Below are 230,686 nucleotides of genomic sequence, written 5' to 3'. Positions count from 1 at the left end.
CTAAAATCAGGCTGAAATTGTGACTGATTATTGTCGGATTTGTAGAGATTTTATGTCAGCACCTAGGATATTTGTCCCTTTGATATCGTACCTCTTTTTTATTCGTGTGGCGAACAAAATGCTTTTCTCGGTGAAAAAGCCCGCCAAATCGCCATTTTGAGAAAGAAAATGTGAAGAAAGCATGTCCTCTAGTAAATTCATAATATATGAACAATTTAAATTTTTTAGTATACTTTAAATGGGGATATTTTTTCACTACATAACGACTGGGGGAACAAGCATGGGAGAACTTCAACCAAAATTGCAAACGGATTCAATCCAAAAACAGGAACGGACTGATAACTGGTTTGCCAGAGCAATGAATATAAGAATCGGCATTATTCCTCTTCCTATCTATATCCTGCTTTTCTTGCTTATTACGGTGTTTGTCATGAGCCGTGATGTAAAAAGCGACATTCTGACATCAATTGCCGTCATGAGTTTTTTCGGATTTACCTTCGGCCAGATCGGAAAATCCATTCCGATCGTGCGGTCCATCGGCGGCCCTGCGATTCTCGCAACCTTTATTCCATCCGCTGTCGTCTACTACCACCTGCTTCCGAAAGACATTATTACTTCAACAACAGAATTCACGGAAAGCTCCAACTTTCTCTATCTATTTATTGCCGGTATCGTCGTCGGCAGTATTCTCGGGATGAAAAGAGAGACGCTCGTCAAAGCTTTCGTTAAGATTTTTATTCCGCTGATCGCCGGCTCGATCGCGGCCGCCGTCGTCGGCTTATGCGTCGGGACGCTGCTCGGGCTCGGCTTTCAGCACACGCTGCTTTATATCGTCGTTCCGATTATGGCGGGGGGTGTCGGTGAAGGCGCGATTCCTTTATCCATCGGCTACTCCGATATTATGCCGATGTCCCAGGGAGACGCCTTTGCGCTTGTGCTGCCGTCCATCATGCTAGGCAGCCTGTGCGCCATTATGTTATCAGGTTTGCTGAATGTCATCGGGAAACGCAAACCGGAATGGACGGGCAACGGGAAGGTTGATAAGTCTGATCATTCCGCTCCCGCATTGGAACAGCCGGCCGATGATAAAACGTTTGATTTGTCCTTTTTCGCTTCAGGCGGTATTTTAGCGGTTTCCCTCTATTTGGTTGGCATGTTGGCGCATGATTTCTTTCAGCTTCCGGCTCCTGTCGTGATGCTCGTCCTTGCCGTTCTCATTAAGCTGTTCAGGCTGGCGCCGGCTTCGATTGAAAACGGAGCCTTCGGCGTCTCGCGCTTTTTCTCGACAGCCGTGACCTATCCGCTCTTATTTGCGATCGGCGTTTCAATGACACCGTGGGACAAGCTGATTGCGGCGTTTACGATCAGCAACATCATTACCATTTTATCAATCGTCGTCACGATGATGGCCGTCGGTTTTCTGACCGGAAAATGGCTGAACCTGTACCCGATTGAGACGGCGGTTATTAATGCCTGCCATTCCGGCCAGGGCGGCACCGGCGACGTCGCGATCTTGAGCGCCGCTGAACGGCTTGAGCTTATGCCGTTCGCCCAAGTGTCGACCAGAATCGGCGGAGCGATTACCGTGAGCGTCACCCTTCTGCTGCTTCATCAATTCTATTAAACTGAAAAAAAGCCTCCGCATACGCGGAGGCTTTGTTATTTCATCACATTTTGAATATAAGAGCCGAATGCCGCGCCGGACATGCCCGGCGACACACGGACGCGGTGAAGCCCGTAAAGCCCCTGATCTCTAGACGCCGCTCCCGGCTCTGTCGTGACCGCCATACGGTAGCCTGACGAGGCGGCGGCTTTTAATGTTTCCTTATTATATCGTCCGACAGGGTAGCTGATCATAGACGTCCGCTGCCCGAACATTTGATCAAATAAACGCTTAGAGTCCTTCATTTCACGTCGCTGCTGCTGCGGTGTGAGCCCGTTCAATTCGAGATGGTTCATCGTATGGCTCTGAATGGAAATGCCGTGGGCGGCCATCTCCTTCATCTGCTTCTCAGTCAGATGATTCTTATGCCCGATAAAGTTTCCGATCATAAAGATTGTCGCTTTCATCTTGTATTTCTTTAAAATGGGATAGGCTGCTTTCACATTGTCTGTATAGCCGTCATCAAATGTGATCAGAACACATTTTTCACGCGGCTCCTTATCCTCCGTCAGCATCAGATAGGCTTCTTCAGGAGTCATCGTATAATAGCCGTGATCATGAAGCCACTTCATATGCTGCCGGAATTCTTCCTTCGGCACACGCAGGCTGTTTCCCTCTGAAATGCTGTGATACATCAGAATCGGCAGTCTCGCCGTTCCTTTCGTTTGAACCCAGGCGGACGTGTCCGGCTCTTTTTTGATTTGCCGCTTTACGGACTTTTTTTCGCTGTGCGCTTCTGCCTTCGGAATGCTTTGTTCGGCGCTTGCCTCGTGACCCGAGCAGGCGGCAAGTGTAAACACGGCAGCCAAAAGGCACATGCACATGATCATGCGTTTCATCGTTTTCCTGCTTTCTGTCTTCTATTTACTTTTTATATCGGTTATGCGTCATAAATTGTTACATCAAAAAAACCGGACATCCAGCTGTCCGGCTTTGCGTTATGAGCGGATTCTGATTTCTGTTTCACTGTCAAAAAAGTGAGCCTTATTCATGTCGAAAGCGACGGTCAATTCCTCACCGGCACGAATGTCATGGCGGGCATCAATCCGGGCGATAAAATCCTGATCCCCGATCCGGGAATAAACCATAATTTCTGACCCGAGCAATTCCGCGACATTGATTTTAGCTGTGATGGATGAATTCTTATAAGATTCTACCACAATCAGCTCGTCATGTATGTCTTCCGGGCGGATGCCGAAGATGATATCTTTGCCGGCATACCCTTTTTCCCGGAGCATTTTCATTTTCCCTTCCGGCACGCTGAGAGCGGCTGAACCGATCTGAATGGCGCCGTCCGTCAGCTTTCCTTTGAAAAAGTTCATCGCCGGGGAGCCGATGAACCCGCCGACAAATACGTTTTCAGGATGTTCATACACTTCTTTCGGGGTGCCGATCTGCTGAATTTTTCCGTCCTTCATGACTACGATGCGTGTCGCCATCGTCAGTGCTTCTGTTTGGTCGTGCGTCACATAGATTGTGGTTGTTTGCAGCCTTTGATGGAGCTTAATAATTTCTGCCCGCATCTGCACCCGAAGCTTTGCGTCCAGATTTGACAGCGGCTCATCCATTAAAAACACTTTGGCGTCCCTGACAATCGCCCGCCCTAATGCAACCCGCTGACGCTGTCCGCCGGAGAGCGCCTTCGGTTTGCGGTGCAGATACTCTGTGAGCCCCAGCATTTTCGCCGCTTCTTCGACCCGTTTTTTAATCTCCGGTTTCGGCATCTTCCTCAGCTTCAAACCGAATGCGATATTATCATAGACCGTCATGTGCGGATATAACGCATAGTTTTGAAACACCATGGCGATATCCCTGTCTTTAGGAGCGATGTCATTCACTCTCGTGTCACCGATATAGAAATCGCCCTTCGTAATGTCTTCCAGCCCGGCTACCATCCGCAAAGTTGTCGACTTGCCGCACCCCGACGGACCGACAAACACGATAAACTCTTTATCTTTAATATGAAGGTTAAAATCATCGACAGCCGCTTCTTTTTGATCGTAATACTTATAAATATGCTCGAGCCGAAGTTCCGCCATGTATATCCCCCTTTATTTGTAAACGCTTTCTTAAATAGGATTGTAACAGCGTCAGACGGCGGCGGATATAGGCAATGTTCATAAAAAAAGTCCGCTGCCTTCGTGCACATTTCCCATTTAATGTGATTTTTCATATTGCAGACAAATGAAATAAGCCAGCAGGGCGCCCCGATATGTCTTAATATCAATACCTGAGCGTTCCGCAAATTTATCAATCCGATATTGAAGACTGTTGCGGTGCAAATGCAGTTTTTTCGATGTGAGCGACATGTTCGAGTTATGTTCAATAAAAGTCTGAATCGTATGCTTCAGCTCCGGTTCTTTCTGAAACAGCAGCGCCGCTTCTTCGTGAAGCAAGGCTGAGAGCTTTTCTCTGCTTTCCTCCGTGAGCATGGCCGGAAATATCGTTTCCGCGGTCAGCGTGCTCAGCTGCGGGAGATGACGCCGGCCGATCTGACAATATTGCTGTTCTCTCTGATAATGAAGGCGCAGACGTTCCCCCTTGCAGTAATACCTTCCGACGAAAAAACGGACACTGAAATAAAAATCGCCTTCGAGAATCTTCACAAAAGATGCGATGTCATCCGAATCTGGCGCTTCCAGCTTTTCTTCCTCCACAATCACGCCATGATCCCTCCCCGTCCGGACAACTGTATATGAAACCGGCCAGAAATGGCGCAGCGCTTCTGTGAATGCCCCCCAGTCCCGTTCTCCCAATAAGTCATAATGGATAAAACGGACACGCGGCTCCTTGACATCAGGCACCGGACCTTCTTCCAGCAGAAAACGCCGCCACCTCTTTGCTGCCGCCGTCTCCGGAAAAAAAACGCCTTTTTCTTCAGCGGGCGTCAAAAATGATTCCAGAAGCAGTTTCTCCTTCGGGGTGATATCCTCCTTCGGAATGGCGACATAGACCCGCCTTTTCTCATCATAAAAGCAAAAGACATCCTCCGCCGTACAGCACGTATCAGACAACACAGCCCTCGGGTAAATTGCCAATAACGGGTTCATATGCGCTCCTTTCTATCGCTCTATCATATTTTCAGTATAAAACGTCCGGCCGATTGTATCCACTTCGTTTTAAGAAACAGCTTTCAGGCTATTTCCCGGGAAACGAATCATAACCGCTTCTGCCGGCATAAGAAATAAACCCTCCGCGCCGGCAGAGGGATCCTTTTTATTTAGAGATATCGACGAAGCCTTCACCAAAGACATCACGCACATCATGAACAATGACAAACGCTTTTGTATCACAGCTTTTAATAATTTTTTTGAGCATGGAAAGCTCTTGTTTCTGGATGACGATATATAAAATTTCCTTCGACTGCCCCGTGTAATTTCCTTTACCCGACAGCAGCGTAACCCCTCTGTCCATCAGCGTGTTGACCTGTTCAGCGATTTCGTGCTTATGCTCAGATATAATCGTCACCGCTTTTTTCGTATTCAGGCCTTCAATGATAAAGTCCATCACCTTCGTTCCGATGTACAGCATAACAATGGTAAACATCATTTTTTCCGCACCGATGATGAAATAAGAACTGAAGACGACAATCAGATCAAAGAACAAAAGCGCATAGCTGATATTCCAATCGAGATATTTGTTCGCAATCCTCGCCAAAATGGCAGAACCCGCAGTCGTGCCACCGACTCGAATAATGATCCCGATTCCGACACCGGCAAACACACCCGCAAAAATAGTATTAATAATGAGTTCATGTGAAGGCGAGTGCCAATCATGCGTCAGATGCAGAAACAGTGAGTTGGCGACAACGGTAATGATCGTATAAAGCGTTGTTTTTCCGTCTAAAAATTTATATCCGATCATCAATAAGATCCCGTTCAAAATGATATTCGTCACCCCGGGCGACCATTCAAACACATAGTACAAGATCAGGGTGATTCCCGTTACCCCGCCCTCTCCAAGATCATTCGGAATGGCGAATAAATTAACGGCCAAAGCAAAGATAAAAGCTCCAATAATCAGCATCAGCACATCCAGCAATCTCTTTTTCATCCCAGACACTCCCTTTTTATAAAATCAAAAAAGCCCGGGAGAGCACTCTTCATTAAAAGAGCAGAAACTCCCGGGCTTTTATCCCAACGTGTCACAGCAGGAACCTGCTGTGTGTTTTCTCTCGGTCCAGACCAATTCAGCATTGCGGAACCCTAGAAAACCACTGTTTTTTATGTTCAGTTTTTATATTATCTTTCAAGATTATACGGGAAATCACGAACATGTTCAACCACTCTTTTTTCAACAAACCTATGAAAAATGCGAACGATCTGCCGATACTAAAAAGGACCTTAAAATACATGACTAAAAAATCATTAAAATACTTTTTTTCTCAAAATATTATTGACTATAGGTTATTTTACAGGCATTATAGTATGTAGTTTTTAAGAAATAGTTTACATAGGAGGAAATATTATGGCAGGCAACCTGGTGTCTTGTAAGGCATGCGGCAAAGAAATCGCTAAAGGCGTTAAAAAATGTCCAAACTGCGGTAAAGATCAGAGAAACTTTTTCATGAGACATAAAATCATCACATTGCTTCTGGCAGTGGTGGTTATTATCATTCTCGTAAACATCGGCGGCGGAGGCGGTTCTTCATCATCTAAAACTGCGTCTTCAAAAGCTTCGGAATCTAAAGAAAAACTGTATAACATCGGTGACACTGTTAAGACTGAGAAAACTGAAGTTACTGTTACGAAAGTGGAAAAAAGAGATTCAGTAGGCTCTCAATTTGTCGAGAAAAAAGCGTCTGACGGCGGCGTTATCGTAGCTGTTCAATACACGGTTAAAAATGTTTCAAACAAGCCGTTAAGCTCTTTCTCCATTCCAAGAGCGAAATTAGTAGATTCTAAAGGAACATCTTATGATTCAGATATTGATGCTTCTTCAAGCTATGCAACAGAAACAAAAGTAGACAACAGTAAAATTTTAAGTGACTTGAACCCGAACATTAAAGTGACTGACGTAAAAGCTTTTGAAGTGGATAAAAATGCATACTCTAAAGGCACTTGGAAATTAAAGTTCAGCAACGATGTTGAAGTGAAAATTAAATAATCATCATAACAAAAGAGACCCTCATCATTTGAAGGTCTCTTTCTTTTTACGCCTTTTGGTACCCGTTCACATTGGAGGACTGCCACTTCCAAGAGTCGGCGCACATTTCTTCAAGCCCGCGCTTTGCTTCCCAGCCTAATTCAGCCTTCGCTTTTGCCGGGTCTGCGAAGCATGCGGCGATGTCTCCCGGGCGCCGGTCGGCAAAACGGTACGGCACTTCTTTTCCTGATACTTTTTCAAACGCCTTGACCATCTCCAGAACGCTGTAGCCTCTTCCCGTGCCGAGATTATAGGCGTCGGCGCCCGTTGTGTTCAGCACCTTTTCGAGCGCTCTGACATGGCCCTCGGCAAGGTCAACGACATGGATGTAATCCCGCACGCCGGTGCCATCCTTTGTCGGATAATCATTGCCGAACACCTGCAATCGCTCAAGCTTGCCGACAGCGACTTGTGCGACGTACGGCATTAAATTATTCGGGATGCCGTTCGGGTCTTCTCCGATCCGGCCGCTCGGGTGCGCGCCGAACGGATTAAAGTAGCGGAGCAGCGCAATGCTCCATTCAGAGTCCGCATTATGCAGATCGCGTAAAATCTGTTCCAGCATCAGCTTTGTCTGCCCGTAAGGATTGGTGGCGCTTAAAGGAAAATCCTCAGTGATCGGCGTTGTTTCCGGAACGCCGTAAACCGTCGCTGAAGAACTGAAGACGATTTTTTTCACACCGTGTGCCTGCATGGCTTCACATAAAATAAACGTTCCCGTCAGATTATTATGATAATAACGGAGCGGAACAGCCACAGACTCACCGACGGCTTTTAATCCCGCAAAATGAATGACGGCTTCTATCTCATTTTCAGCAAACACCCGGTGAACGGCGTCACGGTCAAGGAGATCCGCTTCATAAAACACAAGCCCTTTTCCGGTAATGTCTTTCACACGCTCCAATGCTTCCGGTGAACTGTTTGACAGATTATCCAGAACCACGATGTCATAGCCGCCGTTTAACAGCTCGACACATGTGTGGCTGCCGATATAACCCGCTCCGCCTGTCACTAAAATCGCCATGAAGAAAGCCTCCCCTATTGAATGAATTGACCATATTATATCGGTTTTTTCTTCCTCAATCATCCATTTCCAAAAAGTTTAATCGTTTAGTCATCGTTTCTTCATAATTTATTTTCATTCGCGTAAAAAACAGAGCCCTCGATTCAAACGGGTTGTGAAATAGAAATCCCTCCCCCGCGCATGGTAAGATAAGACAAAGGAGATGACGGTATGAAAAATGAAATCATTGAACGCTTTACCTCTTACGTAAAAGTCGATACACAGTCTGACGAAAACAATGAAAACTGCCCTTCAACACCCGGCCAGCTGACATTGGCCAACATGCTGGCAGATGAATTAAAGTCGGTCGGCATGACAGAAATCACAGTCGATGACAACGGGTACGTCATGGCGACTCTGCCGGCGAATACGGATAAAGACGTGCCGACTGTCGGTTTTCTGGCTCACGTGGACACCGCGACCGATTTTACCGGAAAAAATGTGAATCCTCAGATTATTGAAAGCTACGACGGGCATGATATCGTTCTGAATGACAAACTCAATGTCGTCCTGTCGCCTGAGCAATTCCCGGAACTTTCCCGCTATAAGGGCCAGACGCTGATTACAACAGACGGCACGACGCTGCTCGGAGCCGACAACAAAGCGGGCATTGCCGAAATCATGACGGCAATGGCGTACTTGATCAAACATCCGGACATCAAACACGGAACGATCCGGGTCGCGTTCACGCCCGATGAAGAAATCGGCAGAGGCCCTCACAAATTCGATGTCGGCCGCTTCAACGCCGCATTCGCCTACACGATAGACGGAGGCCCCCTCGGCGAACTGCAATATGAAAGCTTTAACGCAGCCGCCGCAAAGCTTACTTGTTACGGAAAAAGCGTCCACCCGGGGACGGCGAAAAACAAAATGGTCAACGCTTCAAAAATCGCGATGGAATTTCATCACGCGCTGCCGAAAGAAGAAGCGCCGGAATATACGGAAGGGTATGAAGGCTTCTATCATTTACTTTCCATGGACGGAGACGTTTCTGAAGCCGCCCTGTCGTACATCATCAGAGACTTTGACAGAGACCGCTTTGCAGAACGAAAAGAATATATGCAGAAAACCGCCGATGCGCTAGCGGCCAAATACGGCAAGGAAAGCATCAAGCTTGAACTGCGTGATCAATATTACAACATGAGAGAAAAAATCGAACCGGTCAAAGAGATAGTCGATGTCGCGTATCAAGCCATGAAAAACCTCGACATCGAACCGATTATCGAACCGATCCGGGGCGGAACCGACGGCTCACAGCTCTCTTACATGGGACTGCCGACACCGAACATTTTCACGGGCGGCCAAAACTTCCACGGAAAATATGAATACATTTCCGTCGATCATATGGAAAAGGCGGTAAACGTCATTGTTGAAATCGCCAGGCTCTTTGAAGAGCGCGCTTAAAACCAAAGCCCCTGCTTTGGTTTTTTTCTTTCACATGAAACCTTTCCTTCTTTCTTTCCGTATATAAGGTATGAAATGGAAAGAAGGAGTGAAGACTATGGCAAGAGGGACTGTAGCGAAAGAATTGAAAAAAACCTTAAAAGACCCGCGTGTTCTGGAGACGAAATCAAATCCTTTTAAAAAACTGCGGAAAATGTTCAAACGATTTTTTTAAGATAACATCTCGTTTTCGTTAAAAAAATAAAGAAAGCGCTGTCAACTCGCAGTCATCTGTTAGAAGCAGTTATTTTGCATATCATACGGTTTTTTAGGGTACTGAATAACACAAGGCAAACGAAAACACTGAAGTAGTTAATTAGACACTTACAAAAAATAGTGAAAAAGTTATATAAACGTTCATCATTCATCATCCGATACAATCTATAGAACCACAACAAGAGAAAAATTTCTTCAACCCATAGTCATTTTTACGGAAAATGACGTTATTTTTTAAAAAAGTGACAATTGTTTGAATACTTTTCGTTTGTTTTTTCGTACAATAATAATACCAAAACTTTTTTTGGGAGGTATGTAAAATGATGCTACTTATTTTCGCTGCTTTGACAGGGTATCTTGTTTTCTCTTTCAGTAAGGACAACCGCCGGAAAACGCCAAAGACAAGCCCGCTGGTGACAGCTGCCGACACGAATAACATCATTGACTTAAATGCGATCCGTCAAAAACGCCGGATGCCGCTATCATAAAAACGACAGCTGCCGCAAAATCGGCAGCCTTTTTTTATGCACCCGGCCGATATGAAACCTTCCGCCTCCTTTTTTCGTACAACATAAAAAAGGAGTTTTTTTATGTACCATTTTTACATCAAAGAGCGAATGTTTACGTTTAAGAATCGTTTTCAAGTGTTTCTTGAAAGCGGAAAAGAAGTCTACAATGTTGAAGGAAAGCTGTTTTCATTCGGTGATGAACTGAAGCTGACTGATTTGGACGGCCGCACGCTCGCCAGCGTCAATCAGAAACTGATGTCGCTCGTTCCCCGTTACGAGATTTCCGTCAGCGGCAAACCCGTCTGCCAAGTCATCAAGAAAGTCACGTTTTTCAAACCGAAATTTGAAATTTCCGGACTCGGCTGGGATCTTACCGGCGATGTGTGGGGCCGGAATTTTCAAGTGACAGACGGAAAATCAAACCGGATGACCGTCACCAAATCATGGATGAGCTGGGGCGATTCCTATCATTTGCAGATTGAAAAGGAAGAGGATATTGCTCTTTGTCTTGCGATCGCCATCGTGATAGATATGATTCTATTTGAGGGTGACAAATAAAAATATTTATCGAAATATATTGACAATATGAGAAAACATACTAAGATTAAGAGTATTACAGTTTATTCTGAAAAATAGCATATTTCCTTATCAAGAGAGGTGGAGGGACTGGCCCTATGATACCCGGCAACCGCTGTTCAGCAGAATGGTGCTAAATCCTGAAGATAAGGTTGAGATTTGCGGACGCAAGCTCTTCCCTATCCGAGGGAAGAGTTTTTTTATATTTCATCAGGAAAGAAGGAATCATTCATGTCACAGCAAAACACAGAACAACCATTGCATACTCTTCTAAGAAAAAACCCGCCGTTTCGCGCGGATCAGGTCGGAAGCCTGCTGCGGCCGGCGGCTGTGAAGCAAGCCCGCCTGCAAAGAGCGGCGGGTGAGATTTCGGCAGAACAGCTGCGCGAAATCGAAAACAGAGAAATCATCCGCAGCGTGGAAAAGCAGAAAGAAACCGGCCTCAATGTCGTGACTGACGGCGAATTCCGCCGTGCCTGGTGGCATTTTGATTTTCTCGAAAATTTAGACGGGGTTGAGGCATTTACGCCTGAAAGCGGCATTCAGTTTCACAACGTACAGACGAAAGCGCGCGGCATTAAAGTAACGGGAGATATTGATTTTTCTCAGCATCCGATGCTCGAAGATTATAAATTCCTGCACAGCATTGCCGGCGATGCTGTTCCGAAAATGACCATCCCAAGTCCGAATATGCTGTTTTTCCGCGGAAAATTGGAAAAAGCGGCCTACCAGAATGATTACAAACAATTTCAGCACGATGTGTCAAAAGCGTATAAAAAAGCGATTCAGGCTTTCTATGACGCCGGGTGCCGCTACCTTCAGCTTGATGACACCGCATGGGCCGTTTTCTTATCGGAAGCGGGGCTTCGTCAGATTGAAGATTTCGGCACAACGCCGGATGAGCTGCGCAAGCTGTTTGCCGCTTCCATTAATGACGCGATCAAGGACCGCCCTGACGATCTGAAGGTTACGATGCATATCTGCCGCGGCAACTTCCAATCCACATGGACGGCTGAAGGCGGCTATGATGCAGCGGCTGAAACGATTTTTGACGGGCTTGACCTTGACGGATTGTTCCTGGAATATGATGATTCCCGCTCCGGCGGCTTTGAACCGCTCCGCTATGTCAAACGCTCTGATCTTCAGCTTGTGCTTGGATTGATTACATCAAAACATGGCGAACTTGAAGACAAGGACGCGATTAAACGCCGGATTGAAGAAGCTTCACAATATGTCAGCCTGGATCAGCTTTGCCTCAGCCCGCAATGCGGATTCGCCTCCACTGAGGAAGGAAACCTGATCACAGAAGAACAGCAATGGGCGAAACTGCGTCATGTCGTCAGCATTGCCGGTGAAGTCTGGAAATAAAAAAAAGACACGCGATCAGCGTGTCTTTTCTGTTTACAGAGGACCGGTTCCGATTAAAATATCGATATCTATCGTAATATCCGCCGCTTTTCGGCTGATAAACCGCCGGATGTTTTCATCAGTACATTTCCATGTTAAGGGCGTCATTTTCACAAGCCGCTCGAGGTCAGGCTGCAATAAGGTCTTCGTGTAACACAGCCGTTTGCGCTCAAAGGTTTGAAAGCCCGCTTGGAATCGTCCGGCCGCAGAATCGGCGGTGTCATTCCGCCGAGGACTGTCTCCGAAGAAGAATTCCCTTACTTCCTTCAAATAATCACGCCGCGGCACCGCTTTAATGACTGTGCCGCCCTTTCGTAAAAGCCTGCTGCATTCCTTGTAATTCCAAGGTGATAAAACAGACATCACGACATCAAAACAGCTGTCGGCAAACGGCGCATCCGCCACATCAGCGACGGCAAAAACAAAATGATCCCCGAAGGCCTTTGCGGCATGCAGCACACCTTCTTTCGAGAGATCAATGCCGATTCCCGTCATGGAAAAAGCGGGCTGAAGCCATTTGCATACGGCGGCTAAATGAGTGCCTTCTCCGCATCCCGCATCCAATATCGCCGCCGTTGTTTGCGGAGATTGAATGCGGCTGATGATGGCGGCGATCTCCTTTTGAACCGGCCCAAAAAATTCCCGGCTGTCAAAAAGAGCGCGTCTCGCTTCGAACAGCTGCCTGTCATAGCGGGTTTTGACCGATTTATTGAGGAAATTCACATATCCTTGCTTTGATATATCAAATGTATGCCCGTGTCCGCACATCAAGCTTTTGTATTGTGAGACCGCCATGGCCGAACTGCATAGCGGACACCTGAATACGGACTGGTATGATTGCAGTAATTCCGCGCGTTTTCTTTTTATAGACGTCAATAAAAACACCTCATTCATTCGTTATTCCGATGAAATGAAAAAGGCATAGACAAATAAACCTCGCAAAATTGGAAGTTTAACCTATTTATCTATACCTCTCATTATCTGTAACGAATGAACTGAATGATCATGAAAATGACCCCTTTTCTGCCGTCTTTTGAAGGCGGTGCCCTCAGATACATTTTATCAGCTGCATCCCGTCTTTACAATGAACCGGAACTGTTTTTCGGGGGCTTTTTATACCTTTTTAATCCAATTACTTGTGAACATCCTTTATTTTCTTTATTTATAATATAAATTTATTATTTTGAAAATATCTAAAAAGGTTGATTTTCAAAAATTGAAACGATAAAATACTGCTATCTCATGTAATATCGTTATTCTTGTATATGATCAGTAATATGGTCTGATTGTTTCTACCTAGTGCCGTAAAAGACTAGACTACAAGAAAGTTTGCATAAATTTGAACGAGTGAAAAGCATATGATGCTGTCAGTCTATTCTTTTCTTTTGGCTCTTATTTATCACACTTTCTGGCTTTCAGGAATTTGTGACGAATAAGAGCTTTTTTTATTTCCATAATACCCTTATAGGAGTTGCTCACATGTACTTTTTATTGAACATTGTCGGTCTCATTGTTGTCATGGCTGTTGTTTTCTTATGCTCTCCCAACAAGAAGAAGATTAAATGGCGTCCGATTGTCATGCTCCTCGTCTTTGAGTTTCTGATTACTTGGTTTATGTTAGGGACAAAAGTCGGCGGCTTTGTCATCGGGAAGATCGGCGCGTTCTTTACATGGCTGATTTCCTGCGCCAGTCAAGGGATTGCCTTCGCCTTTCCGTCTGTCATGGCGAACCCGACGGTTGATTTTTTCTTCAGCGCATTGCTGCCGATTATCTTCGTCGTGACCTTCTTTGATATGCTGTCGTATTTCGGTATTCTGCCGTGGCTCATTGATAAAATCGGCTGGCTGATTTCTAAAATATCCCGTCTGCCGAAGCTGGAGAGCTTTTTCTCCATCCAGATGATGTTTTTAGGAAATACGGAAGCTTTAGCCGTCATCCGCCAGCAGCTTGCCGCCGTCAGCAACAATCGGCTTCTGACATTCGGGCTGATGAGCATGAGCAGCATCAGCGGTTCGATCATCGGATCGTACTTGACGATGGTTCCGTCCACTTATGTGTTTACAGCCATCCCGCTGAATTGCTTAAACGCGCTTTTAATCGCCAATATGCTGAATCCCGTGGACGTTTCTAAAGAGGATGATATTATTTACGTTCCTTCAAAAGCGGAGAAAAAAGACTTCTTCTCCACGATTTCTAACAGTATGCTTGTCGGCATGAACATGGTCATTGTCATTTTAGCGATGGTAATCGGCTATGTGGCGTTAACGGCTGCGTTAAACGGCGTACTCGGACTGTTCATGCACGGTTTGACCATTCAAAAGATTTTCTCATACATCTTCAGTCCGTTTGCCTTCCTTCTCGGATTAGGCGTACATGACGCGATGTATGTCGCACAGCTGATGGGCATCAAGCTCGCGACGAATGAATTTGTGGCAATGGCCGATCTGAAAGGGCAGCTGAAATCACTTCCGCCGCACACGATTGCCGTGGCTACGACATTCCTGACATCATTCGCAAACTTCAGCACCATTGGTATGATCTACGGATCTTATCAATCTCTGCTTGATGGTGAAAAGTCAGCCATCATCGGAAAAAACGTCTGGAAGCTGCTTGTCAGCGGAATTGCCGTTTCCTTATTGAGCGCGGCGATTGTCGGATTGTTTGTCTGGTAAAAGAAAAAAAGCGATACCGCTCCGTTTTGGAGTGATATCGCTTTTTTTTATTGATAGACGGATGCAGGCACGAAAACGTCCCGGATTCCTGCCGCGTACGGTCCGAGATCATATTGTCCGAACACAACGGCAATGCCGTTTTTCGTAAAGAAGAAAGGTCTTTCGTTATTGAGGATGATCTCTTGTTTTTTGACGTCCTGGTCAAACAGATCGTCATGTTTCTTGATGTAGCCGTAAAGATAGTCTCTCGTTTTGTTGGCTTTCGTTTTTGTATTGAGCACATCATTGAGTGTGACCCGTTTTTTTGCGGCCAGGTCGTAATTAAAGGTCTGAACGGCTGTCAGCCCGTGTGCGCCGCCTGTGTAACTGTAGTTTTCCGTCTGAATGCTGAGCTTGCCGCCTTGATTATACTTCACCTTGAAATCTGCCTGGTATTCCGCTTTGTAGCCTTGTTTTTCACCGTCTTTTTTGTTTTTTACATATTCTTTGTACGAGTTTTCAATATAGCGTTTGAAGTCCTGATTGATTTTCTTTTCAAAAGATGCGTTTCCCGTATTTGTGACCTCGGGGTACGTCAGCTGTTTTACATGCTTATACGTCTGGCTTTTGACGACGGGCTTTGCGGTTTGCGCGGCCTCGGCTGAAGGCGCGAAACCTCCGAACGGCGCGGCTGTCAGCACTGTTAAGAGCACGGCCGCCATCATTTTGAATGCCTTTTTCATCACAACTCCTCCTTTTCATTACCGTTCCCTTTTTGAAAACGGATTACACTCTATAGACAGCGCAGATCAGCAAATTGTTTCTGGGCCTTCTTTCACATTTTCTCCATGAAAAAAAGAGACATGGATAATCCACGCCTCTTTTACCGTGAAGGTCTTTGTGCAATGGCTTCATAAACGGCTTCCGCCAAATCGGAGTTGCCGAACATCTCCAAAACGCCGATGACGGTTTGATCAGGAATCGGTTCTGATTCCTCCTTCGGCACGACAAGCTCTTCAGCCGTTTTTCGCAGCTCTTCGTTTAAAGGCTGTCCGGGGTAAGCCTTGCTGTAAATGGCCATCGGATCAAGGTCATGATTGACGCACCATTGGGCAAACACCAAAATCATCATGTTTTCGTCACGCCGGTAATATTCTTCAAGTTGTTTTTCGGTAAACGGCTTCACTATCAATCGCTCCTCCAGAAAATCTACCCCTAAGATACACAAACACAGAGCGGAAGTAAACCAAAGAGGGTGAAACATATTATTTCATCAACACGCCTGCTTTAAATGGCGCATGCCCTGACTCTCTAAAACTGTTGTCTGAATGTCCAGGACAGCGGAAGGTACGGATTTGTACGGAAGCAATTTCGTTTTCTCCCAATATTCTTTCACAAGAAAAAAGCGCCCCTCTCATCAAAGGCGCTTTTTCATTCTTATACGTTTCTGTCCCAATGCCGATGCTCAGCCACGGCTTTCAGAAATTGTTCATGGTTTCCGTCCGGAACAAGACCGGGGCCGCTTTCGGTTCCGGCGGCGAGGGCGAGAAGTTCTTTTCCTTCACCGGAGGCGCCGATCGCTTTGTAATGGCTGAAAGCTTCGTTGACGAAGTCTCTGGCCGATTTTTGGGCTTTGAGGCTGTCTGTGCTTTGTTTTCCGCCCGGAATGAAAACAGCGTCGTACAGGACAGAATCCGCTGTCAGGAAAGTGGCTGACGCTTTCAGCTCCGTACCGTTTTCTCCCTTGACGGTTCCCAGCGCAGGACTGATGATATCGGCTCTGACTCCCGCCTGTTTGCATGCGTCAAGCACTTGTTTGACTTTCTCATCAGAAAACCCGTGGTCGGTTAAAACCGCAACCTGCCTTGTCGCTGCCGTCTTCACCGTGTTTTCCTGGCTTAAGGCAGGGGAAGTGAACGTTTCATCAGATTCACGGTCCTTCGGCGGCGGGTTCACGCCGATTCCTTTCGCAACACGCTCGGCAAGCCCGGCGTCGACATGACTGAAGACATCAACCACCTGCTGCTGCACATCCTTGCTGTTCACTTTTCCGACCTCAAAACAGAACGCGGAGATGATATGTTCTTTTTCGGCGGGAGACATGCTGTTCCAGAACATCTTGGCCTGAGAAAAATAGTCATTGAAGCTCTCACTGCGCTGGCGGATTTTTCTGCCTTCTACTTTTTCCTGGTAATGAACGTATCCGCCTTCTTCTTCTGAGGCCGGCGACGGATCATTGTTCTGCAGAGAATTTTTATGATAGGCGACAGGGCCCTTATTAATCGTCATCCGGTGGTAGCCGTCGTATTGGTTGTTATGGAACGGGCAGACCGGCCGGTTGATCGGAATCTCGTGAAAATTCGGCCCGCCAAGACGGATGAGCTGTGTATCTGTATAAGAGAAAAGCCGTCCCTGCAGGAGCGGATCATTGGTGAAATCAATGCCCGGCACGACATTTCCCGGATGAAAGGCGACCTGTTCCGTTTCCGCAAAGACATTGTCCTGATTGCGGTCGAGGGTCATTTTTCCGATCAGCTTGACGGGAACCAACTCCTCCGGCCACAGCTTCGTCGGATCAAGGATATCGAAATCAAATTTAAATTCATCTTCTTCGTCAATCATCTGAACACCGAGCTCATACTCGACTTTGCCGCCGTTTTCAATCGTTTCCCACAGATCGCGCCTGTTGAAATCGGGATCTTTCCCGGCAATTTTCTGCGCTTCATCCCATACGAGGGAATGAACGCCGAGCACGGGTTTCCAGTGGAATTTGACAAAGCGCGCTTTTCCTTTCTCGTTGACGAAACGGAACGTATGCACGCCGAAGCCCTCCATCATCCGATAGCTTCGCGGGATGCCGCGGTCAGACATCGTCCACATGACCATGTGCGCGGATTCAGGATTGTTTGCGACAAAATCCCAGAACGTATCATGAGCCGTCGCAGCCTGCGGCATTTCATTGTGCGGTTCCGGTTTTATGGCGTGAACGAGATCCGGGAATTTAATCGCGTCCTGAATGAAGAACACCGGAATATTGTTTCCGACGAGGTCATAGTTCCCTTCTTCAGTATAAAACTTCGTCGCAAATCCCCTGGCGTCACGGACGGTGTCGGCTGACCCCTTGGAGCCCGCCACTGTTGAGAAACGGACAAAAACAGGTGTTTTGACGGACGGGTCCTGCAAAAATTTCGCCCGTGTATATTCCGTCATCGGTTCGTACACCTGAAAATGCCCATGAACGCCGTACCCGCGCGCATGAACGACCCGTTCCGGAATCCGCTCGTGGTCAAAGTGCGTCATTTTTTCACGAAAATGAAAATCCTCCATCAGCGTGGGGCCGCGGACGCCCGCTTTTAAGGAATGCTCATCCTCAGACACGCGAAGCCCCTGATTGGTCGTCATTTTTTTGCCGCTGTTATCAGATCGGTACTGCTCAAGCTGTTCGTCCTTTGAGTGTTCATTTACTCGTTTGTTTTGATCATCACTCATGTCAGTTCCCCCTTCTGAAACGAAACATTCTACAGCACATTTACCCGCGGCGTTCTTCAAATAAACTGCTGATCCGCTCATTAGGATTTTAGGTCTGTATTTACATATGCGGTCATACACATTTTGAAATAAGCCCTTTTCACAGAAACAAAATGTGAAAACGCTTACCAAAACAGCTGTTGAACAGGGGAGGTCATATCGTGCTTGCCATACTCGGTTTTGTGATGATGATTGTCTTTATGTATCTTATTATGTCTAACCGGCTTTCCGCTCTTATTGCTTTGATTGTCGTTCCTGTTGTGTTTGCCCTGATCAGCGGATTTGGCAAAGATCTCGGCGGGATGATGATTCAGGGCGTTACAGACCTCGCTCCTACCGGGATCATGCTGTTATTCGCCATCCTTTATTTCGGCATTATGATTGACTCAGGTCTGTTTGATCCCCTCATTGCCAAAATCCTATCGCTTGTCAAAGGGGATCCGTTAAAAATCGCCATCGGCACAGCGGTTCTGACGATGACCATTTCGCTGGACGGAGATGGGACAACAACGTATATGATTACGATTGCGGCAATGCTGCCCCTTTACAAACGGCTCGGCATGAACCGTTTGGTGCTGGCGGGGATTGCGATGCTCGGTTCGGGCGTCATGAATATTATTCCGTGGGGCGGGCCGACGGCGAGGGTTTTGGCTTCCTTGAAATTGGACACGTCAGAAGTTTTTACGCCGCTGATTCCCGCTATGATCGCCGGCGTTCTCTGGGTGATCGCCGTTGCTTATCTCCTTGGAAAAAAAGAACGGAAGCGTCTCGGCATCATTTCGATTGAACACGCGCCGTCTTCTGATCCGGAGGCGGCGCCGCTGAAGCGTCCCGCTCTCCAGTGGTTTAACCTGCTGCTGACTGTCGCTCTGATGGCCGCGCTGATCACCAGCCTGCTTCCCATCCCTGTTCTTTTTATGATCGCGTTCGCCATCGCCTTGATGATCAACTATCCAAATGTCAAAGAGCAGCAGAAACGGATTTCAGCGCATGCGGGTAATGCGTTAAACGTTGTCTCAATGGTATTTGCGGCAGGCATATTTACAGGCATTCTCTCAGGCACAAAAATGGTCGATGCGATGGCGCATTCTCTCGTTTCCCTCATCCCTGATGCCATGGGCCCGCATCTGCCGTTGATCACGGCGATTGCCAGCATGCCTTTCACCTTTTTCATGTCGAATGACGCCTTTTACTTCGGTGTGCTTCCCATCATCGCCGAAGCCGCTTCCACTTACGGAATAGACGCCGCTGAAATCGGAAGAGCCTCCTTGCTGGGCCAGCCGGTGCATCTGCTCAGCCCGCTTGTGCCATCCACCTATCTATTGGTCGGAATGGCAGGCGTCAGCTTTGGCGACCATCAAAAATTCACCATCAAATGGGCCGTGGGGACAACGATTGTGATGACGATTGCGGCGCTTTTGATTGGGATTATTTCGTTTTAATTAAAAAAGGATTTCCGCTGGCGGAAATCCTTTTCTGTACATTATTTTTTTGTATAGCGCACCCAGTCATAATGAGCGTATAGCGGATTTACACCATTGTAGGAACCGAGCCAGTCATCGACACCTATCCCATTCCACAAGTTCATCATGATCTTTCCTGGTGTTGTCGGGATTTGGGTTGTCGCAGTATGTTTTAATTGCCCATCGACATACCATTTAATAGAGTTCGGCTGCCAATCGAACGCATACGTATGATAGGCATTGGCCGCGTCAAATCCGAGATCCGCAACCTTCTCATGGTTTCCCGCGCCATTTGTATAATAATTAAATTGAACCTTTGTCGTGTCTTTTCCTAAAAATTCGATATCAATCTCATCCCAAGGGGTACCATCCGTTGGACCTGTATAAGTGAAGAACGATGAAACGATCCCCGTGTTTTTAGCCGGTTTCATTCTGACTTCATAAAGTCCATAGCCATAGGTTTGAGCGGAGCGGTTCTCCCCGCAGTCAAACTTGTTATAAGACGGGCTTGTAAGCGCCAAACGCATTTCACCTGATGACGTCACGGATACATTATTTGCACGCCAAGTGCAGTTGAACATATCTCCATTGGAGTAACCATTTGCTTTTTGCCAGAAACCGGAGTTATAGCTGTTAAAAGGTTCAAAAAACGATCCGCCTGTTTGAGCTGATGCAGCAGAAGTGATCGCACACAAACTCAAAAACAATCCAGTGACAAGAATGAGCAGCACTCGTTTCATACGATAAAACATGTCGGCATTCCCCTTTCTTTGAAAGCGATTTCTTTATCGATCATACATGATTCTGTTAAAAGGGAACATCGGTCAGAATAATGATAATAACGAATCTTAAAAAAACCTAAATTACCATCAGCATAGTAAGAAATGATCCGCACTCATTGTAATTTAGGTTTTGCCTGCTTATGAGTAACAATCCTAACAAGATCATATGTGAATGTAAGAAAAAATGAATACAAGAAAACAAAAATGCCAACGCTTTCATTATGCTTGTTTGACTACCCTTTCTATGTGAATCGTTAAATACAGCAGCTCGTCACTGGTGAGCTTGTGCTCATACGCCCTCTCAATGCATGTTTGGATTTTCTTCGTGCATTCATACGCCCGATGGTATTTTTCTTTCACTGTCTCCAGCAAAAAGTCGTCCTGGCTTTCCATATGTGTGCCGTTAAAAAGACGCTGCGCGAAAAACTTTAAGTGGGTGACAAATCGATAATAGTGAAGCGATTCTTCGTTGAATTCAATCTTAAAATGGTATTTTACGATCCTCAAAATCTCTTGCATGACTTTTGTAATGTTGATGATATTGGGCATCTCTTCATTCAGCTCGGCATTTACAATATGCAGCGCAATAAAGCCTGCTTCATCCTCCGGCAGAGACACGCCAGTCTTGTTTTTCACCATGGCCAACGCTTGTTTGCCGATTGCAAATTCGTCTTTGTACAGCCGTTTCGTTTCCCACAGCAAGGCGTTTTTGATATCCAGCCCTTTCTTATTGCGCTGGATCGCAAAGTTAATATGATCGGTCAGCGACACATAGATGCTGTCGTTGAGCTTTTTGCCGAGCTGTAATTTCGCATAGCTGATAATCTCCTCGGATACTTCCATACACTCGATCGGAATATCATACAAAAGGGTTTTGAACTTTTCGGATACATCTTTGTTATCGAGGGTGAACACTTTCTCAATGCGGGCTTCATCTACAGGATCTCCCGTTTTCTTTTGAAAAGCAATGCCCCGGCCCATGATGACCAATTCCTGATTGCCTTCTTTGAGCACACTGACGACATTATTATTAATGACTTTCGCAATCTTCAATTCCGTCTCCCTCCCGCCTGACCATTTACCTGCTACACCTTGATTGTACATCCTTTTTGTACTAGGTCAATATCTCCAGGTCAATCAGAAAACGCCGTTCAGAAATCATTGTCCAACGATGAGGCAGAGGCGCATATAATGCAGAGAACCGGTTTTTGGGAAGGAGCGTGTGTGATGAAACGGTTTTCGAAAGAAGAAAGCAGCTGGATGCTGTATGATTGGGCCAATTCAGCTTATTCGGTCATTATTATGACGGCGGTGTTCCCCTTGTTTTTTAAAGCGGCGGCGGCGGAAAACGGCGTCAGCGCGGCTGATTCCACCGCTTATTTGGGCTATACGATTGCCGCCGCGACTTTTATTTTGGCGATGCTCAGCCCCGTCTTAGGAACGATTGCCGACTACAAAGGATGCAAGAAACGGTTTTTTGCCTTCTTTTTTCTGATCGGTGTGGCGGGCACCGCCGCGCTGGCTTTGATTCCCGGCGAACCTTGGATGCTGTTATTAATTTGTTATACGATTTCCACGATCGGCTTTGCCGGATCTAATGTGTTTTATGATGCGTTTCTCGTTGATGTGGCCGCAAAGGAGCGGATGAATATGGTGTCCGCCAGGGGGTTTGGGCTGGGCTATATCGGCAGTACAATCCCTTTTCTCCTCAGCATTGCCGTGATTCTGTCAGCACAAGCGGAGATGATTCCGCTGTCCGCCCAGGCTGCCGGCCGCATTACCTTTTTGATTACGGCGGCATGGTGGGGGCTGTTTTCGATTCCGCTCCTTCTCCGCGTCCGCCAGCGCTATTATATCGAGAGGGAGCCGCGGCTTGTGATCAGCAGTTTTATACGGCTGGCCGGCACGCTGAAGCAGATCAGGAAGCACCGGGCGCTGTTTTTGTTTCTGCTCGCCTATTTCTTCTACATCGACGGGGTCGGCACCATCATTACGATGTCCACGTCATACGGGGCTGACCTCGGTATCAGCGCGGCAAATCTGCTGATTGTTTTATTTGTCACTCAGGTCGTCGCCGCCCCTTTTTCAATTTTGTACGGGCGGCTGGCCGAACGGTTTAAGGGAAAAACAATGCTTTATGCCGGCATCGGCGTGTATATGATTGTCTGCACGTATGCTTATTTTATGGATTCCGCTTTTGATTTCTGGGTTTTGGCTATGCTTGTCGCCACTTCCCAAGGCGGTATTCAGGCGCTGAGCCGCTCTTACTTTGCCAAGCTTGTCCCCAAACAGAACGCCAATGAGTTTTTCGGCTTTTATAATATTTTCGGCAAGTTCGCTTCAATTATCGGCCCGCTTTTGATTGCCGTGACCGCCCAGCTGACCGGAAATTCGTCAGCCGCCGTGTTCAGCCTGATTTTGTTATTTGTGATCGGCATTGCCATCCTTGCGTTTGTGCCTGAGGAAACGGCGTAAAAAAAGCCTGCACGCGGCAGGCTTTCTTTTTTTATTTCTTGGCTTTATGGACTTTCAGTTTTTTGCCTTTGACCGTCGTATTTTTCATGATGTCAAGAACGTGCGGGCCTTTGCCGTTCAGAATTTCGACGTACGATGCGTTGTCCAGAATCGTGATAATCCCGATATCATCGGCTGAAACGCCGTCGATTTTCGCGATCGTCCCGACAAAATCGACCGCTCTGAGTTTTTTCTTTTTCCCGCCGTTAAAGTACAGCTTCATGATGTCTTTGTTTAACTGTTCGCTTTTGTCTGTTTTGACATCGGGGCGGGCGTTCAATTTTTCCGCAAATGCCGCTTTCCGTTCCGCTGTTTCTTTTTCCGACGGCGCTTCCCGCTTTTGGATGCGGAAACCGATATATGTCTCAATGTCATTCAGAAACCGCGATTCAGACGGCGTCACAAACGTAACGGCCCGTCCGCGGTGTCCGGCGCGGCCCGTTCTGCCTGTGCGGTGCACATAGCTTTCTTTTTCAAGCGGAATATCATAATTGATGACGAGGCTGATGTTTTCGATATCAATTCCTCTGGCGGCAACGTCGGTCGCAATGAGATAGCGGAACTCGCCGCGCTTGAATTCATTCATGACGTCAAAGCGGTCTTCCTGCACCATGCCGCCGTGAATTTTATCGCAAGGGTAGCCCAGCCTGTCCAGCTCATCGGTTAACTGGATGACCCTTTCTTTTGTCCGGCAGAATATGATGCAGCTGTCCGGGTTTTCGGTGATCAGAACATCACGCAGCAAAGATGTTTTGTCTTCTTCTTCTGTTCTGGTGACAAAATGCTCGATGTCTTTTGTCGTCAGGCCTTCCGCTTTTACTTCAATCAATTCAGGGTCTTTCATATATGTGCGGCTCAGCTTCTCGACGTCATCCGGCAGCGTCGCTGAAAACAGCATGGTGACTCTGTTTTTCGGCAGATGCTGAATGATGGCTTCCACCTGTTCAATAAATCCCATATTCAGCATTTCATCCGCTTCGTCAATCACCACATACGCCAGCCGTTCAAGCGGCAGCGTCCCTTTTTCTATGTGATCAAGCACACGCCCCGGTGTTCCGGCAACGACGTGGCTTTTTTGCTTCAGTTCGGTTTTCTGTTTATCAAAAGAAGCTTTTCCGAAAACCGCCGTGGCTTTTATCCGTTTGAAACGGCCGATATTCGTGATATCTTCTTTAATCTGCGCCGCAAGCTCGCGGGTCGGCGTTAAAATCAGGGCCTGCGGTTTGTTTTCCTCCCACTCCGCAAGCTCGCAGATCGGAATGCCGAAAGCCGCGGTTTTGCCGCTGCCCGTCTGCGATTTGACGACGAGGTCTTTTTTTTGCAGCGCGGCGGGGATGACGCGCCGCTGCACTTCAGTCGGCTCGGTGTATTGCAAGCCATTCAGCGCCCGTCGGATCTCGGGGCTGATCGCATATTCATTAAACTCATTCATGACTAAACTCCTTCTCTGTCCGGCTCCCCTCATTATACGCGAAATGCCGCCGCTTTACCCTGACGTTTTGCCGGGCCGTTCGGGGGACTGCTTTTTCTTCATGTCGAGCACGACCCATTTGGCGCAATAAAAGCACATGCTTCCTTCCCCGTCATCGACATAGTAGCGGATCGATTCCCAGCCGCTGTCGACCGGGCTGATATCCAGATGGATGTCGGTGATGCTTTCAAGATCATCCAGCCGGGCAGACCTCACATCCTCAAAGCGCAGCACGGCATCATACTGTCCGTCAGTCAGCTTCAGCTCAAACACCGGGATTTTATCATAATACTCGTTATACCCGGTATAGAACGTAAACTCCGTCAATTCAAAACAACCCGGCGAATCCGGCCCCAGCAGAACTGCTTTCTCATGTTTGTGCCACTCCATTTTGCGCCTCCTTTTTTTCACCTGAATTGACATGTCTGACTCAAATGAATTTTTTTTACAAACCCCCATGAACTTCTTTATATTCCTGCACCCAATCTCTTAATTCTTCCAACGTATGCAGATACGCATCAGGCGAATCTTTCAGATCAAGCCCGCTCAAATATACGAGCATCTCCCAAACGGTTTCGTCCTCAACCGCCGGATCATCTGCAGCCACGTACTCGCACGCCCAATCCGACACTTCTTCCCTCGCCGCTTGACCGTTCAGGATCAGACCAGCCTTCTTCAGACATTCTGCTATTGTTGGTTCTTTCACGTCAGAAGCCTGCCTTTCATTTCTTGTTTAAAATGCTGACTAACAGCCTCCTGGCCCGTTCATGCCGCCCGATTTCCCGGCTGAGCTCCGGATAATCCGTTAAAGCGTTTTTCAGCTGCGCATATTGCGGATACAGCTCAAAAAAGGATTTATATAAGGCTTTACGCTGCCGCACAGGGATTTGTTTATTCGCCAACACAAAATCTAAGCTGCCGCAGACAAGTGCGAAGTATTCATAAAAATCCCCAGCGCAGGCAGCACCCTCAAAGTCTTCTTCGAATCTCCCTGCATCTGAAGGCAGCGGCCCCTCTAATTCTTTTTTGTATAATTTCAGGTTTCGGATGACGTCATTATTTAAAGAATATCTGTTGGATCTTAACATCTTAGAAGCACTCGGGTAGCGCCGGATTCGTCGATGATCGTAAACGAAAGCCCGTCATTCTGATGCCGTCCGAGATACAAACGTCCGCAGTTATCAAAAAGACAAAAACATCCTTTTACTGATTCTTCGACTATCTTATTCATTTTTATTTTCATGTCATTGCCCCTTGAGTCTTGGATGGTATTTTATTTATATCGATCGTTCACTCCGTAAAATGATATGCAGATGGCTGTAAAAAGCCATCTGCATAGGATTGATCAATACTTTATCAGATATAAATCGTTATCACTAAAGATAAAAATGCGGTCCTGGACGGCTCTGTACGTTGTTTCTCCTTTTCTATCAATACCGTGTATCATGACGTCAGCCTCTGATAAGCCTTTGTTCTCTTCATGAAATGCAAATAGGGTATCCTCGTGACTCTGAATCAGAAGCACCCTTTTTTTCGAAACGGATAGCTGATCACAATAGGAGTATTGATCGCCGTTTAGCACATATTCTGCAACAGTACGAATTCTGTCCCGTCCAATCTGATAATGCCCGATGACACAGCAATCCTCTCCCTCGAAACATACATACAAATCAGATTTGATCGATTGTACGGCATAGCATTCATGCATCATTTCTTTAAAATCGTCTTCAAAATAAAACGTTCTGTCTTCTGCATGAAAAGCAAATATCGCTTTTCCTTGAGGATTTCTCTCATCATACATACCCTCGTCCGTTAATCCGATCCATAATAAACCATCCTCACCCAGATGAAATACATTGGCGCTTAATAGAAAAGAACAAATCGGATTGATTTTATTACTGTTTATGCAGTATGCGGCTAATTGACACGTATGATTTTCCAGGTAAACGATCACGATTGTGTTATCATACGAATCAATCAGATAGAAATGGGCATCTTCAGAAAATCCGTGTAACTCTTTTTTGATTAAAAGAGAGCTGCCTTTCATAACCTCCAATATTACTTTGTGATCGTGCACCGACACAATAAATACCTGATCATCCCGACCCGCATTGAAATAGATGATGTGCTCTCTTTTATATGACCCAACCCGCTCCGCGGTAAGTTTCAACATCAGCAACACTCCATAGATTAAGAATCTGGAATTTATATCAAATTAATCAATGATATATAAATCTGCTGCATCAAATTCAAACCAAATGATTTTTTCATTATTTTCAGTAGTTACATCAACCTTTTGAGTGTTCAGGTTCATATAGGACTTATTTTTGGCAGGATTTGCTATTATAACAACAAAGTCATTGATCGATGCTAAAAAATATAATTCATCTAATAAGTGATCTGCCATCAATTCTTCTTTGGTTAGGGCACATTCAATATGAATGAACTTTTTCGATACAGTATTCATATTTATCATTTTCTTTTCAACCTTCTTCTTCCATTCTTCAATAAAAGAAGGTGATGCCATTACTTCTATCAGAACTGTTTCGAATTCTAAGTCATTCATTAATTGAGAAAAAGTATCTTTACTCACTAGATCACATGAATAAATCGAATTGTATTTAAGCGGATTAATCACATCCAGATTCCCTATAGCCTTCAATGATTCTTTTTGTAAATTTAAAGGAGTGTTCATGTTTGCCTCCGCGAACGATTTCGTTATGTAAGAAAAGAGAGGCTGGGAACCTCTCTTATTTGTTTATTTATGATTTTGAATGATACGCATAAAATGATTGGTCGTCAAAGCGAACTGTTTCAGCTTCTACAGCAATCAGCATTCTGTTCATGTCAATGAGAAAATTAGCATTTGATTGATACTCCGGAATTACAGCATTTGATAGATTACCGATTCCTTCCGGGTGGTAACTCATCTCAAATACTTGCCAATTGTATTCTTCAGGATCTATTTTTTCTAATCTCATATCACCAATATCTGCACTGAAATAAACAGATGCTACATTTTGAAAAAGAATGTTATGCGTATATTCGGCTTTATTTTCAACGACCTGAATCTTAAGTGAAAGTTCTTTTTTAAACACTTGAAAATCAAAATGAAGGACAGCGCACCCCCCACCTATGTAATCTACCCATTCATTTATTGTTTTGTACATCGTTTATCTCCCTAAAGTTTTGGAGTCTTTGAGATCTGATTTTAGAGTCTACACGAAAAGTTCTAGCTTCTCTTCATTACGAATATTCGTTTTCTTTATCTATACTCAAAATAAAAAATGGTTCAATTGTTTCTAAACGTATCCTGTCTTGATTGCCTGCTAATAACGCTTCGATCACTGATGTCAGCATTTTATATTCACTTTCTAATAAACGGCAGAGTAATCGCGGGCGATTACTTTATTATGTTCCAACATTTCAAACATTGTTGAGATAAAAGGATCATCCTCCGCCTCTTGATACCTTCTTGGTGTTATTTCAAGTTCCAGACAGCTGTCTCCGATTTTGGTCGCTGTCTCCTCCCTTTGAGTGAGAGAGGCTGGGAACCTCTCTTCACATTAATAGACTAGGATTCATTTAACATTTCAATCATTTCTGCCGCTTCTAAGTACAATTCATTTATCCTGTTTTGAATTTCTTCTGCGATTTCTTCATCACTTTCTAGATCTGATAAATATCCCGCTTTACCTGAAAACAACTTTTTTTCACAAACCCATATATCAAAATGATCTACACAATAGCCGTCTTCATTATCGTGAAAGCCGGTGCCGCCCAAATAGGCTGCAAAAAAAAATATCAGTGAATGATAGGTATTCTCCCGACTCTTCCAAAAGCAGCTTCAATTTTCAATCCCATTTTTCTAAACGTTTCTTGATTGTTTCATAATTTGTTTAATGCGATTCGTTCAAAATGTTTTTCTATTCAGGTTGATGTTTTCATGTTACTCTCCGGTATTCTGGCGGTTAGGGTGAGTTAAGTTCCACTTCTTGTGCAACACAGTTTTAACAATAGTAATATTATTGAAATTGTTTATCAATATTTCCCTAGGTATTTAAGGTTATTTTAAGGATTATAGGAATTTTGAACCTTTTATTCATATAAAAAAACCGCCGGCAGCCGGCGGTTTTTTGTATTATGGATAGCGGAGATTTGTATTTTGCGCTCCCGCGTAGGATTGGGCGAAGTTTTTGGCGTCCTGGGCTGAAAGCGTGCCGTAGCTGTAATTTGATCTCGGATTCCAGCCGGTGCGCGGTGATTTCGGGGCTTTGAGCGACGGGAATGAACCGATGTCAGTGAATTGGGCCGTCCCGTAGTCGTCTATCATTCCGCCTTTTTCATTTCCGTTACCGAAATAGTTGGCTTCTGAGAAGACAGTCGCGTTTGTATGAATGGTGAATCCTAAATTGAAATTGGTCACATAGTTGTTTTTTGCGTGAAAATAGCCGTATCTCATCAGGCCCGGTGAACGCACATAGACGTTATTAAAATAGTTGTTGGTGATCGTCATATGCGGATAGCCGATATAATTGCGTCCTTCGTTATCATCATTCGGATAACCGAGAATCAGGCCGTACAGATGGTCTGTGAATTTAGAGTTAGACAGCGTCACAAAATCCGCTTTGGCGCCGACATACAGAAGCTTTCCCAAATCGCTGCGGCTGTTCGGATTGTAGCTGTGGCCTTCAAACCACACGTGGTCAATCCAGTAATTCTGCCCGTTCGCTATGTACATCGGAATGTCGTTGTTGCCTGTAATGGCGGCATTATGGCTGATAATGAGATTTTTGAAAATCACATTGTTTGAGCCGGAGCCGGTGGTCAGATAGATGTTGGTCAGCCTGTGGCTGGTATAAGAGCCGACGATGGTTTTATTGGCGCCGACTGTCACAACGGCTTTACCCGGGGAAGAAATATCACTTGTGATGACGATGGTTTTGCGGTCCGTTCCGCCCGCATTGTTTTTCAGATCATTGAGATTGCTGACGTAGACGACGGGGCCGCCCTGGCCTCCCGATACGGCGGATTTTGCTTTTCCGTTATGATCCTTCGCATTGCCAGCGAATCCGGTAAGTCCCTGCATCACATCCGGATAAGCCGCTGCCGCTTCTGTCTGCTTGGATGCGGAACATACGATGGCCAGACAAAGCGCAAAGCCGAGTGCAGCCAAGAAAGCGAGATGACGCGTCTTCTTTTTCATGCCCTTCACTCCTTTAATCTCTTAAATTGTAAACACATGAAGTATTATACAATTACTATCCTCTTTTTCCATGATCTGTTTGTCTGCTTTTTCGTTATGGCTGAAAAGCCCCAAAACAAAAAAAGCAGCCGATACGGCCGCCTATATACGGGTGCTGTCTGCCTGAGTTTCCGCCGGCACGGCTTTTTGCTTTCGAATCAAGGACAGCGCCATCCCCGCAAAAATCATCACAATCCCCAAAGATTGATAAAGGTCGGGGCGAAATCCCGTAAATACGGTGTCAAGCACAATCGCCACCGCCGGATCAAGAAATACGATGATTGAAATAAACCGGGTGGATAAAAACCGCAAGCTGTCAAAAAAGAGCAAATACACAATTCCCGTATGAATGATACCGGTTGACACAATCATGATCCAGTTCACATGCGACAAATCAGAAAAAGCGCCGAAACGGACGAACGGGAGAAGAATGATAACGCCCAACCCGGTCTGCAAACAGGTGACCGCATATGGGCTGAGACTGTTGATACCTTTCCCGGCCAGTGTCGTAAAGGCGTAAAAAAGGGCGGCCAGCACGGCCCAAATAATACCCGATCCCATCAGCTGAGAAAATGATGTACTTCCGTTGATGCCGGAAATCAGGGCGGTGCCCAGAAAACAAATCACGATGGAAGTGACGGACACAATATGCAGTTTCTCCCGGTATATAAGGCTCCCTAGAAGAAGGACGAGAACCGGAGCCAGATGATAAACGGAAATCGCTATCGTCACTGATGTCTCCTCAAATGATTTAAATAAAAACACCCAGTTCAGCACGAGAAAAAATCCGCAGGCCAGTGTCTGCAGCACCTCACGCCGGTTCCATTGTTCGGTGCGGTACCGTCCGGAACCAAACCAGCAAACGCCCAGAAACAATGAGGCGCACAGACATCTCACAAAGACCAGTTCAATTGAAGGCACATTCGTATGTTCCGAGAAAAAGCCGATTGATCCGAAAATGACCATGGAAATGACCATTTTGATGACGGCATTTGATGTTTGTTCAGCTTGCATTGATTCGCTTCCCCCATATCATTGACTGTTTATTCAGACAAATACTAACAGCCATTTTACTTGATTCAGAGGAAGATTTCATCCTATTTTTCGAAAGACGGCGGTCTTTTCTCATTAAAAAAAGCCCCGCATCAGCAGGGTCTTCTGTTTAATGAACGATCAGTACAGGACAAGGAGACAATTGTGAGACCTTATGGCTCACGCTTCCGAGCATCATTTCTTTAAATCCGCTGATTCCGCGGCTTCCGACGACAATCAGATTGAAATGCTGTTCTTTCGCTATGTTTAAAATTTGATGCGCAGGTTCGCCTTGGACGTATAGGCTTTCCGCGTTTACCCCGCTTTCAGCCGCTTTCTGCTTGGCATCTTCCAGAATGGCCGCTCCTTTTTGCTCGACTTCATGTTTGATGTCTTCAATGAAGTTTTCCGGAACATAGACAATCCCTGTTAAGGCTGATGTGGAGACAACGGCTTCACGTCCTGCATAGAGAATGGTGAGTTCAGCCTGCTGTTCTTTCGCCAGATGGATCGCTGCGTCCAAAGCTTTGCTGCTCATGTCTGAACCGTCTACTGCTGCAAGAATTTTTTTAAACATATGAATCCCGCCTTTCTGCTTTTATTGTCCTCCTCTCTTTGCTGAATGTCAATTTTGCCGGCTTTCTCCGGAACATTGCGCTTACAGACTTTCTCCGTTTGTGGCGATGACGTCTTTATACCAATAAAAACTTTTCTTTTTCTTTCTTTCAAACGTGCCTTTTCCGTCATTGCCGCGGTCGACATAGATATAGCCGTAGCGTTTTTTCATTCTAAAAGGGTTCGGGTGGCGCTGAGTGAGTCAACTCCTTAATCCTCCCTACGGTCCGGTTACCGTTGACTCACGCCCTATTCGCTTGCTTCCCTAAAATCCTTTAATAACGCAATTCAAAAAAATAATTAACACAACAATCGCAGTAACAACCACTGCTTCTACAGTGTAGGTCACTTTTTTCCTTCGCATTTGCTCTTTATATTTTCTTTGGATTTCCCTCTTCTTATCAACATTCATTTTTTCGGCTCCTTCCCAACCCCTCGAAAACTTCACATCCCTTATTTTGAACTACCGGAATAAGACAGCTCTAGCGCTTTTCGTATGTATTCTTCTTCTGTGATTTCTCCATGAAACCGCCTTTCTAAGAGCTTTTCCTCTTCTTCCGTCAGCACTAAGCCCTCAAAGCCAAGGGTTGCTCTTACATATTTCATCCCTGTTTCAAAATCAATCTCTTGCATTACTACCCCCTCCTCTTTATCAAAAGGCCCTGCGGGTCATTTTCGCCAGTACGCCCCAATTTATTTGGTGCGTATAACTGGGCACTCCGTGACCGCTCCTAAATTCCAAAACAAACTCAAACACAAAAGAACCCAGTCAGTCCCCTGTCATGACTGGATTTTTCCTCTCGTTTAGGTATGCAGCGCCTTTTAAAATGCACCCTTTTCAAAACAACTCAAATCATAATAAAGGGTGCAACACTTAAAGGTGTCTGACCTCGCCATAGCGAACCTATTTTACGAGGTGATTCGTGATGGATATGGGAGTCAAATTATCGTCCAAGGACGTCGCAAAACACCTCGGTATAGAGCCGGTGACTGTCCGCAAGTATGCCAGTATGCTTGAAGAACAAGGCTACTCGTTCAATAAAGATTCGAAAGGATGGCGACTCTATACCGAAGATGACGTAAAGACTTTAGAGTATCTATGTACAATGACTAAGATCAATGGACACTCACTCGACGAAACGGTAAAGCATATAGCAAGCCTGTATCGTTCAAAACTGACCATATCGGATACCGCTACATCGCTACAGGACAATCCTTTGGTGGAATTCATGAAGCGACAGGCAAGAATTCCACCAAAGAATGGCGGAACGGATGGAACAATTCGAAAAAAGACAGCATGAAAGACACGAGACACTCACTGCGGCATTACGGAAGTCGCTAGAGACACAAAGAATGATCGCAGCCACTAAACAAAAAAAGTAGTGGCAATTTTGGAAATAGAACACACGGAAAATGGCGCACTTATACACACAACCCTGTGTACATGCTAAATCTCTCGATTTCCGTCAGGCGTGTTACAAAAAAGGAGACTTTCACCGAGTCCACTTTTTTATTTTTTCACTCATGCATAACAATTTTCTCTCTTTTGCACCGCAATAAAAAAACAGGCCTGAAGGCCTGCTTAATCTATTTTAGCTTTTTTCCATGCACTCCTAACAATTCCCATGATCACTATGTATACAATCGCAATACCAACAGTTACACCCTCAATTTTTGTAAAAAAGCTATTCAAAATTATTAATAAAAACGCTAGTACTGACGCAAACCAGTGTATAGATTCATATTTTTTGTCACTCATTGCTGATCCCCTCACTCTTTCTGTTAAACACTTTATATACCTAAATCCATCATGACACAATTTCCGCTATGGAATCAAGCGGTAAAATGGTTTATAATTTACAAGGTATTTTCAAGTAAAAAAGGGGGATAATATGAAATTTGTTCTAAAGTACAGAAGTAAAATTATTTTGGCAGTTGTTTCAGTGTTTTTATTTTCAATCCTTGGAACGACAGCCGCTGAAGCCGCTGAATCACCGAATAATCAATCATTAGTTCGAGACACTAATCTCGAAAAAGAATTTTCAAGTTTGCTTTCTAGTCAAAAAGCATTATACGCAATTGAAAACATACCTGACTCAGTGGTCAACCAAGGTTCTGATGCAATTTTAGATTGGTTCAGAAATAACATCGATGATCAATCGCTAATCAATGATATGAACGCCGCTGCAACTGAGCTTCATCAATCGGACAAACCATTCAAGACTCAAGGTGTCCTAGGTTGTATAAGTGCTGTTGGTACCGCACTTGCCAGCCTAGCTTTCGCTCCTGCAAAATTGTTAAAGATCAAAAAGGCAATAAAAGCCTTGGGTGGAGTAAAGACATTCGTCACTAAAACATATCAGTACTACAATTATTACAAGAAAAAATACCGCAGTAAAAAAACCGCTTGGAACAAAGCAGTCTCCAAAGCAGCTTCAAAAGCCAGCCCTGAAATAAAAGAGGCGATAATGGACTTCTTTGGCATTACGGCCATCGTTTCTGCTTGTATTGAATAACGGTTCCACAAAGTAAGAGAGCAAGCCACATGGCCTGCTCCCTTTCACTTGATTATGTAATTTTTGATGCCGGGATGCCAATAAGCCATGACCTCAAAAGCGCTGTTTGCCACCTCATCGTCTTCCTCATCAATCTTAACCAGATCGCCGTCTTCCGCATCTTCAAGGTTCAGATCTCAGATCTTTATGTATCTCCTATCTCCTTCAAAATGCCGCCGTACCCGATCAGCCTTCGCGCAGAAAGCGCATCATCCAAGTAAAACACAGTATTTAAGTTATCATCCGTCACCTTGCTGCCACGCACCACATCCGTGTCCTTAACAGGATATTTAGAAATTTCGAGAACTGCTTTTTGCTCCATCATGGCTTCCCGCACATCGCTCTCAATTTGCTCAGCATCAATTTCAGCTCTTCCCTTGACTCTTCGAATGTCAACAATCGGCGTATAGTCCAGTTTCATCGCCCTTTTCCAAAGACTTGTCCATTCTGCCTGCTTGATATAATTTTTGCCAAAATAACTTCTCTTCACAGGCAATAACACATGAAAATGCGGATGATATGTATCTTCTTCATGATTTTTAGTAATCTCTAAAGCTCTAAAATAGCCAAGTACCGCTGTATCGACCCTTTTGTATTTCATGAGACGATTAAACCCTTTCATCATGTCAGAAATCTTAGACTTCAGCTCTTCTCCTGCTACATTTCTGACAGTCAGCGTGAGAAAGATCCACCCGCAACCGTACTGCCGGTTAGCTTCTTCTACAATTAATTTATTATGATAAGCAATTTTTAACGACCGGCGCCACGCACACATAGGGCATAACCTCACTTTGCAAAAACGGGCTTGATACAGCTTCAGTTTGTCCCCTGCTTTACCATATGGAAATCCATCTTGATCTCCTGTCCCATATCGCACCTCATCTCTTCTCTTTTTGTTTTCGGATCTCATTCTCAATTGATCGTATTCTGTGCTGAAGTGTATGCACGTCACCCTCTAATATAGAAATCTTTTCATTAATGCGTTCAATTATCCCGTTCACCTGGTCCTTTTTGATATCAGCCCAGGCATGTGCCATATCTTCGCAACACTCTTCAAAGGCCTTTGCATGGCTCCCTTTCCACGTATGCGGGGATAAATGAGGCTGACTGATCAAATGGTTGATATCTGCAAACTCATGTTTTAAATTTGTTATTTCATGTCTGACTTGTTTCAAGGCATGAATGTGCTCTTGTTTTATAGCAAAGTCGGCTCTTGCCGAATGTAATGCGTTCATCTCTGCTAGTATAAGTAAACACCCCGCTTGTAAATTTTGGGCATTATAGACTATTTTCATGTTACAATATGGGTTTATTTGGATGAATAGAAAAAAGGGATTATTTATCACCGGAAAAATTTATAATCAGTTATTTACATATTCGTTTTTATAAAAGTTTCTATCTCATCTATTGTTCTTTCAAAATTCTCTTTAAAAGCATGTTCCCAAACCCTTAATATATGCCAGCCATGTTTTATATAGTAGGAAGTAACCTTTTGATCTCTTTCCTTATTCCGCTTCAGTTTTTTCTCCCAATACACTTTGTTGCTTTTTGGCTGATTTCCGTGAGAGCTGCATCCGTGCCAAAAGCAAGAATCAACAAAGATAACAATTTTGTATTTTTTAATAGCTATATCTGGCTTACCAAAAAGAGATGAAACATTTCTTCTGAATCGCAGCCCCCTGTTCCATAAGGCTGCGGATACTTTATCTTCTAATTTTGATTTTGCTTTAATCGCCTGCATATTCTTTCTTCTTTGTTCTTTTGTATGAGTATCAGCCATACGATTCCCCTCCCGATTTGTAAAAGTTTTCCCTCAATGAAAACATTTAAATCTTCTATTAAAACAAAAGTTTTCTCCTTTTAAATTCGCGAAACAAACGTTCCCTTTTTAGCGTTAAGATGTGTTATAGTTTATAATGTGTATGAGATCAACAAATGGAGGTTTTTATATGATCTTCCGAAAAGGAGAATTGTTCAGCGGACCAGGAGGACTGTCTTTAGGAATTACAAGTGCCCGTGTCGTTGACAGTTCCGGTAATGAATACAGCATAAAACATGAGTGGTCTAATGATTATGACGAATCTGCATGTAAAACATACAGAAGAAATATCTGCAAAAATATTGATGACCCGTCAGTAATTGAGGGTCCTGTACAAGAATTGGATATAGAAAGCCTCCCTCCTATAGATGCATTAGCCTTTGGATTCCCTTGCAATGATTACAGTATAGTTGGAGAACATAAAGGAATGAGCGGAGATTACGGCCCTCTTTACTCATATGGTGTAAAGGTGCTCAATTATCATAATCCGAAATTTTTTATTGCTGAAAATGTGGGCGGTCTGCAAAGTGCAAATGAAGGTAAAGCTTTTATTCAGATATTGAGAGAACTGGGAGAAGCGGGGATGGGTTATACAATCACTCCTCACTTATATAAATTTGAGGAATACGGCGTACCGCAAAAAAGACACCGTATTATTATAGTAGGTATCAGAAAAGACCAGAATTTAGAATTCAAAATTCCTGCTCCTACTACTCCTAATCAGTATGTTACTGCATACGACGCACTCAATAATCCGCCTATTCTTGATTTTACTGAAAATCATGAGCCTACGAAACATAATCAAAAAACTATTGAGATGCTGAACTATATTCCTCCCGGAAAGAACGCCTGGTATGAGGGCATCCCGGAAGAATTACGACTTAAAGTGAAAGGTGCCCGAATGAGCCAGATTTATAAACGTCTTCATCCGGATGAACCATCTTATACGGTGACTGGAAGCGGCGGCGGCGGCACTCACGTGTACCATTGGGAAGAGCCCCGCGCCTTAACAAATAGAGAACGGGCACGCCTGCAAACCTTTCCTGATCATTTTGTATTTGAAGGAAAGAAAGAAAAGGTAAGACAGCAAATCGGCATGGCTGTTCCTCCAAAAGCTGCTCAAATTATTGCAGAAGCGATACTAAAAACGTTTGCTGGAATTGAATATGACTCCATTGAGCCAAAATGGACTTTTAAAGAGTTAGTTAAAGAGGAAAAAGTTCCTTATATGATTTAAGAAAAAGGAATCTGCAGTCAGATTCCTTTTTCTAATTCAGGCACTCTATAAATATAAGCACAACTCTGTAAGCACGCTTAAAAACATAGTACTAATAGATAATTTAAAGTTTCTACTCTAAATGCATAATTCAATCTCTTAACTTTTGTTGACTTCTTTTAGTAATTGTTCAAATGATGAAAAGCTCTTATTTTTTACTGCTCCGAGAAAAATACTTACTCTTTGTTCAGGCATTAATTCATTTTCTATACAATAATCCAGTAATCCTAATAAAGTTTTAGAATTCAGCATAATACCATCAACAGAGTATCCCTGAAGATTTCTTTCAGTTAATCTTTTTATTTTTTCTAAATTTTTAACACCTCTAAATTCATTTGATGCTGTTACGTACCCATAAAAAACCATTTCTTTATCCTCGTAACCTTTATAATTTGGTATATATTCCGAAGCCATATGAGAGGCAAAAGAAGCACTTAATGTAAACTTATCCTTGTATCTCTTTGCATCTATTATTCCATACACGTTACCATAACTGATTAAAATATCAATTTCTGTTCTTTCCCCATTTAAAGCTTTAGGATGCATTGTGACCTCAAAACCCAACGCTTTAAAAATGTTTCCCGTACTTTTTTCAAATTGATGATCGCTGTTCTCATTTAAGTAGCTCTCGACAAAGTTAATATTTAAGGCTTTATATTGATTATCAGCCAGGATTTCATCGGCATACTCTTCTGCATCACTCCGAGGAAATTCTTCATTTAGAATTCCAACAAGATCTTCTTTATCAAGCATAGACGGAGTAGGTATATTTTTAAGAATACTTTGAAGCTTCCTTTTTGTTTTTAATGAATTAGTTGCAGGTTTTATGTTATGGAAGGAGCTTGCTTTGTAGCTGTCAACATCTAATCCGTTATTTTCAAACATTCTTTGCAAAGAAATGAGATAGCGTTTATTAAACGGATACTTTGCATCCAATATTTCCATCTCATTTTTTATTTCCTCTTTTTTGGAATTTTCAACTATTAATGCTTTGCCTCTAACATATTTCACCAATCCTGTATACTCGCTTATCAGCATAAAAGTATGCGCAACATCAGAATGAGCAGTATTGAAATCTCGAGCTCCTTTATCTGACCTCTCTCTATGTTCGAACTTTTCAGCTATATTTTGTTTTAATTTATTTTGTTCTTCAACACTAGAATTTCGGAAATTGATAATACTTTCTGTTATTTCTTTTATTTGATTATCTTTTTGGGCCACCATTACAAAATAGGTAATTTCTTCTTTTGTAACATAATAATCTAGCGATTCTTGATTAACTAATTTAATTAAAAATCTTACGGGACGTATTTGAAAGTCCTCATGAAACTTAGGTTTAAATCCTTTTTCTAAGAAGTATGCATTTGGATATTGAAAGGTGAGTATCTGCTTCCGAATATTTTGATATACTTTTTCCTCTTTTAGTATAGACCTTCCGGCTTTAGTCAGTACAACCTTTCCCTCTTCATCTAAATAACAATAAGCAAAAGTCCTTAGTAATGCCATCCATGTTCTCCCGCCCGATCCGCTCTCACTTATATTCTGTCTTTTAATACCTATATCTGCTAACTCTTGTTCATATCTTTTGTGTACTTCTCTATTACCTGACCAAGTCAGTTTTAATTCATCAGTTGCTTTATATAAAGCCTTTATGGCTTCCTTGTGAAACTTTGGATCCCTTTCCGGCCTTGTAATGAACCAAATAAGCCTTTCTGCTGCCATATCTCAGTCTCCATTTCTGTTTATAATTCTTTAATTTTCATATAAAGTTTTTCTTCTTCAATACTCATTATTTTTTTCTTTTTCATAATTTCAAAATAGAACGTTATACCTTTTAAAAAATCCTTATTGTGTTCAATATAACTGTCAAAATCGCCATCTGTAATGTTATTTGTTCTTCTCACTATTTCTAGAATTTCAATATCCAAAAGCTCGTCTATTGTTATTTCATTCATTTTATTTTCTTTCAGCAGCTCATTAGTAGCATCGAGGTATCTCAAAACTGTTGATATTTTAGGAACCTTCATTTCATTCAGCATTTTGTTAAAAGCATTATCACTCTTACCGGCTTTTGTACTTAAATGAGTTTGTTTAATATTACTATTATCCCGGATACTATTTAACTTATCTAAAATCTTTTTCGCTATAACCTTTTCTAAAAAGCTTTGAAGTACAACATTACTCATATTTCTCCTCTTTCAAAAAATGAACTTGTTTTAAAAGAACTTACAACTATAATAAAACAATCTCTATAACAATATTATACTCTATAGAGTATTAATTACTTTTCAAGTGATTTTTTATATTACAAAAAAAAGAACCTTCTTAATTAAAAGAAGATTCTGAGTCCGCCTCACTCCACTCCCCAAACAGCCTCCCCATCACCGCTCAGCACACTAAACGTCACAACTTCCTTCTCTCTCGCTGAGTCCCATTCTTTCAGGAAGACGCCGTCATAATTTGTGCCGTTCAGGTTGATTCGGGCTTTGCTGCTGTCGGTTATTGTCCAGGTTCCGGTCATTTCCCCGGAAATGGTGCCGTCGTTGTTAAGCCGGATGGTTTTTGGGGTTTTGATCGTAGCTGTAATGTCTTTTCCGTGCTGGATGAGTTTGTAGGCTCCGGATGCGGCGGCTGCCGATATGTGTGTATCCGGTTCTCCCGCGTAGCGGTACGGCGCTGCAACGGGCCATCCGTCTTTGTTCATGTACAGCCGATGCACTCTGACTTCGTGCTCTTCTCCTCTGTTCGGGAAACGGGTGTGGAAAATGAGGTATGATCGTTTCGTTTTCCCGTCGTAAAACACGGAGTTGTGTCCCGGAGAGACGTAGCCCGTGCCTTTTTCAGATTGTGAGGCGAAGCTGTAGCCGCCCATGAGTTTGACCCCGTACGGTTCAATTGATTTGTCGTCGAAGAAACTGCCGTCTTTTCCTTTGGCGTCAAGCATGTTATGGCCTGCGGCGTCATAGTACGGACCGTCCGGATTTTGGGAACGCGCCACACGCATATTGTAACCGCCGGCTGTGTCAAGTCCGCCGAATGACAGATACAGATAGTAATATTTCGTTTCCGGATTGTAGCTGATGTACGGGCCTTCGATTCTGCTGTGATTTCCGCCGAGCAGTTTTTTTCCGTAGCCTTGGTTCGGGAGCGGGAAACCGGTTTTCGGATTCATTTCCAGTATAAAAATCCCCCCGGAGTAAGAGCCGTACACCATCCAGAGCTTGCCTTTATGGTCAAAAAACGTTTGCGGATCTACGACGTTCGGGTGAACGTTTGCATGATACGTCGTGCCGTCTTCGCTTTTTCCTTCCATGCCTGATTTCAAAAAGATGCCTTTGTTTTTGTAGGGTCCTTCGATTTTGTCACTCACGGCGACACCGAGAGCGGATCGCGGCGAGTCTCCTTTACAGGCGTTATAGTACATGTAATATTTCCCGTCAGCCAGCTGAGCCACATCCGGCGCCCACAGCGTATCAGACTGGGCCCAGTCGAATGTCTCTTTTAATTCGGAGTAGACGTTCGGGATCAGGGGATTATTGGGATTGACGCTTGAAGACAGTTGCTGCCACTGCATCAGGTTTTTCGACTTGGCGGAAGCCAAATGCGAGCCGAATACATAGTATGTATCGCCTGTTTTGATGACGGACGGGTCATGCACGCTGACCTCTGAAAAAACGGGATGCTGGGCTTTTGCCTGCGGCAGAGTGAACCCGATAACCGCTGCTGAGACCAGGCACACACGAAAGAAACTGGTTTTCATTTTCTGAAATCTCCTCGCTCTCTTCTTTTCTTAAAACGCTTTCAAGACAACGCTCCATTTTATGACGCGGATGGCGGAAATATGTGATCAACAGCGCCGGCTTCCCGATGTACCGCTTTAATACAATAGCAATCTGATTTGTGAAAGACTGGAAAAAAAGTTTTGACTTCTGATTCGCAAACACTTAATATAAAAAACAGTTACTAGTTATCAGAATATTTAAGAATTGAGTGAAGCATATATGACCTTACACAAAGACCGCCGCATCGGGCGATTGTCCGTCCTTCTTCTGCTTCATGAGACTGAAGAAAACCAGCAGATCAGCCGGCTGGAACGGGACGGCTGGAAAGTCTGTCTCGGCAGGGTGGGTTCAATGGATGCGCATAAGGTGGTAGCTGCAATTGAAACCGCTTCCAAAAAGAGCGGCGTCATTCAATCTGAGGGTTATCGCGAATCACATGCGCTGTATCATGCCACAATGGAAGCTTTGCACGGAGTGACGCGGGGCGAAATGCTGCTTGGCTCGCTGCTTCGTACCGTGGGCCTGAAGTTTGCCGTCTTGCGGGGAAATCCGTATGAAAGCGAGGCGGAAGGCGATTGGATCGCCGTTTCACTTTACGGCACGATCGGAGCTCCGATTAAGGGGCTTGAGCACGAAACATTCGGAGTCGGAATTAATCACATATGAATCAGCCCATAGATTTCAGATGATAGGGGGCTATGCGTGAAATATCATTTTCATGGCATAGCTCCTTTTTCTATGGGCGCTTTACCAAAGTAAAGAAAAAGGGGTTGAAATGATGGTAACGTTAGACGGTTCCTCACTGACAACCGCAGATGCCCAGCGTGTGCTGTTTGATTTTGAAGAGGTTCAAGCATCTGCCGAAAGCATGGAACGTGTGAAAAAAAGCAGGGCGGCGGTTGAACGGATCGTTCAAGAAGAGAAGACCATTTACGGGATTACGACGGGGTTCGGCAAGTTCAGCGATGTGCTGATTCAAAAAGAAGACGCCGCGGATCTGCAGCTGAATCTGATTCTTTCTCACGCGTGCGGTGTCGGTGATCCGTTTCCGGAATCTGTATCGCGGGCCATGCTGCTTTTGCGCGCCAATGCCCTGCTGAAAGGCTTTTCCGGCGTGCGGACTGAGCTGATTGATCAACTGCTCGCGTATCTCAATCATCGCATTCACCCGGTCATCCCGCAGCAAGGGTCACTGGGGGCGAGCGGAGATTTGGCGCCGCTTTCTCATCTCGCACTGGCGCTTATCGGGCAAGGCGAAGTCTTTTACGAAGGGGCCCGGATGCCGGCAGCTCATGCTTTGGAAAAGACAAACCTTCAGCCGGCCGTCCTGACCTCTAAGGAAGGGCTCGCGCTGATCAACGGAACGCAGGCCATGACCGCGATGGGACTGATCGCTTACCTCGAGGCCGAAAAGCTGGCCTATCAGTCGGAACGGATCGCAAGCTTAACGATCGAAGGCCTTCAGGGCATTATCGATGCGTTCGACGAGGACATTCATGCTGCCCGCGGATATCAGGAACAGATGGATGTCGCAGAGCGAATCCGCTATTACTTGTCAGACAGCAAGCTGACGACCGTCCAAGGGGAGCTGCGTGTCCAGGACGCCTATTCGATCCGCTGTATCCCTCAAGTCCACGGCGCATCATGGCAGACATTAGCGTATGTAAAAGAAAAATTAGAAATTGAGATGAATGCCGCGACAGATAACCCGCTCATTTTCGAAGACGGCGCCAAAATCATCTCAGGCGGAAACTTTCACGGACAGCCGATCGCCTTTGCCATGGATTTTCTCAAAGTGGCGGCGGCCGAGCTTGCGAATATTTCTGAACGCCGTATTGAACGGCTTGTGAATCCGCAGCTGAATGACCTGCCGCCCTTTCTGAGCCCTCAGCCCGGCTTACAATCCGGAGCGATGATCATGCAATATGCGGCGGCCTCCCTCGTGTCAGAAAATAAAACCCTGGCCCATCCCGCCAGTGTCGATTCCATTCCTTCATCGGCAAACCAGGAGGATCACGTCAGCATGGGAACCATCGCCTCAAGGCACGCCTACCAGATCATCGCGAATACGAGACGGGTGCTTGCCGTTGAAGCCATTTGCGCGCTGCAGGCCGTGGAATACCGGGGTGCGGAACATTGCGCCTCGTACACAAAACAGCTCTATCTCGAAATGAGAAACATCGTGCCGTCCATACAAGAAGACCGCGTGTTTTCTTATGACATCGAACATCTGAGTGACTGGCTGAAGAAGGAGTCTTTTCTGCCGAATGAGCATCACCAAAAACTGATGACCAATGAAGGGGGACTTACAAGATGACTGATGTAAAGAAATCAATCCGCGCCGGCCGCGGCACCGAACTTGAATGCTTAGGATGGGAGCAGGAAGCCGTGCTCCGCATGCTCCGAAACAACCTTGACCCGGAGGTTGCCGAAAAGCCGGAGGATCTGATCGTATACGGCGGCATAGGCAAGGCCGCGCGAAACTGGGATGCTTTTCACGCGATTGAGCGCTCCCTCAAAACATTAAAAGATGATGAAACACTGCTGATCCAATCCGGAAAACCGGTCGGACTGTTCCGCACGCACAGTCGCGCGCCCCGCGTCCTGCTGGCTAATTCGGTCCTCGTGCCGAAATGGGCGGATTGGGAGCATTTCCATGACCTTGAGAAAAAAGGACTGATGATGTACGGGCAAATGACCGCCGGCAGCTGGATTTATATCGGTTCACAAGGTATTTTGCAAGGCACCTATGAAACCTTTGCGGAGCTTGCGAGACAGCATTTCGGCGGCAGTCTGAAAGGAACCCTTACGCTGACGGCCGGACTTGGCGGAATGGGAGGCGCCCAGCCGCTGTCCGTCACGATGAATGATGGCGTCGTCATCGCCGTTGAAGCGGATGAAACACGGATTGATAAACGGATAGAAACAAACTATTGCGACCGGAAAACCGCATCAATTGACGAAGCGCTGCGCTGGGCCGAAACAGCCAGACAAGCCGGAGAACCTTTATCGATCGGCCTTCTCGGCAATGCGGCAGAGGTGCATCATGAGCTTTTGAACCGCGGCGTCCATATTGACATCGTGACCGATCAGACTTCCGCTCACGACCCGCTGATCGGCTATATTCCGGCAGGATACTCACTTGAGGAGGCCGACCGCCTGCGCCGGGATCAGCCTGATTTATACGTAAGGCTTTCCAAGCAGAGTATGAAAAAGCATGTGGAAGCCATGCTCGCCTTCAAGAAAAAAGGGGCTATCGTCTTTGATTACGGCAACAACATCCGCCAGGCTGCCAAAGATGAGGGTCTCGCCGATGCTTTTGATTTTCCGGGATTCGTTCCCGCCTACATCCGGCCTTTATTTTGTGAAGGAAAAGGGCCGTTCCGCTGGGCTGCGCTGTCCGGTGACCCTGAAGATATATACCGCACGGACGCTTTATTAAAAGAGCTGTTTCCAGAAAATCAAGCCCTTCACCGCTGGATTGACATGGCGCAGAAAAAAGTCACGTTCCAAGGCCTGCCGTCCCGTATTTGCTGGCTCGGCTACGGTGAACGGGAAAAGATGGGGCTCGCCATCAATGAATTGGTCAGAAACGGCGAGCTGAAAGCCCCGATCGTCATCGGAAGAGACCATTTAGACTGCGGATCTGTCGCCTCTCCGAATCGGGAAACAGAAGCGATGAAAGACGGAAGCGACGCGGTCGGCGATTGGGCGGTGCTGAACGCGCTGATCAACACGGCCTCAGGCGCAAGCTGGGTTTCTTTTCACCACGGCGGGGGCGTCGGCATGGGGTATTCCCTTCACGCGGGAATGGTCGCGGTCGCTGACGGCAGCATCCTTGCGGAACAACGGCTTTCCCGCGTTCTGACAAGCGATCCGGGTATGGGCATCATCCGCCATGCGGACGCAGGTTATGAAAAAGCGGTTCAAGTCGCCGAGGAACAAGACATTATGATACCGATGAAAAAGGAGCGGTAACATGCCGAAACAAATAGATACCATACTCACCAACATCGGCCAGCTGCTGACGATGGAATCCGGCGGCCCCCGATCCGGCGGGAGCATGCAGGATCTTCATGTCACGGAAAATGCCGTCATCGGCGTTCACGACGGGCGCATTGTTTTTGCCGGACATCAAGGAGCGGAGAAAGGATACGAGGCAGGAGACATTATCGACTGCGGGGGACGGCTCGTCACCCCCGGCCTCGTCGATCCCCACACCCATCTTGTATTCGGAGGGTCCCGCGAAAAAGAACTGAATTTAAAAATTCAGGGCATGTCTTATTTGGATATTCTGGCGCAAGGCGGCGGTATTTTGTCAACGGTCAAAGACACGAAAGCCGCCTCCGAAGAAGAACTGATTGAAAAAGGGCTTTTTCACCTCGGACGCATGCTGTCATACGGCATCACGACCGCGGAAGTAAAAAGCGGGTACGGACTCGACAAAGACACGGAGCTGAAACAGCTGACCGCGGCGAAAAAACTGGGTGAGCGCCAGCCGGTCGACCTTGTCACGACCTTTATGGGAGCACACGCCATTCCGCCTGAGTACCGGAACAGCCCTGACGAATTTCTGAATCGCATGCTGCAGCTTTTGCCTGACATAAAAGAAAAAGGCCTTGCGCAATTTGCCGATATTTTCACAGAAACAGGCGTCTTTACCGTCAGCCAGTCACGGGACTACCTGAAAAAGGCGGCTGAAGCTGGTTTCGGCCTGAAAATCCATGCTGATGAGATTGACCCGCTCGGCGGCGCGGAATTGGCGGCAGAGCTGCATGCTGTTTCTGCCGATCATTTGGTGGGGGCATCTGACGAAGGCATCGAAAAGCTTGCGGAGTCCGGAACGATCGCCGTCCTGCTGCCGGGCACGACTTTCTATCTCGGAAAACACACTTATGCGAGAGCCCGGGAGATGATTGATGCGGGCGTACGGGTCAGTTTGGCGACTGACTTCAACCCGGGCAGCTCACCGACGGAAAATCTCCAGCTCATTATGTCAATTGCCGCGCTTCATTTAAAAATGACCGCAGAAGAAATCTGGCACGCTGTCACCGTTAACGCTGCGTATGCGATCGGAAAAGGCGAAGAGGCCGGACAAATCAAAGCCGGACGGGCGGCTGACATTGTCATTTGGGAAGCGCCGAATTACATGTATATCCCGTATCATTACGGCGTCAATCATGTCCGCCGTGTCATCAAGAACGGGAAGACGGTCGTTTCAAGGGAGGGAGCCGCTCTTGGATAAGTATCCGTTTCTGCAAAAAGCCGGCTCCCTCTTCAACGACCGCCATGTGACAAGGATCGGCGATGTGACGGAAGCGTGGGCGGGACAAACGATCAAAGGGCCGGCTTTGATCGGCGTTCCGCTTTCTAAGTCGTCAATCAGCCATTCCGGCGCCTGCTTTGCACCCGGTGCGATCCGCCGGGCGCTCGGCGGCATTTCCGCATATTCCGCGGAGCTGCGGGAGCATGTCATTGACCATCTGTACGATATCGGCGATATTCAGATTCACGTCACGGATGTCGTCAAATCTCACGAACACATTTATCGGACCATTTATGATATTCTGACGGACCAGCCTGACTGGGTGCCCGTCATTCTCGGCGGCGACAACTCCATCAGTTATTCCGCCATTAAAGCCATTGCGGAAACGAAAGGAACAACGGCCGTCTTTCAATTCGACGCCCACCATGACGTTCGCAACACAGAAGACGGAGGGCCGACAAACGGCACGCCATTCCGCCGTCTGTTAGATGAAAATATCATAAGCGGACAAAACCTGATTCAGCTTGGAATCAGGGAGTTCAGCAACAGCTTGGCATATGAACAATATGTAAAAGAGCGTCAGGCAGACGTGCATACAATGGAGATGATCCGTGAGAAAGGGCTTCTCCGAACGATACAAGACACTTTGCCGGCCGTTCAAAAAAGAGCCGACGCCATTTTTATTTCGGTTGATATGGATGTGCTGGATCAAGCTCATGCGCCCGGCTGCCCTGCGATCGGCCCCGGAGGCCTGTATACCGAGGAACTGCTTCAGGCGGTCCGGTTTTTAGCCCAGGAGGCTGACATCTCGGGTATTGAGATCGTTGAGGTTGATCCGACACTTGATTTTCGCGATATGACAAGCAGGGCAGCCGCACACGTCATTTTACATGCATTGAAGGGATTTAAATTGTCACGTTAAAGTCAAATCCGGCACGCGTGCTCTCGGCTGCCGGAAGATTCTCATGCCACGCAAAAAGGGGGAGATCACGATGGATGTTGATCAAGGCGGCAATCAACTAAAGCGCACGATGAAAAGCAGGCACTTATTTATGATTTCATTGGGAGGGGTCATCGGCACGGGGCTGTTTTTGAGCACAGGGTATACATTGAGCCAGGCCGGGCCGGGCGGGACGATCGCCGCTTACCTGATCGGCGGCTTGATGATGTATCTTGTCATGCAGTGTCTCGGAGAATTGTCAGTAGCCATGCCTGTGACCGGTTCATTTCAAACGTATGCGACAACGTTTATCGGGCCGTCCACGGGGTTTATGGTCGGTATCATGTATTGGGTGAATTGGGTGGTGACGGTAGGATCGGAGTTTACAGCTTCCGGTATCCTCATGCAGCGCTGGTTTCCCCACAGCAGCGTCTGGATGTGGAGCGCGATTTTCGCGGCTCTCCTTTTTGCCGCCAATGCATTCTCCGTTAAATTGTTTGCAGAAACAGAGTTTTGGTTTTCCAGCGTCAAAATCGTCACCATCCTTTTATTTATCATCTTAGGCGGCGCCGCGATGTTCGGTTTGATTTCATTGCACGGTTCGGGTGAAGCTCCGATGCTGTCGAATTTCACCTCACACGGCGGACTGTTTCCGAACGGCTTTCTTGCGGTTTTCATCGCAATGATTTCCGTAAGCTTTGCCTTTTCAGGGACGGAGCTGATCGGAATTACAGCGGGTGAAACCGCCAATCCGGCAAAAGATATTCCGCGTTCGATCCGAAATGTCGCCTGGAGAACGGTCATCTTTTTTATCGGCGCCATTTTTGTGCTGTCCGGACTGATCTCCTGGAAGGAAGCCGGTGTGATTGAAAGTCCGTTTGTCGCGGTCTTTTCCCAGATCGGTATCCCATACGCCGCAGATATCATGAACTTCGTGATTTTAACGGCTTTGCTTTCGGTCGCCAACTCCGGACTGTATGCTTCCACCCGGATGCTGTGGTCTCTTGCGAATGAAAACATGATCAGCGCCCGGTTCAAAAAAGTCACGCCGAAAGGCATTCCGCTGAATGCCCTGCTCGCCAGCATGGCCGTTTCCTGCATATCCTTGATCTCAAGCATCGCCGCCCCGGGCACGGTCTACGTAGTGCTCGTGGCAATAGCCGGATTTGCCGGCGTCGTGGTGTGGATGAGCATCGCCCTGTCTCAGCTGTTATTTCGAAAACATTATGTGAAAAACGGCGGACGCGTCGCGGATCTGACCTTCCGCACACCGTTATACCCTCTCGTTCCGATCGCCGCTGTGATCTTATGTTTCGCTTCATGCGTAGGCCTTGCATTTGATCCCAATCAAAGAATCGCCCTCTTCTGCGGAATTCCTTGTATGATCCTGTGCTATCTCATTCGTTTTTTGAGAAAGAAACAGCCGAAACAATCCGTCCGTGACATTCATTTGGATAAAACCATGCCATAAAAAAAAGGCGCATACTGATGAGGTATGTGCCTTTCTTCTGTTATTCCGTAATCAGCGTATGAATCAGTTTCGGCGCTGCCGCTTTTTCTGAGATGCGGATGTTGTCATAGACTTTGGCGGTCACGTCGTCAACGTTTTCGCGGTTGGCGTAAAGGGTGACGAGCGGCTCGCCTTTTTCAACTTTGTCACCGACTTTTTTGCGGAGCATAATACCGACGGCTAGGTCGATTTCGTCCTCTTTTGTCGCACGTCCCGCGCCTAACAGCATCGCTGCGACACCGATTTCGTCAGCGACGATTTCTGAAACGACACCCGCTTCTTTTGCCGGAACGTCAATTTTGTACGCCGCTTGCGGAAGTTTGGACGGTTCGTCAACGACGGAAGCGTCTCCTCCCTGATTGCTCAGGAACTCTTTGAACTTTTCAAGCGCTTTGCCGTTTTTCATGACTTCCTGAAGCTTCGTTCTCGCTTCTTCCAATGTCTCAGCTTTTTTCGCCAATACGACCATTTGGCTGCCGAGCGTGAGGACGAGTTCGTTTAAGTCTTCAGGCCCTTCCCCTCTTAATGTATCAATGGCTTCTTGTACTTCCAGGGCATTCCCGATCGCAAAACCGAGCGGCTGCGACATGTCAGAAATCACGGCCATCGTCTGGCGGCCGACGTTGTTTCCGATGCGGACCATTGCTTTGGCGAGGTTCACGGCGTCTTCATCCGTTTTCATAAACGCGCCGGCTCCCGTTTTGACGTCAAGCACGATGGCATCTGCTCCGGCGGCGATTTTTTTACTCATAATTGAGCTTGCGATCAGCGGGATGGAGTTCACCGTACCCGTTACATCACGCAGCGCATACAGCTTTTTATCGGCAGGCGTCAAGTTCCCGCTTTGTCCGATGACGGCTACCTTGTCGCGGTTCACAAGCTTGATGAATTCATCTTTTGACAATTCCACGTGGAAGCCTTCGATCGCTTCCAGCTTATCAATGGTTCCCCCCGTATGGCCAAGGCCCCGGCCGGACATTTTAGCGACGGGAACGCCGAGCGCCGCGACGAGCGGAGCGAGTACGAGAGTTGTCGTGTCGCCGACCCCGCCCGTAGAGTGTTTGTCGACCTTAATGCCTTCAATGGCGGAGAGATCAATCGTTTCCCCTGAATTGACCATCGCCATTGTCAGATCGGCGCGCTCCTGATCCGTCATATCCTGAAAGTAAATCGCCATAGCAAGGGCGCTTGCCTGGTAATCAGGGATGCTTCCGTCCGTATATCCTTTTACGAAAAATTGAATTTCTTCTGTTGTCAATTCTTTTCCATTTTGTTTTTTTACAATAAGATCTACCATTCTCATGATCTATCACCTGTCCTTCATTTATGTTCAGTGAATCAATCCGACGATCGCCGCTGTCAGGAAGCTGACGAGCGTTGCGCCGTACAGCAGCTTCAGCCCGAACCGCGCGACGACGTTTCCTTGTTTTTCATGCAGCCCTTTCACCGCACCGGTAATGATCCCGATAGAGGAGAAATTCGCGAATGAGACAAGGAATACAGATACCACTGCCTGTGTATGCGCGCTGAAATGGAAATCGCCGGATGAGAGCGTCTGCATCGCCACAAATTCATTCGATACCATTTTCGTCGCCATAATGCTTCCGGCGCTCACCGCTTCATTCCACGGAATACCGGTTAAAAACGCAAACGGCGCGAATACATATCCGAGCAGCGCCTGGAATGTAATGCCGAAAACCGCGTTAAAAACGCCGTTGACCAGGGCAATGAGTGCGACAAATCCGATCAGCATCGCCGCTACGACAACGGCGACTCTGAATCCATCCATTATATACTCACCGAGCACTTCAAAAAAGGATTGCTTTTCTTCTTCAGGAACGACGATCAAATCCTCTTCTTTGCTGACGGTGTACGGGTTGATGATAGAAGCGATGATAAATCCGCCGAATAAGTTCAGCACAAGCGCCGTCACGACGTATTCAGGCTTCAGCATCATCATGTAAGAACCGACGATCGACATTGAGACCGTCGACATTGCGGACGCGCAAAGCGTGTATAAGCGCTGTTCAGTAAGATAACCGAGCTGTTTTTTCAAACTGATAAAGACTTCTGATTGCCCTAAAATCGCGGATGCGACAGCGTTGTAAGATTCGATTTTCCCCATTCCGTTCACCTTGCTTAACGCAAGTCCGATATACTTCGTGATAAAGGGGAGGACCTTCCAATGCTGCAGAATTCCGATTAAAGCGGATATAAAGACGATCGGCAGAAGCACGCTCATGAAGAACGTCGTCTGTTTCGCATTCACAAGCCCGCCGAATACAAAGTTAATCCCTTCTGATGCATATTCCAGCAAGTAGTTAAATCCTTTTGCAAAACCGCCGACAAGAAAATTCCCGATACCGGTGTTGAGGAGAATATAACCGAGAATCAGCTGCAGCACGAGCATGACGGCGATCGGCCGGATTCTGATTCTTTTTTTGCCGTTGCTGGCAAGCCAGGCAAGACCTAAAAACACAATGATTCCGATAATTCCGATGAGATACTTCATATGTGTTCTCCTTTTATTTGTATTCGCTTACAATTTTTTATGCATCAACAAAGAAAGAGGATGGCGGAAGCTTTCAGCTTCCGCACTGCTGATTAATAGTCGCTGCTGCCGCTGTCTCCGCCGCTCACGATAGAGACGCCCGCACTTGCGCCGATCCGGCTCGCGCCCGCAGCGATCATGCTGTCAACATCAGCTTTTGTTCTGATGCCGCCTGATGCTTTGACCCCGATGTCCGGTCCGACTGTTTTTCTCATGAGAGCGATATCTTCAGCCGTTGCCCCGCCTGTAGAAAAACCGGTAGACGTTTTGACGAAATCGGCGCCTGCGGATACCGCCAAGCGGCACGCGCGCTCTTTTTCTTCATCTGTCAAAAGGCATGTTTCGATGATCACTTTGACGAGCGCTTTTTTATCTGCTGCTTCAACTACCGCGCGGATATCAGCTTCAACCGCTTCATCATCGCCGTCTTTTAATGCGCCGATATTGATGACCATGTCAACCTCAGTGGCTCCTTTTGAGATGGCATCCTTCGTTTCAAATGCTTTTGTTTCCGATGTCGTTGCGCCGAGAGGAAATCCGATAACGGTGCAAACGTCAACTCCCGTGCCCTTCAGTTCCTCCGCTGCGAGTTTGACCCAAGTCGGGTTCACACAAACGGAAGCGAATTTATATTCTTTTGCTTCTTTTATCAGTTGTAAAATATCCGCTTTTTGTGTATGCGGTTTCAAAGCAGTATGGTCTATTTGACTTGCAATTGACATTGTATGCACTTCCTTTTTCCTAGGATACGTTTAGAATAACCGAATTTTGAACATATGTAAATTGGTAATTGAAATTATGTTCATGAATTGTCACAATTCTTGAATGAGTTTTTTGGCCGTATGCTGATCGGTAATCAAAACGTTGGCGTACTTTCCTTTCAGGGCACCGTGAATGGCCTTGCATTTTCTGCTGCCGCCCGCCACCAGAATCGAACGCTCTTTCATTTTCAAGTCGCTGAGCTCAACTCCGATCGTCCTGCCGTTAATGCTGCTGCTGCAAATCCTGCCTTCCTCGTCAAAAAAGCGCGAACAAATATCGCCGACTCCGCGTGCTTTCAGCAATTGTTTCTCTTCTTCCCGGAAATAGCCGAGTCTGAAAAGCAGCGCCTCATCCCGGACGGTTCCGACCGTAAACAGGGCGATATTGGCTTGTCTGCCCATTTCAATGATCCGCTTAATATGCCTGTCCCGCTCGACCATCTGCTTCACATCAGCGCTGTCAAATATAACCGGCAGCGGCAAATACCTTGGCATGGTCTGAAATGCTTCGGCGAACAGCTGAATCGTTTCTGACGAATACGTATTGACATTGGAATGACTGATGCCGCCTTTCAGCTGCACGACTTCAACGCTCTTTACCTGCTTCGGCTCCATGCGGCTTGCGATCTGGTACATCGTCGTCCCCCAGCTTACGCCGAGTATATCGCCGTCCTTTACGGTTTTATGCATATAGTCTGCGCCATAGCGGCTTAAGTAATGTGTAATGGCCTGGTAATCGTCGCTTGGAGAAAAGACGACGTGCGCCTCAAGCAGCCCGTATTTTTCTTCCAGCTTTGCGCCGAGTTCGTCCAGATCCTCAAACGGGTCCATGACGCGAATTTGAACATACCCTTTTTCCTTTGCGTACTGAAGCAGCCTTGAAACGGTGGGGCGTGACAGATTAAGCCGTTCGGCGATCTGCTGCTGGCTGTAATCTGATTGATAATATAGTTTTGCCGCTTCTATGCTGAGCTGCTGTTTTTCACGATCCATGTCGCGCCTCCCCTCTCCGCTTATCATATCACCAAAACACGCGGTAAAAAAGCACCCTCTGATGGGGTGCCTATTTTTTCAGCACAAGCTCCTGAATCGCATGCGCCACGCCGTGTTCGTTATTTGATTTCGTTTCAAAATCAGCAATCTCCCTTACTTCCGGGATGGCATTGGCCATTGCCACACCGCAGCCGGCCCACTGAATCATGGACATGTCGTTGCCGTTATCGCCGATTGCCATGACGTCTTTCTGTTCAATGCCGAGTTTTTCGGCCAGCAGCTTGACCGCGTTTCCTTTACTGACTTTCGGGTGAAGAATCTCATGGAAGAATGGCGCGCTTTTGACCATTGTGTATGTTTCCCTGAATGATTCCGGAATGGAAGCGATCGCTTTCTCCAGCTTGTCCGGATCGTCAATGAACATGACTTTCGGAATCAGAATATCCTTCGGCACTTCATCGATCGTGCGGAAATGAAGCGGCACTTTCGTGATATATGATTCGTAAACCGTGTATTCACTGATATCCCGGTTCGGCGTGTACAGATTGGCTGTGTCAAAGTAATGCATCGGGGTATCCAGCTGTAAGCTCAGCTCGTAAAGCGACTCCAAATCTTCAAAGCCTAATGACTGCTCGGCCACGACACCGTTTGTATACGTATTTTGGACGAGTGCGCCGTTATAGGCAATCACAAAGTCGCCTTCTTCCTGTAAATTCAGCTCTTCCAAATACCGACGCACGCCGCCGATCGGCCGTCCCGTGCACAGGACGATATTGACCCCTTCCGCTTTGGCGGCATCAAGCGCCCCGCGGACTTCAGCCGTCACTTCATGATGATCGTTTAATAGTGTTCCGTCCATATCTATTGCGATTAACTTGTACATCCTGCATCTCCTTTGTATCCTTTTCTGCTTATGCTTTCATGATATCGTTTTTTCGTTTCAATGAAAAATCAAACGGACAAGTTTCTCCGCCTTCTCTTCGTATACCGGGCCTGCCTCCGGATGCGGGGCCGTCTTTTCCCCTTGTCAGCTTGTTCGCCGCCGTCATCTGTTTTCTGCTTCAAGAGCATCAGCCCCGCCGCAAAGAAAGGGACGGCCGCTATGTCCAGAAGGGCAAGCTTTATTCCCATCGCTGCGGGAAAGTATGCCCATAATGAACGGCTGTTCCGCCTGATCATGATATAAGAAACGATTTCCAGCAGGATAAACAGAGCGTTCACCCATAAGTAAATGAGCATCGCCGCAAACAGAAACAGCAGGAGCGTATTCCGCAGCGTGCCGGAAAACAGAAGAGCGCGCATCATATCAAAGAATGAAAAAGACTGCATGCTGCCGTTGACGACATTGGGATTATAAATGGTAAAACGCCCGAACTGATCAAAAAGCATAAAAAATAACCATAACAGTGAAAACCATTGAATGATATGTACGATGACACCCGTCAAAACGAGTCTGTCGGCAGCCTTATTTCTCATGTGCATCCTCCCCGCCGGTTTTTATTCTTGTCATTGTTTTTGTTTCTCCGTATATCTTCCAAATGAGCGTATCGTTTTTTCCTCTTTTCAACGTGCTTTTGACGGGGTGCGGATGTCCGAGGTATTCAATCTCGATCGTTCCGTACGTGTTTTGTGAGACCACCTTGTAAACATCTGAGGGCATGGGAACCTCGCCGCGGCCTTTAATGACCTGCTTTGTCAGAACGCTGTCTTTCGTAAACGTAACGGTTTCAGATCTGACCCCGTCCATCGGGCCCGGTTTCAGCCCCGCATCCCATGTCCCGTAATAAAAAGGGAGTTCGTCTGCTTTCTTTTGCGAGCAGCCTGTTATTATGACGCATCCGATAACAAGAACCGTCATGATGAAAATCCGTATGTTCCGCAACATGACCACCTTCTTTTGAAGCTTTTTTTACGCCTGTAAGTTAGGCGGATGCCGTGGCACTGTGCAATTGACTACATAGTGTATAAAGACTTCACTAGATAAGGAGAATGATGAATGAACCCATATCAGTACTACACCCCATCTGCCTATTTCCCTCAGCAGCAGGAATACGAAGTGAGCCCCGTTGAGTATGAGCCGTATCAGCAGCAGGAAAGCTATTATTATGCGCCCCCTCAGTCTGAAGAGCGGCAGCCGACGGCTTTAGAACGGAGAGTCGCCCAGCTTGAAAGACAAAACGCCCAGCAAACGAGAGAGCTCACCCGCCTCTCACAAGAAGACCAGCGCCAAAACCGGGAAATCACGCGTATGAATGAGCAGATCAGACGTCTGAGCCAGTCCATTGAAATCCATACCCGCCGCTTAAACCGTTTGAATCAGCGCCTGCGCGCAGTCGAAAACAGACTCAATATTCCTTTTCACGCTACAGAAGGCGGCTTCTGAGAAAAAGGGCCGGAATACAAAGCTCGACAGGCCATCCCGAGCCTTGTATTCCGCTCTGTACATAACAGGTAAATATTTGAATCCCCTTCTTGCATGAATGCCTCTCCTATTCTTTCACATGATAAATGTGTAAAATCAATCACTCCGGGAGGTCTTCATGATGTATCAAAACCAATACAGCGGAAATCAGCTGCAGCAATGCCGCCAAACAGCACAGCAGCTTATTCAGCAGACACAGCAAAGCAGTCAGCAGTACAAGCAAATGCTCCAGCAGGAACAGCAAAACATTCAAATGCTTCAGCAGATGCTTAACCATGAACAGCATGCCGTTCATACCATTCAGCAAGCGCTGCAGGGGCATGAACTGGCCATTCAGAAATGCCAGCAAATCGTGAATGTGTGCAATCAGCTTCAGCAGGAAGTAAGCGGACACATGCCTGCACCGATGGCAAACGCTAATGTTTCTTCATTCCCGCAAACACAGCATCACACACCGTTTCAGCAGCATTCATACCAGCAATAGGCCGGTCATGCAAATGACAAAGCGCGAGATACCGGCTTTGTCATTTGTTTTTATCTCTGTTTTGTCAGATCAATGCGTTGAGCGGGTTTTCCGCCGAATTTTTCCTCCGCCTCATGCCTTACCGCTTCAAACGCTCTTGCTTCGACGTTTTGTTTAAACACATCAAGCTGTATTAAATAAGCCGCCCGCACTTTCAGCCCGTGGATGATGGAGATGACCCATAAAGGCAGCACGATATACACGCCCGGCGTGCTCGGCAGCACAAAAGCAATTGCTAAAATAATAAAATAGATAAGTCCGTATTTCAGCCATTTTTTGTTCTTGGCCCGGTAGCCGATATAGAAAAAGGCCAAGAAAGCGGTCAGCCCAAACGGCGCGAAAGTCAGCAGCAGCCACCAGCTGTGCAGCACTTCCCACCAAGTCCCTCTTTTCGTAATCAACATTCATTCCTCCTCCTTTACTACTATAACATGGATAATCAAGGAAGGTTTTCTATAAAAAACATAGACGGAATGACGTCTTCCTGCTATATTAATAATGATAATCATTATCACCGAAATAGGGGGATCATTATGAAGAAACAATCATGGCTGATCGGCCTGGCACTTCTGCTTGTTTTCGCATTAAGCGCTTGCAGCGGCGCGAAGGAAAACAACGGATCGGCATCAGGCAAAGGAAAGACAGACATGCGTACATATGAATCAACAAAAGGAAATATTGACATACCCGCACATCCGAAACGGATCGTCACTGACTTTTATGCGGGTGAGCTGCTGTCCGTTGACGCAAATGTCGTCGGGGCGGGCTCATGGGCTTTCAAAAATCCGTTTATCAAAAAACAGCTGAAAAACACCACGGACATCGGCAATCCCGTCAATGTGGAGAAAGTGATGCAGCTGAAGCCTGATTTAATCGTGCTGATGAAGGATGACCAATACGAGAAACTATCGAAAATCGCACCGACGATTGTCATTCCTTTTAACACCGCAAAGAATACGAAAGATACGGTCAGCCTATTCGGCGACATTGCCGGGGCGAAGGATAAAGCCAAAAGCTTTATGGCAGACTTCAACAAAAAGGCCGAAGCCGATCAAAAGCGCCTCAAAAACGTGATCGGCAAAGACGAGACAGTCGGCCTTTATGAAACGACAGATAAAGGCGAAATCTGGATTTTCAATGACAATTCCGGCCGCGGCGGCCAAGCCGTTTATAACGCGCTCGGATTGAAAGCGCCGGCCAAAATCGAAAAAGACATCATGAAAACGGGCGCCATGAAACAGGTTTCCCAAGAGGTCATCCCTCAATATGCGGCTGATTATATGTTCATTACCGATTACAACCCGAATGGAGAAAGCAAAACATTTGAGCGTCTGAAAGAGTCATCCGTTTGGAAAAATCTCGATGCCGTAAAGAACAACCGTGTCTTTATCAACGATTTCAACACCTTCTATCCGTATGACCCGATTGCCGTCAGCAAACAGATGGATATCATCACCGACATGCTGATCAAACGGGCTGAAGAAAATAAAAAATAAAAAAAGCGGCACAGTCATGACACTGTGCCGTTTTTCATGTTCACTTTAATTTTGACTGTACGGAGCCCGGCATATCTTCAAATCTGACTTCTTCCCAGGTCTCGACATACTTTCCTTTCGCCTTCACCTTCAAATACGCGTTCTTCCGAAGGTCTTTCCCGGCGAAAAAGGTCACTTCTTCTTTTTTCCCGGATGCGTTATATCCGTCTAATGTATACTCAGTACCGCCCGGGCTAAGATGTTTGCCATCTCGATCAATCTGTACATAAACATCTTGCTGGTGAATAAACGGATTAAATCTGTCTGTAACATCATTATGAAAAAAGAGAAGTCCGTATATGACGGCAGCGGCTGCCAAGACGGCCAGGATTGCCAATGCTTTTTTCATCTGTGCACTCCCCTTACTTGTTCATTTTTTTCAAATAGCTTGTCCGCACCGCTAGGAAGAACAGAAGCTGAAAGATGAAAAACCCTCCGATGGTCAGACTGAGCGGCCCCGCTACATCGGAATAGCCTTCCACCGCTAATGTTCTCAAAGCAAACAGCGTATGCATGACGGCAATGACGAAAGGAAAGAAAAAGAGAATCGCCAATTGTATCGTCACGCTTTGTGCCATTTCACGCTCGCTCAGACCGATTTTGGCCAATGAGCGGTAGCGCTCCCGGTCCTCATCTAAATCGGTGAACAGCCTGAAATATAAGAAACTCGCTGCCGCGACAAAGAAAACGATCGCGATAAACAGGCCGATGAATAAACTCAGGCTCGGCAGCTGCACCGTATCATAGTACGTCCCGGCTTTTGCCATAAAATCAGAATGCACGTCGATATAGTTGCCGTAAATCTCATTTTTCAAGGATTGGCTGATCCCAAGACTGTCTTTCCAATGATCATAGCTGTAGCCGTATAATGACGCTTTCTCACCGAGTGATTTCAGCTGATCAAAGGTTTGATCGTTCACCGCGATGATGGCATTCAGTGAAATCAGCGGTTTTTTGACTTCTTTTACCGTCAGTTTTTGGTCAGACGGCTTGCCTTTTTGGTTCAGCAGCTTCAGCTGATCCGGCGCTTCGTTTTTGAAATTGCGGTCATACGTGCCCGGGAAATAGACAGCCTCACCATGTTTCAGCCCGTTCAGCTTGACATGGAAGTATGTTGACACATCCGATTCGCTGATCATGTAAACAGGCGGAACAGTACCTCCTTCCTGATAGCGGACATAGGAAACATTTATTTTGTCTTTCTTATACGTAAAGCCGTGTGTTTTCAGTTCATGGTCAATATCTTTCAAATGAGTCTGTTCTTTCGGGTTATTGCTGAAAGATAAATACTCCATCTCATAGGCGGACTCTTCCGCCCCGACGGTCGATTTGTACATCGCGAGCACGCCCGTCGCCGTAAAGGCAACCGCGGAAATAATGCTGACGATAAAGAACAGGCGGGCGTTGTCTTTTAAACGATAAACAAGATCAGAAACCCAAATGACGTTTTTCCCGCGCAGATAAAAGGTTTTCCACTTCTTCAGCGCGCGCAGAATCCAGATGCTGCTTTGGCTGAAAAAGAAATACGTGCCGATGACGGTAAGCAGTAAAATGATGAACGGCTCGGTCCCGTGGACATTGCCTTTCAGAACCATGCCGTACCCGCCGCACAGGCAGGCGATGCCGAATAAGGACAGAAGCACGGACGGCTTCGGCTCCGGCTTGATCTTGTCAGTGCCCTTTATTAATTTGATCACCGTATTTGATCTGACAAAAAGGATCGTGAACTGCGATAAAAGGAAAAATAAGAGCAGAAATCCGCCGGCCGTAATGCCAAGCGCTTTCCAAGGCATGTACAGAGGCAGCGCGTCCATTTCTAAAATATAAGCGCCTACCGTAAAGAACGTTTTCGAAAAAATGAAGCCTCCGATAATCCCGGCTGCGATCGACATGACGCCGATGATCATGTTTTCCGCCGTAATGAGCTTTCTCAGCTGCACCGGCGTAATACCCTGCATCAGCAGAATACCGAATTCTTTATTTCTCGATTTCAAAAATGCGTTAACCGAATACAGAACAAATAAGAAAGAAAAAACAAAGATCATCCATTCCGCGGCGGTTAAGCCTTTTCTGGCGATGTTATTCAGGTAGCCTTCCTTTAACGCCGGATGAAACAGGAACATCGCAAAGGTAAAGAAAATCAAAACGGAAAAGGCGCTGCTCAAGAAGAATGCAAGATAGGCCCTTTTGTTTCTCGTGACGTTTTTATAAGCGAACTGAAGAAAGGTCATTTGCGTTTCCCCCCAGCATAGACAGCACATCAAGAATCTGCTCATAAAAGACTTGGCGGTTTTCCCCGCGGTAAATCTCATTAAACAGTTCGCCGTCTTTTATAAAGATGACGCGGCGGCAGTAGCTTGCCGCAACCGGATCGTGGGTCACCATCAAAGCCGTGACATGATCATCCTGATTCAGGCTCTGCATCGTTTCCATGACGTCTTTTGACGCTTTGGAATCAAGGTTTCCCGTCGGTTCATCGGCCAGAATAAGTGACGGCTTATGAATGACCGCTCTTGCGATGGCGGCCCGCTGGCGCTGTCCGCCGGATACTTCAAACGTCCGTTTATTGAGCAGGTCCTCGATTCCGAGCTTTTTCGCGATGCCGTGCAGTTTTTCTTCCATGACAGACGGCGCTTCTTTTTCAAGCGTTAACGGCAGCATGATATTTTCACCGATTGTCAGCGTGTCCAGAAGGTTGAAATCCTGAAACACAAATCCGAGCTGCTTGCGGCGGAAATGAGCGAGCTTTGTCCGCTTGAGCTTGTGCGGGTTTTCTCCGTGAATCAGGATATCGCCTGAATCCGGCCGGTCGATCGTTGAAATGATATTCAAAAGTGTTGTTTTTCCGGAGCCGGACGGTCCCATCACCGCCGTGAACCCGCCTTCTTCTATTGAAAACGAAATTTGTTTTAAAGCTTGATAGGATACTTGTCCTTTATAGGTTTTATTTATATGTTTGACTTCAAGCATATTCGCCATGAGAATCCTCCTTATGGTTTTATTCTTGTTGATCTGGGCTGCTTTCATGTAGTGCCGGGGCATTCAGCATAAAAAATCCCCTTGACGTAAATCCATGTTATCAAGGGGAAACAGAATGAGCTATGTTGTTTTCTTAACGCAGTCTTACATTTTTGTAAGAAATGAAAATCGGACCGATGTCCCTTCACCGGGGGACGAGCTGATGTCCACCGTATGATTGAGCTTGCCCGTAATTTCTTTGACGAGATGGAGGCCGATTCCCGTAGATTCTTGGAAACGCCGCCCGTTTTCGCCGGTGTAATAAGGGTCAAACACCCGCTGGATATCTTGCGAGGGAATGCCGACACCGTAATCTTTGACTTCAAGCACCGTCCTGTCTTCATCGCGGAAGACATTCAGCTCCAGTCTGTCACTCTTGCCTGCCGAATATTTGACCGCATTTGTAACCACTTGGCCGATCGCAAATTTGAGCCATTTGGCATCGGTGTAAATCTGATGATCATCGCGAATGTCCATTTTCGGATAAACGCGGTATTGAATAAAAAATCGTTTATAGCTTTGAATGACCGATTGGAGAAGCTCTGATAAGGAAACCGCTTCGACTTTAAAATCCCGCTCAAACAGGTCAAGCCTTGATGAATAAAGGAGCGTCTCCAGCCCGAATTCAATCTGCCGGACCTCTTTTTTGATTTGTTCAAAGACGGGCTCATCCTCTTCCTGAATGATTAAATTAATGACCGACAGCGGCGTTTTTACTTGGTGCACCCATTGATTCATATACGTCACCCGCGCGTCGAGCTTGGCTTCGGTCTCGTAGAGCTTCTGGTGCTGCAGCCGGGTCAGCTCCATCTGCTTTTCATACAGCTCTGAACAGAACACTGAAGAACCGAGATACGGGATGTCCGTCCCTTCCTGCTCCGAGCTGAGCCAATGATACACACCGCGGTCTTTGTACCAGCGATAGGCAAGATACCCCGCCAAAATAAGAAGCTGCACGCCCAATATGTAAAACAGGTGGGAAAAAGAATGGAGACCCGCAAACCAGTAATAAAAGAAGACAAACAGCCCTTGAAGGAGAAAAAGCAGAATCAGCACGGCATGAGACCGGAGAAACAGCTTCATGACAGCGCCCTCAGCTGGTAGCCTTCGCCCCGCACCGATTCAATGGAAACAGGCGCGTTCAGCTCCCGCAGTTTTTTTCTGAGCCGCGTGATATACACGTTAAGCGTATTATCATCGACGAAAATGTCGGTGTCCCACGTTTTTTCCATGAGCCGGTCTCTTCCCGTCACCTTTTCTCCCCGCTCCAGCAGCACTTCCAAAAGCTTGCTTTCTTTTTTAGAAAGCTCACTTTTTTCGTCCTGAAAGCGCAGTTCAAACCGTTCCACAAAGAGCTGCACACCGGCATATTCAACCACTTTCTCACCCTGCTTGGCGGCATACTCTCCGTATGCCCTGCGGATCTGGCTTTTGATTTTCGCCAGCACAATATCGTAGGAAAACGGTTTTTCGATATAATCATCTCCGCCGTTTTCAATCGCCATCACCTGATCCATTTCCCCGCTTCTGGCTGAGATGAAAATGATCGGGCTTGTAGAATGCTGGCGGATCTGGCGGCACCAATAATAGCCGTCATAAGACGGCAGGTTGATATCAAGCAGCACCACATCAGGCTTTTCCCGCAAAAAGACATCAAGAACAGCCGTGAAATCCGCAGCGGCCACGGTTTGATATCCGTATTTTTCAAGGTAATTCTGCAATAGTCCGCGAATGTCTTCACTATCTTCCACAATCATGATTTTATTCATGCAACCATCCTCCAAAAGGATACGGCTTTTCGGAGCCATCATTATTTGATGCCCCCATCATAATGCTTTCATCGCTTCTCTGCAACATGAGAAAGCGGGCCTTTATAAAAGACCCGCTTCACCCTTTCTCAACGTAAGATAGATTATTTCTAATTGACATTGTTATACTTAGATGGCGGCTTCGGAAAGGTAATTTTAAATCTTGTGCCAACTCCCGGCTGACTGTATATATCAATATTTCCACCATGCGCCTTGATAATTTGCTGAGCAATAGCCATTCCTAATCCAGTCCCGGAGTTATTTGACGAAGCGCTTATCCCTCTGAAATACCGATCAAATAAACATTCAACCGTCTCTTCGTCCATTCCTATCCCATCGTCTTCTATTGTAATTTGTATTTCGTTGTCATGTAACACGTCCTGATATAATATGACCTTTATTTTAGTGCCCGGAGGATTATGTTTAATACAATTAGCAATCAAGTTTTCAACTGCGCGCTTTAGGTACCTTTCATCCATATTAAAAAGTATCTTATTGTGACTGGATTCTAAAGCGAATCTCTTATTTTCTGACTCCGGTAGCAACTTCATTTTTTCTAAAGTGTCATGAATTACTTTCACTACGTTTTTTTCTTCAAGATGGATTGGAAGCGACTCATTTTTCAATTGAAAAGTTAAGTTGAAATCTTCAATCAGCTTTTCCATATATTCGACACGTTCTTCCATTATTAAGGAAAAATCACGCACTTGCTGATTTTCCCACTCATATTCATTTGAAGATAAAAGAACCGTATATCCCTTAATAACCGAAAGAGGGGTTTTTAAATCATGTGAGACACCGGCCATCCACTCTTCTCGTGTCTTTTCCAATAATTCTCTTTCAGCCTTATTCCTTTGAAGCGTTGAGGTAAGTTCAGACAGAGCCTGCATTAATTCTTGATAGGTCTTATATCCAGATTTATTATGTCTATATTTGCTTGAATGAAACTTCCGATCATAAGGTTCTTCATATTTTTCTTTAGACAAATTCTCAATCCAAGATACAATAAACAGCAGGGGAGCACCTAGTTTTTTTCCGTAAAATATTGCAATTACAATCCCTGCCATAATAATAGAAACAATCCACAAGTTATTCACCCAATAGAAAAAAGGGTTATTTTTTTCCATCGGTTTTCCCAATACCCATGTTAAATCCTGATTGTTTTTCGTTTCGTACCACGTAGATAATTGATAACCTTTTTTGGCAGGATACATGTAATCTGATATTAATTCTCCAAGAATATAATGCTTAGGTATATTTTTAGGTTTATTAAAAGAAAAAACCTCATCTCCTTGTTCATCTAAAATTTGAATCCACATCCGGTTCTCTAATAAATCTTCTTTTGCTTTCGTGTTTATTGAAAATTGTTTATCTGCAACAACTGTTTGGGCAACAATTTTTTTCAAGGATAATTGTGGGGTTTCCATTTTATTTTGACCTAAGACGAGGCTGAAAAATATGATACTGCCCACCATGAGCAGACCCCAAATAAACATGAGTAAAAAAAGTCTCGATACGAAGTAAAATGCTATCCTATTTCTCAGCTTCACAATAACTCCTCATCTATAGGCTCTGCTTCAAATATATAGCCCTGTCCTCGAACTGTTTTTATCCATCTTGGTCTGCTCGGGTCTTCCTCTAATTTTTCACGTAATCGTCTTACATGTACCATTACAGTACTATCTCCGCCATAAAACTCCCCCCATACATCTTTATAAATTTGGTGTTTACTTAAAATTTGATTGGGATGTTCACAGAAATAAATCAGAAGTTTCATTTCCTGAGCAGGGCAATCGATTCTTGTCCCGTTAACAACAAGTCTTCCGGTATTGGGATCTATTTTAAAGTATTCATAATCGTATACCTGTTTTAGAGGGTAAGAAGAAGAGAGCTGAGTCGTTCTCTTTAATTGGGCTTTTACACGAGCTACGATTTCCAGTGGATTAAATGGTTTAGTAATATAGTCATCTCCCCCAAAACTAAACCCTTGCAATTTATCTAAATCTGTTGTTTTTGCTGTTAAGAAGAGTATCGGCACATTTGTATGGGAGCGTATTTTGCTGCATAAGGTGAAGCCATCAGTGTCCGGAAGCATGACATCTAATAAAATAATATTTGGAAGTTCCTGATCGATTTTCAGAAGGGTTTCGCTCCCTGTCATAGCTGTGGAAATATTGCTGAAACCTTCCTTTTCAAAGCAAGTTATTAATAAGTTTAAGATATGTTCGTCATCATCCACCATGAGGATTTTGTTCTCTTCTAAAGTCATAAGTTATCCTCCTTTTTATTTCTTATTTTATATGAGATCAAGGACATAAAGGTCAGAAAAGGAAAGAATTTAACTTTCGTTAAGGGTTCAGAATATTCTTTTAATATTTTAACCTTGATATTCAGGGATCAATATAACTACATACAGAAAATAAACAATGGATGTCGTTAAGTGAATGTTTAGGAAGAGTTTCGTTTGTGTTTAAAGAACATCGCTTATGATAAAAGTGAGGTGAGAGACAAATGAATGATCAAATAGTGGTAACACACGATCTAACTAAAAAGTATAAAAAGCATACTTCAGTTGATGGATTAAACTTAAGGATTAGGCGCGGCGAAATTTATGGTTTTCTTGGACCGAATGGTGCTGGTAAAACAACAACCATCCGAATGTTATTAGGTTTAATTAAACCAACAAAAGGAAACATCGAAATCTTTGGCCAAAACCTAAACAAGAATCGTTTGCAGATATTGCAAAGAATCGGGTCACTGGTAGAATCTCCAACTTATTATGGTAATTTAACCGGTTACGAAAACTTAGAAGCTGTTAGGAGGTTAAGAGGGCTTCCGGAACAACGGGTCAATGAAGTATTGGAAACTGTAAGGTTATCTAAAGTAGCAAATCGACTGACTAAGGAGTATTCCCTTGGAATGAAACAACGTTTGGGAATTGCAGTTGCCCTGTTAAGCAGTCCTGATTTATTAATTCTGGATGAACCGACAAACGGTTTAGATCCATCCGGTATCCAAGAAATAAGAGAGTTAATTAAAGAATTGCCTAAATCGGGAATGAGTGTCGTTGTATCCAGCCACCTGTTGAGTGAAATAGATCAAATGGCTACTCAAGTGGGGATTATAAACAATGGGAGGATGATTTTCCAGGACTCAATTGCAAGTTTACATCAAAAACGAAAACCACTATTAAAAGTCGGTGTTAGTGACGTAATCGAAGCAAAAACAATACTAAACAGGAAAGGATTAAAGGTTGATTTACAAAAAAATTATTTGTGGCTGTCTCAAACAGAACCGGAATTTGTTTCAGAAATCAATTCCATACTTCTTCATTCAGGGCTGTCTGTATTTCGACTTGAAGAAAAGACACGATCGCTTGAGGATATTTTTTTAGAATTAACTGGTACAGAGGGAAGTCTATGAAAAAGTTATTATGGGCAGATCAATTAAAACTGAAACGTTCGTCGTTATTGATTGTAGTCTTATTGGTTCCCTTACTCATTATAGCATACGAGTTGGTGAATCTTACTTATCGATCTGAATACGTGGAAAAACAAGCTGAAATGTTCCATGCTGGGTCAATGTGGATGTATTTACTGTATGATAACAGTTTGTTATTTGGTCTGGGTTTTCCATTAGCCGCCACACTTTCTGCGTCAATAATAGCAAATATAGAGCATCAAGCAAACGGATGGAAGCAAACCCTTTCTTTTCCCGTATCTAGAATGCGAATTTATGTAAGTAAATTTATTTGCTTAGTAGTCAGTTTATTTATTTCGTCAACAATCTTCTTGCTCGGCATGGTACTGCTGGGCAAACTGGTAGGATTCGAAGGCAGTGTACCTTGGGGACTTTTGTTTGGAGATAGTTACAGCATGTTAGTTACAGTACTGCCTATAATGGCATTCCAGATATGGTTATCTATGGTGTTTAGCAACCAAGCATTCTCAATTCTTGTAGGATCAGTATCATCTATAATGGGTTTGTTTTTGGCTGCTGCTCAATCAACGAGATGGTTTCCGCTGGCTTATCCTAGTCAATCTTCGACAGTCATTCTGCAGTATGAAGGTATAGGATATAACCCAGATCTTTCATCTTACCTTTGCATTAGCCTTTTCTTAGGGATAATTATATTATTTCTAGGCTCTATTCATTTTGCTAAACGGGATGCTTTGTAAAAAGGAGGCGAAATACTTGAAAAACATTTTATTTGTAGAACGTTTAAAACTTAGGCGATCAAAGTTATGGATCATCTATTTACTAGGGCCTTTGTTAGGTGTATCCCTGGCATACACTAACTTTATTAAAAACTATAACCTTTTTATGAATCCTGGAGACAATCCCTGGGTAGAGGCTTGGACACAAGTGGCCTTATTTATGGGCCCTTTTGTATTGCCTATCGTAGTGGGAATTTTCGCCGCCCTTGTTTGCAGGGGGGAACATGTAGGAGGCGGTTGGAAACAGCTTCTAGCCTTACCAGTTAAACACTCAGATATCTTTCTGGGAAAGTTTCTAACAGTGGTCCGCATGATATTCATTAGTATGTTCATTTTAATCCTCTTATTTATTGGATTCGGTTATATGTTAGGCATAAGCGGGAGTCTTCCTTTACTTACAATTCTAGGATATGGAATTAGAGGGATCTTAGCTTGTTTACCATTAATTTTATTGCAGCTTATTGTTTCAATCAGGTCTAAAACATTTGGCATACCACTCGCTGTTAGCATTGTTTTTACATTACCGGCCATTATTATTGCCAGTACACCATTAGGTCAAGTATATCCATGGACACAGCCTATGTTAGCAATGTCACCCGCAGATGAATCACCGATTCAATCAAATTTCCTGTTTTACTCAATTATGGTAATAACCTGCCTCGTTCTCTTGGTTTACGGAATAAGAAGTTTTACTAAACGAGACCTTACGTAGGGTATATACGGTCTAAACTTATGAGAATTCGAGACAAGGTAAACTAATTTGACTAGCGCTATGTAAAACAGAAATTTATATGAAGGTAAGACTAAATCTTTTTGGTTGTATTCTTTGAAACTAAACGACTAATGGAAAAGGTGATGTTTCAAGGCATAAGACATAAGAAATATAAAGATATCTTAAGACTCTTTATTTAAACATTTTTTACATTTAATAATATCTCTTCCATTTTTTTGATTATGAGTTAATATAATACTATACTTAATAAGGGGGGTGAATACAATGAGTCAAGAAGCTATCATTCGTTCATGGAAAGATCCTTTTTCCCGTGAAAATTCTACACAAAATCCAGCTGGTAACCCATTCAGTGAGCTGAAAGAAGCACAAATGGATAAGTTAGTAGGTGCGGGAGACATGGAAGCAGCATGTACTTTTACATTGCCTGGTGGCGGCGGTGTTTGTACTCTAACTTCTGAATGTATTTGCTAATTTGATTTATATAGGCTGTTTCCCTTCAGAAGGAACAGCCTATATTTTATTATATAAAATATTAGAAAATTCTTAAAAAACAGGAGGGTAAATCGTTGGGGAAAACTCTCGTTTGTTCAGAAAATAGCTATTTCCAAGCATATATGAATCATTTATTAACGCCAGATAGTAATGAAATAATAAATGTTAACACATTGGATGAATTAAAACAAATAATATCCAAGGAAAATTTTTCCTCTGTAATCATCGATACTTGCCACCCTAATGATTTAGTGTTGCAACTGATAAAATCGATATCTTGCCCAGTCATAATACTTAACTCCTTAGAAACTAACGTTTCAGATTATAACCCTGGTCCAATATTAAATCAAATAAATAATGTTTCAACCCTAAAACATAATGTTTTTCAATTGTCTTTTACAACTTTTTTCGACGTTGGAAAGCATTGTATTTGGAAAAAGAATGAATATATCCCTCTGGCAATACAAGAATTTAAAATTTTATATTTGCTTTATTTAAATTCAAATAAAATAGTCTGTTCTGAAGAACTTATTGAATACGCTGACCTTACTGGTAGGTCAAGTCTCTATGTACACATTAGTTCTCTTAGAGAAAAAGTAGAGGATAATCCTGGAGATCCAAAGATTCTTCAAACAAAGTTTGGAAAAGGGTACCTCCTATCTGACAGTACATATATTTGTCTTGAAAAAAAAGCAGACTCAAAAAATGTTGTGTAAAAAGGATGACCCAAAAATCATTTTAAAATGACTTTTGAGTCATCCCATTTATGTTAGTGAGGGGTGTTTTGTTCTTTCTCTAAACCCTTTTTCTATTGCTAATAAAGCTTTGTCGGGTGTAATTAGACCACGATTAGGTTTTCTTGTACCCGTCGCGATCTCAAACGCCATAATTTCAACTGGGTCAATAACAATATGCCCATCTTTTCTTAATTGTTCAATATTCCTGGAAACAACTGTTTTATTCCACATTAAATCGTTCATATTAGGGAAGAAAATAGTGTTATGTGGATGAGCTAATACAGTAGTTGCAACTAAATTCATTGCTACACCATTAGCAGTTTGTCCTAAGATGTTCGCTGTAGCTGGAATAATGCAATATATGTCCGCCCAGCGGCCAATTTCTACGTGGCTATGTCTTTTTCCGTTTTCCCCATGTTCTGAGTATACATGGTCACAAAAATAAGAAACAGTAGGAGCTGGAATAAGGTCTTCCGCTGTTTTTGTCATAACAACCCTTGTTTCCTTAAAGAAACTTTTAAAATATAAGAGATACGAGGAGATGCCGACAGATGAGATTGATCCGCAAATCCCGATCAATAACTTTTTATCTTTTAATATTGAAATACTCATTTTTTCTCCTCCTGTAAATTTTAAACTATCATACTACACAATTATTCTTTTTGTGGTGTTTATTTCAAATATTAAATATTCTTAATAAACACATATAAAATAAACCTAAACTTCTTTTGAAATTCTTTTAACTTTTAAATAACCCTGCTATATTTATGGATAATTAAGGAATCTTAATTGTTCAAATTTATTAAAAATGAGGTGTTCAATATGCATACAAAATTAAAATGGAATTCGGTATGGAATAGATCTTCTTCGATAAGTGAAAGAAAAGTAAGGCGTCCACTTAATACTAATTGGGATGAACTAACAAACAGACGCTTCGAAAGATGGAAAAGCCTTGTTGAAAGTGATGAGGGGATTCGAATTGAGAATGTATTAGCCACCCAAAATATTGATGAAGAAACTCTAAAGCATACTATCAATGCAAAAGAAGTGGAATTTATTAATGAAAGTGATCATCTAGGATGGCTAGAAATTATTCAGCTAGTTGATGAACAATCCTATAAAGATGTAAATATAGAAGTTAGAAAAGATATTCTCTTCTTTAGTTTTATAAAACCATTTTTGAAAATAGCAAGAGGAAAATTAGAGGAAGTATTATATTCTCACTCTAATAAATCTCTGATAAAGGAAGAACTTAGTCCGTCTGTAATTGATGATTCACTTAATATTCTTGGTGAAACTTTGTCAGCTATAAGTAGTCGGATATTAATATTGGAGTTAAATGTAGCAAGGGTAGCAGGAAAGCTCCGAGGTGAAACTTCTGAAGAACGAGCCTCTTATTTCAATAAAGTCCTTTTAAATGACCCGGCATATGTTCGATCAATTCGAGAAGAATACATAGTTTTAACAAGACTGTTAGCAACAAAAACAATGTATTGGATTCAAAATACTTCTGAACTCCTTATAAGATTTCATCAGGATAAAGGGCTATTAGAATCTGAGTTTACTAATGGTCAAAAATTAGGAAAAGTTATATCCATCGATACAGGAAGTAGCGTCTCAGATACTCATAACAAAGGAAAAACAGTCGCCATTTTAAACTTTGAGACTGGAATTAAAATTGTGTATAAACCTCGTTCCTTAGAAATAGACGTAAAATTCAATAAGTTTGTAAATTATCTAAATGGTAAAAATTTAAGTTTTGACTTAAAAACTGTGCACACACTTAACAAAAAATCTTATGGATGGACCCAGTTTATCTCTTATAAAGAATGTCAGGAAGAACTGCAAATTGGAAAATTTTATTGGCGTATTGGAAGTTATTTAGCTATCTTATATGCAATGAATGCGGTAGATTTTCATATGCAAAATTTAATTGCTGAGGGAGAATATCCTATTTTAGTTGATTTAGAATCTTTATTTCATAATAATTCCACGTATACAGATACCAGTGCTTTTAGTCGCGCACAAGAACATATTGAACGTTCAGTTTTGCGGATTGGGTTATTACCGAGAAAAATAAATAGTAAAGCTGGATTTGAAGGAATTGACCTTAGTGCATTAGGTGCACAAGAAGGACAAGTATCTCCGCATAAAACCAGTACAATAGTTGATCGAGATAAAGATACGGTCAGGATAGAAGAAAAAAACTTTCCAATTCCAGTTAGTCAACATAGACCTATGCTGCATGGGCAAATCATTAATAGTGTTGCTTACGAAGGAGATATTATAAAAGGATTTGAAGAAACCTACTTCCTTTTCATGAAATATAAACAAGACATGCTCGAACAAATAGATTCTTTTAAAGGAGTTACTGTAAGACAAATATTGCGTGGTACATCTCGCTATGCAAACCTTCTGAAAATAAGTTTACATCCAGATTTCATGAGAGACGGCTTAGATCGTGAAATGATTTTAGATAAATTGTGGTTAGATACCAAATTGAATCCACGATTGAACCAAGTTGTAAATAGTGAAAAGGACGACTTATTTCTTGGGGATATCCCATATTTCACAAGCAAGCCTGAATCTACAAATATGTGGGATTCCAACGGTCGAAAAATCAACAATTTTTTTAAAACAAGTGCCTTAAATGAGACAAAGGAAAAAATAAATGAAATGAATGAAAGTGACTGTCATGAACAAGTAAGCTTTATAAAAACAGCTATTTTAGTAATTAAGGATTCTTATCGTAAACATAAAGTATTTGATATAAATCCTCGATTACACGTATTTAACCCAAAAGATTTTTTTCAAGAAGCTATTAAAATTGGAGACTTTCTTGCTAGTAGGGCGATTGAAGGTGAACAGTTAGATGGACAAGAGGATGTATCTTGGATTGGATCGTTTGTTGACAATCAACGAGAGGATCAATTCAAGATTTCAGCTGCAAATAGTTCATTATACGAGGGTGTAGGAGGTATTTCTCTCTTCCTTGCTTATTTAGGTCGCCTCTCTAACGATGAAAAATACACCAAACTATCTAAAAAAGCTTTAGTGGCAGTACACAAAAATATGTCTGCATCTAGTGATTTGGGTGCCTTTGGGGGGATTGCTTCTTACCTTTATTTGTTGGATCATTTATCAAAATTATGGAATGATGAACAACTATTGAAAAACGAACTTCATTCTGCCCTCAACAAATTAGATTCTTTGATCGAAAGGGATGAAAACAACGATATTTTAACAGGGGTGGCTGGAACAGCAGTTATTTTAATAAATTTGTTTAAACGGTATAAAGAAGAACAAATCTTAAACTTGATTACAAAATGCGGAAATCGTCTTATTCAAAATATTAACGTTATGGAAAAGGGAGTTGGATGGAAAGTCCCGGCAAACCCAACGCCAGCCTCCGGGTTTGCTCATGGTGCCTCAGGAATTATATGGGCTCTTTATGAAATTTACGCAATTACTGAGCAAACTGTATTTAAAGAGGTAGCTGAAAAAGCATTAGAATTTGAAAGAACTTTGTTTATTCCGGAAAAAAACAATTGGGCAGATATTAAACTTGAAAACGGACAGTTTCGAAATGATAATTTTGTTGCTTGGTGTAATGGCGCAGCAGGCATAGGATTAGGCAGAATATTGATCCTGCCACACAATCAAAATGAATTGATAAAGGATGAAGCACATGTCGCCATTAATACAACCCTAAAATATGGTTTTGAACATGATCATTCTTTATGCCATGGTGATTTAGGTAATCTGGACATCCTTATGTACGCAGCGGAAAACTTTAATAAAAAGTTAAGCGTAAATGTAACAGAACTAAGCCATAAAATTTTAAATGATATAAAGCTCAGAGGATGGTTAACTGGATTTGAAAAAAATAACGAATCCCCATCCTTAATGATGGGGTATGCAGGTATAGGACTTGGATTGCTTAAGATTTTTGCACCGACTGAAGTGCCATCAGTTTTGAGACTCCAATCACCTTTAGAACTAAAATTGTAAAATTAAAATGAGCCTTACTTTGTTAAGGCTCTATTTCTTAGGAGTGATCCAATGAGAAGAAGAGTTCCTCTAGTAAGGCAAATGGGACAATATGAGTGCGGGCCCGCCTGCCTCACCATGATTTTAAGTTACTATGGGAGTACTATATCTCTAAATAAAATAAGTGAACAATGTGATGCCCAAAGAAATGGCGTATCTGTATCCATTTTAAAATCAGTATCAGAATACTATGGGCTTAACTGCAAAGTATACCAAGTTTCATTTAAAGATTTGAAAAAATATATCCATTCATATCTTCCCTGCATCATATTTTGGGATGAACGGCACTTTGTGGTTTTAGAACAGATTAAAAAAGGTCTTTTTCATATAATTGACCCCAACAGAGGAAAGTTGAGATTATCCGAAGAAGAATTTAAAAGACATTATAGCAAGGTAATCTTGACTTTTACGAAGTCAGATAGATTTAAAGAGATGATGCCATCACCCGCAGCAAAGTATTATTTACGTTATATAGTTAAAAGCCGTACTATTGTTTCACTTATCATTCTCTTTTCACTGATCACACAAGTAGTCTTCTTAGCCGTTCCTTTTTTAATTAAATATTTAGTGGATCATTCTTTAATAAGTAAATCAACAAATTCTTTTCTATTTTTAGGAATTGTAGTCATCATAGCAGTTTTTATATTGGGACTTGTTATGTTTCTCCGCAATTATTTCACAATTAAACTTCAAGCTATTATAAGTAAAAGCATTTCAAACGATTTTGTGGAACATTTATTAAAATTACCTCTTAATTTTTATGAAAATCGAACAACCGGTGATATTGCAATGAGAGTAAGTAACATTTCCATTATAAGGGAGATTATGGCTAAGAATGGAGTAACAGTAGTACTAGATATTATTACTTTGATTTCATTTTTTATTGCTATGTTAACTCAATCATTTAAGCTTGCATTTTTTGCTATTGGATTGGCAATTATTCAATTCTTACTAATGATGATTTTGATTCCAAGAATAAAAAATTTAATCCATAATGACTTATCAATTCAAACAACTACACAAAGTTTTTTGGTGGAAGCTCTAAGAGCTATCACTTTTATTAAATCAAATGGTTTAGATCATTCTATCCTAACAAAGTGGTCAAATTACTATGATAAACAAATCGAAGCATTTTCACAGCGATACCACTTAGACGCTATAATGGATAGCATAAGTATAAGCATCCGATATTGTGCACCCCTTCTCTTATTATGGTTTGGATCAAAAGAAGTTATCACCGGAAATTTAACACTCGGAGGCTTATTAGGGTTTAGCAGTTTAGGAACATCTTTCTTGTTGCCGATTGCTTCTTTAATAACAAGCATGCAACAATTTCAATTGGTCGGTGACACTTTTGAACGAATGCAAGATGTTATGGAAACTGAGCCCGAACAACTCAACCAAACTTCAATAATTGAAACTGAACTATCAAAACAGGACATAAAACTTGAAAATGTCACATTTACGCACCAGAGCTTACATATTCTTAAAGAAGTTTCATTAAACATTAAGTCAGGTACTAAATTAGCTCTGGTAGGCCGTACAGGTAGTGGAAAGACAACTTTATCAAGAATTATACTGGGGTTATACAAACCCACTAAGGGAAAAGTATTATATGGTGAAGAAGACTTGAAGAATTTAAACCTTTACGAGCTCCGAAAACAAATGGGGGTCGTATTACAAGAAAGCTTTCTTTTCAATGATACTATTGCAAACAATATAGCTGGATTTAAAAGCTTATCTCAAGATAAAATTGAACAAGCAGCAAAGAGAGTGCAGTTACACGAAGATATAATAAGAATGCCAATGGGATATAACACAATTATCGGGGAAAATGGCAGTATGTTGTCAGGAGGGCAGCGTCAGCGCATAGCAATAGCAAGAGCTATCGTCGATAACCCTTCTGTAGTCATTTTAGATGAAATAACAAGTAACTTGGATACATTAACAGAGCATAAAATTGACGAATACTTTGCAAAATCAAATATTACCCGTATTGTAATAACTCATCGTCTTTTAAGCAGCCAAGACTCTGATTTAATAGTGGTATTAGATCAAGGAAAAATAGTCGAAAAAGGAAAACATCAAGAGTTATTAGAGAAAAGGGGATATTATTATGACTTATGGATAAAACAAGTAGGGGATAGACAGAAAGCTACGCTGGAAAAGCCCCTTTTCCTCAATGAACCCACTGGAAAAACTTTGGGCCGCTGACTTTATTTTATTTCAATAACGCGTGCTATACCCTTTATCTCCATGTTCGCAGACTACAATTTGAAAGACTGAAACAAAACAAGCCAGAGCAATCCCCCATTTAGAAAAAATCTTGCCGCTGTCGAACATAACCATGTGTTTATCAATGACTTTGACACCATCTACCTTTACCAATCGCTCTCAGTCAGCAACAGGTTGATTTGATTGTGATACTTTGGTGAAACGCAAGAACGAAATAACCGGAAAGACGAAAGCACTCACGATGTTGTGAGTGCTTTTTCTTCAGCCGACCTGCTGTTTTACGGCTTTACCGGCTGATCCGAACTCTCTCATTTTGCTTCGCACCGTCTCTTCCACGGCTTCAATGCCGGGTGTCATGTAGCCGCGCGGTTCGTACAGATCGCCGTTTTCCTGAAACATGCGTCGTGTTTCGTCTGTCCAGGCTACCATACATTCCGTGTTGATATTGATTTTCGCGTGGCCGAGCGTGATGGCTTTTTTGATCTGATCCTGCGGAATCCCGGATGCTCCGTGGAGAACGAGGGGAATATCAGTCATGCGGGAGATAGCCGCCATTTCTTTAAATCCGAGATTGGGCTCGCCCTGATATTTGCCGTGGACGGAGCCGAGGGCGGCGGCCAGCGCATCGATATTGGTTTCTTTCACGATCCGCTCACATTCGGCGATATCGGCATAGCGGACCCCGCCGACCAGCCCGTCTTCCATGCCGCCGACCGTGCCGACTTCTGCTTCTACTGAGACGCCGTGCTTTGCGGCATAATCGGCGACTTCTTTTGTCATCGCGATGTTCTCATCAATCGGATGATGAGAGCCGTCAATCATCACTGAGCTGAATCCGGCGTCAATGGCCTGTCTGCAGCGTTCCGCACTGCTTCCGTGATCAAGATGGAGCACGACGGGAACGGTAATCGCCATTTCTTCCATTAACGCGCCGACCATGGCGGCAATTGTTTTAAACCCGCCTAAATAGTCGACCAGACGATCGGAAGCCGCGGCGATGACCGGCGATTGCTCTTTTTGCGCCGCTTGCAGAATCGCCTTCGTCCATTGGAGGCCGTTGATATTAAACTGGCCGACTGCATAATGCTCCCGTTTCGCTTCTGCAAGAAGATGTTTCATGGTGACAAAAGCCATGTTCACGCCTCCTTCATGAAGTATTTTGATACGACGGCTTCCGTTGTTTCCTTTGCCGTTTTGATCGTTTCCTCCGCAGTCAGCTTATAATATTCAGGTCTGAACAGCTCTACGGAGACAACATCATTGAATCCAATTTCTTTTAACGCTGACAGATGGGCGTCTAAGTCAATCGCACCCTGCCCAGGCCAGACGCGGTCTTCATCCGTTAAAAAGCCGATCGGAAAGTCTTCTGTATCGTCGATATGATAGATGAAAATTTTCTTTCCGTCCGCCTGCTTCAAGCTCTCAATATTGGAGCCCATCGCGTGGAAATGGAAGCTGTCAAACACCAGTCCGACATTATCGCGGCCGACAGCGTTCACGATGTCATACGCCTGTTCAAATGTATTGACCGTGCATTGCGGGTGGCCGACAAATTCAAGGGCAATGTTTACGCCATACGGCTCCGCGATGTCCGAAAGCTCAGTCAGCACCTCTGCGCTGCTCTTTTTAATCTCTTCTTTCAAGATTTTCCGCTCTGTCACAAGCGGCACGGCCACCACATATTTCACGCCGAGCGTCCTGCAGGTTTCCATCATGCTTTTGAATTCCGAAATGATCTCCCTATAGCCCTTCTCATCACGGTTGTTGAAGAAAACCAGGGCGTTCAGGGCAAGCGGTTTAATGTGATGGGTTTGAAAATATTCCGCCAGATCGGCCAGTGAATGGTCTTTTAAGTATTCCGGCAGCTTATCCATTGTGCGGATTTCAATATAATCATAGCAGTGCTTTTCGCACAGTTCTAAATCCTGTTTCAGGTTTGAATTCTCCAGCGTAGTCGCTTCATTAAAGCAAAGTTTCATGTCAGCCTCTCCCATCCGCGTTTTCGATATGAAGGGAGTCCGGCTGGAGGGCATTTTTACTCCGATCCGCCGAACTCCATACTCAGCTTATGCCATACCCAGTTCTTCTTTTAATTTCTTAAGCATGATCCGGCTTGATTCATCCGCTCTTTCGCCGACCCAAGCAAACACGGCGTTCGTCGCAATTCCGTCGAATTTCATCTCTCTCATCTTTCTGAAAATCGTCTCAAAATCGACCTCGCCTTGCCCGATGTCCAAATGCTGGTGAACCGTTACTTTCGCATCAGGCGGATTGACGATGTAACGCAGGCCGTGCGCCGCTTTATGATTAAAAGTATCTGCAAATAAAACATGCGTGAGGCGGTCGCCGGCTTCATCAAACATGGTTTCGATATCGCCTTTGCCGTCATCATAGAAGAACGTATGCGCAGTCGAGTAGACAAGGTTGATCCAATCCTTATCGAGCGCGCGGATCATATCCATCGCACCTTTGTGCGTTTCGATAAAATCGTATGGATGGGCTTGAAGGTTGAGTTTAACGCCTTCTTTTTCAAAGACGGGCAGCAGCTCATCCATGGATTTGATGAATTTTTCTTCACTTGTCAACGGATCATACTTTGAACCGCTGAATTCACTGTTCATCAAATCCACTTCAAGTTCAACCGCAATTTCGATCGCCCGTTTCCAGTTGCGCACGGCGGCCTGGCGGCGGTCTTCATCAGGACCCGCCCAGTGGTAAAGCGGAAGAAGAGAGGACAGCTTCACACCTGTATCCTTTAAAAGGCGCTTCAATTGTTTGATTTTTGCTGAATCGACTTTCGGATATTTGTAGAAAGGACAAAAATCCTCACGCGGGGACAGTTCGATATATTCGTATCCGAGTTCCGCCGTTTTATAGACCATTTCCTCTAACGTTAAATCATCGCGGTACATGGATGGATCTAAGGCCAGTTTCATTGCTTTCACTCCAAATCTATTATTTGTTCACAGTCGTAAATGATTGATAGAATGCCGGTTTCTCTTGCAACACCACTGGCTCTTTCTGTCCGGATTCCTGAGCTTTTACGCACGCGTCTGTTGTCACCGCGGCAATATAACCGTCCCATGCCGTCGGACCGCTGACTTCGCCTTTTTTCCGGATCGAATCAATGAAGTCCTGAATTTCCACATCATACGCAGCCACAAATCGACGCTGCCAGTCCATCAGAATATCGGTGCTGAATTTCCCTTCTTTTCTCAAGCTGATGCTTGACGGTTCCGGAAGCTTAATGACGCCGTCTTCCCCGACGATTTCACATTGAATGTCATAGCCGTATTTACAGTTCACATAGATTTCTGCATTGATGACGATGCCGCCTTTTGTTTCGATGATGACCATCTGCGGATCTTTCAGATGCGGCAGCGCATTTTTTGATTTCTTCGGATAGATGACTTGTACGGATTCATAGTCGTCATTGACAAGCCAGTGGAGGACATCAATTTCATGAACGAGCGTATCGACGACGGCCATGTCCGTTGAATAATTCGCTGCGACTGTCGGGTTGCGGTGCGCACAGTGAATCATCAGCGGCTCGCCGACCGCACGGTTGTCGATCGCTTCTTTCAGCTGAACGTAACCGCTGTCATATCTGCGCATGAAACCTACCTGCACCAATCGTTTTCCCGTCTTCATTTCTTCCTCGACAATGCGCATACAGCCTTCTGCCGTTGTCGCAAGCGGCTTTTCACAAAACACGTGCTTGCCGTGCTGAATCGCTTTCAACACGCTGGACTCGTGAGCCGGGCCCCAGCTTGTCACTAAGACAGCATCCACATTTTCAGCAGCGAGGAGGCTGTCGTCATCAGGATAAACGGAGGCGTTCAAATTGAAATGCTGAACGGTCTGCTGCGCGGCCTCCTCATTCACATCTGTGACAGCGGTAATTTCCGCTCCGGACAGCTTATTTGTGATGCGGTTGATGTGCTCTTTTCCGATAGCACCGGTTCCGATAACACCTATACGTAAATTCATTGATCGCCACTCCTTCTGATAATCAAATAATGGTTCTCGTCTTTTTTTTCCCGCAGCCGTCCTGAGGAGCACCGTACAGTTCCTCCTGTATCTGTTCAAGCGACTTGCCGGACGTATTCGGTGCGAAAACAAGCCCGATGATCATACTGGCCGTCACACATATGAGCAGAATACCGGCCATAAAACCGATGCCGAATTGTGACATGATGACCGGCACAAATAAACTCCAAATTCCGATTGAAATACGGACGAGAAAGAACATGAGCCCTTGTGCTGACGCTCTGTGTTCTGTCGGGAACAGCTCGCTTGCCCACAGCTGGTAGTTCGCCTGCTGGCCGGCTCCGTTATTGATGCCGATCGCTAAAACAAACAAAAGCAGCATCGGGAGCCCCTGAAACGGCAGCAAAAACAGCGACCAGCCGACAACAGCCATAAAGGCGCAGATTCCGAACACCGTTTTCCGATATTGATCTGCAAAAGGCATGAAGATACAGGCGACGCCGAGACCGGTGAAGATAAACAGGGCCATCTGCAGAATGTTGGCCGTATTTGCGGATACGCCGCCGACCTGCTGGTAGATGTACGGCATAAAGAATCCCATGACGCCCGCGGCGAGATTCCATACGAGAAACACACCCATTAAAAACAAAATGTTCTTGAAAAATTTCGGCTGAAGCAAGTCAAAATAAGATGTTTTTTTCACGGCGGCAGGGCGCTCTTCACTGTTTTTCCAGGCATCCGACTCAGGTAAACGCTTTCTTATCACATATGTGATCAGGGCGATCACCAATAGATGCGCAAAGACAATTTTATTTCCTAAAAGCCCGAGGTCACCGACCAAAACGGATAACAGCAGGACCACAACGGCTCCTGCGGCCCACGCCACCTGCGCCACTCCGCAATGCCTCGCCCGGTTTTTTTCGGGGGCGTTTTCCGCGATAATGGTCCATGAAGCCGTAATATCCGCGCCTACAGAAATCCCGATAATCATGTATCCGCATAACAGCATGGGAAAGTTGAATCCAAACAAAACCAAACAAATTCCTAAAGCGTAGACGAGCATACTGTTTGTATATACAGCTTTTCGGCCGACCTTATCAGCCAAATACCCGCCGAGCAGCGCTCCGACGGCCGCTGATATCGCGTTTGCGCTGAAGGCGCCGAGCAATCCGATCTGACTGTCGGACAGCTTCAAATAGCTGACCCACATAGATAAACCCGCTGATCCTGCCACGATGGAACCTGCATCAATGTAATTTGCTAATGCTGCGGCGATGGTCCTTTTGCTGAAAGCTGATTCCGCCTTGGCACGATTCATATAAGTCCCCCTCTAATTTGCAGGATCAAGCAGTTCACTGTCGATGTACTTTCTCGCAATCAGCGCGTACTCAAGCGGATTGGCGACTGCCGGGTCTTGTTCGGCTTCAATGACGATCCAGCCTGAATAATCATGACGGACGAGCGTTTGGTACACTTCTGTAAAATCGATGCATCCGTCTCCGGGAACCGTAAAAATGCCCTGTAAAAACGACTGCCTGAATGACTTGCCTTCCTGTCTGCACCGCTCCATAATGTCAAACCGCGCGTCCTTGAAATGAACGTGTCTGATCCGATCCATATGCTTGTTGAGAATCGTCATATAGTCTCCGTCCGAGATATAGGCATGGCCGGTATCATAAAGTAAATGGACATACCGCGGGTCCGTTCCATCCATCAGCCGGTCAACTTCTTCCGCCGTCTGGACGCCTGTGCCGAGATGATGATGAAACGTGAGGTCCAGCCCGTATTCGTCAGCGATTTTCCCGAGACGGTTCAAGCCTTGGCACAGTGTATCCCATTCTTCATCTGAGAAGTGCGGTTTTTTCTTAAATACATCAATGTCCAAGCCTTGGACACTGTACGTCTGTTCAGAAACGATGGCGGCATCCGCTCCGACTTTCTGCAAATAATCACAGTGTTCTGTAAATTGTTCAGCCGTTTTTTCAATACCGTCTTGAATGATAAAGCTGCTGAACCATTTCCCCGCAATCCGCAAGTTCCGGAGAGCCAGCTCCTTATTGAGGACGGAGGGTTCAGGGAAAAACCCTCCCACTTCCGTACCTTGAAAACCGGCGACAACAATATCGCTTAACAAATGCTGCAGCGTATTCCCGGCTCCGATCTCCGGCATATCGTCATTGCGCCACCCAATGGGAGCGATGCCCCACAGAATATTTTGTTTGCCCATCGTGATGCCTCCCCTCTAGTACTGCTTCGCAGACTTCAGCTTCATCTCTTTCGCTTCGTATGCCCGCTGAACGCTTTCCTGCTCCGACACTTCCGCCACGCCGACATGCCACCAGCTGTCATAGCCGTCCGTCATCGTTTTCGGCAGAACCTTCATTTCAATTAAAGTGGATACCTCTTGCGTTTTCGCATCTTCAAGCGCCGCTTTCAGTTCTTCAACCGTATTGGCTCTGTATGTTTTAGCGCCGTAGCCCTCTGCCACCTTCGCGTAATCAACGTTTAAAATCTGATTGTCCTCTGTGCGGAACTCGCAGAAATAGCTGCCGCTCCCGTGATCCATCTGCAGGTTGTTGATACAGCCGAACCCGGAGTTGTCAAAGAGCAGGACATTGATTTTTTTGTTATATTGAAGCGCGGTAATCAGCTCTGAGTGCAGCATCAGAAAGCTTCCGTCGCCGACGAGTGAATAGACTTCTTTGTCGGGATGAGCCAGCTTGAGGCCGAGCGTGCCCGATACTTCATATCCCATGCAGGAATAGCCGTACTCCAGATGGTACGTATTCGGGACATTGGAATGCCACAGCCGCTGCAGATCCCCCGGAAGAGATCCCGCCGAACTGATGACGACGCTGTCTTCAGGAATCGTGTCATTGATGGTCAACAGCGCCGTTGTTTGCGGCAGCTCAGTCTCGAGCGCGTCGGCATACTCGTTTAACACGTCCTGTGAGAAATGGTTTTTAATTTCCGGCTTGAACGCGTCACGTGTAAAAGTGATCTTGCCGAGCCGGTCCCGTTCAGCCAGCCATTCATCTTTCCAGTCTTTAATCGCCGTGCCGAATGCACTTTTATATCCGTCTAATAAGCCGTGCAGCCTGCCGAGCGTCACTTTCGCATCGGCTACGACCTGAAACGCGTCAAGCTTGTATGCCTGCATGCGGCTGACGTTGATATTCAAAAATTTTGCTTTGTCAAAATCAAACGCTGTTTTCGAGGATGTCGCAAAGTCCGTGTACCGTGTGCCGACACCGATGATCAGATCAGCCTGGCGGGCGGCTTTGTTTGCGGCGAGTGTGCCCGTGATGCCCATGCCGCCCAGATTGTTGGCGAAATCGGCTTCAACCGTTGACTTGCCGGCCTGCGTTTCGACAAGCGGAATGCCGTATGTTTCAGAAAGCGCGATTAATTCCTCACGCGCGCCGGAGTACTTCGCGCCGCCGCCCACCAAAATGACGGGACGGCTGCTCTCCTTAATTCTCTCCGCGGCGCCTTTCAGTTCACGCTCGCTCGGCTGCATCCGATCAATGTAATGAACACGTTTTTCAAAGAAGCTTTCATCAAAATCAAATGCTTCTCCCTCTACATCCTGAGAAATGCAGATGGTCGCCGGGCCCGCTTTTGCCGGATCTGTCATCACTTCAAATGCCCGGATTAAGCTGCTCATCAGCTGCTCGGGGCGGGTGATGCGGTCCCAATAGCGGGACACGGGCTTTAACGCATCGTTTGTTGTGACGGCGGCGCTGTATTCCTGCTCCACCTGCTGAAGCACCGGGTCAGGCTGCCTCGTCGCAAAGGTATCGGCCGGAAGCAGCAGCACCGGAATATGATTGGCCAGCGCCGTACCCGCGGCAGCCGTCAAGTTAGCGGCACCCGGACCGACCGATGTCGATACCGCGTAAATTTTTCTTCTCAGCATCTGCTTGCTGTATGCCATCGCGGCATGCGCCATGCCTTGTTCGTTTTTGCCTTGATAGACTTTCAGGTGCCCGGCGTCCTGCTCGAGCGCCTGCCCGATCCCCAACACATTTCCATGGCCGAAAATCGTGAAGATGCCCTCAACGAACGGCTCTTCTTTTCCGTCAACATGAATGTACTGCCGGTTCAAGAATTGAATCAGCGCTTGTGCTGTCGTTAAGCGAATGGTATTACCCACAAACGATCCCACCTTTTATACGTTCTATTTACCGTTAAGACTGTGCTGCGCTTCAATCAGTTCGATGATTTCACCGGCAGCCGGCATTGCTTCTGAGGAGCTGTGTTTGCTGACGACGATGGAAGCGGAAGCGCTCCCGTATTTTAAAGCCGTTTCAATATCCCGGCCGCTGACAAGTCCGTAGATGAAGGCTGACGCATAGGAATCACCCGCTCCGAAGGTCTTCAGCACCTTTGTTTTATAGGCGTGCGCCCGGAAAACTTCCCCCGATCTGCTGTATGCGTATGATCCGTCAACGCCGTGCTTAATGACGACAAGGTCGGCGGCGTGCGCAAACAAATGGCGGACGGTTTCATCGTTATTTCCGCCGCTGCGGTTTTCCATTACGTCAAATTCGTCACGCGTACCGATGACGATATCGGATTGTTCCGCAACCAGCGTGTAGTACACGGCTGTTTCTTCTGCCGATTGCCATGTATACGGACGGTAGTCGAGCTCAAACACGACTTTTACGTCATGTTTTTTTGCGATTTGCACCGCTTTTAAGACGGCTTCGCGCGACGGGCTTTTCGCAAGCGCCGTACCTGATACGAGCAGCATTTTCGCGTTTGCGATGTAGCCTTCATTGACTTCGGATGGCTCTAGATGCAAATCCGCCACGTCATCCCGGTACATCAGAATGCTGCACTCTTCGGGACTGAGAATTTCCGTAAAAGCGAGCCCCGCTTTGCGCCCTTCTCTGTCAACGGTCATTTGTGACGTATCAACGCCCTTTTCCTGCATATAAGAAACGATAAATCTGCCGTGCTGGTCATCCGGGATTTTGCCGATAAAACCGGCTTTTAATCCGAGCTTAGCGCTGCCGATCGCAATATTTGCCGGGGAACCGCCGACATATTTAGAAAACGTCATCGTTTCTTCCATCGGCCGGTTGTATTCCGCCGCGTTCAAATCAATACACGCGCGTCCGATCGCGACAATATCAAACTCTTTTTCTTCATTAAACGTATATTTCATCGTTATCTGCCACTCCTCACTTGTCAGCGTTCCAGAATCCATTCATGGGCCGGATCATTATGAAACTTCCATTTTCGTGTCGGTCCCGCCATGACATTCAGGTAGTAAGAGGTATACCCGTCCGGAACACCAACCGGGTGATAGCCCGCCGGCACGATGACAACGTTTTCATTTTCTGCGGTCATCGTCTCGTCAATCGAGCGGTCGTCCGTGTACACACGCTGGAAGACAAATCCCTGCGGCGGGTCCGTTTCATGGTAATAGGTTTCTTCTAAAAAGGATTCAGCCGGCAGATTGTCTTGGTCATGTTTATGAGGCGGGTAGCTCGACCAGTTGCCGCTGTCCGTGTAAACTTCAACAACGAGAAGGCTGTTTGCCGATGGATCTGAATCGGGGAGAATGTTATGAACGGTTCGTTTGTTTGCCAGCTTGCCGCGATGTTCCACACCGTTGTCTTCCGCTTTAATCAGCTTTGTCGGAAGCTGGTGTTCGGACGGAGAGTAGCACAGCGCGACCCTCGCCCCGCTGACGGCTGTGATTCCAAAAGAGCGGTCATTGGACACATAAACGCTGTCCGTCGGTTTTCTATCAAATACGCTTTCACGGGTGCCGATGCTTTCAAATGTCTGATCATAATCAGTGACGGTAACTTTTCCCGTTACCGCAACGATGCAGCACTCCGTCTTTTTCAAATCTTCTGTATATGTTGAGCCGGGAGCGAGATCAACGACTTTAAATCCGACATATTTGAGGTCTGAATTGGCTGAAGTGACGTCATGTATGATGGTCACGCCTTGAGAAATCTCATCGGCCTGCGGTTTGCGCAGCAAATGACTCATGTTTATTCCTCCTTAATGGATGGTAAAAGAAAACCCGGACGGAATCACAAAGCCGGACGGGCCGGCTGTCTGATCAATTGAAGTCAGGAGACGGGTATCGTGCCGTCACGACTTTTTTACGTGTATAGAAGTCGACGCTGTCTTTTCCGTTTGCGTGCAATGTGCCGAAGAAAGAAGACTTCCAGCCCGAGAACGGGAAGAATGCCATCGGCGCCGGGACGCCAAGGTTGATGCCGAGCATTCCCGCGTCAATATTCTCACGGAAGTAGCGGATCGCGTTCGCATTTGACGTGAACAGGCAGGCGCCGTTCGCAAATTCAGACTGGTTGGCGATGTCAACCGCTTCTTTTAAATTTTTCACACGCATGACCGACAGAACGGGCGCAAAGATCTCATCTTTCCAGATCGTCATATCCGTCGTCACGTTGTCAAAAATCGTCGGTCCGACGAAATAGCCGTCTTCCGTTACATGTTCACGGCCGTCACAAAGCAGTTTCGCTCCTTCTTCGATGCCTTTTTCAATATAGCTGTGCGTGCGGTTTTTGTTGTCCTCGCGGATGACCGGTCCCAAAAATACGCCGTCATCCAGTCCGTTTCCGATCTTGATGTCCGCTGCTTTTTCCTGTAATTTCGCCATAAACTCATCGGCGATTCCCTCTTCAACCGTCACGACCGCGCATGCCATGCAGCGCTCTCCTGCCGAACCGAATGCCGCGCCGATAATGTTTGTGACCGTATCTTCAAGGTGGGCGTCATTTAACACGATCGTATGATTTTTCGCTCCCGTTAACGCCTGCACGCGTTTCAAATGTTCGCTGCCTTTTTTGAAAACATACTCGCCGACAGGTTTTGAACCGACGAATGAGATGGCTTTAATCTCCGGATGCTCAAGAATGCCGTTTACGACGTCATGCGCGCCGTGCACGACATTGAAGACACCCTTCGGCAGACCGGCCTGTTCAAACAGCTCTGCCAGTTTTTCCGTTAACAGCGGCGTGCGCTCAGAAGGCTTCAGAATGAAAGTGTTTCCTAACGAAATCGCCATCGGAAACATCCAGCACGGGACCATCATCGGGAAGTTGAACGGTGCGATACCGCCGACCACCCCGATCGGATAGCGGTAATTCGCCGCCTCTACATCCGTCGCGATAGAGGCAAGTGAATCGCCCATCATGAGTGACGGCGCTCCCGCTGCGAATTCGACGTTTTCAATTCCGCGTCCCACTTCACCGAGTGCTTCTGTCGTGTTTTTACCGTTTTCCAAAGTGATCAGACGGGCAAGCTCTTCTTTGTTCTGCTGGAGAAGCTGCTGATAGTTAAATAGAATTCTCGCACGGCGCGGCACCGCCGTCTTCGACCATGTTTGAAACGCTTCTGACGCTGAGCGGACGGCGTATTCCACATCCTCCCGTGTAGAAATCGGAACCTGGCACATCACTTCTTTTGTCGCCGGATTGACAACGTCTTCATATTGATCTGTCTTACTTTCAACCCATTCACCATTGATGTAGTTTTTCAGTTTTCTGATCTCTGCCATTCTCATTGCCTCCTTAAATAGTAAACATCCTGTCAGCTGGATAATAACGGATGAATATATTCATCTTTTACATATAAAAGACATGAATTAAACGCTTACAAATGCTAAAATGATGGTGAATCCCAATCTTTCCATGTAAAAGTTGGTCATGTGACGGATAAAGCAAACGATTACATCTTTCAATTTTGATTTTACAGGTTATATTTTGGTCATTTCTTGGTTACATTGTAAGCCCAACACACCTTCAAGTCAATCTAAAAAATCAAAATTTTTTCATTATTTTTATCATACTTTTTTTAAGCGGGAAAACAGGAACTTGGCGAACCGTGTCGAATCGTACGGTGGGAACCCTCTTTTTTATCATTTGTTAAGTAACTATTGATTAACTCTTGGTGTTTATTATATATTTTAATTACTTTAAGAATTCTAGAAGGAGTTTTTTTATGAAACTGATGCGGATTCAGGAGATGGAAGAATACATTCTCAAACACGGAGCCACTTCGCTGGATGAGCTGTGCGAGGTATTCAACGTCTCTAAAAACACGGTCAGACGCGATATTAATAAGCTTGCGGAAAAAGGGGTGATCAAAAAGGTGTACGGCGGCGTGACGTCAGCAGAAAAATCTGTGCTCGTCCCTTTTGAGAACCGCACCATTCAACATCAGGATGAAAAAATCAAAATCGCCCGCTATGCGTCGCGGTTTATCGAGGATCACGATCTTGTATTTATTGATTCCGGCACGACGACCAAATCGATGCTGGAGACGCTTGACCCGGATAAGAATGTAACGGTGTTGACGAACAGCCTTGATATTATTAACGCCGCTTCATCCATGAAAAATATCGACCTGATCATCATCGGCAATAACTACAAGCGGAAGACAAGGTCGTTTGTCGGCATTGATGATCCGAGCACCCTCAATAAATACAACATTAACAAGGCGTTCATGTCCGCTACCGGGACAACGATCACCCACGGCCTGACGAATTCCGATTTACTGGAATACGAGGTGAAAAAGAAAATTTCCGAAAAGGCGAACGAAGTGTATCTGCTCGCGGATCATTCCAAATTCGGCAAATCCACGCTTTTGACATACGCGCCTTTCGACCGGCTTCACAGCATTGTCACTTCTCAGCAGCTCGATGAGGAATATACGAAGTATTGCCAAGAGCACCAAATCGACATTCACTTGGCATAGCGTTATAGTTAATAGAGAACGCTGCCGTATTTTCCCGGCAGGCGCTATGATATCCAATTTTTTCAGGGGGCGAAAACATGAGCAAAGTAACAATCGGCAAAACTGACCTAAAGGTATTTCCGATCGGTTTGGGAACAAATGCGGTCGGCGGACACAATCTCTATCCGAATCTGAATGAAGAAACGGGAAAAGAATTGGTCCGGGAAGCGATTAAAAGCGGCGTTACCATGTTAGATACTGCCTATATTTACGGTGTGGGCCGTTCTGAAGAATTGATCGGCGAGGTGCTGAAAGAATATAACCGCGAGGATGTCTTCATCGCCACAAAAGCCGCTCACAGAAAAGAAGGCGATGACTTTGTTTTCGACAACTCACCGGCCTTTTTGAAACAATCGGTCGAAGACAGTCTGAAACGCCTGCAGACGGATTACATCGATTTATTCTACATCCATTTCCCGGATGAGCACACGCCGAAGGACGAAGCCGTTCAAGCATTGAATGAGCTGAAAAAAGAAGGAAAAATCCGTTCCATCGGCGTATCCAATTTCTCTTTGGAGCAGCTGAAAGAAGCCAATAAAGACGGCTTAGTCGACGTGGTTCAAGGAGAATACAACCTGCTGAACCGTGAGGCGGAAAAGACTTTCTTCCCTTATACAACAGAACACGGCATCTCATTCATTCCGTACTTCCCGCTCGTATCCGGACTGCTGGCCGGCAAATACGACGAGAACACAACCTTCCCGGAAGGCGACCTGCGCAATGATCAGGCGCATTTCCAAGGGGAGCAGTTTAAAGAAAACATCAAAAAAGTCAACCAGCTCAAACCGATTGCTGAAAAGCACAATGCCGATACGGCGCATATCGTGCTTGCCTGGTACTTGGCGAGACCTGAAATCGATATCCTGATTCCGGGCGCCAAACGCGCGGATCAATTAAAAGACAACATGAAAGCAGCCTCCATTACGCTATCTGCTGAAGAAATCGCGTTTATTGATAAGCTGTTTTCCTAAGAAAAAAAAACACGCCTTTTTGAAAGGGCGTGTTTTTTTATGTTTATATTTTTCTCTTCGGGGAATGAAATAGTTATCTAAATAAACTATTATGCGTTCCAAAAGATGAGGAGGATCATCTGTGAAGAAAAACACCAAAAAATACCTGATTTACTTTTTCGGAGCATTGGGCGGGCTGCTTTACGGCTATGACACCGGTGTGATTTCAGGGGCTTTGTTATTTATTAACAATGATATTCCTTTAAACACACTGACCGAGGGATTGGTCGTCAGCATGCTGCTGCTCGGTGCGATTTTCGGGTCCGCCTTAAGCGGGACATGCTCTGACCGATGGGGCCGGAGAAAAGTGGTTTTCGTCCTTTCACTCATTTTTATTATCGGCGCGCTTGCCTGTGCGGCTTCGCAAACCGTCACTATGCTGATTATCTCCCGTGTCATTCTCGGGTTAGCCGTCGGAGGCTCAACGGCGCTGGTTCCCGTTTATCTATCTGAGATGGCGCCGACAAAAATACGCGGAACGCTCGGCACATTGAATAACTTAATGATTGTGACCGGAATTTTACTCGCATATATTGTGAATTACATATTCACCCCGTTTGAAGCTTGGCGCTGGATGGTCGGTCTCGCGGCAGTACCGGCGGCGCTTTTATTAATCGGAATCGCGTTTATGCCGGAATCTCCGAGATGGCTCGTCAAACGCGGCCGTGAGCAGGAAGCCAGACAAGTCATGGAAATGACTCACGACAAAGAGGATATCGCCGTTGAATTGGCGGAAATGAAACAAGGAGAAGCTGAGAAAAAAGAATCTACGCTCGGCTTGCTGAAAGCAAAATGGATCCGTCCTATGCTGCTGATCGGGATCGGCCTCGCCATCTTCCAGCAGGCGGTCGGGATCAACACGGTGATTTACTATGCGCCGACCATCTTTACAAAGGCCGGACTCGGCACTTCGGCGTCCGTTCTCGGCACGATGGGCATCGGTGTCTTAAACGTCATCATGTGTATCACCGCCATGATCTTAATTGACCGGATCGGCCGGAAAAAACTGCTGATGTGGGGAAGTGTCGGCATTACCTTGAGCCTGGCGTCACTATCAGCCATTCTCCTTCTGGCCGGCCTGTCAGCTTCAACAGCTTGGCTGACCGTGCTGTTTCTCGGAATCTATATCGTCTTTTATCAGGCGACATGGGGTCCCGTCGTATGGGTTCTGATGCCGGAGCTGTTCCCGTCAAACGCACGCGGAGCCGCAACCGGATTTACGACATTGATTCTGTCGGCAACCAACCTGATCGTTTCGCTGGTATTTCCGCTTATGCTGAGCGCCATGGGCATCGGCTGGGTGTTCGGAATATTCTCAGTCATCTGCCTTACATCCTTCTTCTTTGCCGCTTACATCGTTCCTGAAACGAAGGGCAAAAGTTTAGAAGAAATCGAAACGCACTTGAAAAAACGGTTCTCCTTAAAGAAGCGCAGCAAACAAAATCAAATTCTTAAACAGCGCACACTGTAATCAAAAAAGGAATCGCCCCGCCGGGCGATTCCTTTTTGGCGTCATACCATGACTTTGCAGATATCATTCGTAAACTCGACCGGATCATGGATCGGCAGCCCTTCAATCAGAAGCGCCTGATTGTACAGCAGGTTTGTGTACAATGCAAGCTTTTCCCGATCTTGTCCGTGCGCGTTCTTTAACGTCTCAAACACTTCGTGATTCGGGTTGATTTCCAGCACTTTTTCCGCTTTGACCTGCTGGCTGTCAGGCATGGCGTTTAACACTTTCTCCATTTCGATCGTCACTTCGCCGTCTGTCGCAAAGCAGACCGGATGAGATTTTAAGCGTTTTGAGGCTCTGACATTCTTGACTTTATCCGCAAGAATCTCTTTCATGCTTGCGAACAGGTCTTTATATTCGTTTTCTTCGGCTTCAGTCTGCTTATCATCTTCGTCACTGTCGATGCCTAAGTCGGCGCTTGAGACGGATTTGAACTCTTTTTCCTCGTAGCTTGTCAGCATTTTGATCGCGAATTCATCAATATCTTCCGTGAAATATAAAATCTCGTAGCCTTTGTCCGCCACCATTTCAGTTTGCGGCAGCTTTTCAATCCGCTCATATGAATCGCCGGACGCGTAATAGATATATTTTTGATCCTCAGGCATTCTGGACACATATTCGTCCAGAGTGACGAGCTTTTTCTCCTTAGATGAATAGAAGAGAAGCAGATCTTTTAAGACGTCTTTATTCGCGCCGAAATCATTATAGACGCCGAATTTCAGCTGTCTGCCGAAAGATTCATAGAAAGATTCGTATTTTTCTCTTTTGTTCTTCAGCAGGCTCTTCAGCTCGGCTTTGATTTTTTTATTGATGTTTTTCGCAATCAGCTTCAGCTGGCGGTCGTGCTGCAGCATCTCTCTGGAAATGTTCAGCGACAGATCCTCAGAGTCCACCATGCCTTTTACAAAGCTGAAATGATCCGGAAGCAGGTCGGCGCATTTGTTCATGATCAGCACGCCGTTGGAATACAGCTCCAATCCTTTTTCGAATTCCTTCGTATAATAGTCAAACGGCATGTTTTCCGGAATAAACAAAATCGAATTGTAGCGCACCGCTCCATCGACGCTGATGTGCACGTGGGTCAGCGGTTTATCGAAGCCATAATGCTTTTCAGCGTAAAAAGCCTCGTAATCCTCATCCGTCAGCTCGCTTTTGTTTTTTCTCCAGATCGGCACCATGCTGTTGACCGTCTGTTCTTCCTGAACTTCTTCAAATTCGTTCTCGCTGCCCTCTTTCGGCTTGTTGACCGTCTCTTCCATTTTGATCGGGTAGCGGATAAAATCAGAGTACTTTTTCACGATCGCTTTGATGCGGTAGTTTTCTAAAAACTCATCATAGCTTTCATCTTCTGTGTTTTCTTTTATTTTCAGGGTGATTTCCGTACCGACGGTTTCCTTGTCACACGGCGCGATCGTGTAGCCGGCGGCCCCTTCCGACTCCCATACATACGCCTCGTCACTGCCGAGCGCCTTACTTTTCACCGTGACTTTATCAGCCACCATAAACGCCGCATAAAATCCGACGCCGAACTGGCCGATAATGTCATGGCCGTCTTTCGAGTCATTTTCTTGCTTGAAAGCGAGTGAACCGCTTTTCGCAATCGTGCCGAGATGCTGTTCAAGCTCGTCTTTTGTCATCCCGATACCGGTATCTGTGACGGTGAGCGTTCTCGCTTCTTTGTCCGCCGTCACTTTTATATAGTAATTGTCTTGATCAAACGTTAATGAATCATCGGTTAACGCCTTGTAATAGATTTTGTCAATCGCATCGCTCGCGTTGGAAATTAACTCGCGGAGAAAAATTTCCTTCTGCGTGTAAATGGAGTTAATCATCATGTCCAGCAATCGCTTGGATTCTGCTTTAAACTTTTTTTTCCGCACTTCAGATCTCTCCTTTAATTATGCTTTGATGTTATGTAAAATCTTTTCAGCATCTATTTATCATATACAGTGACAATTGTCAACTAGGATTAGCAGATGCATATATTGTAAATTTAACATGTTAATGGATTCATTTCACCCATTTTATCAATAAAAAAGAGAGAATGTTGATCATCCTCTCCTCTCTGCTTCTTTCCGGCGGCCGAATTCCTTCTTCATCCATATGTATGACGGGTAGAAAAACAAACTAAATAAGATAAGAGATCCTAAGTTTCGCAAAGACTCATGCAGAACATTTCTTACAGTGAGAGGAAACGTGATGTCCTGAAACAGAATAGAGATAACGGTGTAAATCGCAAATCCCATAGGAACAATGGCATAACAATAAAACGCTATCTCCTTCTTATGCTGTATCTTCAAAATATGTAAACCTCCCAATGATGTATATACATAATATTAACATATTTATTAGGTATTTAGAAAGAAACCTCCATATGTTTATCCCCCTATTCAGCGGGAACAGTTATAAAAAAAGGAGGCATCGCAATATGGGAAGATTAACAGACAAAACCGCAATCATCACAGGGGCCGCGACAGGCATCGGACAAGCGACGGCACGGGTTTTCGCCGATGAAGGCGCCCGCGTGATCTGCGGTGACATCAATGAAAGCGAACTGAATGAAACCGTCAGCGCCATCAGAAAAAACGGCGGAGAAGCAGAAGCCTTTCACCTTGATGTATCAGACGAAGAAAACGTAAAGTCTTTTGCGGACGGCATTCAGCAAAGGTACGGAACAATTGATATTCTGTTTAACAATGCCGGTGTTGACCAAGAGGGCGGCAAAGTCCATGAATACCCGGTCGAGCTTTTTGACCGGATCATCGCCGTCGATCTGCGCGGCACATTTTTGTGCAGCAAATACCTGATTCCGCTCATGCTCGAAAAAGGAGGCTCCATCATCAACACCTCCTCCATGTCCGGCCGGGCCGCAGACCTTGACCGCTCCGGCTACAACGCCGCAAAAGGCGGAATCACGAACCTGACGAGAGCGATGGCCATTGATTACGCCAGAAGCGGAATCCGCGTCAATTCCTTATCGCCGGGCACAATTGAAACGCCGCTCATTGATAAATTGGCAGGCACGAAAGAAGACGAAATGGGCGAGGCGTTCCGTGAAGCCAACAAATGGATCACGCCGCTCGGCCGGCTCGGAAAACCGGAAGAAATGGCGGCTGTCGCGCTCTTCCTCGCTTCAGACGACAGCTCTTACGTCACGGGAGAAGACATCACCGCAGACGGCGGCATCATGGCATACACTTGGCCGGGGAAAATGCTGATTGATAAGAAGTGGAAGGAAGAGACGGAGTGACGATAGATAATAAAAAAAGCCAGTGTAAAAAAACACTGGTTGAACAAGCTGAGGGCGGGTTACTTAAACCAGCCCTTTTCCTTTGATCGGGTAATGGCTTCAATTCGATTTTTTACTTCTAGTTTATCCAGAATCATCGAAACGTAATTGCGGACTGTGCCGCTTTTGATGCTGAGGGCGTTTGCGATTTCTTTCGTGTTTTTTCCGTCTGCGACAAGCTCGAGCACCTCTTTTTCCCGTTCGGTCAGCGGGTTTTCTTCACTATAGATGTCCTCCATTAATTCAGGTGCGTAGACGCGTCTTCCTTTCATGACGCTGCGGATGGCGCTGACGAGCTCATCGCTCGGGCTGTCCTTGAGCATGTACCCGCTGACGCCTGCTTTTAGCGCCCGCTGAAAATAGCCGGAGCGGGCAAAGGTCGTCAAAATGATGATTTTCACATCGCTGTCCTTGAGTTCTTCTGCCGCTTCAAGACCTGATTTCCCGGGCATTTCGATATCCATCAGACAGATGTCGGGCGCATGTTTTTCCACGAAATCGATGGCATCCTGGCCGCTTGTGCCTTTGCCGACAACCGTCATATCCTCTTCTAAATTCAACAGCGAACCGAGTGCGCCGAGCAGCATTTGCTGATCCTCGGCAATGAAGATGTTGATCATCTGCTACCATCCTTTTCTTTTGATTTTGAATCATTCGGGATTCTCATGGTCAGCTTTGTTCCGGCGGCTGTATCGATGGCTAAACTGCCGTTTGCGAATTCAAGACGTTCCCTCATTCCAAGCAGGCCGTGCCCCTTTGAAAAAAAGCGGTCTTCTCTGCATTGAAAGCTGCCGTCGTCTTCTACCGTAATGACGACCTCTTTCCAAAGCTGCTGAATGGTGATGCGGCATACTTTGGCGCCGCTGTGTTTCACGACATTGGTGACGGCTTCTTTAATGCACATGCTGACGATGTTTTCGTTCAGCAAAGAGATATGTTTGGGCGCTTCTTTTTCTTCATACACAAATTCAATTCCTGCCGCTTCAAGAATTTGCCGAACATTGCCGAGCTCATCCTTCAATCGGATGCCTTTCATCGATGAGACGATTTGTCTGACCTCATTTAAAGAGGTGCGGGCCGTCTGCTGCACGCTTTTCAGCTCAGCGCGGGCCTGTTCAGGGTCCTTGTAAATCAGCTTTCGGGCGAGGTCGCTTTTCAGTCCGATTAAGGAGAGCTTTTGTCCAAGTGTATCGTGAAGGTCCCGGGCGATGCGCTGCCTTTCTTCCAGCTTCACAAGATCGGCAATTCGCTCATTTGCATATTCTAATTTCTCCTCAAGGCGCTCCCGTGCCTTTCTGCTTCGAATGCTGAGCGGAAGCAGGATGGCACTGATCAATGTAATGACGATAAACGGAATTTGTGTCAAAAACCACTCTTTTTTCAGAACAAGGCTGAAGTTGACGGCAACCGCCGCACTGATGATATGAATGTAATATAAGATGTAAAATGGAACTTTGTCTCGGATATGGCCGATGAAGTAGGCGATAAAGAAAGCGAAATAAATATAACTGAACAGCATGGCTGAGCCGGTCGAAATGCCGATCAGAAGAAGCGCCCATAAGTAAAGCGGCCAGCCTTTTGCAACAAATGCAAAGCGGTATGCGCCAAAGAAAACGAGCGTGAAAATGATGCCGGCCACGATGACGAAGGTAGAAGAGCTTTTAAAAATAAAATAAAAAGGCAGGATGAAAAAAATCGTCCATATATAAGGAGAAATCCCGTTCAGTTTTTGAAATTTAAAATACTTCTTCATCTTTGTTCCACCTTCTGCTGCTTGTGTCTACCATCACTTTATCAAAACACCGCCTTCATTGCACCCTCACGCATGAAGAGAAGGCTCTTTCTGATAAGAGAAAGAGCCAGCCGTGCGCCGTATCAGGCATTTTTCTTTAAAGGTTCTTTCGGCACCGGATGGGGCGCCGGTGTTTTCCGCGCCTCCCGAAAGGTGACAAACTGCTTTTCGTCCTCATCCCACAGACGGAATTTCATGGATTCAAGACTTGTTTTAAGCGTAATGGTCGGTACGTTTTTTAAAGGCTCGTGCCCCTCATGAGCCGCTTCCAGCTTGTAGTTCGGCACTTTCGGGCTTAAGTGGTGGACATGATGGTAGCCGATATTGCCCGTCAGCCATTGCAAAAGCTTCGGCAGCTTGTAAAAGGAGCTTCCTTCTACCGCGGCCTGCACATAATCCCAATGCTCATCGGCTTCAAAATAAGAATCCTCAAACGTGTGCTGAACATAAAAGAGCCAGACGCCGATTGACCCCGAAATAAGGAAAATCGGACCCTGAACAAGCAAAAAGTTTTCCCAGCCGACAAGCAGGCACGTCGCAGCAGCCAATAAGACAATCGCCGCGTTCGTGAAATAGGTGTTCCAGCGCTCCTTGCGGCGGGCGCCTTTTACATTGAAACGGTTTTTAATCAGAAATACGTAAATCGGACCGAGAATAAACATAATAAACGGATTGCGATAAAGTCTGTAGCGTATTTTTGTCCAGGCTGACGCTTCGTTGTATTCCTTGACGGTCATCATCCAAATATCGCCGGTGCCCCGTTTATCTAAGTTGCTGCTTGTCGCATGATGAATGGAGTGGCTTCGCTGCCATTGAAGGAACGGAAACAGTGTCAGAACACCTGAAATAAACCCGAACAGCCGGTTCAGCTTCTTTTGTTTGAAAAAGGATTGATGGCAGCAGTCGTGGAAAATAATAAAGATTCTTGTCAAAAATCCCGCTGCTATAACAGTACAGGCGAGGGTCAGAAGATAGGAGATATTGAGGCTGAAGTAAGCAAGAAACCAAAGGGCAAAAAACGGCACAAACGTGTTGAAAAGCTGAATGATACTATGCTTTGTATCGGCGCCGGAAAATGCGGCAACCTGCTTTTTTAAAGACGCTTGTTTTTGAGTTGCGGCGTGATTGATCATGAATGTCATGTCCCTTCTTTTTCATTATGATCCCAAGTATAACGGGGCGCCAGACGCTTTTGTAGTAGCAGCCATCATGCCCCGAATATGACATTTGTCATGTTTGGCGGCAGAATGCTGATCAGGCGCCATATGGAAGGTTTCTTTCATATCGGCACTTCTCAAAGAAAACAGCAAAAAAGAACCCGGCCTGTTTTCGGCCGAGTTCTTTTTCATCATCCTCACAGCAAAATCACCCGATACTTCTTTACATCCAAAAACTGCAGAAACTCCCGGGCCAGCATATCCGGCGCGTGGTCTTTTCCTTCATGAAGACGATATTGAATCAGGCCGACGAGCATGGACGCGACATAGTATGCATAGAGCTTTTTGCCCGCCTGAATGTGCAGAGGCTGATGAAGATAAAACGATTGCAGCGCTCTGAACATTTCCGGGATGACGTCAGGCACTTCGGAACCCTCTCTCAGAAAATGAACGAGCGGAAGGCCGTCCGACAGTGCCGAAAAGAGACGGACGAGCGCGGCTTCCGCTTCTTCCACGGAGCAGTCGGCAGGGTCTCCTTTTACCGTCAATAATCCGATCAGATCCCGGCATGATTGATGGATGATCGTTTTCAGCAATGCTTCTTTGTTGGCGTAATGGTCATAAAAAGTGGCACGGCGGAGGTTGCTTTGACGGGCAATATCGGAAATCGTAATCGCCGCGTACTCTTTTTTTTCCGCCATTAAGCCGATCATGGCTTCTTGCAAGGCCTGCCTCGTTCGGGTCACCCGGCGGTCGGCGGGCTTTTTTTCTTCTTGTTCCGGCACCCGGCGGCCAAACAGCCAGTAAAACCGTTTTTGAGAAATCAAATCCCACACCTGTCCGCTGATTTCTTCCGGGGATGCCCCGGGCTCCTCATTCAGCCAGTACAACACAATGGCATACGTGTATAACGCGCGGTAATGAATGTACATATCCTGTTCAGTCGGTGAGAAATCCGCATTGACCGGTGACAGCAGCACATCATGCCGGAACACATCTTTTAAAAAAGCATGAAAGTGAAAATACGGCATTTTATGACGGTCCATCATCGTTTGAAAAAACACCCGATGCCGGTCAACAAAAGACAGTGTCGGATGCACTTTTTGCCATCCGCCCTGTAAATGAAGCACATCTTTATTCTTCAGCGAATCATACAGCGCTTCGCTCAGCCCGTCTTTCATTTCTTCCTCTATATCCTCTAAAATCGCATATTTATCTTCGTAATAAAGGTACAGTGTCCCCCGGCTCACGTGCGCCCGTCCGGCGATGTCCTTCATGGTCACACGGCGGATATCCCGCTCTCCAAGCATGGCCAAAAGCGCTTGTTTGATGTCATTTGTCACAGAATCCGGCATAAGAGACACTCCTTTCATTAGACAGATCACGGCAATTTGTACGGTAACGTATAGATGCGTTTACGCTGTCTTTGCCGCAAAATCACATCACATTATAATAGGCCCTGAAGAAACAAAAAAGCAACCAGAGGAGGAAGACCGATGGATCAGCATATAAAAGCAGACATCAAACGCGTCTTTGCGCTTCAGAAAAAAAATCAAAAAACGCTGCGTGCTTCAACAGCCGGGCAGCGCAGAGAAAAGCTTCAGCGCTTTTTAGATGCCGTCACCGCACATGAAGAAGAAATCATCGAGGCGATCAGACGGGACGTCCGCAAGCCTTATCATGAGGTGAAAAGAGCGGAAACGCAGGGAACAATCAAGGCGATTAAAGATAATATGAACAATCTCGACACCTGGATGGCGCCGAAACGCGTCGGCTCATCCGTCAGCCCCGATGCTGACGGCGTATTAATGTACGAGCCAAAAGGCCTTACCTTAATTCTCGGCCCATGGAATTATCCGTTTATGCTGACGATGGCTCCGCTTGCGGCTGCCATTGCGGCGGGAAACAGCGCGATTGTGAAGCTGTCCGATTTTACGATGGAGACGAGCCATATCGCCGCGACAGTTATTCGCGAGGCATTTCACGAAGAAGAAGTCGCCATTTTTGAAGGTGAGGTCGATGTCGCGACAGAACTGCTCGACCAGCCGTTTGACCACATTTTCTTCACCGGAAGCACAAATGTCGGTAAAATCGTCATGACGGCAGCGGCGAAGCATTTGTCGTCCGTCACGCTTGAGCTTGGCGGAAAGAGCCCGACGATCATCGACAGCGGCTATGATTTGATGGACGCGGCGAAAAAAATCGCCGTCGGCAAATTTGTCAATGCGGGGCAAACATGTATCGCTCCTGACTATCTCCTTATGAAGGAAGATGTACAGGACACCTTTACAGATCTTCTCCAGACCATTGTCAATGCAGGTTTTATGGAGGATGATCATACGGTTGACCGCAACAAATTCACGCAGATTGTCAACGACCGCAACTTTAACCGTGTCAAAGCCCTGTATGATGATGCCATTGAAAAAGGGGCGAAAACGGCGTTCGGCGGCGTATTCGATGCGCATGACCGCACGATTTCTCCGACCGTGCTGACAAACGTCACGCCTGATATGAAGATCATGCAGGAAGAAATCTTCGCACCGATTCTGCCGATTATGAATTACGAAGATATCAGTGAAGCCGTTGATTACATCACTGAACGGGACAAGCCGCTTGCCTTGTATGTATTCAGCCATAATCAGGAGCTGATCGATTATGTTCTGCAGCATACGACGTCCGGCAACGCTTCTGTCAATGATGTCGTCGTTCATTTCACTGACGTCAACCTTCCGTTCGGCGGTGTCAATACGAGCGGGATCGGTTCATATCACGGTGTGTACGGCTTTAAAGAATTCTCTCATGAAAAAGGCGTATTTATTCAAGCCTCTAAATAAAAAAGAATCCGCGCACGCGGATTCTTTTTTATTATTTTTTTGCCCCGAATGCGAGCAGTTTCGTATAAGTGCCGACATAAAGCGTACCGTCTTCAGCCAGAACCGGGGAGGAAATGACATTGCTGTCTGTTTGATAGCGCCATTTTTCATTACCGTCAGCGTCAACCGCATAGACATTTTTATCGTCAGAACCGAAGTACACATTGCCGTCCGCATCAATCAGCGGCGCCGTTCTCACAGGCCCGTCCGTATAGAAAGACCAGTTCATATTACCGGTTTTGCTGATGGAAAACAGCTCGCCGCTTCCCGAACCGATATACACATTGCCGTTATGGTCGATCGCTAATGAAGAGCTGGAGAAACCGTTTAACGGGAACGTCCACTTTACAGCACCCGTTGATGTATAGGCGTATAAGTTGCCGTCCTGATTTCCGGCGTAAACGGTGCCGTCTCTATCAATAACCGGATAACCTTTAAACCCGTTGGACGTCGTTTTTGACCATTTCACTTGGCCCGTTCCGGAATTGATCGCGTAAAAGATATTATTATACGTTGCCGTATACAGAGTGCCGTTTGATGCTAACACGGGAGCGGAACCGACCACGCCGTTTGTTTTAAACTTCCACTTCTGCGTCCATGTCGAAGGCGACGTCGGTTTAATCGCATAGATATAGTTATCCAGCGTCGACACATACAGCGTGCCGTCAGAGCCGATAGCCGCATCGGAACTCGGCGCTCCGCTCAGCGGAACCGATGTTAAAATGTTTCCGGTTTCTTTGTCGATGAAATACAGTTTTTTATCGTGAGAAGGAAGATAAATGACACCGTTTGTTCCGAGCACCGGAGTCAGCGTATAGGTCGTCCCGAGGTTTTCCGTCACCCATTTCACAGTACCGTCCGAATGATACGCCGTCAGCTTCCCGTCCTTTGATTGAATAAATACGGTGCCGTCCCCGTCAACCGCGGCTCCCGCACCGTTTTGAGGGGTGGCCGGAACATTCTTTTCCCATTTTAACGCGCCATCGGCAGTGCTTGTAAACCGACTTTCTCTTGACCAGTTGAACATCGTCGGAGACATCGCCTGCGCGTCATACCGTCCCGCCAAGAAACCGGATGCCGCATGATTTTGTTTAAATACCGTTTCCGCAGCTTGAGCAGCGGCCGGATGCAGCCATTTTGCCCCCGGCAGATCAGAAACCGCCCCCACAGATAAAGCCGCAGCAACCGCAGCGCCGGCCGCCAATGTTTTCATTCGCAATGAAGCTGTCTTTTTTTTCAATGTCAGTTCCTCCCGTTTCTATTAAAAACTGCTATACCGCTTTCATCATACCATAATCACCCTATGAAATATTTGTATTTTTGGTAGATTTATAGAACAAATGTCACATAGCCTGCTGATGCTTCGGGGATGATCGAAACGCAGCAATATACCACACCACATTGACGATGAAAGCCGCGCCTGACCAAACGAAAAGGCCGTAATAAAGAGACAGCTCCTGCCCTAAGGAAATTGCGGTCAATAACGCCACCAACAAGACAGCCGCGCAAATGATAAGCCCGATTCCGCAAAAAACGGCCATGATGATTTTCATGCCACGAACACCGAGAATATACATAATGAGCGGGACCGCATATATAACAAGGATCTGGCCGACGGCGGCCCACATGCCCGCGGAATTAAAACGATTCGCGTTCGGCCCCGTTTCTGAAAGCGGAGAAAGCGAGACGAGGACCGGCAATAAACAAAACATCAGAGCGGAAAGCAAGGTCACCGCAACCGCACCTTTTTTCTTTTGATTCATGTGAATATCCTCCTGACAATAACCCGGCTTTTTTACCGGTAATCTGATAATATGTTATATTTTAGCACGATATTTAGTTATTTTGAGAATGTTTTGTTAAAAATGAATTTACAAATCCAGAAAAATAGATATAATAAACGTTATGGAACCGATATTGATTCATAAAGCGTTATCTAACAAAACACGAAGTGATATTATGACGTGGCTTAAACACCCGGAAGACCATTTTGTTGAAAGGCCTTATCTTGAGCAGGGACTCAGTTTCCGCACCGGAATTTGCGTCGGTGATATTCAGGCAAAGTCAGGGCTTGCGCAGTCCGTCATCTCCAGCTACCTGCTGACCATGCAAAAAGCCGGCCTGCTGGAATCTGAACGAATCGGAAAGTGGACCTATTACAGAAGGAACGAAAAACAAATTAAAGCCTTTGCTGACTATGTTCAGCACCAGCTATAACCATGAAAGGAGGGCTTTTTTTGTTCTAACATATCTATTTTTCTGTATATGTAGTTATAAAAGGAGGCATACATAACAATGAAAAAAAGCAGTTCCATCTTCATTCTATTTTTGGCATTAGGGGTTTTCGGAATTATCACGACCGAGATGGGCATTATCGGCGTTCTTCCGCAAGTGGCGGACAGATTTCATATTTCTGCTTCAAAAGCGGGATGGCTTGTCAGTATTTTCGCGTTCATCGTCGCTGTGTCGGGACCGTTTTTGACCTTGCTTGCTTCAGGTATAAACCGGAAATACATTCTGCTTTTAGCGGTGCTGATGTTTGCCGTTTCAAATGCGGTCTACGCGTATACGGCGCATTTCAGTGTCATGATGGCGTTTCGGATCATTCCGGCTTTATGCCACCCGGTGTTCTTTTCTGTAGCGCTTGCGGCCGCGGCCCGGCTTGTCCCCGCCGGCCAATCCGGAAAAGCCGTAACGAAAGTCTTTTCAGGCATCACCGCCGGCTTTGCGTTCGGCGTGCCTTTCACGTCTTATCTGGCGGATCGTCTCTCCCTTGAAGCCGCCTTCTTATTCGGCGCTATCATTAGTCTCATCGCGTTCACGGGCATTCTTCTCTTTTTGCCATCCATGCCGGTCACAGAAAAAATGTCTTTCAGAAGCCAGCTCGGCATTCTTCGCAAACCGGCTTTGTGGCTCAATATCGCTGCCGTCACCTGTCTCTTTGCGGCCATGTTTTCTGTCTACAGCTATTTTGCGGAGTATCTCGGACAGGTGTCCCATATGAACGGCACATGGGTCAGCTTCATGCTGATGAGTTTCGGGGTGATTATGATAGCCGGGAATTTCGTCTTCGGTGCTTTGTTATATAAAAATATGAAAAAGACTGTCATCCTGTTTCCGCTTCTTTATACAGCCGCCTACTTGCTCATATACGGGTTTGGGACGTCTTTCGCGCCGATGGCTGTCCTCGTCTTCGTATGGGGCGCCGTTCATTCCGGCGGTCTCATTGTCAGCCAGACATGGCTTACTGCGGAAGCAAAGGAGGCGCCCGAATTCGGCAACAGCCTGTTTGTCTCTTTTTCCAACCTCGGCATCACCATCGGAACGGCGGCGGGCGGCTGGTTTATTTCACATTTGGGAATCCATCAGCTGATGTGGTGCGGCATCATGTTTGCCCTTCTGGCTTTCGGGCTGATCATGGGACGCTTGGCATGGGGAAAGAGGCTGCTCGCAGAAGCCTAAGCTCCGTTGCAAAATCCGGAATGATTACGTATAATATTCCAGATTAAAGCAAGGGAGAGAAAAAGATACATGGAAAGACCGGCAGGATTTTGGATTCGGTTTCTGGCTTACGTCATTGATCAAATCATCATAGGAATTCCGATTTTTATCATTCAATTTATGGTCTCTTTTTTATTTGCGGCAGGCGTTGCGGCGGCTGACCCCTTCATGACCAAAAATCAGTTTAACATCTCTTTTCTGGTGTTCGGCGTCATTCCGATTCTTGTGAGCTCTATTGTGATCAGCATCTTATATTTCAGCCTGCTCACAGCCTCAAAGATGCAGGGGACCCTGGGAAAAGCATTGCTCGGCCTTAAGGTCGTCAATGAAGATGGCGGACGCATTTCCATCGGCCAGGCCTTCGGACGCGCTTTCGCCTATATCATATCCAAGCTCATTCTTTATATCGGATTCATCATGGGTGCCTTCGGAGAGAAAAAAACGCTGCACGACATCATGTGCAGCACCCGGGTTGTTTATAAATAATGTCCCCAAGTCCGGGCCTTTTGAGCCCGGGCTTTTTTATGACGGCTGTGCCCTCCTGATGTCAATGCCGCCTTCTCCGTCAGCCTCAATGCGGATCGTCCCGTTCACAATGACAGACAGCGGATGGAACTCCGCATGCTGATCAGAAAAAATCCAGCGGCGGCCGCTCGGCCCTAAAAGCAAAAACGCCCCATCATTGTAATCACCCATAAAATGAAACCCGTTTTCACTAAGAGGCGCATGCTTTCTCACCGGAATGCCGAAACGCTGCAGCTCCTTCCCCGTCGATACCACCTCGGCAGCCGTCAGATTCACCTCGCCGATATTAAGGACGGACTCAATCGAAAAACGTTCCGCGCTTGCCGGCGATGTGCCTCTCGCGATGAATTCCGCCAGATTGTTGGACGGATCTTTAAAATAAAAGGAACGCGCCTGAATATGAGAGAAATACACCTCATCCTCCCCATCTTCCGTTTGAAAAACGACTTTATCCTTTATCCACGCCTTCGCCTCATCAAAACGATTATTCGGAATATTAAACGCGAAATGATACGTCGGATGAGAGTGAGAATCGGCGCGCCTGAATTCCAACTCACTTTCTCCCGCCTTGATGGTAAACGAATCACCGGACTCATCAATTAAAGGAAAACCTAACACCCGTTCATAGAAGTGTTTCGTCTCCTCCAACGCACAACTGTACAAAGTAATGTGATTTATTTGCATGATCATACCCCCTTTGGTTTATACTGCCATATAGAGGGGTTGATTCCTACTGTTTCGATTCACCAATTGAGAATCCCCCTTTCGCCCGGCGCTACACATGACAAGCAGCGCCAAACCGCTTATACCAGGCGTTATTAAATGTCTAAAGCAAAAAAAGCAGAAAATAATACCCCATATAGCTTGACAAAAAATAAATGTTATTTAATAATCTATATATAATTAGAATTATTATTGAAAGATAAAGTGAATGCTTTGTCTTTTTAATATATTTCAAATCACATTTCAGGAGGAAGATATTATGTCTTTAATCGGAAAAGAAGTACTGCCATTCGAAGCAAAAGCTTTCAAAAACGGTGAATTCATCGATGTAACAAACGAAGATTTGAAAGGTCAATGGAGCGTTTTCTGCTTCTACCCAGCAGATTTCTCTTTCGTTTGCCCGACTGAACTTGAAGATCTTCAAGGACAATACGCTGCACTAAAAGAATTAGGTGTTGAAGTATACTCTGTTTCTACAGATACTCACTTCGTACACAAAGGCTGGCATGACAGCTCTGAAAAAATCGGCAAAATCACTTACGCAATGATCGGTGACCCATCTCAAACGATCTCCCGCAACTTCGACGTTCTTGACGAAGAAACTGGTCTTGCTGACCGCGGAACATTCATCATCGATCCTGATGGCGTTATTCAAACAGTTGAAATCAATGCAGGCGGTATCGGCCGTGACGCAAGCAACCTAGTAAACAAAGTAAAAGCAGCTCAATACGTTCGTCAAAACCCAGGTGAAGTCTGCCCGGCTAAATGGGAAGAAGGCGGCGAAACACTTACACCTAGCCTTGATTTGGTAGGTAAAATCTAAGGAGTGCATTCCATTGGTACTTGATGCAAATATCAAAGCACAATTAAATCAATACATGCAGCTAATTGAGAACGACATTGTTCTCAAAGTAAGCGCCGGTGACGATGACACTTCTAAGGATATGCTGGCTCTCGTTGACGAACTGGCTTCCATGTCATCTAAAATTTCAGTTGAAAAAACTGAATTAAACAGAACACCGAGCTTCAGCGTTAATCGTACCGGAGAAGACACAGGCGTTACATTCGCCGGTGTTCCTCTCGGCCACGAATTTACATCATTAGTGCTGGCATTGCTTCAAGTCAGCGGCAGAGCGCCTAAGGCTGATCAAAAGGTCATTGACCAGATTAAGAACATCAGCGGAGAATACCGCTTTGAATCTTATATCAGCCTGACGTGCCACAACTGCCCTGATGTCGTCCAAGCATTAAACATGATGAGCGTGCTCAACCCGAATATCACACATACAATGATTGACGGCGCGGCATTCAAAGAAGAAGTAGAAAGCAAAAACATCATGGCTGTTCCGACTGTTTTCTTAAACGGTGAATCTTTCGGCAGCGGCCGTATGACCATCGAAGAGATTCTCGCGAAAATGGGCAGCGGCGCAGATGCGTCTGAGTTTGCCGACAAAGATCCGTTTGACGTTCTTGTTGTCGGCGGCGGACCTGCCGGCGCAAGCGCGGCGATCTACACGGCGCGTAAAGGCATCCGCACCGGTGTCGTCGCTGAACGCTTCGGCGGCCAGGTACTCGACACCATGAGCATCGAAAACTTCATCAGCGTCAAAGCGACTGAAGGACCGAAGCTCGCTGCAAGCCTTGAAGAGCACGTGAAAGATTATGATATTGACGTCATGAACCTTCAGCGCGCGAAACGCCTTGAGAAAAAAGACCTCTTCGAACTTGAACTTGAAAACGGCGCTGTACTGAAAAGTAAAACAGTGATCCTTTCAACAGGTGCCCGCTGGCGCAATGTCAACGTACCTGGTGAGCAAGAGTTCAAAAACAAAGGTGTTGCATACTGCCCGCACTGTGACGGACCATTGTTTGAAGGCAAAGACGTAGCCGTTATCGGCGGCGGAAACTCCGGAATCGAAGCGGCGATTGACCTTGCAGGTATCGTCAATCACGTGACTGTGCTGGAGTTCGCGCCTGAACTGAAAGCAGACGAAGTCCTGCAAAAACGTCTTTACAGCCTGCCAAACGTCACTGTGCACAAAAATGCACAAACGAAAGAAATCACAGGCGACCAAAACGTAAACGGCATTACGTTCGTTGACCGTGAAACAGGCGAAGAAAAACACGTTGAACTCCAAGGTGTATTCGTCCAAATCGGTCTCGTGCCTAATACAGAATGGTTAGACGAAACCGTCGAACGCAACCGCATCGGCGAAATCATCGTCGATAAGAGCGGCGCGACAAGCGTTCCCGGCCTATTTGCCGCAGGGGACTGCACAGACGGCCCGTACAACCAAATCATTATCTCCATGGGATCAGGTGCAACTGCCGCTTTAGGCGCATTTGATTATTTGATCCGGAATTAATGTGAAAGCCGCCATTCATATGGCGGCTTTTTTAAATATGAATTAAGAAGGCAGTATCTCCTCTAAACAATCCTCGCTGATTTTATAAGATTTTGGCCTTCTGCTTACGAGCTCAACAAATCCTTGCTGTTCTAAATAATCCATTACTCTGTTAATTTTATGTCTCGATTTATTTGAGAGCTCCATTAAATCTTGCACCGACAGCGTAACCTGATCATTTACAAATACATTAATCGTGATAATGATATTAAAAATATCACGTTCATCTTTATAATCAGCCCATTGATCGCTATCAATATAGTTCCTAATTCGTTTCAGTTTCATTAAATTAAATTCAAGATCCTCAATAATCCCTTTTTGTCCTGACAGAAGCAATTCCAGCATATCCATTAAATAAAAAGTCAGCTCTCCCCGGTTTAAAGGTGCGGGAATTTCCTCTAATGCCTTATAATACTTATCTTTGTTCTTATTAACTGCGTAAGAAAAAGTGATGGCTGAATATTTTTCTAAATATCGGGACAAATAACTCCCAACGATAAGGCGTCCTGTTCTTCCATTGCCGTCATAAAAAGGATGAATGTATTCATAGTAGTAATGAGCTGTCATGTAACGATACAGCTGAGGATGTGTTTCATCATGAAGATAAGCAATTAAAGCCTCAAGCGCTTCTGTTATCTTCTGTTCAGAATTGACGCCGATATGGGTGGTCATGTTCCCATCGTTCACTTCAACATAGCCTTTTCTGAACAGCTCACCATCCGGCGCATCTTCTGCTCCGATTTCATCTGCGACCAGCTCGTCGTATAATTCCCTAAAGTCATGAATGCTTGTAAACGACGGAATTCGGTCTATAAATTGATATGTTTTCATCAATCCGACAAACCGCTTATGTGAGGGCTCGGATTGTTCTAACGCTTTAAGAGCCTCTTTCAATTCTTTTTTTGTACTGCGAATTCCTTCAATTTCATTATTACTCTGTGCTTCATTAATAATTAATTTATCAAAATAAGGTTTGACGGCAAATTCGGGGAGCTGACTGATAAGGGATGAAATTTTGGAACTGTTTAACAACACTTCATTATTCAGCTTCATGAGACTATGTGTATTTACATAGAATAGCTCAAATGAATCGTCCGTGGGTCGGCCTTTTCGGAACCCCCGTATGTTTAATGATGTTGAATAACTGCCATAGCTGCTCGTTCTCTTTTTAAATTCTTTCTCATATGAATCAGCATCCATTTTATAAAAAAGCTTAGATAACTTCTCATACTTCATATCATCACCTCGCTTAATTTAAAATTATACACTTTTTTTAAATTATACAATCATTATAGCCTGATTTCTAACAAATATTCTCGCTTTCCAATCAAAACAAAAAACGGCATACTGCATGGCAGTACACCGTCTGAAGCCATTCAATCTGTCTATCTCCCTCTCGCCCGATAGATGAGAAATAATCCAATAAACCACAGCGGCGTCAGCAGCAAAGCCGGGCGCGTCGCATCCGCAAACAGCATAATCACCAGAATGACGGCAAACAGCGACAGCACGGCGTAATTGATAAACGGCGCAAACGGCGCCTTGAAAGACGAGCTTGCGTGTAAGTCCGGACGGGTTTTCCTGTATCTGATATGACAGACAAGAATCACGCCCCACACCCAAATGAAACAAATCGCGCTGATGGTGGTCACGATGCCAAAGGCCGCTTCCGGTATCAATTTGCTTAAAAGAGCGCCAGCTGACAGCACAATAACCGATATCCATAACGCGCGGCTCGGCACATGATTTTTATTCAGCTTCGCAAAACTTGCCGGCGCCTGTTTCGTTTTGCTTAAGTTATACAAAATCCGGCTTGTTGAAAACATCCCGCTGTTACAAGCAGAAGCGGCAGACGTTAATACGACAAAATTAATAATTCCCGCGGCCAACGGAATGCCGACCAGACTGAAGGTCTTTACAAATGGACTTTCCGTTGCATTCAGCTGCATCCACGGATTAATACATAAAAGAATGATCAATGCCCCGACGTAGAAAAATAAAATCCGCAATGGAATTTTATTGATAGCGGACGGAATATTTTTTTTCGGATTTGACGTTTCCGCCGCTGATACACCCACTAATTCCACACCGACATAGGCGAAGATCACCATCTGGAACGAAAGCAAAAAGCCTGAAAATCCGTTCGGAAACAAGCCGCCGTACTCCCACAGATTCGCCGCTGAAACCGTTCCGGTATGCGTTTTGAACCCAATCACCAGCAGAACCACCCCGATGACAATTAACGCGAGAATCGTGACTACCTTAATTAAGGCGAACCAAAACTCCAATTCTCCAAAAATCTTAACCGTTAACAGATTAAGCCCTAATAAAATGAGCAAACAGATAAGTGCCGGAATCCACTGCGGAATATCAAACCAATATTTCACATACACACCGACGGCGATCACATCCGCCATAGCCGTCATAATCCAGCAAAACCAATAGGTCCAGCCGGTGACAAACGCTGCACGCGGTCCTAAATACGCCTCGGCTATATCCGTTAATGATTGGTACCCCGCTTTAGATAACAGCAGTTCTCCCAGCGCCCGCATGACGAAAAAAAGCGCAATACCTACAATAAAATACGCAAAGATGATAGAAGGACCCGCCAGCTGAATCGCCTTACCGGACCCTAAAAACAATCCGGTGCCGATCGTGCCGCCAATGGCGATCAGCTGCACGTGCCGATTCGATAAGTCCCTCTTTAGCTCTCGCTGCTCCACATCTGACTCCTCCTTACCTCTCTAGTGAACGACGAGCAAAAAAAGCCAATAAAAAAAGAGATTGGATGCCCTCCAATCTCATGGTCATAAGAATATCAAATTATATTTGCGCCGCTGACAATCAACAGCATGACAAATACATATTCGGTACTCTTCTGTCCTTTTGCCTGAGATTGTGAACCCTTCGGCGCCGCGGAAAACCCGCGGTCTCTCCAGAAGCCGCTCCTGCTGTAGTGCGACCCACAGCAATCATAGCCTGCTACGTATTAAGTTTCCGATAGAAATAACTATCAGCTAACTTTTTATTTTAATGGAAGTTGAATTCATTGTCAATAGGGGGATGAGCTCACGGCGTTATCCCGGTCCAATTTTCGATGCCTGAAGCGCCGTATTTTCCGTTTTCATTGTCTCAAAAAGGCGTTATGCGGTACTATCATATAAGGTCTAATCATTTAAACATTATGTCATACTTTAAATTCACTTTATCATACAATTGCTCGTAAATAAAAAGGGGATGGACGAGATTGGAAACCAAATATTTAGATCTGCTCGCACAAAAATACGATTGTGAAGAAAAAGTGGTCACGGAAATCATTAATCTGAAAGCGATACTGAACCTGCCGAAAGGAACCGAGCATTTCGTCAGTGATCTGCACGGGGAGTATCAGGCATTCCAGCACGTGCTGCGGAACGGTTCAGGAAGAGTAAAAGAGAAGATCCGCGATATTTTCAGCGGCGTCATTTACGATAGAGAAATTGATGAACTGGCGGCTTTGGTCTATTACCCGGAAGACAAACTGAAGCTGATCAAACATAATTTTGATACGAAAGAGGCATTAAACGAGTGGTATAAAGAAACGATTCATCGGATGATTAAGCTCGTTTCTTATTGTTCTTCCAAGTACACCCGCTCCAAATTGCGCAAAGCACTGCCCGCCCAATTTGCTTATATTTCCGAAGAGCTGCTGTACAAAACAGAACAAGCCGCCAACAAGGAACAATACTACTCCGAAATCATAGAACAGATCATTGCGCTCGGCCAGGCCGATAAGCTGATCACCGGTCTTGCCTACAGCACGCAGCGATTGGTGGTCGACCATCTGCATGTGGTCGGCGATATTTACGACCGCGGACCGCAGCCGGATAAAATCATGGAAGAACTGATCAACTATCATTCAGTGGATATTCAATGGGGGAATCATGATGTTCTCTGGATAGGCGCTTATTCCGGCTCAAAAGTATGCCTGGCAAATATTATCCGCATCTGTGCCCGCTATGACAATCTGGATATTATTGAAGACGTTTACGGCATCAATCTGAGACCGCTATTGAACCTTGCCGAAAAATATTACGATGATAACCCGGCTTTCCGCCCGAAAGCGGACGAAAACAGACCGGAAGATGAGATTAAACAAATCACAAAAATTCATCAGGCGATCGCGATGATCCAATTCAAGCTTGAGAGCCCGATTATTAAGAGACGGCCGAACTTTAATATGGAAGAACGGCTGTTACTGGAAAAGATTGATTATGACCGCAATGAAATCACGCTGAACGGAAAAACGTATCAACTGGAAAACACCTGCTTTGCGACGGTGAATCCCAAACAGCCTGACGAGCTGTTAGAAGAAGAAGCAGAAGTCATGGACAAGCTGCTGTTTTCTGTCCAGCACTCCGAAAAGCTGGGCCGCCATATGAATTTTATGATGAAAAAAGGCAGCCTGTATCTGAAATATAACGGCAACCTGTTGATTCACGGCTGTATTCCCGTCGATGAAAACGGAAGCATGGAAACGATGATGATAGAGGATAAAGCTTATGCGGGCCGTGAGCTGCTCGATGTATTTGAACGGTTCTTACGTGAAGCGTTTGCCCATCCGGAAGAAACCGATGATCTGGCGACAGATATGACGTGGTACTTATGGACAGGCGAATACTCCTCCCTCTTCGGAAAACGGGCCATGACAACCTTTGAGAGGTATTTCATTAAAGAGAAGGAAACGCATAAAGAAAAGAAAAACCCGTATTACTATTTGCGTGAAGACGAGGCAACCTGCCGAAACATCCTGAAGGAATTCGGCCTCAATCCGGATCACGGCCATATCATCAACGGCCATACACCGGTAAAAGAAATCGAAGGCGAAGATCCGATCAAGGCAAACGGAAAAATGATCGTCATCGACGGCGGCTTCTCCAAAGCCTACCAATCCACAACAGGCATCGCCGGCTACACGCTCTTATACAACTCCTACGGCATGCAGCTCGTCGCCCATAAACACTTTAACTCCAAGGCCGAAGTGCTGAACACCGGAACCGACGTCTTAACAGTGAAACGATTAGTCGACAAAGAGCTGGAGCGAAAGAAAGTGAAAGAAACAAACGTCGGTGAAGAACTGCTGAAAGAAGTGGCGATTTTGGAGAAACTGCGGGAGTATCGGTATATGAAGTGAAGAATATGGAGTTCAGAGATGATTCTCTGGGCTCTTTTTTTACGGTTGCGAACTAAGAAGTCCCTTTCCCTGTATGTAAAACGGATTTAACCGCTTCTTCAATCTCCCTGTAACCCGTACATCTGCAAATATTGGACTCCAGCCAATTTTTTATCGTGTCATCACTTGCATTCGGCTCAGTATTCACTAAAGCATGACAATTCATGAGAAAACCCGGTGTGCAATAACCGCATTGAAACGCGAATTTTTCAATAAAAGCCTTTTGAATCGGCGTATTGATCAGTCCTTCAATTGTCGTAATGTTCTTTCCTTCCCCTTCTGCCGCAAGCATTAAGCAAGATTTCATCGGCACCCCGTCCGTTAATACCGTACAGACGCCGCAATCCCCATTTAAGCAGCCCGGTTTTGCACCAGTTAATCCGAGACGAAGACGAAGAGCAAATAACAAAGTATCAGCCGGTCTGACCGTCATCTGTCTTTCCTCGCCATTTACTTTCAACGTAATAGGATCAGACATTTGGACCTCCTTCTAATTCCTGTAAGGCATCTAAAATTGTATGTTGCAAGACAAATATTCGGTATTCACTTGAGCCTTCCGCATCATCAAGAACGGGTTTGGGTACATACTGTAAAGACCTGCGCGCTCTATCTTCTAATGAATAACTTTGATCATTAAGCACAGCCTCCATTTCAGCAGAACGAAACGGAAATGGACATACGCCGCTGAAGGCCATTCTGATCTCATCATCTTTTTTCAGCGCACAGACTGTCACCAATGGATATCCGACATTCCACTGCTGTCTTCTTTTGATACTGACAAACGGCAGGTCAACATACGCTCGATCGACAACGATATGAAATAGAAAATCTCCTTTTCGCAATTGTATTTCCTTGTTAAATACTTTATTTATAGGATGGTAATGGATCCCCGCTCTCCCTGCAATCCCTAGCAAACTATCAGAAATCAGCAACGGCAGCACGGCCTCACGGTAGTAGATGCCCCCGCAAATGTTTCCGCCCAGGCTGATCTTATTTCGAGTCGTCCGATCGGCTATTTCACTTACCGTTTTACTTAATAGCGGAAATGGATTTTCTTCCTCCAGTTTCGTTAATGACACGCCCGCTCCGATCACCAGATAACGTTCATAAAAACGGATGGCGTGAAATTCCGGAAGCGCGTTCATATCTATCACCGCATCCGTATATACGATATTCAGCCTTCCTAACGTGATAATTTCCGTGCCGCCGGAATAATACATCGGTGTTTTCTTTTCAGCCGCAAGCGAGTGAAATAGATTGATTGTTTCTTGAATGGTCTTCGGTTTAAAATAGTCAAAATCAAACGGTATCATCTTTCCACCCCTCTTGCGTCCTCCATAATTGTTCGGGAATGAGAGGAAGTTGATTCAATTGGACACCTAAAGCGGCGGAAAGGCAATTTCCCAATGCGGCCGGCATCCCCAGCAGTCCGTGTTCCCCGCCGCCGCGCGCTCCATAAGGCGCAATCTCATGCGGGGTTTCAACAAATTCAATGATATATTCAGGCTGCTCTCCATAGTGAAGGGGGCGGTATGTTCTAAGCTGAGGATTTAATACTCTGCCATATGAATCAAAGACAAAGGTTTCTCTTCCTCCGAATGCGATTCCCATACTCATCCCCCCCATCACTTGCCCCCTTGCAGCTTTTTCATTCAGTACAGTTCCTATATCCACAACAGAATAGGCTTTTGTAATCCGATACGTATAATCCCGCTTATCCAACTCAACTTCAATTCCCTGAGCACCGACAGCCCACTCGGGTCCCGGCTTTCCTCTTCCCGTTTCCCGGTCTAAATTCGTCATCCGGGTTAATGTGTAATTACCGCTCGCAATGATTTGGCCGCCAACGGTATTTCCATTCGGAAACGTATATCCGTAAGCAATGTCTTTTATGTCAACATGTACAGAAGGATGATCTATAAAATAAACCTTTCCTTCGGCCACTTCCAATTCCTCGACAGGAACCCGCAACACACATGATGCCGCGTCCTTCAGCTTTCGGATGGCTTCCTCCGCTGCATTCAGTACGGCTCTCCCGGCCATTAACGTCCCTCTGCTCCCCACGGTTTTCCAATGCTCGGGAGTTGTTTGGGTGTCTACAAGCATTTTCACGTGAATTTTGCTTATATCCATTTTCATTCGTTCCGCTAAGATTTGGGCTAGCACTGTTTTTGTCCCTGTTCCAATTTCCACTATCCCTGACATCAAATTAATGCTTCCATCAGGATTAAAGGTTAAAATCACTCCGGATGTTGCATTTGTATCAAATGTTGAGGTTTTCCAAATGCAGCTGATTCCCTTCGCCCGTATCTTCCGGCCGTCGATTTCAATTCGCTGCCCCTCGTCCCAATTCATTAATTCCTTCAATCTTTCAATACATTTCGGCACATTTCCGACCGTGCTTGAATTGAGAAGAACTTGAGTCGGTGTGGTGTCACCGGGGCGAATGGCATTTTTATAGCGAAGTTCTAACGGGTCCATGTTCAGCTTTTCCGCCAATACATCCATCGTCCGCTCAAAAGCAAATAACACTTCAGCATGGCTGTAGCCTCTGAATGCACTGGGATATGGATGATTCGTATACATACAATATGAATCACACGATATATGGTCGATAGCGTACGGACCCGTACAATCAACCACCGCAGCCCGGCTGATGTCCACTCCTTTATCAGAGTATGCTCCGCCATCAAATAAAAGCTGAATGTCCGCCGCCTTTAAAATTCCATCCTTTGTGGCCCCTAATTTGACAATGGCATCCAATCCTACATGAACGGGAGATGTGATCATATCCTCTTCTCTCGTATTAAACAATTTGACGGGCCGGCCTCCAACCGCTTTTGATGCCAAATAGGCAATCACCTCTAACTGAACGGCTGCTTTTCCCCCGTACGCCCCGCCTACTAAAGGCGTTTTGACGATAACCTTTCCGGGTTCAATTCCAAAATACCACTGCATTAATTTTTTAATGGCAAAAGGGGCTTGAGAGGATGTGGTAATGATAATCTCCTCATCCGCCCGAATTTCAGCGATCGAGCATCTTGTCTCCATCGCAGCGTGATCAGAAGGGTTAAAGGAAATCTGGAATTCTGCTGTCACATCACTTTCCCTAAATCCGTCTTCAATATTTCCTTTTCTAACCTTATCCACGTTTGCGATATTTGTCTTCGGAACCGGGAATACACCTTTTGTCTTCTCATAGCGGTCCGCATGTTCATGAACGAGTGGCGCATCCTTTTGAAAGGCCTCACGGGGGGAATTGACGACGGGAAGAGGTTTATAGGATACTTTGATGGCATCCGCGGCCTTTTTAGCTGTAATCGGATTTTCCGCAACAACAACAGCAACCGGCTCACCATGGTATCTGACCCTTTTATAAGCAATCGGCGATCTGTCTTTAATTTCTTCACCTGCAAGCGGAAAAGGTTCATCCCCCAATATCGCTCTCACGCCGGGAATCTTCCAAGCTTCTGAAAAGTCCATCGACACAATATCGGCATGAGCATATGGACTGGTCAGCATTTTTGCGTGCAACGTCCCTGTTTCTTGAAAATCATCCGTATATTTCGCTTTACCCGTCACTTTTTCAAGGGCCTCTTTCCGAATGACACTCTTCCCGATATACTCCAACTCATTCACTCCCCGAATTTATTCAGCAGCAGCGTATAATCTTCAACTGTATCGACGTCATAAAAAAGCAAAGGGTCTTGAAAGCTGATCATTTTTCCCATATTGATCATACTTTCACGGATCACATGCCGGGCGCCCTGATCTCCCTTTAACTGATGCAATACCGGGAAACATTGATTTGAGAATAAAATGGGGGGCATAGGAAGATGCTGATTTTCAGCGGCGATAAATGAATAACGGCGCTCTTTTTGATAGGAATCAATTAACGTATTGATGATATCTGCGGTGACAAACGGCTGATCTGCAAGGAGAATGATAACGGCGTCAGCCTCGTACGCTGCCGCTTTTTGCAAACCGCATTGTATAGAATGGCCTTGGCCCTTACCCGCTTGCTCACATTCTGCCTGGCTCCACTTATTTGACATGGGATCTAAAAAGAAAAAATCCGAAAGCCAATGCAGTGAATCTCCCTTTCTCGTAATAACAAAAATATGATCTAATTCAGATAACAAGGCATTTTTAAGAGCCATACTTCCGAGGGAAACGCCATTGAGAAATAAACTTCGCTTATCCGTTCCCATGCGTCTGCTTGTACCGGCTGCCAGGTAAATGCCTGCTGTTTTCATAGGCGAGACCTTTGTTTTCGCATTTTTTGAATCATCTCGCCGACAATGCTTACAGCAATCTCTTCAGGGCCTTGTGCCCCGATGGGAAGTCCGATAGGGGAATGTATATCTTCCGGAATCTCACCCCCGCCTAAAAGCCGCTCCGTACGCCTTCTGGGGCCTAATACGCCTTTATAAAACACATTCTCGTTTTTTAATGTATGTAAAATGATCTGATCTTTTTGAAAGCTGTGCGTCATAATGACAACAAAATCCCTTTTTGTCATGCTCAGGCCTTTCATGACTTCTTCAGGCGCTCCCGTTATCAAATGGCCGGCTTCAGGAAAATGGCCGTGATGACATAAGGCGGGACGCCAGTCAATCACCGTCACATGAAAGCCCGCACGAGCCGCCAACGAAACTAACGGCCTCGCATCTTCTCCTGCTCCGAAGACATATAAACAAGGTTTTGGCACCATCTGATGGATAAAAAACAAATCAGATGTATGTTCATCCCTTTTGATTCCCTTCTCCGTCTGTCTCAGTTTTTGAATACGGCCTTGTTCCATCACATCCCCGGTTCCAAACACGCTGCCGTCTTCAGCGATATACAGATCTTCCTTCGGCTCTAACGTTTCAGTGAATCGCTTCATTCGGGTCACAGACTTTTTTTCATCTAAGCATGTCTTGACTGTCATCAGATGCCGTTCCAATTCCCCTTTTACAGGCTCAAGCAACACCGTCAAAACACCATTACAGCCAATGCCCTGTCCCCAGGATAAATCGTCTTCCGCACTCATATCAAAGCGGACAATCAACGGTTCTCCCGCAGACCAGACCTGTTCTGCCCTTTCAACGAGATCTTCTTCCAGACAACCGGCGGATAACATTCCGACTCTTGTTTTATCCTCTAAAATCAACATCGAAGCCCCTTCTTTCTTATAAGCGGACCCCTCTGTTTGAATGATGGTAGCCAGTACCTTAGCTTTCTTAGAATTAGCGATGACATCCAAAATCCGGTGTATATCATCCATCTCATGTCCCCCGCTTTTACCTGATCATATCTGTATATCCGTATTCTCTTTTTCCGGAAAACATTACAAACGCTTCAGCAATTTCTTCGTTTCTAAAAAAAAAGAGTCTTTATAGACCTTATGACCGGGCGGCGGGTGCGACAGCATGTCGGAGCGGAGAGATTCCAATAACACGTTCTGTTCCTTCTGTTTCCGATTGTCTGTTTCACCCTGCTGTATGCCTTTAAGATCCGAAAAGTATTCACTTAACACTTGTAAATCATTCCCCAGCTCCCTTTTATCACTTGAAGATAAAGCTCCTTCTTTTTCCCATTCTTTTAACGTTTTCACTATATTTGACAGATACTCAAATCCGGCGTTCAACTTTTGCATCTCTATTTGATAGCTTGAAATGATGTGTTTATGTTTTTTTCTGACGGGGTTGAATTTTAAGCTGTCAGAGGCTGTTTGCAGCATCTCTTTTGCCGTATGCAGCTCCTGCAGAAGATGGTTCATTTTATATTCCATAAGGTTCCCTTTTCCTTGTCCCCACTCTGATTGCACCCATTTGGAAAGGTCTGAAAGTGCGTCGGAAAGCTGACGGGCCAATGTTTGAAAAGAGTCCGCTGCCTTTTTTGTGTAGTCCGGCGGAAAAAGGAACATGTGAATCAGAATGGCGATGATGACGCCGATCACCGTATCGATGATTCGGTCGAATGCATAATCTTTAGAGTTTCGTTCAAACGTAAAGACCAATAAAATGGTGAGCGCTACCTGATGCAGAACCGTTACATCTATTCGTAACCACTTTGCAATGTAAGTCCCGCCTAATAGGAACAGCCCCAGCATCCAGCCATTCATTGGCAAGTGACTGACAAGAAAGGACGTTAGCATGATCCCAATCGCAGTTCCCGCAATACGATGAAAAGAAAAACGAATCGACTGATCTATCGTTGGCTGCAAACATAAGATAACAGACAGAGGCGCTAAATAGGGGTGATCAGAGCCCGCCAGTTTTGCCGCTTCCCAAGAAACCGCAGAGGCAATCGCCATCTTCCAAACCAAAGATGTTTTGTTTTGAATTTTTTCACTTTTCATCATACGCCCCCTCCTTTCAGAAACCTTTTCCACTAGGTTTCCGTGACGGAAAGGGATTTATACTGTCGTGTGGAAAATGCGGAAGAAGCTGTTGTTCGCAATAAAGGTGCTTCTCTGAGCTCTTCTTTACGGTTTCTATCCTCCTTGATAACTTCGCATCAGATATGAACCCTGCTCTCCTATGACTTTCGAAGGGAAACATACAAACCTTGTTGGTTAATGTGATGAAATTGGGTGAATTTTTTATCATTTTATATGGTAAGGCTTTAACAAGCAGAATGCCTTTGTTAGTATGGCAACCAAAGGAGGAGGATCAATGATGCAAAGCAGAATGAAGCTAACCGCAGTGAAACTGGCAGCCTTGGTATTCCTAGCAGGTGCCTTTGCCCTCCCGGTTTTACCTCATGCTGCGGCTGCCGCAGGTTCCCAAGCTACATACAAAGTTGAAAACCTCAACGACAGTGAGCTGAAGATGACGTTCAATCATGCAGATGTTCATATTGACGCTAAAGGCAATGCAACCCTAAAAGACAACATAACGGGCGAGGAGCAGGCTCTTCCGAAAAGCTCCACTGACAAAAATGGTGACCCCGTTACACTGAAATATGAAAAAATCAAAAATGGCGTTTTAGTCAAAGTCGTAAACAAAGACGCTGGAAAAACAAGCGGGTCAATCAGCACCCAATCAGTCGGGAAATGTATTCTAGGTACTGGCGGCGGTGCGGTAACTGGCGGCGGCACACTGGGTCTTGCAGGAGCTGCTGTGGGAACAGTCACAATACCCGGCATCGGAACAGTAGGAGCGGGTGCCGTCGGAGCAATTACCGGCGCTGTTGGCGGTGCAATGACGGGAGCTGCCGCATCTTGCTTTTAATCATGAAAAAAAAAGGGCCCGCGCCCCTTTCTTTTACTAACTATGGAAGGTGGTCGACATGTACAAAATCATCATTCCTTCAATACTAGCCATCTTCATTCTCTGGATACTCTTACAGATTTCGCTGGAGATAAGTATCGTTAAGAATCCATTGAATTATTTTATTGTATTCATTGTCTTCTTTCTCTTTATAAAGATGGTGAAAGAGAAGCAACAGTAGGTTGCTTCTTTTAGCTGTGGAAACCGGATTTGTATTTGGATTTTGCTTTTTAAAAAACTTTTACAATAAATCCATTTAGGTCTCCCACTACTCCTTCTCCATACTCTATACCACTCTTCAATAACCAATTTGCAATTAATTTTATGTTTTAATCCGTAGAGAGTTTTTCTATATCAGATAAAAAATCTTTAACCTCTTTCTCATGTTCTAGTTCCCACAAATTATAAAATATATCTACAACTAAATTAAAATCAATATGTGTTTCATTTGATATTTCCATTAACCAATCATGTGATTCACTACCTTGAAGATTACCTAATATCATTCTAAATTCTTTCTGGGTAATACCTAATTTAGTACTTAGTTCAACAAAACGAGAACGAGTTAATTCCATAAATTCCTCTTCCAGACCTTTTTCACCTGGTAAAAACTTATGTGGCATATTTAAAGATTCACTCGAAATCTTACCACTATTCTTCAAATCTCCATCATAAAATCCTACAATATTATATTTCATATTATCTAGTTGAGGAATGCTCAAAATTTTAGTTATTTCAGAAAATCCATTAACCTTTTCTAAGTCAAAATATTTCAATAAATAGTTTGCATGTTTTTTACACATACTTTTAAAAAACTCAATAGCTAATGTGTCCTCAAAAATAAAAATACCTTTTTTGTTAGTATAAAGCCCTAAATTCTCTAATGTTTCCTCCTTAGATTTTGGATTATTTATATCAATAACGTCTAAATAATTATTTAGAACTAACATCCTTTCAGTACTTAGATTCTTAAGAATAAAAGGAGAATGTGTAACTAAGATTACAGAGAATTTGTGATCATTGATCTTCTTAGCAATAAAATTCATTAATTTAACTTGCGACTTTACACTAATAAATACTTCCGGCTCTTCAATCAATAATATTCCATATGTAACAATTCTTTTGAATAGCCAGTAAATATAGAAAAGGAAATGTTCTCCTGTGCCCATTTTTAAACTGTCATACTCAAGGCCATTACATTTAACTTGAAAATAAGGAATAATTTTTTCATCCTCGACTTCAATTTCCCTTAAAACAACAGAGTCATATGTTTTTCCAATTAAATAATTTAGAGATTGTATATCATCGTTATTAAATATATTATCATCATGTTGTTCAACTAATTCATTAAAGTTAGGTTGATCAATATAGTCATAAATTTGTATAAGCTTTTGAAAATTAATATCCTCCAATGTAAGTTCGCCTTCAACAACATCTATTAATCTTTTTCCCTCAATATTCTTGAGTATAATATCTTTATTACCATCTTTTAGTTTGCCCGTAACCTCGATATCCTTTATTTTAACTCTATCTCTATCACTTATACTTAAGCCTAAAATATCTTTTATTGCTGTAAAAACTGTTGATTTCCCAACACCATTTAAACCGCAAATTGAGAAGATTCCCTTTCTAAAACTAATTGGTTCAACTATACCTAGGATTCCATTTAAATTTATACTCTCAATATAATACCTATAATTATTCCTATCTATTTTCCTCCATATATCGGGGACTTTAGCTGATCGTATCATTGAATAATATTGCCTCCCCAATTTAATTTATGTGCTATCAACTCAAGTAAAGCACCTATACTTTTATCATTTTTATTTATGTTATATTCTTCAAGATTAATATTGTTTTTTATATGAGAGAAATATATTTTTAGATACAGTTCTAAAATAATATCTCTATAAATTATTGAATTTACATCGGTGCTTCCCATGCTAGCTCGTTGATTAAAAATTAAAAGCATTTGATTTAAATGAACATTACTATCTAGGAGATCAGCTATTTTTTCAAATCCTAATGGTATTATTTTAATTTTGCCTTTGATAACTTCGCGTGCATACTCAAATGTGTAAAGTAACTCTGCCATCTCTTCTGTTGAAATATGGTTTTTATTTCTATATGAAAATACTAACCAACTAAACAAAGTAGCCTTGTTAATATTCAAATTTGCTATTAAAAATATTTCTTGGCCTTTCTTTGAACTTTTTGTGAAAAATTCAATTGTATCTTTTACTTCATCTAATACCTCCTTACTAAATGGATCGTTATTTCTATACTTTTCTGATATATTAGAAGATGTAATTTTCTTTTTGAGACTTTTAAGTTCAAGAGTATAACAAAATTTTGAGATAATATCATCGTAAGCCATTCTTGAATTAGAAAATCCAATTGTTTCTTTATTAGCGCCAAGTTCTTCAAAATAATTTACAAGTTGTTTTATTTGATTTCTTGTATCTCCAATATAAGAATTTCTTTGCTCTGCAGAAGTTAATGTTGCAGGCTGATTCAATCTGAAAAATAACTCGGCTGGTTCTTCAGGAGAAAATTCAGTTAATCTAATAACAGTTAAACTATACTTTTTAAATTTTCTTTGAAAATTCATTTCTAAATCAGAAAATTTCAAGTTATCTAAAGTTGAGATATTCTGATCTATTGGTTTTAAATTCCCATCAATTTTAAATTTATTTTCTATAAAGTCTCTAATAGCTGCTAATCTTTGTTGTCCATCTAATACCTCATCTGTATACTCTGGAGTTTCAATGAGGTGAATAGGTGGTATTCTCCATCCCCTAAGTATTGAATCTATTAATTTTTTCTTTTTTGCAACACTCCAGACTTCCCCTCTTTGAAAATCTGGACTTAAATTTAAATCTCCGCCTTTTATTCTTCCGTATATAGTTTCTATCTCCAATTCAGTTACAGTACATTTCAAAAAAAGTCCTCCTTCTTGCTTATTAAGTTTTTATATTAAGAGTTTTAGCTTTTATATTAAAACCATCCAACATAGGTTAATAATTACGCCTTGTGGTTCATTTTATCTGTGGAAGTATCTGGGTTTACGAATTTATTTTTATTTATCTATTTTTCATTTTCAATAAAATTTTCTACTATGTATTGGTTTTAATTTAGAAATGAGACAAAAAATAGTTTGAGTTATATTAAATTTATGTAGCAGAAAACTTTTTTCAGGTGTTATTTCCCTAAAAAAGTCAGTACTCCAGCAGATTTTCTACCTCGTTCTCTGTTATGATTTAGATCATAAGTATGCTTGATTAATGTCCAAAGAAAGAGAAAAGGGCTAATATAAATAAATGAAAAAATATGAAGATAGAAAGGTCATTCACAGAGTCATTGCGAAAACAATGACAGGAAGGCTCTCCATGATGAATCTAAAGGAGGTTTTTCTCAAAGAAACCTATAGCCTTTCCGTAATTAAATAATTTAGTTAAAGTGTAATTAGCTATTGCAGCTTGTGAAGTATTCTTCCTCCACATGAACTCCATTCTTATTTCACCCGAATCTGTTTTACATACTAAATCTGTTCTTCTTGTTAAACCTGAGCCAAAATTAACCTCAGCTTCAAATTCCTTTATTAATCCGGCTTCTTTTAGAGCTTCTCCAAATGACTTATTCAATATCTTATCATTGGTTGACGCAATTTCAGTTAACTTCTCAAAAGCGGCAATACTATTTGAACCTGTTTTACCCTTTTTACCTTTTGCCTTATAGTCTGAATTAATCATTTTTGCTAATTCACTGTTTAGAAGCCTACCAACTCCAGTCCCATCACCTTTTTCAGTTAAATTTTTCTGCTTTAGAGTTTCCTTTAGTTTATTTCCTGAAAAATCCCTTATAACTGAAAGTGTAGTGACTAACGGAATATATATTATTCTACAATCAAAATAGTTAGCCAAAATTCCTATTTTTTCTGGATACTGCTTTAACTCCCTAACAATGTTTGCATCAGTTGAAACCAACATCCTATTTACATCTGCTGTTAAGTATTCTCCTTTAGTTAGAGCCGCAACATCCTTATCTGGTTCATTCCCTGCTAGCACTAAAACCCACATTTTACAAGGTTCTCTTTTCAATAAACTTTCTACAAATTTTTTATTTTTTCTTATTGTTTTATTTATTTTTTTTAAGTACTTACCAATAGTATTAACATCCTCTATTAGTGACCAAGCTTCCTCGTCTGTTATCCCAAAATCCAATAGGGATTTCCCGTTATTAAGTAACTCGACCGTTTGTTTTGCAATTTCTAAAAAGTGGGATTTATCGGGCCCATGGAATTCAAAGTAAGTTTCATCTAAATCTAATAAAGCTGTTCCGCCAATATTACCCGCAGTGGCTACAAGAGTTTCAATAATATCTTCATCATTACAAGGCCATACCAGTAATGTGCTTTTCCCATTTTTTGACCTAATAAATTGATTTATAGAATGTACAGCATTATTAATTTCTCTAAAACTTGAATCTAACAGTGATTCTCTTCCTTCGATAATAATAATCCTAAGTTTACTTGTTGTTGACGTAAGTTCATTTATCGACTCCACTAAATCCATATCGTTTAGTATTGTCATTATTTCAACGTCTTCAATAAAAATATCTAAGGTTTTTAAAAATGTTGTTTTTCCACACCCCGATTTTCCTTTTAATATTAAAAATGAACCTCTATTACTACTTTCCATTTCCTCATACAAATCGTTTATCTTATCTATCCCATCTTCTACAGGTTTAATTATTTTTGTTATGTCGAATTTATCTCTTTTACCCTCAAGTCCTTCAAATCTATCAGGAAGCATTATTTTTTCCAACTCAAACACCTCATTTTCGCAGACAATAATTGTCAATTAATGTATAAAGAAACTACTCTTTTTATTCATATAATCTTCAAAGTTTTTATTATTACGGAATCCAAAAAACCTCACTCACTTATGATAAGGCTCCCCACGATTAATCCGAAACGCCCGGTAAATCTGCTCCACTAAAATCAGCCGCATGAGCTGATGAGGAAACGTCATCTTTGAAAATGACAGTTTGTCGTCTGCCCGTTTCATGACGGCGTCGCTTAGGCCGAGTGAGCCGCCGATGACGAAGGTGATTTTGCTTTTTCCATATGTCGCCAGCTTATCTATTGTATCGGCCAGTTCTTCGGATGTTTTCATTTTTCCTTCGATGGCGAGGGCGATGACGTGGGTGTCCGGGCTGATTTTGGCCAGGATGCGTTCGCCTTCTTTGTCTTTGACGATTTTCATGTCTTGGTCGCTCAGGTTTTCCGGAGCTTTTTCGTCCGGGAGTTCGATGATGTCGATTTTTGCGTAGGCTGAGAGTCGTTTTTTGTATTCTTCAATGCCTTGCTTAAGGTATTTTTCTTTTAGTTTTCCGATGGTCACAATATTGATATTCACAGGTCATCCCCACTTTAGAAACAAGTTATTCATATATATTGTCCACAATTGTGGATATCTTTTCTGTATTTTGTGTAGGATCATTCGTTCCCTACTAGATATGTTGCAGTGTCCCCACATAATTCACAGGCTGTGGATAAACTGTTAGTATGTTCGATTTTTCTGATTTCGGGCGGAAGCTCATGATCATCTATGTACATGTCCAGCACGGTTTCGATATGTTCTTCACAAGAATAATAAGCGGTTTTCATTGTTACATCCTCCGGTTTTCTTTTGCGCGCGGCAATTGTTCTCTTTTCAATATAACCTATTTATACACATGTTAGTAGTGCTTCGGGCTGAGTTTTATCCACAATTCGGCAAATCACGCGCAAAAAGAGCCGGTGTTTTCAGCATCCGGCTCTTTACGTGTTTTCTCTTTTTTCTAAGCGAAGGACGAACAGAATTCCTAATAGACACGCCAGCAGCGTACAGCATACATTAATCCAGTCCGGCTTTCCGCCGTTTAGAAAAGAGTTGGTTATCACGGAAACCAGGAGAATGGTTACGGTCACCGCGGCAAGCTTTTTCTTCATCGGCTCCCTCCTTCACCTGACTGTCTTCTGCTTTTACGGTTCAAATTCCTCTATTTCTTTTTCTTGCTATATAGCCTTATCATGAGGGTCACAACGATATATACAATCATAATCAATGCCCCGTTACTCACATCAGGGTATCCAATCAACATATTCATTATGACAAAAACAATGGTTATACAAATGACGGACAACAATAAGAAGATACTGAATGATTTCAAATGAACACCTTCTTTCCCGCAGTAACGTTTCATTATAAAAAGCTTACCAAAAGCGGCAAGCTCTTCCCAAATGTTCATACTCTTTAAAACCCACCCATCACCTGCACATCATACAGCTTGAGATGGCTTTTCGGCGTGACGATGTTTTTTAAGTTTGGGATGGTCAGGTCGTTCAGTTTTTTGCCCGTTTTCAGGTCGAAGGATTCGATTTTGGCGGGCTTTTTGTAGCTGTACGTGAACAGATACAGCTCTCCGTTTTGATGGGTCAGTTCTTTGAAGTCGGCCTTCATTCCTGATGCGGGGAGGGTGAAGGCCTTTTTGCTTTTTCCGGTCTCAGGGTTGATGCAGTAGACGGTTCCGAAGCCGTCAACGAAATAGAAGCTGCGATGCTCCATGAAAAAGCTTTTTTTGAAGCTGAACGGCATGGAGTCATAGATCGTCTGTTCGTCATTTTTATAAGCGGCGATGTCATACGTTTTGATGGCGCCGCTGTTTTTCATGACTTTCACCATTTGATAGATGTGATCGGCTTTTTCTCCTCTGGTAACAAAGCAGACGGCGCTGTCGTCCGCGGCGAGCTGGGATTCGACAGACGTGCCTTCTTTATACGTCCACGTCGCGATTGATGTTGTATGGAGCTTTTCTTTATCGGCCTGAATGTCTTGGACGTGATAGCCTTTTTCGTCATCTGTCGGCGTGAGTGCGAAAAGATGATCTTTATAAAAGCCTGAAGCGCGGATATAGTGCGGGATGACGTCTTGCTTCCACTTGCCGTCTATCTGGCGGTACAGCTCTGAACGGTAGCTGCCGCCGCTCTTGTCGTAGCCCGAATTATACAGCGTGTAAAAGCCTTTCGCCCGTTCGATATATCCCGCGCTGTCTCCCGTATGCTGGTACGCTCTTTTATACGTGTGAAGGCCGTCCTGAACGGTGTAGATTCCTTTTTTGTCCTCCAGCAGGACGCTTTCGTCATGCACTTTGGCCGATCCGAGCTCAAGCCCCTTCATTTGATAAGAAGAAAGCCGCCCTTTTTCATCGGCGAAGAGGGCGTAGCTTTTTCCGCCGCCGAACGTGTCTTGGTCAGCCGCAGTGGAGAAATACAGCAGCGCCTCTTTATCTTTCAGAAAATCAGGGTCATTTAATGTGTCTCTCGCAACCTCCGCAGGATCTTCCGTGGGGAAATAGAAGAAGCATAAGACCGCTGCGGCGGCGATGATCACTAAGGGTATCCAGATGATTTTTTTCACGTTGTTCTCCTTAGTGAATGGTCAGGATCGTGGTTGTGTAGGACGAACTTGTGATGTCGCGCGGGTATACGCCTAAGCCGCCGTTAGAGTCGATATCAATCCCGGCTTTTAAGAGGAATGCCGACCACAGCAGTTTTGAGCAGTTTTTGGCGCCTTCATGGCCCGTATTTCTGTTATTGACGAAGTTGAAGGAGTACTCATCACCGACTCTTGATACAGCCCAGTCAGCGGCGGCTTGTTTTTGGGCGTCGGTGACTTTTACGGTCTGGACGATTGAATTGTCTTCGACTTCTCTGCCGTTATAAGCAATCTGGCGGACGCCGTCTCCCGGCACGGATTCGACAATTTTATCAGCGGATGAATACATGCCGACATGCCCGTGGTTGTAATAAGCCGTGTATGAGTTCGTGTAATAAATATTGCCTTTTGTGCTTTTCGGAAGTTTTTTGGTTCCTGACGATCCGCCCATCGCAGAGATCCCTTCTTTGGAAGCGGTTACATTTCCTTTCACCTTGTCTGCCGTGATTTCTTGATGAAACTGCTTGAGAATTGCTTCTGTTGAAACGTGCTTCTGTTTGGCAAGCTCTTTGGCGGATTGGAGAACGTCTTCAGGAGTCGTGCCCTGCTGAAGGTCTGCGATTTCTTTTGCGTAGCGTGGTATTTCTGTTTCTTTCGCTTTTACATTCAAACCGGAGAACGACAGAACCATGGTGAATGACAGGGCAAACGGGAGGACGGCTTTGAACAGCTTTTTACACATTGACTTCGCCTCTTTTCTCAAAGGTTAATTTTTCCACGTTTTCATTATATGACGGAATTGCGATAAAAAAATATACAATTTACAGATTTTTAAAAATTTTATAACAATATGTAAATATTATGCATAAAACATTTTCAAATATCAGGAAATCCGGTTATCATACAAGAAAGGGGGAGGACATATGAAGGACAGAACGATCGGTTCGATGCGGGTTTCCGCAATGGGGTTAGGGTGCATGGGCATGTCGGAATACTATGGCAGCCAGAGTGAGGAAAATTCGATTTCCACACTGCATCATGCCGTTCATCTCGGCGTGAATTTGTTTGATACGGCTGATCAATATGGATTGGGTGCGAATGAAGAGCTTGTCGGCAGAGCGCTTGCCCCATTCAGAAAGGAGCTGTGCCTCGCGACGAAATTCGGTTATGTCCGAAGCGCAAAGGGTGAGTTTATCGAAATTAACGGACGGCCCGATTATGTGAAAAAAGCGTGTGACGCCAGTCTGAAACGCCTTGGGACGGATTATATCGACCTTTATTATCTGCACCGGGTTGATCCGCGGGTGCCGATTGAAGAAACCGTCGGCGCCATGAAGGAGCTGATAGACGAAGGAAAGGTGAGGTATATCGGATTGTCAGAGGCTTCCGCAGAAACAATCAGGCGCGCCGTCCGCATTCACCGGATTGCCGCGCTTCAATCGGAATATTCTTTATGGAGCAGGGAAGCGGAGGAGCATGTGCTGCCCGCCTGCCGTGAGCTCGGCATCTCATTTGTGCCTTACAGTCCGCTCGGCAGAGGTTTTCTTTCCGGAAAGATGACGTCGACCGATCAGCTGGATGCCGATGATTACAGAAGAAGAACGCCGAGATTCCAGGGAGACAATTTGGCGGTGAATATAGGGCTCGTCCAAAAACTTACCGCCATTGCCCGGGAAATGAATATCACCGCGCCTCAGCTTGCGCTCGCATGGGTTCTCGCAAACGGCGATGATCTCATTCCGATCCCGGGCACAAAAAAGAAACACTACTTGGAAGAAAACCTCGCCGCTCTCGACATTGTGCTTCCGGAGGATGTGAAGGCGCGGTTGGATGAGATGTTTCCGATCGGAACGGCGGCCGGCGAGCGTTATCCGGAACACATGATGACATTGTTAGATGAATAACAAAAGAGGCCCAGCGTGCGGGCCTCTTTTCATGACAGCTTTTTGCTCATAATGACATCCGTCTCCAGGAATCCCGTCTTCTCATACAGCTTCCGCGCCGTTTCGTTATGAGCGAACACATGGAGAGAAATCTTGCGGACACCCAGGTCTTTGGCTTTGTCCTCCAGCCTTGCGAGCGCCTCTTTTGCATAGCCTTTGCCGCGGAAAGGCGGATGAAGGCCGAAATCATAAATAAATGCGTCCTGCTGCGGGTTGTCCGGATCGGCGTGCAGCCACAGCCAGCCGGCATTTTCCTTTCCGTCCAATGTCAGCGTCCATAAATAGTGATCGGCCGTCTTCAAGCCGTCAGGAAGCAGGTCTTCAAACGCCAGTTCCGCTAATTCCGGCGCTTCGTCAGGCAGCCACGTTCCCGCTTTTACCTTTTCTTCAGCGTAATGCTTGGTTGAATGAGCGAGATAGGACTGAAATTCTTGTCCTGTCATCGGCTGCAGCGTGATAGCCATTGAATCACTCCTTACACGAAAGCGGTATCATGAAGTATTATCCGAAGGCTCCGTTTTCCGCCGGTTTTATGATTTGTTCGGCTTGTGCCGTTGAACCAGTTTGCGCAAATAATCCAATCGAAATGAGACTTGCCAAGGCTGCTGAGAGTACAATGAATTTACATGTTTTCATTACGAATCCCCTCCGTTAATCTCAAAATTTGGTCATTGGCATCAATTGATTCCTGAAAATACTTCGCTGCCGGTTTGTATTTCTCCTGTTTTTTAAAATGCGCCGCGGCCTGATACGACAAATCGGAAACGTCACTCCACAGCTCTTTCCTTCTTAACTCGGCGAAAGCTGATTCAAGCGCTTCTTCATTGCGGTCAATAAAGACATGCTGTAAGATGCGCAGCTTTTGGGTGTATACGGGCTCGTTTTTTTCTTCAGCGGCATTCAGCGCTTTATGCAGCCAAAACCGGCCCTCATCCGTCTTTTCCTGTTTCAATAACACTCTGGCCAGCATGTACAGACTCCGCACCGAATACGCTGATCGCAAATGCTCCTTTTGATCAAGAGCCGTTTCAAACTCGACCCGCGCCTCTTCCAGTTTTTCCTGTCTTTCATAGCAAATGCCTGCGTTAAAGTGGGCGAGCGCTTCAATATGCGGATCGCCCGCTTTGGCGGCTTGATGAACCGCCGTCTGCAGGAGCTCTTCGGCTTTCTGATAGTGAAACAAGTCCATTCTGTTACAGCCGACCACCATTAAACACTGTGCTTCTCTGACCGCGTACATTTCATTGGCTTTGTAGATCTCCAACGCTTTTTCCGCGTGGTTCATCGCAAAGTAGTTTTGGCGGATTTCATAGTAGGCAATCGCCACTTGATAATTAAACTCGGCTCTTTCAATCTCATTCGGTATGTGCCGGAGCCTGCTTTCAGCAATCCGGTAAAAATTAATGGCGTTCATAAACCTTTTACGGTAAAACTCGTGCATTCCGGAAAAGAAATAATAATAGTATTGAATCATCTGGTCTGTTTTTTCTTTATCGGCGTTCAGCTGGATCGTTTTTAAAATGCCGTCTGTTTTCTCATACTCTTCCATCAAAAGCTTATAGCGGGAATCAATTAAATTAAAATAAAGGAGCACCGTTTGATTTTGTGTCATATTTTGCAGATCCGTAAGCAGTTGTTCTCTTAACGCCTCAGCCGATTCAGTGTTGTGCTTTTTGATTTCCTCATACCAGTCACTGATTTTTTTCGCAACTGTTTCGTGGGCCATCACTTCAGCCATCTGTCAGGACACCTCCCTTTCCCATTTTGTGTAATAAATATATCATATTTACAGGTCCAAAAAGAGGGTGGCAGCCCGCTAGTTTCCTCGTGGCAACAAAAAAAACCTCCGCAGGTGCGGAGGCGCATATTTTATAATAGTTTTTTTCCTAACAAAGATTCCACCAGCTCGACCGCTGTTTTGCCGGTTTTGTTTTTGTGATCGAGGATCGGGTTGACTTCGACAAATTCCGCTGAAGTGATGATGTCGGCATCATACAGCATTTCCATTGCCAAGTGGCTTTCACGGTAGCTGATGCCGCCGACGACAGGCGTGCCTACGCCGGGTGCGTCGCTCGGATCAAGGCCGTCTAGATCAAGGCTGAGGTGAACGCCGTCACAGTCTGACAGGTAGTCAATGGTTTCTTCAATGACCTTTGTCATGCCGAGGCGGTCAATCTCATGCATCGTATAGACTTTCATGCCTGTTTCCTTAATGTATTCACGCTCGCCTTCATCAAGCGATCTCGCGCCGATGATGACGACGTTCTCCGGCTTGATTTTCGGGGCATACCCGCCCAGATTCACCAGCGTGTCGTGCCCGACGCCGAGGCTGACGGCCAGCGGCATTCCGTGAATATTGCCTGACGGTGATGTTTCCAGGGTGTTTAAGTCGCCGTGCGCGTCGTACCAGATGACGCCGAGCTGTTTATAGTGCTTTGCCGTTCCTGTCAGCGTTCCGATCGCGATGCTGTGATCGCCGCCCAAGACGAGAGGGAACCGCTCATTCTCAATGACGCTGTCCACCTTTTGGGCGAGCTGCTCGTTCCCCGAGAGCACAGAGTTCAAATTTTTCAGATCTTCATCATTTTTGAGTTTTTCACGATTGACGGGGATGTCGCCTAAGTCTTCCACCGCATACCCCATGTCAGATAACCGTTCAATGAGATGCGCGTAGCGGATGGCGCTCGGGCCCATGTCCACTCCGCGTCGTGCTTGTCCTAAATCCATCGGCATTCCAATAACTGAGATATTCTTGTTCATCCGTTTTTCCACCTCAACATGTTGTATGTTGTCCTGTGCGGGTTTCTCAAAGATGACTTGGACACGAAAAGATTTAAAGCTCTATCTGTTTTTCTGACTGCTTATGCTTTTTTACATACAGATGATAGACGATAACGCACACCGCCATGAACGGGATGCCGCAATAAAGGGCGAGCCGCTGTTCTGAATCAAATGCGAGACTGATCAGAACGACCGTGTTTAACGTCAGCCCGATAATAGGCAGCACCGGGTACAGCGGTGTTTTAAACTTCAGGTCTTCCACTTTGCCGCCTTCGCGGATGTATTTCCGTCTGAACATCAGCTGTGACAGGGAAATCGTGATCCAGCCGACCTGCGCGCTTAGTCCGGCTAATGATAAGAGAAACATATAAACGGTTTCCGGCGCTGCCACTTTAGACAGCAGGGACAGGCAAGCGACGGCCAGCGTCACGATCAAAGCATTCATCGGCACGCCGCGTTTAGTTGTTTTGCCGAGCGATTTAAAGGCTTGTCCTTCGTTCGCCATGGCATATAGGATACGCGTCGATGCAAACAGGCCTGAGTTGGCCACTGAGAGCAGCGCAATTAAGATAACAAAGTTCATAATATCGGCCGCATATGGAATACCGATTTGTTCAAACACCACGACAAACGGGCTTTCGACCACTCCCGCCTGCTTCCAAGGAATCATCCCGGCAATGACGATGATGGAAAGAACGAAAAAGACAAGGGTTCTCCATACCGTCTGCCGGATAGAGCGGGGAATCGTTTTCTCGGGATTTTCACTTTCTCCCGCGGCAACCCCGATCAGCTCCGTTCCCTGGAACGCGAAGTTTACGGTAATCATCGTAATAAGCATAGCCTTAATGCCGTTCGGAAACAATCCATCCTCATAAAAATGAGAGAAGAAAGGAGCCTGCTCGCCGTGTTTCATGTCGATCAGGCCGAACATGGCCGCGCCGCCCAAAATAATAAACAGCAGAATGACTACAATTTTAATGCCGGAAAACCAAAATTCCGACTCAGCGAACGCTTTTGTGGTAATCGCGTTCAAAAGAAACATCAGTCCGACAAACACGAGGCACCACACCCATACGGGAACATGCGGAAACCAGCGGAGCATCAATTGTCCCGCAGATAAAAACTCAATGGCGCATGTCACCGCCCAGCCGAGCCAGTACAGCCAGCCGAATGCGAAACCGAAAGCGGGGCTGATGAATTTGGTTGCGTACGTCTGAAACGACCCTGATACGGGAAGGGCAACCGCAAGCTCGCCTAAGCAGAGCATTGTCAAAAACATAATAAAACCGCCGACCAGATAAGACAGAACCGCGCCCAGCGGTCCCGCCTGGTTAATTGTAAATCCGGTACTCAGGAAAAACCCGGTGCCGATCACTCCGCCTAATGAAATCATAAACAAATGGCGCGATTTCATTGTGCGCTGAAGCTGATTCTCTTTTTGATTTGTATTCACTATTCTGCACCCCTTCAGCAACTTGTATTGGAACCAAGCCGGTGCTTTGAAACCGATTTGCTGTCCAAAGACCTCTATTTGTATATGAATGTTATATGAAATTCATTTTCGTACATAAAGATACATTATACTAAAATACTGTCTCCGCGCAAATAGAGTGTGCTGAATTTTTTATTTGTAAATTCCATACAAGCCAGAGGGAAAGCATTGCCGCATCAAGGTTTTACGCGTTTTGAAGCACGTTTGTGATCTTTTGGATCGCCCAGTCCAAGTCTTCCTTGGAAATCATTAACGGCGGTGCAAAACGGATCACGGTATCATGTGTTTCTTTGCATAAAAGCCCTTCGCCTTTCAGCTTTTCACAATAAGGGCGGGCCGCTTCTGTCAGTTCAACGCCGATAAACAGGCCGCGACCGCGCACGTCTTTTATGATCGGGTTATCAATTTTCTCAAGCTCTTCTTTAAAATAACGGCCAAGCTGAAGGGAACGCTCTGCCAGCCCTTCTTCCTCAAGGACTTCAAGAGATGCGAGCGATACCGCGCAAGCGAGCGGGTTTCCGCCGAATGTCGAGCCGTGGGAACCCGGGTTAAACACGCCGAGAATGTCACGGTTCGCCGCAATGCACGAAATCGGGAAGACGCCCCCGCCGAGCGCTTTGCCTAAGATGAACATATCCGGTACGATATTTTCCCAGTCAACCGCGAATGTTTTCCCTGTGCGGCCGAGTCCCGTCTGAATTTCATCAGCGATCAGAAGCACATTTTCTTCCTTACAAATAGCGGCCGCTTCTTGTAAAAATCCTTCCGGCGGAATGACGATGCCCGCTTCTCCCTGAATCGGTTCGAATAAGAAAGCGGCTGTGTTCGGCGTGATCGCCCGGCGCAGCGCTTCCGCGTCTCCGTATGGAATTAATTTTATACCCGGAAGCATAGGTCCGAAACCGCGTTTATACTCATCTTCTGAAGAAAGGGATACCGCAAGCATCGTTCTGCCGTGGAAGTTGCCGATACACGCAATGATTTCCGCCTGGTTATCGGCTACTCCTTTGACCTCATATGCCCAGCGTCTCGCCGCTTTGACAGCGGATTCAACGGCTTCCGCTCCCGTATTCATCGGCAGAATCATATCTTTTCCGGTCAGCTTGGCTGTTTTCTCATAAAACGGGCCGAGCTGATCGTTATGGAACGCGCGTGACGTCAAAGTGATTTTATCCGCCTGATCCTTCAGCGCCTGAATGATCTTCGGATGTCTGTGCCCCTGGTTCACCGCAGAATAAGCACTCAGCATATCCATATATTGATTGCCTTCAGGGTCTTTTACCCAAACACCCTGCGCTTCGGAAATAACAATCGGCAGAGGATGATAATTGTTCGCGCCGTAATGTGAAGTTTGGCTGATAATTTCTTGAGATTTTGTGAAAGCTGACATAATCTGATTCCCCCTTGTTTTGTAATCATTCAACATTAGATCTTGCTTTCCCTTTTTATAAAGCAAGTTCCGTGCCAATCCGAAAAAAAGGGATGTTTCGCCAGCATTCTTTCTTTTCCTGCAAAATATTCCGGCAGTTTGCGTGCAAACTTCAGCCAAGCGCAAAATTTTTTTGCGTTTCCCGCTGACAAAATAGGAGCAATCCGATTAGATTGCTCCTGTTCAACAATTATTTATTTAATTGTCTCTGATATACAATGTAAGAATATAGTAAAGATAATATGATACAGCCGATTGCCGCAATGAAAATGACTGACACTCTATATACCGGCGGCAAAAAGGCTGCAAGCATCATGAGTATGCCCGCTAAGACAAAAATTTTCGAACTAACCCTGTGTGTATCCTTCCAAACTCTTTCACTGCTCAGCGTCCAAGGTGTTCTTATCCCTAAAAAGAAATTAGGCTTCACGATCTGAATGAAGTTTCCAAATACCATGAAAATGACTCCCACTATAAAGTTTCCTAAATAAGATATAGGGAGATCATATCCCAGGCCGGTCAAGATGGTCATCAGATTAATGACAAACAGAACCGCAAACATTGTATTAAATATAGCCATATATGGCCGGATAAATGTTTTGTAGTTATTTTTAGGATCAATCTTAGGGATGATAACCATTAAAATATATACAATAATCATGATGCCAATAAGCATCATCATCGCATTAGCTTTCGTTTGGTAATCATTTGCACTTCCGTTTAATCCCCAGTGTGTCGCCAAATTGTCCGGTAAAGATGAATAAGTGCAAACCCATGTGAAAACAGTTAAAACAATGATTCCTGCCGAAAAGAGATATTTTTTCATGATTCCCCGCCTTTCTTATTATCATGTTCTGAATCAGTCAGAGAAAAGAACCAGCCTATAAGATCCTGTAATACAGTGGTATTTAATGAATACATAATAAATTGGCCCTTCCTCTCATCGTGAACCAAATCAGTATTTTTCAATATGGTAAGGTGATGAGAAATACTGGGTTTTGACATGTCGAAGTGTTCCGCAATTTCACCAGCTGTCATGTCTTGTTTCTTTAATAAGTCCAAAATTCTTCTCCTTGTAGGATCGGCCAGTGCTTTAAAAGCTTTATTCAAAAACTTTCCCCCTCTCATATATATAAAATTTAGATATTTAAGTATATATCTAAATATCAGCCATTTCCCTAAAAAAGTCAATGGTTTTATTACCTCAATTTCCATTTATTTTTAAACATCGTCTAAGCGCAAAATTTTTTTGCGTTTCCTGTTCGATTTATTTTAAAATAATGAATGTTAAGACGATTGAGAGGGGGAATTGACCTGCACACAACCAGCGAATTTTACACACTCGTGTTACAAAGCATTCTGGAAGAGATTGATGTCGGGCTGCATGTGGTGGATGAGAAGGGCAGCACCGTCATTTACAATAAGAAAATGATGCAGATTGAAGATATGGATGAACGGGACGTCCTGCATAAAAATCTGACTGATGTATTTATGTTTTCCAATCAGCAGGACAGCACGCTCGTTCAGGCCCTTCAAGAAGGCAAAACGATTAAAAATGTAAAGCAGAGCTATTTCAATAACAAAGGCCAGGAAATCACGACGATCAACCACACCTTCCCGATTGTGCAAAACGGCGAGATCAAGGGCGCCGTGGAAATCGCCAAGGACGTCACCAAGCTCGAACGGCTGATCAGGGAGAACATGCACAGAAAAGAACAGAACAGCTACACGTTTGACAGCATTCTCGGCAACAGCCCGGTCATTCGGGAAGTCATCGAAAACGCGAAACGGGCAACCCGTACGTCATCGTCCGTGCTTTTGGCCGGCGAGACGGGAACAGGCAAGGAGCTGTTCGCCCAAAGCATTCACAACGGCAGCCAGCGCTCAGGCGCCCCGTTCATCTCACAAAACTGCGCCGCCCTGCCGGACAGTCTGGTCGAAAGTATTTTATTCGGCACGAAAAAAGGCGCCTTTACCGGAGCCATCGACCAGCCCGGCTTATTTGAGCAGGCGCAGGGAGGCACCCTGCTCCTCGATGAGATCAACTCTCTCAATCTCAGCCTGCAGGCAAAACTGCTCCGCGCCCTTCAGGAAAAGAAAATCAGGCGCATCGGATCAGCTCAGGACAAACCGATTGACGTCCGTATCATCGCCACGATGAATGAAGACCCGATCACCGCCATTTCAGAAGAGCGGCTGCGCAAAGATTTATACTACCGCTTAAGCGTTGTCACGCTGATCATTCCCCCGCTCCGGGAGCGCAAGGAAGACATTCTGCCTCTGGCCGAAGTGTTTATTCAGAAAAACAACCACCTGTTTCAAATGCATGTTGATTCGATCAGTGACGATGTGCAGCAATTTTTCCTGGAGTATGACTGGCCGGGCAACATCCGCGAGCTTGAACATATGATTGAAGGCGCCATGAACTTTATGACGGATGAAACGACGATTACGGCGGCCCACCTGCCTTACCAATACCGGATGAAAATCAAACCCGCTGACACGGAAAGCAAAGCCGCCGCAAGCACCCAGCCCGGCACCGATTTAAAAGACAAAATGGAAAACTTCGAAAAATACATGATCGAAAAAACCCTGAGAAAACACGGCAATAACATATCCAAAACGGCAAACGAGCTCGGAATCAGCAGACAGAGCCTGCAATACCGCCTGAAAAAATTCGGTCTGGACCGGATGAAATGAATCCATACAAAAAAAGGCTGAGATGCTTCTCAGCCTTTCGTCAGGTTATATCTGATTGGCAAGCCGCTCTCCGGCAAACCAAAAGTTCTCACTCACTGCCAATGTATGTTCCGTATTCTCGACTTGATGCCACCAATGGCGCGGCGCGTAAATGATTTCTCCCGCCTTTTGTCTGAAGCGGATCGGAGACGCCTTTTGCGCCAGCGATTTTTGCTCTATGTCTTTTTCATCAAAGACATTGATATTTCCTTCGTACAAATACGGAGAGTCGTCCGGATGATAGAAAATCCATTCCTTCTCCCCGAAAATGACGCCGTTCCACGCGTGCGTGCTGTTAAAATCCTGATGCAGCGGCGTGCCTGTCTGCTTAGAACCGAGAAAGAACCATTTCCAGTCCCGTCCCGTTTCTTCATCCGCTCTCAATGTGTCTTTTGTAAAATACTCGGGTGCGGAATAGACAAGGTCTAAGTCATTTTGGTTCAGCTGCGTAAAATTCCAGTCACAGTACCATTTATCATCATTCTGATCAATGTACTCGATATAGTTGGAAAGCTTTACTTGTTTAAACGTTTTGACCCCTTCGATATCTGATTTCCGGATGGTGACCATTCTGTCTCCATAGTGTTCGTCAATGTATTCAAGCGTCCACCGCCTGCATTCCCAGTGATCCATTGCCCCCGTCAAAATAAAAGGTTTCTTATCAGCATACTCGCTTACAAAAAGATCGTACGATAACTCATTGATTGTCAGTCTGTCAATGGTCATATCCATTCCCCTTTTATTCGGCAATCTGCCGTTTTTTTTGTTTGGCGTAACTGTATGGACCTGAAAAGATGGTGACGTTTTGATTCTCAAGCCAGAAAATCTTGTTGAACTTCTCCAGCAGGTTTCTGTCGTGAGAAACGCAGATGATGGTGCCTTGAAACTGCATCAGGCTGTTTTCGAGAATTTCCTGAGATTCAATATCCAAGTGGTTGGTCGGCTCATCCAGGATCAGGACATTCAGCTTTTTTTCCATTAAGATGGACAGCTTCAGCCTGATTCTCTCACCGCCCGACAGGACGGAAAGTTTTTTAAAGACCGACGACCCGTAAAATCCGTACTTGGCCAGAATATTCCGGGCCATGCCCTCTTCAGTCAGCAGATTTTCTTTAAAGAATTGCAGAATCGTCTGACTCGAATCTCCGACGTGGCTCTTTTGATCAATGTAGCCTATTTTAAGATTTTCCCCTACTTTAATGGTGCCGTCCGACAGTTCTCTTTCCCCGATGATGCAGCGGATCAGCGTTGTTTTGCCGACGCCGTTTCTGCCGACGATGCCGATTCTGTCTTTATGCTTTATGCGCAGATTCACATTTTGATATAAAAGGGAAGATCCGTTGGCCACCTTTCCGTTTTCAATGAACACAATATCTTTTGAACCGGCGCCCGCTTCCTGAAATGCGTTTTTTAATTTTTGCTCCGTCCGGACCGGCTTATTGATCAGCTCGATCCTTTTCAGCGCCTTTTCCATATTATTCGCGCGTCTGTGCAGGCCGACAGACGGCGGATTCGAGCGGTTGGCCCAATCTCTCAGCTGGGCGATGGATTCCTTCATCTTCTGTATTTTTCTCTGCTGTTCTTCATATTTCTCAAACTGGGCGATGATGAATTCTTCCCGTTTTTTCAGGTATTCGCTGAAACCGTAAGGCCAAATCTTCACCTCAGTATCATCAATCTCGAGCACCTTCATCGCCGTTTGGTCGGCAAACGTTTTATCGTGGGTCGTAAACAGAATGGTTTTGTTCGATTTTTTAATAAACCCTTCAAGCCATTCAATCGCATGGACATCCAAATGGTTGGTCGGCTCGTCCAGCAGTATAATGTCGTCGTTGCGGATTAAAATTTCGGCAAGGCCGGCTTTTGTTTTTTCGCCGCCGCTCAGCTTTGAAAACGGCTGGTCCTTTAATTCGCTGAGGCTGAGCCCGTTGCATACCTCGTCAATCATCGCGTGCATCTGGTAGCCGTTGTTCCGCTCAAATGTTTCCGTGTATTGACTGTACTTTTCCAATAAAGCAGTCAGCTCGTCATCACTCATCGGTTCCGAAAGCTTCAGCTCAATGGCCTTCATTTCCTTCTGGATCGCCGCGAGAGCTTCAAACGATTTTTCCAGATATTGATACAACGTCAGATCCTCATGGGGATCAGCGATCTGCTTCAGCAAACCGACCTTCGCCCCTTTGTTGATCGCAATCGTTCCTTCATCCGCCTCAAGCTCTCCTGAAAGCACCCTGAACAGCGTGCTTTTGCCGGAACCGTTCGGCCCGGCCACAAGCACTTTTTCGCCTTCATTGATGAAAAAAGAAACTTGTTTGAAAATCGTATCTCCCGCTAAATTTACCGTAAGATTATGAATATTCAGCAACTCACATCATCCCTTTGTCATTCTGGTTCAAAGCTCGACTTTATTCTGGATGGCGACGCTCGCTTTCAGTTTGTAAAAGCTGAGCATCATAAACAGCGACAATAAGATGGATAATACCCCGATTGCGGTCAGCAGCAAAGCTGAATCAAAATAGTCCGTTAAGAATCCGATAAACGGAAAGGCAATGAACATGAAGAGCGAGGTCATCAAACTGATAATGGACAGCAGCGTGGCTCTCGTTCTGGACGGAATCTCATTATTCACCACCTGACTGGATACGGGTTCTATCACATCATAGAGCGCGTTGATGACGACAAAAGCTGCAATCGTCACGTACAGACTGCCCGAAGGTATAAACAGATAGGCCGCCCCGATGATGCAGAATGTCAGCAGAAGCACGCGCCTCGGCGTGAATTTTTCCGCCGGCTTTGAAGAAAAGATGGAGCACAGCGCCTGCAAGATGGACAGCCCCGCAAAAATAATGGATATATTGCGCACGGACAGCCCTTCCTGACTTAACAGATCTTGTCCGTACATATAAAAAACCGATGTAATCGCAAAGAAAACGGAGAGTGACAGCACCAAATATTTAAAGGCTTTGTTCAGCCTGAAGAAATCTTTGACTTCTTTTAAGATGTCCCCGACCGTCTGCGTTTCGTGTTCACTGTTTTCAAATTTGATTTCCGTCAGCTGTGTAATGACCGCCATCGCAATCAGCTGAGTCACAATCCCGGCGATAAACACATACGACCATGATATTTCCTGCAAGTAGCCGCCGATGCCCATGGCGATCGCAAGACCGAGTATGACAAGTCCGTTATAGTTTCCGATGGATTTGCCGTACCACTTTTCTTTCCCTTGTTCTTTCAGTGAATCAAACAAAAAGGCGTGATCCGTTCCTGATATAAACGTCAGCCCGATACCGTATATAATATGGGCGATGAAGAGGGCGATGAAGTTATGGAAGCTCAGGAACATCACCAAATAGACAATGACCATAAAATGGCCGAGCAAGAGCGATTTTTTTCTCCCGATTCTGTCCGAGATGACGCCGCTCGGCACTTCCGCCAGAAACATCGCCAAATTCAGGACCGATTGCAGGATGCCCACAAGAAACAATGAATAATTCATGCTTGTTAAATATAAAATCCAAATTCCCCGTTCGAAAAAGAAGTTTCCGAAAAAACCGGAGAAGTAAAGCAAATTTCGATTCCGCAAATGAATACCCCTTTCCAGCTATCTGCATTTAACATCATGAACAGAAAGGAGCCCGTCAGTCTTCACACTAAAACCCTCTATACATGGATCTTGCAGATACAGACTTTTCCCAAAACAAATTGGGCAATAATGAGTTGTATTCTCGAATAACCCAAAAAGTTCCTTCTTTTTTTCAGATCCTATGGCATCAATGATCGTTTTTTTCTTCCCCGGATCGCTGATGTCGCGGATGAAATATTTGATATAGCTCAGCTCATGCATGTAAGCCGGCAGGAACAAATGGAGCTCAATATCAAACCCGCTTTTATCCATATGGTAATAATCATTGAAATGACTGACGCGGGAGACGGATACGTCCGCTCCGGCCCGCCGAAACAATTCAGCCAGCCTTTCAATGATCTCTCCGTTGGGATAATAATCGGCATAAACGATTCGGATCGGCTCTTCTTTTGTCAAAAGGGGCGGATCTTTCTTCGGTGTCCGCCCGCTTTCCCATATACCGATCAGCGAATCAGTCGGTGTGATGATATGCCCCAAATCGCCGGCCAGCTTTTGTTTATCAAAATAATGCTGAATGAAAGTTCTCAGCATGCCGTCCTTTACCTTGAAGGTAAATAACATCGGCAAATGATTTTCTTTAAAATCAGCATACTGCCGATACCTCATGTTGGAATGATGAAACTGGGTGTGGCAGGTCACGTCCGTTTGATTCGCTTCGTACAGCCCGATGCTTTTTTCCAGATCATCATTCAAAATAAATTGGATGATCTGAACGGTGCGGTGATCCGCGGGCGTCATTTTATATTGCGGATTCCGCTCAAATTCCAGCCCTTTCTCAAACGTACGCTTGAATCGGTACGGGCCGTTTTCCGGCACATCGCCCCCGGCGGTTCCCGGAATCAGAAAGCTGCTCTGCAAAACGGCTTCTATTTCATCAGACGGCTCGTCCAAGGTGACTTCAATTCGTTTTTCACCCGTTACGTTCACCCCGAGCTGATCGGAAGAGACGAGGCCTTTTACATACGGAACGGCCTGTTTTATGTTCAGGAAACTGCCGAGATGGGGACTTTGGTTTTCTTTCGTCAGATGATAGATGATCGTTTGAACCACACCCTCGGCGTCACCTAAATAGTCTGGGTGAATGTCCACCTGACAGGTGCGGCGATCTTTGCGGATGATTCGGCAGTTATAGCCGTCCTGCAGACTTTCATACATAATGCTGCAAATCATCTTGCTTGTGTAATCCTGCGTATCTAATGGGTTCAAGCGTATCGGGCTTGTGTCGATTTCTATTTTCAGAGGGTCGCCCGGTTTTCTCGCCGTACGATGCATCGTCTTCATAAAGCGCTTTCCTTTTGAGATAGCTTCGTTTCTGTAATATGAAGGCCGTCAAAGTCCAAGCCGATGCGGGTATTCAGGGATTTCGGGCTTCCGCCTGCAAGGTATGTGATAATGTCATGAGACATAAACGAGGATATAATACCGTTTGTCGCTCCTAAAGAACCTTTGATCGGTTCATCGGGGTAACAGTTCAGAAGTCCGGCCGGCATGCTTTTTTCATAGGTGACGCCGGATTGATAGGATTCAGGCGTGAGCAGAGGCCCCCATTGGCCGCTGAAGCTGCCGACACCCCCGGTCATAAACGCGATATTCCGCTGCTTACAATACTGATAAACCCATTCAGAAATGTTATGGGGTTTGTCAGCGGCATTTATGACGATATCAATTTCGTACGGATCTAACACACGCAGGTCCTGCGGCTGTGTCATTTCCTGATGGTAAAGTGCTGCGTCCGCATGAGGATTGATACCCGCAATATAATCTCTGCATTCTGAGATCTTTAATTTGCCTACAGAAGATTTATTATAGACGAATTGTCTGTTCAGGTTATGTACTGATACGGCATCGAAATCAATGAGAATAAAATGCTGGATGCCCGCCGCCAAAAGGTTTTGAAGAATGATCGTTCCGACGCCCCCCAGACCCACGATCGCTGCCCTGCTGCCGTCTAACCTGTTTTGGATCAGATTGGGGTTTTGGTTGTATTTCTCAAAATGGTACAGCTGCTTTTCAGTGATGCAGCCTTCACGGCCGTTTTGCCATGGCTCTATTAAAGCATCCAATTTCATTAACGCATCGAAAAACCGGTTTCCCGCTTCCTCTCCCAGAAGATCAGAAAGCTCTTGTTTTTCACAGCCGGTGATCAGCCGTTCAACCGCCTCTTTGATCTCACTCGTATGCGTAAGCTTAATCGCCTTTCGATATTGAATGATAATATGCGCCGTGTAGGTCAGCACCTGCACGCTGTCTTTAAACTTCCAGCGCTTACAGTCCGTTGACATCATGACATACCCCCTGAAAGATAATAACTCCCCAATGAGGGGAGTCACGGCTTTACTAGCAACGCTGCACCAAGCTTGCTGTTTCTGTATCAAGATCAAGTTCTTCAATCTTCATCAGTACACACCCCCTTTGCCAATAACTAGATATTATCATCAATATTGGAAAAGGACAAGTTATTTTTTGAAAATTTAGAATTTATATATAAATTGTGATATTTCTTCCGCTATCCCGGTTTATCCCGGCAGCCGGATGATGAACACGGAGCCTTTTCCCTGCTCACTTTTCACTTCAATTGTTCCGTTATGGCTGTCGATAATGGTTTCTGTAATGGCAAGACCCAGCCCCGTGCCGCCGGATTGACGGGATCGGGAGGTTTCCGCCCTGTAAAACCGGTCAAACACATGAGGCACATGCTCCGGAGCGATTCCCGTTCCGTTATCCGCAATCATAAGCATGATTCCTCCGTCTTTCTGCAGGGAGACGGTGATGACACCCGTGTCTTCATCCGTATGCTGCACCGCATTGTAAAAGAGATTGAGAATGGCCTGCTTCATTTTGTCTTTGTCAAAAACGGCTTCTATCTTTTGATCGACAAAGAACTCAAGTTTCCGGTTTCTCGCGAGCAGCTTCAGCTCAGCCTCCATTTCCAAAATGACGTCTCCCAATGCGCCTTTTTTCATTTCAAAGCTCGGCTCCCGGTCAATCTTCGCGAGAAACAAAAGATCCTCTATCAGCTTATTCGCCCTGACGGATTCCGCGTACATGCTTTGAAGCGCTTTTTCTTTCTGCTCCGGCTTTTCCGCCGCTCCGCGCATTAAAATTTCGATAAAGCCGTGAATGGAGGTAAGCGGCGTTCTCAGCTCATGTGATGCGTCTGATACAAACTGCCGGATGCGCTCCTTCTCTTCTTTTTCCGCCTGAAATGCGGTTTCAATCCGTTCCAGCATCTGATTGATGGAGATGCCCAATGACTCAATTTCGGCCTGCTTCCTATCAATCGGCAGCCGTTTATCGAGACTGCCGGCATGAATGTCACCCATCATATGCACAATGCGGGACAGCGGCTTGAGTGTGAGCCGGATCACCGGCAAAAAAACAAACAGTCCGATGACCAAAGCCGCAAAGGAAAGCATCGCGAAAATGCTGATCTGGCGGAAAAGCGAATCATTCAGAGGCTGTGTCAGCGTGCTCATTTGCACAACTCCCGCCTGACTTCCGTCAACGGAAATCGCCTGAAACACGACGATGATTTCCTCACCCGCCTTATTGTGAGCCACCTGATAGTGAAGCGCCATTGTATCTGTCAGCGCATCCCGATACACGTTTTTCGGGAAAGAAGGAGCGGCCCCCGCGTGCGGGTCTTCTGATAAAACTGACATCTTGTATGATTGATTGATAAAAGCAACCGTCACCCCGGGGTAAATCACCTTCGGATGAGCCGGTGTTTCGGAACGGGCAAGGGTTTTGATTGACTTCCATACGCTTTGATCCATTGAATTGATATCACTCTGAATGCTGATCGCCTGATTTTCATACATCGTCCGTCTCATCAACATGTACTGTGTGCCGCCGATGAAACATAACAGCAAGGTCAACATCGCCAGTGATCTGAACAGGAGCTGGAACCGCAGGGTTCTGTACAGCCGTTTCATGCCAGGTTCACCCTGTACCCGGCGCCCCGAACCGTGCGAATCACCTTGTGTTCTTTGTCCTTCAGCTTTTCGCGCAAAGAACGGATGTACACCTCGACGATATTGTCTTCCCCGAGGACCGTTCCGTGATGAAGCCCCATCGTTAAAGAATCAATGAGTGCAGACTCGCCGTCTGCACTCAGCAGCTTGATGCCTTTCAACTTATCCATGATGCAGTCTCTCCTTAGATGTATCAGCCTGTGTTTATTTTTTTCGCTTCCCCTTCTATTATTCGCTTTTATCTGAAACAAAACGGAATCCAAGCTGAATTGGTGAAAGTAAACGCTCAAAACGGAACTATCTGCAAATCATAATCAATAAGCTGCCGCTTCAATTCAGCACCAGTCTGTTTCAATTACAAAGTTCTAAGGTCATATCTGCCCTTTTCTAAACATACCCATTTTCAACTGAACGTGTTGAGACCCGCGTTCAGTTCTTTTTTATGGCTTCTGAAAAAAGGCATAAAAAAAGCGCCCCCGAAAAAGGACGTTTGATATGACGTGTTTCATTTTCTTAAATTCTGCATTCTAAAATAATTCTTCCTTCACATTCACCCTCGATTTCATTCAATACGATGATCACATCAGCCGTTTTCATGTGTTTCACCTCCCCGCTTCACAATAGTATAATATTAACAAATAAATCAATAAGAAACAGCCCGGATGTCCGGGCTGCTTTTTTATTTCTGTAATCGATCCGCTTCTGTCAGTTTGACTTCCGCTGTTTTTTTCTTTCCCGAACGGTAGAACGTGATGTTCACACGGTCGCCGATCTTTTTGCGATACAGGCGCTCGCGGAGATCCACAACGTCATTGACCTTATGTCCGTCGAATCCAGTGATCACGTCGAGCTTTTTCAAACCCGCTTTTCCGGCCGGTGAAAACGCGTCGACACCCATAATGACCGCCCCGGTTTTAACGCCTTTCGGGAGTTTCAGCGTCTGGCTCCAATGGTAGCTCGCAATATCCGTTAAGGATTTCATCTCAATACCGAGGAAAGGCCGTCGGACTTCTCCGTATTTTTCTAAATCCTGAATAACGGGAATGACAAGCTTTGACGGAATGGACAGGCCGATTCCTTCAACGGCGGATTCAGCGATCTTCATTGAGTTGATGCCGACCACCTTGCCCGATATATTCATCAAAGCGCCGCCGCTGTTGCCGGGATTAATCGCGGCGTCGGTCTGCAGCACTTCCGCATTCCAATCCGGATGTCCGTCGCCGTTTGAGTCAACAGGCACCGCCCTTTCCGTGCCTGAAATGATCCCCTGTGTCACTGAACCCGCAAATTCAAGTCCGAGCGGATTTCCGATCGCAATGACCGGTTCTCCGACTTTGACTTGATCAGAATTGCCGAACTGGGCGGCCGATTTGATTTTATCAGACTTCACCTTCAGTACCGCGAGATCCATCAGACGGTCGCTCCCGATCAGCTCAGCAGGCACGCGCGAGCCATCCTTCAGGCTGATCTCAATCTCAGTCGCACCTTCAATGACATGGTGATTGGTTACGATATAAGATGTGTTTCCGTTCTTTTTGTAAATGACGCCCGAACCGCTTCCCGCTTCGCCGCCCTCTCCCCAAATATCGGTCTTTTGGATATTGAGAACGCCGACTACCGAATCCGATACACGGCTGACCATATTCGTGACAGCGTCATTGACATTTACGTTGACTGTTTTCACCTGTTCGCTGTCGAGACGCTGGCTGGTGCTTTTGCTGCTGTCTCCATGGTCTCCGCCTGTCCAGTACGGCAACAGGAAAGCCATGAGCGCGGCCCCGACGATGACGCCGATCAGACTTGATAGAAAGTATCCTCTCTTGCTGCGGCGGGGCTGTTCGGAGGCGTACTGTTCATCATCGCGATTATAATCCACCCTATCTCAAATCCTTTCAAGAGTACTCGATTTGCTTATAGTGTGGGTCAGATCGCGGATTAATAATCATGATTCATTTGGAAAAATTACACGGCGCACAGCGGCGTCGGAATTTTCGGATCGGTATCAAATAACTGAAACGTTTCCCCGGCGACAAATCCTTTCGCAGCCAATGTCTGCTGCACGGACATTCTCGCCAGTTCCTTCATATTGTTGTCTTGGCTCAGATGCGCCAAATAGATGCGCGATGTGCCGTCGCCGATGACATCAGTCATGGCGAGCGCCGCATCTTCATTCGAGACGTGGCCGACATCGCTTAAAATCCGCCGCTTAATGCTCCAAGGGTATCTGCCCATTTGCAGCATGCCGACGTCATGGTTGCTTTCAAACACAAACACATTGGCCGAACGGATGATGCCTTTCATTCTGTCGCTCACATATCCGGTGTCCGTCATCAGCGCGAGCTTTCTGCCTTGGTAGTGGAAAACGTAAAACATCGGCTCGGCCGCGTCATGAGAGACGCCGAATGACTCAACATCAAGCCCGCCGAAAGATTTCACGCTTTCCATCGGGAACAAAAACTTTTGTCCGGTATCCAGCTTGCCGATCTGATTCTCCATCGCTTTCCACGTCTTTTCATTGGCGTAGACGGGTAGACCGTACTTTCTCGCAATGACGCCGAGCCCTTTAATATGGTCGCTGTGCTCGTGAGTGACAAAGATGCCGTCGACGTCGTCTATCTTACGGCCGATTCTCTCCATCAGCCCGTCCATCGCTTTACCGCTCAGGCCGGCATCCACCAGAAAAGAGTGCTCCTCTGTCTCCAGATAAAACGCGTTTCCGGTACTCCCGCTCGCAAGCACGCTAAATTGCAAGCCCATTGTGTCTCACTCCATTATTTATTTTGATTGTTATCAATGACTGTGCTTTCCAATGCATTCACAGTGTACGTTTGCTGTGTCTTTTTCTTCGTCCCTTTTGACTTATCTTCAATTGTAATTCTCCATACCGGCGCCAGCACCTGCGTACTTGTCAGCGGGTATTGGGCAATATAGCCGAACTTGACGCTTTTAACGGCGCAATTCGCTTTTAAGTAATTTTGAGAATACAATAATTCGACCGCATCAAGCTCAGGAATCAGGCTCTCCGTCTGGATTCGCTTGAATGACTCCAGCATGGTCTGCTCGTAAGATACGACCTGGTTTTTATCGTTCAGATGCAGAATCACCTGTCCGATCGCATCCGTGGACGAGTCAAAATCCTGATAAATAAACTGTCCGTCATACGTCTGGTAAAAAATGATCTGTTTTTGATCCTTGTCGACTTTCCACAGTTTATATTTTTCACCGCCGGTTACTTTAGAGCTGACGAGCGATTCCGCATCCTCCTGCGGTTTTTGCTTCGATAAACCGACCGGATCGGTAAATTTCATTTTCAGCGTTGTGACCTTATGATCATCCGCCGGCATCTCCATTAACGGCTTTTGATCCTTCAAAGCATCAATATCTTCAGCGGTAAATACCTTTTGGCCCGCCGTCAGCCGGTAGCCCGTCGCGGAATCAGAAGACAGGTTGCCGAATGTGATATGGTCCATCTCCATGTCTTTTTCCACGTTTGAATTTTTAATCACTTCGTATTCACTGCTCGAGCGTTTTTCAAAAAACTGATAGCCGAGAAAAATATCGAGGATGAGGAAGGCAATGATGAAGATCGTTTTTGTCTTATTCCACTCCATTATCGTCCTCCTCCTTCCCCAGCAGATCTTTCGTAATCGGGACGATCTTCCCGTTGATTTTCATACTCCAGACGGGTTCCAGCTCAACAAGATCATTCGTTGACGAAGAGACCATTTGATAGGACAGGAAGATCTGGTCGATTTTGTTCACGTCGTATTTATCCTGCTGCTCCAGCAGAGACACAACCTCATTGCCGTTCATCATTTTTACGTCTTTTGTTTTAATCGGATTCGGCCCGAGAACATAGTTCGGCCGCTTGTAGCTGAGAACCTCGTCATTGGCCCATTGCAGGGTCAAAACAGGGCCGGATCCGAAAGGCTTAGACGTGCTGTTGATCACAGGCATTTGGTCTTTAAACATGTAGAAACTCAGCTGCTGGTTATCACTCACATTGAAAAATTGATAATGATCCGTCCAGCTTCCCGTATCCTCTAAATATTTATAGCTTTTCTTAATCAGCTCACCCGTTTGGTAAGAAGCGCTTTGTGCCAGGTTCCGATGCTGGAATTGAATCTGCCGCTGTGTCGAATTGATTTCCAGACGGCTGATTCCGTCAGTCAGCACATTCCGATTGTAATTCGGGTCCTCTCTGACCGTGCTCGGATCATTAAAAAGCGTCTGCTTAAACAGGTTCGTCTTAATGGTTTCAGTGATAAATTCTTTTTCCTTCATATTAAACCGCGCATTCGGCATGAGAAATTCTTTGCTTTTTCCGACCGAATAGAGGTGGTATAACGGCATACTCGACTTTTTGCTGTACAGCTCATTCATCAGATTGCGGTAATTCGCCGATTCCACAGTCACTTCCAAAATCAGCTGCTTGCTGTACGAGACCATGTAAATCTTCTTATTCGTCTTATTCTCATTAAACGGAATAACAATATGGTCAAATGAGCTGTATTCCATTGACGGATTTGACCATTTAAACATCGATTGGAAGAAATCAATCGGAATGGTGTCATTGAATTGCAGATCGAGCTTTGCCGAATTGCCGTTTCTGCCGTAAAGCCAATTTTTAAAACCGAGCTTGTCGTATTGATCGGAAATATCCTTCATCCCTTTTACTTCCCATTGCGGCAAATCCGCCCACAGGTCATTAAAGAGCGTCTCATCATCCACTTTATAATGAGAGCCGTTTGTATGAATAAACATATCCCGGGGTTTTACCGTTTGCGACACTTTTTGGCTCGTTTTATCAATTTTATGCTTTTCCCGGACAGTCGATTTGGTTGAGGCCGTGCCTTCTGAAAAATTGGGCTGGAATGTCCAAATTCCCCATGTTAAAACAAGACTAATGACGACCAGCACTGACAGTATGACTGTTTTTATATTTTCACGCCTCATCCCAATCATCCTCTTGCTCTTCTTTATATGGAAGAGTAAATGTAATCTTCGTTCCTTTGCCTTCTACACTGTCGGCCCAAATGTCTCCGCCGTGCGCCTGAACCATCTCTTTTGCAATCGCAAGGCCGAGCCCGGTGCCGCCGAGTTTTCTCGTGCGCGCTTTATCCACTCTGTAGAAACGGTCAAAGACTTTTTCCACATCTTTTTTCGGAATGCCGATACCTTCATCTTTTACGCTGATATAAAGCAGCTCTTCTTTCTCGTTCACATCGACTGAGAAAGTGACATGCCCGCCTTCCGGTGAGTATTTCAGTGCGTTAGAAATGATATTATCGAGAACCTGCGTCACTTTATCCTGATCAATCTCCACGTACAGATTTCTGTCCGGAAGCTCGCGGATAAATTCGACATGCTGTTCTTTCGTCATTTCAAAACGATCGATAATCAGTGACATAAAGCGGATCATATGAATCCACTCCCGATTAAACTGATAATCTTTGCTGTCGAATTTAGAAAGCTGAAGCAGGTCGTTCACCAATCTGATCATGCGCTCAGTCTCATTTTGGGTCACCATTAAGAAACGCGGAGCGATATCTTTGTTTTCCCACGCGCCCTCTGCAAGCGCCTCTAAATAGCTTCGCATGGTCGTCAGCGGTGTCCGCAGCTCATGAGACACGTTGGCAACGAACTCTCTGCGCTCCCGATCGAGTTTTTCCTGTTCGGTGACATCATAAAGAACCGCGATTAAACCGTCGATTTTTCCGTGCTCTCTCTGAATAACGGAAAAATTCACCCGCAGTACAGTCGTTTCATCGTCACGTTCGATCTCCAGCAGCATTGAATCCTGCTGTTCTACTAAATCCTCAAATGTAAAGTTCTCTTTTATGCCCAATAAAGACGTAATCGGCATCTCTAAAGCCGTTTCACGTGAAACATTCAGCAGCTCAAGCGCAGGGCTGTTTAAAAGAATAATAGCCCCGTTGCGATTCGTAGCGATGACACCGTCCGTCATATACGCGATAACGGAAGAAAGCTTTCTTCTCTCCCCTTCCGTCATGGCTTGGGCATCTTCAAGCTCTCTCGTCAGATGGTTGAACGTCGTTGCGAGCTGACCGATTTCATCATGCCCGTATTTCCGCACCTTTCTGGAGAAATTCCCTTTTGCCAGTTCCATCGCCTGCTTACGCATATCCGACAGCGGATGGGTGATGGTGCGGGCGAGAAATATACCGAGAAGAGCCGTCAGAACAAGGGCTAAGCCTGTTCCTGAAGCAAGAATCGAGTTGACGGTTTTCATCTGGTTAAAGGTATCTTCCATACTGGCCACGACATAAATCGCGCCGACAACTTCCTGATTCTCTGTGACGACAGGTTTTGCTGAAATCAGCACTCTGTTTTTGCTTTTAGGATCATAATATTTTTTTGAATAGGCCTGTTTTGTTGAGAAAATCCGTTTAAAAATCGGGTCAGTCGTCTGTTTCCCCGCTATTTCCTCGCCATAAGGCCTCGAAGAACCGACGACCTCATAGCTTTTATCAACAAATGTAATCTCCCGTATTTCATTGTTTTTCGTAAAATCATTCAAAATCCGTTTGACGTCATCTTTAATGACGGTGCTGTCATTATCTCCTTTATATTCCTGCTCAATATAATAGGATAGATTGTCAATCCGCTGATTTAACGATAATTCATAGGACTTGAGAAGAGAATTCTCCACCTGTTTCACAAAGTACACGCCGATAATCTGCATGGCGATGATAATGAGAAGCACATAGATCAGCGTGATCTTAAACTGAATAGACCGAAAAAAACCAACCTTATTCATCGCCGGTTAGTCCTGTTCAGGATTTCTCAAGTAATAACCGACACCCCGTCTTGTGACGATCCAGTTCGGATGGCTCGGATTATCCTCGATTTTCTCACGGAGACGGCGCACTGTTACATCCACCGTTCTCACATCACCGAAATAGTCATAGCCCCACACAGTCTGCAGCAGATGCTCACGCGTCATAACCTGTCCGATATGTTTGGCTAAGTAATGAAGCAATTCAAACTCACGATGAGTCAGCTCGATCGTTTCTTCTCTTTTTGATACGACATAAGCGTCAGGGAAGATGACGAGAGAACCGATATGAATGTCATTAGAAGCTGATTCTTCCTCAGCCGGCGCAACCGTAAGCTGGCGGCGCAGGTTCGCTTTGACGCGGGCCAGAAGCTCACGCGTGCTGAAAGGCTTCGTGACATAGTCATCCGCTCCGATTTCAAGCCCGATGACCTTGTCAATCTCCGAGTCTTTTGCCGTCAGCATAATAATCGGCATATCATATTTTTTCCGGACTTCCCGGCACACTTCAACTCCGTCTTTATTCGGAAGCATAATATCTAAAAGAATTAAATCAGGCTGAAGCTCCTCCACCATTTCCACGGCTTCGTTTCCGTCGTACGCACAATGCACGTCATAGCCTTCTTTTCTTAAATTAAACTCTAATATATCTGCAATCGGTTTTTCATCATCGACTACAAGGATTTTCTTATCCATCATCTTGATTTTCCTCCTGCCAGAATGACTTCATTTCATCTATTGATGTTTCATGATGATCACAATTCGGATCATGAAAAACGTTCCCCGTCTATTATAACGGTTTCAGGTCAAAAGATAAAAAAATTAAAGAGAACAGCGCAAAAACGTATTGAACTGCCATCCTTTTGTCATGTTTTTTATTTTCTTTTAAAAAATAATATTTTTTTGAAACCTCACGAAAATAAACGCCGTCTATTGTTTGACGTCTTCTTCTGGGCCGGCTGAAAAGCCGGCTCTCCCTTTTTTATAACAAAAGAAAAAACGCACCTACTATTGCAGATGCGTTTGGGTAAGTGGCTCGGGACGGAATCGAACCGCCGACACACGGATTTTCAGTCCGTTGCTCTACCAACTGAGCTACCGAGCCAGATGTTTCTTTTCTATACTATAAAGTAAAGTAAAATGGCGGTCCGGACGGGACTCGAACCCGCGACCTCCTGCGTGACAGGCAGGCATTCTAACCAACTGAACTACCGGACCTTACAGTAATTTGTCCGGAGAACCGTATCGTGGCGGCCCTCCGAGGACAAATAAGGAGTTAGCAATAACGCTAAAGTAAATCAATGACCCGTACGGGATTCGAACCCGTGTTACCGCCGTGAAAGGGCGGTGTCTTAACCGCTTGACCAACGGGCCATAAAAAGTGGTGAGCCATGAAGGACTCGAACCTTCGACCCTCTGATTAAAAGTCAGATGCTCTACCAACTGAGCTAATGGCTCTTGATGTGTCGGATTATGTATCATAGAGCATTGAGACAAAAGCTTTCTTGCAGTACTCTATTGAAGCTGTTCCGTAACAACGAGATTTATAATATCATAGAACATTCGAAAGTGGCAACTACTTTTTTGAAAAAAATCTATTATTTTTTTCCTACATAAAAAACAAGCCTCCATGACCGGAGGCTTGTTTGCTGCAAATTCTTAGTTAGCGCGGTATACGCTGCGGATGACGTTCGTTTGTGAACGGTCGGGACCGACAGAGAAAATAGAAAGCGGAATACCTGTCAGCTGAGATACGCGTTCCAAATAATGGCGCGCATTTTCAGGAAGATCGCTCAATGTTTTTGCGCCTGTGATATCTTCCGTCCAGCCAGGCATTTCTTCATATACCGGTTCACACTCAGCGAGGGCTTTCAGGCTTGCCGGGAATTCTTCAATCACTTCACCTTTGTAGCGGTAAGCGACACAGATCTTCAGCGTTTCAATGCCAGTCAGCACATCAATTGAGTTCAAAGAAAGATCTGTGATTCCGCTGACGCGGCGGGCGTGGCGGACAACAACGCTGTCAAACCAGCCGACACGGCGAGGGCGTCCTGTCGTTGTGCCGTATTCGCGTCCGACTTCACGGATTTGATCTCCGATTTCATCTTTCAGCTCAGTCGGGAAAGGACCGTCACCGACACGGGTTGTGTACGCTTTAGATACGCCGACGACGTGCTGGATTTTTGTCGGGCCTACGCCTGAACCGATCGTCACCCCTCCGGCGACCGGATTGGATGAAGTGACAAACGGGTATGTCCCTTGGTCGATATCAAGCATAACCCCTTGAGCGCCTTCAAATAAAACGCGGCGGCCTTCATCCAGCGCGTCATTCAGAACGACGGATGTATCGCATACATACTTTTTAATCTGCTGGCCGTATTCATAATACTCATCCAGAATATCTTCAATTTTGAAGCCTTCCGTTTCATACATTTTTTCCAGCAGACGGTTTTTCTCTTCAAGGTTCCGTTCAAGCTTTTCTGCAAACACGTCACGATCTAGCAGGTCTGCGATCCGGATGCCGATCCGCGCCGCTTTGTCCATATAAGCAGGTCCGATGCCTTTTTTCGTTGTGCCGATCTTGTTGGCCCCTTTGCGTTCTTCCTCTACTTCATCCAGTTTCAGATGGTATGGAAGAATGACGTGGGCTCTGTTGCTGATTCTCAAGTTATCCGTGCTCACATTGCGCTCATGAAGATACGCAAGCTCCGTTACGAGCGCTTTCGGATCAACAACCATTCCGTTCCCGATGACACACGCTTTTTCTTTATAAAAAATTCCTGATGGGATTAAATGAAGCTTGTACGTGACGCCATCAAACTTGATGGTATGTCCTGCATTGTTTCCGCCTTGATAACGTGCGATCACTTCTGCATTTTCTGATAGGAAATCTGTAATTTTACCTTTTCCTTCATCGCCCCACTGCGTACCTACTACGACTACTGAAGACATATATCCGTGCACCTCCGTTAACCTTTCAAAACGATATCTCATTCAAACAAATTAAGTGTATCAGTGCAGAAACAGAAAGTCAATCGTAAATCCGAACGTTTAAATCTTATTATTCTATATTTGTTCGCCTTAAACCTGATTAAAAGCGTTTTCTCTTTCATTTGCTATCTATTACTCCCGAAACTTTCATACTTTAACATGAAAAAGAACCCGTGTCCCAGGTTCTTCAGACAGTCATTTATATTCCGCTTGTATTCATCAGGACGATCCGCCAGCCGTCAGGATCTTCGATGGTCACGCCTTTTTCTTCCCAGTACGGATTTTCGGATTCTTTCTCCTCATATCCCATCTGCTTTAATTTCGTGCTGATGCGAATGACCTCCTGCTGATCAGGGATGTAAAAGACAAGCAGGCTGTCGCCGTGCGGAACGGGCGCCGGCTGAGACGAGCCGGTTTCTTCGGTGAATTCTAAGTGATATTGCGTATGCGGCAGGCCGAACATGACGCCGCTGTAGCCCTCATGTCCGGAAAAACTGCCGATTCTCTTCAATCCGAGGCCTTCTTCATAAAACCTGATGATTTCTTTGAGCTGTCCGGTCGGCCGGGCAATCCGGATTTGCGCCGCTTGGAATTGCGGAAATTCAATTGTCATCATCATCCCTCCCTTAATGCCATTATATAAAAGCGCTTTCTTTTTTTCGTCTGCCGAACGGACGGCATTCTCTCATTCTTTCGGATGAAAAAAAGCCTCAAGACATTGCTTGAGGCTTTACGCACCTGCCGGAACACCGCCGTCATCAAAGCGCCTTTCCAGGTTTACGAACTTATTGTATTCTTTCACAAAAGCCAGTGAGACGGTGCCCACCGGGCCGTTACGCTGTTTGGCAATAATGATTTCGATGATGTTTTTGTTTTCGGATTCTTTATCATAGTAATCATCACGATACAGGAAGGCGACGATGTCGGCATCCTGCTCAATACTTCCCGACTCACGGATATCTGACATCATCGGACGTTTATCCTGCCGCTGCTCAACACCCCGGGAGAGCTGAGACAGGGCGATGACCGGGACTTCGAGCTCCCGCGCCAGCGCTTTTAGCGCCCGTGAAATTTCCGATACCTCTTGCTGACGGTTGTCGCTCGAACGGCCGCTTCCCTGAATGAGCTGCAGGTAGTCAATTAAAATCATGCCCAATCCGTTCTCCTGCTTCAGCCTGCGGCATTTTGAACGGATTTCGCTGACGCGGATGCCGGGGGTGTCATCTATAAAGATACCGCTGTTTGACAGGCTTCCCATCGCCATCGTCAGCTTGCCCCAATCTTCTTCCGTCAGATTACCCGTTCTGAGATTTTGGGCGTTAATATTCCCTTCGGCGCAGAGCATACGCATGACAAGCTGCTCGGCACCCATCTCAAGACTGAATATCGCGACGCTCTCATCCGTTTTGGTGGCCACGTTTTGCGCAATATTTAAGGCAAACGCCGTTTTCCCCACGGACGGACGGGCTGCGACAATGATCAAATCATTCCGCTGAAAACCCGCCGTCATCCGGTCAAGCTCGATAAAGCCGGTCGGAATCCCGGTTATATCGCCTTTCCGGTTGTGAAGCTGCTCAATGTTGTCGTATGTTTGCACAAGCACGTCTTTAATATTTTGGAAGGCGCCCGAATTTTTTCGCTGCGCGACCTCCATAATCGTTTTTTCCGCATCGCTTAATAAATCTTCAACTTCATCCTCGCGCGTATACCCGTCTTGAGCGATCGAGGTCGCCGTTCTGATTAAACGGCGGAGAATGGATTTTTCCTCAACGATTTTCGCGTAATATTCTATATTAGCCGCTGTCGGAACGGAATTCGCGATATCCGTCAGGTAAGAAACGCCGCCCACCTCTTCTAACAAATCGGTATTCGCAAGCTCTGACGTTACCGTGACCAAATCAACCGGTTCACCGCGGTCTCCGAGCACGAGCATGGCATTGTAAATTTTTTGATGTGACATTCTGTAGAAATCATCCGGAATCAACACTTCAGAAGCCAGTGTCAACGCAGACGGCTGTAAAAAAACAGCACCTAACACGGCCTGCTCAGCTTCTATGTTTTGCGGCGGCAGCCGATCATTCAAAAGGTCTGTCATGCTAAGCACCGTCCTCTCCTTAAAAAATATCCAAACTCCATTTTACCATTTCTCATGAAAAAGAATAGAAAAATATCACTTTCCCTGTATTTGGAGGAGAGGGTTATGTGTTTTGCCGTTCCGAATGCCGGGAAACAAATAAATAAATCGAAACCGGGAGGTAAGAAGGATGAAAACATATGCTGTAACACCCAGTGTTGATGCGGACGGATGGTTTGTGAAGGTGGAAAATGTGGCGCCGACGGCTCTTTATACATCAAAGGACGCGGCGATCGAGAAAGCGGAGCAGACGGCGAAAGAGAACAGCCCGTCTAAGCTTGTCATTTATGATCAGCATAAAAACATTGAAGAAGAACGGTCCTTTTAAGAAAAGCCTTCGCCCGAGCGAGGGCTTTTCCTTATTCGATGAAACGGATGTGCAGCACCGTCTGCGCCATGAGATCGGCCGTTTTTTGATACAGCTCCCATTCTTCACAGGCGGCGAATACTTTCATCATGTCCTGCAATGTCTGTTTCAGTATGATAAATTCGTCAATTGTCCGCAGTTCTGCGGCTTTTTTCTGATAATCAGCCAGCTTCAGCTGTAATAACATCAATGGCGATTGCATAAAAAACCTCCCCCATTCTGTTATAAAGCCCCGCTTTTCAAACCTCCATTCCTTTGTCATATCCTCTTACGATAGATTTCTGATTTTAGTACAATAAAGAAACGGAAGGAGTGATCACATGAAACCGCTGCAAATTTCCGCCGAAACGGCGCAAAAGCTCGCAGAATCACTGAATATGCCGCTTGAGAGAATCATGCACATGCCTCAGCACATTCTGCTTGCCAAATTAGCTGAAATCCAAAAAGAGAACGATCACAAATAAAGGCCGCTCTCTCATATATATGTGCGGGAGGCGGAAGCGATGGCTTTCCGCCTCTTTTTTCCGTGAAGAAAGTTTCGGTAAAACCGTCTCACAGCTGAAAAAACTTGTTGACGAAGGAAAAGTGAACTATTTCTTATAATCCGGAAACAATTCAGGCAACACAAAGCTTGTCTCATGGATTAAAAAGAACGGCACAAAAATCTCAGCTGACCGATACAGCACCGGAAAAACAAGCTCAGCCCTATGAGGAATGACAGGCGGCCCGGACGGACAAAGTCAGCAGACTCTGTATGAGATTGAAAAAACAGCTCGGAAAGAGGCTGGATAGTTAAACACCGGCCTCTTTATTTTGCTCTTGAAGCACCTGCCATGCGGCGCCGGTATCATTCAGAAAAATGATTGATAAATCCTTTCTATTTTTGAAACCATCAGTTCCTGACGCAGATGCCGGCCGGCATAGGAGCGCGCTTCTTTTCCAAGCCGTTCCCTGAGAGACTGATCCGTAATCAGCATTACGAGGGCATCAGCAAGTTCGCGGCTGTTGCCGGGCTGACAGATAAGCCCTGTGTCCTCATGCCGGATCATCTCAGGGATTCCTCCGCAGTCAGTTGCGACAATGGCTTGACCTGAGAACATCGCTTCGATGATCGCTATGGGGAAATTATCATTCAATGTCGGCAGGACAAATATAGATGATTCAGCCAAAAGCGCCGGCACATCATGTCGTTTTCCGAGGAAAAACACGTTTGAGAGGCCCAGTTTCCGTCTCTTCTCTTCCAGAAACTCTCTCATGTTTCCGTCTCCGATGATCCATATATCCACTCCGGATAAATGGTGCCGGATGCGGGCGAGAGCGTCCAGCAGCACATCATGTCCTTTTCGCTCGGTCAGACGGGAAACGCACGCAATCACGAGCTTTTCAGCACGTTTTGGCTCGGGTGCATCCCGGATGTCAATGCCGGTATGAACAGTCGTCAGCTGAGCCTCCTTCGCTCCGTACTCCAGCAAGGGCTCGTGAAAGGAGTCGCTGATTGTAATGATTTTATCCGAAGCCCGAATACCCTGCCTTTCTATTTCACTGAAATATGCCTCTTCTATTGAACCCTTTTGGATTTTATGAAACTTCATCCGGCTTTTCGTAAAATGTCCGTGCGGCGTAAAAAAAAGCGGACGCCGATACGTTTGATTAAGGTATCCCAGCAAAAATACCGCAAATAAATCCTGCGCGTGAAACAGGTCATATTGTTCTAAGTCTTTCTCCTTCAAAAATCTTTGAAAGACATGTAAATAGCTGAGATTCTTCACAAACTTTTCGTTTGCGGCGCCGTATCTGCCAACAAGAAACGCTCTGATCTCGTCAGCGGCCCGCGGGATATCTTCCTGAAAAAAAGCTGGCGGCATTTGGAGCGGCGAGATGACATCCGCCTGATGACCGATGCGCTCAAAACCCGTCTTAATTGACGTGATATAACTCGCCAGTCCTCCGACATTCGGGTAACGGAGAAAGGTTGCGTACAGAATACGCAATGGCTTTTTTCGTTTGGGGGAGCTTTTTCCTTCCGCACAGAACGAATACAGCATCTCCGGCTCACTTTGATGTTCGATCCCGTAAAATTGATCCATGACGCGCAATAAGGCAAGAGGCACCAGACCGTTCGGCTTGCCGATCTCTTCTTTCAAATCCGCTCCCCCTCTCTTAAACTTATAATCCTAATTCCCGTCCCCATTTTGACACTTTGTCAACATGATACGGCAGCAGTTCTCCTCCCCGATTGTCGAAGATTCTCCGCAATTGGGTATGAAGCCCTTTCTCAAGTGTTCTCTGCAAATAAGCCATTTTATAAAGCGTCATAGGAGGGGTCTGAAAATGCATGCCACGCTTTTTCATTTCTTTCGTATACACTTTTACGCAATACGTCCGAATATCTTCTGCGTGCCGGCTCCAATCTTTTCTGAAGCCGAGCAGAATTTCGACCAGCACCGTCATATCAAACCAAACCGGCGCGTACTTTGCGGATTCCCAATCGATGAATTGAATATCCCACGGTTCATGTCCGGACGCATCGTGGGTGCAGATATTCTGCATATGAAGATCACCGTGTGTGATGGCTGAGCCGTTTTGGATCAATTCAGGGAAAAAACCCGGCTCCGCCTGCTCCAGCAAGTTTGTGATTTGCCGATAATGAGGCTTCACGATATCTTTTGTACGCTCATCTTTAAGAGCTCTATCCAATAATTCCGCTGTCTTTTTGATCTGCTTTTTACGCCCTTTTCTCATGGTTTCCGATTCGTATACCGGCAGCCACGACCGCCATTTACCGTCAGAAATAGTCTTGTTTTCAAAGGTGCGGCTGTGCAGTTCCGCGACAGACGGAATAATATACTTGAAATGCTTTGGGTGAAATGTAAGCTGTCCTCTGATCTGGCTGACAAACTCCATAAATATCCACGTTTCATGGTCACTTTCCTCTATAAGATAGATGTCCGGCAGCAAATCCCCTAAAACAGAACGGGCTTTCCCGTATATATTAATCTCGACCTTGTTTTTTTCACGGGAAGATTTATACACCTTCAATATCAGCGGAACAATGCCGGATTTTTTCTTTACAAACAGTTTATAAATGGCGCTTCTGTCTGTTGATTTCAGGCATGTGATGTCAACCGGATTCACCGCGGCCCTTTCACCGAACGAATACGACAGTTTTTCGTCAATTCTCAGTTTTTGAAATGCGTCATACAAAAGATCCTTTTCATACATGCCGATCTTCCTTCCGCTTCCGTTTCCAGCTGTTTTTGAGATGAGACCAAGTGTTTCTGATAAATGGCATCGGGTCATTCCAAGCAAAAAGAGCGTACTCTTTTTTTCCTTTAAATCCTTTCCAAAAATCCCGGAACGTCATTTCTCCTCTTTTTCGTTTCTTCAAAAACGTTAAGAAATAACGCACCTCATAAATCCAGTTGATTCCGTCTTTTTGTTCGAGCTGGGGCTTCACCTGTTGTCCGGTCAAATACAGATAGTACATGTAAACGAAATGAATGCCTGCCGGTTCTGTCAGGCTATGGCTGAGCCAAAAGCGCGGATTAATTTCGATAAACTTGTAAACATTGTCCCGGGGATCCTTTTTAAATTCCGCCATGCCTACTCCCTTCAGCTGAATCGCTTCAAAAAACGGCAGGGTCTTCTCGATTAAATCAGGAAGCCGTTTGCTGACGACGTGGGCCCCCGCGCCAAAATCAGCAGGGAATTGATGGTTCTTTTGCAGAGAGAATAAGCCCATTAATTTCATTTGGTCATCATAAAAAGTGGCGACTTTATAAAAACACTGGTTGTCTCCGGGGATGATCTCCTGCACAAGCAGTTCTCCATTTTCTCTGTAGGAGCTGAACTCCTTGCGCAATTGTGCGGCATCCTTCATTACAATTGCTTTTTTGTTTACTTTTTTTCTGTATTCATGGCCGGCCACCGGTTTTAAAATACACGGGAAGTCAATATTGGCGATGGCCTCTTCCAGCTCATCCCGGTTGTTCGGAAAAAAGGTTTTCGGGCAGGGGATGTTATGCTTGACCGCTAATTCATATGCTTTGCTTTTATCTAAGACCGTTTCTAACAGAGAGCGGCTCGGGAGCAAAAATAAAAAAAAACCGGCTAATGTCTCGCGGAATTTAGATATAAATCCCGCATAATCATCAGATCCTGCGTACAGAACCGGCTTTGCTTGGAATCGCTTCCCGAAATCAGTCAGAAATGTCAGCAGTTCTTCCTCTTGTGTTAAAGGGCTGGGACATATCCCGCAATCTGCCAATCTTGATTTTCCGATACGATAAGGTCCCTCCGTGTCAAACGCGTAAACATCGATTCCTCTTCGGGCCAGGCTGCGAATGATCCCAATCCCGTTTGCACTGAAATCAAGTACAACGGCTGCATGTTCATGTTTCATGATCTCCCTCCGAGCTGTTGGTATTTTGATAAATCGATTCGATATTTTTTATCATCGTCTCACTGCTTAAATATTTCTCCGCGTAGGCCTTTGCGTTTGAAGCAGCCTTCTCCCGCGCAGATTTGTTAGTGATAAAAAACGCTAAAGCCCGGGCAAGAACCTTTGCATTTCCCGGCTCGACAATAAGTCCCGTTTTGTTATGGCGGATCAGATCCGGAATACCCCCGCAATCGGTCGCAATGATAGCCGAGCCGCTGAACATCGCTTCAATAATCGAGATGGGCAGACTATCATTAATGGTCGGCAGTACGAATATATCCGTCATATTCAAAATAGCGGGAACATCATCTCTTTTTCCTAAAAAGGAGACCATAGATAGATTCAGTTTTCGAGCCTGTTCCTCTAAGGCGCTCCTCATCTCTCCGTCGCCCGCGATCAGCACTTGAACATGTTCAAGCACATCAGACGGAATTCGTGAAAGTGCGTCAAGCAAATGATTATGTCCTTTTCTCGGGCCTAATCTTGCAATACACGAGATGATGATCTTATTTTTCGGCAGCGGGATTTTTCTTTTCCCGCCTGTTTTTGCATCGTAATCGATTCCTGTGATTACCGTTGTCATGTCTTCCTGTTCGGCTCCGAGCTTCATGAGCGGGCTGCGGAACGTATCGCTGATAATAATCAGGCGATCTGCGTATTCAATGGCTTTCATCTCTAGTTTTTTATAATAAAACTCTTCTACCGATCCTTTTTTAAAGATATGAAATTTAAGTCTGTTGAAAGTAAACATGCCATGCGGTGTGAAAAATAAAGGTTTCTTATAGATTTGATTGAATCTGCCTAATATATTGGCTGTAAATAAATCTTGAGCATGAAACACATCATATCTTTCCAAATGAATCTTTTGAAGCATTTGCTCGTATATAAACATCAGCCGATTATTTTTCAAAATATGATTGTTATAATCCCCATATCTGTCCTTAAAGAAATCTTTTAACTTCGGAACAACAGCCGCCCGCAGTTCTTTTACCTGTGCGGACGGAAACAGATTAGGGGAGATGACATCGACCTTATGACCTCTCTTCTTCAGGCCTTCACTAAGCGTTTTAATATAGTTTGATAAACCGCCCGTGTGCGGGTAGTCCCAAAACGTGGCAATCAAAATGGATAACTTCTTTTTTTTCCTGTATAACCGCGGAATATGATGTTCATGTTTCAACTGTGTCTTTACTGCCGCCTTTTTTTGAGGGCGCGTTTTGACCCCGTAGTAGCGGTCAAGCGTCTGAACCATATACGGATACGGGACGGAAAATGTCTTGATCATTTCCAGATCCTCCGCACGACTTCAAAAGCTTCAGCGTATTCCACACCCGCCGTCATCCCTCTGACTCTTCCTAAATGTTTAACGCCTTCATATGAACGGGGATGAGGGTAATCCCTCATTTCTACGTCATAGTGGTGAAGCGCCGCGAGTTTAGCATCCATTGTGTCTGTGATGTTAACGAAGTAATTAGGTTTGAAGAGTTTATCAGCCGTATTCCTCTCCCACTCGCTTGAAGATAGCGTTTCGAACGTAAGCAGTTCGATAGGCTTTTGATTCGGAAGCGGTCTGGCGGCTGTTAAAACTGCTTGGAATGTTCTCTGGTGGTCCATATTGATATCGCCGTAATGATGTGTAAAGATTTTATCAGGCTGATAGACGCGAATGAGCTGCTCTAATTCTTTGACAAGCTTATGAAGCGGGATACATTCCAGCTCTAAATTCGTATGCTCCAAAAAGATGACTTTCTCAATTCCAAGCTCTTGATTCGCGCGTTCGCCTAATTGTTTAATATGATGAGCTTCTTCTTTTCTTCCTAATGCCGTAATAATGGAAATCACTTTATATCCTTCATTGATCAGCCGTTTTATGGTGCCCGCTGCTCCCAATAGTTCATCATCGGGATGAGCGCCGATAACCATAATGTATTCTGCCATTTTTTCCACACTCCACCAAACAAATGTTACAAATATCATATGACGACCCTAAAAAAAGGAAACTTACATATGCGGATTTTCAGAAACTTACATGTGCGGCTGCCATTCCAGGTAACGTGTCGGATTTAATTTTTTTATAGTGTTCAAAAACTCATCCGCCAAGCCGTATTTGTCCAGTCCTTTTAATAGTTTTACGGGAAACCGGGTAATGGCGGAAAAAGCTCTTTTATGGTCGATGACTTTAAGATTTCCGTGTTCGTTAATCAGAATGTGCCTGATTTCGGCATCCCATCTGGTAAAACCGATTCTTTTTAATTCATCCAGCATATTTAAAATATCAGCAGTCAGTTTGACGGACAGGGATTTTTCTTTTCTGATATGGCGGGCAAGAGAGGTGCCTTGGACATATTCCATCACAATATAACGATCTCCGTATTCATACAGTCTTGGAATCACCGGGGAACCTTGTCCGGTCTTTAAAGCCGCCAATTCCTTCTTGCATGTCCCTTTTTCAAAGAAGTATTTTATGCATTTGTTGTGTGTTAAGCGGTAGACTTCCCCGTCTTTTCCGTCTCCGATCAGCGGATAGTGCTCCAGCGCCTTTTTATTCTCCGGATTATTAAAATATGTTTCAGAAAAAAATCGTTTCATACCGACACATCCTTCGTTATGATGTAATATAATATGCAATCTGGTAGCGATCGGAAATGAAACAATCTCATCATTTTCTTGCGCTGCGCCGTCTGCTGACATAAAAAAAAACCCGCCGGATCGGCGGGTTTTTCATTGTGTATTACGCTTCTTCTTTTACGTGAACCTTCAGCACAGCCTGAACTTCAGGGTGCAGCTTTACAGGAACGTTTGTATATCCCAGTGTGCGGATACCGTCTTGGAGCTCCAGTTTCCGTTTATCCACTTTAATCTTATGCGTTTTTTGCAGCGCTTCTGCAATCTGCTTGCTTGTGACAGATCCGAACAGACGGCCGCCTTCACCGGATTTGGCACTCAGCTCAACAGTCAGCTGTTCAAGCGTTTCTTTCAAATCTTTCGCTCTTTCAAGCTCGGCAATCGCTTCTTTTTTCTCTTTTTCTTTCTGTCCTTTCAATGCGCTGATGTTTGTCGCATTTGCTTCGACAGCGAGGCCTTTTTTAATGAGAAAGTTATGTGCATAACCGTCTGCTACGTTTTTCATTTCGCCTTTTTTTCCTTTACCTTTTACATCTTGTAAGAAAATAACCTTCATCTCTGAACGCCTCCCTCAAAATATTCATCAATGGCTTCCTTCAGCCGGACGAGCGCTTCTGAGACAGAAATGCCCGATAACTGGGTTGCCGCATTGGTTAAATGCCCTCCGCCATCCAGCGCCTCCATAATAATCTGCACATTGACCTCGCCCAGCGATCTCGCACTGATGCACACCGTATGCTCATCCCGTCTGGCTACCGCAAATGAAGCTTCCACTTCACTCATCGATAAGAGGGAATCAGCCGCCTGCGCAATCAGCACCTGGTCAAAGTACTCCTCTTCGTTCTCAGGCAGAGAAGCAATCGCGATATGTTCTTTATAAAGAGCCGTATGCTGGATCAGTTTCGCCCGCTTGATGTAAGAACCGACGGATTCTTTGAGAACTTTCTGCACCAGAACCGTATCTGCGCCTTTCGCTCTCAAATAAGAAGCGGCGTCGAACGTCCGCGAGCCCGTGCGAAGGGAAAAACTCTTCGTATCCACTATTATACCAGCTAACAGGGCCGTCGCTTCAATCATATTGATTTTGAGCCGCTTCGGCTGGTATTCAAGCAGCTCCGTCACGAGTTCTGCGGTGGATGAAGCGTATGGCTCCATATAAACGAGCAGCGGGTCTTTAATAAATTCCTCGCCTCTGCGGTGGTGGTCAATCACAACGATGTGCTCGATTTTGTTCATGAGACGCTCTTCCATCACAAGGGACGGTTTATGTGTATCAACGACGACAAGCAGCGTGTCGTCATTTGAAATTTCCATCGCCTCTTCCGGCGTGATGAACCGCGACCACAGCTCTTCATATTTTTTAATTTCTTCAATCAGGCGCTGAACGCTTGATCCGATCTGGTTCGGATCAATGACGATGTAGCCTTCTTTGCCGTTGGCCTGCGCCACCTTCAATATTCCGATTGCGGCTCCGACTGCGTCCATATCAGGAAACTTGTGCCCCATGATAATGACATTGCTGCTTTCTGAGACAATCTCCTTGAGCGCGTGAGAAATCACCCGGGCGCGCACCCTTGTGCGTTTCTCCATCGGATTTGTTTTGCCGCCGTAAAATTTCACCTTGCCGTTCGGCATTTTGATCGCCACTTGGTCGCCTCCGCGGCCGAGAGCCAAATCGAGGCTGGACTGCGCCAGATCTCCAAGCTCCTTCAAAGAAGAAACCGATGCGCCGATCCCGATGCTGAGGGTCAAAGATACAGTATGAACGGATGTTTTTTCTCGGATTTCATCCAAAATCGAAAATTTCGCGTTTTCAAGCTCCGTTAAAATGTGTTCATTTAACACCGCGATAAACCGCTCAGAGGACGTCCGTTTCAGGAAAATGCCGTACTCCTGCGCCCACGCATTTAATAATGAGGTGACCTGGCTGTTCATCGTGCTTCTCGTTTGGTCATCCAGCCCCTGTGTGACGTCATCATAGTTATCTAAAAAGATATATGCCAGCACGGTTCTCTCATTTTCGTACTGCTTTTCAATTTGAATCTGTTCTGTCACATCAAAGAAATAAAGCAGGCGCTCATCTCTTTTAATCACTACTTTAAACTTCCGCTCATTCAAGGTGATCGTTTCCGAATCGACCTCCTGCTTGATCAGCGGCACGACGGCCTCGCATGTGTCATACAGCGAGCGCCCGACGAGTGTGCTTTCATTAAAACAGGAAGACAAAAACGGATTCGCCCACTCAATGTAATATTGATCATTAAACAGCATAATCCCGATAGGCATTTCCATTAATGCCTCTTCGCCTACTTTTTTCAATCTATACGATAACGTGGAGATATAATCGTCAATTTCTTTTCTGATCAGAGAATCCGCACGCTTAATGAAAAACAGGATCACGGCGAGCAGCACAACGCCGATGGCTCCTATCAGCCAGTTAAAGTAAATGCTGATGAGGATTATGATGATTGACAATGCAATCAATGCATAGATGGGATACCGAAACAACGGTTTTTCATAAAAACTAGGCATTTCTATCAACTCCCCACCTGTAAGTCACACTCAATTTCGCGTCACCTTATTTCTTATGTTAAAGCCTATGTCAATGATGCCTAAGAGGAGATACACGGACAAGATGAGCGGAAAAAGCACACCCAGCACAATTGCTAAAACAGGAACGGCTTTCGGCATCTCCATTTCGCGGCAATAGAAAAAAATAAACGCTAATCCTTGAATACAAATCAGCAAGCTGAGAATAAATCCCCCATTCAATGAAACCGAATACAGCATATGCCCTTTTTCTAAAGGCAGAAACCCTAATATCGTCACAATAAAATACAGAATGACAACGCTTTGCGGGAGTTTGAGCTCTCTAAAAGGCTTCATCTTCGGAAGATCAGGGGAAAATCGCCGTAAAAGCGGCCTTGCCATAGCATAACTGAGGAAAGAAAAAACGATGCCGGTCAATACGAGCACTGTCGGAAAAAGATATTGAACCGTGCTCAGCTGACTTTCCATCAGCTTGATCTGCTTCCCGAACTGATCTCCGTAACCGAGCTGCTTTGACATGGTTTCTGCTAAAGACAGCGACTCCCGAAGCTGGGACATGGTGGTATCGATCACATTCATATTAAGAAACACGATGCTGACCACAAAAAAAACGACGCCGCACAGCACATACGCCATAGCGCCGGCAGCAACCGCATAGCCGGGCTGTTTCTTTTTAAAATAATATCCCATGGCGATTCCCGTACAGGCAGCCGTAAAAGCGCCTGTAAGCCCGGTAAACGAACTTACAATAAAGCTGACAGGAAGGCTGGCAAGCCCCATCCATACCCCGGGCTTCAGACCGTGCCGAATGGTGTAAAGAATGATCGGCAGCGGCAAAGCAAAGAGAAGAATTGCCCCCAGTAAAGGGAGGTACACGACCAAAAGGGAAATGATTGCAAAAATACTGATCAAAATGGCGCCTTCTATTAGAGCCCTTGTATTTTTCACTTACTCACCTCAAACCTTGTATCATTCGAACATACGAATAGAAAAGAGCAGCTTAGACGACTGCTCTTTTGACGCCGCAATGTCTCTTTCAAGACCTGAATTTTCCATAAACTCTCCAAAATACACGTATATATTTTAACATAAGTCGAAATCGCAAGTAAAATGAGCGCGGACAGCCGCAATGTTCCATGTGAAACATGAAAACAGACAAACGGACATCCCAGTGAAAGAATGCCCGTTGTATCAGTGATCCTGATCATCCATGAAACCAGAAGTATCTCTGTTTTTCTTTTTGGTTTTTCGTACATATAACAAGACGATAACGATAAGTAAGAGAGTGGTCGCCTGTAAAACCCCGCTGCTGAAAAGGAAGAAGTTCTTTATCATGTCCCACATATAGTTTCACCTCTATTTCGTATTTCCTTTACATTGAGTTTCCCTTTCTGGAAACTTCAAAACATCAGGAACAACATCGGGACCGGGGCATATGCTGAAAGTGAAAATGAAGGATAAAGGAGATTCTTACACCATGACCGAGCGGAGAACATTAGCATGGCATGAAACGTTAGAACTGCATGAGTTAGTGGCTTTCCAGGCAAACGGACTTGTGAAATTAAAAAGAACAGAGCGGGACGTAAGCGATGCCAGATTAAAACAGCTTTACAGATTTTCCATCCATTCGCTGGAACAAAATCTGCGTGAACTGCTTCCTTTCTTCCCTGAAGCTCCCGCTTTTCGTGAGGATGAAACAGAAGAGCGCGCTGATTCCTCCTTTTACAGCGGCGGCCTGCTGATCATGGCCAAAACGTCTGTCCGCAATTACGCCGGAGCCATTACAGAGACGGCCACACCCCAATTAAGACATGTTTTCGTCAAGCACTTAAACGCGGCTATCAAGTGGCATCAAATGGTCTTTGAGTATATGGAAGAACGCGGTCAATATCCGGCTTACAACCTGAGCGAATTGCTGAAGAATGATGTGCGCAACGCCAGAAAGGCCATCGCGATGAAATAAAAAAAAGCAGCAAGGAATTTAATCCTTTGCTGCTTCTTATTTTTGAGCGGACTGATCTTGAGGCGACGTTTTTTCCCGGTATGTCTCGAGAAACTCCCTGTTGGCATCTCCCCATTTCTTCATTTGCAAAACGATCGGTTCCAGCGACCTGCCGAATTCGGTAAGAGAATACTCCACCTTTGGAGGCACCTGCTGATATACCTCGCGATGCACGATGCCGTCCGCCTCAAGCTCACGAAGCTGAAGCGTCAGCATACGCTGCGTAATGCTGGGGCAAATGCGCCGAAACTCATTAAACCGCTTTTTTCCGCCGATCATATGATAAAACAAAATACCCTTCCACTTTCCGCCGATAACGGAAAGCGTCAGTTCAACCGGACAACCTTCTTTATTCGGATATATGTTCATAATTCATCCTCCATAGTACCTTTTTTGATACTATATGCTGATTAGCATCTGACTTACCCAGTATTTTACTCGCAATCCTCCTCACCGCTCAACAAAAATGCTTCTTTTTCACATCAATTTTTAAGGTTTTGAAGATTACACCCTCCGCAAGACGTGTTAAACTATAAAAAGATTGTTTACACTACAAAAAAGGACAAGGAGTTATTATGGAAAAAATTCTTATTTTCGGACATCAAAACCCAGACACAGATACCATTTGCTCTGCCATTGCCTACGCTGATCTAAAAAATAAACTCGGCTTCAATGCTGAGCCCGTCCGCCTTGGACAAGTCAACGGCGAAACACAATACGCGCTTGATTATTTCAAGCAGGAAAGCCCGCGTTTGGTGGAAACAGCCGCAAACGAAGTAAACGGCGTCATCCTTGTTGACCACAATGAACGCCAGCAAAGCATCAAGGATATCGAAGACGTTCAGGTTCTTGAAGTGATCGACCACCACCGTATCGCCAACTTCGAAACAGCGGAACCTCTTTACTATCGTGCTGAGCCGGTCGGCTGTACGGCTACGATCTTAAACAAAATGTACAAAGAAAATAACGTGAAAATCGAGAAAGAAATTGCGGGCCTCATGCTGTCAGCAATCATTTCCGACTCTCTGTTATTTAAATCTCCGACTTGCACGGAGCAAGATATCGCAGCGGCAAAAGAGCTTGCTGAAATTGCCGGCGTAGATGCGGAAGAGTACGGCTTAAACATGCTGAAAGCGGGCGCCGACTTAAGCAAAAAAACTGTGGAAGAACTGATTTCTCTTGATGCGAAAGAGTTCACGCTCGGCAGCAAAAAAGTCGAAATCGCCCAAGTCAACACAGTTGATATTGAAGATGTCAAAAAGCGGCAGCCGGAATTAGAAGCGGCTCTTTCAAAAGTCATTGCTGAGAAGAACCTTGACCTGTTCCTTCTCGTGATTACGGATATTTTAGAAAACGATTCCCTTGCGCTCGCCATCGGTGATCAAGCGTCAAAAGTTGAAAAAGCATTCAACGTGACGTTAGAAAACAACACGGCTCTTTTAAAAGGTGTCGTATCCAGAAAGAAACAAGTCGTTCCTGTTTTAACAGACGCGATTGCAGAATAACCAACACACCCCGGAAAACAGCCGGGGTGTTTTTTTACGGTCTTTTTTTGTAAGCGCTCATCCCTCACATTTTGATATGTAGTATATCAAGAGTGAGGCGTTTGTTTTTCTAAGAATTGCCCCCTAGCCATATCATTAGGGGGTTTTCATTTAAAGCAATAAATAGCGCTATGGAGCAGAAGGGAACTTAGAAAAGTGCCGCTGTTCTGAATGCTGTGGAGTGACCGGATCTCATAGACAACAGCCTTTTTTAAGGATAGAGTCTAAGATAATGGTTTGGAAGGACTACCTCTAAACGTGCTCAGATTCGTTTCTGAGCGGTTTAAAAAGCAAACATGATTAAATAACAGAACGGTAATTCGACAGCAAATACAAGAGAAAAAGCCTTTTTCCAGCTTTATCTAGGGGAATTCTATAATTGATCCGCAATAACGCAGCATTTTTTCCTTAACACCATGATTAGACCAATATAACCACATACCAGAGATGAAGGTTCAAATTTAACGACTGTTAACCTATGGCGAAATGCAAAAACAGACTTAAAGAAACGAGTCTTTTGTCATTTTCCGTCCGAAAATACGTAAATATCTCCAAATTTTAGTATTTTAGTCGGATGTAAAATCTTCTGATTACTATTATTATATTTAAAGTGATGATTAATGAACCATATTGACATAGGAGGTATTACTTAATGAAGAAGAAGTTAATTATGATATTAGCCGCTTTGGTTATTGCATTGACAAGCTTTACAGCCGTTGACCTTGCGAATAACAAAGCACAAGCTAAAGACTGGAAAAAAACAGGTGGACTTTGGACTGAATACTGGCATTCAGGTTCTTTTAAAAATTACACATATACTCCAGTATTCCATCCATATTATAAAGGCAAAGTGTCTGGTTTCTTAACAGCTAATGGATCAGGAAGTGGAAAAATCCAAGCTGTTCTTCAACAGAAGACAAGTAAAGGTTGGAAAAATGTAAAAACATTTTACGCTAAGAAAAAAGGGAAAACGAGTATGTATTATAACAAGGCATCAAAAAGCTACTCTGCGAGTTATAGATTCAAACTTACCAACACGGGCACTAAGAAAACTGTAAATTATAAATTTATGTCCATGTATTAAGATCATTTTGATGACCGGATAAGATTTTTTAACCTTGATTATTATAGTTTGAGCTACTGATCCGAACAGTAGCTTTTTATTTTGATTGTCATAGGAGGATTATGAAATTGAAGAAAAAAATGGGGGTAATTTCTGTTCTTTCAACTGCATTATTACTATCTGCTTGCGGTAATCATGATGACGGTTCAACAAAGAAAGCTGAGAAAAAAGTCGAAACAACATCACAATCTGAATCAAAGAGTAAAGAAAATAATGCCTCTTTTACAGATAAAACATCTTCGGAGAGTTCAAGCGGCGATACTGCAAAAAATGGTGTTTTGAATTCTTATATTGCAGATTCAACTAAAGGGCAAGCAGATGTCATTTTCAATAACGCAGATCCGAAAATCGATCTGAACTTCGATGGATTTAAATTCAAGGTATCTCAGTATCAAGTGGTTCATGTGAAGAATCCTGAAAACGAGCCGTACAGTTTTGACGGAGATAAAGAAGGATATGTAATAACACTTAAAGCCACTGTAGAAAACCAGACAGGCGGCAAGGCTTATTTCAACAATCCGGCAGTTCAGGGGAAAGATGAATACAATACGAAACAACCGGACGTCAGTTTAGTTGATGAAACAGACAGGGTAAAGCCTAAAAAAGATGGTACGCCAAGTAATCCAGCATACTACGATAAAGGGGAATCTAAAACTGGATTCATTCAATATGAATTATCGAAAGAAAAATATGAAATTCTTGTTAAAGAAAAATCAAAACTGGTAGTCTCTAATGCTTCTAAAGATTCTATGATGAGAGAACACTTGGGAGAAAAACAAATCGTTGATTTACCTTTATCAGGTGCTTCCGCTAAAAAACAAAAAAGTGATAACAAGTTCTTTGATGATCAGATTGTTACCAAAAACATTGCTGAAAAAACGTTACTGGAACAGAAAAATGAAATTAACGAGAAACAGTCTCAGAATAATATTGAGCTTACATTGACAGGCGTACAATTTACAAAATTAGATCCAACTGATTCATTCAAAAACTCTTTCAGAGGTTTCGGCAATGAAGACATTGTTGCAGTTACAGTCAAGATGACAGTCAAAAACGGATCAAGTGATTCATTACCAATCAATCAATTTAGTGCATTTTTAGATACTGATGCTATGCATTATTTGAACCAAGGTTCGTTAGAGAGCGATTCTGGGGATGTTAAGAGCGGGCAAAGAGGCGATAAATATTTAGTATTCTTGCTTAAGAAGTCAGAATTTGAAAAGAATAAAAACTTCAAACTGAAGATTAGACATATCGAGGGTAATAGTGGGGATGCATTGAAAGATCACGAACTATCCTTCAATATAAAACGCTGAAACAAAAAAGCAACCGAAATGGTTGCTTGAGGCTGTCGAGAAAATCTCGACAGCCTGACACCCCGGCAACCAGCCGGGGTGTTTTTTTTACAGCTCGTTCATCAGACAGCCATTTAGTAAGCGCTTTCTCCGAAAATTATTTTGACGCCTGGTAATATACAATATATAATATATCACATGTAAGACGTTCGTTTTCCTAATTATTGTAAGTTGCTATCACAACATCAGAATCGGGGGTGTCTATCCTGGAAAAACACGCTGCTCTTTCTTATTCACGAACAACAGGCATTTGGCTTGTGCTTACAGGAGCTATCTTATGGGGGGTCTCGGGAACGGTTGCCCAGTATCTGTTCCAGCACCGCCATTTTAATACAGAATGGCTGACTTCGGTGCGCCTTCTGGTGTCAGGGGCGCTTCTGCTCGGAATCGCGTACCGCAAAGAAAAAGGACGGATATGGGCTGTTTGGAAAGACAGACGGGACAGAATTCCCCTTCTTTTATTCGGGATTTTCGGAATGTTAGGCGTTCAATACACCTACTTCGCGGCAATTGAGTACGGCAACGCGGCAACTGCTACCGTTCTTCAGTATTTAGGGCCGGCGATCATTACATGCTTTTTAGCGATTCGCGCAAAGAGAATTCCTTCGGGAAAAGAACTGCTCGCCGTCTTATTGGCGGTTGCCGGCACATTCATTTTGGTCACGCACGGGAATGCCGGAAGCCTGTCCATATCGGGTCTGGCCGTCTTTTGGGGAATCAGTTCGGCGTTTGCACTGGCGTTTTACACCCTTCAGCCGCATCGTCTGCTGAAGAAATGGGGATCCGCCATTGTTGTCGGATGGGGCATGCTGATCGGCGGAGCCGCCCTCAGCTTGATCCGCCCGCCCTGGACATTTGAAGGCGAGTGGTCCTTTCCTGCATATGCCGCGATTGTGTTTATCATCATTTTCGGAACGCTCATCGCTTTTTATTGCTACTTGGAAAGCCTGAAATATCTGAGTGCCTCTGAAACCAGCCTGCTTGCCTGTGCAGAGCCGCTGTCGGCAGCTTTTTTAGCTGTTATCTGGCTGCATGTTCCCTTCGGAATATCAGAATGGCTGGGTACTTTGCTGATTTTAGCCACCATCGCTTTATTATCTATCAAGAAAAAATAACCTCTCTTTTTTAGAGAGGTTTTTTCCTAGGCCCAGAGCACCCCTTAGTCTCAATTACCCATATATTAAAAGGCCTTTTTTCATTTTACTATCATCCAAAAGAGGAAAATAGACCAGTTGTCAATAGAATCAGAGTCTAATAGAATGATGTCGACAAGTAAATCATGCAGGATTGTTACTGATAAAGCAGGCAAGACCTAAAATGTGTTAAGGGCAAAGTGTATTCTTTGGCGTCACCCCATACATATTTTAGGTCTTTTTTTCTGTAACAAACCTGCCATCCATGAATGCAGGAGGATCGAATCGGCAGATCGCAAAAAAAGGTACATACAAAAGGAGACATGAACATGAACATCAAAAAATTTGCAAAACGAGCCACAGTTCTAACTTTTACGACTGCACTTCTGGCAGGGGGAGCGACTCAAGCCTTCGCGAAAGAAAATACCCAAAAACCTTACAAAGAAACGTACGGCGTCTCTCATATCACACGCCATGATATGCTGCAGATCCCTAAACAGCAGCAAAGTGAAAAATACCAAGTGCCTCAATTCGACCAATCAACAATTAAAAATATCGAGTCCGCGAAAGGATTGGATGTGTGGGACAGCTGGCCGCTCCAAAACGCTGACGGAACAGTAGCTGAATACAATGGCTATCACGTCGTGTTTGCTCTTGCCGGAAGCCCGAAAGACGCTGATGACACATCCATCTACATGTTTTACCAAAAAGTCGGCGACAACTCGATCGACAGCTGGAAAAACGCGGGCCGTGTCTTTAAAGACAGCGATAAGTTCGACGCCAACGATGAAATCCTGAAAGAACAGACACAAGAATGGTCCGGTTCTGCAACCTTTACATCTGACGGAAAAATCCGTTTATTCTACACTGACTTTTCCGGTAAACATTACGGCAAACAAAGCCTGACAACGGCGCAGGTAAATGTGTCAAAATCTGATGACACGCTCAAGATCAACGGAGTGGAAGATCATAAAACGATTTTTGACGGCGACGGAAAAACATATCAAAACGTTCAGCAGTTTATCGATGAAGGGAACTATACATCCGGCGACAACCATACGCTGAGAGACCCTCACTACGTTGAAGACAAAGGCCATAAATACCTTGTATTCGAAGCCAACACGGGAACAGAAAACGGATACCAAGGCGAAGAATCTTTATTTAACAAAGCGTACTACGGCGGCAGCACAAACTTCTTCCGTAAAGAAAGTCAGAAGCTTCAGCAAAGCGCTAAAAAACGCGATGCTGAATTAGCGAACGGCGCCCTCGGTATGGTAGAGTTAAACGATGATTACACATTGAAAAAAGTCATGAAGCCGCTGATCACTTCAAACACGGTAACTGATGAAATCGAGCGCGCGAATGTTTTCAAAATGAACGGCAAATGGTACCTGTTCACTGATTCACGCGGTTCAAAAATGACGATCGACGGTATTAACTCAAACGATATTTACATGCTTGGTTATGTATCAAACTCTTTAACAGGTCCTTACAAGCCGCTGAACAAAACTGGTCTTGTCCTGCAAATGGGTCTTGATCCTAACGATGTAACGTTCACTTACTCTCACTTCGCAGTGCCGCAAGCCAAAGGCAACAATGTCGTGATCACAAGCTACATGACAAACAGAGGCTTCTTTGAGGATAAAAAGGCGACATTTGCGCCAAGCTTCTTAATGAACATCAAAGGCAAGAAAACATCCGTTGTTAAAAACAGCATCCTTGAACAAGGACAGCTTACGGTTAACAACTAATAACAACAAAAAGAAAATGCCGATACTTCATTGGCATTTTCTTTTATTTCTCAACAAGATGGTGAACTCAATCATGGCTCGAAAATGGCCCGTTGTAATATTGATCTTTTTGGGTGCGTTCCTGTTTGTCGGCTTACTGCCGAACAAAACCCACAATTCCTCTGACACAAACACGGAGCATAAGAAGGATTACCGGGCGGCGTATCATTTTACGACCCCGGACAAATGGAAAAACGACCCTCAAAAGCCCATTTTTTTCGAGGGGAAATATCATTACTACTATCTTTATAATCGGGATTACCCGAACGGCAACGGCACAGAATGGCGGCACGCCGTATCAGAGGACTTGGTGCACTGGACGGACGAAGGCACGGCTATTCCGAAATACACCAACGAAAACGGCGATATATGGTCCGGTTCTGTCGTCATTGATAAACACAACACGGCGGGCTTCGGCAAAAACGCGCTGGTCGCCGTCACAACGCAGCCGACTGCCAAAACAAAAGCCCAGGAACAATATTTATGGTACAGCACGGATAAGGGAAAAACGTTTACTTCCTATAGTGATCAGCCCGTTATGAAAAACCCGGGAACTAAGGATTTCCGGGACCCGAAAGTAATCTGGGATGAACAGGATGACAAATGGGTGATGGCCATGGCCGAAGGAGAAAAAATCGGTTTTTATGAATCACCCGATTTAAAAAATTGGAAATACACGGGCGGCTTTATCACTCAGCAGATCGGCCTCGTCGAATGCCCCGACCTTTATATGATGCGTGCAGATGACGGAACAGCCAAATGGGTTCTGGGCGCAAGCGCAAACGGCAAACCCGCAGGCAAACCGAATACGTACGCGTATTGGACCGGAAACTTTGACGGGAAGGAATTTACCGCCGATCAAGAAGAACCGCAATGGCTCGATTACGGCTTTGACTGGTACGGCGGCGTCACATTTGAAGACGGTAATAGCGAAGATCCGCTGACAAAACGCTATGCGCTGGCATGGATGAACAATTGGGATTATCCGAATGAAACACCGACACTAAAAAACGGCTTTAACGGCACAGATTCTATCGTCCGTGAAATCCGCCTTCAGCAGCAGGACGGCGGCACATACAGCCTTGTGTCAGAGCCGGTTGAAGCATTGAACCAATTAACCTCTTCAACTGACAGCATAGAATACAAACAGGTGAACGGTTCAGAGACACTGCCGATCAAAGGTGATACATATCAGCTTGATATGGATATCGCTTGGTCAGATATCAAAAATGCAGGCGTCAGACTCAGAGAATCAGCAGACCAAAGCCGGCATATTGATGTCGGTATTTCAGCAGAAGACGGCTGTGCCTATGTGAACAGATCGTTTACAGACCAGCCTGATAAAACCGGCGCATACGTCGAAAGCAAAGCCCCATTTGACGGAAACAAAGGACGCGTCCATCTGAAAATTCTCGTAGATAAAACAAGTATTGAAGTATTTGCAGACGACGGAAAAACCGTTTTGACAAATGAAGTGTTCCCAAAACACGAAGATCAGGGAATCACGCTCTTTTCTGAAGGCGGCTCCGCTGACTTTCAGCATATTGAGATGAAGCATCTCGGTTCGATTCATTCTTAGATGTCCCTCTTCATTTCTAACCGGCGCCCGGTCTGTGGTAAAATGCCAATATGTATACTACGATTCATGAGGTGTTCCATTGGATAATCAAAACAAAGAACCTGTGCTGAAAAGAACCATCATGCGGGACGAAGTGTATCGCACACTCAGAAACTGGATCATAACGGGCAAGCTCAAACCGGAAACAAAGTTAAAGGACAAGGATTTGTCGGAAACATTGGGAATCAGCCGCACCCCGATACGGGAAGCCTTATTGCGGCTGGAAGATGACGGCTTGGTGATAACAAAAGCGAACAGATGGACGCTTGTCGCTCCGATTGAGTTAAAAGAAGCGGAAAACTTGTATTCCATCGTCAGGACGCTTGAGAAACTCGCATTGCAGCAAGCCCTCCCGCGTATGGACGATGCCGTGATTCAAGAATTGAAACAGCTGAATGAAAATCTTCTTCAAACGATGAAAGACGGCGATAAAATGGCCGTTCTGGAAGCGGATAATGCATTTCACCATCGCATCATTCTGCTTGCGGACAACGCTGAACTTCACAAATTGCTTGTAAGCCTGAAAGTCAAAATTCAGAGACTGGAAATCCGCTATTTCAGTGAAAACGGCGCTTTAAACAGATCATATAATGAACACTCTGATATCATTCACGCATTAGAACAGCAAGATGCCGCCGCTGCTTTTACAGCGCTTGAAGCGAATTGGAAAAACAGTTTAGAACGGCTGCAAAACATGGCATAGCAAACGAAAAAGCCAAATCACTCATATGATTTGGCTTTTTTACGGATATCACAAGACAGCCGCGTGGGCTGTCTTGTTTACTTTTTGTTTATATATAAATAAATACCGTAATCCGTCGGCACAGAAGCATACCCCATCTGTCTGAGCATGGCTGTTATATTCCCGCGATGATACGTTCCGTGGTTCACAACATGTAGGATCATATCGGCAGCTGCGGTTTTCATGATGTCACCTGACGGATGCTCTATTTCAAGGGGGAGGCTGATATTTTCCTCCTTCTGCAAAAATAGTTGATACCGGTCTGATAATTCCCAAAATAGATCTTCCAGCTCTTCTATCTCTTTAGACAAGATGTCCCCTTTTTGCTGTTCAGCTGATTTCAGCGTATCCTCCAGACGCTCTCCGGAGAACACATCAAACCACCCCTTATCGGACAGATACACATGAGTCAATACACCGGCTATCGACGGAAAGACACTTTGAATCTCCTTACGGTACACATCCTCCGGAAGCTCTTTAAGCCGGGTGAATATTTGCTGATTTGCCCAAAGATGATAATCATACAATTGCAGTGCCAGATGTCCCACATTACCCTCTCCTCTCTCGATATAGAACGTACGTTCCTAATTATACTACACTACATGCCGCTCTGTACCATTTTCTTCATTCGCAGCTGAGAAAATCCGATAAAAGCCGAAATTAATAAGAGAAGGCCTGCGCCAATATAAATAAACCGCACGCCGAATACATCTGAGATAATCCCCGTTCCGATAATGGAAAACATAAAAATGAACTGAACTAAAGCTGATCTCGCCGCTAATATATTGACCCGTGTCTTTTCGGTCGTGATGTTTTGAAGTAATGTTTCCTGCGTGAGATCTCGTAATACACAAGCCGGCCCCATACACAGCACCAGAAAAAGGGCCGTAACGGCGCTTGTGATCAGCCCGTAAATAAACGTGAACATTCCATATGCCAAGGCTCCCGTCAGCATAAGCGGAATGAGATGATGCTGAAACTTACCGGATAACTTATAGATGATCAGTCCTCCGATCATCGTCCCTGCATAATAGACTCCGTTGACATACCCCCACCAAGCCTCTCCTTTATGAAGGACGTCATGCACATAAGTCAAGGACACAGACCCGATCCATATCATGCCTGCCCACGATTCGATCACATCCATCACAATGAGAACCCTGAGCTGTTTTTGCTGAAATAAATACACCCAGCCGCTTGCCGCATCTGCAAAAAGGGAACGTTTCCTGACTGCTGCCGGCGCACACATGCGTACTCGAAGAAACAGAATGATGCCCAACACCGAAGAAACCAATAACATGACAGTGACGATCATTGTATCGCTCTCTCCCAGGAACGCTATGATGACGCCGCCCAGAGACCACCCCGCAAACTGAACGGTCTGATCCGCCGCAGATAATAAACCGTTCGCTTTCGCCCTTCGATCAGGAGGAATGATTTCCCCAATCAACGCGCTTTTTATCGGAGCAAACCATCCGTTGCAAAAAGAAATGCCTCCGATCAGACAAAACAGCAGAAAAAAGAATGCGGATGAACCGGTTTGTATGACAAAAAACAAACAGACTAACAGTGTGATCTGTATCAATTGAGAACTGATTAACAAAGAACGAAGCGTGAACCGGCCGGTGACCAGCGGCAAAACGGCGCTGCCCAATACGCGGCATACAATGCTGACGAGCGTCATAAGAGAGGCCATCGCTGTCGAACCGGTTTTTGTAAACAAAAACAAGATAACGGCCATCGTATAAAGTGAAAACCCCAAGTTGATAGCGGTCTGGCTGTATAAAATAGCGTAATACGCTCTCTTCATATTCATCCTCTGCAACCCCACTCCCTGATTATGTAAATCATACCATATTTGCCGATCAGCTTTTTTTAAAAAAACAGATTGACATGGAGTCCGCTCCATTTATTAGGCTTTATTAGCAGAAAGAAGACTATCAGCAAATAACAATTAAAAAGGATGGAGTGACACATGTTTAAAATCATCAGTGCGATTATCATTGTTACGTTCGTGTGGGGGTATTTGTGGGTGCCCACCAAAATCGGACTCGGTTATATTTCACCGTTTTTGGCTTTTCTATTGATACCCTTCGTTGTTATGAAAAAATCGGCTTGCTTCCCCCGCCGCAAAGAAAAGAAAGCGGTGTGCGCATTTACTTTCAAAAAGACATCGACACACTATCTTTTTTGCAATGCTTAAAAAAGACGGGGCTCTCTGTTGAAGAGATGACTGAATTCATTCACGCTAGGGGCTTTGCTCTCGCTCATAAAACCCCTATGACCGAAGAATATGCAGCTTCCGTCAAAACGAAGGTGGAAATCTTAACGAAACACGTCAGCAAGCCGGAAAAATAGCTGGCTGATATCGAAAATATCATTTCTTTAACGATAAAGAAAATCGGCACTTATCGCGATATATTGAGTCAGATGAAAGAGTAAATGATGTACAGGATTCCGGACAAAAAAAAGCCGTTGCGCGCAGGCATCAGCAGATTTTTGTAAAGTGTGCTTAATGAGGAATATTGAATGTTATTTGTTGGCTAATATCCCCAGTTTATTCGCCTCTCTAATTGCGCCAACTCTTGATTTAACAGAAAGTTTATTAAAAATCATAGTCATATAATATTCTACCGTACTTATCGAATAGTTAAGAATATGAGAAATTTCTTTATTTGTTTTTTCATTATAGATTAATTTTAATATCTGTATTTCTTTAGTTGTTAAATTTTTGTTACTGTTTTTATTCATATGTTTTGATAGCTCTTTGCTGATTACTATTTGATCATTTTGAATTAAATAAAACATCTCGGCTATGCCATCTGCATCCGAAGCGGCAGTCATAAAGCCTTTGACGTCAAGGTTTATCAATTCATCAAAATAGGTTTGGAACAACCCCTTTTTTATTATTACAACAATTTTGGACGTTAAACGATATCTTGTGCTTTGAAGGTGTTTTAAAAAAGCAATACATTCTCTAATATTATGATGCTCTATATTAATTACAATAATTTCAAAATGGAACTCATCTATTATTGAATATTCCTTACTTTTTACATAAAGGGTATTCACTGATTCCATATCATTTTTGGTTTCAAGCATTGATTTCATTCCATAACCAAACAAAGGATAGACGTCGACTAACAAAAGATTTATCTCCATTTACTTTCTCTCCTTAACTAAGCTCCTCTAATTCTCATTCTAAACTCTTTTTTTCGACTGGTAATTTATTCTTTGGTTAAATATAGAATAACGGTATATTCCGAGTCAATATTACAAAAACACTAATTTTAGTTAATTTGCAATATTCAATCATGTTATATAAAATAAGATACAGATTAGCAAAGTTTAGATTAGTTGAGACAGGATAGCTGAGGAAAGTAGAAAAATCTTATACTGTTTAACTCAGTTTTCTCCTGTAAATTAAGGAGGAACCATACATGAGTATTCTTAAAGACTTCCCGTTGTTGAAGAATGGAAGTAAGCAATATTACACAAAAAATGGGTTAGTCATCACTCGGACTCAGAAATTGCTTAATCGTGCAACAGCAGCCGAACATGTTGATACAATTGTAAAAGGTGTTGACACACAAAAAGGAGCTTTATTTTCAAGCGGTTATGAGTATCCGGGCCGCTATTCACGCTGGGACATGGGGTTTGTTAATCCGCCAATTGAGTTGCGGTCGTTCAAGGATTCATTTAAATTACGCGCCTTAAATAACCGAGGGAAATTGCTCTTACAATATATAAACGATCATCTTTCAGATTTTGAAGAAATCTATGACATCTCTGTAGAAAAAAATACCGAATTGAAGGGAAAAATTATTGGTCCACAAGGAATTTTTTCTGAGGAAAACAGAAGTAAACAGCCATCCATTTTTACTTTAATAAAATATATAATGAGTTTGTTTTTTTCCCCGGAGGATTCATTCCTCGGGTTTTATGGAGCGTTTGGCTATGATCTGATTTTTCAATTTGAACCTACAGAATTAAAACATAAACGAAATGAAAATCAAAACGATCTGCTGCTCTATATACCTGACGAAATTTTAATAGTCGATCACAGACTGTCCACAGCATATCAACTGCAATATGAATTTTCATATAAATCATATGATACAAATTCGCTGGTACGTGATCAGTTATATTTTCAAGATGAACATCCCGCTGTAAAAATCCAGCCGAAAGCGTATGTGAAAGGAAAATATGCGGATTTGGTCCGCACTGCCGCACAATCTTTTATAAAGGGTGATTTATTCGAAGTTGTTCCGACGCACTGCTTTTATGAAAAGTATACTGATAATCCGTCAGATGTTTTTCTTAGGCTGCAACATTTGAATCCGAGCCCTTATGGATTCATCATTAATTTAGGCGGGGAATACTTAGTCGGATCATCCCCCGAAATGTATGTCCGGGTAGAAGGAAGAAGGGTAGAAACCTGCCCGATTTCAGGTACAATAAAGCGTGGCGAGAATGCGTTAGAAGATGCAGAGCAAATCCTTAAGCTGTTGAATTCAAACAAAGATGAATCTGAGCTAACGATGTGTACTGATGTTGACCGGAATGACAAATCGAGAATTTGTGTTCCTGGGACGGTCAAGGTGATTGGCAGAAGACAGCCTGAAATCTATTCACATTTGATTCATACAGTGGATCATATAGAAGGGCAGTTAAAACCGGATTTTGATTCTCTGGATGCCTTTATCACGCATATGTGGGCGGTAACAATTACAGGAGCTCCTAAAAGGTCAGCTGTTAAATGGATTGAACAACATGAGGAGACACCCCGAAAATGGTATGGGGGGGCAGTCGGACATATTTCTTTTAATGGCGATATTAATACCGGTCTTACACTTAGAACAATATATATGCAGGAAAATCAGGCGGAAATCAGAGTGGGTGCCACTTTATTATACGATTCTATTCCAGATGAAGAGGAAAAAGAAACGCAATTAAAAGCACAGGCTCTCAAGAGTGCGATTAGAGGAGTTATGAGGAGAGCTGGAGAAGAAGAGTGTCAGGAAAACAAAGTCCTTTCCTCTAAAAGTATTCTTCTGGTTGATCATGAGGATTCATTTGTTCATACACTGGCGAATTATTTAAGGCAGTTCGGAGCTGATGTGGTCACGATGCGACACAGCTATGCTCGTAAAATCTTAAAAGAAGAAAACTTTGATTTAGTCTTTCTCTCCCCTGGTCCAGGGCTTCCCTCAGAATTTATGATGAATGAAACCATTTATTTATGTATAAGCAAACAAATCCCAATTATCGGTGTCTGTTTAGGACTTCAAGCGATTGTTGAATACTTTGGGGGATCACTCGGTATTTTAGATGAACCGAGACACGGTAGGAAGCATCTGGTACATCTGACCGGAAACTCCAAATTATTCGAAGACGTGCCTTGCCAATTTGAGGCAGGCCTTTATCATTCCATTTTTGCACAGTCCGTATCTGAAGACCTTCGGGTTACAGCGATCTCAGATGAGGCCATTGTGATGGCAGTTGAACATAGGAATCTTCCTATCGCAGCTATTCAATTTCATCCCGAATCGATCATGTCAGCGCAACATCAGGTTGGCTTAACAATTATTAAAAACATTATTCATTATATGAAATAAATACAGTGAAAGCCTCCCTAAACACTCACGGGAGGCTTTCACATGTCAGGTTTTCATTTTTAATTTGATCTTCCTGCCTTCCGAAAAAGTAATCATGCTTAGGACAATGAAACAGCCTATCCACTGTATCCATGTTAAGCGCTCACCCAAGAAAAAGGCGCCAAAGATGATTGTGATGATCGGGCCCATCATTGAAATCAAAGACCCTCTCACTGCCCCAATCCGTTTGATACCTTCCAGCATAAATAAAAAAGGAACGACTGTTGTAAATACAGCAATGATTAAAAAAAGGAAATATACGGTTGGCTGAAACGACCATAGCTCTGTCTGATAGCCAAAGCCCTTTCTTGCGATTAAAAAAAGCACCATGGCAATGCTTGCTAAAGACATCCCATATGTATTCATACGGATACTGCCTACTTTGCGAACAAGCTGACCGGATAAGACCAAATAAAGTCCGTAAACCGCGGACGACAGAAGAACGAGAAAAGCGCCAAATATATTCGCACTCAATTCGTGCAGATTCCAGCCGCCAATGGAAAAAAAGATTCCTATGCTGACCACAACGACAGAAATGATGTCTGCAACGGTGATTTTCTCCATTTTTCCAAAAAACGAGATAACCATGACAAAAATTGGATAACTCATAACGAGCATCCTTTCTACAATAGCTGAAACATAATGCAGCCCGATAAAGTCCAACAACGGAGATAGAAAAAAAACGAGCAAACCCGTGATTCCTGCTCTGACTATATCAGCCTTTGCCGGTTTTTCAGATAATTTTGCACGATATATAAAAAAAATGATGCAAAAAAGAGGGGTTGCAATCACTTGCCTGAAAAAAAGCGTTGACTCCGGAGTGGCTCCGAATGAGTAAGCCCACTTAATAAAGATCGACTTTGAGGCAAAACACAGCGTACCAACAATCATAAACAACATTCCGGCGAGAAACGGATGGTTTAGTTTTGGCGGAGTATTCACTTCGATTTTGCTCATAGATTTACACCTTTCCTTAGTATGAAAGAAATGAAACACCCTGGCTCATAGCGCAAGGTGCTCAAGGTTATTCTTTTTATCATACATTTAATTTAATATTATTTATTTCAATTCTGTAAGCAGTTTCCCTTTTTGTTTTATATACCATAATGCATTTCTATCAATAATTTTAGAAATACTGAAGTCTGAAGCAGAAACAGCATTTTTTAACAATTCATCAATAACGCCAAATGAAAAATACTTTCCTTTCTCATTTTCAAAGTTTTTTTGTAAATAATAGGTACCTGAAACAGTGTAACCACCTATTTTGACTTTCTTGCACTTTGCAAAAAAATCATCAATATTAAAAAGAATGTCTAAAACTTTCTCTCTCATAGAAGGATGACTACTTAGTGCTTTTTTTACTTTTTCAGCGGTTAGAAAATCTATGATTTTATATTTATCTTTCAAAAATAAAGAGGTGAATGTGATTAAATGGAAATTCTCGATAGGTTTTATAATAACTGTGTTTGTCCCTTCATAAATATCAATAAGCGTATGTAAGTTCATCTCTGTGATGTTTCCAACTAAAATTTTTTGACCCGTGTCCAAGCGTGCTGGTGTGTTTTCTAAATACATATAAGCATTTTTTGTTTCTGTATTTTGTGAAAACGAGGTGATTGTGGTGTCTGCACCAACTTTCTCTAATACTCTTTTTGTTACTTCGACCTCACCTTCAATTCTTCCCAAAGTTAAAATAGAGTCAGTTCCTGCTTGACTGAAACTCATAGTAATATTAGAAATTAATTCAATGGTCTGCAGGTAATCTAATTGACCGGAACTGTGTTTAATCCCCCATGTTCCGTCCTCATTTAATCCAATACTGAATGGATCCACTGTGATATGGAGAGTCCCCTTAGGATAACGTGCTCGTATTGTCTTAAACGCATCAACATGGTCCTTTAAGACATCATATATATCCCAGCAGTTATCAGAGGGCTTTCCGACAAGACGGAGAGTTATCGAATAAATCCCATGAGATCTTACCTCTTTTATAAATTCAATTGAATTTTCAACAGAACGATATGGATAATCATCCATATTTTTCATTTCCCTGGTGGTGTCGCCCTGTAAATAAACATCAACATCAATCGGTTGTGATAATTTATCCGCACTTACCTCAACCTCAAAATCTTGAGTCAATCTTCTCGATGTTCTCCTTTGATCCCATTTATCAAATTCCGAGTGTTCAAATAATTCTATCATGGTTAAAGCACCCTCTCTACGTATTTGATAAAACAAATTATAGAATTATTCGAAAAAATAATAACCGATGAATGGTATGAATTTTATTGGTGCAAGTCCCTTTTGGGTATAAGGTATTCCCTAAGAGCACTTAGTCAGTAGCATTATTGTTTTCAGGCAAATCAGCAAATACTCATGCTGCTTAAAGAGCTTCCGGGCTTCAATGAAATAAAGAAATCAGCGTCATAGCAAAATACGCATCAGCTGGCCAAAATGCCAGCGCGTGATCGGCATCGCCTGGATAAAAGGCAGATTTTTATCCCCTGTTGCTGAAACGTTCAAACAGCGTGTGATTGAACATTTCGGCTGAACAATGCCGTCTTGACGAAAAAAAGCCGATGCGCGCAAGCATCGGCTTTCAAACTAAACTAAACATCATTTAACATCAAATGACTAAGAACAAGGGATACAAAAGCCGCGGCGGCCGAAACTGATTTTCAAAACAGAATAAAAAAAGAGGGCTTCCTTTCCGGAAGCCCTCACTCACTCCGTCTGCTACGCCAATAAAAGAAAAATAAGCGCTAAAACAGCCGGAAGTCCTTGTTTTACGATAATTGATTTGTTTGAAGTAAAGCCTCCGAAAATGGCCGCGATGACCACGCAGATGACGAAAAACATTTGAATCATATGGCCAATCGGATCAGCTCCGAGGATCAGCCCCCAAATGAGGCCGGCAGCCAGAAATCCATTATACAGACCTTGATTTGCAAACATGACCGCTACATTCCGATCACCTTCTAAATGCTTCGGCAATTTGAAGGACCGCTTAGCTGCCTTCGAATTGATAAAAAACATTTCAAGTATCATGATAAATATATGTTCTAAAGCTACAATTCCGACGAAAACAGCCGCAATTATGTCCACTGTCCCTCTCCTCTCAGCTTCACTTCAACCTTATTTCCATTGTGCGATTGTTTCGATAGGAAGACGGTAGGAAGCATATCCTTCGTCTGCCGCTTTTCCGATTGATAACAGCATGACCGGTACATAACGCTCTTTATCCATTCCGAAAACCTCGGCGATCTTTTCTTTATCGTAGCCGCCGATCGGGTTTGTGTCATAGCCGTGCGCGCGTGCCGTAAGCATCAGCTGCATGGAAACAAGACCTCCGTCGATCAGAATCGTTTCACGGTTCACTTGCTCCGGCAGTTTTTCAAAATGCGCCGTCAACGCAGCGATTTGTCTGTCTTTTACTTCCTGCGGCATGTAGCCCAGTTCGACCGCTTTTGAATAAATTTCTTCTAAATAGTCATCACTGTTCATATCTGCGAAAACCGCGATCACCGCAGATGATGTGCTGACCTGTGTTTGGTTAAAGCTGGCAAGCGGCGCGAGTTTTTCTTTTCCTTCAGGGCTGTCAATGACGAGGAAACGCCATGGCTGCGCGTTAACTGAAGACGGCGCTGTCGTTGCTTCTTCCAATATTTGAGTCATTTCTTCTTTGCTGATTTTTACAGCGGGATCGTAATTCCGAATGGAACGGCGGCCTTTCATAATGTCCATAAAATCGTTTGTTTTCAGTTCTGTTTTCATGTGTAATACACTCCTATGCTTTCATATTTTCTATATTATTCTGCATCTGCGACAATACGTTTTTTAACATATTGCGTTCTTCCTCGCTGACACCGGCAAGCATTTCCTTTATGAAACGCTCTTTCTCCTTTTTGGAAGCCTCAATTCTCTCCCGCCCCTGATCAGTAAGCCGGACAAGTATAATTCGGTTGTCCTCGGGCTTCCGCCTTCTTGTGACCATTTCTTTGGCTTCAAGCTGTTTCAAGTGTCTTGTCACGGCTGCGCCGTCAATATTCACCTTTTTCTGAAGATCGCTTTGGCTGATCTCATCGACGTAAAAAAGCACGGCGAGAAGCTCAAGGCGGGATTGGCTGATTCCGGTGCACGCTTCAAACTTCGTGCCGATCACTTTGTGCAGTGATTGGAGCTGATACAAAATCTCGCCTTCCTCTGAACAACATGCTGTCAAAACCCATCCCTACTTTCTTTTGCGCAATTAATTGACTAGTCAATGTTTGATATATCAATAATATACATCCGTTATTCTTTTTTTGCAAGTGTTTTCTCCTTTTTTAAAAAAAGCTGCCGGTGAACGGCAGCTCCTTCTTAATGATTATGGATTTTTCTGAAATTACTGCCTTTTACTTCAGCGACATCATATACCGTCACAAAGGCTTGATTATCAATGTCATTAATAATTTCCTTCAGTTTGGTTTCTTCCAAACGGTTGATGACACATGTGATTTCTTTGAATTTTTCATGAGAAAAACCGCCGTATGCTTCTTTATACGTAGCGCTCCGGCCCAATTCTTCACGAATGGTCTCTACCATTAATGCAGGCTCGTTGGTGATAATCTGAAATGTTTTAGAACCGCTTAAGCCTTCCTCAACCACATGGATCACCTTGGATGCGATGTAGTAAGCAATGACGGAAAGCAATGCGCCTTGCAGCCCGAATACAAAAGAAACAAAAATAAACACAAAAATGTTTAAAAATAAAATGAGATCACTCGTGCCAAACGGCAGTTTCCGTGACAGCAGCACAGCCAGCATATCAATACCATCTAAGGCGCCGCCGTTGCGCAATGCCAATCCCATTCCCAAGCCGAGAATAATCCCGCCGACAACGGTGATTAACAGGGTATCTCCCTCAATGATAGCCGGCGTGTGGTGGAAAAAACTCGTGCCCGCGGCAAGTGAGACAATACCGATAATTGATAGAAACGCAAAACCTTTCCCGATTTGCTTATATCCTAACCAGACAAACGGTATATTGATCACCGCAATCAAGATCCCAAGAGGCAAATGAAAGAGCTGTGAACCGACAATGCTGAGTCCGGTTACACCGCCGTCAGATACACTATTCGGAATCAGTACGGTTTCCAGTCCATACGCGGCAATAATTCCGCCGATGATGACCATGATGGCCCGTACGATTGATTTCGCTCTGAATTTCTTACGTCTTTGTTTTTCGATTGTACTCATATCATTCCCCGCTTCAATTATTTTGTCTTATTTAAATATACCATAATTGATACTTTTCGTTAAAAATAAGCCTATCGGCTAGTTGAAGCAGGAACCGGGGAGGAGATTTCACAGATAACGTATCCATTTATGACTTTAATCATTCACAACGCAATCATTCAGTAAAAGGGATTATCATCCATTAATAGTCTCTTTTGTTTCCCTTCTTCACATATTCCCAATCATGCTCTATATTTTTTCTCACCCGCTGAAGAAGGCTGAAAATGGTTTCTTTTTCCTCAGACGTAAAGCCGGACAGGGCTACTTCCGCAGAGTGCTCTCCTTCTCTTTGCAATAACGGATAAACCTTTCTCCCTTTTTCGGTCGGGAACAGTTTTTTTATTTTTTTATTTTGATCATCAGGACGCTTTTCAACAAATCCTTGTATTTCCAGTTTCTTGATCGCTCTCGCCGCTGTTGTTCGGTCAACTTTAATCATTTCCGCCAGTTTTTCCTGTATCACTCCCGGGTTTTCACATATACGCACAAGATAGAGATACTGCCCTTTTGTTAAGTCTAATTCTTTAAATTCAATATTGCTGATGGAATCCAATGCCCGTGCGATCATGCCGATTTCCCGCAAAATATCAGTCATATCTTTTCAAACCTTTCATATTTTTGTTGCATTTGCAATATAATTGTTTTATCGTTACTTCTATAAGACCACAAGCAAGCCGTGCAGTCCAGATTAATATGTGAAAAGGATTGATTGATCATGAGGATAAAAAGAATAACAACGGAAATTGATTTGCAAGCAGCGCTTGAGATTAGAAAAGCAGTATTCATTGAGGAACAGCATGTACCTGAATCCGATGAATTTGATCAGTTCGATACGCTTGAGGAACAGTGCGGGCATGTCTTGGTTTATCATGAAAATCAGCCTGCCGGCACAGGACGGGTCCGCATCGTAAACCATACAGGCAAGCTCGAACGAATCTGCATCCTGAAACCTTACCGCAAATACGGGTTAGGCAAAGTAATCATAAGAGAATTAGAAAACATGGTAAAAGAAAAAGGCATCACCCAATGTAAACTGCATGGACAAACACATGCGGAAGGCTTTTATCACAAACTGGGCTATCAGACAGATTCACCGGAATTTATGGAAGACGGCATCCCGCATGTCTTAATGACAAAAGAGCTGGCTTAACCGAATAACAAACGGCCGGACTTCTTCCTTTTTAATCTTTAGTATATTAAGGATGCAAGGTTGACCGAAGTTAAAGGAGATTAGAATATTCTGACCTCCTTTAACTTTCTTATCTATCCCTGCCTTGTCACTCACTGCATCCCGATTCGCCAAGTTTAAAACGAACCATGCAGTTTGAATTCCGGTATGCCGCTGTCTTTTAAATTTATCTGCTTGCCAATTCCTTAATCATCAAACCCAATTCATAAATTCCCTTTTGAAGGTCTTCAAGAGATGCATAAGCATATGATAAGCGAATATAATTCCCTTTTTCTTGAGCATAGATACTGCCGAGATTGAGAAGTATCCCTTTTGATAAGGCTTTGGTATAAAGTAATTTCATGGATATGGAAGGCAATATTTTTACCCAGACAAAGAATCCTCCCTTTGGGATATTCCATGTCGCCACATCTTTCAAATGAGTTTCTAAAACACTCAAGGCCAATTCTCTTCTCACCTTTAATTGACTTCTCACCTGTTCTAGATGCTGCTGGTATTCACCGGATGTAAACCACTCTGCCGCTACTCTCTGGGATAACGAACTGGAGCCGTAATCTGTTTGCATTTTTATGTCGGATAAACGTTCAATCACTGGTTCCGGCCCGACGATCCATCCAATCCTCAAGCCCGGACTTAATGTTTTCGATAAGCTGCCTATGTAAAGCACATGCCCATTTTTATCTATTGTTTTAATAGGATCTGGAGGAATCTCATCGATCCATAACTCACGATAAATGTCATCTTCAATAATGGGAAGCTGTGCATTCTCACTTGCCGCAAGGATTTCTTCTCGTCTCTTTTTTGACATTAAAATACCTGTCGGGTTATGAAAACAAGGATTTGTATATAAGATAGCCCTCCCCCGCTCCCCCCTTGCCATGCGGATATGTTCCGGCAAAAGTCCATCATGATCCATAGGAACTCCAGTCAGCTTCATCCCGGCTGATTGAAAGACGTGTAATGAATAAAGATAGGAAGGCTGATCAAGATAAACGGTCGATCCCCTTTGTAAAAGCCCCATTGATATAAGCTGTAAGGCTTGCAGCGCTCCAGAAACAATAAGAATGGAAGAAGGAGAAGCTTGAATGCCGATTGTTCTTAAATAGCCGCTTAATGCCTCTCTCAAAGGTAAATATCCTTTTGGTTCCTCATATCCGAATGCCTCTATGTTTTGAGATACCTTTCCCATGATCTCTTTCATAACAGCTAAAGGAAAAATCTCATGTGAAAGTTCTCCTTTACTGAGCTGTATAAGATCAGAATTTGATTCTGATTTATTGATCTCTTGAACGATTTTTTGGCTTGGCTGCTGAATTCCGGAGGTTACATACTGATCCCAATCGGGGGCGGAATTCTTAGCCAAAAGTGTCCATGTATTGTTCGTAACAACTGTCCCTTTGCCCATTCTGCCTTCGATTAATCCATCCGCCGTCAATTCCTCTAAAGCTGTAATGACTGTGCTCCTGTTCACCTCAAAGTGTTTGGCAAGCGTGCGCTGGCTTGGAATCTTACTTCCGATCGGCCATTCTCCATTTCCTATTTTCTCTTTTATAAATTGAATGATTTGTATGTACTTAGGAAGCTTTCTCATCTTTTTTTCTTCTGGAGCGCTCATAAAAAGGATCCCCCTTAAAGTGGTTGGGTCAAAATCTATTTAACTGGTTGAAGTCATCTCCTCAAATCTTTATTAATATAGAAACACATTAAATAACTGGTTGGTTTTTGTAAAGAGGAGTGAGAAAGATGAGAAAGAAAACAGTTCGAATCGGCATATCTTACAGTCTGATGATTGGGTTGTGGGCATCAGCTTTCCCGGGAATTCGCGCGGGTCTTGAGAGTTACACGCCGGAACACCTCGCTTTGTTTCGCTTGTTGATTGGGTCAATGGCATTGGTGGTTTTTGCTGTTTTGACTCATATGCGTTTACCTGACATGAAAGATATCCCTGTTATTTTCTCTTTAGGATTTTTAGGTTTTGCACTATATCACATTTTGCTGAATATCGGAGAAAAAACCGTCAGCGCAGGGGTAGCAAGCTTACTCGTGACCATGACACCTATTTTTTCTGCAATGTTATCTCGTCTGTTTTTTGGTGAACATTTTGGGCTTTATAAATGGATTGGCTCTATCATAAGTTTATTGGGTGTGTCGATCATTTCTTTCGGGGCAGGAAACTATACAAATTCAGTGAACGGCATTTTGTTAATCCTGCTGGCAGCTTTTTCGGAGAGTATTTATTTCGTTTTTCAAGCCCGCTATATAAAAAAATATGGTTTTATTCCATTTGTGACATTCACCATTTGGGGTGCAACATTGCCTATGCTGATGTTTCTTCCGGGATTATGGGGAGAAGTTGTTCACGCTTCAATGAACTCAACATTGTCTATCGTTTACTTAGGCTTATTACCAACAGTTGTGCCTTACTTTGCACTTGCGTATGTCACTTCACTCGTCGGTGCTTCAGAAGCAGCCATTTCACTTTATTTAACACCAGCCATAACCTTGGTCATTTCTTGGGTGTGGTTAGGTGAAGTACCTGCGTTTATTTCTCTTCTGGGCGGCGCAGTTACAGTCGCCGGGGTGTGTTTCACTTATCTAACAGTAAATAAAATGATAAAGATTTTAAATCCTTATTTCTTATCTAAAAAGCAATAAAGTGGATGACATTTAACCCTGAAAATAGAGTCGTAAGCCGTTCTCCTTTTTAATGACTTGGGTTTGGATCACAAAGTTGAGTGTATGAATTTTTTTAGAGGATTGTGGTATGTTAAACATACAAATATGAATAGAAAGCAGGTGAGCCCATGCCAAACAATAGTAAACCCAACAGTTTAATCACGGAGAAGTCCCCCTATCTGCTCCAACACGCCCACAACCCCGTAAACTGGCACCCTTCGAAAAAGCGAAACGCTTAAACTTAAACAAGCCGGTTCTTGTCAGCATCGGCTATTCGACTTGTCACTGACGCCACGCAGATTACCATATAATCCTCTCCAATTCCCTCCATTAAAATTTTTCGATCCAGAGGGGATGCTTTATCTTTAAATTGCTGAATATTATAATGTTGATAAAACCATTTTTTACAGGTTTATTAAGACAAATGAAAGCAGAAGGATTATGATCATGAAGAATTTTTTCTCTATTGGAGAGGTATCCAGGTTATTTCACGTCAAAATATCCACTCTCAGATATTATGATGAGATCGGTCTTTTGAAACCTGCATACAAAGACAAGCAAAATAACTACAGATACTATTCCACAGAGCAGTTTGAGAGACTGGATACAATCAAATATTTGCGGGCTTTAGGCTTGCCAATAAACAAACTCCTAGATTTTTATAATTCCCACAATGCAGATACCTTAATTCAATTACTGAAAAACCAAAAAACCGAAATCGATCGTAAAAAAAGGGAATTAGAGCTTATTGAAAAAAAGATCACCCGCCGTTTAAACAAAATAGAAGATGCCGTTAATAAACCGTTAGACAAAATTACAAAAATCAAACTTCCGGAGTTGCGTGTCGCTTATTTACAGCATGAGTATATTCTAGGTCATGATATTGAACACTCTCTAACAGAATTGAGAAATGATCTTACTATTAAAGAAGACATATTTTTAGGAAAGATTGGATTATCGATTTCAGTGTCAAACCTAAAAGCGCATAAGTTTGATCGTTACTCCAGTATTTTTATGATCTTAGAAGACGAGCATAATTTGCCCCCATCAGTAATCACCTTACCATCAAATGAATATTTACAAATCAGGTTTAAGGGGTCGCATAAAGAGGCCAAACAATATTATAAAAAGTTACTGACATATATGAAAAAGCATCATCTGGAGTTAGCGGCCGACTCCATTGAGATAACGTTAATTGATTATGGTGTTACTAATAATCCGGATCATTATGTGACCGAAATCATGCTGCCCATTAAATAATCCCTTGACTCTCTAGTTACTGGAGAGTTTATTTTTTTAAAAGCACACTTTATTGGGGGAGAAAGCACATGATTGGAACAATTTTTAACACATTTATGATCTTCGCAGGATGTTTACTCGGAGGGCTATTCAAGAAAGGAATGAAAGGTGAATATCAAGATATTCTTATGCAAGCGATGGGGTTTGTTGCAGTTGGATTAGGAATAAACGCCATTACACAGCATTTATCGGATAGTAAATACCCTATTCTTTTTATTGTAAGTTTAGCTGTTGGCGGACTACTTGGACAGTTTGTAAATTTGGAACTTAGATTCAACCATCTAGTCAGCAAGTTCTCTAAAAATAACTTAGCTGAAGGCTTATCAACTGCAATCTTATTGTTTTGCATGGGATCATTGTCGATATTAGGGCCTATTGAATCCGCGATCCATGGTGATTCCACTTATCTTCTTACAAACGGTATGTTGGATGGCATCACTTCTATTGTTCTCGCATCAGCGTTTGGCTTTGGAATAGCCTTATCTGCTGTTGTGTTATTTGCCTGGCAAGGCTCACTCTATTTATTTGCAAAAGTAATGGAGAGTGCATTAAGTGCAGACATGATTAATGAAATAACAATTGTGGGCGGAATACTGATACTAAGCTCGGGGTTAAGCATTTTGGGAATTAAAAAATGTAAAACCTTAAATCTTCTGCCATCACTTATCATTCCGCCTGTTGTTATCTTTGTTATGAAAGCTTTTGGATTAGGCGCATAGCTCTATATCAGTTGTCAGGCACCTTGTCCATTCTGTCAACTACAGACTAGTTTTCTTTAGACAGAAACAAATAAAGAATAGACTGCACATCTTTATGGTACAGTAAAGATATATCAACGGTAATACGAACGAAAGAAGGTGATCCCATGCCAAATAAAAAAGTACCCAATAGATTAATCGACGAGAAGTCACCGTACTTACTCCAACATGCTTATAATCCCGTGGATTGGTATCCTTGGTGCGATGAAGCATTTGAAAAAGCGAAACGAGAGAATAAACCTGTTCTCTTATCTATTGGGTACGGGTAGCTTAGCGAACTTGCCACTGGTGTCACGTAATGGCTCACGAGTCCTTTGAGGACGAAGAGATCGCCGGTATGTTAAACGATAAATTCATAGCCATCAAGGTTGATCGTGAGGAGCGCCCTGATGTGGATTCCGTGTATATGAGAATCTGCCAGCTGATGACGGGGCAGGGCGGGTGGCCGCTGAACGTGTTCGTCACACCAGATCAGAAGCCATTTTATGCGGGGACGTATTTTCCGAAGACGAGCAAATTTAACCGTCCGGGCTTTATCGATGTGCTTGAACATCTGTCCGAAACGTTTGCGAATGACCGGCAGCATGTCGAGGATATCGCCGAAAACGCCGCCGCTCATCTTGAAGTCAAGATTCACCCGGCTGAGGGCATGCTTGGCGAACAGGCGGTTCATGACACGTATCGCCAGCTGGCCGGCGGGTTTGATACGGTGTACGGCGGGTTCGGCCAGGCTCCGAAATTTCCGATGCCGCATATGCTCATGTTTCTGCTTCGCTACTACAGCTATACGGGCAAGGAACAGGCTTTGGCCGGCGTAACCAAGACACTCGACGGCATGGCGAACGGCGGAATTTTTGACCATATCGGATTTGGCTTTGCCCGCTACTCGACTGATAATGAATGGCTCGTGCCGCATTTTGAGAAAATGCTGTATGACAACGCCCTTCTCCTGACTGCATATACGGAAGCCTATCAAGTCACAGGTAATGAGCGCTACAAACAGATTGCGATGCAGATCGTAACGTTTATTCAGCGGGAAATGATGCATGAAGACGGCAGCTTTTTCTCAGCTTTAGACGCTGATACCGAAGGCCGTGAGGGGAAATATTACATATGGTCCAAAAAAGAAATCATGAATCTTCTCGGTGATGAACTCGGCCCGCTTTATTGCAAGGTGTATAACATCACAGATCAAGGCAATTTTGAAGGCGAAAACATCCCGCACCTCATTTTCACGCGGCGTGAGGCTATCCTCGAAGAGACCGGCCTCACCGAACGTGAGCTGGCCGAACGTCTTGAAGAGGCAAGAACAAAATTGCTGGAGGCCCGTGAAAACAGAAGCTATCCGCATACAGATGACAAAGTGCTGACCTCATGGAACGCGCTCATGATTGCCGGGCTGGCAAAAGCCGCAAAGGTATTTCACGAGCCTGACTATCTCAGCATGGCGGAAACAGCCATCCGCTTTCTCGAACGGCACCTCATGCCGGACGGGCGCGTCATGGTCCGCTATCGCGAGGGCGAAGTGAAAAACAAAGGGTTTATCGATGATTACGCTTTTCTCATCTGGGCTTATCTTGAACTGTATGAAGCGGGTTTTCATCCGTCTTATCTGCAGAAAGCGAAAACGTTATGTACAAGCATGCTGGAGCTGTTCTGGGATGAACGGCACGGGGGTTTCTTCTTTACGGGGAATGATGCTGAGACCCTTCTTGTCAGGGAAAAAGAGGTTTATGACGGGGCCGTGCCTTCCGGAAACAGCGCGGCTGCCGTACAGCTGCTTCGTCTCGGCCGCCTGACGGGTGATGTATCACTGATTGAAAAAGCCGAAGCGATGTTTTCCGTGTTCAAACGGGAAATAGAGGCCTATCCGAGCAGCAGCGCTTTCTTCATGCAAAGCGTACTGGCACACACAATGCCCCAAAAAGAAATCGTTGTGTTCGGAAGGAAAGATGACCCGGACAGAAAACGTTTCATTGAGGCGCTTCAGGAGCATTTCACTCCCGCCTATACGATTCTCGCCGCAGAACATCCGGATGAGCTTGATGGCATTTCTGACTTTGCCGCGGGTTATCAAATGATCGACGGAAAGACAACAGTCTACATTTGTGAGAATTTCGCCTGCCGGAGGCCGACGACGGATATTGATGAAGCGATGAACACCTTACAAATCAGCAGCAGAGCCTAGGCGGCCTGCTGCTTTTCTTTTTTCACAAAACGGAACGCGAGCCATGCGAAGATGATATTGATCACCAGAGTCGATATGCAATCGTATATTTCATAGCCCCCGGCTGCTGTTGTAAATACCGACGGAATGCCGCCGTACACCGAATGATCCTCTGTGAGAAAGATAAATAAAAACATATTATTGGCAGCGTGACCGCCAAGGGACATCTCCAGACTGCCCGTTTTAATCGTGATAAAGGTCCAGATCATGCCGATGGTGACATATCCGATTCCCGCCCATAGAGCCCCATTATCCATCTCCGGATTTCCGAAATGAAGTGCGCCGAATAATCCGCCGATAATGACCGTCAGAACCACCGCGTTTGCCGTCAATTTTCCGGCGAACTGTAGCAGAAAACCGCGAAAGAGAAATTCCTCCGCAGAGGTTTGAATCGGAACCAACAAGACGGCCGCCGCTAACAGCAGCAGAAAACGTGAAGCATGGAATTCCTGAAGCGTGAAACGATCCGGATGAATTAGAAAATCAATCAGCCCCGCGACAAACATCAGCACAACATATGTGCCGAATCCAAAGAAAATTCTCTTCCAGTTCAGCGACTGATTCGGTGTAATGATGGATAAAAAACGCCGCTTCATAATGAAACGAACCGCTATCCAAATGCCCGGAATCGCTATGAAATAGACGATATGCTGTAAATAAATATCCGCCAGCGGGTCACTTAATGCCGCCTCATCCCAATTTATCGTCAGTGAAGGATTGAAAGCAGACGTAAGAAACATGTAAAACACAGTCAGCATGCTTCCGAAAAAGAACAAACCCACAATGACCAACAGAGAAAGAAGATATCTCGATACACTATTTCTTCCCTCTGAGGGCCGTACAAATGTATTCATATTTATGCATCAACTTCCTTTCCTTCAACATTTTACAATATAAACAGAAACAGATATAGGAAATGTTATATATTTTAAGAAGAAAGCGCTATGCCGTTTCCTTTGGCTCTGGTTATTTACACTCTGTTTTTGCCAAAAAAAGACCTTTATAATGTATTCGTCAGATAAATTTACAGTATTTTCTGATTATAACTGCTAAATCAGGGGGTTTTTTATGAAACATCAGACATTCTCAAATGTAGCGAACCGATTAGACCGTCTCCCCATTTCGCGTGTGCACTATCAAGTATTAACCGCTCTCGGAATCATCTATTTTTTCGATCTCGCTGATCTGTTTACGCTCAGCAACGTGGCTCCGGCGCTGATTGAGCATTGGGGCGTGAAGCTGTCCGTCATTGCCGACATCACGGCCGCATCCTTCCTGGGCATGTTTTTAGGCGCCTCCATCGGCGGAAGGCTGTCCGATCGGATCGGCAGGAAAAAAGCGCTGAATTGTTTTGTCCTTGTCTTTTCGATCTCATCTTTTCTGAATGCGTTGGCATGGGACATTCCGTCCTTAATGATTTTCCGCTTCTTGACCGGGCTCGGCGTCGCGGCCGCCATGATTGTGACGAACAGCTATTTGGCGGAATTTTTTCCATCATCCGTACGGGGAAAATACATCTCCTTTTGCGCCATGATCGGACTAATCGGCGTTCCCGTCACAAACGTTGTTTCCGCTTTTGTCATTCCTTTAGGCTCATGGGGGTGGCGGCTCGTATTCGTATGGGGGGCGGCCGGTCTCATTTATTTCTTTTTTATCCGCCGGCTTGAGGAATCGCCGCGATGGCACGAAAATCGGGGCGCATATGATCAGGCAAACGCCATTATGAACCGTCTTGAAGCACGTATAGAGAAAGAAAAAGGCCCGCTTCCCGCGCCAAAAGAGGCGGCAGAAGTACATACAGTGAAGCACGCAGGCTACTTAGGGCTGTTTCAGGGCAGGAATTTAAAGATCACCATCATCCTGTCAGCGGTATGGATTCTTGAAACCTTTGGCTTTTACGGCTTTGCTTCATGGGTGCCCAGCCTGCTGAAAAGCAACGGTATCACCATGGAAAAAACGCTGTGGTACAATGTGCTTCACTCTGTCGGCGCACCGCTTGGCGCATTGCTCGGTTCCATGATATCCGAGACGTTCCAAAGAAAATGGATTCTGGCCGCAAGCGCTTTTCTGACTGCCATTGCCGGACTGTTATACGGCATGACGTTTATTCCCGTCATGATTATTGTGTTTGGATTTGTCGTCAACGTCACGGAACGGGTTTTCACCTCAAACTTATACGCATATACATCGGAGCCGTATCCTACGGAATATCGCTCGGCCGGGAGCGGGCTGGCATACGGGCTCGGCCGTTTTTCCAATATATTCGGCTCCCTGCTCGTCGGATTTATTGCCGTTAAGCTCGGCTACATCAGCGTCTTTTTGTTCATCGGCGGCTGCTGGCTTCTATGTTCCGTTTTGTTAATCCTCTTCGGTCCGAAAACAAATGCTCAGCAAATTTAATCAATAAAACAGTGCGGGTTCCCCCGCACTGTTACACTGTGATTTCTATCAAATTGCCTTCCCCATCCTCTATCACGCTCTCATAATATCCGTCACCCGTCACGCGCGGGCCGCTTACAACCTGAAATCCGTCATTTTTAAACGTCTCCGTCAATTCATTCACCCGCTCCTTGCTGCCTGTAGAAAATGCGAGATGCGCCCATCCGGTCATATTCTGTGACGGAGCTTCATCAATGCCGCCTTTTTTCATAAGTTCCAGCCTGCATCCGGAGTCAAACGAAAGAAAGTACGATTTGAAATCTTTTTTCTCATTATGATAAAGGTCATTGGCCTTGGCGCCGAAGTATTTCTCATAAAATTCTTTCATCCGTTCTAAATCTTTCACCCATATGGCCGCATGTTCAATTCGCATATGTCCGCCTCCTTTTTTTCTCAATCTAGTTATAAAGCATGAAACCCATTTCAGCTCAAGACTTTTTCCGCTGAAATTGATGCATAATTTGTTTTTTAGCCGTTTCTCCGTGCAAAAACAGCAAAAATGCTTCCCTTACGACCCGTTCCAAATGAAGTTCCAGAGATGGGATATTCAATGCCCGGCTGACGCTCAGATTTCCCTCGCCGATGATCTCCGCGTCCCATTTCTGTTCTTTCGCAAACTGGTACAAGCCGGCAGCCACGTCATCACTGTGCGCATAGATGGCCGTCGGCGCCTTGTCGAAACCCCAGAAGTGTTCACCTGCCCGCTTTCCGTCGTCCATATCATGGCATCCGACCAGAATGCGGGTTTCATCAAGAGAGCCGAAAACCGCCTTATATGCGGTTACCTTGTCGGCCGTACTCGGGCTTTTTTCCGCTTCCCGCACACATGTAAAAGCAACGTCTTGATGTCCGCGGTTTTTCAAATACAAAAAGCTTTCTCTGTAAGCTGCCTGCCTGTCATTATAAGCGCAGGGAATCTCTTGATGCTGCGTATATTCACAAGCGACAATGGGGCCGTATTCCAGGTAAGGCACGGCGGTTTCCCATTCATTCGCGCGGGACGTGACAATCAGTCCGTCAATCTTTTTCATTTTCAGCAGTTCGAAATAGGTCATCTCTATAGCGGGGTCATAGTTGGTGGGGAGAAGGGTTGTCACGTAATCATGGGCAAACGCTTCCTTCGTGATACCGTTTACAATTTTGTCAAAGCAGGGATGGTCGCTGTACGGCAAAATCACGCCTATTGTATTGGTCTTTCCTCGAATCAGATCAATGGCGGTTCGATTAGGGGTATAATCCAGCTCCTTCATCACTTGATTCACAAGACGCCTTTTCTCCTCAGATACGTACGGGTGTCGGTTTAATACACGTGATACGGTAGCCACCGACACATTCGCCAGTTTCGCAATCTCTTTTATATTTGCCATGTGCTCCTCCATTTTGGTGATAAAAAAGCAGCAAGAGTGGATTTCTCTTACTGCTATCTCATCATAAATCCACTGTCATTTCAACAGGGCAATGGTCAGAACCCATGATATCGGCACAAATGGCCGCTTGGCTGATCCGCGTCTTCAGTCTGTCTGAAACAATGACGTAATCAAGCCGCCAGCCGATGTTTTTCTCACGTGCGTTCGTCCTGTAAGACCACCAGGAATAGGCGCCTTCCCGATCAGGATATAAATAGCGGAATGAGTCGGTAAATCCGGTGTTCAGCAGGGCGCTGAACGCTTCCCGCTCCTGATCCGAGAAACCGGCGTTCTTCCGGTTGGCTTTCGGATTTTTTAAATCTATCTCCCTGTGTGCGACATTCAGATCGCCGCATAATATCACGGGCTTCTTCCGGTCAAGCTTCTGCAGATACTCCTTAAAATCGGCTTCCCATTGAAGACGGTAATCAATTCGCTCTAATCCGCGTTTGGCATTCGGCGTATAACAGTTGACGACGAACAGGTTCTCAAATTCAAGTGTGATCACCCGTCCTTCTTGATCATGATCGTCAATTCCCAATCCATAAAACACGTGAAGCGGCTTTTCTTTCGAAAAAACAGCCGTGCCTGAGTAGCCTTTTTTCACCGCATAGTTCCAATAGCCATGATACCCTTCAAGCTGTAATGATACTTGTCCGTCCTGTACTTTCGTTTCTTGCAGACATAAAATATCGGCTTCCGTTTCCTGAACGTAAGTATTGATATCTATCTTTTTCATCACAGCACGTAAGCCGTTTACATTCCAAGAAATCAGTTTCATGTGTTCCCTCCTGTCCGGCTCAGCCGTCATTCCAGTGTTTCAATGTTTCCGCCCTCTAATGCCAGCAGCTGCTTTTTCATTTCTAAACCGCCTCTGAATCCGGTCAGTTTCCCGTTTTTTCCAATGACGCGATGGCACGGAACCGTAATCAATACCGGATTTTTTCCAATCGCGGCGCCCACGGCTCTTACGGCTGACGGTTTCTGAATCATTTTTGCTATATCCGAATAGGAGTATGTCTCGCCGTACGGTATGTCCATAAGCGCTTTCCATACAGCAAGCTGAAATTCTGTCCCGTAAAGATCCACCGGCACTGAAAAAGCTGATCTGCCATTTTCGATGTACTCGGACAGCTCTGCCGTGTAAGACGCCAGCTTCTCATCATCACGTGCCAATTGGTATTGCGGCAGTGATTTTTTTGCCCACTGCTCAAGCTCTTCAAAGCTTCCATGATTTGAACCTATAAAGCATAGCCCCTTAGATGTGGCGGCTGTATACAGGCTCCAATCATTCCGTGTGAAAAGTGTCCAATAGACCATTGTCTCTTTACTCATATTGAACCTCCCTTTCCCATTCCGGCAGTTTTTCGGTATTCTGTGGGCGAATTTCCGGTTCTCTTTTTAAAAAGAGTGGCGAAATGCGCTGTGTTTGGAATTCCGACCGTCAGAGCGATCTCCATGACTGTCATATCAGTATGCTTTAAAAGGTGTTCCGCCTTCGACAATCTTCTTTTCTGTATATACTCAATCGGGGATATTCCCCTGATTTTTTTAAATGTCCGCTGTAAATGATAAGGGCTGCCGTGACACATTTCGGCCAGTACACTCAGAGTCAGAGATTCGTGATAATGGCGGTCAATGTACTCAATGATTTGAACAATCCATTCTTCATCAGGAAGACGAAGACCGTTCGGCCGGCACCTTTTACAGGGACGAAAATGTTTCTCGAGCGCTGCATCAGCCGTATCAAACACCAGCACGTTTTCTTTATTCGGAACTCTCGATTTACAAGAAGGCCGGCAGAAAATCCCCGTCGTCTTTACTGCATAATAAAATGCCCCGTCATAAGAAGCATCATTACGTATGATTGCGCTCCACTTTTCATCAGTCAGGATATTTCTGTCTGTCTCCATCTCAGCCACCCCCTGTTCTTCAGTATAAACAAATTCATTGCATAAGTACGCGTATTTGAATAGAGGAGCAAGATAACAAAGGAGTAAGAAGCACTTCCATGTTTCATGTGAAACATTTCGGCAGGATGGAGGAGGACTGATATAAAAAAAGAGCAGGAGCCCGCAGGCTCTTGCTCTTTTCTTTCGGCTTACTCGCCAGTTACGTATGGAAGTAAAGCCATTTGACGTGCGCGTTTGATCGCGATAGTCAATTTACGTTGGTATTTCGCATTTGTTCCAGTTACACGGCGAGGTAAGATTTTACCACGCTCAGAAACAAACTTTCTAAGAAGATCTACATCTTTGTAATCGATGTGCGTAATGCCGTTAGAAGTGAAGTAACAAACCTTACGGCGTTTCGCACGACCGCCTCTGCGTCCTCCTGCCATTGTCATTTCCCACCTTTCTCGTTATGAATATAGCGATAATCTATTAGAACGGAAGATCATCATCCGAGATGTCAATCGGCTTGCCGTCGTTGGCAAATGGATCATCATTAAAGCTGTTCCCTTGATTTCGTCTCTGGTTGTTCTGATTTCCGCCGAACGGATTATCATTTTGGCCTCCGCCAAAGTATTGGCCTCCGCCGCTGTTTCCTTCGTTGTATCCGCCTGATCCAGAACCGCCGCTGTTTTTAGGCTCAAGGAATTGAACACTTTCAGCTTGGACTTCTGTCACGAAGACACGCTGTCCCTGCTGATTTTCATAATTTCTTGTCTGGAGTCGGCCGTCTACGCCGGCAAGGCTTCCTTTTTTAAGAAAGTTTGCAACGTTTTCGGCTTGTCTTCTCCAAGTGACACAATTAATGAAATCGGCTTCACGTTCTCCGGACTGGTTCGTGAATGTACGATTCACAGCAAGAGTAAACGTGGCGACAGCCGCACCGCTCGGCGTATAACGAAGCTCTGGGTCTTTTGTCAGTCTTCCGACTAATACAACTCGGTTAAGCATATGAAAGACCACCTTTTAACATTATATATTTCAAATTGCTTATTCTTCTTCTTTAACAACGATGTGGCGAATGATATCGTCACTGATCTTAGCTAAACGGTCGAATTCAGCAACCGCTGCAGCTTCAGACTGAACGTTTAAGATTTGGTAGAAACCGTCACGGAAATCGTTGATTTCGTAAGCAAGACGACGTTTACCCCAATCTTTTGTTCCAGTGATCTCCGCTCCGTTAGAAGTCAATACGTTGTTGAAACGCTCGATAACTGCCTTCTTTGACTCTTCGTCAATGTTCGGACGGATAATGTACATAACTTCGTACTTTTTCATCTGTTTGCACCTCCTTTTGGTCTAAGCGGCCCTATAATGGGCAAGGAGCAATAATTCTATTACTCACAAGTTTATATTATACCAAAGCTCTTGTCCCTTTACAACTGTGTCCTATACATTAAATCGGAAATGAATGACATCTCCGTCTTGGACTACATATTCCTTACCTTCCAGACGCACTTTTCCGGCTTCTTTCGCTCCGGACATTCCGCCGCCTGCCAAAAGGTCTTCATAAGCAACCGTTTCAGCGCGGATAAAGCCGCGTTCAAAGTCAGTGTGGATGATACCCGCACACTCAGGAGCTTTCATGCCTTTTCTGAATGTCCATGCGCGCACTTCCTGTTCGCCCGCCGTAAAGTATGTTGCAAGGCCGAGAAGAGAGTATGACGCTTTAATCAGCTGATCAAGACCTGATTCTTCGATGCCGAGCTCCTCAAGGAACATTTGCTTTTCTTCGCCTTCCAATTCAGCAATTTCAGACTCAATTTTCGCGCAGACGACGATGACTTCGGCATTTTCACCCGCGGCGTACTCACGGATTTTCGCAACGTATTCATTGTCTGAAGGATCAGCCACTTCATCTTCGCTTACATTCGCCACATAAAGCACGGGTTTTGACGTAAGCAGATGAAGCTGCTTCACAAGCTTTTGCTGTTCTTCCGTAAATTCAACGGAACGGGCTGGCTTTTCTTGTTCGAAAGCTTCTTTCAATTTAGACAGAATGTCAAATTCAAAAACCGCTTCTTTGTCTTTTTGCTTCGCAAGCTTGCTTACACGCGTGATGCGTTTTTCGACTGTCTCCATGTCGGCAAGAATCAATTCAAGATTGATCGTTTCAATATCGTCAATCGGATCGACTTTCCCTGACACGTGCGTAATATTGTCATCAGCGAATGCACGTACAACGTGGCAGATCGCATCAACCTGACGGATATGAGAAAGAAACTTATTTCCGAGTCCTTCACCTTTAGATGCGCCTTTTACGATCCCCGCGATATCAGTGAATTCAAACGCAGTCGGCACCGTTTTTTTCGGGTTCACCAATTCAGTCAGCTTTTGCAGACGTTCATCCGGCACTTCCACGATTCCCACGTTCGGATCAATTGTACAGAACGGGTAGTTGGCTGATTCGGCACCAGCCTGAGTAATTGCATTAAATAACGTCGATTTTCCGACATTCGGCAAACCGACAATTCCAGCAGTTAAAGCCATTCTTTCATCTCCTCTATATCAAACCATCATCGTATAAACGTATTGTAAACCTAGAGCAATTATAAGGAGGTTCATAGGAAAAGACAAGCTGAGAAAAAAGCATTTCCCGCCCTCTCTCTCCTTAGATTATCCTTTTTTAACCGCTACCAGACAGTCAAAAAGCGTACTTCCCATTCCATTATCGGAATTTGAATCCTTTGTGAGCATGTTGACGGAGCCTCCGAATGCCGCCCACATGCCCTCATCTATATTCACCGTCTTCGGGTGAGCCTGCTTCATGATTTTCACCCTGCCGCGCAGACGGCCGCGGTCATTGTAAACCTCTGCCGTATCTCCGTCTTGAAGAGAAAGCTCTTCCGCGATATCCGGCGACAGGTCCACCTGAATCTGCTGAAGCTTTTCAATAAACGGCACGTGCTGTGAATGATTGGAGCGCTGCGGGTGAATGGACAGCAGTGTATACGGATATTTCCCGGCCAGTCCGGCGTCGTGATAAACAGACTCCTCCGGCACTTCCAATTGAGGGAGGCCGCTGTATCCTTTCTCTTCTGCCAGTGAAGAGACGAATTCAAATTTTCCGCTCGGGGTTAAAAATTGAAAATCACTCCACGGAACCTGTTTGACCGGAAGCGGCATATGTCCTTTTTCCTTTAATTGCTCAAGGGTGATTCCTTCTTTCTCCAAAGAAGAGAGCCCCATTTTCAAGAAATCTTCCGTACTGTAATCAAACAGCTCCCCGAATCCGAGACGCTTTGCGAGTTCCGTCCAGATCCAGCGGTCTGATTTTGCCTCTCCCTGCGGTTCCGCAAGCTTCTTGCCATATTGAACATAGTGATGATACATGCTGGAATAATAAATATCTTCCTCTTCGAAAACAACGGCCGTCGGCAGCACATAGTCACAGAGCTTCGCCGTATCGGTCATGACCGAATCAATGGCCACTGTGACCGGCGTTTTTTCAAACGCTTCCTTCACTTTTTTTGTATTCGGCACCTGTGTCAGCGGATTGCCGCACGTCACGATGATCATCTCAATCGGCGGGTCGGCTGCATTCAGCGCCTCTTCAGCTTGAGTCATCATCGAAAACGTTCTCGAACTTTTCTTCAAATCAGGACGAGTGAGCTCGGCCTTTGCAAAGCTTTCACCGACTTGCACATTTCCGAAGTTTGCGCCGCCGCCTTTGATACCGACATTTCCGCTCGCCGCAGCTAGAGCGTCAATCCACCGTATCGTCCCGCCCCCGTTTTTATATCTCTGCATCCCAAGACCCATAAAAGTGGAGGCGGGACCGTCAGCATATAAATCGGCGAGATATTCAAGCACTTCTAAAGACGTTTCTGTTTTCTCAATGATCTCCTCAAAAGAAATCGTCTGCAGAAGCTTGTCTATTTCCTCAAAACCGACCGAATGCTTTTGAATAAAATCAGAATCGGTTCTGCCGGTTTGGCATAATATTTTTAAAACACCCGCCGCAAGCCAGCCATCCATGCCGGGTTTGACGGATATATACCGGTCGGCAAGCTTTGCAGTCGGGTTAAAAATAGGGTCAATGACCGTCAGTGTCGCTCCTTTTTTCTTCACCTGCTGCAGATGATGATAGAGGTGCATATTCGTCCGGGACACGTTTCTGCCCCATACGATCACATGCTTGCTGTGATAAATATCAAGCGGTCCATGCCCGTAAGAACGCCCGAAATCCCAGCGCTGCGCTTCAATGCCGGAACCCCAGCAAATGCTGCCCGCAATCTCGGTTACACCGCCGTATCCATTGAAAAAACGCTGGTCGAGCGCCTTCAAAAGACCGTTATTGGCGTAGTCATGACTGTGCAGCACTGCGGCAGTGCCCAGCGTCTCCTTAATCACCGCCATTTTTTCAGCAATTTCATCTAACGCCTGCTCCCAGGAAATGCGGACAAATTCGCCGTCTTTCTTTTTTAAAGGAAAACGAAGCCGTTCCGGCGCATTCGTTTTCGTCTCCAGCATTCTGCCCCGGCCGCAAATTTTCCCTTCCGTAATGGGATGATTCGGGTCTCCGTCTACTTTCGTCACCTTTCCATCCTCAACTGTCACCAAAAAGCCGCAGCTGTCCCAGCAATTCAGCGGGCACGCTGACTGATGCACTTTGCTCATCGGGCCTCTTCCTCTCCTCTATATGAAAAAGCATGAGCGCCAGTCCTTATGATGTAGGCTCCTCATGCTTGACGAGTACTTTTTTCAGCTTTCTCTCAAAATCTCTTCTCGGAATCATGACACTGTGGGAACAACCCGTGCATTTGATCCGAATATCCATTCCCATCCGAATGATTTTCCACCTGTTTTCACCGCAAGGATGCGGCTTCTTCATTTCAACAATATCATTCAGGCCAAAGTCTTTATCCGCCAAGACCCTTCACCTCTCTCCATAGACTGCTTTATTTATTGTACAAAAAAAGACAGGATAAGAGCAACGGCCGCACTCAAAATGAGCATTATACTTTTTTCCATCTCCCTAAAATAGGGTAAAGAAGAAGACATACCAGCAAATAAAGACTTAAAAGCCCGTAAATGGGATATAAAATGGCGATCAAATCTGAAAAACCGATTGTCGTAAAAGGCACCATCACAGCTAAAAGAAGAGATACGAGCGTCCATCTCGGCAATTTCACAAATGCAAGCATGCGGCTGGACAGGCCGAACAGACCGGTCACGGTTGTCGTATAGATGGCTAAAAAAAGCACGGCGGCCATACAAAGAAATAACGGATAAGGAGCGCCTTCAAGGACGGCGAAAAGAGGAATCTCATATTGTGTAAGACTGCCTGAAAGCTGTACAAGCGTTTCATTGTAAACAAATGAAATCATACCGAAAATCAGCCCGCTTGCAACGCTTGCGATTTTCGCTTCTCCCAGTCCCTTCATATCTTTCCCGATTGAAGAAAGAACAGCGACAACAGAAAGGATGTTTAAGGACGTGAAGGTAATGCTTGCCGGCCAATTATACTGGCGGGTCAAATCTATCGTCCACGTGTAATGATGGGTTGTCTGAAAAAAGACCAATGCATATAACAGCCCCGCTACAAGAATCGGTATCAAAATACTATTCAGAGATAATATTCCTTTTATATCCCAAAAGAATAAACCGACGGTCACAATACAAAGAAGAAAAATACCGATCCAAAACGGCAGCTTGTACATTTGCAGCGTCACACCGCCGCCGGCAATCATAACCATCGTCATTGAAAACAAATAAAACATAATAAGCACATCATAGACTTTAGCAAGAGCCGGCCCCATCAGATGCTCAAGCACAGGTAAAAAGTGCGTTGATTGAACCCGATAGCTGATCTTCAACACAATATAAGCCGAAATCGTAAACATGACTGTAAACAATACAATAGCCAGTCCGCTTTCGACACCGAAAAACTGCCATATTTCCTGCCCGCTTGCATACCCGGCCCCAATCTGGCTGCTTAATATGAGCAGCATCCACTTCATCCCGGCTCTCCACACCCTCATCACCTCATAAAATTTCTGATCATCTCCGCATATTGCTACTATATTGAGTGACAGCGGCAAACATTCATACAAATGGGACAAATATGGTATGATAACGACGATTGACTATTCAGAAAATTTATTTATGTTAGGCGCTCAAATCATGGACATCAGGCGTTTAACCGCAAGTGATACCCGATATCAGGCTCAAAGCTTTAAAAGATCACCCGGACGCATTCGCCGTCAGCTATGATGAGGAGAAAGAATGGCTGTCCGAAAAATTCAAAGCCAGGCTTGAAGCCGGCAATGCCATCGTGCTTGGCGCCTTTGAACAAGACAGACTGATAGGAATCCTCAAGATCTCCAAGCATTCGCTGTTTAAACTAAGACACATTGCGGTTATTGGTTCTATGTATATTTCCCCCAAACACCGAGGGTCAGGCGCGGGATAAGCTTTAATGACGGAAGCCATCAGCCAAGCAAAAAAGATGAAAGACACAGAACAGCTCCATCTCTTTGTTACTTCAACAAATGAACCCGCAAAAAAACTCTGCGCTCAGTTAGGATTTATCCTCTTCTCTACAGAAAAAAGAGCGCTGAAATTAGATCATCAGCAATATGTTGATGTAGATCAAATGGTCTTATTTCTTTCATGAACTTAGAGAATAACTGCTCTGGGTTCTTTTTTCTATCCCGCTCTTTTCAAGCAACCGGCATGCTGATCATGACATAAGCATAAAAAAAGGCAGCGCTGGATATACTGTAAACAACCATACATCACCAAAAACAACAATGTAATACTCGTATGACATGACAAGGAAGTGAACCTTATGAATCGAAAAGGCGGGCTTTTTTCTCAAGAACGGGCAAAACAATATGTATCCCATACGGATTCTTCTGCTGCGAATCAAATACAAGCGATCCTTACTTCATCTTTACGTAAAGCAGCCGGCAGACCGTTAGTCACCGTGTGTATCGGTACAGATCGGTCGACCGGAGATTCATTAGGTCCGCTCGTAGGAACAAAGTTAGAAAAAATGAATTTAGGCAGATTGCACGTTTACGGCACGCTGTCAGATCCTGTTCACGCCGTCAATATGAAAGACAAGCTGAAAGATATTCAACATCTACATAAAAATCCGTTTATTATAGCGGTTGATGCTTGTTTAGGCCGCGTCAAAAGCGTAGGCTCATTTCAAATCGGCGATGGGCCGCTGAAGCCCGGAGCAGGTGTTCAAAAAGACCTTCCTGAAATCGGTGACGTCCATATCAATGGAATCGTCAATGTCAGCGGGTTTATGGAGTATTTTGTCCTGCAGAATACGAGGCTTCATCTTGTTATGAGCATGGCAAATGTTTTAGCAGAGGGGTTACAGCTGACAGATAAATCAGAAGGCCGGCAGGAACGGCTCAGTCCGTTTCATAAGCTGACAAGACGTATATAAAAAACCATCTTTTAAATAAAGATGGTTTTTACGCTTCTCTCTCGGACAATAGTTCCAGGATACGTTCAAGATCTTCATTTGAGAAAAACTCAATCTCAATCTTCCCTTTTTTCTTTTGTCTCTTAATATTGACTGTTGTTCCGAAGTAATTTTGCAAATACGATTCCCGCTCTTTTAACACAACATCTTGAACAGGTTCTTTTTTCTTTGTTTCACGTGGAACATTGTTGTTTAACTGCTGAATCAGCTGCTCAAGCTGACGGACGTTCAGCTGTTCTTCAACCACTTTCTGCACAAGCGGTTCAAGCTTGTTTTTATTTTTCAAACCAAGCAAGGTTCTGCCGTGTCCCATGGATAACGTACCTTCTGCAATGAGGTTCTGGATGCTTTCCGGCAGCGTCAGCAGTCTTAAATGGTTGGCAATATGAGGCCTGCTTTTCCCGAGCCGTTTAGCGAGCTGTTCCTGGGTTAAGTCCAAATGCTTCAGCAGTGAGTCATATGCCAGAGCTTCTTCAAGCGGTGATAAATCTTCACGCTGAAGGTTTTCCAAAAGAGCGATTTCCCGCATCAGCGATTCAGATAAATCCCGCACGATAGCCGGCACTGTCTCTTTACCGGCAAGTTTTGCGGCGCGGTAACGGCGTTCGCCTGCTACAATATCATAGCCCTTCAATGATTTTCTCACGATAATGGGCTGAAGAATGCCATGCTGAATGATGGACTCCTTCAGTTCAGCTAATGACTCATCGTCAAATTGTTTTCTTGGCTGATAAGGATTGGGGCGTAAATCACTGATTTTAATCTCTTCCACTGTCTCTTCAGACAAATCAACCTGATTAAACAACGCGTTAATCCCTTTTCCGAGCCCGCCTTTAGCCATTCGCTGCCACTTCCTTTGCTAAATCTAAATATACTTCCGCACCTCTCGAACGCGGATCGTATAATATGATCGGCTTGCCGTGACTCGGCGCCTCACTTAAACGGACATTGCGAGGAATAATGGTTTGATACACTTTATCTCTAAAGTATTTCTTTACCTCTTCTATCACTTGAATGCCAAGATTCGTTCTGGCATCAAGCATCGTCAGAAGCACTCCTTCTATCATTAAGTCGGTATTTAAATGTTTTTGCACAAGCCGAACTGTATTTAATAATTGACTCAATCCTTCAAGAGCGTAGTATTCGCACTGAACCGGGATAACGACTGAATCTGAAGCGGTAAGCGCATTAATCGTTAATAACCCGAGAGACGGAGGACAATCAATAATCATGTAATCGTAATTTTGTTTCACTGATTCTAATGCTCTTTTCAGCCTGACCTCCCGTGAGATCGTCGGAACCAATTCGATTTCCGCTCCCGCAAGCTGGATCGTGGCCGGAATGACATCTAAGTTCTCTACTGAAGTCGGTTTAATAATATCTGTAACATCTGCATCATCTACTAAAATGTCGTACACACAATGATCCACATCGGCTTTTTCAATCCCTAATCCGCTCGTTGCATTGCCCTGCGGATCAATATCAACAAGAAGAACCCTTTTACCTATGTAAGCCAAGCAAGCCCCCAGATTGACAGAAGTCGTCGTCTTCCCGACTCCGCCTTTTTGGTTCGTAATTGCTATGATTTTTCCCACGATGTCACCTACCTTCACATGAACATGTACTGTCTTGTTTCTATCTTATCAAAAAAAGAGTAAAGCGTTTTATTTTTTTCATAATTTGTTTATCAGCAAGTGAAAAAAATGTAAACGAAAAAGACACTTTCTAATATAAGTTCTCCGATAAAGTGACTTTTTTGACTGTAAAAAGACAATTCACGACACAAAAAGATAAAATTTTACATATATAATGTATAGTGCACAATAAATCTATCATTATCTTAAAATAGTTTTTTGATTAAAATAAAAACTCCCCTGCTGATCAGGAGAGTTTTTATTTAGGTATCCGAATGGTAAGCTGGATGTACTCTTCGAATTCTTCTTCTTCAGTGTTCAGCCTGACGCCGCTGTCTTCCACCATCGACAGTGACTGACGAATCGTATTCATCGCAATTCTTGTATCCCTGCTGAACGCTTTGCGTCTCGGCTTTGGTTTCTGCTTATTCTGTTCAAGCATTTTCACCACTCTGTCTTCCGTCTGCTTGACGTTTAAGCTTTTCTCAATGATTTCCGCAAGCAATGTGACCTGAAACTCCGGCTGTTTGAGCGGAATCAGTGCTCTTGCATGACGTTCCGTAATTTTTTTCTCCATAATCGCATCCTGGACGGGTTCCGGGAGCTTTAACAATCGGAGCTTGTTCGCAATCGTTGACTGGCCTTTTCCTAAGCGCTGCGCCAAGGCTTCCTGTGTTAAATCATGAAGTTCTAACAGCCTTGCGTACGCATGAGCTTCCTCAATGGAGGACAATTCTTCCCTTTGCAGGTTTTCAATCAAAGCGACAGATGCTGTTTCCGTATCAGAAAAATCTTTAATAATTGCGGGAATCTTCTCCCATTCAAGCGTCTGTACCGCTCTCCAGCGCCTTTCACCCGCAATGAGCTCATATTGTCCTTCATCTTCTGTATGTCTGACAACAATCGGCTGAATGATGCCGTGTGTATGGATAGTCATTGCTAACTCTTTGATTTTTTCATCTGAGAAAATGGTGCGTGGCTGAAAACGGTTGGGAACGATAGCATGTACCGGTATTTCGAGTATCTCTTCTTTGTTTGTATCATGCTCAGCTATCTCCGGTTCCTCTTCCTTCTCACCAAACCCGAAGAAACGAGAGAATGAATGCTTCATGTACCTACACCACCTTTAAAAACTGCCATTTTTATAATTCTATTTTCTCATGGTTTTTCCTGCTGTATCTTCATCAATTTTGCAGAAAATATGATGGAATTGTCACATCAGGCTGTCTAAATTACCCTTCAATTGGCGATTTATTTGGAGTACCCGGTTTTCTCGGATATTTTTTCGGAGTGCTTTTCGTCTTGCGAATGATCATAATGTTCCGTTCACTTTCTTCAACGGGAAGTGTAAAGGAATGAACTTGTTCAAGCTCTCCTCCCAATACTTTAATCGCCTTTTGCCCCGCTTTCAGCTCTTCATCAGCGGCTGCAGCTTTTAGTGCCGCAAATATACCGTTTTTCTTGGCCAGCGGCAGACAAAGCTCACTCAGGACCGACAGACGCGCCACCGCACGGGCCGTCACGAGATCGAAGCTTTCCCGGACGTCTTTCCGCTGTCCGAATGTCTCCGCTCTGTCATGGACAAATGTCGTATGCTCTAATTGTAAAGCATCAGAGAGAGTTTCCAAAAACGTAATCCGCTTATTCAGTGAATCGACGATGGTGACATGCAGATGCGGGAAGCAGATTTTGACGGGCAGGCTTGGAAAACCGGCGCCGGCGCCGACATCACAAAGAGTGGTGACCTTTTCAAAATCAATATAAAATGCCGCCGTTATCGAATCATAAAAATGCTTGAGATAAACTTCCTTTTTCTCAGTGATGGATGTCAGATTCATTTTTTCGTTCCATTCCACGAGCATCCGATAATACAACTCGAATTGCTCCAGCTGGCGGTCAGAAAGGGAAATCCCTTTCTCCGCTAAACTGGATGTAAATTCCTCTATATTCATGCCGTCATCCTTTCTATTCAGTTACCTTGGCAATACGGCCCTGCTCCAGGTATACCAGCAGGATTGAAATGTCTGCCGGATTGACGCCGGAAATACGGGACGCTTGAGCAACTGATAAAGGACGCACTTCTTTCAGCTTTTGACGGGCTTCAGTAGCAATTCCTTTAATGGCGTCATAATCAATCCGATCAGGGATTTTTTTGTTTTCCATTTTCTTCAGCTTTTCCACTTGCTGCAAGGATTTTTCGATATATCCTTCATATTTCACTTGGATTTCCACTTGTTCCGCCACATCTTGCGGAACCGGAGAATCTGCAGGCGCAAGTTTTGTCACTGTTTCATAGTTCATTTCCGGACGTTTCATTAAATCTGTGCCGCGCACTCCGTCTTTCAGCTCGCTTCCGCCGAGTGAACGGATATATTCCTGATTCTCAGGAGACGGCTTGATAATAACAGACCAGAGACGTTTTTTCTCTGCCTCGATCGCCGCTTTTTTCTTCTCAAACGCTTCATAGCGCTCATCAGAAATTAAGCCGATCTCGTGGCCGATTTCCGTCAGACGAAGATCCGCGTTGTCGTGACGGAGCAGCAGTCTGTATTCCGCCCGTGAAGTCAGCAGACGGTACGGTTCATTGGTTCCTTTCGTTACCAAATCATCAATCAATACACCGATATAAGCATCGGAACGGCTGAGGATCACTTCTTCTTTTCCAAGCGCTTTGCGCCCTGCGTTGATCCCTGCCATAATTCCTTGCCCGGCTGCTTCCTCATAACCTGATGTACCGTTAATTTGACCGGCTGTGTACAGGTTAGGGATTTTTTTCGTCTCCAGTGTAGGCCAGAGCTGTGTCGGTACAATCGCGTCATACTCAATCGCGTATCCGGCTCTCATCATCTGCACCTTTTCCAGTCCCGGAATGGTCGCCAGCATCAGCTGCTGCACGTCCTCAGGAAGACTCGTGGATAGACCTTGAACGTATACTTCCTGCGTATTTCTGCCTTCCGGTTCAAGGAAAATCTGATGGCGCGGTTTATCATTAAACCGAACGACTTTATCTTCAATCGAAGGGCAGTATCTCGGTCCCGTTCCTTTAATCATACCGGAATACATCGGCGAACGATGCAGGTTGCTGTCGATGATCTCATGAGTCTCAGGACTCGTGTAAGTCAGCCAGCAAGGCAGCTGATCGGTAATGTATTCAACCGTTTCATATGAGAAAGCGCGCGGAACCGAGTCCCCCGGCTGGATTTCTGTTTTGCTGTAATCAATGGAATCGCTTGAGACACGAGGAGGCGTGCCCGTTTTAAAACGGACGAGATCAAAACCGAGCTCCTCTAAGTGCTCAGAAAGTTTAATAGACGGCTGCTGGTTATTCGGGCCGCTTGAGTAAGACAGATCACCGAGAATGATCCGCCCTCTTAAATACGTTCCGGTTGTCAGCACGACCGTTTTTGCCTTATATTCAGCACCGGTTTGCGTAATGACACCGCGGCACTCTCCGTCTTCAATGATTAAACGCTCGGCAATCCCTTGAAGAAGTGTCAAATTCGGTGTTTTTTCCAGCGTATGCTTCATTTCGTGCTGATATTGGAATTTATCCGCCTGCGCACGCAGCGCCCGTACGGCCGGACCTTTTCCTGTATTCAGCATTCTCATTTGAATATGAGTTTTATCTATATTTCTAGCCATTTCTCCGCCGAGCGCGTCAATTTCGCGGACGACAATCCCTTTCGCGGGGCCGCCGACAGACGGATTACATGGCATAAACGCAACCATATCAAGATTAATCGTCAAAACAAGCGTTTTGGCTCCCTGGCGCGCGGATGCGAGGGCAGCCTCAACACCGGCATGCCCGGCGCCGATGACAATCACGTCGTATTGGCCTGCTTCATACCCCATGGTTTTTTCCTCCCTTTTATTTACCTAAACAAAATTGTGAAAAGAGCTGATCAATTAAGCTTTCGTGGACGGCATCACCGATGATTTCGCCCAGCAGCTCCCAGCACCTTGTCAAATCAATTTGCACCATATCAATCGGAACATCCTGTTCAATTCCGTTCAGCGCATCATCAATCGCTTGCTTGGCCTGATGCAGAATCGAGATATGACGGGTGTTGCTGACATAGGTGAGATCTCCGCTTTCGATCGCTCCTGTATAAAATAGCGACTGAATCGCTTCCTCTAAATCTTGAATGCCTTCTTCTTTCAGCAATGAGGTCGTGACGACAGGCCGGCCTTTCGCCAGTTCCTTGACGCGCTCAGCGTCAATCTTAGCCTCAAGGTCCGTCTTATTCATAATGACAATGACGTCCATTCCCTCAACCGCTTCAAACAATTTCACATCTTCTTCAGAAAGCGCTTCGCTGTGGTTAAGCACAAGCAAAATGAGATCCGCTTCCTTCAGAACCTGCCGTGACCGTTCCACACCGATTCTTTCGACGATGTCTTCTGTCTCGCGGATTCCGGCGGTATCGACAAGCCGAAGCGGCACGCCTCGCACGTTGACATATTCCTCTATCACATCACGCGTCGTTCCCGGAATATCGGTTACAATCGCCTTCGTTTCATGGACAAGGCTGTTAAGCAGAGAGGATTTCCCGACGTTCGGACGGCCGATGATCACGGTAGACAGTCCCTCTCGCAAAATTTTCCCCTGCTCGGACGTACGGAGCAGCGCCTCGATTTCTTTCTTCACGCCGCTTGCCTTCTCCACTAAAAGCTGATGCGTCATTTCTTCGACGTCATCATATTCCGGATAATCTATATTCACCTCAACATGGGCAAGTGTTTCTAACAACTCATCACGCAGACGGCGGACAAGCGCGGAAAGCCGTCCTTCCATCTGGTTCATGGCGACATTCATGGCACGGTCCGTTTTGGCCCTGATCAGATCCATCACCGCTTCCGCCTGTGAAAGGTCAATCCGTCCGTTTAAAAATGCGCGCTTCGTAAACTCACCGGGTTCTGCCAGTCTCGCACCTTCTCTTAAAGCAAGCTGGAGCACCTGATTAACCGTCACAATACCCCCGTGACAGTTGATTTCTATGACATCTTCCCTTGTGAATGTTCTGGGCGCTCTTAAAACAGACACCATGACTTCCTCAATAATCCGTCCCGTCGTACTGTCCGCGATATGCCCGTAATGAATGGTATGCGATTCTGCCGAACTGAGCGTTTTGCCTTTCGGACCCTTGTACATTTTGTCGGCGATCTTTACGGCTTCCGGGCCGCTCAGCCGAACGATCGCAATCGCGCCTTCACCCATCGGAGTTGAAATCGCTGCAATTGTATCCATGCTGTTCACCTCTCTTTATCTCTGTTTCCATCTATATAAAAAATTTTATTTACGCCAAAATTAAAAGATAACATAGTTTGGTTTGAAGTGGAAGATACGTTATCCACAAAGGCAGAAATTCATCCCTTATTACTTTAACTTATCCACATGTGAATAACAATTAATTTTATTTCCTAAAACCTTTTTTATCAACAGCATAGACCGAAAAAGAAAAAACTTAAACGCAAAAAATGCGATTCTGCTCAGGAATAGAGCCATTTTTACCAATAAAAAAACCGAAGTTCCGATTTTACCCGGACTTCGGTTTTCTGCTATCTTTATGGGAAATAACGAGATGGCGGTACCGGCCTTCACCGGTAGAAAACGTTTTGATATTTGGATGCTTTGACAGCGCGTCATGGATGATTTTTCTTTCACCTGACGGCATCGGTTCTAAATGCACATCTTTTTTCGTTTTCGACACTTGCTTGGCCAGCCTGTTTGCCAGCTGATCCAGAATTTCTCTTCTTTTCCGCCGATAATTCTCAGCATCGACAACGGCTTGGCGATACTGGCCGGAGCCGCGGTTCAAAACAAGCTGCGTCAATGTTTCCAATGCATTGAGTGTTTGTCCTCTTTTGCCAATAAGCAGCGCCGCTTTTTCACCTTTAATGTGAAAACAGACTGTTTTCTTGTTTTCTTCCGTAACAATCTCAGAAGGCCCGGCAATGGAATGGATGATTTCTTCCAAATACGCTTTCGCTTCCTGAACAGGATTTCTTTTCTCTTCCAGTTCTACGATCGCATTCTTTTTTCCGAAAATACCCAAAAACCCTTTATATTCTTCTTGCACCACCGTTATTTCTACTTGATCTTTCGTCAGTTGAAGTTCCTGAAGGCCTGATTGAACTGCTTCTTCGACATTCCGTCCCGCAGCAGTCACCTTCTTCACTTTTTCTTTCCTCCGGCTTTCTGCGTTTCCGGATCGTGTTTAATGTCAGGTCCTTTAATAAGGAATGTCTGAGCAATCATAAACAGGTTTCCGACTACCCAATACAGAGACAGCGCACTCGGGAAGTTGATCGCAAATACGATGATCATGATCGGCATAATCCATACCATCATTGCCATTTGAGGATTCTGAGTCGGATTTCCCGCCATCATCAGCTTCTGCTGGACAAAAGTGGCCACACCGGCAACGATAGGAAGAATATAGTAAGGATCCTTCTCTCCTAAATCAAACCATAAAAAGCTGTGCTGTGAAATGGCTTGCGTACGCATAATGGCGTGGTAGAATCCGATCAAAATCGGCATTTGAATCAGGATCGGGAAACATCCCGCCAGCGGGTTTACCCCGTGCTTTGAAAACAGGGCCATCGTTTCCTGCTGAAGCTTCTGCTGCGTTTTTTGATCTTTAGAGCTGTATTTTTCTCTGAGCTTCTGCATTTCAGGCTGCAGCGCCTGCATCGCTTTTGAGCTTCGAAGCTGCTTGATCATCAGCGGCAGAATCAGCAGACGAATTAAAATCGTAACGATGATGATCGATAAACCATAGTTATCGCCCGTCAGTTTCGCTACGTACGTAATGACTTCTGACAATGGATACACAACATATTTGTCCCAGAAATGCGGACTATTCGCCGTAATCGGCTCTTTCACACTCGAGCACCCGGCCAGCAGCACGAGCATACCGACCATACTCAGTAGTAACCATATTCTCCTTTTCAAGAACGTTTCCTCCTATACCAATCTTTATAAACCTTGTATGTATTTTAGCATCTTTCAGTTTCAAATGGCGTTCATTTTTCGCCAAATAAAAGGAAGCGCTTTTAAAAACGTGAAGAAAACAAAATATGAGCTATTTTGACGAAGATTTCTTATATAGTGAGGTTTTTCTGAATAAGTGCTGCAGACTCTTTTTCGTTTCTTCAAAACTGAGGTCTCCGGCGGGTTTTCTTGCGATAATAATAAAATCTTTCGGCTTGAGCAGCTCTTTTTCCTCCTGAACAGCCTGTCTGATTAACCGCTTCACCCGATTGCGCACGACGGCATTGCCGATTTTTTTACTGACAGAAAGCCCTACCCGGAGCTCTTCCTGTTTCGGCTGATCAAGCGTATACAGCACGAACTGGCGGTTTGCCATAGACGTTCCGCGTTTAAACACTTTTTGAAAATCTTCATTTTTCTTTAACCGATTTCGCTTCTTCACTTTAATTCACTCCGATATTCACTCGCAGAAACTTTTATTTCTATCTAAAAAAAACGGGCCGCCGGAATACTGAAGAAATTTCTCCAGTACCGGGCGACGCATGACATCTCTTTTCTCTTAATGTGAAAAAAGACCACTGACATTATTCAGTGGCCTAAGCTGATAATACTTTTCTGCCTTTGCGGCGACGGCGTGCTAATACTAGACGACCGTTTTTTGAACTCATACGGCTTCTGAAGCCATGAACTTTACTGCGTTTACGGTTATTCGGTTGGAATGTTCTTTTCATTTATGACACCTCCCTCGAGGAATAGCTGTTAAAGACAGTCTTACTTATTATATTTGTGCTGCCTATTCATTGTCAACTTCAGCAGTGCTTTTATTTCTTACAACCATAATAGGATAACATACCTTAACCAGATTAGAAACCTTATTTTTCATATTCCTTTTTTTAACGCACAAAAAAAGCCGCGCTCCCCCGAAAAAACGACATGTGGATAATTTTTCGATCTTTTTTTAATATCCACAATCGTTATCGACAACATTTTCACATTGCTAACCCCTGTGGACAAAGATTTTTCAACAAGTTGTCAGGTTTGTGGATAAGATTACGAGAACCATTGCAAGTCCTCGCTTAATTTGATATTATATTTGTGTTTTAACTCTTAATTACTTATCCAGTCCATTCTCTTTATCCACAAATTGTGGATAAGTTGTGGATTGTTTTCACACAGCTTGTGTAGATTGTTGTCCACAACTTGTGGAATTTGTCGAAAAGCTATTTTTCTACTATACTATATGTTTTCAACATTTCGTGTGTACGAATGGTCAGAGCCATATGCTCTTTTTTTGTGTTCTATAACAGGGGAAGGGCGCTGATTTTTAAAGAAAAGGAGGGCTGTGCCGGATAATGGAGAATATATTGGATCTTTGGAATCAAGCTCTAGCTCAAATTGAGAAAAAGCTAAGCAAACCGAGTTTCGAAACTTGGATGAAGTCGACGAAAGCCCATTCGCTGCAAGGAGATACCTTAACCATCACCGCTCCCAATGAATTTGCCAGAGACTGGCTGGAGTCCAGGTACTTACATCTCATTGCAGATACCATATATGAATTAACCGGGGAAGAATTGAGCGTCAAATTTGTCATTCCTCAAAATCAGGACGAAGAAGACTTTTTGCCGAAACCGCAAGTGAAAAAAGCGGCAAAAGAGGAACCGTCTGATTTTCCCCAAAGCATGCTAAACCCGAAATATACATTCGACACATTCGTCATCGGATCGGGAAACCGATTCGCCCATGCAGCATCACTGGCTGTGGCGGAAGCACCCGCTAAAGCGTACAACCCTTTATTTATATACGGGGGAGTCGGCTTAGGAAAAACCCACTTAATGCACGCGATCGGCCATTATGTCATTGATCATAATCCTTCAGCCAAAGTGGTGTACCTGTCTTCTGAAAAATTCACAAATGAATTCATCAACTCAATCCGCGATAATAAAGCCGTTGATTTCCGCAACCGCTACCGGAACGTTGATGTACTTTTGATAGATGATATTCAATTTTTAGCCGGAAAAGAACAAACACAGGAAGAGTTTTTCCATACATTCAACACGCTTCATGAAGAAAGCAAACAAATCGTGATTTCCAGTGACAGACCGCCGAAAGAGATCCCGACCCTTGAAGACCGCCTGCGTTCGCGGTTCGAATGGGGATTGATTACAGATATCACACCGCCGGATCTGGAAACGCGGATTGCCATTCTGAGAAAGAAAGCGAAGGCGGAGGGCCTTGATATTCCGAACGAGGTCATGCTTTACATCGCGAATCAGATTGACAGCAACATCCGCGAACTGGAAGGGGCATTAATCCGGGTTGTCGCCTATTCATCCTTAATCAATAAAGACATTAACGCAGACCTGGCAGCAGAAGCATTGAAAGATATTATTCCGTCTTCTAAGCCGAAGGTCATTACGATAAAAGAGATTCAGCGGATTGTCGGACAGCAGTTCAACATTAAGCTTGAAGATTTCAAAGCGAAAAAGCGTACGAAATCCGTGGCTTTCCCAAGACAAATTGCAATGTATCTTTCAAGAGAAATGACGGATTCTTCTTTGCCTAAAATCGGGGAAGAATTTGGCGGGAGAGACCATACAACCGTCATTCACGCCCACGAAAAGATTTCAAAACTGCTGATTGATGACGAGCAGCTTCAGCAGCAGGTGAAAGAAATAAAAGAACTGCTTAAATAATAGTGCCCTCGGATGAATCGGGGAAAGTGTGAATAACTTTTTCATAGCCATGCACAGTCTGTCCACATGTGGATAGGCTGTGTTTCCTGTCTTTTTCACAACTTATCCACAAATCCACAGGCCCTACTATTACTACTGCTATTTTTAAAATATATTAATTATATTATCCGTTAGGAGGATACACATGAAATTTACGATTCAAAAAGATCGGTTAGTCGAAAGTGTACAAGACGTTCTAAAAGCCGTTTCATCCAGAACCACAATTCCCATTCTCACCGGTATTAAGATCGTCGCCTCAGATGAAGGAGTATCTTTCACAGGAAGTGACTCTGATATTTCAATTGAGTCATTCATTCCGAAAGAAGATGATGATAAAGAAATCGTGACGATCGATCAGCCGGGAAGTATCGTGCTGCAAGCGCGTTTCTTCAGCGAAATCGTTAAAAAACTGCCGATGGCGACTGTTGAAATCGAAGTTCAAAATCAATATTTAACGATTATCCGTTCCGGAAAAGCCGAATTTAATTTAAACGGCCTTGATGCAGATGAATATCCGCATCTACCGCAAATCGAAGAGCATCACGCCATTCAGATTCCGACGGATCTTTTGAAAAACCTGATCCGCCAAACCGTGTTCGCTGTGTCCGCCTCAGAAACACGCCCTATCTTGACAGGTGTAAACTGGAAAGTTGAAAACGGTGAATTATTATGCACTGCCACGGATAGCCACCGACTCGCTTTACGAAAGGCGAAGCTTGATATTCCGGAAGACAGCTCTTATAACGTCGTCATTCCCGGGAAAAGCTTAACCGAGCTGAGCAAAATTCTTGATGACAACCAAGAGCTGGTGGATATCGTCATTACAGAAACCCAAGTTCTGTTCAAAGCGAAAAACGTATTGTTCTTCTCAAGATTGCTTGACGGAAACTATCCGGACACGACCAGCTTAATTCCGCAGGAAAGCAAAACGGAAATCGTCGTGAACACGAAGGAATTTTTACAGGCGATAGACCGTGCTTCTTTATTGGCGAGAGAAGGCCGCAACAACGTTGTAAAGCTTTCTGCCAAACCGGCGGATTCGCTTGAGATTTCATCAAATTCTCCGGAAATCGGGAAAGTGGTCGAAGCTGTGCTGGCTGACCAGATTGACGGCGAGGAATTAAATATTTCATTCAGTCCAAAATATATGATGGACGCACTGAAAGTACTTGAAGGAGCGGACATCCGCATCAGCTTTACGGGAGCGATGAGACCGTTTCTTATCCGTACGCCGAATGATGAGACCATCGTTCAGCTCATCCTTCCGGTCAGAACGTATTAATCAAACAGAATGTGCTGCCGGCTTAGTTCGGCAGCTTTTCTATTCATCAGCCGCTCCCTCAAGTTTTCCCTTTCCTTATTTCAGGATTTTTTAGTACAATTAGATATTAGTGATATTTGAAAGAGGTCGATATTATGGCAAATCCGATTTCGATTGATACAGAAATGATTACGCTTGGCCAGTTTTTAAAATTAGCCGATGTGATTCAGTCCGGCGGCATGGCGAAGTGGTTTCTGAGCGAGCATGAGGTGACTGTCAACAATGAACCTGACAATCGCCGCGGCAGAAAGCTTTACGTTGGAGACGTGGTCGCGATTGAAGGATTTGGTTCATTTCAAGTCGTCAATTAAAGCGGGTGACAGCGGTTGTATATCCAAAATTTAGAATTAACATCCTACCGTAATTATGAGCGCGCTGAGCTTCAATTCGAAAACAAGGTGAATGTGATCATCGGGGAAAATGCCCAAGGCAAAACCAATCTGATGGAAGCCATCTATGTCCTTTCGATGGCAAAATCACACCGCACCTCAAATGACAAAGAACTTATACGGTGGGACGAAGACTATGCTAAAATAGAAGGAAGAGTGATGAAGCGCAACGGGGACATCCCGATGCAGCTTGTCATCTCCAAAAAAGGTAAAAAGGGCAAGGTCAATCATATAGAGCAGCAAAAACTCAGTCAGTATGTCGGAGCGCTGAACACCATTATGTTTGCCCCTGAGGATTTAAATCTCGTCAAAGGAAGCCCTCAGGTGAGGAGAAGATTTCTCGATATGGAGATCGGGCAGGTTTCTGCCGTTTATCTGTATGATTTATCTCTTTATCAAAAAATCCTTTCACAGCGGAATCATTTTCTGAAACAGCTGCAAAGCCGGAAACAGACTGACCGGACCATGCTTGACGTTCTCACTGATCAGCTGATTGAAGCAGCCGCAAAAGTTGTCGCCAAACGTCTGCAGTTTACGGCGCAGCTTGAAAAATGGGCGCAGCCGATCCATTCCGGCATTTCCCGGGGACTTGAAGAACTGACGCTTAAGTATCACACGGCGCTTGATGTATCAGATCCCAAAGATTTGTCGAAAATAGGTAACAGCTACCAGGAGTCTTTTTCGAAATTAAAAGAAAAAGAAATAGAACGAGGCGTCACATTATTCGGACCGCATCGGGATGATGTCCTTTTTTATGTGAACGGACGCGATGTGCAGACTTACGGTTCGCAGGGACAGCAGCGTACGACGGCTTTGTCTCTGAAGCTGGCTGAAATAGATTTGATTCATGAAGAAATCGGAGAATACCCCATTTTACTTTTGGATGATGTACTAAGCGAGCTGGATGATTACCGGCAGTCCCATTTGCTTCATACGATCCAAGGCCGTGTGCAGACATTTGTCACCACGACGAGCGTGGATGGCATTGACCACGATACCTTACATCAAGCAGGAATGTTCCGTGTGGAAAACGGTACGTTAGTGAAGTGAAGAAATGAGGTGAGCGATTGTATATTCATTTAGGTGACGACTTTGTCGTTTCAACCCGTGATATTGTCGGCATTTTTGACTGCAAGGTCAATGTATCGCCGATCGTTGAAGAATTTCTGGACAGACAGAAAGAAAAAGTAGTGCCGTCCGTAAACGGCACGCCAAAGTCTATCGTAGTCACGACTGAGAATATATATTACTCTCCCTTATCTTCCGGCACACTGAAGAAACGTGCGCAATTTATGTTAGAAATAGATTCTTAGCGGATCTTTACAATGAATATATTATCGTTTAAGAAAAGTGTAGGTGAATGTGCATGGCTATGGAACAGCAGCAAAATAGTTATGATGAGAATCAGATACAGGTATTAGAAGGCTTGGAAGCTGTTCGAAAGAGACCGGGGATGTACATCGGATCAACTAACAGCAAAGGCCTTCACCATTTGGTGTGGGAAATCGTCGACAACAGTATTGACGAGGCCCTGGCCGGTTATTGTACAGATATTAACATCGAGATTGAAAAAGATAACAGCATTACCGTTAAGGATAACGGGCGCGGAATTCCGGTCGGTATCCAGGAGAAGATGGGCCGCCCTGCGGTTGAAGTCATCATGACCGTTCTCCACGCCGGCGGTAAATTTGACGGAAGCGGATATAAAGTATCCGGCGGTCTTCACGGTGTAGGGGCGTCCGTCGTAAACGCCTTGTCGACCACTCTTGACGTTACGGTTCATCGTGACGGAAAAATCCACTATCAGGCGTACGAGCGCGGTGTACCTGTGGCCGATCTTGAAGTGATCGGTGATACTGATAAGACCGGAACGATTACGCACTTCGTTCCGGATCCGGAAATTTTCAAAGAAACAACCGTATATGACTATGATCTGCTTTCAAACCGTGTCCGGGAATTGGCCTTCCTGACAAAAGGCGTAAACATCACGATTGAAGACAAACGTGAAGGACAAGAACGGAAAAACGAGTACCACTACGAAGGCGGAATCAAAAGCTATGTTGAGTACTTAAACCGTTCCAAAGAAGTCGTTCATGAAGAGCCGATTTATATCGAAGGCGAGAAAGACGGCATAACGGTTGAAGTTGCATTGCAATACAACGACAGCTATACAAGCAATATTTATTCTTTCACAAATAATATCAACACATACGAAGGCGGCACGCACGAGGCCGGATTTAAAACCGGTCTGACCCGTGTCATAAACGACTATGCAAGAAGAAAAGGGATTTTCAAAGAAAATGATCCGAATTTAAGCGGGGATGATGTGAGAGAAGGGCTGACTGCCATTATTTCAATTAAGCACCCTGATCCGCAATTCGAAGGGCAGACGAAAACGAAGCTCGGCAACTCCGAAGCGAGAACGATCACTGATACGCTGTTTTCTTCTGCGCTGGAAACATTCCTTCTTGAAAATCCGGACTCAGCCCGCAAAATCGTTGAAAAAGGTTTAATGGCCGCAAGAGCGCGGATGGCGGCGAAAAAAGCCCGGGAATTGACCCGGCGCAAAAGTGCGCTTGAGATTTCCAATCTGCCGGGCAAACTGGCGGACTGTTCTTCTAAAGATCCGAGCATTTCCGAGCTGTATATCGTAGAGGGTGACTCTGCGGGCGGATCAGCGAAACAGGGACGGGACCGTCATTTCCAAGCCATTCTGCCGCTGCGCGGTAAGATTCTGAACGTTGAGAAAGCCAGACTTGATAAGATTCTCTCAAACAATGAGGTCAGATCAATGATCACGGCCCTCGGAACAGGGATCGGAGAAGATTTTAATCTTGAAAAAGCGCGTTATCATAAAGTGGTCATCATGACGGATGCCGATGTTGACGGCGCCCATATCAGAACGCTTTTATTAACGTTCTTCTACAGATACATGCGGGAAATCATCGAAAACGGCTATGTCTACATTGCCCAGCCGCCGCTTTATAAAGTGCAGCAGGGAAAACGGGTGGAATACGCTTATAACGATAAGCAGCTTGATGAGCTGTTAAAAGAGCTTCCGCAATCACCTAAGCCCGGCCTCCAGCGTTATAAAGGTCTTGGAGAAATGAACGCGACTCAGCTTTGGGAAACGACAATGGACCCTGCGACCAGAACGCTTCTGCAAGTCAATCTTGAAGATGCAATGGACGCTGACGAGACTTTTGAAATGCTGATGGGTGACAAAGTAGAACCGCGGAGAAACTTCATAGAAGCAAACGCCAGATACGTGAAAAATCTTGATATTTAACCAAGAAAGCCTTATTTTCGTTAAGAAATAAGGCTTTTTTCTCAAAGCGGCTTCTAAAGCCTCTGAAAACCCGCAAAACCCGTATATTCTTCTAAATTAATGTGTATAAACACAAGTTTATTGATATAATGGAGAATAGTGAAATCGTATTGAAGATCATAATGGACAATCTACTCCCACATTATTTCATGTGATACTTCAGGGAGGTTTTTTTAATGAGTGAACAAAACACACCACAAGTACGTGAAGTCAATATCAGTCAGGAAATGCGGACATCCTTCCTGGACTATGCAATGAGCGTTATCGTATCCCGGGCGCTTCCGGATGTGCGTGACGGTCTGAAGCCGGTTCACAGACGGATTTTGTACGCAATGAATGATTTAGGCATGACCAGTGACAAACCATATAAAAAATCTGCCCGTATCGTCGGTGAAGTTATCGGTAAGTACCACCCGCACGGTGACTCAGCGGTTTACGAATCAATGGTCAGAATGGCGCAGGATTTTAACTACCGCTACATGCTTGTTGACGGACACGGCAACTTCGGTTCGGTTGACGGCGACTCAGCGGCCGCGATGCGTTACACAGAAGCGAGAATGTCAAAAATCGCAATGGAAATTCTGCGTGACATTACGAAAGACACGATTGACTATCAAGATAACTATGACGGTTCAGAAAGAGAGCCTGCCGTCATGCCTTCGAGATTTCCGAATCTGCTCGTAAACGGGGCTGCCGGTATTGCGGTCGGAATGGCGACAAACATTCCCCCGCATCAGCTTGGGGAAGTCATTGAAGGCGTGCTTGCCGTAAGTGAGAATCCTGAGATTACAAACCAGGAGCTGATGGAATACATCCCGGGCCCGGATTTTCCGACTGCAGGTCAGATTTTGGGCCGGAGCGGCATCCGCAAGGCATATGAATCCGGACGGGGATCAATCACGATCCGGGCTAAGGCTGAAATCGAAGAGACTTCATCGGGAAAAGAAAGAATTATTGTCACGGAACTTCCTTATCAGGTGAACAAAGCGAGATTAATTGAAAAAATCGCGGATCTTGTCCGGGACAAAAAAATCGAAGGAATTACCGATCTGCGAGACGAATCCGACCGTAACGGAATGAGAATCGTCATTGAGATCCGCCGTGACGCCAATGCTCACGTCATTTTGAATAACCTGTACAAACAAACGGCCCTGCAGACGTCTTTCGGAATCAACCTGCTGGCGCTCGTTGACGGACAGCCGAAGGTACTAAGCCTGAAACAATGTCTGGAGCATTATCTTGATCACCAAAAGGTTGTGATCCGGCGCAGAACGGCTTACGAACTCCGCAAAGCGGAAGCGAGAGCTCACATTCTGGAAGGTTTAAGAATTGCTCTCGATCATTTAGATGCCGTTATTTCTCTTATCCGCAATTCCCAGACGGCTGAAATTGCGAGAACGGGTTTGATCGAACAATTCTCACTGACTGAAAAACAAGCGCAAGCTATTCTGGATATGCGCCTTCAGCGATTAACCGGTCTGGAGCGCGAAAAGATTGAAGAGGAATATCAATCACTTGTTGCGCTTATCGCTGAGCTGAAAGATATTTTAGCCAATGAAGAAAGAGTTCTTGAGATCATCCGTGAAGAACTTAATGAAATCAAAGAGCGTTTCAATGATGAGAGACGCACTGAAATCGTGACGTCCGGTCTTGAAACAATTGAAGATGAAGATCTTATCGAGAGAGAAAATATCGTCATCACACTGACCCATAACGGCTATGTTAAACGTCTCCCGGCGTCCACATACCGCAGCCAAAAACGGGGCGGAAAAGGCGTACAGGGAATGGGAACGAATGAAGATGACTTTGTGGAACACTTAATTTCCACATCAACGCACGATACGATCCTGTTCTTCTCTAATAAAGGGAAGGTATACCGTTCTAAAGGATATGAAATCCCTGAATACGGCCGAACGGCAAAAGGCATTCCGATTATTAACCTTCTGGAAGTTGAAAAAGGCGAATGGATTAATGCCATTATTCCGGTCAGCACGTTTGATGAGGAGCAATACCTCTTCTTTACGACCAAACAAGGGGTGTCGAAACGTACGGCACTGTCCCAGTTTGCGAATATACGGAATAACGGGCTGATCGCCCTAGGTCTCCGGGAAGACGATGAACTGATGGCCGTCCGCCTGACTGACGGCAAGAAACAAATCATCATCGGAACGAAGAACGGTTTACTGATCCGTTTCCCTGAAGAAGATGTAAGACAAATGGGACGCACAGCTGCGGGTGTTAAAGGCATCACGCTGACAGACGATGATGTCGTTGTAGGCATGGAGATTCTTGAAGAAGACTCTCATGTCCTCATAGTGACAGAAAACGGCTACGGCAAACGCACACCGGCTTCAGAATACAGAGTTCAAAGCCGGGGCGGAAAAGGCCTTAAAACATGTAAAATCACTGACAGCAACGGTCCGTTAGTAACCGTGAAAGCAACAAAAGGCGAAGAGGACTTAATGATTATTACGGCAAGCGGCGTGTTAATCAGAATGGATATTAATGATATCTCCACTACGGGACGCGTAACTCAAGGCGTCCGTCTGATCCGCATGTCTGATCAAGAGCATGTAGCCACTGTGGCGCTTGTCGAAAAGAATGAAGAAGAGCCGGAAGAAACGGAAGAAGTATAAACGAAAAAGCGCAGCTGCAACAGGCTGCGCTTTTACTATATAAAGAAATGAAAAAAAGCTTTGACACATAGTGATGATGCTGATATAATTCTTTTTGTTGTCTTTTTAATAGAAAGGCAAGCCTAGCGAAAATATTTTTTAAAAAAGTATTGACCTAGCAAACTAAAAATGTTATGATTAAGAGGTCGCTTCGAGAGAAGTGGAAAAAGTTCTTTGAAAACTAAACAAGACAAAACGTACCTGTTAATTCGAAGTTTTAAATAAATCGCACAGCGATGTGCGTAGTCAGTCAAACTAAGGTCTGCATGATGCAGATCACACAGACGTTACTGCAGGATGCAGTGAACTTAGTCTGTGATCCATTTATCGGAGAGTTTGATCCTGGCTCAGGACGAACGCTGGCGGCGTGCCTAATACATGCAAGTCGAGCGGACAGATGGGAGCTTGCTCCCTGATGTTAGCGGCGGACGGGTGAGTAACACGTGGGTAACCTGCCTGTAAGACTGGGATAACTCCGGGAAACCGGGGCTAATACCGGATGGTTGTTTGAACCGCATGGTTCAGACATAAAAGGTGGCTTCGGCTACCACTTACAGATGGACCCGCGGCGCATTAGCTAGTTGGTGAGGTAACGGCTCACCAAGGCGACGATGCGTAGCCGACCTGAGAGGGTGATCGGCCACACTGGGACTGAGACACGGCCCAGACTCCTACGGGAGGCAGCAGTAGGGAATCTTCCGCAATGGACGAAAGTCTGACGGAGCAACGCCGCGTGAGTGATGAAGGTTTTCGGATCGTAAAGCTCTGTTGTTAGGGAAGAACAAGTGCCGTTCAAATAGGGCGGCACCTTGACGGTACCTAACCAGAAAGCCACGGCTAACTACGTGCCAGCAGCCGCGGTAATACGTAGGTGGCAAGCGTTGTCCGGAATTATTGGGCGTAAAGGGCTCGCAGGCGGTTTCTTAAGTCTGATGTGAAAGCCCCCGGCTCAACCGGGGAGGGTCATTGGAAACTGGGGAACTTGAGTGCAGAAGAGGAGAGTGGAATTCCACGTGTAGCGGTGAAATGCGTAGAGATGTGGAGGAACACCAGTGGCGAAGGCGACTCTCTGGTCTGTAACTGACGCTGAGGAGCGAAAGCGTGGGGAGCGAACAGGATTAGATACCCTGGTAGTCCACGCCGTAAACGATGAGTGCTAAGTGTTAGGGGGTTTCCGCCCCTTAGTGCTGCAGCTAACGCATTAAGCACTCCGCCTGGGGAGTACGGTCGCAAGACTGAAACTCAAAGGAATTGACGGGGGCCCGCACAAGCGGTGGAGCATGTGGTTTAATTCGAAGCAACGCGAAGAACCTTACCAGGTCTTGACATCCTCTGACAATCCTAGAGATAGGACGTCCCCTTCGGGGGCAGAGTGACAGGTGGTGCATGGTTGTCGTCAGCTCGTGTCGTGAGATGTTGGGTTAAGTCCCGCAACGAGCGCAACCCTTGATCTTAGTTGCCAGCATTCAGTTGGGCACTCTAAGGTGACTGCCGGTGACAAACCGGAGGAAGGTGGGGATGACGTCAAATCATCATGCCCCTTATGACCTGGGCTACACACGTGCTACAATGGACAGAACAAAGGGCAGCGAAACCGCGAGGTTAAGCCAATCCCACAAATCTGTTCTCAGTTCGGATCGCAGTCTGCAACTCGACTGCGTGAAGCTGGAATCGCTAGTAATCGCGGATCAGCATGCCGCGGTGAATACGTTCCCGGGCCTTGTACACACCGCCCGTCACACCACGAGAGTTTGTAACACCCGAAGTCGGTGAGGTAACCTTTATGGAGCCAGCCGCCGAAGGTGGGACAGATGATTGGGGTGAAGTCGTAACAAGGTAGCCGTATCGGAAGGTGCGGCTGGATCACCTCCTTTCTAAGGATTTTAACGGAATATAAGACCTTGGGTCTTATAAACAGAACGTTCCCTGTCTTGTTTAGTTTTGAAGGATCATTCCTTCAAAACATAGGAACACCTGCTAAATGCGCCACTTCCTGTGGCAACGCAT

222 protein-coding genes, 4 tRNA genes, 1 rRNA gene, 7 pseudogenes and 4 riboswitches are annotated in these 230,686 nt (G+C 44.8%); of the genes and pseudogenes, 76 read left to right on the top strand and 158 right to left on the bottom strand.

The window, feature by feature from the left end; genetic code table 11:
* Positions 1-280: 280 nt before the first annotated feature.
* Entirely contained in the window at positions 281-1,624 is a 1,344-nt protein-coding gene (locus ACWJJ4_RS01170) for a 2-hydroxycarboxylate transporter family protein (protein WP_039253321.1), read from the top strand.
* A 35-nt stretch (positions 1,625-1,659) separates the two neighbouring features.
* Here ACWJJ4_RS01170 and ACWJJ4_RS01165 read toward each other — a convergent pair whose 3' ends face one another.
* The 4 genes from ACWJJ4_RS01165 to ACWJJ4_RS01150 form a co-directional block, all read right to left on the bottom strand.
* Positions 1,660-2,502 carry a polysaccharide deacetylase family protein gene (locus ACWJJ4_RS01165; RefSeq protein ID WP_143255690.1) on the bottom strand — a complete coding sequence of 281 codons (843 nt, stop codon included), beginning with the start codon at positions 2,500-2,502 and terminating at the stop codon, positions 1,660-1,662.
* Between the two features lie 99 nt (positions 2,503-2,601).
* Positions 2,602-3,702 (bottom strand): ABC transporter ATP-binding protein, encoded by a 1,101-nt coding sequence (locus tag ACWJJ4_RS01160; RefSeq protein WP_014306096.1) that lies wholly within the window; start codon positions 3,700-3,702, stop codon positions 2,602-2,604.
* 117 nt (positions 3,703-3,819) lie between these two features.
* The gene (locus ACWJJ4_RS01155) at positions 3,820-4,713 is read right to left on the bottom strand and encodes a PucR family transcriptional regulator (RefSeq protein WP_182069128.1); all 894 of its coding nucleotides are present in this window, start codon (positions 4,711-4,713) and stop codon (positions 3,820-3,822) included.
* Between the two features lie 166 nt (positions 4,714-4,879).
* The gene (locus ACWJJ4_RS01150) at positions 4,880-5,716 is read right to left on the bottom strand and encodes a YitT family protein (protein ID WP_101562553.1); all 837 of its coding nucleotides are present in this window, start codon (positions 5,714-5,716) and stop codon (positions 4,880-4,882) included.
* Between the two features lie 65 nt (positions 5,717-5,781).
* Positions 5,782-5,883, bottom strand: a riboswitch (guanidine-I (ykkC/yxkD leader).
* A 346-nt stretch (positions 5,884-6,229) separates the two neighbouring features.
* Between ACWJJ4_RS01150 and ACWJJ4_RS01145 the strand changes: the two genes are divergently transcribed.
* A complete protein-coding gene (locus ACWJJ4_RS01145; RefSeq protein WP_123282873.1) occupies positions 6,230-6,769 on the top strand; it encodes a DUF4352 domain-containing protein in 540 nt (179 codons plus the stop codon).
* A 46-nt stretch (positions 6,770-6,815) separates the two neighbouring features.
* Here the strand turns inward: ACWJJ4_RS01145 and galE are convergent, their stop codons facing one another.
* Positions 6,816-7,832, bottom strand: a complete 1,017-nt coding sequence (gene galE, locus ACWJJ4_RS01140; protein WP_017418596.1) for a UDP-glucose 4-epimerase GalE — start codon at positions 7,830-7,832, stop codon at positions 6,816-6,818.
* 210 nt (positions 7,833-8,042) lie between these two features.
* On the opposite strand from galE, the gene pepT reads away from it, so the two are divergent.
* The 4 genes from pepT (at position 8,043) to ACWJJ4_RS01120 (ending at position 11,983) form a co-directional block, all read left to right on the top strand.
* Entirely contained in the window at positions 8,043-9,275 is a 1,233-nt protein-coding gene (gene pepT / locus ACWJJ4_RS01135; protein WP_077723038.1) for a peptidase T, read from the top strand.
* Between the two features lie 575 nt (positions 9,276-9,850).
* On the top strand, positions 9,851-10,018 hold the full coding sequence (locus ACWJJ4_RS01130) for a hypothetical protein (RefSeq protein WP_003150808.1): 168 nt from the start codon (positions 9,851-9,853) through the stop codon (positions 10,016-10,018).
* A gap of 102 nt (positions 10,019-10,120) precedes the next feature.
* Positions 10,121-10,597 (top strand): LURP-one-related/scramblase family protein, encoded by a 477-nt coding sequence (locus tag ACWJJ4_RS01125; protein WP_044052789.1) that lies wholly within the window; start codon positions 10,121-10,123, stop codon positions 10,595-10,597.
* A gap of 84 nt (positions 10,598-10,681) precedes the next feature.
* Positions 10,682-10,768, top strand: a riboswitch (SAM riboswitch).
* Positions 10,769-10,846: 78 nt separating this feature from the next.
* Positions 10,847-11,983, top strand: coding sequence for a 5-methyltetrahydropteroyltriglutamate--homocysteine S-methyltransferase (locus ACWJJ4_RS01120; RefSeq protein ID WP_015387510.1), 1,137 nt, complete (start codon positions 10,847-10,849; stop codon positions 11,981-11,983).
* Between the two features lie 33 nt (positions 11,984-12,016).
* Here the strand turns inward: ACWJJ4_RS01120 and ACWJJ4_RS01115 are convergent, their stop codons facing one another.
* The gene (locus tag ACWJJ4_RS01115; protein WP_454021369.1) at positions 12,017-12,898 is read right to left on the bottom strand and encodes a methyltransferase domain-containing protein; all 882 of its coding nucleotides are present in this window, start codon (positions 12,896-12,898) and stop codon (positions 12,017-12,019) included.
* A gap of 363 nt (positions 12,899-13,261) precedes the next feature.
* Positions 13,262-13,362: riboswitch (purine riboswitch) on the top strand.
* A gap of 139 nt (positions 13,363-13,501) precedes the next feature.
* On the opposite strand from ACWJJ4_RS01115, the gene ACWJJ4_RS01110 reads away from it, so the two are divergent.
* Positions 13,502-14,695 carry a NupC/NupG family nucleoside CNT transporter gene (locus tag ACWJJ4_RS01110; protein WP_003150774.1) on the top strand — a complete coding sequence of 398 codons (1,194 nt, stop codon included), beginning with the start codon at positions 13,502-13,504 and terminating at the stop codon, positions 14,693-14,695.
* A gap of 47 nt (positions 14,696-14,742) precedes the next feature.
* On the opposite strand, the gene ACWJJ4_RS01105 is transcribed toward ACWJJ4_RS01110, so the two are convergent.
* The 3 genes from ACWJJ4_RS01105 to ACWJJ4_RS01095 all read right to left on the bottom strand — a co-directional run bounded on the left by ACWJJ4_RS01105 (position 14,743) and on the right by ACWJJ4_RS01095 (position 18,163).
* Positions 14,743-15,417, bottom strand: a complete 675-nt coding sequence (locus ACWJJ4_RS01105) for a DUF3298 and DUF4163 domain-containing protein (RefSeq protein ID WP_071392463.1) — start codon at positions 15,415-15,417, stop codon at positions 14,743-14,745.
* A gap of 140 nt (positions 15,418-15,557) precedes the next feature.
* On the bottom strand, positions 15,558-15,806 hold the full coding sequence (locus tag ACWJJ4_RS01100; protein ID WP_046341506.1) for a hypothetical protein: 249 nt from the start codon (positions 15,804-15,806) through the stop codon (positions 15,558-15,560).
* A gap of 305 nt (positions 15,807-16,111) precedes the next feature.
* Complete coding sequence (locus tag ACWJJ4_RS01095) at positions 16,112-18,163, bottom strand: catalase (RefSeq protein WP_146283934.1); 2,052 nt, start codon at positions 18,161-18,163, stop codon at positions 16,112-16,114.
* 200 nt (positions 18,164-18,363) lie between these two features.
* Here ACWJJ4_RS01095 and citH point away from each other — a divergent pair, with 200 nt between their 5' ends.
* Positions 18,364-19,644, top strand: a complete 1,281-nt coding sequence (gene citH / locus ACWJJ4_RS01090) for a citrate transporter CitH (RefSeq protein ID WP_454021368.1) — start codon at positions 18,364-18,366, stop codon at positions 19,642-19,644.
* Positions 19,645-19,685: 41 nt separating this feature from the next.
* Here citH and bglS read toward each other — a convergent pair whose 3' ends face one another.
* Together bglS and licT are read right to left on the bottom strand one after the other, a co-directional pair.
* Complete coding sequence (gene bglS, locus ACWJJ4_RS01085) at positions 19,686-20,417, bottom strand: beta-glucanase (RefSeq protein WP_182069139.1); 732 nt, start codon at positions 20,415-20,417, stop codon at positions 19,686-19,688.
* Between the two features lie 249 nt (positions 20,418-20,666).
* Positions 20,667-21,500, bottom strand: a complete 834-nt coding sequence (licT, locus tag ACWJJ4_RS01080) for a BglG family transcription antiterminator LicT (RefSeq protein ID WP_070082586.1) — start codon at positions 21,498-21,500, stop codon at positions 20,667-20,669.
* A gap of 171 nt (positions 21,501-21,671) precedes the next feature.
* On the opposite strand from licT, the gene ACWJJ4_RS01075 reads away from it, so the two are divergent.
* A complete protein-coding gene (locus ACWJJ4_RS01075) occupies positions 21,672-22,922 on the top strand; it encodes an MFS transporter (protein ID WP_454021367.1) in 1,251 nt (416 codons plus the stop codon).
* Positions 22,923-22,953: 31 nt separating this feature from the next.
* Here the strand turns inward: ACWJJ4_RS01075 and ACWJJ4_RS01070 are convergent, their stop codons facing one another.
* From ACWJJ4_RS01070 to ACWJJ4_RS01000, 15 genes and pseudogenes are all read right to left on the bottom strand, one after another.
* Positions 22,954-24,393, bottom strand: a complete 1,440-nt coding sequence (locus ACWJJ4_RS01070; RefSeq protein ID WP_007407785.1) for a DEAD/DEAH box helicase — start codon at positions 24,391-24,393, stop codon at positions 22,954-22,956.
* Between the two features lie 54 nt (positions 24,394-24,447).
* Positions 24,448-24,822: a hypothetical protein gene (locus ACWJJ4_RS01065; protein ID WP_182069149.1), complete on the bottom strand. Its 375-nt coding sequence runs from the start codon at positions 24,820-24,822 to the stop codon at positions 24,448-24,450.
* Positions 24,823-24,877: 55 nt separating this feature from the next.
* Entirely contained in the window at positions 24,878-25,138 is a 261-nt protein-coding gene (locus tag ACWJJ4_RS01060; RefSeq protein ID WP_071392465.1) for a DNA-binding protein, read from the bottom strand.
* Between the two features lie 16 nt (positions 25,139-25,154).
* Positions 25,155-25,520, bottom strand: a complete 366-nt coding sequence (locus tag ACWJJ4_RS01055; RefSeq protein ID WP_454021366.1) for a YxiJ family protein — start codon at positions 25,518-25,520, stop codon at positions 25,155-25,157.
* A 257-nt stretch (positions 25,521-25,777) separates the two neighbouring features.
* The gene (locus tag ACWJJ4_RS01050; protein WP_454021365.1) at positions 25,778-26,605 is read right to left on the bottom strand and encodes a hypothetical protein; all 828 of its coding nucleotides are present in this window, start codon (positions 26,603-26,605) and stop codon (positions 25,778-25,780) included.
* 42 nt (positions 26,606-26,647) lie between these two features.
* Entirely contained in the window at positions 26,648-27,127 is a 480-nt protein-coding gene (locus ACWJJ4_RS01045; protein ID WP_454021364.1) for a hypothetical protein, read from the bottom strand.
* Between the two features lie 67 nt (positions 27,128-27,194).
* Entirely contained in the window at positions 27,195-27,602 is a 408-nt protein-coding gene (locus ACWJJ4_RS01040) for a YxiG family protein (protein WP_367069344.1), read from the bottom strand.
* Positions 27,583-27,944 (bottom strand): annotated as a pseudogene (locus ACWJJ4_RS01035) (hypothetical protein). The gene ACWJJ4_RS01040 and the pseudogene ACWJJ4_RS01035 overlap by 20 nt, the downstream one beginning before the upstream one ends.
* A 62-nt stretch (positions 27,945-28,006) precedes the next feature.
* A complete protein-coding gene (locus ACWJJ4_RS01030) occupies positions 28,007-28,216 on the bottom strand; it encodes a hypothetical protein (RefSeq protein ID WP_015387497.1) in 210 nt (69 codons plus the stop codon).
* Between the two features lie 357 nt (positions 28,217-28,573).
* A complete protein-coding gene (locus tag ACWJJ4_RS01025; protein ID WP_454021363.1) occupies positions 28,574-29,638 on the bottom strand; it encodes a polysaccharide lyase family 1 protein in 1,065 nt (354 codons plus the stop codon).
* Positions 29,639-29,779: 141 nt separating this feature from the next.
* Complete coding sequence (locus tag ACWJJ4_RS01020; RefSeq protein ID WP_070082594.1) at positions 29,780-30,691, bottom strand: DMT family transporter; 912 nt, start codon at positions 30,689-30,691, stop codon at positions 29,780-29,782.
* 148 nt (positions 30,692-30,839) lie between these two features.
* A complete protein-coding gene (locus ACWJJ4_RS01015; protein ID WP_017418568.1) occupies positions 30,840-31,286 on the bottom strand; it encodes a universal stress protein in 447 nt (148 codons plus the stop codon).
* Positions 31,287-31,367: 81 nt separating this feature from the next.
* Positions 31,368-31,496: pseudogene (locus ACWJJ4_RS01010) on the bottom strand (family 1 glycosylhydrolase); the annotation flags it as partial.
* Positions 31,497-31,589: 93 nt separating this feature from the next.
* A complete protein-coding gene (locus tag ACWJJ4_RS01005) occupies positions 31,590-31,736 on the bottom strand; it encodes a hypothetical protein (RefSeq protein ID WP_024085986.1) in 147 nt (48 codons plus the stop codon).
* Positions 31,737-31,777: 41 nt separating this feature from the next.
* The gene (locus ACWJJ4_RS01000; protein ID WP_042635622.1) at positions 31,778-31,957 is read right to left on the bottom strand and encodes a hypothetical protein; all 180 of its coding nucleotides are present in this window, start codon (positions 31,955-31,957) and stop codon (positions 31,778-31,780) included.
* A gap of 293 nt (positions 31,958-32,250) precedes the next feature.
* Here ACWJJ4_RS01000 and ACWJJ4_RS00995 point away from each other — a divergent pair, with 293 nt between their 5' ends.
* Complete coding sequence (locus ACWJJ4_RS00995) at positions 32,251-32,625, top strand: MerR family transcriptional regulator (RefSeq protein ID WP_454021362.1); 375 nt, start codon at positions 32,251-32,253, stop codon at positions 32,623-32,625.
* Positions 32,626-32,906: 281 nt separating this feature from the next.
* Here the strand turns inward: ACWJJ4_RS00995 and ACWJJ4_RS00990 are convergent, their stop codons facing one another.
* A complete protein-coding gene (locus tag ACWJJ4_RS00990; RefSeq protein WP_154066744.1) occupies positions 32,907-33,083 on the bottom strand; it encodes a hypothetical protein in 177 nt (58 codons plus the stop codon).
* A 133-nt stretch (positions 33,084-33,216) separates the two neighbouring features.
* Here ACWJJ4_RS00990 and ACWJJ4_RS00985 point away from each other — a divergent pair, with 133 nt between their 5' ends.
* Positions 33,217-33,840 carry a hypothetical protein gene (locus ACWJJ4_RS00985; RefSeq protein ID WP_032875613.1) on the top strand — a complete coding sequence of 208 codons (624 nt, stop codon included), beginning with the start codon at positions 33,217-33,219 and terminating at the stop codon, positions 33,838-33,840.
* Positions 33,841-33,884: 44 nt separating this feature from the next.
* Here the strand turns inward: ACWJJ4_RS00985 and ACWJJ4_RS00980 are convergent.
* The 3 genes and pseudogenes from ACWJJ4_RS00980 to ACWJJ4_RS00970 form a co-directional block, all read right to left on the bottom strand.
* Positions 33,885-34,702 (bottom strand): annotated as a pseudogene (locus ACWJJ4_RS00980) (protein rep); the annotation flags it as partial.
* 55 nt (positions 34,703-34,757) lie between these two features.
* Complete coding sequence (locus ACWJJ4_RS00975; RefSeq protein ID WP_223883515.1) at positions 34,758-35,114, bottom strand: YwqH-like family protein; 357 nt, start codon at positions 35,112-35,114, stop codon at positions 34,758-34,760.
* 134 nt (positions 35,115-35,248) lie between these two features.
* Positions 35,249-35,659: a very short patch repair endonuclease gene (locus tag ACWJJ4_RS00970; RefSeq protein WP_032875610.1), complete on the bottom strand. Its 411-nt coding sequence runs from the start codon at positions 35,657-35,659 to the stop codon at positions 35,249-35,251.
* 169 nt (positions 35,660-35,828) lie between these two features.
* On the opposite strand from ACWJJ4_RS00970, the gene ACWJJ4_RS00965 reads away from it, so the two are divergent.
* The gene (locus ACWJJ4_RS00965) at positions 35,829-36,935 is read left to right on the top strand and encodes a DNA cytosine methyltransferase (RefSeq protein WP_032875608.1); all 1,107 of its coding nucleotides are present in this window, start codon (positions 35,829-35,831) and stop codon (positions 36,933-36,935) included.
* 138 nt (positions 36,936-37,073) lie between these two features.
* On the opposite strand, the gene ACWJJ4_RS00960 is transcribed toward ACWJJ4_RS00965, so the two are convergent.
* From ACWJJ4_RS00960 to ACWJJ4_RS00950, 3 genes are all read right to left on the bottom strand, one after another.
* Positions 37,074-38,696: an AlwI family type II restriction endonuclease gene (locus tag ACWJJ4_RS00960; RefSeq protein ID WP_454021361.1), complete on the bottom strand. Its 1,623-nt coding sequence runs from the start codon at positions 38,694-38,696 to the stop codon at positions 37,074-37,076.
* 20 nt (positions 38,697-38,716) lie between these two features.
* Positions 38,717-39,160, bottom strand: a complete 444-nt coding sequence (locus tag ACWJJ4_RS00955; protein ID WP_049589291.1) for a hypothetical protein — start codon at positions 39,158-39,160, stop codon at positions 38,717-38,719.
* Between the two features lie 167 nt (positions 39,161-39,327).
* The gene (locus ACWJJ4_RS00950) at positions 39,328-40,734 is read right to left on the bottom strand and encodes a glycoside hydrolase family 43 protein (RefSeq protein ID WP_454021360.1); all 1,407 of its coding nucleotides are present in this window, start codon (positions 40,732-40,734) and stop codon (positions 39,328-39,330) included.
* 241 nt (positions 40,735-40,975) lie between these two features.
* On the opposite strand from ACWJJ4_RS00950, the gene hutP reads away from it, so the two are divergent.
* From hutP to ACWJJ4_RS00920, 6 genes are all read left to right on the top strand, one after another.
* The gene (hutP, locus tag ACWJJ4_RS00945) at positions 40,976-41,422 is read left to right on the top strand and encodes a hut operon transcriptional regulator HutP (protein ID WP_004393292.1); all 447 of its coding nucleotides are present in this window, start codon (positions 40,976-40,978) and stop codon (positions 41,420-41,422) included.
* A 112-nt stretch (positions 41,423-41,534) separates the two neighbouring features.
* Complete coding sequence (hutH, locus tag ACWJJ4_RS00940; RefSeq protein WP_025853677.1) at positions 41,535-43,073, top strand: histidine ammonia-lyase; 1,539 nt, start codon at positions 41,535-41,537, stop codon at positions 43,071-43,073.
* Positions 43,070-44,734 carry a urocanate hydratase gene (gene hutU / locus ACWJJ4_RS00935; protein ID WP_004393288.1) on the top strand — a complete coding sequence of 555 codons (1,665 nt, stop codon included), beginning with the start codon at positions 43,070-43,072 and terminating at the stop codon, positions 44,732-44,734. The genes hutH and hutU overlap by 4 nt, the downstream gene beginning before the upstream one ends.
* 1 nt (position 44,735) lies before the next feature.
* A complete protein-coding gene (gene hutI, locus ACWJJ4_RS00930) occupies positions 44,736-46,001 on the top strand; it encodes an imidazolonepropionase (protein ID WP_025853679.1) in 1,266 nt (421 codons plus the stop codon).
* Positions 45,994-46,944, top strand: a complete 951-nt coding sequence (hutG, locus tag ACWJJ4_RS00925; protein ID WP_077723052.1) for a formimidoylglutamase — start codon at positions 45,994-45,996, stop codon at positions 46,942-46,944. Before hutI ends, hutG begins: the two co-directional genes overlap by 8 nt.
* Positions 46,945-47,014: 70 nt before the next feature.
* Positions 47,015-48,433: an amino acid permease gene (locus ACWJJ4_RS00920; protein WP_004393284.1), complete on the top strand. Its 1,419-nt coding sequence runs from the start codon at positions 47,015-47,017 to the stop codon at positions 48,431-48,433.
* Between the two features lie 40 nt (positions 48,434-48,473).
* Here the strand turns inward: ACWJJ4_RS00920 and ACWJJ4_RS00915 are convergent, their stop codons facing one another.
* From ACWJJ4_RS00915 to ACWJJ4_RS00885, 7 genes are all read right to left on the bottom strand, one after another.
* Complete coding sequence (locus tag ACWJJ4_RS00915; protein ID WP_102422091.1) at positions 48,474-49,775, bottom strand: pyrimidine-nucleoside phosphorylase; 1,302 nt, start codon at positions 49,773-49,775, stop codon at positions 48,474-48,476.
* A 27-nt stretch (positions 49,776-49,802) separates the two neighbouring features.
* Complete coding sequence (locus ACWJJ4_RS00910) at positions 49,803-50,984, bottom strand: NupC/NupG family nucleoside CNT transporter (protein ID WP_004393280.1); 1,182 nt, start codon at positions 50,982-50,984, stop codon at positions 49,803-49,805.
* A 92-nt stretch (positions 50,985-51,076) separates the two neighbouring features.
* Positions 51,077-51,745 (bottom strand): deoxyribose-phosphate aldolase, encoded by a 669-nt coding sequence (gene deoC / locus ACWJJ4_RS00905; protein ID WP_004393277.1) that lies wholly within the window; start codon positions 51,743-51,745, stop codon positions 51,077-51,079.
* A 90-nt stretch (positions 51,746-51,835) separates the two neighbouring features.
* Positions 51,836-52,777, bottom strand: a complete 942-nt coding sequence (locus ACWJJ4_RS00900) for a sugar-binding transcriptional regulator (protein WP_004393275.1) — start codon at positions 52,775-52,777, stop codon at positions 51,836-51,838.
* A 70-nt stretch (positions 52,778-52,847) separates the two neighbouring features.
* The gene (gene yidA, locus ACWJJ4_RS00895; RefSeq protein ID WP_071392479.1) at positions 52,848-53,660 is read right to left on the bottom strand and encodes a sugar-phosphatase; all 813 of its coding nucleotides are present in this window, start codon (positions 53,658-53,660) and stop codon (positions 52,848-52,850) included.
* Between the two features lie 68 nt (positions 53,661-53,728).
* A complete protein-coding gene (locus ACWJJ4_RS00890) occupies positions 53,729-54,253 on the bottom strand; it encodes a hypothetical protein (RefSeq protein WP_014306122.1) in 525 nt (174 codons plus the stop codon).
* A complete protein-coding gene (locus tag ACWJJ4_RS00885) occupies positions 54,243-54,662 on the bottom strand; it encodes a lipocalin family protein (protein WP_077723057.1) in 420 nt (139 codons plus the stop codon). The genes ACWJJ4_RS00890 and ACWJJ4_RS00885 overlap by 11 nt, the downstream gene beginning before the upstream one ends.
* A gap of 111 nt (positions 54,663-54,773) precedes the next feature.
* Here ACWJJ4_RS00885 and ACWJJ4_RS00880 point away from each other — a divergent pair, with 111 nt between their 5' ends.
* Positions 54,774-55,160 (top strand): hypothetical protein, encoded by a 387-nt coding sequence (locus ACWJJ4_RS00880; protein ID WP_004393267.1) that lies wholly within the window; start codon positions 54,774-54,776, stop codon positions 55,158-55,160.
* Positions 55,161-55,320: 160 nt separating this feature from the next.
* Positions 55,321-55,683, top strand: a complete 363-nt coding sequence (locus ACWJJ4_RS00875; protein ID WP_004393264.1) for a hypothetical protein — start codon at positions 55,321-55,323, stop codon at positions 55,681-55,683.
* Positions 55,684-55,733: 50 nt separating this feature from the next.
* Here ACWJJ4_RS00875 and ACWJJ4_RS00870 read toward each other — a convergent pair whose 3' ends face one another.
* Positions 55,734-56,126 (bottom strand): hypothetical protein, encoded by a 393-nt coding sequence (locus tag ACWJJ4_RS00870; RefSeq protein WP_004393261.1) that lies wholly within the window; start codon positions 56,124-56,126, stop codon positions 55,734-55,736.
* A 129-nt stretch (positions 56,127-56,255) separates the two neighbouring features.
* Between ACWJJ4_RS00870 and ACWJJ4_RS00865 the strand changes: the two genes are divergently transcribed.
* The gene (locus tag ACWJJ4_RS00865; protein ID WP_004393259.1) at positions 56,256-57,218 is read left to right on the top strand and encodes an iron-hydroxamate ABC transporter substrate-binding protein; all 963 of its coding nucleotides are present in this window, start codon (positions 56,256-56,258) and stop codon (positions 57,216-57,218) included.
* Between the two features lie 40 nt (positions 57,219-57,258).
* On the opposite strand, the gene ACWJJ4_RS00860 is transcribed toward ACWJJ4_RS00865, so the two are convergent.
* The 7 genes from ACWJJ4_RS00860 to ACWJJ4_RS00830 all read right to left on the bottom strand — a co-directional run bounded on the left by ACWJJ4_RS00860 (position 57,259) and on the right by ACWJJ4_RS00830 (position 64,352).
* Complete coding sequence (locus ACWJJ4_RS00860; RefSeq protein WP_004393256.1) at positions 57,259-57,606, bottom strand: YxeA family protein; 348 nt, start codon at positions 57,604-57,606, stop codon at positions 57,259-57,261.
* Positions 57,607-57,619: 13 nt separating this feature from the next.
* Positions 57,620-59,488, bottom strand: a complete 1,869-nt coding sequence (gene yxdM / locus ACWJJ4_RS00855; RefSeq protein WP_077723059.1) for an ABC transporter permease YxdM — start codon at positions 59,486-59,488, stop codon at positions 57,620-57,622.
* Positions 59,463-60,236 (bottom strand): ABC transporter ATP-binding protein YxdL, encoded by a 774-nt coding sequence (gene yxdL, locus ACWJJ4_RS00850; RefSeq protein ID WP_454021359.1) that lies wholly within the window; start codon positions 60,234-60,236, stop codon positions 59,463-59,465. Before yxdL ends, yxdM begins: the two co-directional genes overlap by 26 nt.
* Before the next feature lie 144 nt (positions 60,237-60,380).
* Positions 60,381-61,358, bottom strand: a complete 978-nt coding sequence (yxdK, locus tag ACWJJ4_RS00845; RefSeq protein WP_454021358.1) for a two-component system sensor histidine kinase YxdK — start codon at positions 61,356-61,358, stop codon at positions 60,381-60,383.
* Positions 61,355-62,044, bottom strand: coding sequence for a two-component system response regulator YxdJ (gene yxdJ / locus ACWJJ4_RS00840; protein ID WP_004393241.1), 690 nt, complete (start codon positions 62,042-62,044; stop codon positions 61,355-61,357). Before yxdJ ends, yxdK begins: the two co-directional genes overlap by 4 nt.
* 149 nt (positions 62,045-62,193) lie before the next feature.
* Positions 62,194-63,633, bottom strand: a complete 1,440-nt coding sequence (locus ACWJJ4_RS00835) for a sensor histidine kinase (protein WP_121591320.1) — start codon at positions 63,631-63,633, stop codon at positions 62,194-62,196.
* Positions 63,630-64,352, bottom strand: a complete 723-nt coding sequence (locus ACWJJ4_RS00830; protein ID WP_077723063.1) for a response regulator transcription factor — start codon at positions 64,350-64,352, stop codon at positions 63,630-63,632. The genes ACWJJ4_RS00835 and ACWJJ4_RS00830 overlap by 4 nt, the downstream gene beginning before the upstream one ends.
* A 242-nt stretch (positions 64,353-64,594) precedes the next feature.
* Between ACWJJ4_RS00830 and ACWJJ4_RS00825 the strand changes: the two genes are divergently transcribed.
* From ACWJJ4_RS00825 to ACWJJ4_RS00805, 5 genes are all read left to right on the top strand, one after another.
* A complete protein-coding gene (locus ACWJJ4_RS00825; RefSeq protein WP_058906455.1) occupies positions 64,595-65,506 on the top strand; it encodes an ABC transporter ATP-binding protein in 912 nt (303 codons plus the stop codon).
* Positions 65,503-66,261, top strand: coding sequence for an ABC transporter permease (locus ACWJJ4_RS00820; protein ID WP_007614844.1), 759 nt, complete (start codon positions 65,503-65,505; stop codon positions 66,259-66,261). The genes ACWJJ4_RS00825 and ACWJJ4_RS00820 overlap by 4 nt, the downstream gene beginning before the upstream one ends.
* Positions 66,262-66,277: 16 nt before the next feature.
* The gene (locus ACWJJ4_RS00815) at positions 66,278-67,012 is read left to right on the top strand and encodes an ABC transporter permease (RefSeq protein ID WP_229154627.1); all 735 of its coding nucleotides are present in this window, start codon (positions 66,278-66,280) and stop codon (positions 67,010-67,012) included.
* Between the two features lie 285 nt (positions 67,013-67,297).
* Entirely contained in the window at positions 67,298-67,504 is a 207-nt protein-coding gene (locus ACWJJ4_RS00810) for a plantaricin C family lantibiotic (protein WP_029325769.1), read from the top strand.
* 95 nt (positions 67,505-67,599) lie between these two features.
* Positions 67,600-68,241, top strand: a complete 642-nt coding sequence (locus ACWJJ4_RS00805) for a response regulator transcription factor (protein ID WP_007614849.1) — start codon at positions 67,600-67,602, stop codon at positions 68,239-68,241.
* A 48-nt stretch (positions 68,242-68,289) separates the two neighbouring features.
* On the opposite strand, the gene ACWJJ4_RS00800 is transcribed toward ACWJJ4_RS00805, so the two are convergent.
* On the bottom strand, positions 68,290-68,874 hold the full coding sequence (locus tag ACWJJ4_RS00800; RefSeq protein ID WP_077723065.1) for a flavoprotein: 585 nt from the start codon (positions 68,872-68,874) through the stop codon (positions 68,290-68,292).
* Positions 68,875-69,084: 210 nt separating this feature from the next.
* Here ACWJJ4_RS00800 and ACWJJ4_RS00795 point away from each other — a divergent pair, with 210 nt between their 5' ends.
* Together ACWJJ4_RS00795 and ACWJJ4_RS00790 are read left to right on the top strand one after the other, a co-directional pair.
* Positions 69,085-72,273, top strand: a complete 3,189-nt coding sequence (locus ACWJJ4_RS00795; RefSeq protein WP_146283922.1) for a type 2 lanthipeptide synthetase LanM family protein — start codon at positions 69,085-69,087, stop codon at positions 72,271-72,273.
* 51 nt (positions 72,274-72,324) lie between these two features.
* Entirely contained in the window at positions 72,325-74,526 is a 2,202-nt protein-coding gene (locus tag ACWJJ4_RS00790) for a peptidase domain-containing ABC transporter (protein ID WP_146283921.1), read from the top strand.
* 282 nt (positions 74,527-74,808) lie between these two features.
* On the opposite strand, the gene iolJ is transcribed toward ACWJJ4_RS00790, so the two are convergent.
* The 10 genes from iolJ to iolA form a co-directional block, all read right to left on the bottom strand.
* Entirely contained in the window at positions 74,809-75,681 is an 873-nt protein-coding gene (gene iolJ, locus ACWJJ4_RS00785) for a 6-phospho-5-dehydro-2-deoxy-D-gluconate aldolase (RefSeq protein ID WP_058906460.1), read from the bottom strand.
* A gap of 2 nt (positions 75,682-75,683) precedes the next feature.
* Positions 75,684-76,526: a 2-keto-myo-inositol isomerase gene (gene iolI / locus ACWJJ4_RS00780; RefSeq protein WP_173612900.1), complete on the bottom strand. Its 843-nt coding sequence runs from the start codon at positions 76,524-76,526 to the stop codon at positions 75,684-75,686.
* Positions 76,527-76,613: 87 nt separating this feature from the next.
* Positions 76,614-77,483, bottom strand: a complete 870-nt coding sequence (locus ACWJJ4_RS00775; RefSeq protein WP_014306128.1) for a sugar phosphate isomerase/epimerase family protein — start codon at positions 77,481-77,483, stop codon at positions 76,614-76,616.
* Positions 77,484-77,502: 19 nt separating this feature from the next.
* A complete protein-coding gene (locus tag ACWJJ4_RS00770) occupies positions 77,503-78,537 on the bottom strand; it encodes a Gfo/Idh/MocA family protein (protein ID WP_454021357.1) in 1,035 nt (344 codons plus the stop codon).
* Between the two features lie 22 nt (positions 78,538-78,559).
* Entirely contained in the window at positions 78,560-79,855 is a 1,296-nt protein-coding gene (locus tag ACWJJ4_RS00765) for an MFS transporter (protein WP_454021356.1), read from the bottom strand.
* 12 nt (positions 79,856-79,867) lie between these two features.
* Positions 79,868-80,764, bottom strand: coding sequence for a myo-inosose-2 dehydratase (gene iolE / locus ACWJJ4_RS00760; RefSeq protein ID WP_102422099.1), 897 nt, complete (start codon positions 80,762-80,764; stop codon positions 79,868-79,870).
* A 15-nt stretch (positions 80,765-80,779) separates the two neighbouring features.
* On the bottom strand, positions 80,780-82,693 hold the full coding sequence (iolD, locus tag ACWJJ4_RS00755; protein WP_172615099.1) for a 3D-(3,5/4)-trihydroxycyclohexane-1,2-dione acylhydrolase (decyclizing): 1,914 nt from the start codon (positions 82,691-82,693) through the stop codon (positions 80,780-80,782).
* 24 nt (positions 82,694-82,717) lie between these two features.
* Positions 82,718-83,710 carry a 5-dehydro-2-deoxygluconokinase gene (gene iolC / locus ACWJJ4_RS00750; RefSeq protein WP_077723074.1) on the bottom strand — a complete coding sequence of 331 codons (993 nt, stop codon included), beginning with the start codon at positions 83,708-83,710 and terminating at the stop codon, positions 82,718-82,720.
* 23 nt (positions 83,711-83,733) lie between these two features.
* Entirely contained in the window at positions 83,734-84,549 is an 816-nt protein-coding gene (gene iolB / locus ACWJJ4_RS00745; protein WP_015387476.1) for a 5-deoxy-glucuronate isomerase, read from the bottom strand.
* Between the two features lie 73 nt (positions 84,550-84,622).
* The gene (iolA, locus tag ACWJJ4_RS00740) at positions 84,623-86,086 is read right to left on the bottom strand and encodes a methylmalonate-semialdehyde dehydrogenase (RefSeq protein ID WP_172615101.1); all 1,464 of its coding nucleotides are present in this window, start codon (positions 86,084-86,086) and stop codon (positions 84,623-84,625) included.
* Positions 86,087-86,529: 443 nt separating this feature from the next.
* Here iolA and ACWJJ4_RS00735 point away from each other — a divergent pair, with 443 nt between their 5' ends.
* The 3 genes from ACWJJ4_RS00735 (at position 86,530) to ACWJJ4_RS00725 (ending at position 89,805) form a co-directional block, all read left to right on the top strand.
* Complete coding sequence (locus tag ACWJJ4_RS00735; protein ID WP_004393223.1) at positions 86,530-87,285, top strand: DeoR/GlpR family DNA-binding transcription regulator; 756 nt, start codon at positions 86,530-86,532, stop codon at positions 87,283-87,285.
* Positions 87,286-87,362: 77 nt separating this feature from the next.
* A complete protein-coding gene (locus tag ACWJJ4_RS00730) occupies positions 87,363-88,295 on the top strand; it encodes an aldo/keto reductase (protein ID WP_454021355.1) in 933 nt (310 codons plus the stop codon).
* A gap of 121 nt (positions 88,296-88,416) precedes the next feature.
* Entirely contained in the window at positions 88,417-89,805 is a 1,389-nt protein-coding gene (locus tag ACWJJ4_RS00725) for a sugar porter family MFS transporter (RefSeq protein WP_004393218.1), read from the top strand.
* Positions 89,806-89,846: 41 nt separating this feature from the next.
* Here ACWJJ4_RS00725 and htpG read toward each other — a convergent pair whose 3' ends face one another.
* Both htpG and ACWJJ4_RS00715 read right to left on the bottom strand, forming a co-directional pair.
* The gene (gene htpG / locus ACWJJ4_RS00720; protein WP_454021354.1) at positions 89,847-91,727 is read right to left on the bottom strand and encodes a molecular chaperone HtpG; all 1,881 of its coding nucleotides are present in this window, start codon (positions 91,725-91,727) and stop codon (positions 89,847-89,849) included.
* 171 nt (positions 91,728-91,898) lie between these two features.
* Positions 91,899-92,147 carry a hypothetical protein gene (locus ACWJJ4_RS00715; RefSeq protein WP_046560159.1) on the bottom strand — a complete coding sequence of 83 codons (249 nt, stop codon included), beginning with the start codon at positions 92,145-92,147 and terminating at the stop codon, positions 91,899-91,901.
* 128 nt (positions 92,148-92,275) lie between these two features.
* Between ACWJJ4_RS00715 and ACWJJ4_RS00710 the strand changes: the two genes are divergently transcribed.
* Entirely contained in the window at positions 92,276-93,097 is an 822-nt protein-coding gene (locus tag ACWJJ4_RS00710; protein WP_046560160.1) for an SDR family oxidoreductase, read from the top strand.
* A 59-nt stretch (positions 93,098-93,156) separates the two neighbouring features.
* Here the strand turns inward: ACWJJ4_RS00710 and ACWJJ4_RS00705 are convergent, their stop codons facing one another.
* The 4 genes from ACWJJ4_RS00705 to ACWJJ4_RS00690 form a co-directional block, all read right to left on the bottom strand.
* Positions 93,157-93,756, bottom strand: coding sequence for a response regulator transcription factor (locus ACWJJ4_RS00705; protein WP_102422101.1), 600 nt, complete (start codon positions 93,754-93,756; stop codon positions 93,157-93,159).
* Positions 93,753-94,889 carry a sensor histidine kinase gene (locus ACWJJ4_RS00700; protein ID WP_004393210.1) on the bottom strand — a complete coding sequence of 379 codons (1,137 nt, stop codon included), beginning with the start codon at positions 94,887-94,889 and terminating at the stop codon, positions 93,753-93,755. The genes ACWJJ4_RS00705 and ACWJJ4_RS00700 overlap by 4 nt, the downstream gene beginning before the upstream one ends.
* 122 nt (positions 94,890-95,011) lie before the next feature.
* Positions 95,012-96,061, bottom strand: a complete 1,050-nt coding sequence (locus ACWJJ4_RS00695; RefSeq protein WP_015418577.1) for a fatty acid desaturase — start codon at positions 96,059-96,061, stop codon at positions 95,012-95,014.
* Between the two features lie 221 nt (positions 96,062-96,282).
* Entirely contained in the window at positions 96,283-97,440 is a 1,158-nt protein-coding gene (locus ACWJJ4_RS00690) for a TetR/AcrR family transcriptional regulator (protein ID WP_015418578.1), read from the bottom strand.
* 141 nt (positions 97,441-97,581) lie between these two features.
* Here ACWJJ4_RS00690 and ACWJJ4_RS00685 point away from each other — a divergent pair, with 141 nt between their 5' ends.
* The gene (locus tag ACWJJ4_RS00685) at positions 97,582-98,919 is read left to right on the top strand and encodes an aldehyde dehydrogenase family protein (protein WP_004393206.1); all 1,338 of its coding nucleotides are present in this window, start codon (positions 97,582-97,584) and stop codon (positions 98,917-98,919) included.
* Between the two features lie 31 nt (positions 98,920-98,950).
* On the opposite strand, the gene ACWJJ4_RS00680 is transcribed toward ACWJJ4_RS00685, so the two are convergent.
* Complete coding sequence (locus tag ACWJJ4_RS00680) at positions 98,951-100,171, bottom strand: outer membrane protein assembly factor BamB family protein (RefSeq protein ID WP_109955233.1); 1,221 nt, start codon at positions 100,169-100,171, stop codon at positions 98,951-98,953.
* 130 nt (positions 100,172-100,301) lie between these two features.
* Positions 100,302-100,721 (bottom strand): DUF5391 family protein, encoded by a 420-nt coding sequence (locus ACWJJ4_RS00675; RefSeq protein WP_094247348.1) that lies wholly within the window; start codon positions 100,719-100,721, stop codon positions 100,302-100,304.
* A 142-nt stretch (positions 100,722-100,863) separates the two neighbouring features.
* Here ACWJJ4_RS00675 and ACWJJ4_RS00670 point away from each other — a divergent pair, with 142 nt between their 5' ends.
* From ACWJJ4_RS00670 to ACWJJ4_RS00660, 3 genes are all read left to right on the top strand, one after another.
* Positions 100,864-101,175 (top strand): ArsR/SmtB family transcription factor, encoded by a 312-nt coding sequence (locus ACWJJ4_RS00670; RefSeq protein ID WP_326374924.1) that lies wholly within the window; start codon positions 100,864-100,866, stop codon positions 101,173-101,175.
* A gap of 78 nt (positions 101,176-101,253) precedes the next feature.
* Complete coding sequence (locus ACWJJ4_RS00665; RefSeq protein WP_146283914.1) at positions 101,254-102,420, top strand: MFS transporter; 1,167 nt, start codon at positions 101,254-101,256, stop codon at positions 102,418-102,420.
* Positions 102,421-102,489: 69 nt separating this feature from the next.
* Positions 102,490-102,945: an RDD family protein gene (locus ACWJJ4_RS00660; protein ID WP_454021353.1), complete on the top strand. Its 456-nt coding sequence runs from the start codon at positions 102,490-102,492 to the stop codon at positions 102,943-102,945.
* 36 nt (positions 102,946-102,981) lie between these two features.
* Here the strand turns inward: ACWJJ4_RS00660 and ACWJJ4_RS00655 are convergent, their stop codons facing one another.
* A complete protein-coding gene (locus ACWJJ4_RS00655) occupies positions 102,982-103,668 on the bottom strand; it encodes a VOC family protein (RefSeq protein ID WP_102422104.1) in 687 nt (228 codons plus the stop codon).
* A gap of 298 nt (positions 103,669-103,966) precedes the next feature.
* On the opposite strand from ACWJJ4_RS00655, the gene ahpC reads away from it, so the two are divergent.
* Positions 103,967-104,530: an alkyl hydroperoxide reductase subunit C gene (ahpC, locus tag ACWJJ4_RS00650; RefSeq protein ID WP_004393188.1), complete on the top strand. Its 564-nt coding sequence runs from the start codon at positions 103,967-103,969 to the stop codon at positions 104,528-104,530.
* Positions 104,531-104,543: 13 nt separating this feature from the next.
* Complete coding sequence (gene ahpF / locus ACWJJ4_RS00645; RefSeq protein WP_021494656.1) at positions 104,544-106,073, top strand: alkyl hydroperoxide reductase subunit F; 1,530 nt, start codon at positions 104,544-104,546, stop codon at positions 106,071-106,073.
* 42 nt (positions 106,074-106,115) lie between these two features.
* Here the strand turns inward: ahpF and ACWJJ4_RS00640 are convergent, their stop codons facing one another.
* Positions 106,116-107,348, bottom strand: a complete 1,233-nt coding sequence (locus ACWJJ4_RS00640) for a Fic family protein (protein WP_102422106.1) — start codon at positions 107,346-107,348, stop codon at positions 106,116-106,118.
* Positions 107,349-107,497: 149 nt separating this feature from the next.
* On the bottom strand, positions 107,498-108,835 hold the full coding sequence (locus ACWJJ4_RS00635; RefSeq protein ID WP_454021352.1) for an amino acid permease: 1,338 nt from the start codon (positions 108,833-108,835) through the stop codon (positions 107,498-107,500).
* 145 nt (positions 108,836-108,980) lie between these two features.
* A riboswitch (glycine riboswitch) is annotated at positions 108,981-109,061 on the bottom strand.
* Positions 109,062-109,359: 298 nt separating this feature from the next.
* On the opposite strand from ACWJJ4_RS00635, the gene fbp reads away from it, so the two are divergent.
* The gene (gene fbp, locus ACWJJ4_RS00630) at positions 109,360-111,285 is read left to right on the top strand and encodes a fructose-1,6-bisphosphatase (RefSeq protein WP_454021351.1); all 1,926 of its coding nucleotides are present in this window, start codon (positions 109,360-109,362) and stop codon (positions 111,283-111,285) included.
* Between the two features lie 52 nt (positions 111,286-111,337).
* On the opposite strand, the gene ACWJJ4_RS00625 is transcribed toward fbp, so the two are convergent.
* The 6 genes from ACWJJ4_RS00625 to ACWJJ4_RS00600 form a co-directional block, all read right to left on the bottom strand.
* Positions 111,338-111,802: a (2Fe-2S)-binding protein gene (locus ACWJJ4_RS00625; RefSeq protein WP_454021350.1), complete on the bottom strand. Its 465-nt coding sequence runs from the start codon at positions 111,800-111,802 to the stop codon at positions 111,338-111,340.
* Positions 111,795-112,637, bottom strand: coding sequence for an FAD binding domain-containing protein (locus tag ACWJJ4_RS00620; RefSeq protein WP_454021349.1), 843 nt, complete (start codon positions 112,635-112,637; stop codon positions 111,795-111,797). The genes ACWJJ4_RS00625 and ACWJJ4_RS00620 overlap by 8 nt, the downstream gene beginning before the upstream one ends.
* Positions 112,624-114,954, bottom strand: a complete 2,331-nt coding sequence (locus ACWJJ4_RS00615; RefSeq protein WP_454021348.1) for a xanthine dehydrogenase family protein molybdopterin-binding subunit — start codon at positions 114,952-114,954, stop codon at positions 112,624-112,626. The genes ACWJJ4_RS00620 and ACWJJ4_RS00615 overlap by 14 nt, the downstream gene beginning before the upstream one ends.
* A 5-nt stretch (positions 114,955-114,959) precedes the next feature.
* Positions 114,960-115,580 carry an NTP transferase domain-containing protein gene (locus ACWJJ4_RS00610; protein ID WP_079004960.1) on the bottom strand — a complete coding sequence of 207 codons (621 nt, stop codon included), beginning with the start codon at positions 115,578-115,580 and terminating at the stop codon, positions 114,960-114,962.
* Complete coding sequence (locus ACWJJ4_RS00605; protein WP_079004961.1) at positions 115,577-116,593, bottom strand: XdhC family protein; 1,017 nt, start codon at positions 116,591-116,593, stop codon at positions 115,577-115,579. Before ACWJJ4_RS00605 ends, ACWJJ4_RS00610 begins: the two co-directional genes overlap by 4 nt.
* A gap of 63 nt (positions 116,594-116,656) precedes the next feature.
* Positions 116,657-117,673 carry an FUSC family protein gene (locus ACWJJ4_RS00600; RefSeq protein ID WP_454021347.1) on the bottom strand — a complete coding sequence of 339 codons (1,017 nt, stop codon included), beginning with the start codon at positions 117,671-117,673 and terminating at the stop codon, positions 116,657-116,659.
* Between the two features lie 316 nt (positions 117,674-117,989).
* On the opposite strand from ACWJJ4_RS00600, the gene ACWJJ4_RS00595 reads away from it, so the two are divergent.
* Together ACWJJ4_RS00595 and ACWJJ4_RS00590 are read left to right on the top strand one after the other, a co-directional pair.
* The gene (locus ACWJJ4_RS00595) at positions 117,990-118,544 is read left to right on the top strand and encodes a hypothetical protein (RefSeq protein ID WP_057080353.1); all 555 of its coding nucleotides are present in this window, start codon (positions 117,990-117,992) and stop codon (positions 118,542-118,544) included.
* 58 nt (positions 118,545-118,602) lie between these two features.
* Entirely contained in the window at positions 118,603-118,764 is a 162-nt protein-coding gene (locus ACWJJ4_RS00590) for a hypothetical protein (RefSeq protein WP_004393168.1), read from the top strand.
* A gap of 148 nt (positions 118,765-118,912) precedes the next feature.
* On the opposite strand, the gene ACWJJ4_RS00585 is transcribed toward ACWJJ4_RS00590, so the two are convergent.
* The 8 genes from ACWJJ4_RS00585 to ACWJJ4_RS00550 form a co-directional block, all read right to left on the bottom strand.
* Positions 118,913-120,334: an AAA family ATPase gene (locus ACWJJ4_RS00585; protein WP_095324109.1), complete on the bottom strand. Its 1,422-nt coding sequence runs from the start codon at positions 120,332-120,334 to the stop codon at positions 118,913-118,915.
* A complete protein-coding gene (locus ACWJJ4_RS00580) occupies positions 120,331-121,524 on the bottom strand; it encodes a DUF262 domain-containing protein (protein WP_059367467.1) in 1,194 nt (397 codons plus the stop codon). The genes ACWJJ4_RS00585 and ACWJJ4_RS00580 overlap by 4 nt, the downstream gene beginning before the upstream one ends.
* A gap of 457 nt (positions 121,525-121,981) precedes the next feature.
* On the bottom strand, positions 121,982-123,409 hold the full coding sequence (locus ACWJJ4_RS00575) for a hypothetical protein (protein WP_207625478.1): 1,428 nt from the start codon (positions 123,407-123,409) through the stop codon (positions 121,982-121,984).
* Between the two features lie 114 nt (positions 123,410-123,523).
* Positions 123,524-124,003, bottom strand: a complete 480-nt coding sequence (rlmH, locus tag ACWJJ4_RS00570) for a 23S rRNA (pseudouridine(1915)-N(3))-methyltransferase RlmH (protein ID WP_013354196.1) — start codon at positions 124,001-124,003, stop codon at positions 123,524-123,526.
* An 80-nt stretch (positions 124,004-124,083) separates the two neighbouring features.
* Complete coding sequence (locus ACWJJ4_RS00565; RefSeq protein WP_004393147.1) at positions 124,084-124,254, bottom strand: CxxH/CxxC protein; 171 nt, start codon at positions 124,252-124,254, stop codon at positions 124,084-124,086.
* Between the two features lie 153 nt (positions 124,255-124,407).
* Positions 124,408-124,578, bottom strand: coding sequence for a hypothetical protein (locus tag ACWJJ4_RS00560; protein ID WP_166460961.1), 171 nt, complete (start codon positions 124,576-124,578; stop codon positions 124,408-124,410).
* Between the two features lie 304 nt (positions 124,579-124,882).
* The gene (locus ACWJJ4_RS00555) at positions 124,883-126,046 is read right to left on the bottom strand and encodes a hypothetical protein (protein ID WP_182069211.1); all 1,164 of its coding nucleotides are present in this window, start codon (positions 126,044-126,046) and stop codon (positions 124,883-124,885) included.
* Between the two features lie 10 nt (positions 126,047-126,056).
* Entirely contained in the window at positions 126,057-126,806 is a 750-nt protein-coding gene (locus ACWJJ4_RS00550; RefSeq protein WP_454021346.1) for a hypothetical protein, read from the bottom strand.
* Between the two features lie 181 nt (positions 126,807-126,987).
* Between ACWJJ4_RS00550 and ACWJJ4_RS00545 the strand changes: the two genes are divergently transcribed.
* On the top strand, positions 126,988-127,968 hold the full coding sequence (locus tag ACWJJ4_RS00545; RefSeq protein WP_454021345.1) for an aldo/keto reductase: 981 nt from the start codon (positions 126,988-126,990) through the stop codon (positions 127,966-127,968).
* Positions 127,969-127,997: 29 nt separating this feature from the next.
* Here ACWJJ4_RS00545 and ACWJJ4_RS00540 read toward each other — a convergent pair whose 3' ends face one another.
* From ACWJJ4_RS00540 to ACWJJ4_RS00505, 8 genes are all read right to left on the bottom strand, one after another.
* Positions 127,998-128,471, bottom strand: coding sequence for a GNAT family N-acetyltransferase (locus ACWJJ4_RS00540; protein WP_454021344.1), 474 nt, complete (start codon positions 128,469-128,471; stop codon positions 127,998-128,000).
* Between the two features lie 37 nt (positions 128,472-128,508).
* Positions 128,509-128,643, bottom strand: coding sequence for a hypothetical protein (locus ACWJJ4_RS00535; protein ID WP_007407881.1), 135 nt, complete (start codon positions 128,641-128,643; stop codon positions 128,509-128,511).
* The gene (locus tag ACWJJ4_RS00530) at positions 128,630-129,745 is read right to left on the bottom strand and encodes a response regulator aspartate phosphatase (protein WP_353575370.1); all 1,116 of its coding nucleotides are present in this window, start codon (positions 129,743-129,745) and stop codon (positions 128,630-128,632) included. Before ACWJJ4_RS00530 ends, ACWJJ4_RS00535 begins: the two co-directional genes overlap by 14 nt.
* Positions 129,746-129,876: 131 nt before the next feature.
* Complete coding sequence (gene rocF / locus ACWJJ4_RS00525) at positions 129,877-130,767, bottom strand: arginase (RefSeq protein WP_004393135.1); 891 nt, start codon at positions 130,765-130,767, stop codon at positions 129,877-129,879.
* A gap of 73 nt (positions 130,768-130,840) precedes the next feature.
* Complete coding sequence (locus ACWJJ4_RS00520) at positions 130,841-132,241, bottom strand: amino acid permease (RefSeq protein WP_017418506.1); 1,401 nt, start codon at positions 132,239-132,241, stop codon at positions 130,841-130,843.
* A gap of 223 nt (positions 132,242-132,464) precedes the next feature.
* Positions 132,465-133,670 (bottom strand): ornithine--oxo-acid transaminase, encoded by a 1,206-nt coding sequence (locus ACWJJ4_RS00515; protein ID WP_004393130.1) that lies wholly within the window; start codon positions 133,668-133,670, stop codon positions 132,465-132,467.
* Between the two features lie 229 nt (positions 133,671-133,899).
* Entirely contained in the window at positions 133,900-134,535 is a 636-nt protein-coding gene (locus ACWJJ4_RS00510) for an SdpI family protein (protein ID WP_156735336.1), read from the bottom strand.
* Positions 134,532-134,819 carry an autorepressor SdpR family transcription factor gene (locus ACWJJ4_RS00505; RefSeq protein WP_015240946.1) on the bottom strand — a complete coding sequence of 96 codons (288 nt, stop codon included), beginning with the start codon at positions 134,817-134,819 and terminating at the stop codon, positions 134,532-134,534. Before ACWJJ4_RS00505 ends, ACWJJ4_RS00510 begins: the two co-directional genes overlap by 4 nt.
* Positions 134,820-134,993: 174 nt before the next feature.
* On the opposite strand from ACWJJ4_RS00505, the gene ACWJJ4_RS00500 reads away from it, so the two are divergent.
* On the top strand, positions 134,994-136,409 hold the full coding sequence (locus ACWJJ4_RS00500) for a sigma-54 interaction domain-containing protein (RefSeq protein ID WP_071392516.1): 1,416 nt from the start codon (positions 134,994-134,996) through the stop codon (positions 136,407-136,409).
* A gap of 45 nt (positions 136,410-136,454) precedes the next feature.
* Here ACWJJ4_RS00500 and ACWJJ4_RS00495 read toward each other — a convergent pair whose 3' ends face one another.
* From ACWJJ4_RS00495 to dnaB, 20 genes are all read right to left on the bottom strand, one after another.
* Positions 136,455-137,174 (bottom strand): cupin-like domain-containing protein, encoded by a 720-nt coding sequence (locus ACWJJ4_RS00495; protein ID WP_454021343.1) that lies wholly within the window; start codon positions 137,172-137,174, stop codon positions 136,455-136,457.
* Positions 137,175-137,187: 13 nt separating this feature from the next.
* Complete coding sequence (locus ACWJJ4_RS00490; RefSeq protein ID WP_454021342.1) at positions 137,188-138,813, bottom strand: ABC-F family ATP-binding cassette domain-containing protein; 1,626 nt, start codon at positions 138,811-138,813, stop codon at positions 137,188-137,190.
* Positions 138,814-138,840: 27 nt separating this feature from the next.
* A complete protein-coding gene (locus tag ACWJJ4_RS00485; protein WP_014306161.1) occupies positions 138,841-140,031 on the bottom strand; it encodes an MFS transporter in 1,191 nt (396 codons plus the stop codon).
* Positions 140,032-140,049: 18 nt separating this feature from the next.
* Positions 140,050-141,372, bottom strand: coding sequence for an ABC transporter substrate-binding protein (locus ACWJJ4_RS00480; RefSeq protein WP_454021341.1), 1,323 nt, complete (start codon positions 141,370-141,372; stop codon positions 140,050-140,052).
* Positions 141,369-142,376, bottom strand: a complete 1,008-nt coding sequence (locus ACWJJ4_RS00475) for a ThiF family adenylyltransferase (RefSeq protein WP_077723099.1) — start codon at positions 142,374-142,376, stop codon at positions 141,369-141,371. The genes ACWJJ4_RS00480 and ACWJJ4_RS00475 overlap by 4 nt, the downstream gene beginning before the upstream one ends.
* Before the next feature lie 231 nt (positions 142,377-142,607).
* Positions 142,608-144,026 carry a sensor histidine kinase gene (locus ACWJJ4_RS00470; RefSeq protein WP_454021340.1) on the bottom strand — a complete coding sequence of 473 codons (1,419 nt, stop codon included), beginning with the start codon at positions 144,024-144,026 and terminating at the stop codon, positions 142,608-142,610.
* Entirely contained in the window at positions 144,023-144,235 is a 213-nt protein-coding gene (locus ACWJJ4_RS00465) for a winged helix-turn-helix domain-containing protein (RefSeq protein ID WP_416405977.1), read from the bottom strand. The genes ACWJJ4_RS00470 and ACWJJ4_RS00465 overlap by 4 nt, the downstream gene beginning before the upstream one ends.
* 509 nt (positions 144,236-144,744) lie before the next feature.
* Complete coding sequence (locus tag ACWJJ4_RS00460) at positions 144,745-145,941, bottom strand: S1C family serine protease (protein ID WP_454021339.1); 1,197 nt, start codon at positions 145,939-145,941, stop codon at positions 144,745-144,747.
* Positions 145,942-146,027: 86 nt separating this feature from the next.
* Complete coding sequence (locus ACWJJ4_RS00455; protein WP_004393110.1) at positions 146,028-146,822, bottom strand: MBL fold metallo-hydrolase; 795 nt, start codon at positions 146,820-146,822, stop codon at positions 146,028-146,030.
* Positions 146,823-146,836: 14 nt separating this feature from the next.
* The gene (locus tag ACWJJ4_RS00450) at positions 146,837-147,676 is read right to left on the bottom strand and encodes a two-component system regulatory protein YycI (protein WP_004393108.1); all 840 of its coding nucleotides are present in this window, start codon (positions 147,674-147,676) and stop codon (positions 146,837-146,839) included.
* The gene (yycH, locus tag ACWJJ4_RS00445) at positions 147,663-149,021 is read right to left on the bottom strand and encodes a two-component system activity regulator YycH (protein ID WP_004393107.1); all 1,359 of its coding nucleotides are present in this window, start codon (positions 149,019-149,021) and stop codon (positions 147,663-147,665) included. Before yycH ends, ACWJJ4_RS00450 begins: the two co-directional genes overlap by 14 nt.
* Positions 149,011-150,846 (bottom strand): cell wall metabolism sensor histidine kinase WalK, encoded by a 1,836-nt coding sequence (walK, locus tag ACWJJ4_RS00440; protein WP_004393106.1) that lies wholly within the window; start codon positions 150,844-150,846, stop codon positions 149,011-149,013. The genes yycH and walK overlap by 11 nt, the downstream gene beginning before the upstream one ends.
* A 6-nt stretch (positions 150,847-150,852) precedes the next feature.
* The gene (gene walR, locus ACWJJ4_RS00435) at positions 150,853-151,560 is read right to left on the bottom strand and encodes a cell wall metabolism DNA-binding response regulator WalR (RefSeq protein WP_004393104.1); all 708 of its coding nucleotides are present in this window, start codon (positions 151,558-151,560) and stop codon (positions 150,853-150,855) included.
* 336 nt (positions 151,561-151,896) lie between these two features.
* Positions 151,897-151,969 (bottom strand) — tRNA-Phe (locus ACWJJ4_RS00430).
* Between the two features lie 36 nt (positions 151,970-152,005).
* A tRNA-Asp gene (locus ACWJJ4_RS00425) sits at positions 152,006-152,082 on the bottom strand.
* An 84-nt stretch (positions 152,083-152,166) separates the two neighbouring features.
* Positions 152,167-152,238 (bottom strand) — tRNA-Glu (locus ACWJJ4_RS00420).
* 8 nt (positions 152,239-152,246) lie between these two features.
* Positions 152,247-152,322, bottom strand: a tRNA-Lys gene (locus ACWJJ4_RS00415).
* 201 nt (positions 152,323-152,523) lie between these two features.
* On the bottom strand, positions 152,524-153,816 hold the full coding sequence (purA, locus tag ACWJJ4_RS00410; protein WP_004393102.1) for an adenylosuccinate synthase: 1,293 nt from the start codon (positions 153,814-153,816) through the stop codon (positions 152,524-152,526).
* Between the two features lie 238 nt (positions 153,817-154,054).
* The gene (locus ACWJJ4_RS00405) at positions 154,055-154,468 is read right to left on the bottom strand and encodes a VOC family protein (RefSeq protein ID WP_070082656.1); all 414 of its coding nucleotides are present in this window, start codon (positions 154,466-154,468) and stop codon (positions 154,055-154,057) included.
* Positions 154,469-154,585: 117 nt separating this feature from the next.
* Positions 154,586-155,950, bottom strand: coding sequence for a replicative DNA helicase (gene dnaB / locus ACWJJ4_RS00400; protein ID WP_004393100.1), 1,365 nt, complete (start codon positions 155,948-155,950; stop codon positions 154,586-154,588).
* A 169-nt stretch (positions 155,951-156,119) separates the two neighbouring features.
* On the opposite strand from dnaB, the gene ACWJJ4_RS00395 reads away from it, so the two are divergent.
* On the top strand, positions 156,120-156,317 hold the full coding sequence (locus ACWJJ4_RS00395; RefSeq protein ID WP_007407900.1) for a DUF2188 domain-containing protein: 198 nt from the start codon (positions 156,120-156,122) through the stop codon (positions 156,315-156,317).
* Between the two features lie 31 nt (positions 156,318-156,348).
* Here the strand turns inward: ACWJJ4_RS00395 and ACWJJ4_RS00390 are convergent, their stop codons facing one another.
* The gene (locus tag ACWJJ4_RS00390; protein ID WP_015418617.1) at positions 156,349-156,558 is read right to left on the bottom strand and encodes a hypothetical protein; all 210 of its coding nucleotides are present in this window, start codon (positions 156,556-156,558) and stop codon (positions 156,349-156,351) included.
* A 118-nt stretch (positions 156,559-156,676) separates the two neighbouring features.
* Between ACWJJ4_RS00390 and ACWJJ4_RS00385 the strand changes: the two genes are divergently transcribed.
* Together ACWJJ4_RS00385 and ACWJJ4_RS00380 are read left to right on the top strand one after the other, a co-directional pair.
* Complete coding sequence (locus tag ACWJJ4_RS00385) at positions 156,677-156,820, top strand: YycC family protein (RefSeq protein WP_014306172.1); 144 nt, start codon at positions 156,677-156,679, stop codon at positions 156,818-156,820.
* 82 nt (positions 156,821-156,902) lie between these two features.
* Positions 156,903-157,067: pseudogene (locus ACWJJ4_RS00380) on the top strand (hypothetical protein); the annotation flags it as partial.
* A 140-nt stretch (positions 157,068-157,207) separates the two neighbouring features.
* Here the strand turns inward: ACWJJ4_RS00380 and ACWJJ4_RS00375 are convergent.
* The 10 genes from ACWJJ4_RS00375 to ACWJJ4_RS00330 form a co-directional block, all read right to left on the bottom strand.
* Positions 157,208-158,500: a glycosyltransferase family 4 protein gene (locus ACWJJ4_RS00375; protein ID WP_454021338.1), complete on the bottom strand. Its 1,293-nt coding sequence runs from the start codon at positions 158,498-158,500 to the stop codon at positions 157,208-157,210.
* Positions 158,501-158,522: 22 nt separating this feature from the next.
* Entirely contained in the window at positions 158,523-159,578 is a 1,056-nt protein-coding gene (locus tag ACWJJ4_RS00370; RefSeq protein WP_070082659.1) for a phosphotransferase, read from the bottom strand.
* Positions 159,571-160,758, bottom strand: coding sequence for a carboxylate--amine ligase (locus ACWJJ4_RS00365; RefSeq protein WP_070082660.1), 1,188 nt, complete (start codon positions 160,756-160,758; stop codon positions 159,571-159,573). Before ACWJJ4_RS00365 ends, ACWJJ4_RS00370 begins: the two co-directional genes overlap by 8 nt.
* Positions 160,748-162,082 carry a glycosyltransferase family 4 protein gene (locus ACWJJ4_RS00360; protein WP_172615118.1) on the bottom strand — a complete coding sequence of 445 codons (1,335 nt, stop codon included), beginning with the start codon at positions 162,080-162,082 and terminating at the stop codon, positions 160,748-160,750. The genes ACWJJ4_RS00365 and ACWJJ4_RS00360 overlap by 11 nt, the downstream gene beginning before the upstream one ends.
* Entirely contained in the window at positions 162,079-162,735 is a 657-nt protein-coding gene (locus ACWJJ4_RS00355; protein WP_004393067.1) for a PIG-L deacetylase family protein, read from the bottom strand. The genes ACWJJ4_RS00360 and ACWJJ4_RS00355 overlap by 4 nt, the downstream gene beginning before the upstream one ends.
* Before the next feature lie 87 nt (positions 162,736-162,822).
* Positions 162,823-163,386 (bottom strand): protein kinase family protein, encoded by a 564-nt coding sequence (locus tag ACWJJ4_RS00350; RefSeq protein ID WP_070082746.1) that lies wholly within the window; start codon positions 163,384-163,386, stop codon positions 162,823-162,825.
* Positions 163,387-163,528: 142 nt separating this feature from the next.
* Positions 163,529-163,978 (bottom strand): 50S ribosomal protein L9, encoded by a 450-nt coding sequence (gene rplI / locus ACWJJ4_RS00345; RefSeq protein WP_004393063.1) that lies wholly within the window; start codon positions 163,976-163,978, stop codon positions 163,529-163,531.
* Complete coding sequence (locus tag ACWJJ4_RS00340; protein ID WP_014306180.1) at positions 163,975-165,954, bottom strand: DHH family phosphoesterase; 1,980 nt, start codon at positions 165,952-165,954, stop codon at positions 163,975-163,977. The genes rplI and ACWJJ4_RS00340 overlap by 4 nt, the downstream gene beginning before the upstream one ends.
* Before the next feature lie 30 nt (positions 165,955-165,984).
* Positions 165,985-166,920, bottom strand: a complete 936-nt coding sequence (locus ACWJJ4_RS00335) for a YybS family protein (RefSeq protein ID WP_063636577.1) — start codon at positions 166,918-166,920, stop codon at positions 165,985-165,987.
* Positions 166,921-167,163: 243 nt separating this feature from the next.
* Positions 167,164-167,316, bottom strand: a complete 153-nt coding sequence (locus ACWJJ4_RS00330; RefSeq protein ID WP_004393059.1) for a hypothetical protein — start codon at positions 167,314-167,316, stop codon at positions 167,164-167,166.
* 133 nt (positions 167,317-167,449) lie between these two features.
* Between ACWJJ4_RS00330 and ACWJJ4_RS00325 the strand changes: the two genes are divergently transcribed.
* Positions 167,450-167,935 carry a spore coat protein gene (locus ACWJJ4_RS00325; RefSeq protein ID WP_017418488.1) on the top strand — a complete coding sequence of 162 codons (486 nt, stop codon included), beginning with the start codon at positions 167,450-167,452 and terminating at the stop codon, positions 167,933-167,935.
* Positions 167,936-167,971: 36 nt separating this feature from the next.
* Here the strand turns inward: ACWJJ4_RS00325 and ACWJJ4_RS00320 are convergent, their stop codons facing one another.
* Positions 167,972-168,343 carry a winged helix-turn-helix transcriptional regulator gene (locus ACWJJ4_RS00320; RefSeq protein ID WP_004393054.1) on the bottom strand — a complete coding sequence of 124 codons (372 nt, stop codon included), beginning with the start codon at positions 168,341-168,343 and terminating at the stop codon, positions 167,972-167,974.
* 206 nt (positions 168,344-168,549) lie between these two features.
* Here ACWJJ4_RS00320 and ACWJJ4_RS00315 point away from each other — a divergent pair, with 206 nt between their 5' ends.
* The 7 genes from ACWJJ4_RS00315 (at position 168,550) to ACWJJ4_RS00285 (ending at position 177,240) form a co-directional block, all read left to right on the top strand.
* On the top strand, positions 168,550-169,479 hold the full coding sequence (locus ACWJJ4_RS00315) for a manganese-dependent inorganic pyrophosphatase (RefSeq protein ID WP_004393053.1): 930 nt from the start codon (positions 168,550-168,552) through the stop codon (positions 169,477-169,479).
* Positions 169,480-170,170: 691 nt separating this feature from the next.
* On the top strand, positions 170,171-170,602 hold the full coding sequence (locus tag ACWJJ4_RS00310) for a hypothetical protein (RefSeq protein ID WP_025854049.1): 432 nt from the start codon (positions 170,171-170,173) through the stop codon (positions 170,600-170,602).
* 107 nt (positions 170,603-170,709) lie between these two features.
* Entirely contained in the window at positions 170,710-171,957 is a 1,248-nt protein-coding gene (locus ACWJJ4_RS00305) for a DUF5068 domain-containing protein (protein ID WP_454021337.1), read from the top strand.
* Between the two features lie 236 nt (positions 171,958-172,193).
* Positions 172,194-173,111, top strand: coding sequence for an EamA family transporter (locus tag ACWJJ4_RS00300; protein ID WP_281063059.1), 918 nt, complete (start codon positions 172,194-172,196; stop codon positions 173,109-173,111).
* Between the two features lie 347 nt (positions 173,112-173,458).
* Positions 173,459-174,880 (top strand): glycoside hydrolase family 68 protein, encoded by a 1,422-nt coding sequence (locus ACWJJ4_RS00295; protein ID WP_025650097.1) that lies wholly within the window; start codon positions 173,459-173,461, stop codon positions 174,878-174,880.
* Positions 174,881-174,941: 61 nt separating this feature from the next.
* The gene (locus ACWJJ4_RS00290; RefSeq protein WP_454021336.1) at positions 174,942-176,498 is read left to right on the top strand and encodes a glycoside hydrolase family 32 protein; all 1,557 of its coding nucleotides are present in this window, start codon (positions 174,942-174,944) and stop codon (positions 176,496-176,498) included.
* Between the two features lie 79 nt (positions 176,499-176,577).
* Entirely contained in the window at positions 176,578-177,240 is a 663-nt protein-coding gene (locus ACWJJ4_RS00285; protein WP_454021335.1) for a GntR family transcriptional regulator, read from the top strand.
* Between the two features lie 77 nt (positions 177,241-177,317).
* Here the strand turns inward: ACWJJ4_RS00285 and ACWJJ4_RS00280 are convergent, their stop codons facing one another.
* Positions 177,318-177,827, bottom strand: a complete 510-nt coding sequence (locus ACWJJ4_RS00280; protein ID WP_454021334.1) for a DinB family protein — start codon at positions 177,825-177,827, stop codon at positions 177,318-177,320.
* 50 nt (positions 177,828-177,877) lie between these two features.
* A complete protein-coding gene (locus ACWJJ4_RS00275) occupies positions 177,878-179,095 on the bottom strand; it encodes an MFS transporter (RefSeq protein WP_454021333.1) in 1,218 nt (405 codons plus the stop codon).
* A gap of 200 nt (positions 179,096-179,295) precedes the next feature.
* On the opposite strand from ACWJJ4_RS00275, the gene ACWJJ4_RS00270 reads away from it, so the two are divergent.
* Entirely contained in the window at positions 179,296-179,637 is a 342-nt protein-coding gene (locus tag ACWJJ4_RS00270; protein ID WP_454021332.1) for a MerR family transcriptional regulator, read from the top strand.
* A gap of 174 nt (positions 179,638-179,811) precedes the next feature.
* Here ACWJJ4_RS00270 and ACWJJ4_RS00265 read toward each other — a convergent pair whose 3' ends face one another.
* Positions 179,812-180,441 carry a response regulator transcription factor gene (locus ACWJJ4_RS00265; protein WP_071392535.1) on the bottom strand — a complete coding sequence of 210 codons (630 nt, stop codon included), beginning with the start codon at positions 180,439-180,441 and terminating at the stop codon, positions 179,812-179,814.
* Between the two features lie 278 nt (positions 180,442-180,719).
* Here ACWJJ4_RS00265 and ACWJJ4_RS00260 point away from each other — a divergent pair, with 278 nt between their 5' ends.
* Positions 180,720-182,897: an anthranilate synthase component I gene (locus ACWJJ4_RS00260; protein WP_454021331.1), complete on the top strand. Its 2,178-nt coding sequence runs from the start codon at positions 180,720-180,722 to the stop codon at positions 182,895-182,897.
* Positions 182,898-182,942: 45 nt separating this feature from the next.
* Here ACWJJ4_RS00260 and ACWJJ4_RS00255 read toward each other — a convergent pair whose 3' ends face one another.
* Together ACWJJ4_RS00255 and ACWJJ4_RS00250 are read right to left on the bottom strand one after the other, a co-directional pair.
* On the bottom strand, positions 182,943-183,893 hold the full coding sequence (locus ACWJJ4_RS00255; protein WP_454021330.1) for a DMT family transporter: 951 nt from the start codon (positions 183,891-183,893) through the stop codon (positions 182,943-182,945).
* Positions 183,894-183,995: 102 nt separating this feature from the next.
* The gene (locus tag ACWJJ4_RS00250) at positions 183,996-185,138 is read right to left on the bottom strand and encodes a delta-aminolevulinic acid dehydratase (protein WP_454021329.1); all 1,143 of its coding nucleotides are present in this window, start codon (positions 185,136-185,138) and stop codon (positions 183,996-183,998) included.
* A 226-nt stretch (positions 185,139-185,364) separates the two neighbouring features.
* Here ACWJJ4_RS00250 and ACWJJ4_RS00245 point away from each other — a divergent pair.
* Positions 185,365-185,487, top strand: a pseudogene (locus ACWJJ4_RS00245) (LysR family transcriptional regulator); the annotation flags it as partial.
* A 185-nt stretch (positions 185,488-185,672) separates the two neighbouring features.
* Here ACWJJ4_RS00245 and ACWJJ4_RS00240 read toward each other — a convergent pair.
* From ACWJJ4_RS00240 to ACWJJ4_RS00220, 5 genes are all read right to left on the bottom strand, one after another.
* Positions 185,673-186,041: a DUF1304 domain-containing protein gene (locus ACWJJ4_RS00240; RefSeq protein WP_004393040.1), complete on the bottom strand. Its 369-nt coding sequence runs from the start codon at positions 186,039-186,041 to the stop codon at positions 185,673-185,675.
* A gap of 30 nt (positions 186,042-186,071) precedes the next feature.
* Positions 186,072-186,710 (bottom strand): nitroreductase family protein, encoded by a 639-nt coding sequence (locus tag ACWJJ4_RS00235; RefSeq protein WP_004393039.1) that lies wholly within the window; start codon positions 186,708-186,710, stop codon positions 186,072-186,074.
* Between the two features lie 13 nt (positions 186,711-186,723).
* Positions 186,724-187,158, bottom strand: coding sequence for a MarR family winged helix-turn-helix transcriptional regulator (locus ACWJJ4_RS00230; RefSeq protein WP_032875377.1), 435 nt, complete (start codon positions 187,156-187,158; stop codon positions 186,724-186,726).
* A gap of 137 nt (positions 187,159-187,295) precedes the next feature.
* Positions 187,296-188,174 (bottom strand): YitT family protein, encoded by an 879-nt coding sequence (locus ACWJJ4_RS00225; protein WP_014306188.1) that lies wholly within the window; start codon positions 188,172-188,174, stop codon positions 187,296-187,298.
* A gap of 181 nt (positions 188,175-188,355) precedes the next feature.
* On the bottom strand, positions 188,356-188,808 hold the full coding sequence (locus ACWJJ4_RS00220) for a MarR family winged helix-turn-helix transcriptional regulator (RefSeq protein ID WP_014306189.1): 453 nt from the start codon (positions 188,806-188,808) through the stop codon (positions 188,356-188,358).
* 120 nt (positions 188,809-188,928) lie between these two features.
* On the opposite strand from ACWJJ4_RS00220, the gene ACWJJ4_RS00215 reads away from it, so the two are divergent.
* Complete coding sequence (locus ACWJJ4_RS00215) at positions 188,929-189,363, top strand: GNAT family N-acetyltransferase (protein ID WP_166705967.1); 435 nt, start codon at positions 188,929-188,931, stop codon at positions 189,361-189,363.
* A gap of 205 nt (positions 189,364-189,568) precedes the next feature.
* Here the strand turns inward: ACWJJ4_RS00215 and pdxR are convergent, their stop codons facing one another.
* Positions 189,569-191,017 (bottom strand): MocR-like pyridoxine biosynthesis transcription factor PdxR, encoded by a 1,449-nt coding sequence (gene pdxR / locus ACWJJ4_RS00210; protein ID WP_326374940.1) that lies wholly within the window; start codon positions 191,015-191,017, stop codon positions 189,569-189,571.
* 128 nt (positions 191,018-191,145) lie between these two features.
* On the opposite strand from pdxR, the gene ACWJJ4_RS00205 reads away from it, so the two are divergent.
* From ACWJJ4_RS00205 to ACWJJ4_RS00180, 6 genes and pseudogenes are all read left to right on the top strand, one after another.
* Positions 191,146-192,057, top strand: coding sequence for a DMT family transporter (locus ACWJJ4_RS00205; RefSeq protein ID WP_146283889.1), 912 nt, complete (start codon positions 191,146-191,148; stop codon positions 192,055-192,057).
* A gap of 149 nt (positions 192,058-192,206) precedes the next feature.
* Positions 192,207-192,364 (top strand): annotated as a pseudogene (locus ACWJJ4_RS00200) (DUF255 domain-containing protein); the annotation flags it as partial.
* 161 nt (positions 192,365-192,525) lie between these two features.
* On the top strand, positions 192,526-193,338 hold the full coding sequence (locus ACWJJ4_RS00195; protein ID WP_014306200.1) for a MerR family transcriptional regulator: 813 nt from the start codon (positions 192,526-192,528) through the stop codon (positions 193,336-193,338).
* A gap of 68 nt (positions 193,339-193,406) precedes the next feature.
* On the top strand, positions 193,407-194,096 hold the full coding sequence (locus tag ACWJJ4_RS00190; RefSeq protein ID WP_014306201.1) for a DUF554 domain-containing protein: 690 nt from the start codon (positions 193,407-193,409) through the stop codon (positions 194,094-194,096).
* A 146-nt stretch (positions 194,097-194,242) separates the two neighbouring features.
* Positions 194,243-194,398: pseudogene (locus ACWJJ4_RS00185) on the top strand (DUF255 domain-containing protein); the annotation flags it as partial.
* 35 nt (positions 194,399-194,433) lie between these two features.
* Complete coding sequence (locus tag ACWJJ4_RS00180) at positions 194,434-196,323, top strand: thioredoxin domain-containing protein (RefSeq protein WP_107994151.1); 1,890 nt, start codon at positions 194,434-194,436, stop codon at positions 196,321-196,323.
* On the opposite strand, the gene ACWJJ4_RS00175 is transcribed toward ACWJJ4_RS00180, so the two are convergent.
* On the bottom strand, positions 196,320-197,216 hold the full coding sequence (locus ACWJJ4_RS00175) for a CPBP family intramembrane glutamic endopeptidase (RefSeq protein WP_454021328.1): 897 nt from the start codon (positions 197,214-197,216) through the stop codon (positions 196,320-196,322). The two genes, ACWJJ4_RS00180 and ACWJJ4_RS00175, sit on opposite strands and share 4 nt — an antisense overlap.
* Before the next feature lie 214 nt (positions 197,217-197,430).
* On the opposite strand from ACWJJ4_RS00175, the gene ACWJJ4_RS00170 reads away from it, so the two are divergent.
* On the top strand, positions 197,431-198,762 hold the full coding sequence (locus ACWJJ4_RS00170) for an MFS transporter (RefSeq protein WP_004393001.1): 1,332 nt from the start codon (positions 197,431-197,433) through the stop codon (positions 198,760-198,762).
* A 31-nt stretch (positions 198,763-198,793) separates the two neighbouring features.
* On the opposite strand, the gene ACWJJ4_RS00165 is transcribed toward ACWJJ4_RS00170, so the two are convergent.
* The 12 genes from ACWJJ4_RS00165 to ACWJJ4_RS00110 all read right to left on the bottom strand — a co-directional run bounded on the left by ACWJJ4_RS00165 (position 198,794) and on the right by ACWJJ4_RS00110 (position 208,143).
* Positions 198,794-199,174: a VOC family protein gene (locus ACWJJ4_RS00165; RefSeq protein WP_004392999.1), complete on the bottom strand. Its 381-nt coding sequence runs from the start codon at positions 199,172-199,174 to the stop codon at positions 198,794-198,796.
* 55 nt (positions 199,175-199,229) lie between these two features.
* A complete protein-coding gene (locus tag ACWJJ4_RS00160) occupies positions 199,230-200,168 on the bottom strand; it encodes a LacI family DNA-binding transcriptional regulator (protein WP_454021327.1) in 939 nt (312 codons plus the stop codon).
* A gap of 61 nt (positions 200,169-200,229) precedes the next feature.
* Positions 200,230-200,988, bottom strand: coding sequence for an exodeoxyribonuclease III (gene xth, locus ACWJJ4_RS00155; protein ID WP_048367905.1), 759 nt, complete (start codon positions 200,986-200,988; stop codon positions 200,230-200,232).
* Between the two features lie 26 nt (positions 200,989-201,014).
* Complete coding sequence (locus ACWJJ4_RS00150; protein WP_048367907.1) at positions 201,015-201,542, bottom strand: methylated-DNA--[protein]-cysteine S-methyltransferase; 528 nt, start codon at positions 201,540-201,542, stop codon at positions 201,015-201,017.
* Positions 201,539-202,120: a bifunctional transcriptional activator/DNA repair enzyme AdaA gene (locus tag ACWJJ4_RS00145; RefSeq protein WP_025854038.1), complete on the bottom strand. Its 582-nt coding sequence runs from the start codon at positions 202,118-202,120 to the stop codon at positions 201,539-201,541. Before ACWJJ4_RS00145 ends, ACWJJ4_RS00150 begins: the two co-directional genes overlap by 4 nt.
* A gap of 188 nt (positions 202,121-202,308) precedes the next feature.
* Positions 202,309-202,548: a 30S ribosomal protein S18 gene (rpsR, locus tag ACWJJ4_RS00140; protein ID WP_004392983.1), complete on the bottom strand. Its 240-nt coding sequence runs from the start codon at positions 202,546-202,548 to the stop codon at positions 202,309-202,311.
* A 43-nt stretch (positions 202,549-202,591) separates the two neighbouring features.
* The gene (gene ssbA / locus ACWJJ4_RS00135; protein WP_004392979.1) at positions 202,592-203,110 is read right to left on the bottom strand and encodes a single-stranded DNA-binding protein SsbA; all 519 of its coding nucleotides are present in this window, start codon (positions 203,108-203,110) and stop codon (positions 202,592-202,594) included.
* A gap of 39 nt (positions 203,111-203,149) precedes the next feature.
* Entirely contained in the window at positions 203,150-203,437 is a 288-nt protein-coding gene (gene rpsF, locus ACWJJ4_RS00130) for a 30S ribosomal protein S6 (RefSeq protein ID WP_004392977.1), read from the bottom strand.
* 111 nt (positions 203,438-203,548) lie between these two features.
* A complete protein-coding gene (gene ychF, locus ACWJJ4_RS00125; RefSeq protein WP_004392975.1) occupies positions 203,549-204,649 on the bottom strand; it encodes a redox-regulated ATPase YchF in 1,101 nt (366 codons plus the stop codon).
* A gap of 126 nt (positions 204,650-204,775) precedes the next feature.
* A complete protein-coding gene (locus ACWJJ4_RS00120) occupies positions 204,776-206,779 on the bottom strand; it encodes a molybdopterin-dependent oxidoreductase (protein ID WP_101562618.1) in 2,004 nt (667 codons plus the stop codon).
* A 46-nt stretch (positions 206,780-206,825) separates the two neighbouring features.
* Positions 206,826-207,032: a DUF951 domain-containing protein gene (locus tag ACWJJ4_RS00115; protein ID WP_004392973.1), complete on the bottom strand. Its 207-nt coding sequence runs from the start codon at positions 207,030-207,032 to the stop codon at positions 206,826-206,828.
* Between the two features lie 85 nt (positions 207,033-207,117).
* Positions 207,118-208,143, bottom strand: a complete 1,026-nt coding sequence (locus tag ACWJJ4_RS00110; RefSeq protein ID WP_088005468.1) for a YkvI family membrane protein — start codon at positions 208,141-208,143, stop codon at positions 207,118-207,120.
* Positions 208,144-208,310: 167 nt separating this feature from the next.
* Here ACWJJ4_RS00110 and ACWJJ4_RS00105 point away from each other — a divergent pair, with 167 nt between their 5' ends.
* The 3 genes from ACWJJ4_RS00105 (at position 208,311) to yyaC (ending at position 209,567) form a co-directional block, all read left to right on the top strand.
* Complete coding sequence (locus ACWJJ4_RS00105) at positions 208,311-208,574, top strand: GNAT family N-acetyltransferase (protein ID WP_245333130.1); 264 nt, start codon at positions 208,311-208,313, stop codon at positions 208,572-208,574.
* Between the two features lie 6 nt (positions 208,575-208,580).
* On the top strand, positions 208,581-208,778 hold the full coding sequence (locus ACWJJ4_RS00100; protein ID WP_231945408.1) for a GNAT family N-acetyltransferase: 198 nt from the start codon (positions 208,581-208,583) through the stop codon (positions 208,776-208,778).
* Positions 208,779-208,952: 174 nt separating this feature from the next.
* Entirely contained in the window at positions 208,953-209,567 is a 615-nt protein-coding gene (gene yyaC / locus ACWJJ4_RS00095) for a spore protease YyaC (RefSeq protein WP_004392969.1), read from the top strand.
* Positions 209,568-209,595: 28 nt separating this feature from the next.
* Here yyaC and ACWJJ4_RS00090 read toward each other — a convergent pair whose 3' ends face one another.
* The 10 genes from ACWJJ4_RS00090 to rpmH form a co-directional block, all read right to left on the bottom strand.
* A complete protein-coding gene (locus ACWJJ4_RS00090; RefSeq protein ID WP_070082675.1) occupies positions 209,596-210,447 on the bottom strand; it encodes a ParB/RepB/Spo0J family partition protein in 852 nt (283 codons plus the stop codon).
* Positions 210,440-211,201, bottom strand: a complete 762-nt coding sequence (gene soj / locus ACWJJ4_RS00085; protein WP_007409899.1) for a sporulation initiation inhibitor protein Soj — start codon at positions 211,199-211,201, stop codon at positions 210,440-210,442. The genes ACWJJ4_RS00090 and soj overlap by 8 nt, the downstream gene beginning before the upstream one ends.
* A gap of 298 nt (positions 211,202-211,499) precedes the next feature.
* A complete protein-coding gene (gene noc, locus ACWJJ4_RS00080; RefSeq protein ID WP_007409900.1) occupies positions 211,500-212,351 on the bottom strand; it encodes a nucleoid occlusion protein in 852 nt (283 codons plus the stop codon).
* A 121-nt stretch (positions 212,352-212,472) separates the two neighbouring features.
* On the bottom strand, positions 212,473-213,192 hold the full coding sequence (gene rsmG, locus ACWJJ4_RS00075; protein WP_014306213.1) for a 16S rRNA (guanine(527)-N(7))-methyltransferase RsmG: 720 nt from the start codon (positions 213,190-213,192) through the stop codon (positions 212,473-212,475).
* Between the two features lie 13 nt (positions 213,193-213,205).
* Positions 213,206-215,092 carry a tRNA uridine-5-carboxymethylaminomethyl(34) synthesis enzyme MnmG gene (gene mnmG, locus ACWJJ4_RS00070; RefSeq protein WP_454021326.1) on the bottom strand — a complete coding sequence of 629 codons (1,887 nt, stop codon included), beginning with the start codon at positions 215,090-215,092 and terminating at the stop codon, positions 213,206-213,208.
* A 16-nt stretch (positions 215,093-215,108) separates the two neighbouring features.
* Positions 215,109-216,488: a tRNA uridine-5-carboxymethylaminomethyl(34) synthesis GTPase MnmE gene (gene mnmE / locus ACWJJ4_RS00065; protein ID WP_004392954.1), complete on the bottom strand. Its 1,380-nt coding sequence runs from the start codon at positions 216,486-216,488 to the stop codon at positions 215,109-215,111.
* Positions 216,489-216,777: 289 nt separating this feature from the next.
* Positions 216,778-217,419: an RNA-binding cell elongation regulator Jag/EloR gene (jag, locus tag ACWJJ4_RS00060; protein WP_017418434.1), complete on the bottom strand. Its 642-nt coding sequence runs from the start codon at positions 217,417-217,419 to the stop codon at positions 216,778-216,780.
* Positions 217,416-218,165: a YidC family membrane integrase SpoIIIJ gene (gene spoIIIJ, locus ACWJJ4_RS00055; RefSeq protein ID WP_007409906.1), complete on the bottom strand. Its 750-nt coding sequence runs from the start codon at positions 218,163-218,165 to the stop codon at positions 217,416-217,418. Before spoIIIJ ends, jag begins: the two co-directional genes overlap by 4 nt.
* A 160-nt stretch (positions 218,166-218,325) precedes the next feature.
* Positions 218,326-218,676 (bottom strand): ribonuclease P protein component, encoded by a 351-nt coding sequence (gene rnpA, locus ACWJJ4_RS00050; RefSeq protein WP_004392944.1) that lies wholly within the window; start codon positions 218,674-218,676, stop codon positions 218,326-218,328.
* Between the two features lie 154 nt (positions 218,677-218,830).
* Entirely contained in the window at positions 218,831-218,965 is a 135-nt protein-coding gene (gene rpmH, locus ACWJJ4_RS00045; RefSeq protein ID WP_003178075.1) for a 50S ribosomal protein L34, read from the bottom strand.
* A 621-nt stretch (positions 218,966-219,586) separates the two neighbouring features.
* Between rpmH and dnaA the strand changes: the two genes are divergently transcribed.
* From dnaA to ACWJJ4_RS00005, 8 genes are all read left to right on the top strand, one after another.
* Complete coding sequence (gene dnaA / locus ACWJJ4_RS00040; RefSeq protein ID WP_004392913.1) at positions 219,587-220,927, top strand: chromosomal replication initiator protein DnaA; 1,341 nt, start codon at positions 219,587-219,589, stop codon at positions 220,925-220,927.
* 184 nt (positions 220,928-221,111) lie between these two features.
* Positions 221,112-222,248 (top strand): DNA polymerase III subunit beta, encoded by a 1,137-nt coding sequence (gene dnaN, locus ACWJJ4_RS00035; protein WP_007409909.1) that lies wholly within the window; start codon positions 221,112-221,114, stop codon positions 222,246-222,248.
* Positions 222,249-222,382: 134 nt separating this feature from the next.
* Complete coding sequence (gene rlbA, locus ACWJJ4_RS00030) at positions 222,383-222,598, top strand: ribosome maturation protein RlbA (RefSeq protein ID WP_004392910.1); 216 nt, start codon at positions 222,383-222,385, stop codon at positions 222,596-222,598.
* A gap of 15 nt (positions 222,599-222,613) precedes the next feature.
* Complete coding sequence (gene recF / locus ACWJJ4_RS00025; protein WP_007409910.1) at positions 222,614-223,726, top strand: DNA replication/repair protein RecF; 1,113 nt, start codon at positions 222,614-222,616, stop codon at positions 223,724-223,726.
* Between the two features lie 17 nt (positions 223,727-223,743).
* The gene (gene remB / locus ACWJJ4_RS00020; RefSeq protein WP_004392908.1) at positions 223,744-223,989 is read left to right on the top strand and encodes an extracellular matrix regulator RemB; all 246 of its coding nucleotides are present in this window, start codon (positions 223,744-223,746) and stop codon (positions 223,987-223,989) included.
* A 59-nt stretch (positions 223,990-224,048) separates the two neighbouring features.
* Positions 224,049-225,965: a DNA topoisomerase (ATP-hydrolyzing) subunit B gene (gene gyrB / locus ACWJJ4_RS00015; protein WP_014720600.1), complete on the top strand. Its 1,917-nt coding sequence runs from the start codon at positions 224,049-224,051 to the stop codon at positions 225,963-225,965.
* A gap of 215 nt (positions 225,966-226,180) precedes the next feature.
* Positions 226,181-228,640, top strand: a complete 2,460-nt coding sequence (gyrA, locus tag ACWJJ4_RS00010; RefSeq protein WP_004392898.1) for a DNA gyrase subunit A — start codon at positions 226,181-226,183, stop codon at positions 228,638-228,640.
* Positions 228,641-229,003: 363 nt separating this feature from the next.
* Positions 229,004-230,553 (top strand): 16S ribosomal RNA (locus tag ACWJJ4_RS00005).
* The last annotated feature ends 133 nt before the right edge of the window (positions 230,554-230,686 follow it).

The sequence above is a fragment of the Bacillus sp. JK62 genome (assembly GCF_053663455.1).
The sequence above is the reverse complement of the archived record's forward strand: the minus strand, read 5'-3'. Positions and strand labels throughout refer to the sequence as shown.

Bases quoted from the DNA above. Each gene is read 5' to 3' on its own strand.
- ACWJJ4_RS01170 (WP_039253321.1), top strand. From the start codon at position 281: ATGGGAGAACTTCAACCAAAATTGCAAACGGATTCAATCCAAAAACAG.
- ACWJJ4_RS01165 (WP_143255690.1), bottom strand. From the start codon at position 2,502: ATGAAACGCATGATCATGTGCATGTGCCTTTTGGCTGCCGTGTTTACA.
- ACWJJ4_RS01160 (WP_014306096.1), bottom strand. From the start codon at position 3,702: ATGGCGGAACTTCGGCTCGAGCATATTTATAAGTATTACGATCAAAAA.
- ACWJJ4_RS01155 (WP_182069128.1), bottom strand. From the start codon at position 4,713: ATGAACCCGTTATTGGCAATTTACCCGAGGGCTGTGTTGTCTGATACG.
- ACWJJ4_RS01150 (WP_101562553.1), bottom strand. From the start codon at position 5,716: ATGAAAAAGAGATTGCTGGATGTGCTGATGCTGATTATTGGAGCTTTT.
- ACWJJ4_RS01145 (WP_123282873.1), top strand. From the start codon at position 6,230: ATGAGACATAAAATCATCACATTGCTTCTGGCAGTGGTGGTTATTATC.
- galE (WP_017418596.1), bottom strand. From the start codon at position 7,832: ATGGCGATTTTAGTGACAGGCGGAGCGGGTTATATCGGCAGCCACACA.
- pepT (WP_077723038.1), top strand. From the start codon at position 8,043: ATGAAAAATGAAATCATTGAACGCTTTACCTCTTACGTAAAAGTCGAT.
- ACWJJ4_RS01130 (WP_003150808.1), top strand. From the start codon at position 9,851: ATGATGCTACTTATTTTCGCTGCTTTGACAGGGTATCTTGTTTTCTCT.
- ACWJJ4_RS01125 (WP_044052789.1), top strand. From the start codon at position 10,121: ATGTACCATTTTTACATCAAAGAGCGAATGTTTACGTTTAAGAATCGT.
- ACWJJ4_RS01120 (WP_015387510.1), top strand. From the start codon at position 10,847: ATGTCACAGCAAAACACAGAACAACCATTGCATACTCTTCTAAGAAAA.
- ACWJJ4_RS01110 (WP_003150774.1), top strand. From the start codon at position 13,502: ATGTACTTTTTATTGAACATTGTCGGTCTCATTGTTGTCATGGCTGTT.
- ACWJJ4_RS01105 (WP_071392463.1), bottom strand. From the start codon at position 15,417: ATGAAAAAGGCATTCAAAATGATGGCGGCCGTGCTCTTAACAGTGCTG.
- ACWJJ4_RS01100 (WP_046341506.1), bottom strand. From the start codon at position 15,806: ATGATGATTTTGGTGTTTGCCCAATGGTGCGTCAATCATGACCTTGAT.
- ACWJJ4_RS01095 (WP_146283934.1), bottom strand. From the start codon at position 18,163: ATGAGTGATGATCAAAACAAACGAGTAAATGAACACTCAAAGGACGAA.
- bglS (WP_182069139.1), bottom strand. From the start codon at position 20,417: ATGTTTTATCGTATGAAACGAGTGCTGCTCATTCTTGTCACTGGATTG.
- ACWJJ4_RS01070 (WP_007407785.1), bottom strand. From the start codon at position 24,393: ATGAATGAGTTTAATGAATATGCGATCAGCCCCGAGATCCGACGGGCG.
- ACWJJ4_RS01065 (WP_182069149.1), bottom strand. From the start codon at position 24,822: ATGGAGTGGCACAAACATGAGAAAGCAGTTCTGCTGGGGCCGGATTCG.
- ACWJJ4_RS01055 (WP_454021366.1), bottom strand. From the start codon at position 25,520: ATGTTAAGATCCAACAGATATTCTTTAAATAATGACGTCATCCGAAAC.
- ACWJJ4_RS01050 (WP_454021365.1), bottom strand. From the start codon at position 26,605: ATGTTGAAACTTACCGCGGAGCGGGTTGGGTCATATAAAAGAGAGCAC.
- ACWJJ4_RS01045 (WP_454021364.1), bottom strand. From the start codon at position 27,127: ATGAACACTCCTTTAAATTTACAAAAAGAATCATTGAAGGCTATAGGG.
- ACWJJ4_RS01040 (WP_367069344.1), bottom strand. From the start codon at position 27,602: ATGTACAAAACAATAAATGAATGGGTAGATTACATAGGTGGGGGGTGC.
- ACWJJ4_RS01025 (WP_454021363.1), bottom strand. From the start codon at position 29,638: ATGAAAAAGAAGACGCGTCATCTCGCTTTCTTGGCTGCACTCGGCTTT.
- ACWJJ4_RS01020 (WP_070082594.1), bottom strand. From the start codon at position 30,691: ATGCAAGCTGAACAAACATCAAATGCCGTCATCAAAATGGTCATTTCC.
- ACWJJ4_RS01015 (WP_017418568.1), bottom strand. From the start codon at position 31,286: ATGTTTAAAAAAATTCTTGCAGCAGTAGACGGTTCAGACATGAGCAGC.
- ACWJJ4_RS01005 (WP_024085986.1), bottom strand. From the start codon at position 31,736: ATGAATGTTGATAAGAAGAGGGAAATCCAAAGAAAATATAAAGAGCAA.
- ACWJJ4_RS01000 (WP_042635622.1), bottom strand. From the start codon at position 31,957: ATGCAAGAGATTGATTTTGAAACAGGGATGAAATATGTAAGAGCAACC.
- ACWJJ4_RS00995 (WP_454021362.1), top strand. From the start codon at position 32,251: ATGGATATGGGAGTCAAATTATCGTCCAAGGACGTCGCAAAACACCTC.
- ACWJJ4_RS00990 (WP_154066744.1), bottom strand. From the start codon at position 33,083: ATGAGTGACAAAAAATATGAATCTATACACTGGTTTGCGTCAGTACTA.
- ACWJJ4_RS00985 (WP_032875613.1), top strand. From the start codon at position 33,217: ATGAAATTTGTTCTAAAGTACAGAAGTAAAATTATTTTGGCAGTTGTT.
- ACWJJ4_RS00975 (WP_223883515.1), bottom strand. From the start codon at position 35,114: ATGAACGCATTACATTCGGCAAGAGCCGACTTTGCTATAAAACAAGAG.
- ACWJJ4_RS00970 (WP_032875610.1), bottom strand. From the start codon at position 35,659: ATGGCTGATACTCATACAAAAGAACAAAGAAGAAAGAATATGCAGGCG.
- ACWJJ4_RS00965 (WP_032875608.1), top strand. From the start codon at position 35,829: ATGATCTTCCGAAAAGGAGAATTGTTCAGCGGACCAGGAGGACTGTCT.
- ACWJJ4_RS00960 (WP_454021361.1), bottom strand. From the start codon at position 38,696: ATGGCAGCAGAAAGGCTTATTTGGTTCATTACAAGGCCGGAAAGGGAT.
- ACWJJ4_RS00955 (WP_049589291.1), bottom strand. From the start codon at position 39,160: ATGAGTAATGTTGTACTTCAAAGCTTTTTAGAAAAGGTTATAGCGAAA.
- ACWJJ4_RS00950 (WP_454021360.1), bottom strand. From the start codon at position 40,734: ATGAAAACCAGTTTCTTTCGTGTGTGCCTGGTCTCAGCAGCGGTTATC.
- hutP (WP_004393292.1), top strand. From the start codon at position 40,976: ATGACCTTACACAAAGACCGCCGCATCGGGCGATTGTCCGTCCTTCTT.
- hutH (WP_025853677.1), top strand. From the start codon at position 41,535: ATGGTAACGTTAGACGGTTCCTCACTGACAACCGCAGATGCCCAGCGT.
- hutU (WP_004393288.1), top strand. From the start codon at position 43,070: ATGACTGATGTAAAGAAATCAATCCGCGCCGGCCGCGGCACCGAACTT.
- hutI (WP_025853679.1), top strand. From the start codon at position 44,736: ATGCCGAAACAAATAGATACCATACTCACCAACATCGGCCAGCTGCTG.
- ACWJJ4_RS00920 (WP_004393284.1), top strand. From the start codon at position 47,015: ATGGATGTTGATCAAGGCGGCAATCAACTAAAGCGCACGATGAAAAGC.
- ACWJJ4_RS00915 (WP_102422091.1), bottom strand. From the start codon at position 49,775: ATGAGAATGGTAGATCTTATTGTAAAAAAACAAAATGGAAAAGAATTG.
- ACWJJ4_RS00910 (WP_004393280.1), bottom strand. From the start codon at position 50,984: ATGAAGTATCTCATCGGAATTATCGGAATCATTGTGTTTTTAGGTCTT.
- deoC (WP_004393277.1), bottom strand. From the start codon at position 51,745: ATGTCAATTGCAAGTCAAATAGACCATACTGCTTTGAAACCGCATACA.
- ACWJJ4_RS00900 (WP_004393275.1), bottom strand. From the start codon at position 52,777: ATGGATCGTGAAAAACAGCAGCTCAGCATAGAAGCGGCAAAACTATAT.
- yidA (WP_071392479.1), bottom strand. From the start codon at position 53,660: ATGTACAAGTTAATCGCAATAGATATGGACGGAACACTATTAAACGAT.
- ACWJJ4_RS00890 (WP_014306122.1), bottom strand. From the start codon at position 54,253: ATGAGAAATAAGGCTGCCGACAGACTCGTTTTGACGGGTGTCATCGTA.
- ACWJJ4_RS00885 (WP_077723057.1), bottom strand. From the start codon at position 54,662: ATGTTGCGGAACATACGGATTTTCATCATGACGGTTCTTGTTATCGGA.
- ACWJJ4_RS00880 (WP_004393267.1), top strand. From the start codon at position 54,774: ATGAACCCATATCAGTACTACACCCCATCTGCCTATTTCCCTCAGCAG.
- ACWJJ4_RS00875 (WP_004393264.1), top strand. From the start codon at position 55,321: ATGTATCAAAACCAATACAGCGGAAATCAGCTGCAGCAATGCCGCCAA.
- ACWJJ4_RS00870 (WP_004393261.1), bottom strand. From the start codon at position 56,126: ATGTTGATTACGAAAAGAGGGACTTGGTGGGAAGTGCTGCACAGCTGG.
- ACWJJ4_RS00865 (WP_004393259.1), top strand. From the start codon at position 56,256: ATGAAGAAACAATCATGGCTGATCGGCCTGGCACTTCTGCTTGTTTTC.
- ACWJJ4_RS00860 (WP_004393256.1), bottom strand. From the start codon at position 57,606: ATGAAAAAAGCATTGGCAATCCTGGCCGTCTTGGCAGCCGCTGCCGTC.
- yxdM (WP_077723059.1), bottom strand. From the start codon at position 59,488: ATGACCTTTCTTCAGTTCGCTTATAAAAACGTCACGAGAAACAAAAGG.
- yxdL (WP_454021359.1), bottom strand. From the start codon at position 60,236: ATGGCGAATATGCTTGAAGTCAAACATATAAATAAAACCTATAAAGGA.
- yxdK (WP_454021358.1), bottom strand. From the start codon at position 61,358: ATGAAGCTGTTTCTCCGGTCTCATGCCGTGCTGATTCTGCTTTTTCTC.
- yxdJ (WP_004393241.1), bottom strand. From the start codon at position 62,044: ATGAATAAAATCATGATTGTGGAAGATAGTGAAGACATTCGCGGACTA.
- ACWJJ4_RS00830 (WP_077723063.1), bottom strand. From the start codon at position 64,352: ATGACTTTAGAAGAGAACAAAATCCTCATGGTGGATGATGACGAACAT.
- ACWJJ4_RS00825 (WP_058906455.1), top strand. From the start codon at position 64,595: ATGAATGATCAAATAGTGGTAACACACGATCTAACTAAAAAGTATAAA.
- ACWJJ4_RS00820 (WP_007614844.1), top strand. From the start codon at position 65,503: ATGAAAAAGTTATTATGGGCAGATCAATTAAAACTGAAACGTTCGTCG.
- ACWJJ4_RS00810 (WP_029325769.1), top strand. From the start codon at position 67,298: ATGAGTCAAGAAGCTATCATTCGTTCATGGAAAGATCCTTTTTCCCGT.
- ACWJJ4_RS00800 (WP_077723065.1), bottom strand. From the start codon at position 68,874: ATGAGTATTTCAATATTAAAAGATAAAAAGTTATTGATCGGGATTTGC.
- ACWJJ4_RS00795 (WP_146283922.1), top strand. From the start codon at position 69,085: ATGCATACAAAATTAAAATGGAATTCGGTATGGAATAGATCTTCTTCG.
- ACWJJ4_RS00790 (WP_146283921.1), top strand. From the start codon at position 72,325: ATGAGAAGAAGAGTTCCTCTAGTAAGGCAAATGGGACAATATGAGTGC.
- iolJ (WP_058906460.1), bottom strand. From the start codon at position 75,681: ATGGCTTTTGTCACCATGAAACATCTTCTTGCAGAAGCGAAACGGGAG.
- iolI (WP_173612900.1), bottom strand. From the start codon at position 76,526: ATGAAACTTTGCTTTAATGAAGCGACTACGCTGGAGAATTCAAACCTG.
- ACWJJ4_RS00775 (WP_014306128.1), bottom strand. From the start codon at position 77,483: ATGAAACTGGCCTTAGATCCATCCATGTACCGCGATGATTTAACGTTA.
- ACWJJ4_RS00770 (WP_454021357.1), bottom strand. From the start codon at position 78,537: ATGAATTTACGTATAGGTGTTATCGGAACCGGTGCTATCGGAAAAGAG.
- ACWJJ4_RS00765 (WP_454021356.1), bottom strand. From the start codon at position 79,855: ATGAATCGTGCCAAGGCGGAATCAGCTTTCAGCAAAAGGACCATCGCC.
- iolE (WP_102422099.1), bottom strand. From the start codon at position 80,764: ATGGGCAAACAAAATATTCTGTGGGGCATCGCTCCCATTGGGTGGCGC.
- iolC (WP_077723074.1), bottom strand. From the start codon at position 83,710: ATGAAATATACGTTTAATGAAGAAAAAGAGTTTGATATTGTCGCGATC.
- iolB (WP_015387476.1), bottom strand. From the start codon at position 84,549: ATGAGTCATTTGCTGCGCAAACCGCAGGCCGATGAGATTTCTCAAGGC.
- iolA (WP_172615101.1), bottom strand. From the start codon at position 86,086: ATGGCAGAGATCAGAAAACTGAAAAACTACATCAATGGTGAATGGGTT.
- ACWJJ4_RS00735 (WP_004393223.1), top strand. From the start codon at position 86,530: ATGAAACTGATGCGGATTCAGGAGATGGAAGAATACATTCTCAAACAC.
- ACWJJ4_RS00730 (WP_454021355.1), top strand. From the start codon at position 87,363: ATGAGCAAAGTAACAATCGGCAAAACTGACCTAAAGGTATTTCCGATC.
- ACWJJ4_RS00710 (WP_046560160.1), top strand. From the start codon at position 92,276: ATGGGAAGATTAACAGACAAAACCGCAATCATCACAGGGGCCGCGACA.
- ACWJJ4_RS00705 (WP_102422101.1), bottom strand. From the start codon at position 93,756: ATGATCAACATCTTCATTGCCGAGGATCAGCAAATGCTGCTCGGCGCA.
- ACWJJ4_RS00700 (WP_004393210.1), bottom strand. From the start codon at position 94,889: ATGAAGAAGTATTTTAAATTTCAAAAACTGAACGGGATTTCTCCTTAT.
- ACWJJ4_RS00695 (WP_015418577.1), bottom strand. From the start codon at position 96,061: ATGATCAATCACGCCGCAACTCAAAAACAAGCGTCTTTAAAAAAGCAG.
- ACWJJ4_RS00690 (WP_015418578.1), bottom strand. From the start codon at position 97,440: ATGCCGGATTCTGTGACAAATGACATCAAACAAGCGCTTTTGGCCATG.
- ACWJJ4_RS00685 (WP_004393206.1), top strand. From the start codon at position 97,582: ATGGATCAGCATATAAAAGCAGACATCAAACGCGTCTTTGCGCTTCAG.
- ACWJJ4_RS00680 (WP_109955233.1), bottom strand. From the start codon at position 100,171: ATGAAAACATTGGCGGCCGGCGCTGCGGTTGCTGCGGCTTTATCTGTG.
- ACWJJ4_RS00675 (WP_094247348.1), bottom strand. From the start codon at position 100,721: ATGAATCAAAAGAAAAAAGGTGCGGTTGCGGTGACCTTGCTTTCCGCT.
- ACWJJ4_RS00670 (WP_326374924.1), top strand. From the start codon at position 100,864: ATGGAACCGATATTGATTCATAAAGCGTTATCTAACAAAACACGAAGT.
- ACWJJ4_RS00665 (WP_146283914.1), top strand. From the start codon at position 101,254: ATGAAAAAAAGCAGTTCCATCTTCATTCTATTTTTGGCATTAGGGGTT.
- ACWJJ4_RS00660 (WP_454021353.1), top strand. From the start codon at position 102,490: ATGGAAAGACCGGCAGGATTTTGGATTCGGTTTCTGGCTTACGTCATT.
- ACWJJ4_RS00655 (WP_102422104.1), bottom strand. From the start codon at position 103,668: ATGCAAATAAATCACATTACTTTGTACAGTTGTGCGTTGGAGGAGACG.
- ahpC (WP_004393188.1), top strand. From the start codon at position 103,967: ATGTCTTTAATCGGAAAAGAAGTACTGCCATTCGAAGCAAAAGCTTTC.
- ACWJJ4_RS00640 (WP_102422106.1), bottom strand. From the start codon at position 107,348: ATGAAGTATGAGAAGTTATCTAAGCTTTTTTATAAAATGGATGCTGAT.
- ACWJJ4_RS00625 (WP_454021350.1), bottom strand. From the start codon at position 111,802: ATGTCTGATCCTATTACGTTGAAAGTAAATGGCGAGGAAAGACAGATG.
- ACWJJ4_RS00620 (WP_454021349.1), bottom strand. From the start codon at position 112,637: ATGATACCGTTTGATTTTGACTATTTTAAACCGAAGACCATTCAAGAA.
- ACWJJ4_RS00610 (WP_079004960.1), bottom strand. From the start codon at position 115,580: ATGAAAACAGCAGGCATTTACCTGGCAGCCGGTACAAGCAGACGCATG.
- ACWJJ4_RS00605 (WP_079004961.1), bottom strand. From the start codon at position 116,593: ATGGATGATATACACCGGATTTTGGATGTCATCGCTAATTCTAAGAAA.
- ACWJJ4_RS00600 (WP_454021347.1), bottom strand. From the start codon at position 117,673: ATGATGAAAAGTGAAAAAATTCAAAACAAAACATCTTTGGTTTGGAAG.
- ACWJJ4_RS00595 (WP_057080353.1), top strand. From the start codon at position 117,990: ATGCAAAGCAGAATGAAGCTAACCGCAGTGAAACTGGCAGCCTTGGTA.
- ACWJJ4_RS00590 (WP_004393168.1), top strand. From the start codon at position 118,603: ATGTACAAAATCATCATTCCTTCAATACTAGCCATCTTCATTCTCTGG.
- ACWJJ4_RS00585 (WP_095324109.1), bottom strand. From the start codon at position 120,334: ATGATACGATCAGCTAAAGTCCCCGATATATGGAGGAAAATAGATAGG.
- ACWJJ4_RS00565 (WP_004393147.1), bottom strand. From the start codon at position 124,254: ATGAAAACCGCTTATTATTCTTGTGAAGAACATATCGAAACCGTGCTG.
- ACWJJ4_RS00560 (WP_166460961.1), bottom strand. From the start codon at position 124,578: ATGAAGAAAAAGCTTGCCGCGGTGACCGTAACCATTCTCCTGGTTTCC.
- ACWJJ4_RS00550 (WP_454021346.1), bottom strand. From the start codon at position 126,806: ATGTGTAAAAAGCTGTTCAAAGCCGTCCTCCCGTTTGCCCTGTCATTC.
- ACWJJ4_RS00545 (WP_454021345.1), top strand. From the start codon at position 126,988: ATGAAGGACAGAACGATCGGTTCGATGCGGGTTTCCGCAATGGGGTTA.
- ACWJJ4_RS00540 (WP_454021344.1), bottom strand. From the start codon at position 128,471: ATGGCTATCACGCTGCAGCCGATGACAGGACAAGAATTTCAGTCCTAT.
- ACWJJ4_RS00535 (WP_007407881.1), bottom strand. From the start codon at position 128,643: ATGAAAACATGTAAATTCATTGTACTCTCAGCAGCCTTGGCAAGTCTC.
- ACWJJ4_RS00530 (WP_353575370.1), bottom strand. From the start codon at position 129,745: ATGGCTGAAGTGATGGCCCACGAAACAGTTGCGAAAAAAATCAGTGAC.
- rocF (WP_004393135.1), bottom strand. From the start codon at position 130,767: ATGAACAAGAATATCTCAGTTATTGGAATGCCGATGGATTTAGGACAA.
- ACWJJ4_RS00515 (WP_004393130.1), bottom strand. From the start codon at position 133,670: ATGTCAGCTTTCACAAAATCTCAAGAAATTATCAGCCAAACTTCACAT.
- ACWJJ4_RS00510 (WP_156735336.1), bottom strand. From the start codon at position 134,535: ATGAAAAAATATCTCTTTTCGGCAGGAATCATTGTTTTAACTGTTTTC.
- ACWJJ4_RS00500 (WP_071392516.1), top strand. From the start codon at position 134,994: ATGTTAAGACGATTGAGAGGGGGAATTGACCTGCACACAACCAGCGAA.
- ACWJJ4_RS00495 (WP_454021343.1), bottom strand. From the start codon at position 137,174: ATGACCATTGACAGACTGACAATCAATGAGTTATCGTACGATCTTTTT.
- ACWJJ4_RS00480 (WP_454021341.1), bottom strand. From the start codon at position 141,372: ATGAAGACGATGCATCGTACGGCGAGAAAACCGGGCGACCCTCTGAAA.
- ACWJJ4_RS00475 (WP_077723099.1), bottom strand. From the start codon at position 142,376: ATGATGTCAACGGACTGTAAGCGCTGGAAGTTTAAAGACAGCGTGCAG.
- ACWJJ4_RS00470 (WP_454021340.1), bottom strand. From the start codon at position 144,026: ATGAAACGGCTGTACAGAACCCTGCGGTTCCAGCTCCTGTTCAGATCA.
- ACWJJ4_RS00465 (WP_416405977.1), bottom strand. From the start codon at position 144,235: ATGGATAAGTTGAAAGGCATCAAGCTGCTGAGTGCAGACGGCGAGTCT.
- ACWJJ4_RS00455 (WP_004393110.1), bottom strand. From the start codon at position 146,822: ATGGGCTTGCAATTTAGCGTGCTTGCGAGCGGGAGTACCGGAAACGCG.
- ACWJJ4_RS00450 (WP_004393108.1), bottom strand. From the start codon at position 147,676: ATGGAGTGGAATAAGACAAAAACGATCTTCATCATTGCCTTCCTCATC.
- yycH (WP_004393107.1), bottom strand. From the start codon at position 149,021: ATGAGGCGTGAAAATATAAAAACAGTCATACTGTCAGTGCTGGTCGTC.
- walK (WP_004393106.1), bottom strand. From the start codon at position 150,846: ATGAATAAGGTTGGTTTTTTTCGGTCTATTCAGTTTAAGATCACGCTG.
- walR (WP_004393104.1), bottom strand. From the start codon at position 151,560: ATGGATAAGAAAATCCTTGTAGTCGATGATGAAAAACCGATTGCAGAT.
- purA (WP_004393102.1), bottom strand. From the start codon at position 153,816: ATGTCTTCAGTAGTCGTAGTAGGTACGCAGTGGGGCGATGAAGGAAAA.
- ACWJJ4_RS00405 (WP_070082656.1), bottom strand. From the start codon at position 154,468: ATGACAATTGAATTTCCGCAATTCCAAGCGGCGCAAATCCGGATTGCC.
- dnaB (WP_004393100.1), bottom strand. From the start codon at position 155,950: ATGACAGACCTTTTGAATGATCGGCTGCCGCCGCAAAACATAGAAGCT.
- ACWJJ4_RS00395 (WP_007407900.1), top strand. From the start codon at position 156,120: ATGAAAACATATGCTGTAACACCCAGTGTTGATGCGGACGGATGGTTT.
- ACWJJ4_RS00390 (WP_015418617.1), bottom strand. From the start codon at position 156,558: ATGCAATCGCCATTGATGTTATTACAGCTGAAGCTGGCTGATTATCAG.
- ACWJJ4_RS00385 (WP_014306172.1), top strand. From the start codon at position 156,677: ATGAAACCGCTGCAAATTTCCGCCGAAACGGCGCAAAAGCTCGCAGAA.
- ACWJJ4_RS00370 (WP_070082659.1), bottom strand. From the start codon at position 159,578: ATGTATGAAAAGGATCTTTTGTATGACGCATTTCAAAAACTGAGAATT.
- ACWJJ4_RS00365 (WP_070082660.1), bottom strand. From the start codon at position 160,758: ATGAAACATGAACATGCAGCCGTTGTACTTGATTTCAGTGCAAACGGG.
- ACWJJ4_RS00360 (WP_172615118.1), bottom strand. From the start codon at position 162,082: ATGATCAAGACATTTTCCGTCCCGTATCCGTATATGGTTCAGACGCTT.
- ACWJJ4_RS00355 (WP_004393067.1), bottom strand. From the start codon at position 162,735: ATGGCAGAATACATTATGGTTATCGGCGCTCATCCCGATGATGAACTA.
- ACWJJ4_RS00350 (WP_070082746.1), bottom strand. From the start codon at position 163,386: ATGAAACGATTTTTTTCTGAAACATATTTTAATAATCCGGAGAATAAA.
- rplI (WP_004393063.1), bottom strand. From the start codon at position 163,978: ATGAAGGTTATTTTCTTACAAGATGTAAAAGGTAAAGGAAAAAAAGGC.
- ACWJJ4_RS00340 (WP_014306180.1), bottom strand. From the start codon at position 165,954: ATGCCTAGTTTTTATGAAAAACCGTTGTTTCGGTATCCCATCTATGCA.
- ACWJJ4_RS00330 (WP_004393059.1), bottom strand. From the start codon at position 167,316: ATGTGGGACATGATAAAGAACTTCTTCCTTTTCAGCAGCGGGGTTTTA.
- ACWJJ4_RS00325 (WP_017418488.1), top strand. From the start codon at position 167,450: ATGACCGAGCGGAGAACATTAGCATGGCATGAAACGTTAGAACTGCAT.
- ACWJJ4_RS00320 (WP_004393054.1), bottom strand. From the start codon at position 168,343: ATGAACATATATCCGAATAAAGAAGGTTGTCCGGTTGAACTGACGCTT.
- ACWJJ4_RS00315 (WP_004393053.1), top strand. From the start codon at position 168,550: ATGGAAAAAATTCTTATTTTCGGACATCAAAACCCAGACACAGATACC.
- ACWJJ4_RS00310 (WP_025854049.1), top strand. From the start codon at position 170,171: ATGAAGAAGAAGTTAATTATGATATTAGCCGCTTTGGTTATTGCATTG.
- ACWJJ4_RS00295 (WP_025650097.1), top strand. From the start codon at position 173,459: ATGAACATCAAAAAATTTGCAAAACGAGCCACAGTTCTAACTTTTACG.
- ACWJJ4_RS00275 (WP_454021333.1), bottom strand. From the start codon at position 179,095: ATGAATATGAAGAGAGCGTATTACGCTATTTTATACAGCCAGACCGCT.
- ACWJJ4_RS00265 (WP_071392535.1), bottom strand. From the start codon at position 180,441: ATGGAGATAAATCTTTTGTTAGTCGACGTCTATCCTTTGTTTGGTTAT.
- ACWJJ4_RS00260 (WP_454021331.1), top strand. From the start codon at position 180,720: ATGAGTATTCTTAAAGACTTCCCGTTGTTGAAGAATGGAAGTAAGCAA.
- ACWJJ4_RS00255 (WP_454021330.1), bottom strand. From the start codon at position 183,893: ATGAGCAAAATCGAAGTGAATACTCCGCCAAAACTAAACCATCCGTTT.
- ACWJJ4_RS00250 (WP_454021329.1), bottom strand. From the start codon at position 185,138: ATGATAGAATTATTTGAACACTCGGAATTTGATAAATGGGATCAAAGG.
- ACWJJ4_RS00235 (WP_004393039.1), bottom strand. From the start codon at position 186,710: ATGAAAACAGAACTGAAAACAAACGATTTTATGGACATTATGAAAGGC.
- ACWJJ4_RS00225 (WP_014306188.1), bottom strand. From the start codon at position 188,174: ATGAGTACAATCGAAAAACAAAGACGTAAGAAATTCAGAGCGAAATCA.
- ACWJJ4_RS00220 (WP_014306189.1), bottom strand. From the start codon at position 188,808: ATGACTGATATTTTGCGGGAAATCGGCATGATCGCACGGGCATTGGAT.
- ACWJJ4_RS00215 (WP_166705967.1), top strand. From the start codon at position 188,929: ATGAGGATAAAAAGAATAACAACGGAAATTGATTTGCAAGCAGCGCTT.
- pdxR (WP_326374940.1), bottom strand. From the start codon at position 191,017: ATGAGCGCTCCAGAAGAAAAAAAGATGAGAAAGCTTCCTAAGTACATA.
- ACWJJ4_RS00205 (WP_146283889.1), top strand. From the start codon at position 191,146: ATGAGAAAGAAAACAGTTCGAATCGGCATATCTTACAGTCTGATGATT.
- ACWJJ4_RS00195 (WP_014306200.1), top strand. From the start codon at position 192,526: ATGAAGAATTTTTTCTCTATTGGAGAGGTATCCAGGTTATTTCACGTC.
- ACWJJ4_RS00190 (WP_014306201.1), top strand. From the start codon at position 193,407: ATGATTGGAACAATTTTTAACACATTTATGATCTTCGCAGGATGTTTA.
- ACWJJ4_RS00180 (WP_107994151.1), top strand. From the start codon at position 194,434: ATGGCTCACGAGTCCTTTGAGGACGAAGAGATCGCCGGTATGTTAAAC.
- ACWJJ4_RS00175 (WP_454021328.1), bottom strand. From the start codon at position 197,216: ATGAATACATTTGTACGGCCCTCAGAGGGAAGAAATAGTGTATCGAGA.
- ACWJJ4_RS00170 (WP_004393001.1), top strand. From the start codon at position 197,431: ATGAAACATCAGACATTCTCAAATGTAGCGAACCGATTAGACCGTCTC.
- ACWJJ4_RS00165 (WP_004392999.1), bottom strand. From the start codon at position 199,174: ATGCGAATTGAACATGCGGCCATATGGGTGAAAGATTTAGAACGGATG.
- ACWJJ4_RS00160 (WP_454021327.1), bottom strand. From the start codon at position 200,168: ATGGCAAATATAAAAGAGATTGCGAAACTGGCGAATGTGTCGGTGGCT.
- xth (WP_048367905.1), bottom strand. From the start codon at position 200,988: ATGAAACTGATTTCTTGGAATGTAAACGGCTTACGTGCTGTGATGAAA.
- ACWJJ4_RS00150 (WP_048367907.1), bottom strand. From the start codon at position 201,542: ATGAGTAAAGAGACAATGGTCTATTGGACACTTTTCACACGGAATGAT.
- ACWJJ4_RS00145 (WP_025854038.1), bottom strand. From the start codon at position 202,120: ATGGAGACAGACAGAAATATCCTGACTGATGAAAAGTGGAGCGCAATC.
- rpsR (WP_004392983.1), bottom strand. From the start codon at position 202,548: ATGGCAGGAGGACGCAGAGGCGGTCGTGCGAAACGCCGTAAGGTTTGT.
- ssbA (WP_004392979.1), bottom strand. From the start codon at position 203,110: ATGCTTAACCGAGTTGTATTAGTCGGAAGACTGACAAAAGACCCAGAG.
- rpsF (WP_004392977.1), bottom strand. From the start codon at position 203,437: ATGAAAAAGTACGAAGTTATGTACATTATCCGTCCGAACATTGACGAA.
- ychF (WP_004392975.1), bottom strand. From the start codon at position 204,649: ATGGCTTTAACTGCTGGAATTGTCGGTTTGCCGAATGTCGGAAAATCG.
- ACWJJ4_RS00120 (WP_101562618.1), bottom strand. From the start codon at position 206,779: ATGAGCAAAGTGCATCAGTCAGCGTGCCCGCTGAATTGCTGGGACAGC.
- ACWJJ4_RS00110 (WP_088005468.1), bottom strand. From the start codon at position 208,143: ATGAGGGTGTGGAGAGCCGGGATGAAGTGGATGCTGCTCATATTAAGC.
- ACWJJ4_RS00100 (WP_231945408.1), top strand. From the start codon at position 208,581: ATGACGGAAGCCATCAGCCAAGCAAAAAAGATGAAAGACACAGAACAG.
- yyaC (WP_004392969.1), top strand. From the start codon at position 208,953: ATGAATCGAAAAGGCGGGCTTTTTTCTCAAGAACGGGCAAAACAATAT.
- ACWJJ4_RS00090 (WP_070082675.1), bottom strand. From the start codon at position 210,447: ATGGCTAAAGGCGGGCTCGGAAAAGGGATTAACGCGTTGTTTAATCAG.
- noc (WP_007409900.1), bottom strand. From the start codon at position 212,351: ATGAAGCATTCATTCTCTCGTTTCTTCGGGTTTGGTGAGAAGGAAGAG.
- rsmG (WP_014306213.1), bottom strand. From the start codon at position 213,192: ATGAATATAGAGGAATTTACATCCAGTTTAGCGGAGAAAGGGATTTCC.
- mnmG (WP_454021326.1), bottom strand. From the start codon at position 215,092: ATGGGGTATGAAGCAGGCCAATACGACGTGATTGTCATCGGCGCCGGG.
- mnmE (WP_004392954.1), bottom strand. From the start codon at position 216,488: ATGGATACAATTGCAGCGATTTCAACTCCGATGGGTGAAGGCGCGATT.
- spoIIIJ (WP_007409906.1), bottom strand. From the start codon at position 218,165: ATGGTCGGTATGCTCGTGCTGCTGGCCGGGTGCTCGAGTGTGAAAGAG.
- rpmH (WP_003178075.1), bottom strand. From the start codon at position 218,965: ATGAAAAGAACATTCCAACCGAATAACCGTAAACGCAGTAAAGTTCAT.
- dnaA (WP_004392913.1), top strand. From the start codon at position 219,587: ATGGAGAATATATTGGATCTTTGGAATCAAGCTCTAGCTCAAATTGAG.
- dnaN (WP_007409909.1), top strand. From the start codon at position 221,112: ATGAAATTTACGATTCAAAAAGATCGGTTAGTCGAAAGTGTACAAGAC.
- rlbA (WP_004392910.1), top strand. From the start codon at position 222,383: ATGGCAAATCCGATTTCGATTGATACAGAAATGATTACGCTTGGCCAG.
- gyrB (WP_014720600.1), top strand. From the start codon at position 224,049: ATGGAACAGCAGCAAAATAGTTATGATGAGAATCAGATACAGGTATTA.
- gyrA (WP_004392898.1), top strand. From the start codon at position 226,181: ATGAGTGAACAAAACACACCACAAGTACGTGAAGTCAATATCAGTCAG.